The organism is Agrobacterium sp. ICMP 6402 (assembly GCF_009498615.1).
Lineage (GTDB): Bacteria > Pseudomonadota > Alphaproteobacteria > Rhizobiales > Rhizobiaceae > Agrobacterium > Agrobacterium burrii.
Map to the genome: position 1 here is coordinate 227,332 of NZ_QSNV01000002.1, position 227,507 is coordinate 454,838.

The 227,507-nt window shown below is 59.1% G+C and carries 215 protein-coding genes, 3 tRNA genes, 1 other RNA gene and 1 pseudogene (2 of these 220 only partly in view); 119 read left to right on the top strand and 101 right to left on the bottom strand.

Features of this window, described 5'->3' with window-relative positions; translation table 11 throughout:
• Nucleotides 1–148, bottom strand: partial view of a lytic murein transglycosylase gene (locus DXT96_RS09190; protein WP_153514809.1) — the 5' portion only. Its footprint begins 1,076 nt before the window's first position; the window shows 148 of its 1,224 coding nt (coding positions 1–148); the start codon lies at nt 146–148; its stop codon lies beyond the left edge, outside the window.
• 195 nt (nt 149–343) lie between these two features.
• Between DXT96_RS09190 and galU the strand changes: the two genes are divergently transcribed.
• Nucleotides 344–1,231 carry a UTP--glucose-1-phosphate uridylyltransferase GalU gene (gene galU / locus DXT96_RS09195; protein ID WP_149899544.1) on the top strand — a complete coding sequence of 296 codons (888 nt, stop codon included), beginning with the start codon at nt 344–346 and terminating at the stop codon, nt 1,229–1,231.
• Between the two features lie 54 nt (nt 1,232–1,285).
• Here the strand turns inward: galU and uppP are convergent, their stop codons facing one another.
• Nucleotides 1,286–2,791, bottom strand: coding sequence for a polysaccharide biosynthesis protein UppP (gene uppP, locus DXT96_RS09200; RefSeq protein WP_153514398.1), 1,506 nt, complete (start codon nt 2,789–2,791; stop codon nt 1,286–1,288).
• A gap of 6 nt (nt 2,792–2,797) precedes the next feature.
• Nucleotides 2,798–3,025 carry a hypothetical protein gene (locus DXT96_RS27065; protein ID WP_210251587.1) on the bottom strand — a complete coding sequence of 76 codons (228 nt, stop codon included), beginning with the start codon at nt 3,023–3,025 and terminating at the stop codon, nt 2,798–2,800.
• A gap of 186 nt (nt 3,026–3,211) precedes the next feature.
• On the opposite strand from DXT96_RS27065, the gene DXT96_RS09205 reads away from it, so the two are divergent.
• Both DXT96_RS09205 and DXT96_RS09210 read left to right on the top strand, forming a co-directional pair.
• On the top strand, nt 3,212–3,577 hold the full coding sequence (locus DXT96_RS09205; RefSeq protein WP_149899542.1) for a PAS domain-containing protein: 366 nt from the start codon (nt 3,212–3,214) through the stop codon (nt 3,575–3,577).
• 60 nt (nt 3,578–3,637) lie between these two features.
• Nucleotides 3,638–4,633 (top strand): SIS domain-containing protein, encoded by a 996-nt coding sequence (locus DXT96_RS09210; protein WP_153514399.1) that lies wholly within the window; start codon nt 3,638–3,640, stop codon nt 4,631–4,633.
• A gap of 16 nt (nt 4,634–4,649) precedes the next feature.
• Here the strand turns inward: DXT96_RS09210 and DXT96_RS09215 are convergent, their stop codons facing one another.
• The 6 genes from DXT96_RS09215 to DXT96_RS09240 form a co-directional block, all read right to left on the bottom strand.
• Complete coding sequence (locus DXT96_RS09215) at nt 4,650–5,114, bottom strand: NfeD family protein (RefSeq protein ID WP_153514400.1); 465 nt, start codon at nt 5,112–5,114, stop codon at nt 4,650–4,652.
• Nucleotides 5,115–5,116: 2 nt separating this feature from the next.
• A complete protein-coding gene (locus tag DXT96_RS09220; protein WP_153514811.1) occupies nt 5,117–6,133 on the bottom strand; it encodes an SPFH domain-containing protein in 1,017 nt (338 codons plus the stop codon).
• A gap of 58 nt (nt 6,134–6,191) precedes the next feature.
• Nucleotides 6,192–7,226, bottom strand: coding sequence for a ferrochelatase (hemH, locus tag DXT96_RS09225; RefSeq protein ID WP_153514401.1), 1,035 nt, complete (start codon nt 7,224–7,226; stop codon nt 6,192–6,194).
• 351 nt (nt 7,227–7,577) lie between these two features.
• Nucleotides 7,578–9,503: a 5'-nucleotidase C-terminal domain-containing protein gene (locus DXT96_RS09230; RefSeq protein WP_153514402.1), complete on the bottom strand. Its 1,926-nt coding sequence runs from the start codon at nt 9,501–9,503 to the stop codon at nt 7,578–7,580.
• Between the two features lie 221 nt (nt 9,504–9,724).
• A complete protein-coding gene (omp10, locus tag DXT96_RS09235; RefSeq protein ID WP_153514403.1) occupies nt 9,725–10,099 on the bottom strand; it encodes an outer membrane lipoprotein Omp10 in 375 nt (124 codons plus the stop codon).
• A gap of 150 nt (nt 10,100–10,249) precedes the next feature.
• Nucleotides 10,250–11,695, bottom strand: coding sequence for a homospermidine synthase (locus DXT96_RS09240; RefSeq protein WP_149899536.1), 1,446 nt, complete (start codon nt 11,693–11,695; stop codon nt 10,250–10,252).
• Nucleotides 11,696–11,938: 243 nt separating this feature from the next.
• On the opposite strand from DXT96_RS09240, the pseudogene DXT96_RS09245 reads away from it, so the two are divergent.
• Nucleotides 11,939–12,847: pseudogene (locus tag DXT96_RS09245) on the top strand (diguanylate cyclase).
• On the opposite strand, the gene DXT96_RS09250 reads toward DXT96_RS09245, so the two are convergent.
• Nucleotides 12,844–13,479: an aminotransferase class IV family protein gene (locus tag DXT96_RS09250; RefSeq protein WP_153514404.1), complete on the bottom strand. Its 636-nt coding sequence runs from the start codon at nt 13,477–13,479 to the stop codon at nt 12,844–12,846. The pseudogene DXT96_RS09245 and the gene DXT96_RS09250 sit on opposite strands and share 4 nt — an antisense overlap.
• Before the next feature lie 99 nt (nt 13,480–13,578).
• The gene (locus DXT96_RS09255; protein WP_153514405.1) at nt 13,579–15,429 is read right to left on the bottom strand and encodes a M3 family oligoendopeptidase; all 1,851 of its coding nucleotides are present in this window, start codon (nt 15,427–15,429) and stop codon (nt 13,579–13,581) included.
• A 169-nt stretch (nt 15,430–15,598) separates the two neighbouring features.
• Here DXT96_RS09255 and DXT96_RS09260 point away from each other — a divergent pair, with 169 nt between their 5' ends.
• Both DXT96_RS09260 and DXT96_RS09265 read left to right on the top strand, forming a co-directional pair.
• Entirely contained in the window at nt 15,599–17,140 is a 1,542-nt protein-coding gene (locus DXT96_RS09260) for a sigma-54 dependent transcriptional regulator (protein ID WP_153514406.1), read from the top strand.
• Nucleotides 17,141–17,316: 176 nt separating this feature from the next.
• Nucleotides 17,317–19,230 carry a DUF882 domain-containing protein gene (locus DXT96_RS09265; protein WP_371418823.1) on the top strand — a complete coding sequence of 638 codons (1,914 nt, stop codon included), beginning with the start codon at nt 17,317–17,319 and terminating at the stop codon, nt 19,228–19,230.
• Nucleotides 19,231–19,312: 82 nt separating this feature from the next.
• Here the strand turns inward: DXT96_RS09265 and pyk are convergent, their stop codons facing one another.
• Nucleotides 19,313–20,752, bottom strand: a complete 1,440-nt coding sequence (gene pyk, locus DXT96_RS09270) for a pyruvate kinase (RefSeq protein ID WP_153514407.1) — start codon at nt 20,750–20,752, stop codon at nt 19,313–19,315.
• Complete coding sequence (locus tag DXT96_RS09275; RefSeq protein ID WP_236776599.1) at nt 20,752–21,150, bottom strand: DUF1036 domain-containing protein; 399 nt, start codon at nt 21,148–21,150, stop codon at nt 20,752–20,754. The genes pyk and DXT96_RS09275 overlap by 1 nt, the downstream gene beginning before the upstream one ends.
• Before the next feature lie 279 nt (nt 21,151–21,429).
• Here DXT96_RS09275 and DXT96_RS09280 point away from each other — a divergent pair, with 279 nt between their 5' ends.
• The 3 genes from DXT96_RS09280 (at nt 21,430) to DXT96_RS09290 (ending at nt 22,953) form a co-directional block, all read left to right on the top strand.
• The gene (locus DXT96_RS09280; protein ID WP_153514408.1) at nt 21,430–22,218 is read left to right on the top strand and encodes an N-formylglutamate amidohydrolase; all 789 of its coding nucleotides are present in this window, start codon (nt 21,430–21,432) and stop codon (nt 22,216–22,218) included.
• A 15-nt stretch (nt 22,219–22,233) separates the two neighbouring features.
• Nucleotides 22,234–22,539, top strand: coding sequence for a DUF1244 domain-containing protein (locus DXT96_RS09285; protein ID WP_153514409.1), 306 nt, complete (start codon nt 22,234–22,236; stop codon nt 22,537–22,539).
• A 156-nt stretch (nt 22,540–22,695) separates the two neighbouring features.
• Nucleotides 22,696–22,953 (top strand): DUF2312 domain-containing protein, encoded by a 258-nt coding sequence (locus DXT96_RS09290; protein ID WP_006314683.1) that lies wholly within the window; start codon nt 22,696–22,698, stop codon nt 22,951–22,953.
• 65 nt (nt 22,954–23,018) lie between these two features.
• Here the strand turns inward: DXT96_RS09290 and DXT96_RS09295 are convergent, their stop codons facing one another.
• The 5 genes from DXT96_RS09295 to DXT96_RS09315 all read right to left on the bottom strand — a co-directional run bounded on the left by DXT96_RS09295 (nt 23,019) and on the right by DXT96_RS09315 (nt 25,794).
• The gene (locus DXT96_RS09295; RefSeq protein WP_153514410.1) at nt 23,019–23,624 is read right to left on the bottom strand and encodes a tetratricopeptide repeat protein; all 606 of its coding nucleotides are present in this window, start codon (nt 23,622–23,624) and stop codon (nt 23,019–23,021) included.
• A 101-nt stretch (nt 23,625–23,725) separates the two neighbouring features.
• Nucleotides 23,726–23,851, bottom strand: a complete 126-nt coding sequence (ykgO, locus tag DXT96_RS09300) for a type B 50S ribosomal protein L36 (protein WP_003497670.1) — start codon at nt 23,849–23,851, stop codon at nt 23,726–23,728.
• A 139-nt stretch (nt 23,852–23,990) separates the two neighbouring features.
• Nucleotides 23,991–25,076, bottom strand: coding sequence for a 5-(carboxyamino)imidazole ribonucleotide synthase (locus tag DXT96_RS09305; protein WP_153514411.1), 1,086 nt, complete (start codon nt 25,074–25,076; stop codon nt 23,991–23,993).
• Nucleotides 25,076–25,576, bottom strand: coding sequence for a 5-(carboxyamino)imidazole ribonucleotide mutase (gene purE / locus DXT96_RS09310; RefSeq protein ID WP_077767952.1), 501 nt, complete (start codon nt 25,574–25,576; stop codon nt 25,076–25,078). Before purE ends, DXT96_RS09305 begins: the two co-directional genes overlap by 1 nt.
• A gap of 14 nt (nt 25,577–25,590) precedes the next feature.
• A complete protein-coding gene (locus DXT96_RS09315; protein ID WP_006314698.1) occupies nt 25,591–25,794 on the bottom strand; it encodes a YdcH family protein in 204 nt (67 codons plus the stop codon).
• 235 nt (nt 25,795–26,029) lie between these two features.
• Between DXT96_RS09315 and DXT96_RS09320 the strand changes: the two genes are divergently transcribed.
• Nucleotides 26,030–26,206 (top strand): YdcH family protein, encoded by a 177-nt coding sequence (locus DXT96_RS09320; RefSeq protein WP_149899525.1) that lies wholly within the window; start codon nt 26,030–26,032, stop codon nt 26,204–26,206.
• Nucleotides 26,207–26,319: 113 nt separating this feature from the next.
• Here the strand turns inward: DXT96_RS09320 and DXT96_RS09325 are convergent, their stop codons facing one another.
• Complete coding sequence (locus DXT96_RS09325) at nt 26,320–27,084, bottom strand: sulfite exporter TauE/SafE family protein (protein ID WP_153514412.1); 765 nt, start codon at nt 27,082–27,084, stop codon at nt 26,320–26,322.
• Nucleotides 27,085–27,188: 104 nt separating this feature from the next.
• Here DXT96_RS09325 and DXT96_RS09330 point away from each other — a divergent pair, with 104 nt between their 5' ends.
• From DXT96_RS09330 to DXT96_RS09355, 6 genes are all read left to right on the top strand, one after another.
• Nucleotides 27,189–27,842 carry a thiamine phosphate synthase gene (locus tag DXT96_RS09330; protein WP_153514413.1) on the top strand — a complete coding sequence of 218 codons (654 nt, stop codon included), beginning with the start codon at nt 27,189–27,191 and terminating at the stop codon, nt 27,840–27,842.
• Between the two features lie 8 nt (nt 27,843–27,850).
• Nucleotides 27,851–28,951, top strand: coding sequence for a tetratricopeptide repeat protein (locus DXT96_RS09335; protein ID WP_194287613.1), 1,101 nt, complete (start codon nt 27,851–27,853; stop codon nt 28,949–28,951).
• Nucleotides 28,952–29,115: 164 nt separating this feature from the next.
• Nucleotides 29,116–29,916 (top strand): inositol monophosphatase family protein, encoded by an 801-nt coding sequence (locus tag DXT96_RS09340; protein ID WP_149899521.1) that lies wholly within the window; start codon nt 29,116–29,118, stop codon nt 29,914–29,916.
• 200 nt (nt 29,917–30,116) lie between these two features.
• Nucleotides 30,117–31,136 (top strand): flagellar motor protein MotA, encoded by a 1,020-nt coding sequence (locus DXT96_RS09345; protein WP_153514415.1) that lies wholly within the window; start codon nt 30,117–30,119, stop codon nt 31,134–31,136.
• 2 nt (nt 31,137–31,138) lie between these two features.
• Entirely contained in the window at nt 31,139–32,170 is a 1,032-nt protein-coding gene (locus DXT96_RS09350; protein WP_149899519.1) for a peptidoglycan -binding protein, read from the top strand.
• Nucleotides 32,171–32,258: 88 nt separating this feature from the next.
• Nucleotides 32,259–33,905 carry an FAD-binding dehydrogenase gene (locus DXT96_RS09355; protein ID WP_153514416.1) on the top strand — a complete coding sequence of 549 codons (1,647 nt, stop codon included), beginning with the start codon at nt 32,259–32,261 and terminating at the stop codon, nt 33,903–33,905.
• Between the two features lie 5 nt (nt 33,906–33,910).
• Here DXT96_RS09355 and DXT96_RS09360 read toward each other — a convergent pair whose 3' ends face one another.
• Nucleotides 33,911–35,710 carry an ABC transporter transmembrane domain-containing protein gene (locus DXT96_RS09360; RefSeq protein WP_371418824.1) on the bottom strand — a complete coding sequence of 600 codons (1,800 nt, stop codon included), beginning with the start codon at nt 35,708–35,710 and terminating at the stop codon, nt 33,911–33,913.
• A gap of 260 nt (nt 35,711–35,970) precedes the next feature.
• Between DXT96_RS09360 and rpmE the strand changes: the two genes are divergently transcribed.
• A complete protein-coding gene (gene rpmE / locus DXT96_RS09365) occupies nt 35,971–36,192 on the top strand; it encodes a 50S ribosomal protein L31 (RefSeq protein ID WP_003506183.1) in 222 nt (73 codons plus the stop codon).
• A 153-nt stretch (nt 36,193–36,345) separates the two neighbouring features.
• Here rpmE and DXT96_RS09370 read toward each other — a convergent pair whose 3' ends face one another.
• From DXT96_RS09370 to DXT96_RS09380, 3 genes are all read right to left on the bottom strand, one after another.
• On the bottom strand, nt 36,346–36,861 hold the full coding sequence (locus DXT96_RS09370; RefSeq protein ID WP_149899516.1) for a DUF1465 family protein: 516 nt from the start codon (nt 36,859–36,861) through the stop codon (nt 36,346–36,348).
• Nucleotides 36,862–37,264: 403 nt separating this feature from the next.
• Nucleotides 37,265–37,456, bottom strand: coding sequence for a DUF1192 domain-containing protein (locus DXT96_RS09375; RefSeq protein WP_142841551.1), 192 nt, complete (start codon nt 37,454–37,456; stop codon nt 37,265–37,267).
• Nucleotides 37,453–38,742 (bottom strand): MFS transporter, encoded by a 1,290-nt coding sequence (locus tag DXT96_RS09380; RefSeq protein ID WP_153514417.1) that lies wholly within the window; start codon nt 38,740–38,742, stop codon nt 37,453–37,455. The genes DXT96_RS09375 and DXT96_RS09380 overlap by 4 nt, the downstream gene beginning before the upstream one ends.
• 136 nt (nt 38,743–38,878) lie before the next feature.
• Between DXT96_RS09380 and DXT96_RS26935 the strand changes: the two genes are divergently transcribed.
• Nucleotides 38,879–39,034: a hypothetical protein gene (locus tag DXT96_RS26935; protein WP_003497629.1), complete on the top strand. Its 156-nt coding sequence runs from the start codon at nt 38,879–38,881 to the stop codon at nt 39,032–39,034.
• 56 nt (nt 39,035–39,090) lie between these two features.
• Here DXT96_RS26935 and DXT96_RS09385 read toward each other — a convergent pair whose 3' ends face one another.
• From DXT96_RS09385 to DXT96_RS09395, 3 genes are all read right to left on the bottom strand, one after another.
• Nucleotides 39,091–40,116 (bottom strand): class I fructose-bisphosphate aldolase, encoded by a 1,026-nt coding sequence (locus tag DXT96_RS09385; RefSeq protein ID WP_153514418.1) that lies wholly within the window; start codon nt 40,114–40,116, stop codon nt 39,091–39,093.
• Between the two features lie 191 nt (nt 40,117–40,307).
• Nucleotides 40,308–41,510 (bottom strand): phosphoglycerate kinase, encoded by a 1,203-nt coding sequence (gene pgk / locus DXT96_RS09390; RefSeq protein WP_153514419.1) that lies wholly within the window; start codon nt 41,508–41,510, stop codon nt 40,308–40,310.
• A 68-nt stretch (nt 41,511–41,578) separates the two neighbouring features.
• Nucleotides 41,579–43,444: a potassium/proton antiporter gene (locus tag DXT96_RS09395; RefSeq protein ID WP_371418825.1), complete on the bottom strand. Its 1,866-nt coding sequence runs from the start codon at nt 43,442–43,444 to the stop codon at nt 41,579–41,581.
• A 422-nt stretch (nt 43,445–43,866) separates the two neighbouring features.
• On the opposite strand from DXT96_RS09395, the gene DXT96_RS09400 reads away from it, so the two are divergent.
• Nucleotides 43,867–44,127, top strand: a complete 261-nt coding sequence (locus tag DXT96_RS09400) for a hypothetical protein (protein WP_149899512.1) — start codon at nt 43,867–43,869, stop codon at nt 44,125–44,127.
• 193 nt (nt 44,128–44,320) lie between these two features.
• On the opposite strand, the gene gap is transcribed toward DXT96_RS09400, so the two are convergent.
• Nucleotides 44,321–45,331, bottom strand: a complete 1,011-nt coding sequence (gap, locus tag DXT96_RS09405) for a type I glyceraldehyde-3-phosphate dehydrogenase (RefSeq protein WP_149899511.1) — start codon at nt 45,329–45,331, stop codon at nt 44,321–44,323.
• A gap of 64 nt (nt 45,332–45,395) precedes the next feature.
• Nucleotides 45,396–47,378 carry a transketolase gene (tkt, locus tag DXT96_RS09410; RefSeq protein ID WP_149899510.1) on the bottom strand — a complete coding sequence of 661 codons (1,983 nt, stop codon included), beginning with the start codon at nt 47,376–47,378 and terminating at the stop codon, nt 45,396–45,398.
• Between the two features lie 324 nt (nt 47,379–47,702).
• Here tkt and DXT96_RS09415 point away from each other — a divergent pair, with 324 nt between their 5' ends.
• The 7 genes from DXT96_RS09415 to DXT96_RS09450 all read left to right on the top strand — a co-directional run bounded on the left by DXT96_RS09415 (nt 47,703) and on the right by DXT96_RS09450 (nt 52,566).
• Nucleotides 47,703–47,975 (top strand): DUF4164 domain-containing protein, encoded by a 273-nt coding sequence (locus DXT96_RS09415; protein ID WP_046799912.1) that lies wholly within the window; start codon nt 47,703–47,705, stop codon nt 47,973–47,975.
• A gap of 10 nt (nt 47,976–47,985) precedes the next feature.
• Complete coding sequence (locus tag DXT96_RS09420; RefSeq protein WP_153514420.1) at nt 47,986–48,363, top strand: cell division protein ZapA; 378 nt, start codon at nt 47,986–47,988, stop codon at nt 48,361–48,363.
• Between the two features lie 79 nt (nt 48,364–48,442).
• Nucleotides 48,443–48,601, top strand: a non-coding RNA gene (ssrS, locus tag DXT96_RS09425) — 6S RNA.
• Nucleotides 48,602–48,831: 230 nt separating this feature from the next.
• Entirely contained in the window at nt 48,832–50,094 is a 1,263-nt protein-coding gene (locus DXT96_RS09435; RefSeq protein WP_174374019.1) for a hemolysin family protein, read from the top strand.
• Entirely contained in the window at nt 50,094–50,711 is a 618-nt protein-coding gene (locus tag DXT96_RS09440; RefSeq protein WP_153514422.1) for a 5-formyltetrahydrofolate cyclo-ligase, read from the top strand. The genes DXT96_RS09435 and DXT96_RS09440 overlap by 1 nt, the downstream gene beginning before the upstream one ends.
• A 70-nt stretch (nt 50,712–50,781) precedes the next feature.
• Nucleotides 50,782–51,606 (top strand): TIGR00282 family metallophosphoesterase, encoded by an 825-nt coding sequence (locus DXT96_RS09445; protein ID WP_149899505.1) that lies wholly within the window; start codon nt 50,782–50,784, stop codon nt 51,604–51,606.
• Between the two features lie 117 nt (nt 51,607–51,723).
• A complete protein-coding gene (locus DXT96_RS09450) occupies nt 51,724–52,566 on the top strand; it encodes an MBL fold metallo-hydrolase (protein ID WP_153514423.1) in 843 nt (280 codons plus the stop codon).
• Nucleotides 52,567–52,618: 52 nt separating this feature from the next.
• Here the strand turns inward: DXT96_RS09450 and DXT96_RS09455 are convergent, their stop codons facing one another.
• Nucleotides 52,619–53,122 (bottom strand): pyridoxamine 5'-phosphate oxidase family protein, encoded by a 504-nt coding sequence (locus DXT96_RS09455; protein WP_149899503.1) that lies wholly within the window; start codon nt 53,120–53,122, stop codon nt 52,619–52,621.
• Between the two features lie 197 nt (nt 53,123–53,319).
• Here DXT96_RS09455 and DXT96_RS09460 point away from each other — a divergent pair, with 197 nt between their 5' ends.
• Nucleotides 53,320–54,066, top strand: coding sequence for a YebC/PmpR family DNA-binding transcriptional regulator (locus DXT96_RS09460; RefSeq protein WP_149899502.1), 747 nt, complete (start codon nt 53,320–53,322; stop codon nt 54,064–54,066).
• Between the two features lie 54 nt (nt 54,067–54,120).
• On the opposite strand, the gene DXT96_RS09465 is transcribed toward DXT96_RS09460, so the two are convergent.
• Nucleotides 54,121–55,122 carry an LLM class flavin-dependent oxidoreductase gene (locus tag DXT96_RS09465; protein WP_153514424.1) on the bottom strand — a complete coding sequence of 334 codons (1,002 nt, stop codon included), beginning with the start codon at nt 55,120–55,122 and terminating at the stop codon, nt 54,121–54,123.
• A 126-nt stretch (nt 55,123–55,248) separates the two neighbouring features.
• Nucleotides 55,249–57,558, bottom strand: a complete 2,310-nt coding sequence (locus DXT96_RS09470; RefSeq protein WP_153514425.1) for a methyl-accepting chemotaxis protein — start codon at nt 57,556–57,558, stop codon at nt 55,249–55,251.
• A gap of 249 nt (nt 57,559–57,807) precedes the next feature.
• On the opposite strand from DXT96_RS09470, the gene ruvC reads away from it, so the two are divergent.
• The 21 genes from ruvC (at nt 57,808) to DXT96_RS09575 (ending at nt 78,873) form a co-directional block, all read left to right on the top strand.
• Nucleotides 57,808–58,320: a crossover junction endodeoxyribonuclease RuvC gene (ruvC, locus tag DXT96_RS09475; protein ID WP_003523217.1), complete on the top strand. Its 513-nt coding sequence runs from the start codon at nt 57,808–57,810 to the stop codon at nt 58,318–58,320.
• Between the two features lie 29 nt (nt 58,321–58,349).
• Nucleotides 58,350–58,967, top strand: coding sequence for a Holliday junction branch migration protein RuvA (gene ruvA / locus DXT96_RS09480; protein ID WP_153514426.1), 618 nt, complete (start codon nt 58,350–58,352; stop codon nt 58,965–58,967).
• A gap of 128 nt (nt 58,968–59,095) precedes the next feature.
• Nucleotides 59,096–60,136, top strand: coding sequence for a Holliday junction branch migration DNA helicase RuvB (gene ruvB, locus DXT96_RS09485; RefSeq protein ID WP_153514427.1), 1,041 nt, complete (start codon nt 59,096–59,098; stop codon nt 60,134–60,136).
• A gap of 52 nt (nt 60,137–60,188) precedes the next feature.
• A complete protein-coding gene (locus DXT96_RS09490) occupies nt 60,189–60,407 on the top strand; it encodes a DUF2945 domain-containing protein (protein ID WP_153514428.1) in 219 nt (72 codons plus the stop codon).
• A 36-nt stretch (nt 60,408–60,443) separates the two neighbouring features.
• A complete protein-coding gene (locus DXT96_RS09495; protein ID WP_153514429.1) occupies nt 60,444–61,022 on the top strand; it encodes a DinB family protein in 579 nt (192 codons plus the stop codon).
• Nucleotides 61,022–61,549 (top strand): NUDIX hydrolase, encoded by a 528-nt coding sequence (locus tag DXT96_RS09500; protein WP_153514430.1) that lies wholly within the window; start codon nt 61,022–61,024, stop codon nt 61,547–61,549. The genes DXT96_RS09495 and DXT96_RS09500 overlap by 1 nt, the downstream gene beginning before the upstream one ends.
• Nucleotides 61,546–62,082, top strand: coding sequence for an NUDIX hydrolase (locus tag DXT96_RS09505; protein ID WP_153514431.1), 537 nt, complete (start codon nt 61,546–61,548; stop codon nt 62,080–62,082). The genes DXT96_RS09500 and DXT96_RS09505 overlap by 4 nt, the downstream gene beginning before the upstream one ends.
• The gene (ybgC, locus tag DXT96_RS09510) at nt 62,079–62,519 is read left to right on the top strand and encodes a tol-pal system-associated acyl-CoA thioesterase (RefSeq protein WP_045019133.1); all 441 of its coding nucleotides are present in this window, start codon (nt 62,079–62,081) and stop codon (nt 62,517–62,519) included. Before DXT96_RS09505 ends, ybgC begins: the two co-directional genes overlap by 4 nt.
• A 261-nt stretch (nt 62,520–62,780) precedes the next feature.
• Complete coding sequence (tolQ, locus tag DXT96_RS09515; RefSeq protein ID WP_003497570.1) at nt 62,781–63,500, top strand: protein TolQ; 720 nt, start codon at nt 62,781–62,783, stop codon at nt 63,498–63,500.
• Between the two features lie 61 nt (nt 63,501–63,561).
• Nucleotides 63,562–64,023 (top strand): protein TolR, encoded by a 462-nt coding sequence (gene tolR / locus DXT96_RS09520; protein WP_003506238.1) that lies wholly within the window; start codon nt 63,562–63,564, stop codon nt 64,021–64,023.
• A 9-nt stretch (nt 64,024–64,032) separates the two neighbouring features.
• On the top strand, nt 64,033–65,202 hold the full coding sequence (locus DXT96_RS09525; RefSeq protein ID WP_153514432.1) for a cell envelope integrity protein TolA: 1,170 nt from the start codon (nt 64,033–64,035) through the stop codon (nt 65,200–65,202).
• Nucleotides 65,203–65,222: 20 nt separating this feature from the next.
• Nucleotides 65,223–66,530, top strand: a complete 1,308-nt coding sequence (gene tolB / locus DXT96_RS09530; protein ID WP_149899493.1) for a Tol-Pal system beta propeller repeat protein TolB — start codon at nt 65,223–65,225, stop codon at nt 66,528–66,530.
• A 210-nt stretch (nt 66,531–66,740) separates the two neighbouring features.
• The gene (gene pal / locus DXT96_RS09535; protein WP_153514433.1) at nt 66,741–67,271 is read left to right on the top strand and encodes a peptidoglycan-associated lipoprotein Pal; all 531 of its coding nucleotides are present in this window, start codon (nt 66,741–66,743) and stop codon (nt 67,269–67,271) included.
• A gap of 158 nt (nt 67,272–67,429) precedes the next feature.
• A complete protein-coding gene (gene ybgF / locus DXT96_RS09540; protein WP_153514434.1) occupies nt 67,430–68,434 on the top strand; it encodes a tol-pal system protein YbgF in 1,005 nt (334 codons plus the stop codon).
• A 30-nt stretch (nt 68,435–68,464) separates the two neighbouring features.
• Nucleotides 68,465–69,802, top strand: a complete 1,338-nt coding sequence (gene tilS / locus DXT96_RS09545) for a tRNA lysidine(34) synthetase TilS (RefSeq protein ID WP_153514435.1) — start codon at nt 68,465–68,467, stop codon at nt 69,800–69,802.
• 154 nt (nt 69,803–69,956) lie between these two features.
• Complete coding sequence (gene ftsH, locus DXT96_RS09550) at nt 69,957–71,921, top strand: ATP-dependent zinc metalloprotease FtsH (RefSeq protein WP_149899490.1); 1,965 nt, start codon at nt 69,957–69,959, stop codon at nt 71,919–71,921.
• Between the two features lie 189 nt (nt 71,922–72,110).
• Complete coding sequence (gene glmM, locus DXT96_RS09555; protein ID WP_149899489.1) at nt 72,111–73,463, top strand: phosphoglucosamine mutase; 1,353 nt, start codon at nt 72,111–72,113, stop codon at nt 73,461–73,463.
• A gap of 184 nt (nt 73,464–73,647) precedes the next feature.
• Nucleotides 73,648–74,493, top strand: coding sequence for an outer membrane protein (locus DXT96_RS09560; RefSeq protein WP_149899488.1), 846 nt, complete (start codon nt 73,648–73,650; stop codon nt 74,491–74,493).
• 212 nt (nt 74,494–74,705) lie between these two features.
• Nucleotides 74,706–75,884, top strand: coding sequence for a phosphoserine transaminase (locus tag DXT96_RS09565; RefSeq protein WP_153514436.1), 1,179 nt, complete (start codon nt 74,706–74,708; stop codon nt 75,882–75,884).
• Nucleotides 75,885–75,969: 85 nt separating this feature from the next.
• On the top strand, nt 75,970–77,565 hold the full coding sequence (gene serA, locus DXT96_RS09570) for a phosphoglycerate dehydrogenase (protein ID WP_153514437.1): 1,596 nt from the start codon (nt 75,970–75,972) through the stop codon (nt 77,563–77,565).
• Between the two features lie 228 nt (nt 77,566–77,793).
• On the top strand, nt 77,794–78,873 hold the full coding sequence (locus tag DXT96_RS09575; RefSeq protein WP_153514438.1) for a Tim44 domain-containing protein: 1,080 nt from the start codon (nt 77,794–77,796) through the stop codon (nt 78,871–78,873).
• Between the two features lie 42 nt (nt 78,874–78,915).
• On the opposite strand, the gene DXT96_RS09580 is transcribed toward DXT96_RS09575, so the two are convergent.
• Nucleotides 78,916–79,173: a hypothetical protein gene (locus tag DXT96_RS09580; RefSeq protein ID WP_153514439.1), complete on the bottom strand. Its 258-nt coding sequence runs from the start codon at nt 79,171–79,173 to the stop codon at nt 78,916–78,918.
• 191 nt (nt 79,174–79,364) lie between these two features.
• On the opposite strand from DXT96_RS09580, the gene DXT96_RS09585 reads away from it, so the two are divergent.
• From DXT96_RS09585 to DXT96_RS09600, 4 genes are all read left to right on the top strand, one after another.
• The gene (locus DXT96_RS09585; RefSeq protein WP_153514440.1) at nt 79,365–80,555 is read left to right on the top strand and encodes an OpgC family protein; all 1,191 of its coding nucleotides are present in this window, start codon (nt 79,365–79,367) and stop codon (nt 80,553–80,555) included.
• 212 nt (nt 80,556–80,767) lie between these two features.
• Nucleotides 80,768–81,964 (top strand): tRNA 2-thiouridine(34) synthase MnmA, encoded by a 1,197-nt coding sequence (gene mnmA, locus DXT96_RS09590; protein WP_174373844.1) that lies wholly within the window; start codon nt 80,768–80,770, stop codon nt 81,962–81,964.
• 136 nt (nt 81,965–82,100) lie between these two features.
• Nucleotides 82,101–82,177, top strand: a tRNA-Met gene (locus DXT96_RS09595).
• Between the two features lie 124 nt (nt 82,178–82,301).
• Nucleotides 82,302–83,132: a hypothetical protein gene (locus tag DXT96_RS09600; protein WP_153514442.1), complete on the top strand. Its 831-nt coding sequence runs from the start codon at nt 82,302–82,304 to the stop codon at nt 83,130–83,132.
• 156 nt (nt 83,133–83,288) lie between these two features.
• Here DXT96_RS09600 and DXT96_RS09605 read toward each other — a convergent pair whose 3' ends face one another.
• Together DXT96_RS09605 and DXT96_RS09610 are read right to left on the bottom strand one after the other, a co-directional pair.
• Nucleotides 83,289–83,585 carry a hypothetical protein gene (locus DXT96_RS09605; protein ID WP_153514443.1) on the bottom strand — a complete coding sequence of 99 codons (297 nt, stop codon included), beginning with the start codon at nt 83,583–83,585 and terminating at the stop codon, nt 83,289–83,291.
• Between the two features lie 307 nt (nt 83,586–83,892).
• A tRNA-Gly gene (locus DXT96_RS09610) sits at nt 83,893–83,967 on the bottom strand.
• Nucleotides 83,968–84,223: 256 nt separating this feature from the next.
• Here DXT96_RS09610 and DXT96_RS09615 point away from each other — a divergent pair.
• From DXT96_RS09615 to DXT96_RS09665, 11 genes are all read left to right on the top strand, one after another.
• Complete coding sequence (locus tag DXT96_RS09615) at nt 84,224–84,733, top strand: prolyl-tRNA synthetase associated domain-containing protein (RefSeq protein ID WP_153514444.1); 510 nt, start codon at nt 84,224–84,226, stop codon at nt 84,731–84,733.
• Between the two features lie 53 nt (nt 84,734–84,786).
• Complete coding sequence (trxA, locus tag DXT96_RS09620) at nt 84,787–85,755, top strand: thioredoxin (protein ID WP_153514445.1); 969 nt, start codon at nt 84,787–84,789, stop codon at nt 85,753–85,755.
• Between the two features lie 68 nt (nt 85,756–85,823).
• Nucleotides 85,824–86,495, top strand: a complete 672-nt coding sequence (locus tag DXT96_RS09625; protein WP_153514446.1) for an LON peptidase substrate-binding domain-containing protein — start codon at nt 85,824–85,826, stop codon at nt 86,493–86,495.
• 9 nt (nt 86,496–86,504) lie between these two features.
• A complete protein-coding gene (locus DXT96_RS09630; RefSeq protein ID WP_006310303.1) occupies nt 86,505–86,693 on the top strand; it encodes a Trm112 family protein in 189 nt (62 codons plus the stop codon).
• A 118-nt stretch (nt 86,694–86,811) separates the two neighbouring features.
• Nucleotides 86,812–92,265, top strand: a complete 5,454-nt coding sequence (locus tag DXT96_RS09635; protein WP_153514447.1) for an alpha-2-macroglobulin family protein — start codon at nt 86,812–86,814, stop codon at nt 92,263–92,265.
• Nucleotides 92,262–94,340: a penicillin-binding protein 1C gene (gene pbpC / locus DXT96_RS09640; RefSeq protein ID WP_194287614.1), complete on the top strand. Its 2,079-nt coding sequence runs from the start codon at nt 92,262–92,264 to the stop codon at nt 94,338–94,340. Before DXT96_RS09635 ends, pbpC begins: the two co-directional genes overlap by 4 nt.
• Nucleotides 94,341–94,590: 250 nt before the next feature.
• On the top strand, nt 94,591–94,797 hold the full coding sequence (locus DXT96_RS09645; protein WP_153514448.1) for a hypothetical protein: 207 nt from the start codon (nt 94,591–94,593) through the stop codon (nt 94,795–94,797).
• Nucleotides 94,797–95,723, top strand: coding sequence for a substrate-binding domain-containing protein (locus tag DXT96_RS09650; protein WP_371418839.1), 927 nt, complete (start codon nt 94,797–94,799; stop codon nt 95,721–95,723). Before DXT96_RS09645 ends, DXT96_RS09650 begins: the two co-directional genes overlap by 1 nt.
• Nucleotides 95,724–95,809: 86 nt before the next feature.
• Entirely contained in the window at nt 95,810–97,345 is a 1,536-nt protein-coding gene (locus DXT96_RS09655) for a sugar ABC transporter ATP-binding protein (protein ID WP_153514449.1), read from the top strand.
• Nucleotides 97,346–97,380: 35 nt separating this feature from the next.
• A complete protein-coding gene (locus tag DXT96_RS09660) occupies nt 97,381–98,394 on the top strand; it encodes an ABC transporter permease (RefSeq protein ID WP_046799878.1) in 1,014 nt (337 codons plus the stop codon).
• A gap of 57 nt (nt 98,395–98,451) precedes the next feature.
• Entirely contained in the window at nt 98,452–99,207 is a 756-nt protein-coding gene (locus tag DXT96_RS09665; RefSeq protein ID WP_246670551.1) for a sulfite exporter TauE/SafE family protein, read from the top strand.
• A 13-nt stretch (nt 99,208–99,220) separates the two neighbouring features.
• On the opposite strand, the gene DXT96_RS09670 is transcribed toward DXT96_RS09665, so the two are convergent.
• The 6 genes from DXT96_RS09670 to iolG all read right to left on the bottom strand — a co-directional run bounded on the left by DXT96_RS09670 (nt 99,221) and on the right by iolG (nt 105,548).
• A complete protein-coding gene (locus DXT96_RS09670; protein ID WP_080854335.1) occupies nt 99,221–100,105 on the bottom strand; it encodes a MurR/RpiR family transcriptional regulator in 885 nt (294 codons plus the stop codon).
• A 75-nt stretch (nt 100,106–100,180) separates the two neighbouring features.
• Entirely contained in the window at nt 100,181–101,305 is a 1,125-nt protein-coding gene (locus tag DXT96_RS09675) for a Gfo/Idh/MocA family protein (protein ID WP_153514450.1), read from the bottom strand.
• Nucleotides 101,298–102,266: a hydroxyacid dehydrogenase gene (locus DXT96_RS09680; protein ID WP_153514451.1), complete on the bottom strand. Its 969-nt coding sequence runs from the start codon at nt 102,264–102,266 to the stop codon at nt 101,298–101,300. The genes DXT96_RS09675 and DXT96_RS09680 overlap by 8 nt, the downstream gene beginning before the upstream one ends.
• Complete coding sequence (locus DXT96_RS09685) at nt 102,267–103,079, bottom strand: HpcH/HpaI aldolase/citrate lyase family protein (protein WP_153514452.1); 813 nt, start codon at nt 103,077–103,079, stop codon at nt 102,267–102,269.
• A 27-nt stretch (nt 103,080–103,106) separates the two neighbouring features.
• On the bottom strand, nt 103,107–104,537 hold the full coding sequence (locus DXT96_RS09690) for an NAD-dependent succinate-semialdehyde dehydrogenase (protein ID WP_153514453.1): 1,431 nt from the start codon (nt 104,535–104,537) through the stop codon (nt 103,107–103,109).
• A gap of 3 nt (nt 104,538–104,540) precedes the next feature.
• On the bottom strand, nt 104,541–105,548 hold the full coding sequence (gene iolG / locus DXT96_RS09695) for an inositol 2-dehydrogenase (RefSeq protein WP_153514454.1): 1,008 nt from the start codon (nt 105,546–105,548) through the stop codon (nt 104,541–104,543).
• Nucleotides 105,549–105,652: 104 nt separating this feature from the next.
• Between iolG and iolD the strand changes: the two genes are divergently transcribed.
• From iolD to DXT96_RS09720, 5 genes are read left to right on the top strand one after another with little or no spacing between them, the layout of a single operon-like run.
• Nucleotides 105,653–107,524, top strand: a complete 1,872-nt coding sequence (gene iolD, locus DXT96_RS09700) for a 3D-(3,5/4)-trihydroxycyclohexane-1,2-dione acylhydrolase (decyclizing) (RefSeq protein ID WP_153514455.1) — start codon at nt 105,653–105,655, stop codon at nt 107,522–107,524.
• A 1-nt stretch (nt 107,525) separates the two neighbouring features.
• The gene (gene iolE, locus DXT96_RS09705) at nt 107,526–108,419 is read left to right on the top strand and encodes a myo-inosose-2 dehydratase (protein WP_153514456.1); all 894 of its coding nucleotides are present in this window, start codon (nt 107,526–107,528) and stop codon (nt 108,417–108,419) included.
• A complete protein-coding gene (locus DXT96_RS09710) occupies nt 108,416–109,228 on the top strand; it encodes an SDR family oxidoreductase (RefSeq protein WP_153514457.1) in 813 nt (270 codons plus the stop codon). The genes iolE and DXT96_RS09710 overlap by 4 nt, the downstream gene beginning before the upstream one ends.
• A 4-nt stretch (nt 109,229–109,232) precedes the next feature.
• On the top strand, nt 109,233–110,291 hold the full coding sequence (locus DXT96_RS09715) for a sugar phosphate isomerase/epimerase (RefSeq protein ID WP_153514458.1): 1,059 nt from the start codon (nt 109,233–109,235) through the stop codon (nt 110,289–110,291).
• Entirely contained in the window at nt 110,291–111,454 is a 1,164-nt protein-coding gene (locus tag DXT96_RS09720) for a Gfo/Idh/MocA family protein (protein WP_246670552.1), read from the top strand. Before DXT96_RS09715 ends, DXT96_RS09720 begins: the two co-directional genes overlap by 1 nt.
• A 533-nt stretch (nt 111,455–111,987) precedes the next feature.
• On the opposite strand, the gene DXT96_RS09725 is transcribed toward DXT96_RS09720, so the two are convergent.
• On the bottom strand, nt 111,988–113,151 hold the full coding sequence (locus DXT96_RS09725) for a M20 aminoacylase family protein (protein WP_153514459.1): 1,164 nt from the start codon (nt 113,149–113,151) through the stop codon (nt 111,988–111,990).
• Between the two features lie 223 nt (nt 113,152–113,374).
• On the opposite strand from DXT96_RS09725, the gene DXT96_RS09730 reads away from it, so the two are divergent.
• Together DXT96_RS09730 and DXT96_RS09735 are read left to right on the top strand one after the other, a co-directional pair.
• Nucleotides 113,375–114,433, top strand: coding sequence for a D-alanyl-D-alanine carboxypeptidase family protein (locus tag DXT96_RS09730; RefSeq protein ID WP_174374015.1), 1,059 nt, complete (start codon nt 113,375–113,377; stop codon nt 114,431–114,433).
• 409 nt (nt 114,434–114,842) lie between these two features.
• A complete protein-coding gene (locus DXT96_RS09735) occupies nt 114,843–115,982 on the top strand; it encodes a GTP-binding protein (RefSeq protein ID WP_153514460.1) in 1,140 nt (379 codons plus the stop codon).
• Between the two features lie 247 nt (nt 115,983–116,229).
• On the opposite strand, the gene DXT96_RS09740 is transcribed toward DXT96_RS09735, so the two are convergent.
• From DXT96_RS09740 to DXT96_RS09760, 5 genes are all read right to left on the bottom strand, one after another.
• Nucleotides 116,230–116,466: a sulfurtransferase TusA family protein gene (locus DXT96_RS09740; protein WP_153514461.1), complete on the bottom strand. Its 237-nt coding sequence runs from the start codon at nt 116,464–116,466 to the stop codon at nt 116,230–116,232.
• Entirely contained in the window at nt 116,463–117,761 is a 1,299-nt protein-coding gene (locus DXT96_RS09745; protein ID WP_153514462.1) for a murein L,D-transpeptidase family protein, read from the bottom strand. The genes DXT96_RS09740 and DXT96_RS09745 overlap by 4 nt, the downstream gene beginning before the upstream one ends.
• A gap of 293 nt (nt 117,762–118,054) precedes the next feature.
• Nucleotides 118,055–119,008 (bottom strand): acetyl-CoA carboxylase carboxyltransferase subunit alpha, encoded by a 954-nt coding sequence (locus DXT96_RS09750; RefSeq protein ID WP_142841505.1) that lies wholly within the window; start codon nt 119,006–119,008, stop codon nt 118,055–118,057.
• 63 nt (nt 119,009–119,071) lie between these two features.
• Nucleotides 119,072–120,055: a site-specific tyrosine recombinase XerD gene (gene xerD / locus DXT96_RS09755; RefSeq protein ID WP_153514463.1), complete on the bottom strand. Its 984-nt coding sequence runs from the start codon at nt 120,053–120,055 to the stop codon at nt 119,072–119,074.
• Nucleotides 120,052–120,225: a histidine kinase gene (locus tag DXT96_RS09760; protein ID WP_149899460.1), complete on the bottom strand. Its 174-nt coding sequence runs from the start codon at nt 120,223–120,225 to the stop codon at nt 120,052–120,054. The genes xerD and DXT96_RS09760 overlap by 4 nt, the downstream gene beginning before the upstream one ends.
• A 188-nt stretch (nt 120,226–120,413) precedes the next feature.
• On the opposite strand from DXT96_RS09760, the gene DXT96_RS09770 reads away from it, so the two are divergent.
• Nucleotides 120,414–121,004 (top strand): shikimate kinase, encoded by a 591-nt coding sequence (locus DXT96_RS09770; protein WP_149899459.1) that lies wholly within the window; start codon nt 120,414–120,416, stop codon nt 121,002–121,004.
• A complete protein-coding gene (gene aroB, locus DXT96_RS09775) occupies nt 121,001–122,134 on the top strand; it encodes a 3-dehydroquinate synthase (protein ID WP_153514464.1) in 1,134 nt (377 codons plus the stop codon). Before DXT96_RS09770 ends, aroB begins: the two co-directional genes overlap by 4 nt.
• A gap of 58 nt (nt 122,135–122,192) precedes the next feature.
• Here aroB and DXT96_RS09780 read toward each other — a convergent pair whose 3' ends face one another.
• Entirely contained in the window at nt 122,193–122,771 is a 579-nt protein-coding gene (locus tag DXT96_RS09780) for an exonuclease domain-containing protein (protein WP_371418826.1), read from the bottom strand.
• 114 nt (nt 122,772–122,885) lie between these two features.
• Nucleotides 122,886–123,167: a BolA family transcriptional regulator gene (locus DXT96_RS09785; protein ID WP_149899457.1), complete on the bottom strand. Its 282-nt coding sequence runs from the start codon at nt 123,165–123,167 to the stop codon at nt 122,886–122,888.
• 115 nt (nt 123,168–123,282) lie between these two features.
• On the opposite strand from DXT96_RS09785, the gene DXT96_RS09790 reads away from it, so the two are divergent.
• From DXT96_RS09790 to DXT96_RS09805, 4 genes are all read left to right on the top strand, one after another.
• Nucleotides 123,283–123,915, top strand: a complete 633-nt coding sequence (locus DXT96_RS09790; RefSeq protein ID WP_149899456.1) for a J domain-containing protein — start codon at nt 123,283–123,285, stop codon at nt 123,913–123,915.
• 68 nt (nt 123,916–123,983) lie between these two features.
• Entirely contained in the window at nt 123,984–124,973 is a 990-nt protein-coding gene (cobS, locus tag DXT96_RS09795; protein ID WP_149899455.1) for a cobaltochelatase subunit CobS, read from the top strand.
• Nucleotides 124,974–125,079: 106 nt separating this feature from the next.
• Nucleotides 125,080–126,984 carry a cobaltochelatase subunit CobT gene (cobT, locus tag DXT96_RS09800; RefSeq protein WP_153514465.1) on the top strand — a complete coding sequence of 635 codons (1,905 nt, stop codon included), beginning with the start codon at nt 125,080–125,082 and terminating at the stop codon, nt 126,982–126,984.
• On the top strand, nt 126,974–127,999 hold the full coding sequence (locus tag DXT96_RS09805) for an esterase-like activity of phytase family protein (RefSeq protein ID WP_149899453.1): 1,026 nt from the start codon (nt 126,974–126,976) through the stop codon (nt 127,997–127,999). The genes cobT and DXT96_RS09805 overlap by 11 nt, the downstream gene beginning before the upstream one ends.
• Before the next feature lie 3 nt (nt 128,000–128,002).
• Here the strand turns inward: DXT96_RS09805 and DXT96_RS09810 are convergent, their stop codons facing one another.
• The 3 genes from DXT96_RS09810 to rpmB all read right to left on the bottom strand — a co-directional run bounded on the left by DXT96_RS09810 (nt 128,003) and on the right by rpmB (nt 129,490).
• Nucleotides 128,003–128,338, bottom strand: a complete 336-nt coding sequence (locus DXT96_RS09810; protein WP_149899452.1) for a pentapeptide repeat-containing protein — start codon at nt 128,336–128,338, stop codon at nt 128,003–128,005.
• A 113-nt stretch (nt 128,339–128,451) separates the two neighbouring features.
• On the bottom strand, nt 128,452–129,090 hold the full coding sequence (locus DXT96_RS09815) for a queuosine precursor transporter (protein ID WP_153514466.1): 639 nt from the start codon (nt 129,088–129,090) through the stop codon (nt 128,452–128,454).
• Nucleotides 129,091–129,199: 109 nt separating this feature from the next.
• On the bottom strand, nt 129,200–129,490 hold the full coding sequence (gene rpmB, locus DXT96_RS09820) for a 50S ribosomal protein L28 (protein WP_149899450.1): 291 nt from the start codon (nt 129,488–129,490) through the stop codon (nt 129,200–129,202).
• 251 nt (nt 129,491–129,741) lie between these two features.
• On the opposite strand from rpmB, the gene DXT96_RS09825 reads away from it, so the two are divergent.
• The gene (locus DXT96_RS09825; RefSeq protein ID WP_153514467.1) at nt 129,742–130,515 is read left to right on the top strand and encodes a DUF3108 domain-containing protein; all 774 of its coding nucleotides are present in this window, start codon (nt 129,742–129,744) and stop codon (nt 130,513–130,515) included.
• 97 nt (nt 130,516–130,612) lie between these two features.
• On the opposite strand, the gene DXT96_RS09830 is transcribed toward DXT96_RS09825, so the two are convergent.
• Together DXT96_RS09830 and gloB are read right to left on the bottom strand one after the other, a co-directional pair.
• The gene (locus DXT96_RS09830; RefSeq protein ID WP_174373818.1) at nt 130,613–131,053 is read right to left on the bottom strand and encodes a cupin domain-containing protein; all 441 of its coding nucleotides are present in this window, start codon (nt 131,051–131,053) and stop codon (nt 130,613–130,615) included.
• Entirely contained in the window at nt 131,053–131,823 is a 771-nt protein-coding gene (gene gloB, locus DXT96_RS09835) for a hydroxyacylglutathione hydrolase (RefSeq protein WP_153514468.1), read from the bottom strand. The genes DXT96_RS09830 and gloB overlap by 1 nt, the downstream gene beginning before the upstream one ends.
• 119 nt (nt 131,824–131,942) lie before the next feature.
• On the opposite strand from gloB, the gene DXT96_RS09840 reads away from it, so the two are divergent.
• The 4 genes from DXT96_RS09840 to DXT96_RS09855 all read left to right on the top strand — a co-directional run bounded on the left by DXT96_RS09840 (nt 131,943) and on the right by DXT96_RS09855 (nt 135,253).
• Nucleotides 131,943–132,704 carry a class I SAM-dependent methyltransferase gene (locus DXT96_RS09840; protein ID WP_153514469.1) on the top strand — a complete coding sequence of 254 codons (762 nt, stop codon included), beginning with the start codon at nt 131,943–131,945 and terminating at the stop codon, nt 132,702–132,704.
• 84 nt (nt 132,705–132,788) lie between these two features.
• Nucleotides 132,789–133,895 (top strand): histidinol-phosphate transaminase, encoded by a 1,107-nt coding sequence (hisC, locus tag DXT96_RS09845; protein ID WP_153514470.1) that lies wholly within the window; start codon nt 132,789–132,791, stop codon nt 133,893–133,895.
• Nucleotides 133,895–134,824 (top strand): prephenate/arogenate dehydrogenase family protein, encoded by a 930-nt coding sequence (locus DXT96_RS09850; protein WP_153514471.1) that lies wholly within the window; start codon nt 133,895–133,897, stop codon nt 134,822–134,824. The genes hisC and DXT96_RS09850 overlap by 1 nt, the downstream gene beginning before the upstream one ends.
• A gap of 9 nt (nt 134,825–134,833) precedes the next feature.
• Nucleotides 134,834–135,253: a GNAT family N-acetyltransferase gene (locus DXT96_RS09855; protein ID WP_153514828.1), complete on the top strand. Its 420-nt coding sequence runs from the start codon at nt 134,834–134,836 to the stop codon at nt 135,251–135,253.
• On the opposite strand, the gene DXT96_RS09860 is transcribed toward DXT96_RS09855, so the two are convergent.
• Complete coding sequence (locus DXT96_RS09860) at nt 135,250–136,251, bottom strand: DUF2125 domain-containing protein (protein WP_153514472.1); 1,002 nt, start codon at nt 136,249–136,251, stop codon at nt 135,250–135,252. The two genes, DXT96_RS09855 and DXT96_RS09860, sit on opposite strands and share 4 nt — an antisense overlap.
• Before the next feature lie 49 nt (nt 136,252–136,300).
• On the opposite strand from DXT96_RS09860, the gene DXT96_RS09865 reads away from it, so the two are divergent.
• Nucleotides 136,301–136,828, top strand: coding sequence for a gamma-glutamylcyclotransferase (locus DXT96_RS09865; RefSeq protein WP_153514473.1), 528 nt, complete (start codon nt 136,301–136,303; stop codon nt 136,826–136,828).
• On the opposite strand, the gene DXT96_RS09870 is transcribed toward DXT96_RS09865, so the two are convergent.
• From DXT96_RS09870 to ftsE, 4 genes are all read right to left on the bottom strand, one after another.
• Nucleotides 136,825–137,625 (bottom strand): 1-acyl-sn-glycerol-3-phosphate acyltransferase, encoded by an 801-nt coding sequence (locus tag DXT96_RS09870; RefSeq protein WP_149899442.1) that lies wholly within the window; start codon nt 137,623–137,625, stop codon nt 136,825–136,827. The genes DXT96_RS09865 and DXT96_RS09870 overlap by 4 nt on opposite strands.
• A 114-nt stretch (nt 137,626–137,739) precedes the next feature.
• Nucleotides 137,740–138,471, bottom strand: a complete 732-nt coding sequence (locus DXT96_RS09875; protein ID WP_153514474.1) for a YdcF family protein — start codon at nt 138,469–138,471, stop codon at nt 137,740–137,742.
• Nucleotides 138,472–138,583: 112 nt separating this feature from the next.
• Nucleotides 138,584–139,591: an ABC transporter permease gene (locus tag DXT96_RS09880; RefSeq protein ID WP_153514475.1), complete on the bottom strand. Its 1,008-nt coding sequence runs from the start codon at nt 139,589–139,591 to the stop codon at nt 138,584–138,586.
• Nucleotides 139,584–140,243, bottom strand: a complete 660-nt coding sequence (gene ftsE / locus DXT96_RS09885; protein WP_006310381.1) for a cell division ATP-binding protein FtsE — start codon at nt 140,241–140,243, stop codon at nt 139,584–139,586. Before ftsE ends, DXT96_RS09880 begins: the two co-directional genes overlap by 8 nt.
• A gap of 201 nt (nt 140,244–140,444) precedes the next feature.
• Here ftsE and DXT96_RS09890 point away from each other — a divergent pair, with 201 nt between their 5' ends.
• The 3 genes from DXT96_RS09890 to DXT96_RS09900 all read left to right on the top strand — a co-directional run bounded on the left by DXT96_RS09890 (nt 140,445) and on the right by DXT96_RS09900 (nt 142,227).
• Nucleotides 140,445–141,113, top strand: a complete 669-nt coding sequence (locus tag DXT96_RS09890; RefSeq protein ID WP_153514476.1) for a hypothetical protein — start codon at nt 140,445–140,447, stop codon at nt 141,111–141,113.
• Between the two features lie 70 nt (nt 141,114–141,183).
• Nucleotides 141,184–141,726, top strand: coding sequence for a hypoxanthine phosphoribosyltransferase (gene hpt, locus DXT96_RS09895; RefSeq protein WP_080813768.1), 543 nt, complete (start codon nt 141,184–141,186; stop codon nt 141,724–141,726).
• Between the two features lie 141 nt (nt 141,727–141,867).
• Entirely contained in the window at nt 141,868–142,227 is a 360-nt protein-coding gene (locus DXT96_RS09900) for a response regulator (protein ID WP_046799828.1), read from the top strand.
• A gap of 267 nt (nt 142,228–142,494) precedes the next feature.
• Here DXT96_RS09900 and DXT96_RS09905 read toward each other — a convergent pair whose 3' ends face one another.
• From DXT96_RS09905 to argH, 4 genes are all read right to left on the bottom strand, one after another.
• Nucleotides 142,495–145,191 carry a TIGR02302 family protein gene (locus DXT96_RS09905; protein ID WP_153514477.1) on the bottom strand — a complete coding sequence of 899 codons (2,697 nt, stop codon included), beginning with the start codon at nt 145,189–145,191 and terminating at the stop codon, nt 142,495–142,497.
• Nucleotides 145,192–145,370: 179 nt separating this feature from the next.
• Nucleotides 145,371–146,639, bottom strand: a complete 1,269-nt coding sequence (gene lysA / locus DXT96_RS09910) for a diaminopimelate decarboxylase (RefSeq protein WP_371418827.1) — start codon at nt 146,637–146,639, stop codon at nt 145,371–145,373.
• 13 nt (nt 146,640–146,652) lie between these two features.
• Entirely contained in the window at nt 146,653–146,856 is a 204-nt protein-coding gene (locus tag DXT96_RS26940; RefSeq protein ID WP_194287615.1) for a lipoprotein, read from the bottom strand.
• 94 nt (nt 146,857–146,950) lie between these two features.
• The gene (gene argH, locus DXT96_RS09920) at nt 146,951–148,351 is read right to left on the bottom strand and encodes an argininosuccinate lyase (protein WP_153514479.1); all 1,401 of its coding nucleotides are present in this window, start codon (nt 148,349–148,351) and stop codon (nt 146,951–146,953) included.
• A gap of 24 nt (nt 148,352–148,375) precedes the next feature.
• Here argH and DXT96_RS09925 point away from each other — a divergent pair, with 24 nt between their 5' ends.
• The gene (locus DXT96_RS09925) at nt 148,376–149,044 is read left to right on the top strand and encodes a TlpA disulfide reductase family protein (protein WP_153514480.1); all 669 of its coding nucleotides are present in this window, start codon (nt 148,376–148,378) and stop codon (nt 149,042–149,044) included.
• Between the two features lie 60 nt (nt 149,045–149,104).
• Here DXT96_RS09925 and DXT96_RS09930 read toward each other — a convergent pair whose 3' ends face one another.
• The 7 genes from DXT96_RS09930 to DXT96_RS09960 all read right to left on the bottom strand — a co-directional run bounded on the left by DXT96_RS09930 (nt 149,105) and on the right by DXT96_RS09960 (nt 154,414).
• Complete coding sequence (locus tag DXT96_RS09930; protein WP_149899433.1) at nt 149,105–149,986, bottom strand: 3-hydroxybutyryl-CoA dehydrogenase; 882 nt, start codon at nt 149,984–149,986, stop codon at nt 149,105–149,107.
• Between the two features lie 115 nt (nt 149,987–150,101).
• Entirely contained in the window at nt 150,102–151,031 is a 930-nt protein-coding gene (locus tag DXT96_RS09935) for an electron transfer flavoprotein subunit alpha/FixB family protein (RefSeq protein ID WP_153514481.1), read from the bottom strand.
• Nucleotides 151,032–151,056: 25 nt separating this feature from the next.
• A complete protein-coding gene (locus DXT96_RS09940) occupies nt 151,057–151,803 on the bottom strand; it encodes an electron transfer flavoprotein subunit beta/FixA family protein (RefSeq protein ID WP_149899431.1) in 747 nt (248 codons plus the stop codon).
• Nucleotides 151,804–151,986: 183 nt separating this feature from the next.
• Nucleotides 151,987–152,760, bottom strand: coding sequence for a rhomboid family intramembrane serine protease (locus DXT96_RS09945; RefSeq protein WP_153514482.1), 774 nt, complete (start codon nt 152,758–152,760; stop codon nt 151,987–151,989).
• Between the two features lie 25 nt (nt 152,761–152,785).
• Nucleotides 152,786–153,364: a cob(I)yrinic acid a,c-diamide adenosyltransferase gene (locus tag DXT96_RS09950; protein WP_153514483.1), complete on the bottom strand. Its 579-nt coding sequence runs from the start codon at nt 153,362–153,364 to the stop codon at nt 152,786–152,788.
• A 1-nt stretch (nt 153,365) separates the two neighbouring features.
• Nucleotides 153,366–153,563, bottom strand: coding sequence for a twin transmembrane helix small protein (locus DXT96_RS09955; RefSeq protein WP_046799819.1), 198 nt, complete (start codon nt 153,561–153,563; stop codon nt 153,366–153,368).
• Between the two features lie 17 nt (nt 153,564–153,580).
• Nucleotides 153,581–154,414: an SDR family oxidoreductase gene (locus DXT96_RS09960; protein ID WP_153514484.1), complete on the bottom strand. Its 834-nt coding sequence runs from the start codon at nt 154,412–154,414 to the stop codon at nt 153,581–153,583.
• Between the two features lie 180 nt (nt 154,415–154,594).
• On the opposite strand from DXT96_RS09960, the gene DXT96_RS09965 reads away from it, so the two are divergent.
• A complete protein-coding gene (locus DXT96_RS09965; RefSeq protein ID WP_149899427.1) occupies nt 154,595–155,512 on the top strand; it encodes a YihY/virulence factor BrkB family protein in 918 nt (305 codons plus the stop codon).
• On the opposite strand, the gene gluQRS is transcribed toward DXT96_RS09965, so the two are convergent.
• A complete protein-coding gene (gluQRS, locus tag DXT96_RS09970; RefSeq protein ID WP_153514485.1) occupies nt 155,480–156,379 on the bottom strand; it encodes a tRNA glutamyl-Q(34) synthetase GluQRS in 900 nt (299 codons plus the stop codon). The two genes, DXT96_RS09965 and gluQRS, sit on opposite strands and share 33 nt — an antisense overlap.
• A 46-nt stretch (nt 156,380–156,425) precedes the next feature.
• On the opposite strand from gluQRS, the gene DXT96_RS09975 reads away from it, so the two are divergent.
• Nucleotides 156,426–157,082 carry a DNA-3-methyladenine glycosylase gene (locus DXT96_RS09975; protein WP_174373800.1) on the top strand — a complete coding sequence of 219 codons (657 nt, stop codon included), beginning with the start codon at nt 156,426–156,428 and terminating at the stop codon, nt 157,080–157,082.
• A gap of 14 nt (nt 157,083–157,096) precedes the next feature.
• Here the strand turns inward: DXT96_RS09975 and DXT96_RS09980 are convergent, their stop codons facing one another.
• Nucleotides 157,097–158,515 carry a short-chain fatty acyl-CoA regulator family protein gene (locus DXT96_RS09980; RefSeq protein ID WP_153514486.1) on the bottom strand — a complete coding sequence of 473 codons (1,419 nt, stop codon included), beginning with the start codon at nt 158,513–158,515 and terminating at the stop codon, nt 157,097–157,099.
• Nucleotides 158,516–158,634: 119 nt separating this feature from the next.
• On the opposite strand from DXT96_RS09980, the gene DXT96_RS09985 reads away from it, so the two are divergent.
• The 8 genes from DXT96_RS09985 to DXT96_RS10020 all read left to right on the top strand — a co-directional run bounded on the left by DXT96_RS09985 (nt 158,635) and on the right by DXT96_RS10020 (nt 168,517).
• On the top strand, nt 158,635–160,167 hold the full coding sequence (locus DXT96_RS09985; RefSeq protein WP_153514487.1) for an acyl-CoA carboxylase subunit beta: 1,533 nt from the start codon (nt 158,635–158,637) through the stop codon (nt 160,165–160,167).
• A gap of 102 nt (nt 160,168–160,269) precedes the next feature.
• Nucleotides 160,270–161,166 (top strand): glutathione-dependent disulfide-bond oxidoreductase, encoded by an 897-nt coding sequence (yghU, locus tag DXT96_RS09990; protein ID WP_153514488.1) that lies wholly within the window; start codon nt 160,270–160,272, stop codon nt 161,164–161,166.
• 100 nt (nt 161,167–161,266) lie between these two features.
• A complete protein-coding gene (locus DXT96_RS09995; protein WP_149899423.1) occupies nt 161,267–161,644 on the top strand; it encodes a hypothetical protein in 378 nt (125 codons plus the stop codon).
• A 39-nt stretch (nt 161,645–161,683) separates the two neighbouring features.
• A complete protein-coding gene (locus DXT96_RS10000; RefSeq protein WP_153514489.1) occupies nt 161,684–162,088 on the top strand; it encodes a hypothetical protein in 405 nt (134 codons plus the stop codon).
• A gap of 4 nt (nt 162,089–162,092) precedes the next feature.
• Complete coding sequence (locus tag DXT96_RS10005) at nt 162,093–164,096, top strand: acetyl/propionyl/methylcrotonyl-CoA carboxylase subunit alpha (protein ID WP_153514490.1); 2,004 nt, start codon at nt 162,093–162,095, stop codon at nt 164,094–164,096.
• Nucleotides 164,097–164,229: 133 nt separating this feature from the next.
• On the top strand, nt 164,230–166,371 hold the full coding sequence (scpA, locus tag DXT96_RS10010) for a methylmalonyl-CoA mutase (protein ID WP_153514491.1): 2,142 nt from the start codon (nt 164,230–164,232) through the stop codon (nt 166,369–166,371).
• Nucleotides 166,372–166,384: 13 nt separating this feature from the next.
• Nucleotides 166,385–166,801 carry a methylmalonyl-CoA epimerase gene (mce, locus tag DXT96_RS10015; protein ID WP_153514492.1) on the top strand — a complete coding sequence of 139 codons (417 nt, stop codon included), beginning with the start codon at nt 166,385–166,387 and terminating at the stop codon, nt 166,799–166,801.
• Nucleotides 166,802–166,972: 171 nt separating this feature from the next.
• The gene (locus DXT96_RS10020; RefSeq protein WP_153514493.1) at nt 166,973–168,517 is read left to right on the top strand and encodes a glycerol-3-phosphate dehydrogenase; all 1,545 of its coding nucleotides are present in this window, start codon (nt 166,973–166,975) and stop codon (nt 168,515–168,517) included.
• Nucleotides 168,518–168,595: 78 nt separating this feature from the next.
• Here DXT96_RS10020 and DXT96_RS10025 read toward each other — a convergent pair whose 3' ends face one another.
• A complete protein-coding gene (locus DXT96_RS10025; protein WP_236776607.1) occupies nt 168,596–168,946 on the bottom strand; it encodes a metalloregulator ArsR/SmtB family transcription factor in 351 nt (116 codons plus the stop codon).
• Nucleotides 168,947–169,136: 190 nt separating this feature from the next.
• Between DXT96_RS10025 and DXT96_RS10030 the strand changes: the two genes are divergently transcribed.
• A complete protein-coding gene (locus tag DXT96_RS10030) occupies nt 169,137–170,033 on the top strand; it encodes an acyl-CoA desaturase (protein ID WP_371418828.1) in 897 nt (298 codons plus the stop codon).
• A gap of 42 nt (nt 170,034–170,075) precedes the next feature.
• Here DXT96_RS10030 and DXT96_RS10035 read toward each other — a convergent pair whose 3' ends face one another.
• Nucleotides 170,076–171,314, bottom strand: coding sequence for an ROK family transcriptional regulator (locus DXT96_RS10035; protein WP_153514494.1), 1,239 nt, complete (start codon nt 171,312–171,314; stop codon nt 170,076–170,078).
• Nucleotides 171,315–171,555: 241 nt separating this feature from the next.
• Here DXT96_RS10035 and xylF point away from each other — a divergent pair, with 241 nt between their 5' ends.
• The 3 genes from xylF (at nt 171,556) to DXT96_RS10050 (ending at nt 174,789) form a co-directional block, all read left to right on the top strand.
• Nucleotides 171,556–172,596, top strand: a complete 1,041-nt coding sequence (gene xylF, locus DXT96_RS10040) for a D-xylose ABC transporter substrate-binding protein (protein WP_153514495.1) — start codon at nt 171,556–171,558, stop codon at nt 172,594–172,596.
• A gap of 78 nt (nt 172,597–172,674) precedes the next feature.
• On the top strand, nt 172,675–173,988 hold the full coding sequence (locus DXT96_RS10045) for a sugar ABC transporter permease (RefSeq protein WP_153514496.1): 1,314 nt from the start codon (nt 172,675–172,677) through the stop codon (nt 173,986–173,988).
• Nucleotides 173,989–174,006: 18 nt separating this feature from the next.
• On the top strand, nt 174,007–174,789 hold the full coding sequence (locus tag DXT96_RS10050; protein ID WP_149899412.1) for an ATP-binding cassette domain-containing protein: 783 nt from the start codon (nt 174,007–174,009) through the stop codon (nt 174,787–174,789).
• Nucleotides 174,790–175,079: 290 nt separating this feature from the next.
• Here the strand turns inward: DXT96_RS10050 and DXT96_RS27395 are convergent, their stop codons facing one another.
• From DXT96_RS27395 to DXT96_RS10085, 7 genes are all read right to left on the bottom strand, one after another.
• A complete protein-coding gene (locus DXT96_RS27395; RefSeq protein ID WP_174373788.1) occupies nt 175,080–175,313 on the bottom strand; it encodes a hypothetical protein in 234 nt (77 codons plus the stop codon).
• A gap of 94 nt (nt 175,314–175,407) precedes the next feature.
• Nucleotides 175,408–175,845 carry a helix-turn-helix domain-containing protein gene (locus DXT96_RS10060; protein ID WP_153514498.1) on the bottom strand — a complete coding sequence of 146 codons (438 nt, stop codon included), beginning with the start codon at nt 175,843–175,845 and terminating at the stop codon, nt 175,408–175,410.
• 139 nt (nt 175,846–175,984) lie between these two features.
• The gene (locus DXT96_RS10065; protein ID WP_371418829.1) at nt 175,985–177,130 is read right to left on the bottom strand and encodes a hypothetical protein; all 1,146 of its coding nucleotides are present in this window, start codon (nt 177,128–177,130) and stop codon (nt 175,985–175,987) included.
• A complete protein-coding gene (locus tag DXT96_RS10070) occupies nt 177,127–177,840 on the bottom strand; it encodes a TfuA-like protein (protein ID WP_153514499.1) in 714 nt (237 codons plus the stop codon). The genes DXT96_RS10065 and DXT96_RS10070 overlap by 4 nt, the downstream gene beginning before the upstream one ends.
• On the bottom strand, nt 177,837–179,036 hold the full coding sequence (locus tag DXT96_RS10075; protein ID WP_371418840.1) for a YcaO-like family protein: 1,200 nt from the start codon (nt 179,034–179,036) through the stop codon (nt 177,837–177,839). The genes DXT96_RS10070 and DXT96_RS10075 overlap by 4 nt, the downstream gene beginning before the upstream one ends.
• 37 nt (nt 179,037–179,073) lie before the next feature.
• Nucleotides 179,074–179,502, bottom strand: coding sequence for a hypothetical protein (locus DXT96_RS10080; RefSeq protein WP_046799798.1), 429 nt, complete (start codon nt 179,500–179,502; stop codon nt 179,074–179,076).
• Between the two features lie 8 nt (nt 179,503–179,510).
• Nucleotides 179,511–181,463 (bottom strand): BTAD domain-containing putative transcriptional regulator, encoded by a 1,953-nt coding sequence (locus DXT96_RS10085; protein WP_153514501.1) that lies wholly within the window; start codon nt 181,461–181,463, stop codon nt 179,511–179,513.
• Between the two features lie 172 nt (nt 181,464–181,635).
• On the opposite strand from DXT96_RS10085, the gene DXT96_RS10090 reads away from it, so the two are divergent.
• Both DXT96_RS10090 and DXT96_RS10095 read left to right on the top strand, forming a co-directional pair.
• Nucleotides 181,636–182,127 (top strand): hypothetical protein, encoded by a 492-nt coding sequence (locus DXT96_RS10090; RefSeq protein WP_149899406.1) that lies wholly within the window; start codon nt 181,636–181,638, stop codon nt 182,125–182,127.
• Nucleotides 182,128–182,289: 162 nt separating this feature from the next.
• Nucleotides 182,290–182,628, top strand: a complete 339-nt coding sequence (locus DXT96_RS10095) for a hypothetical protein (RefSeq protein ID WP_149899405.1) — start codon at nt 182,290–182,292, stop codon at nt 182,626–182,628.
• Nucleotides 182,629–182,647: 19 nt separating this feature from the next.
• On the opposite strand, the gene DXT96_RS10100 is transcribed toward DXT96_RS10095, so the two are convergent.
• Nucleotides 182,648–183,787 (bottom strand): ROK family transcriptional regulator, encoded by a 1,140-nt coding sequence (locus DXT96_RS10100; RefSeq protein WP_153514502.1) that lies wholly within the window; start codon nt 183,785–183,787, stop codon nt 182,648–182,650.
• A 93-nt stretch (nt 183,788–183,880) separates the two neighbouring features.
• Here DXT96_RS10100 and DXT96_RS10105 point away from each other — a divergent pair, with 93 nt between their 5' ends.
• The 6 genes from DXT96_RS10105 (at nt 183,881) to DXT96_RS10130 (ending at nt 190,118) form a co-directional block, all read left to right on the top strand.
• Nucleotides 183,881–185,254, top strand: coding sequence for an ABC transporter substrate-binding protein (locus tag DXT96_RS10105; protein ID WP_153514503.1), 1,374 nt, complete (start codon nt 183,881–183,883; stop codon nt 185,252–185,254).
• A gap of 67 nt (nt 185,255–185,321) precedes the next feature.
• Nucleotides 185,322–186,233, top strand: a complete 912-nt coding sequence (locus tag DXT96_RS10110) for a carbohydrate ABC transporter permease (protein WP_153514504.1) — start codon at nt 185,322–185,324, stop codon at nt 186,231–186,233.
• Nucleotides 186,233–187,321: a carbohydrate ABC transporter permease gene (locus tag DXT96_RS10115; RefSeq protein WP_153514505.1), complete on the top strand. Its 1,089-nt coding sequence runs from the start codon at nt 186,233–186,235 to the stop codon at nt 187,319–187,321. The genes DXT96_RS10110 and DXT96_RS10115 overlap by 1 nt, the downstream gene beginning before the upstream one ends.
• Before the next feature lie 5 nt (nt 187,322–187,326).
• Nucleotides 187,327–188,439, top strand: a complete 1,113-nt coding sequence (locus DXT96_RS10120) for an ABC transporter ATP-binding protein (protein WP_153514506.1) — start codon at nt 187,327–187,329, stop codon at nt 188,437–188,439.
• Nucleotides 188,440–188,450: 11 nt separating this feature from the next.
• The gene (ugpQ, locus tag DXT96_RS10125) at nt 188,451–189,176 is read left to right on the top strand and encodes a glycerophosphodiester phosphodiesterase (protein WP_153514507.1); all 726 of its coding nucleotides are present in this window, start codon (nt 188,451–188,453) and stop codon (nt 189,174–189,176) included.
• A gap of 27 nt (nt 189,177–189,203) precedes the next feature.
• Nucleotides 189,204–190,118 carry a TIM barrel protein gene (locus tag DXT96_RS10130; RefSeq protein WP_153514508.1) on the top strand — a complete coding sequence of 305 codons (915 nt, stop codon included), beginning with the start codon at nt 189,204–189,206 and terminating at the stop codon, nt 190,116–190,118.
• A 79-nt stretch (nt 190,119–190,197) separates the two neighbouring features.
• Here DXT96_RS10130 and DXT96_RS10135 read toward each other — a convergent pair whose 3' ends face one another.
• Nucleotides 190,198–191,595, bottom strand: a complete 1,398-nt coding sequence (locus DXT96_RS10135) for a family 16 glycosylhydrolase (protein ID WP_153514509.1) — start codon at nt 191,593–191,595, stop codon at nt 190,198–190,200.
• A gap of 215 nt (nt 191,596–191,810) precedes the next feature.
• Here DXT96_RS10135 and greA point away from each other — a divergent pair, with 215 nt between their 5' ends.
• Complete coding sequence (gene greA / locus DXT96_RS10140; RefSeq protein WP_153514837.1) at nt 191,811–192,293, top strand: transcription elongation factor GreA; 483 nt, start codon at nt 191,811–191,813, stop codon at nt 192,291–192,293.
• 16 nt (nt 192,294–192,309) lie between these two features.
• On the opposite strand, the gene DXT96_RS26945 is transcribed toward greA, so the two are convergent.
• Together DXT96_RS26945 and DXT96_RS10150 are read right to left on the bottom strand one after the other, a co-directional pair.
• Nucleotides 192,310–193,692: an O-antigen ligase family protein gene (locus DXT96_RS26945; RefSeq protein WP_194287616.1), complete on the bottom strand. Its 1,383-nt coding sequence runs from the start codon at nt 193,690–193,692 to the stop codon at nt 192,310–192,312.
• A gap of 136 nt (nt 193,693–193,828) precedes the next feature.
• The gene (locus DXT96_RS10150; RefSeq protein ID WP_153514510.1) at nt 193,829–195,166 is read right to left on the bottom strand and encodes an SGNH/GDSL hydrolase family protein; all 1,338 of its coding nucleotides are present in this window, start codon (nt 195,164–195,166) and stop codon (nt 193,829–193,831) included.
• A gap of 420 nt (nt 195,167–195,586) precedes the next feature.
• Here DXT96_RS10150 and DXT96_RS10155 point away from each other — a divergent pair, with 420 nt between their 5' ends.
• Together DXT96_RS10155 and DXT96_RS10160 are read left to right on the top strand one after the other, a co-directional pair.
• Entirely contained in the window at nt 195,587–196,735 is a 1,149-nt protein-coding gene (locus tag DXT96_RS10155; protein ID WP_153514511.1) for a glycosyltransferase family 4 protein, read from the top strand.
• A 55-nt stretch (nt 196,736–196,790) separates the two neighbouring features.
• Nucleotides 196,791–197,891 (top strand): glycosyltransferase family 1 protein, encoded by a 1,101-nt coding sequence (locus DXT96_RS10160; RefSeq protein ID WP_153514512.1) that lies wholly within the window; start codon nt 196,791–196,793, stop codon nt 197,889–197,891.
• Nucleotides 197,892–197,963: 72 nt separating this feature from the next.
• Here the strand turns inward: DXT96_RS10160 and DXT96_RS10165 are convergent, their stop codons facing one another.
• The 7 genes from DXT96_RS10165 to DXT96_RS10195 form a co-directional block, all read right to left on the bottom strand.
• Nucleotides 197,964–199,169, bottom strand: coding sequence for a glycosyltransferase family 4 protein (locus tag DXT96_RS10165; protein WP_153514513.1), 1,206 nt, complete (start codon nt 199,167–199,169; stop codon nt 197,964–197,966).
• 110 nt (nt 199,170–199,279) lie between these two features.
• Entirely contained in the window at nt 199,280–200,818 is a 1,539-nt protein-coding gene (locus DXT96_RS10170; protein WP_153514514.1) for an O-antigen ligase, read from the bottom strand.
• A gap of 72 nt (nt 200,819–200,890) precedes the next feature.
• Nucleotides 200,891–201,550 carry a hypothetical protein gene (locus DXT96_RS10175; protein ID WP_153514841.1) on the bottom strand — a complete coding sequence of 220 codons (660 nt, stop codon included), beginning with the start codon at nt 201,548–201,550 and terminating at the stop codon, nt 200,891–200,893.
• 10 nt (nt 201,551–201,560) lie between these two features.
• Nucleotides 201,561–203,816: a polysaccharide biosynthesis tyrosine autokinase gene (locus tag DXT96_RS10180; protein WP_153514515.1), complete on the bottom strand. Its 2,256-nt coding sequence runs from the start codon at nt 203,814–203,816 to the stop codon at nt 201,561–201,563.
• Between the two features lie 129 nt (nt 203,817–203,945).
• Nucleotides 203,946–204,836 (bottom strand): hypothetical protein, encoded by an 891-nt coding sequence (locus DXT96_RS10185; RefSeq protein ID WP_153514516.1) that lies wholly within the window; start codon nt 204,834–204,836, stop codon nt 203,946–203,948.
• Nucleotides 204,837–205,018: 182 nt separating this feature from the next.
• Nucleotides 205,019–206,131 carry an acyltransferase gene (locus DXT96_RS10190; RefSeq protein ID WP_153514517.1) on the bottom strand — a complete coding sequence of 371 codons (1,113 nt, stop codon included), beginning with the start codon at nt 206,129–206,131 and terminating at the stop codon, nt 205,019–205,021.
• Between the two features lie 149 nt (nt 206,132–206,280).
• Entirely contained in the window at nt 206,281–207,609 is a 1,329-nt protein-coding gene (locus DXT96_RS10195; RefSeq protein ID WP_153514518.1) for a hypothetical protein, read from the bottom strand.
• Nucleotides 207,610–208,096: 487 nt separating this feature from the next.
• Here DXT96_RS10195 and DXT96_RS10200 point away from each other — a divergent pair, with 487 nt between their 5' ends.
• The 6 genes from DXT96_RS10200 (at nt 208,097) to DXT96_RS10225 (ending at nt 216,088) form a co-directional block, all read left to right on the top strand.
• Nucleotides 208,097–209,320 (top strand): glycosyltransferase family 4 protein, encoded by a 1,224-nt coding sequence (locus DXT96_RS10200; protein WP_153514519.1) that lies wholly within the window; start codon nt 208,097–208,099, stop codon nt 209,318–209,320.
• A 73-nt stretch (nt 209,321–209,393) separates the two neighbouring features.
• A complete protein-coding gene (locus tag DXT96_RS10205; protein WP_153514520.1) occupies nt 209,394–210,866 on the top strand; it encodes a lipopolysaccharide biosynthesis protein in 1,473 nt (490 codons plus the stop codon).
• A gap of 36 nt (nt 210,867–210,902) precedes the next feature.
• On the top strand, nt 210,903–211,850 hold the full coding sequence (locus DXT96_RS10210; protein ID WP_153514521.1) for a polysaccharide pyruvyl transferase family protein: 948 nt from the start codon (nt 210,903–210,905) through the stop codon (nt 211,848–211,850).
• 207 nt (nt 211,851–212,057) lie between these two features.
• Nucleotides 212,058–213,542: a lipopolysaccharide biosynthesis protein gene (locus tag DXT96_RS10215; RefSeq protein WP_153514522.1), complete on the top strand. Its 1,485-nt coding sequence runs from the start codon at nt 212,058–212,060 to the stop codon at nt 213,540–213,542.
• Nucleotides 213,530–214,855 (top strand): polysaccharide pyruvyl transferase family protein, encoded by a 1,326-nt coding sequence (locus DXT96_RS10220; protein ID WP_153514523.1) that lies wholly within the window; start codon nt 213,530–213,532, stop codon nt 214,853–214,855. Before DXT96_RS10215 ends, DXT96_RS10220 begins: the two co-directional genes overlap by 13 nt.
• Nucleotides 214,856–214,864: 9 nt before the next feature.
• On the top strand, nt 214,865–216,088 hold the full coding sequence (locus DXT96_RS10225; RefSeq protein ID WP_153514524.1) for a glycosyltransferase family 4 protein: 1,224 nt from the start codon (nt 214,865–214,867) through the stop codon (nt 216,086–216,088).
• A 64-nt stretch (nt 216,089–216,152) separates the two neighbouring features.
• Here the strand turns inward: DXT96_RS10225 and DXT96_RS10230 are convergent, their stop codons facing one another.
• The 3 genes from DXT96_RS10230 to DXT96_RS10240 all read right to left on the bottom strand — a co-directional run bounded on the left by DXT96_RS10230 (nt 216,153) and on the right by DXT96_RS10240 (nt 218,273).
• Nucleotides 216,153–216,944 carry a metallophosphoesterase family protein gene (locus DXT96_RS10230; RefSeq protein WP_149899382.1) on the bottom strand — a complete coding sequence of 264 codons (792 nt, stop codon included), beginning with the start codon at nt 216,942–216,944 and terminating at the stop codon, nt 216,153–216,155.
• A 271-nt stretch (nt 216,945–217,215) separates the two neighbouring features.
• Nucleotides 217,216–217,821: a transglutaminase-like cysteine peptidase gene (locus DXT96_RS10235; protein ID WP_153514525.1), complete on the bottom strand. Its 606-nt coding sequence runs from the start codon at nt 217,819–217,821 to the stop codon at nt 217,216–217,218.
• A gap of 146 nt (nt 217,822–217,967) precedes the next feature.
• The gene (locus DXT96_RS10240) at nt 217,968–218,273 is read right to left on the bottom strand and encodes a hypothetical protein (protein ID WP_153514526.1); all 306 of its coding nucleotides are present in this window, start codon (nt 218,271–218,273) and stop codon (nt 217,968–217,970) included.
• Between the two features lie 318 nt (nt 218,274–218,591).
• Between DXT96_RS10240 and DXT96_RS10245 the strand changes: the two genes are divergently transcribed.
• Nucleotides 218,592–219,149 (top strand): HNH endonuclease, encoded by a 558-nt coding sequence (locus tag DXT96_RS10245; protein ID WP_080813864.1) that lies wholly within the window; start codon nt 218,592–218,594, stop codon nt 219,147–219,149.
• 27 nt (nt 219,150–219,176) lie between these two features.
• On the opposite strand, the gene DXT96_RS10250 is transcribed toward DXT96_RS10245, so the two are convergent.
• Nucleotides 219,177–219,692 (bottom strand): disulfide bond formation protein B, encoded by a 516-nt coding sequence (locus tag DXT96_RS10250; protein ID WP_153514527.1) that lies wholly within the window; start codon nt 219,690–219,692, stop codon nt 219,177–219,179.
• 266 nt (nt 219,693–219,958) lie between these two features.
• A tRNA-Leu gene (locus DXT96_RS10255) sits at nt 219,959–220,043 on the bottom strand.
• 296 nt (nt 220,044–220,339) lie between these two features.
• Here DXT96_RS10255 and uppQ point away from each other — a divergent pair.
• Nucleotides 220,340–220,981 carry a polysaccharide biosynthesis GNAT family N-acetyltransferase UppQ gene (uppQ, locus tag DXT96_RS10260; protein WP_149899379.1) on the top strand — a complete coding sequence of 214 codons (642 nt, stop codon included), beginning with the start codon at nt 220,340–220,342 and terminating at the stop codon, nt 220,979–220,981.
• Between the two features lie 53 nt (nt 220,982–221,034).
• Here uppQ and DXT96_RS10265 read toward each other — a convergent pair whose 3' ends face one another.
• From DXT96_RS10265 to secA, 5 genes are all read right to left on the bottom strand, one after another.
• Complete coding sequence (locus DXT96_RS10265) at nt 221,035–222,306, bottom strand: GNAT family N-acetyltransferase (RefSeq protein WP_149899378.1); 1,272 nt, start codon at nt 222,304–222,306, stop codon at nt 221,035–221,037.
• Nucleotides 222,307–222,314: 8 nt separating this feature from the next.
• Nucleotides 222,315–223,730, bottom strand: coding sequence for a Wzx-type polysaccharide biosynthesis protein UppV (gene uppV, locus DXT96_RS10270; RefSeq protein WP_153514528.1), 1,416 nt, complete (start codon nt 223,728–223,730; stop codon nt 222,315–222,317).
• 57 nt (nt 223,731–223,787) lie between these two features.
• Entirely contained in the window at nt 223,788–224,990 is a 1,203-nt protein-coding gene (locus DXT96_RS10275; protein WP_153514529.1) for an acyltransferase family protein, read from the bottom strand.
• 81 nt (nt 224,991–225,071) lie between these two features.
• Nucleotides 225,072–225,965, bottom strand: coding sequence for a DMT family transporter (locus tag DXT96_RS10280; protein WP_153514530.1), 894 nt, complete (start codon nt 225,963–225,965; stop codon nt 225,072–225,074).
• Between the two features lie 240 nt (nt 225,966–226,205).
• Nucleotides 226,206–227,507, bottom strand: partial view of a preprotein translocase subunit SecA gene (gene secA / locus DXT96_RS10285; RefSeq protein WP_153514843.1) — the final stretch only. The gene runs 1,407 nt beyond the window's last position; 1,302 of the gene's 2,709 nt are visible here — the last part of the coding sequence; the start codon falls outside the window, past its right edge; the stop codon is at nt 226,206–226,208.

Consider the following 227,507-nt stretch of genomic DNA (forward strand, 5'->3'; position numbering starts at 1 on the left):
CTTCTTTCGCGGCTGTTGCGTAGAACTGGTTGATCCACTGTCTGAACCCGGCATCGGCATGAGCCGAGACCGGTGCTAGCGAAATCACCAGGCCTGCAACCATCATGCAGCCGAATTTGCGGACATCTGAAAGGATCATCTTTGTCATCATCAGTCTTTCGTTCTCTCGAATGTCATTTCGATTGCGAAAACGCATCGGGCGTCGTCATGGATAACAAAAGAACGTCAACAAATTCTTTACCATTAATAGATGGTAGCGTCACCCTTTACAAAACGTTGTTATTTTTGAAATAACAACAGCGTGCGGGGATTGTGATCAAGTTTTATCTCTCAGGAGGGATATGTGGTAGAACAGAAAAAAATTCGGAAGGCCGTATTTCCGGTCGCAGGTCTCGGTACCCGTTTCCTGCCCGCAACCAAGGCGGTTCCGAAAGAAATGCTCACTGTCGTTGACAAGCCAGTCATTCAATATGTCGTCGATGAGGCGGCAGAAGCGGGCATCGAGCATTTTGTATTTGTCACCGGCCGCGGCAAGGCGGTGATCGAAGACTATTTTGATATTCAATTTGAACTCGAACAGATGCTGCGTGAGCGCAACAAGAATGCCGAGCTGACATTGCTGGCCGGCCTTCTGCCCAAAGCCGGCACGGCAAGTTTCACGCGCCAGCAGGTGCCGCTCGGTCTTGGCCACGCGGTCTGGTGCGCCCGTGACATCGTCGGCGACGAGCCTTTCGCCGTGCTGTTGCCCGACATGATCATGCATTCGCAGAAAAGCTGCCTGAAAGGTATGGTCGAACTTTATGACCAGACTGCCGGCAACGTGATCGCGGTGCAGGAATGCGCTCCCGACCAGACCCACAAATACGGCATTGTCGGCGTGGGCGATGCCGTGGGCGAGGGCTTCAAGATCACGGAAATGGTCGAAAAGCCTGCCAAGGGTACGGCGCCGTCGAATTTCTACATCAACGGCCGTTACATCCTGCAGCCGGAGATTTTCGATATCCTCGAAAATCAGGAGCGTGGTGCCGGCAATGAAATCCAGCTGACGGACGGCATGCTGACGCTTGCCCAGTCGCAAGAATTCGCCGGCTATCATTTCCGTGGCCAGACCTTCGATTGCGGCGCCAAGGATGGTTTCATTCTGGCCAACGTCGCCTTCGCTCTTGAACGCGCCGATATTCGTCCGGCGATCGAAGAGCCGATCAAGGCCCTGATCGACGGGCTGAAGTAATCGACCAGAACACACTGAAATCCCGGCCTTTGCGCCGGGATTTTTGTTTGATAATTATCGTTTCAGGACAAGGCCCGCGCCGACGCGCAATTCGCTGCTGTCATAAACCGGTGTCCACTGGTAGCTGACGTCCGCGGTCAGGTCGAGATAGCGGTTCAGCCCCCACGTCAGGCCGGCACCTGCCGTATATTCCACGGCATTCTCGATGTCGGAGGCGGGGAATGTGCGGTGCACGATCTGCCCCGTCAAACGCGCGACCAGATTGTTGCGCAATTCATGGGTAAGCCCGGCATCCAGCCGATAGGAAATCCAGCCGCCCTGCGGACCGCCGGCAAAATCCTCAATCGTCGTGCGCAGACCGAGATTGACATTGGTGCCGCGCTGCGGCGACCAGTTGAGTTCGCCGTCCAGCGTCAAAGCGCCGATGGCGGCGAGACGGTCGTCATCATATTGTTTGCGCAGATAACCGATGGCGGCCTCGCCACGGGTCTTTTCGCCGAGATCGACCTCGGTTCCGATCTTCGCGCCATAGGAATTGGAGGAGCGGGCGTAACCGGAATTGTCCAGCCGACTGTCATATTTGGTCTTTCCCGCGTTCAGTTCCAGGAACGGGATCAGCGCCGGCGACAATTCGTAACCAATGCGCCCGCGCAGGTTCGCGCTGTTCTGGTCGCGGTCGCTGAGGCTGATCGGCCTGCCATCGAGACCTTTCGCATCCGTATAGACCGTGCGGGAGAGATCGAGCGCCGCAAGCCCACGCAGCTTGCCGAAGTCCCGCTCTATCGAAGCGCCGGTCGTGAAACGGTGTTCACCGCCCTGCACGGCAGCGCCGGTCAGAGCATTGGGGTCTGTCGTGTCTTCGCGGCTGAACTCGTAACCGGCCTTGAGATTGGCCTTCGTCTCTTCGCCGAGATCGAGGCGCAGATCGGCCTCTATCCGCGCCCGGGGCTCTTCGCCATCCTTGTCGCCACCAAAATTTCTCTCCCAGGCGCCGTCGCCCGTCACGGTCAGCGCGTGGCGGGACCAGTCGCTGGTAAGCGTGCCGCGTATGCCTGTTGTCAGATAGTTGCGTCTGGAGGGACCGCCGGTGTTCGTCTGTTTTTCCGTGTTGATGGTCTGGTTGATCGAAGGACGCAGCAGGAATGTGCCGAGCCGGATGCCGGGGGTCTGGCCTGGCTCAGTCGCTATCTGCGGATTTTCACCGCCATCCACCGTCGGCTCATAGGGGTTTTCAGCCTCGGCATAGGGTTGGCCGGCGTCGTCCTGCTGTTCGTAAATCGGGTCGCCGGGATTGTTCGAGGGGCGCCAGAGCTGTTGTGGCGCAGGCGTGGCCGCAGGTGCGGCCTGTCCCGCATCGGTCTCTGCTCCAACGCCCGTCGCCGCGGTGGCCGAAGTTGTTCCGTCACCGGCGGGAGCGGTGCCGGGCAATAAGGGTGTGGCTGTGACGGCAGTCTGGGCGAAAAGGCTTGCCGTGGTGGAGCAGAGAAGCGTGCAGGCAAGCAACAGGGTTGCTGCTTTCCGCGACGTCTGCAGACGTGTGGCGGCGCCCTTCACATTCATTCCTCTTCACCCGGCGAAATTGGCCGATGCCGGATCGAAAATTTGCCAGAACACTTCCCCGGGCCAAATAGATGAGAGGCCGATGAAATGACGTGGACAAACCAGGGACCAGACAGGCGACGCAAGTTTTAACATCGCTTTAACAATAGGTTTTTTATGGTTAACAGTTGATAAAGATCGCTGGGATTTGAGTGTTTTGGCAAGCGCGTGAAAATCGGCGAGCCTCTCACTCACTGCTTGTATTCAGAATTCTGCCAGCCAGAGAACTGGGAGAGACATGCCGCAATGCAAAATATTTCTAATATGATAAGATTTAAACGTTTCAATTTGGCACGGAATCGCCCTATGATTTAGGGGTATTGGTCTTTCTATTGCCTGGTAAATTATATTGATTTTTATTTTATGTGACAGCGTCGTTTCATGAATCCCGTTTTGAACATCAAGCAGGTCGGTTTCTATTGCTGGGATATTACCAACGACCGATTCTATCTCGATGAAGTCTGTGCGGAACTCTTTGGAATTCCGCTGAGACAGGCGATGCAGGGCATCAGCATTTTTCAGATGCTCGAAAAAGTGCATCTGGATCATCGAAACCGTGTGATCGAGACCGCGCTGATCACCCTGAAGGCGGCAAGCTTTTACAATCAGGAATATGCCGTGCGCCGGGATGACGGTTCGGTCTCATGGGTAAGGACAGTCGGCCGATATCTGGTCGACGAGGAAAACATCCCTTTCAAGCGGCTGGGAACGATCGAGGAAATCTCTCCGCCGGACCTGCGGCACTAAAAAGCAGCACTGGCCGGCTGAAGAGTGGACTTATTCCGGGTGAAAGAGTAACAGTCGGCCATGATTACGCGCGCCGTCAAACTGGTCGAAGACAATGCCATCTCATCCGCCGTGCGGACGATTTCGATGGAGCGGGCTGGCCTTGCCGCCCTTGAGGACGCTCTCACGAACGGTCTTGCCGAGCCTTTCTGCAAGGCGATCGAGACCATCGGCCAGTCGAATGGCCGTCTCATCATCACCGGGGTCGGCAAAAGCGGTCATATCGGCGCAAAGCTCGCGGCCACATTCGCCTCTACTGGCACACCGGCGTTTTTTGTGCATGCCGCCGAGGCCAATCACGGCGATCTGGGGATGATCGGCGGCGACGATGTGGTGCTGGCGATCTCCAAAGGCGGCGAAAGCGCAGAACTGCGCAGCATCATCAACTATTCGCGCCGTTTCTCCATTCCGCTGATCTCACTCACCTGTTCCGAGGCTTCATCGCTGGCCAAGGCCTCCGATATCGTGCTGCTGGTTCCCAATGAACAGGAAGCCTGTCCGCTTGGCCTTGCGCCCACCACCTCCACCTTGATGCAACTGGCGCTGGGTGACGCCCTTGCCGTAGCACTTCTGGAAGCGCGCAATTTTACTGCCGGTGATTTCCGGGTGTTTCACCCCGGTGGCAAACTGGGCGCCAGCCTCACGCTGGTCAGCGATATCATGCATACCGGCGACCGCGTGCCGCTGGTGGCCAAGGGAACGGCGATGCCGGAAGCGGTCGGCGTTCTTTCCCGCAAGCATTTCGGCTGTGTCGGTATTCTGGACGAGGATGGCCGTCTGTGCGGCATCGTCACCGAGGGTGATCTGGCCCGCAACCTGTCTCGCAACCTCGCCGAACTGACGGTCGACGATATCATGACCCGCAATCCGAAAACGGTCAAAAAATCGGTGCTGGCGACCAGCGCGCTGGCGACACTGGAAAAATTCCACATTGGCGCGCTGATCGTGGTGGATGATGACAACCGGCCGATCGGCCTGGTGCATTTCCACGATCTATTGAGAATCGGCGTGGCCTGAGGCCCACTTGTCTCTCTTATCGGTCTATTGGTTCGATCGTCAGCGTGCGGCCGCGTGCTGACGCGATCCTCACGCGGGTTCCGGCCGGAAGGTCTTCACCATTTACCGGCCACCATGTGTCGTCCAGTCTTATCCGGCCACGTCCTTCGACAATCGGCTCGTGCAGCGTCGCGGTGCGGCCGACAAGGCTTGCCTCGCGCTGGTTGAGGAACGGTTCATCGGTGGCCTCTCGGTTCCTGCCGAAATATTTGCGGCCAAGCAGGGCAAAGACGATGGAGAGTGCGGCAAACAGCACCAGTTGCAATTGCCAGGCCCAATATGCCGCATCCCATAAAAGCAACGAGAGCGCGCCGATGACCAGCGCGGCAAGGCCAATCCAGATCAGGAAAACGCCCGGAGCGATGAGCTCGGCGGCCAGCAGCACAAAGCCGACGATCCACCAGCTCCATGGTCCCAGCTCAGTGGCAAGCCGTTGCAGCATCGTTATTTCTCCGATGAAGAACCGAAGGGGGAAGACCGCGTCGGCGGCACCGAGCGGGGAGATGTGGAGGCAGGGGGGGCAGTTGGTGCGTCGCCCCTGTCACCGAAAACTTCTCTCGCAATTGTGCCAATACCGCCGAGAGAGCCGATCAGCGCCGAGGCCTCCATCGGCATCAGAACGATTTTGGAATTCTTGGCCGTACCGATCTCGGCCAGCGCCTCGGTATATTTCTGGGCGACGAAATAGTTGATGGCATGGACATTACCGGCGGCGATAGCTTCCGACACCATTCGGGTCGCATTGGCTTCGGCTTCCGCCAGACGTTCACGGGCTTCGGCATCCCGGAATGCCGCCTCGCGCTGGCCTTCCGCTTCCAGAATGGCGGATTGTTTTGCACCTTCCGCCCGCAAAATCTGGGCGTTACGGGAGCCTTCAGCCTCCAGCACCTGCGCGCGTTTTTCGCGCTCGGCCTTCATCTGTCGCGCCATGGAGTCAACCAGATCCTTCGGCGGCGCGATGTCCTTGATCTCGATGCGGGTGACCTTGATGCCCCATGGTCCCACCGCCTCGTCCACCACGCGCAATAGGCGGTCGTTGATAGCATCGCGGTTCGACAGCAACTCGTCGAGGTCCATCGAGCCCATCACCGAGCGGATGTTGGTCATGGTGAGGTTTTCGATCGCCATTTGTAGATTGGAAATCTGATAAGCGGCCTGTGCGGCATTGAGCACCTGATAGAAGGTGACGGCATCGGCGGAGACGCTGGCGTTGTCTCGGGTGATGACTTCCTGCGTCGGAATATGCAGCACCTGCTCCATCACGTTCATTTTTGAACCGATGCTTTCGAAGAACGGCACGATGAGGTTCAGGCCGGGTTCGAGTGTGCGGGTGTAACGCCCGAACCGTTCAACCGTGTAACGATGCCCCTGCGGCACGGTCTTGATGCCGGCAAACAGCACCAGAATAACCAGAACAACCGCCGCTATGACGACGATGTCGAAACCGCCCAATGCAATCATCACTTTTCCTCCAAAATCCGAACTATAAGGGTTTTACCCCATCATCGTTATGGCAAAATTACACCCAGCCTTGCAACTCCTGTCTTACAACCTTTTCGAGAACGGTCATGCCCTCGGTGCTGTCGTTCAGGCAGGGAATATGGGTGAATTTCTCACCGCCATTATGGAGGAAAATTTCTCCAGCTTCACCGGCAATTTCCTCCAGCGTCTCAAGACAATCCGATACGAAGCCGGGGTTCATGACGGCGATGCGCTTCATGCCCTCGGATGCCAGTTTTTCCACAGTCTTGTCGGTATAGGGCTGCAACCACTCTTCCGGTCCGAAACGCGACTGGAAGGTGATCATGAAATTCTTGTCGGTCCGGCCAAGAGCCTCCCGCAGCAGGCGTGCGGTTTTCTGGCAATGACAATAATAGGGATCGCCCTTTTTGAAGTATGATTGCGGAATGCCATGGAAGGAGGTGATCAGCATCTCCGGCTCCCAATCCAGCGTTGCCAGATGGTTTTTGACGGAGGCGGCAAGCGCCTCGATATAGGCCGGATCGTCGTGATAGGGCGGTACGGTGCGAATGGCGGGCTGCCAGCGCAGCTTCATCAGATGTTCGAATGCCTTGTCGTTCACCGTTGCCGTGGTCGATGCGGCATATTGCGGGTAAAGCGGAAAAAGCAGGATTTTTTCACAACCCTGTTCCTTCAGCGCGTCGATTTTCGAGGCGATGGAAGGCTGGCCGTACCGCATCGCCCAATCCACGACGACATTGGGCAGATCCTTCAACGCCTGCGCCATCAGTTCGCCCTGGCTGCGGGTGAAGGTGCGCAGGTAGCTTTCGTTGCGCTCGCGATTCCAGATCGCCTCATAGGCCTTGCCGACCTTCTGCGGGCGCTTGTTGAGGACGATGCCGTAAAGGATCGGATACCAGTAAAGGCGCGACCATTCGATGACGCGCTTGTCGCTCAAAAATTCCGCCAGATAACGGCGCATCGGCCAGTAGTCCGTACCATCTGGCGTGCCGAGATTGACGAGCAGGACGCCAACCTTGCCGAACGCGATGCGTGGATGGTCTGCGGGGAGTGCGGATAGTTCTGTCGCCATGAATGACACCTGAAACTCGGACTGGTTGCGTGAGAGCTTTTCCGTTTGAGATAGGGGCGGAAAGGCTCCATCTTTTATTTTATACACACCGGCGAGAACCGTGACGGGGTTTGCCGGAAATGCACGAGCTATACGCCCGTGACGTCAATTTGTTCACGTGTTCTAGACGAATTTTCTCAGGATTGAACCACCGGCAGACGTGATTTCCGGGGTTGAGCGGCAGGCAGGATACTTTTTGACAACTAACGGCCTGTAATTGCCTGTTTTTTATGGAAAAATAAGAAGCCGGCCCCCTTTGCTGAGGGCCGGCTTCCGGTCTGCGGCAAATTGCCCTGTCTCTCGGCTTGCGGCTTATTGAGCCGGAAGTTCAAGTTCGTCGCCGATCTCGATATGGTTCGGCCGTTTCAGAGTGTTCGCCTTGGCAATTCTTGTCCAAAGCGCGCCGTCGCCATATTTTTCCGCCGCGATCTTCCAGAGCGAGTCGCCCTTTTCGACGACATACTTGACGGCAGCAGCCGCCGCTGCGGGTGCTGCGGATGCCGGTGCAGTGGCCGCAGGTGCCGGGGCCGGTGTGGCCGCAGGGGCAGGTGTGCTTGCCGCCGGCGCCGGTGCGGTTGCGGCGGTTGCAGGTGCTGCAGGTTTTGCCGGCGCAACGTAACCCGCCGGCGTCACTTCATTGATGCGGCCGTCCGTATAGGGCTTATAGGGGCTGTTGGCGGTGATAAACGCGGCGACAGCCTCTTCAAGGTTGGGGCCGAAATCATAGGCGTTGATCGCTTTTTCCGCAAAGACCTTGAAGCCGTCACCACCGGTGCGCACGTAGTTATTGGCCGCGACGATATAGGTCTTGGCCGGGTCGAGCGGCACGAAGGCCTCGCCTTCCTTGACGTCAACCGAAACGACGCGGTTGCCAGCCGGCTTCGACCGATCGAAGGAATATTTCATGCCGGAAACCTGCATGAAGCGACCAGCACCGTCGTCGATCTGGCTGACGCCGTTTTCGAGGGCGGCGCGAATATCCTCGCCCTTCAGCTGGAAGGTGGCAACGGTGTTCTGGAACGGCAGGACCGTCAGAACTTCGCCCATGGAAACATCGCCGGCATCGATGGAGGAGCGCAGCCCGCCACTATTGGCGAAAGCGATGGTGACACCCTGATCCTTGACGCGCGCAAGCGTTGCATCCGCTACCAGATTGCCCATGGAGCATTCCTTGACGCGGCAAACCTTGCGGTCTCCCTCGATCGGGCCTTCCGAGGAACCGACGACCTTGGTTTTCAGTGCCTCGATCGGCGCCTTCAGCTCATCGATGCGCTTCAGTGTAGCTTCGTCGGGCTTGAAGGAGGAATCGATCAGGATGGGATCGCCCTTGCTTTCCTTGACCACGCCGCTGTCATCGAAGACGACTTTCAGGTCGCCGAGATATTTGCTGTATTGCCCGGCCTGAACGACCGGAACCTTGTAACCACCGGGATTGTCGACGAGGGTCGGATAAGGGCCTTCGGCCTTCCGGTCGGTGTTTGAAAGCAGCGTATGCGAGTGGCCGCCGACCACAACGTCCACATCCGGGATCTTCGCGATGAATTCGAGGTCACGCGGATATCCGACATGGGTAAGGGCGATGATCTTGTCGACACCTTCCTGCTTCAGCTTCTGCACCTGTTCGCTGATTTTTGCGACATCTTCGGCAATGGTGATATTGGGGCCGGGGGTGGCCAGTTCGGCCGTGTCATTGGCGACGGCGCCAACGATGCCGATTTTCTGGCCGCCGACCTCAAGCACGATGGACGGCTTGACGCGATCGCCGATTTTCGAGGCGGCGGTGGCTACCACATTGGCAGTCACAACCGGAAACTGGACCTTGTCGAGGAAGCCGGCAAGCCCGTCTTCGCTATCGTCGAATTCATGATTGCCGACGGTCATGGCGTCGAACTTCATGGCGTTCAGCATTTCGGCTTCAACGGTGCCCTTGTAGGTAGTGTAGAAAAGCGACCCCTGGAAATTATCGCCGGCATTGAGCAGGAGAACATTCTTGCCTTCAGCCTTCAGCGCATCACGGGTCTGGTTGATTGCGGTCAGAAGGCGTGCGGCACCGCCGAAGCACTCGTTTTTGCCTTCTTCTGCCGCCGAGCAGGTCGAATCGGATTTGTTGATCGATTCGATACGGGAGTGAAAATCGTTGATGTGGAGAATGTTGAGTTCGTAGTCGGCCAGTGCCGCTCCAGCCGAAAGCGTGATCGCCGAAACGCTCAGCATGCCAAGTCCCAAAATTTTCTTCATGGTCCCTCTCTCCTGTTCAAGGCGGAAGCCCGGGCCGGCCGATCATCATCCGACCGTGCTTCCATCATTTTTTAAGCTGAAAGTATGTCAGTCTTTCAAAACCGGATGTTTCCATTTAGCGGCAATTGCCGCAAGCGAAATTATGACAGGTGTGCGACAAACAAAAACGCACGCTGGAAGCGTGCGTTTCAGAAGATCATCCCATTGAAAAGTCGACGATATCAGCCCTGGCGGTTCAGCGAAAACTGGCTGTTGCTGTCTGTCGTGCAGTTCAATTGTGACGGCGAGACGAGGGCGCAGTTGACGCGCGACTGTGTGTTGCGCACCAGCGATGTCATGTTGATTTCGTAGAGCGTCGGCGAAATCGTCACATAGGTGCCCGAGGCCAGAAGCGTGTTGGTGTCGGTCGAACGGGTGGAGAAGGCGCCGTTCTGAAACGTCGATATGATGCCGTTGCGATCGATCCACCGGCCATCCACGGCTGGGCCGCGGGAAAGCGAAGGCGCCATCGAGGTCTGCTGCGAGGGACCTGGCGCGACGCATGAAGACACCGCGATGGCGGCTGAAAGCAAAGCAGCGCTTGTCTTGAAGTTCATGAGCCTGTTCTCCTGCGATTCGATGAAACTTTCCGTGTTTCGACCATGCCGTGAAGCGTTCCTTATTTCAAGGCAACGTTGTTTGCTCTTGCCGGTTCCTCACATCCCACATGAAAGCGGTGACGTGACAAATATGAGACGCCGCTTTCCTCACCGCACCAGAATATTGCGGAACTGCCATGGATCAGATGTGTCGATATTGTCGGGAAACAGGCCGGGGCGGCCGTCGAGCGGCGTCCAGTCCGTGTAGTGTCCTTCGACCGGGCCTAGATAGGGGCGCTGCACCTCCAGGCATCGGCGGTAATCTACTTCATCCGCTTCGACGATGCCGGCTTGCGGATTTTCAATGGCCCAGACCATTCCGGCCAGCACTGCGGAACTGACCTGCAGCCCGGTCGCATTCTGGCTGGGGGCAAGTGAACGCGCCTCCTGCAGGCTCAGCCGCGAGCCGTACCAATAGGCGTTTTTGTTGTGACCATAAAGCAGAACGCCCAGCTCGTCGGCGCCGTCGACCAGCTCATCTTCGCCCAGCACATGTTGTACCGGCTGGGGGATGCCGCCATTGCCGAAAAGTTCATGCAGGGAAAGAATGGCGTCGTTGCAGGGGTGATAGGCGTAATGGCAGGTCGGCCGATAGGTCACCTCGCCATCGTCATTGCGGACGGTGAAATAGTCGGAAATCGAGATCGCCTCATTGTGGGTGACCAGAAAGCCATATTGCGGTCCCTGTCCCGGACACCATGTCCGCACCCGCGTATTGGCCCCGGGTTGATCGAGATAGATCGCCGCCTTGCTGCCTTTCTTCTGTTTTTTTGCGTTTTTCGGCATCCAGTTTTCATGGGTGCCCCAGCCGAGTTCGGCGGGCTGGAACCCCTCGGCGATGAAACCTTCGACCGACCAGGTATTCCAGAAAGCGCCGAAGGGCTTGGGATCTTTCGCCCGCTGCGTATCGCGCTCGGCCACATGCACGCCCTTGACGCCGAGCTGTTTCATGAGCTTTGCCCATGCCTCCCGGTCATGCGGTTGCGGTTCTTCGATCTCGAGACCGGTATCCTTGGCGAGATTGATCAACGCCTGTTTCACGAACCAGGACACCATGCCGGGATTTGCCCCGCAGGTGGAAACGGCCGTCGTGCCGCCCGGCCTGCGCGCCTTTTCTTTCAGCATGGTTTCGCGAAGTGAATAATTGGTTCTGGAGGCATTGTCGGCATCGGCATCGAAATAAAAGCCCGGCCATGGCTCAACTACGGTGTCGATGTAGAGCATGCCGTGTTTGCGACAAAGCCGCATCAGATCGACGGAGGCGGCATCGACCGAAAGATTGACGCAGAAGCCCTGACCCTGAACGCCCTTGAGCAGCGGCTTCAGAACCTCCTTGTAATTCTCCTTGGTCAGATGCGTGCGGATATGCTGAATGTTCCTCTCGGCCAGAAATGCGGCGATATCCTCGCGCGGATCGATAACGACGAGCCGGGTCTTGTCAAAATTGAAATGACGTTCGATCAACGGAAGAGTACCGCGCCCAATGGAGCCGAAGCCGATCATGATGATGGGGCCGTCAATATCGCCGTAAATCGGATGGTTTGCGTCCGTCATTCGTCAATTTTCCTTTTTCAGCCAATAAGTAAGCTAGATCATAAAAGCGTGCCACAATAAAGGGCAGGTGGATGACGGACATATGACGGTCAGGGTGAAAGCAGGCAGACGGACGCATTCTGCCCCTTCGCATTTTAGAGACTGCGTTTATAATCGAATTCTTCTTTTCGTGCGTAAGGTCATGTGCTGGGGGCTTTGGCCGGATGACGACGAGAGTTTTTGCCATCACAGGAGAATTGCCTGTTGAACAGTTTCATCGAGCGTGTCGCAGCGCTTCAAAGTGCCACCCCCGTTCTGATTGCCCTTTACGATTCCGAAGACCGGCTGCGGCATGCCAACCCGTCGTTTCTGGAGAGCTTTCAAATTACCCCGGAAGAATTTCCGACCTGGGCGGATATCATGCGGCTGAACCATCGCCTGCAAACCGGTGTCGTCGTTCGACACAGGGATTTCGAGGGCTGGCTTCTGTCGGCGCAGTCCCGGCGCGGCAAGCTGCCATATCGCGCCTTTGAGATGGACATGTATGACGGCCGCTGGTTCTGGATGACGGAGACGGTGCAGCAGGATGGCTGGATGCTGTGCGTCGCAAGCGATGTCACCGAATTGCGTCAGGGTTACCGAACGCTGCGACAGGACCGGGATCTGGCCGTGCGCGCCTCGCAGACGGATGAACTGACGGGAACGGCGAACCGCCGTTTCGTTTTCGCCAAGCTGGCTTTGCAGGTGGAACGGGTCGGCAAGGGGCTTGAAGCACCGTTTTGTCTTTGCACGCTGGATATCGATTTTTTCAAGTAGATCAATGATCGTTTCGGCCATAAATGTGGAGATGCGGTGCTGCGCGATTTTGTCGGCATCGCCCATTCCGTCATTCGCCGGGTGGATTGTTTCGGCAGGATCGGCGGTGAGGAATTCATGCTCGTCCTGCCGCGCAGTTCGGTCACCGAAGGCCGGGAGATCGTCGAGCGCCTGCTGCAAAGGGTGCGGCTTTCAAGGCCTCTGGCCGAATTTCCGGATTTCTCTTACAGCTGCTCGGCCGGCATGACGGCCTATCGGATGGCGGAAAGCGCCGACGATGTCTTCATGCGTGCCGATCAAGCTCTTTATACAGCCAAGGAAAAAGGCCGCGACCGGCTTCTGGCGGTGACTGTTTAAATCAACTCAGCCGCAATAAGCCCATGTAGCGAATTACCGACGAACAGCCGCCGCCCGGCGATATCATCCGGTTTCAGCGCCTGCCCGCGCGCCTTGCGTTCACGGATCAGGTCGGCGCGCAACACACCCGGCAGAACGCCGCTGTCGAGCGGTGGCGTCAGTAACTGCCCGTCCGGCATTTCGACGAAAATGCTGGTCGATGATCCCTCGCACAACTCGCCGCGTTCATTGAGCAGGAGAACTTCATCCGCCTCTTCGGCTGAAAACTCGGCGCGGGCGGCATCATAAGGTTCGCGACGCGACGACTTGTGACGATAGAAGGTATCCGTGGAATCGAGCGTGGTTTTTGTCGCGATACGAACGCGCCAGATCGCATTTGTTAGTATGGGACTAAAATCGGCCGACTCGATATCGAGTTCGCCCTTGTAGTTCATCACCAGCCTGACGCAGAGCGGGTTTTCGCCGCCCACCGTCTTTTCCAGCGCCTCAACCGCATTGGCCGGCGCCCGAAAACCGAGCGCATCGGCCGAACGCAGCAGCCGGCGCATATGCTGGTCGATGCGCTGAAAGCCCGATTGCGGCTCCCAGCGCAGGGTTTCTCTCAAGGTCAGATCGGCGGGTTTGCGTTTCATTGCCTGTGCTCGTCGCCTGTCATCATGGTCGGTTTCTGCGCCGGCACTATCAACCGGCAAAGCTTATCCGAAATAGGATAGCCTTGCCGGCTGGCGAGGTTAAGCCTGTTTATTGTCCAGCGCTTCCAGCTCATCGATCAGCCCTTCGATCATCGAAAGCCCCTTGTCCCAGAAGGAGGGATCGGTGGCATCAAGGCCGAAGGGCTTCAGAAGCTCCGAATGGTGTTTGGTGCCGCCGGCTTTCAGAAGCTCGAAATATTTCTCCTGAAAGCCCGTCTCGGCCTTCTGGTAAACCGCATAAAGCGAGTTCACCAGGCAATCGCCGAAGGCATAGGCATAGACGTAGAAGGGCGAATGGATGAAATGGGGGATATAGGTCCACCATGTCTCGTAGCCCTCGGAAATGCGGATCGCCGGTCCGAGGCTTTCGGCCTGAATGGACAGCCACAATTCGCCGATCTGGTCGGAAGTCAGTTCACCGTCCTTGCGGGCGGTGTGCAGCTTGCGCTCGAATTCGTAGAAAGCGATTTGGCGCACGACCGTGTTGATCATGTCCTCGACCTTGCGGGCAAGCATGGCCTTGCGTTCGCGGATGTCTTTCGTGTCGTCGAGCAATTTGCGGAAGGTCAGCATTTCACCGAAAACGGAGGCGGTTTCGGCAAGCGTCAGCGGTGTTGCGCACATCAAGGCGCCCTGCTGACCGGCCAGTACCTGATGCACGCCATGGCCAAGCTCATGGGCAAGCGTCATCACGTCGCGCGGTTTGCCGAGATAGTTGACGAGCACGTAAGGATGGGCCGAGGGCACGGTCGGATGCGCGAATGCGCCCGGCGCTTTGCCGGGGCGGGCGGGTGCGTCGATCCACTCTTCGTCGAAGAAGCGGCGGGCGATATCGGCCATCTCAGGCGCGAAATTGCCATAGGCGGACAGCACCGTGTCCTTCGCCTCATCCCATGGAATGATCGTGTTCGATGTATCGGGAAGCGGCGCGTTGCGATCCCAGTAATTCATCTGCTCCATGCCGAGCCACTTTGCCTTCATGGCGTAATAGCGATGCGAAAGGCGCGGGTAAGCCTTCTTTACGGCGGCGGCCAATGCATCGACCACTTCACGCTCGACGCGGTTGGCCAGATGACGGCTATCGGCAATGTCCTCGAACTTGCGCCAGCGGTCGGAAATGTCCTTGTCCTTGGCAAGCGTGTTGGTGATGAGGGTGAAGACCCGCAGATTATCCTTGAAGGTGGCGCTCAATGCTTCCGCCGCCTTTTTCCGGGTTTCTGGCTCCGGCTCCTGCAGCATGTTGAGCGTCACTTCCAGCGGAAGGCTCGCGCCGTCAATGTCGAAACGCAGATCGGCCATCGTTTCGTCGAACAGGCGGTTGAAGGCTGAGGCACTTGTCATCGATTTTTCGAGGAACAGCTGCTCCAGCTGGTCGTCAAGCTGATGCGGCTTGTCTTTGCGCAAATCCACCAGCCAAGGCCGGTAGTGTCCCGCTGCGGCGTCGTTCACCATGCAGGCGTCCATCGTCGCATCGTCGATGCGGTTGAGTTCAAGCGTGAAGAACAGGAGATGTGCGGAAATATCCGTCAACTTCGCCTGTGCATCTCCGTATAATTTGCCGTTCGCCGGGTTCGAGGTGTCAGAAAAATAGGTCAGCCCGGCAAAGGAGCCGATGCGGCCGATAAGATCGTCCAGCGCCTCATATTCCTTCAGCGCTGCGCCAATGCCCTTGTCGCCCGTGGCCTTTGCAGCTGCCTCAAGCTTGCCCTTCCACTTGCCTTCAAAAGCGGTCGCCATTGCCGCCGCCTTTTCGATGTCGCCCTTATATTCCGGTGAATCACCTGATGGGTAGAGATCCGCGAGCTTCCAGCCGGGCAGGTCGCCCAGCACGGGACCGGAGGTCTCGGCAAGGGAAAATACGGGCGGCGGGGTGAGGCGATTGAGGGTCATCGAACGCGTCCTTCTGATTATGCTTGCGAAGCATATGGGGCCTTTGTTTCCCGCAGCAATGGATAAAATGCAAGCAAATCTCAAAACTGGATGTTCAAGTCTCCCGTGCCAGAGTGCGCCACAAGGGACCGCATGACGCAGGTCCATAAACCGGAAACCGGAGCCAAAAATGACCGCGCATGTTCTCGTGATAGACGATGATCCCGTCCAGCGCCGCCTGCTCAAAAATGCGGTGGAACGTTATGGGCATCTGGCCTTGCTTGCCGAAAACGGCAGGGCGGGGCTGGAGTTGCTCAAGCAATATAGCGGCGAGATCAATGTCATCGTCCTCGACCTCATGATGCCGGAAATGGACGGTCTTTCTTTTCTGAGAGCCGTTGGTGAACTCGGCACCGATGTTCCCGTCATCGTTCAGACCGGCCAGGGCGGCATCGATACCGTCGTGCAGGCCATGCGCGCCGGCGCTTTCGATTTCGTCGTCAAGCCGGTTTCGCCGGAAAGGATCGGCGCGGCCATCTCCAATGCCCTCAAGCTGGACAGGAGAGAGGCAAAGGCCCGCACGGGCAGGCGTGGACGGAGCAATGCAGTGAATTTTACCGATATCGTTTCCGCCAGCCCGGCAATGCTGAGGGTCATAGAGCTGGCGCAGCGCGCCGCCCAGTCCAGCATTCCCGTGGTGCTGGAAGGCGAATCCGGTGTCGGCAAGGAAATGGTTGCTCGCGCTATCCAGTCGGCCGGCGACAGGGCGAACAAGCCGTTCATCACCGTCAATTGCGGCGCCATCCCGCATAATCTGGTGGAAAGCATCCTCTTCGGCCACGAGAAGGGCGCTTTTACCGGTGCTACGGAAAAACACATCGGTAAATTCATGGAAGCGGATGGCGGCACGCTGTTCCTCGATGAAATCGGCGACCTGCCGCTGGACGTGCAGGTCAAGCTGTTGCGCGCGGTTCAGCAGGGCGAAATCGAAACCGTCGGCTCCGCACGGGTGCAGAAGGTTAATGTCCGGCTGATTTCCGCCACCAACAAGAACCTGATCGAAGAGGTGAAGGAAGGCCGTTTCCGCGAAGACCTTTATTACCGCCTCAACGTTTTCCCGATCACCATCCCGGCGCTGCGTCGCCGTAAAGAAGACATCCCGCATCTGGCGCGGGTTTTTGCCGAGCGTTTTTCGGCCGAACAGAAATTGCCCAATCCCGTCGGCCTTGATGCCAGCGCGCTTGCGCTTCTGACGGCCTATGACTGGCCGGGCAATATTCGTCAGCTTGAAAACGCGGTCTTCCGCGCCGTTGTGCTGTCGCAGGGAGAGGACCTGGCGGATACCGATTTTCCGCAGATCGCGTTGCAGCTGCCGGAATTCGCAGCGATGGACGATGCGGGCGATTCCATCCGCTCGCCGTCCGGATCGTCGCTGACGCTGGCTGCCTATTCGCCGCCGCCGCTCGCCGAAAGCCACGCTGTTGTGGAAGAAGCATCGGATGTTTCCACCACCATTTACCGGGGCGGAAATCTGATCTCGAGCATGGATGAGGCGGGCAATATTCGAAAGCTGGCCGAGATCGAAGAGGAGCTTATCCGCTTCGCGCTGCGTTTCTATCGCGGGCAGATGAGCCAGGTTGCCAGGAAACTCGGCATTGGCCGTTCGACGCTTTATCGAAAACTGAAGGATTACGGCATCGATCCCGACGATCCGCTTCGAGATGCCGCATGAAGCCGCAAATGGCGCATCGCCCGGCAGATCGTGAAATTCGTTAACTTCTGAGCAAGGATATCCGCTTACCGTCTATAAACCTCTTGTTAGTGGCTGATTCACTATATAGAGGAAGGTTGCATCTGTGTGGCAATTTTGCCATCGTGTCACCGTATTTGACGTTCATTTGAGGCAATGTGACAGAAATTGTCTTCCAGGCGGGGATCGAATTGCCATATCTGCATCGGAATAACGCGCTTTCGACAAAGATTGCGCGCGGCTTGATCAAGGATATATGCACGAAGCTGTCGGCACGCGCTGTCACCTTTGCCTGCCTGATGCTCGCCGCCATGCCTTTCTTAGGTGTTTCGGCGACGGAAGCCGCCGCCGAAACGCGCAGCCTCAAACTGTATTATATCCATACACGCGAGAAGGCGGTCATCACCTTCAAGCGCAATGGAAAATACGACCAGAAGGGCCTGCAGGAGCTGAACCGCTTCCTGCGTGACTGGCGTCGCAACCAGCCCACACGGATGGACCCGCGCCTTTTCGATCTTGTCTGGGAAGTTTATCGCCGCAGCGGCGCGACCGATTATATCAATGTCGTCTCGGCCTTCCGTTCGCCGGAGACCAACGGCCTCTTGCGTTCGCGCACCAAGGGTGTAGCGGAAAAAAGCCAGCACATGCTCGGCAAGGCCATGGATTTTTACATTCCCGGTGTGAAGCTTGCCACCCTGCGTGAAGTAGGCATGCAGATGCAGATCGGCGGCGTCGGCTTTTATCCGAGTTCCGGTTCTCCCTTCGTGCACATGGATGTCGGCGGCGTTCGCGCCTGGCCACGCATGAGCCGCCAGGAACTCGTGCGTATTTTCCCGAAAGGCAATACGCTGCACGTTCCGTCCGATGGCAAGCCGCTTCCCGGTTATGAGCAGGCGCTGGCGGATTACAAGAAGCGCGTCAGCTCCTCCTCCGTTCAGGTTGCGTCCAGCGCCGGTTCCGGTCCCGCTTCCTCTGGTGGCGGTGGCAAGCGCAAGACGCTGTTGCAGGCGCTCTTTGGCGGTGGTGGTGATGAGGATGAAGATCCCGATAGCATCGCAGCGCCGGAGCCCGCAGAACGCCCGGCGGTCGCACGCCCGGCTGCTCCGCAGCAGCAAGCAGCGCCTGAGCCAGAACCAACGATTGCGGTGGCTTCCGCCCAAGCTCTTCCGGGCGTGAACGATGCGCCGCTGCCGACGGCTCGTCCAGCTTTCGGCAACCAGCCGCCGGCTAATACCGGCTTGGCGACGGCACTTTATTCTCCAGCCCGTAATGCCGCACAGGACGCCTTGCAGGCTGCAACGACGCCGACCCCGGCATCTGCTCCGGCCGAACGCCAGCAATTTGCCGATCTGGCTGAAGTCTCCGTGCCAGTACCTACACTTCTCGGGCCGCGTGGCATGAGAGGCGATGCGGAAGGATCAGTTCTGACGGCTTCCGCCGATGGTGCGACCCCTGCGGCGACCGGTGAGCTTGCCTCCATTCCGGTTCCCGCCAATCGCCCGGCCGTGGCTGAAGCCCTTCTTGCTGCCGCCAATGCTGATCAGGAAGGCGAAGACGATCTCGCCGAGGCGCAGCAGGATACGCTTTCGCCGACGGTGGTTGCGGCGCTTGAACAGAGTGGCCAGGCCGCCCGTTCACAGGTTCAGTCCGCTGCCATGCCGACGGCCGCGCAATTCCCGGCCGCCGTCAACCACAAGGTTACGGTCGCGCCTGCTGAAACCGCAAAGGCCGCTCCACAGGAAGGTTTCGGTGACGCCTTTGATCTGAAGCCCGCCGTCAATGGTGGCCTTACTGCTGGTTTGCCAACCAAAGGCTCGCGTCCGAGCAGGCAGGATGCGGCCGTTTCCCATCAGGCCATGGTCGGTGGTGGTCGCCTGACGCAGGATTCGATCTCTGACTGGGCGCTCAACCAGAACAAGGGTACGACCGGACGCTCGGTAAAGGCGCCGCGTGTTGTCGCCAACCGCATGCTCAGCCACGACATGTCGGCTTCGGCCACCTCGGCAAGCTTCAAGCCGGGCGCGGCGGCAATCGAGTCCAGCCGCTTCAGCACACCGGTGAAGATGCACTGAGCCTCGCTTTTGTAATCGGCCACAAGGCCAACAAAAAACCCGCCGTTGCCGGCGGGTTTTTTAATGCCTGTATATTCCGCGATCAGACGCCGCTCTGGCCGTCCGAGCCGATATAGGCGATGCGCACCATATTGGTCGCACCGGGGGTGCCGAGCGGCACGCCGGCGGAGATGATGATGCGGTCGCCCGGCTTGCCGAAACCTTCGGAAACGACGATGCGACAAGCGCGGTTCACCATGTCGTCCAGATCGCTGGCATCGCCGGTGACGACGCAGTGCAGACCCCAGACGACAGACAGGCGGCGTGCGGTCTGGATGATCGGCGAAAGAGCAATGATCGGAACCTGCGGCCGTTCGCGCGCCGCACGCAGACCCGTCGTGCCGGACGAGGTGTAGGTGACGATCGCCGACAGTTTCAGCGTTTCGGCGATCTGGCGGGCGGCGAGCGAAATGGCGTCGGCGCCTGTGGCTTCCGGCTGCGGGCGCTGCGCGTAGATGATGTTGGAGTAATAGGGATCCTGTTCCACGGTGCTGGCGATGGACGCCATGGTGGAGACGGCTTCGATCGGATAGTCGCCGGAGGCCGATTCAGCCGAAAGCATGATGGCATCAGCGCCTTCGAACACGGCGGTGGCGACGTCGGACACTTCAGCGCGCGTCGGGACGGGCGCGGTGATCATCGATTCCAGCATCTGCGTGGCAACAACGACCGGCTTGCCGGCGCGGCGGCAGGCGCGCGTCAGCTGCTTCTGGATGCCCGGAACCGCTTCCAGCGGCATTTCGACACCCAGATCGCCGCGCGCGACCATCAAGGCGTCGGAAAGCTCGATGATTTCCTCGATACGCTCGACAGCCTGCGGCTTTTCGATCTTGGACATCAGGCCAACGCGGCCGCGCGCGATCTTGCGCACTTCGGCCAGGTCTTCCGGACGCTGGACGAAGGAGAGGGCGACCCAGTCCACTTCGTTGGTGGCGAGAACGGCATCAAGGTCGACACGGTCCTTGTCGGTCAAAACGCCGACGCCGAGCAGGGTGTCGGGCAGGCTTATGCCCTTGCGATCGGAAATCTTGGTGCCGGAAACGACGGTGGTGACGATGCTCTTGCCGTCGCTCTTTTCAGCGCGCAGATGCAGCTTGCCGTCATCGATCAGCAGGCGATGGCCGGGCTTGACCGCTTCGAGGATTTCAGGATGCGGCAGGAAAACGCGGGTGTTGTCGCCGGGTGTGTCGTTGTTGTCCAGCGTGAAGGTCTGGCCCGGAACCAGATCGACCTTGGTTTCGGCAAACTTTCCGACGCGCAGCTTGGGACCCTGCAGGTCGGCCAGAATGCCGATGGGACGGCCGTTGCGGCTCTCGACCGAGCGGATACGCTCAATCAGCGTGCGCATCACGTCGTGGCTCGCGTGGCTCATGTTGATCCGGAAAAGATCGGCGCCAGCCAGATGCAGCTTTTCGATCATCGCCTCATCCGAGGAGGCGGGGCCGAGAGTTGCAAGAATTTTGACTTTGCGGTTACGCTTCATCAGTTTTGATTTCCCTGTGTGCCTGGCGTATCGGAAAGCTGGACCATCCAGCTGCCCTGTCTGCCCGTGTCATATTCCTTGAAACCCATTCTCTGGAAGCTGCGGGCATAACAATCGTCTACGCCGCCGATCTTGAACTCGTTTTCCGCCACGCACATGTTGACGTCACCGGTCCAGCGGCCGCCATGGGCGGCGTCTTCGGCATAAAGATAATAATAACGCGACTGCAGCTCACCCTCGATCAGCGTTGCGCAGGTGGAGGAGGGGACCTGCCACCAGCCTTCACTGACCCAGCCCTCCTGTCCACGATAGCCGATTGCGACCCCCACGAGATTTTGCGTGCTGTTGCAGACGCGAAAATCCGCATGTGCGGTTTCCACGAACACAAACGGGGTCATAAACAATGCCGCTGCGGAAAAAAGACGGGCAAGATGCCGAAAGTGGCGAGGACGAGCGAGAGATGACTGAGTCACGGCTTCCATCCGGATTCCATGGTTATAATGAACACACTTCTTGGCGTGGCCGCCCAAGAAAGTCAACGCGAGTTTAATCGATTATATTGTTCGTGGGATCGTGAGTGCGGTAAGGTAGATGGCTGTTCCTGCGCCGAAACTTGCGCCCGGCCTCAAGCCATGCCATCAAGCTTTTCTCCTCAATCCTGCCCCAGAAAATCATCGATGAACGACTTCATACCTTATGAAATCATAGAAGGCGAATATGACAAAGGCATGGTCCTTCTGGCAGACCACGCGATGAACCTTCTGCCGGCACACTACGGCAAACTTGGCCTTCCGCAAACCGCTTTTCATCGCCATATCGCATTTGATATCGGCATAGAAGCGTTGACACGGTCGCTGGCCGCCCGTCTTGGCGTGCCGGCAGTGCTCGGACGGTTTTCGCGGCTGCTGATCGATCCGAATCGCGGCGAGGATGATCCCACTCTCATCATGAAGATTTCGGACGGGGCGATCATTCCCGGCAATCACCCGATTTCGGATGAGGAATGGCAAAGGCGCATCGAGGTTTTTCATCGGCCTTATCACGATGCCGTGGACCGTGTGCTGAAAGGCGTAGCGGAAGTATCGGAAGAAGCCCCCCTCGTCTTGTCGCTGCATTCTTACACTCCGTTCTGGAAGGAAACGCCGCGGCCCTGGCATGCGGCGGTGCTCTGGGATACGGATAATCGCGCAGTCGATCCGCTTCTGGCGCATCTGCGCGCGACCGGCGACATTCTCGTCGGCGATAACGAACCCTATGACGGGGCGCTGAAGGGCGATACCATGTTCCGCCACTGCATGATGAAGGGCATACCGCATGCGCTTCTGGAGGTTCGGCAGGATCTGATCGCGGATGAAGAGGGGATTGCGGCCTGGTCGAACCGTCTCGCTCCCATTTTCGCCGCAATGAACGACGATCCGGTTTTGCATGAATATCAGCTGTTCGCCTCTCGCACCGGCCCCTATTGAGCCTGGAGTTGCCCCATGACGAAAGAGAACGACAAACACCAGATCGAGTTCGAGGCGGCCGCCTTTCGCCGTCTGGTGCAGCATCTTCGCGAGCGCCACGATGTGCAGAACATCGATATGATGAATCTGGCGGGCTTCTGTCGCAATTGCCTTTCCAACTGGTACCGCGAAGCGGCAGAGGAAGCGGGTGTCGCGCTCAGCAAGGAGCAATCCCGCGAAATCGTCTATGGCATGCCCTATGACGACTGGAAGGAAAAATATCAGGCGGAGGCGAGCGACGCCCAGAAAGCCGCCTTTGAGCAGAGCAGACCGAAGGAATAACCCCCGATCGACGGAAACGACTTGACGTGAGGCCCGGCAATGGGCAGTTCACAGGCCTGAATTTCTGCCGTCCGGCTGGCGGCGACCGGCGAAAGTTTTAGCCCGGATACAATGAACAGGGCTCACGCAAAAAGAGCCGCCACTACGAAGGATGATATGATGGACGAAACCAGCACCACCGAAACCGTCGCCGCCGCCGAACTGCGTCAGTTCATCGAGCGCGTCGAGCGTCTCGAAGAAGAAAAAGCCGCCATTCAGGGTGATATCAAGGATGTCATGGGCGAGGCGAAGGGTCGTGGCTACGATACCAAGGCGATCCGCACCATTATCCGCCTTCGCAAGAAGGACGCCAACGAGCGTATCGAGGAAGAAACCATCCTGCAGACCTATATGGCGGCGCTTGGTATGGAATGATCGGTTACCGATCGCTCAATAAAAAATCGCCGCTTTTGCGGCGATTTTTGTTTGGTCCCGCAGATTTACCCGCGTGTGCCAGCCAGCTTCTCCGAAAGATCGATAGCCTGTTTGCGGGCATCCTTGTCTGCCGGATAGACCGCCAGATAGCGCTCCCATGCCTTTAGCGCGAGTTCCTCGCGACCGGAGGCTTCGAGGATATTGGCGAGGCTTGCCAGCGCTGGAAAATAGCGCGGCTCCTTTTCCAGCGTCAGATTGATATCCGCCATCGCCTTGCGGGTGTCGCCATCGGCAAAGTGTACCATGGCGCGGCGATAGGGCGCCTGCACATAGTCCGGATCGAGCAGAATGATCTGGTCGAGAAAATCATAAGCGGCGGCGTTGCGCTTTTCGTCGGAGGCTTCGCCTGCCCATTGCATCAGGAGATTGATTGTCGCGCTGCCGGAATCGTTCCATTCGGACGCAATCTGGTTGGCGATGCTGCGCGCCTTGACCGCATTTCGCTCTTTTTTCAGCGATGCAAAAAGCGTGTCGATGGTTCCGGCCGGTGAAGGCGCAGCTTCCGCCACCGCAGGGGTTTGCCCATCCGCCGCATGAGCAACGGAAGCCATTCCTGATAACAGGAGACCCTGAGCGACTATGATGGACATGCAAAAACGATTTGGGCGCATGGGCTAAAGATTAACCCGCCTGCGCCCAATATCAAATGCAAAGTTTTGCTCTGTCAACAAAGTGATCCGCGACATTGATCGCGAACCGCAGTCGCAGTCAATCAGCCCTGACGAGCCTTGAAGCGCGGGTTCTGCTTGTTGATGATGTAGACGCGGCCCTTGCGGCGAACCAGGCGGTTATCGCGATGACGGGCCTTAAGCGCTTTAAGCGAATTCTTGATTTTCATTTTACTGGTCCGCAGTTTTGCACGGCATTTACCGTGCTTATTCAAACAATCAAAAGCGCGCAACGGGGCGCGCTCTTTTCGGTTGGCAGGCAGATACCCGTTTGAGCCCTGCCTGTCAACACTTGCCGGTGTCTTTGCCCTAAAAGACTGAGGCTTTTCCCGTGTGTAAAAGCTCGGTCACATGGCCCATCTTGCGGCCGGGCCGTGCTTCCGTCTTGCCGTAGAGGTGCACGAGACAGTCTTTTTTCGACAGCCATGCCGGAACATCATCGATGTCGTCACCGATGAGATTGGTCATGACGCAATCCGAATGGCGCTCCGTGTTGCCGGGAGCGAGGCCGGACACGGCGCGTATATGCTGTTCGAATTGCGAGATCACGCAGGCGGCTTCCGTCCAGTGCCCGGTATTGTGCACGCGTGGCGCCATTTCATTGGCGACCAGCGAGCCATCGGAGAGCACGAAGAACTCGATGCCGATGACGCCGACATAATCGAGCGCCGCGAGAAGCTTCTCGGCCGATTGCACCGCAACTGTCGCAGCCGCTTCGGAGAGTGCTGCCGGCACGGTTGATGTATGCAGAATGCCGTTCAAATGAATATTTTCAGCCGGATCGTAGCAGACGACGGTGCCGTCCCTGAAGCGGGCGGCGATGATCGATATTTCCCGCTCGAAGGCGACGAAACTTTCGAGGATCAGGGGTACACCGCCGAGCGCCTCGAAAGCACCCGTGCTGTCCTCGTCGCCGCGGAAAAGGCGCTGGCCTTTGCCGTCATAGCCCATGCGGCGGGTTTTCAGCACGCCCTTGCCGCCGAAAGCTACCAGGGCGGCCTCCAGTTCTTCCTGGCTATCCACGGCGCGAAAATCGGCCGTCGGAATGCCGCAACCATTGAGGAAGCGTTTTTCGGTCAGCCGGTCCTGCGAGGCGTTGAGCGCCTGCGGTGGCGGATAGACGGGAACGGAGGCGGCGAGCGTTTCGGCTGCCGCGACAGGCACGTTCTCGAATTCATAAGTTACGACATCGCAGCGACGGGCGAGTTCCGCAAGGGCGCGTTCATCGTCATAATCTGCAACGATCTGATCGTTGCAAACCTGCGCGGCCGGACAATCAGCCTGCGGCTCCAGCACGATGGTACGGTGGTTGAGGCGCGCCGCCGCCATCGCCAGCATGCGGCCAAGCTGCCCGCCGCCGATGATGCCGATGGTCAGATCATTCATCTTCGCCATCACTGGGCGCTGTCCATGGGATATTCGGCGACGGCTGCCGACTGGCGCGCGCGCCATGCATCCAGCCGGTCGGCCAGATCGTCGTCACCAAGCGCCAGAACCGCCGCCGCCAGAAGTGCGGCATTGATGGCGCCGGCCTTGCCGATGGCAAGCGTGCCGACGGGAATACCGGCCGGCATCTGCACGATGGAGTAGAGGCTGTCCTGTCCGGACATGGTCTTGGACTGGACCGGAACGCCGAAGACGGGCAGAGGTGTCATCGCGGCCGTCATGCCCGGTAGATGGGCGGCACCGCCGGCACCTGCGATGATGACCTTGAAACCTTCGTCTTTGGCTCCATTGGCGAAATCATAAAGCCTGTCCGGCGTGCGGTGGGCGGAAATGATGCGCGCTTCATATTCCACATCCAGCGCATCGAGCGTATCGGCGGCGTTCTTCATGGTCTCCCAGTCCGACTGGCTGCCCATGATGATGGCGACGGGGGGTGTTTCTGCTGTCACGTAATGTCTCCGGCTCAGGCGATGATATCGGGAATGACCTGATCTTCGATCTGGGTCATCTTGTCCTTGACGGCCAGCTTCTTCTTTTTCATGCGCTGTATCCGCAGCGCATCGCAACTGGTCTGGATCATCGCGTTGATCGCCGCGTCGTAGTCCTCATGCTCCTGGCGCAGCCGCGCCAGCGTGAGCCTGATGTCCGCCTGGTCCTGATCGGGCATCTTGTCATCCCCATTTTATGCCAGCCGGATAGCCTCCGGCGCGTATGTCATCGTTCACGAGCCTCTATCATCAAATCGCGGTAACGGGAAGTTATCCCTTGCGACCAAATTGCCCACTTATTGCCTTCATTTCGCCTTCGACAATACAGTTAATCCATGTCACATTGTCGTCGCAAACCTGAAACTCCAGCGATGGAGAGCTGGAGGTAGGTTTAAAAAAGGAAGGACGTGCCGCATGACCATTCAGGCTCATATTGCATCGCTCGAAAAGAAACACGGCGCTCTGGAGGAGCAGCTCGAAAGTATTCTTTCTTCCCCGTCTTCGGACGATACGGAGATTGCCGACCTCAAACGTCGAAAACTGCGCCTGAAGGATGAATTGCAGAGGCTCAGAGCCTCCACCAGGCATTAAATTGAATAATGCCGAACCGCAGCCTTGGATGAAATAAAGGACTGACGGTTTGATCTCTTTCGGCCCCGGCAGCACCTGTGGTGCAGCCGGGGCTTTTTATTGGCTGCCGAAGGCTAAAGCGGTAACCCGTCCCATAGCAGCTTTGATGCGGCGACAAGCGCCATGGCATACATGAGCGGATAAAACACGGCGGGTTTCATGTATTTCACCACTTTGGCGCCGGCGAGTGTCGCCAGCATCGCCACAGGTAGCAGGCTTGCCGATGTCTTGAGGTTGGTGGCGTCCAGCGCCCCCAGCGCGAAATAGGGGATGAGCTTGATCGCATTCATGATGGCGAAGAAACGCACGCTCATACCGGTATAGGTTTTGGGGTCGAGCTTCAGCGGCAGGACGTAAATCTGGAAGGGCGGGCCGCCCGCATGGGCCACGAAGCTCGCATAACCCGACAGGCTGGACCAGAGCGTTGCCGCCGCCGGTCGTTGCGTTTTGGCCGGGATTGCCTGTCCCCTTCGGCTTTTGAAGCTCTCGTAAAAATAACGCAAGACGAAGAGGATGGTCACCGAGGCGACGACAAGGCGCATGGCGTCCGCTGATATGAAGCTCGAGGTGGCCCAACCGAGAGTGATGCCTGCGATTGCGCCCGGCAGCATGATGAGGAGCGTTTGACGATGATTATGGTGCCGCCACGCCCAAAGAGCCACGAGATCCATGACGATCAGGATCGGCAGGAAGATCGCCGCCGCCTGCACGGGCGGGATCGCAAGCGCCATCAGTGGCACACCCATCAGTGCCAGCGCACCGCCCAATCCGCCCTTGGAAAGGCCGACAAGCACGACTGCGGGAATGGCGACGAGAAAAAAATGAAAATCGGTCAGCATGGATGGATGGTTGATCCTTTCGCCGGTCCGGTTTATCGGATTTATCATATCAAAACGAGTGCAGATCGCTCCAGAAGTGTCTTCTGCCTGAAATGGACGAACCGATGACCATAGTTGAAGACCGTTGCCGCCTTGTTCTGATCCTTCCGCAATCGGACGATGCGCGAAAGCAGGCGACAGAAGTGGAAGGCGCGCTAAAGGGCGGCGATGTGGCTTCCGTCATCATTCCGCAATACGGTCTGGATGACGCGTCTTTCCAGAAATGGGCCGAACTGATCGTGCCGATCGTTCAGGCGGCCGGTGCGGCCGCCCTTGTCGCCGGCGACAGCCGCGTCGCCAGCCGGGTGAAGGCGGATGGCCTGCATGTTGCTGGTAATGCCGAGGCGCTTGCAGAGGCTGTGGAAAACTTTACGCCGAAACTGATCGTCGGCGGCGGCAATGCCGATGACCGCCACAAGGCGCTGGAGATGGGTGAGTCCAATCCGGACTACGTCTTCTTTGGCAAACTCGAAGGCGACATCAAGCCGGAGGCGCATCCCAAAAATCTGGCGCTCGGCGAGTGGTGGGCGTCGATGATCGAAATCCCGGCCATCGTCATGGGCGGCACGGATCCGTCTTCGGTGGTCGCCGTTTCCGAAACCGGCGTGGAATTTGTGGCGATGCGCAGCGGCGTTTTCGACAATCCCGCTGGCGCCGCTCAGGCCGTTTCTGAAATCAACGCTTTGCTTGACGAAAAAGCGCCACGGTTTGGCGGTTGATACAGGCGATGTTCATGCGCTCGGTTCCTTTCTGCCTTTCCGTTTCGCTGCTGGCGCTTGCTTTCGGCGCGCCAGCAGGCGTCGCCTTTGCCCAGTCCGGACCGCAGAGCGAAAGCAATGCGCTCTCCCGCCAGCTGGAAGATGAGGCCCAGCCTTCCCGTCAGGGCAGGGTGCAATCCGAGGAACAGAAGGATTTGCAGCCGTCGCAGGGCGTCAATGTCTATCAGCGCATGGGCGCGGACCTGCCGGCCCTGCCGCCGGAGAAGGAATTCAAGGGCAGGGTGGATGAGGCCTACGGGCATTTCCAGCGCGGCGAATATGTGCAGGCGCTCGACAAGGCGCTGAACCGCGCGCAGAACGGCGATGCGTCGGCCCAGACGCTGGTGGCCGAAATGATGTCGCGCGGCCTCGGTATCGCCCGCGATGAAAAGACCTCGGCCTTCTGGTATCAGCAGGCGGCGCAGGGTGGCGATCCCGTCGCCATGTTTAAATTCGCCCTGATCCTGATGGAAGGCAAATTCGTCACCCGCGACAAGGCGAAGGCCGACGATTTCATGCGGCGCGCAGCGGAAGCCGGCAATGCGTCCGCCCAGTTCAACTGGGGACAGATACTGGTTTCGGAAAATCCCGGTGCCAAGGGCCTGCTGATGGCGATGCCATTCTACGAAAAATCCGCCGAGCAGGGCATTGCCGACGCGCAATATGCGGTGTCGCAGATCTACTGGTCGGTCAAGGATGTGCCGGCCGAGAAGAAGGCGAAGGCGCGGGACTGGCTGATGCGGGCCGCAAAGGCGGGCTACGATACCGCGCAGGTCGATCTGGGCATCTGGCTGGTGAATGGCTTTGGCGGTGAACGTAATCTGGATGAAGGCTTCCGCTGGCTTTATGGCGCGGCGCAGCGCGGCAATGTCATTGCGCAGAACAAGGTCGCACATCTTTACATTCAGGCGCTCGGCACCCGGCCCGATCCGGTGGAAGCTGCCAAATGGTATGTGCTTTCCCGCCGCGCCGGGTTGAAGGATCCAAGGCTGGAGGATTTCTATCTCGGCATTACCGACGAGCAGCAGAAAAAGGCGATTGATGCTGCAAATCGTTTCCGTCCGACGTGATGCAGACCCGGTCTTGCAGAGCTGGCTGGCACTGCCGGGCTTTTTGCCTTGAATTTCCGCGCGTTTTGTGGTCTTGAACCGCAAACTTTCAACTCAAGAAAATAATGACGTGCCTGCCCGATGCGCTTTCGGGCGGTTCGCAAGCTTTCCAGGAAACAAATTCGATGGCCCGTTCAGCCCTTCTCAATGTCATGGTTCAGGCCGCCATCAAGGCGGGTAAGTCTTTGTCGCGTGACTTCGGTGAAGTGCAGAACCTTCAGGTTTCGGTCAAGGGACCGAGCGATTTCGTCTCGCAGGCGGATCTGAAAGCCGAAAAGATCGTGCGCGACGAACTGATGAAAGCCCGCCCGACCTACGATTTTCTGGGCGAAGAAGGCGGCGAGGAAAAGGGCACGGATGGCGCGCATCGCTGGATCGTCGATCCGCTTGATGGCACGACCAATTTCCTGCACGGCATTCCCCATTTCGCCGTTTCCATAGCGCTGGAGCGCAATGGTGAAGTCGTCGCCGGCGTAATCTTCAATCCGGCCACCGACGAGCTCTACACAGCCGAGCGTGGCGGCGGCGCGTTCCTCAATGATCGCCGCATTCGTGTTGCTGCGCGCAAAGCACTGACTGACTGCGTCATCGGTTGCGGCGTTCCGCATCTCGGCCGCGGCAATCACGGCAAGTTCCTGGTCGAGCTTCGCCACGTCATGGGCGAGGCTGCCGGCATCCGCCGCATGGGCGCTGCAGCGCTTGACCTTGCCTATGTTGCCGCAGGTCGTCTCGACGGTTTCTGGGAAGCGGAACTTTCTCCGTGGGACGTGGCGGCCGGTCTGGTGCTGATTCGCGAAGCTGGCGGCTTCACGTCCGACGTCAAGGGTGGTGCGGACATCTTTGGCACCGGCAGTGTCGCTGCCGGAAACGAATATATCCACAAGGCGCTCGTGGAAGTCGCCAATCGCCCGATCCCGGGCCGCTGAACGATTTCGGCAGAAAACCTGCCGTTTAATGCAAGTTTCAGGCGCCCGGCAAACCCTTGCCGGGCGTTTTTGTTTTTCTGCGCATGGTTCCCTCCCGGTTTTGTAAAATGCCTGTGACGAAAGACCGGCTTTTCGCTTCAAATCGTCGCAATTTTCAAATAGCTTCCGCTAGATACATGACCGAAGGGAATGCGAACGTTATGGCGGATTCGGAGTTACTTGATCTCGGCGTCGAGAAACCGGTGACCACGCGGCAATTCAGCTACAAGCTGTCCAGCCCCACACCGTTTCTGTGGACGATGGTTCTGTTCCTGATCCTCGTCGGTTTTCTGGCGGCCATTCTTTACCGGCAGGCGCATACCGCCTTCATGACCAATCCCGGTCTCAACGGTTTCATTCTCGGCGTTTTGGCCATCGGCATCATTCTGGTGTTTACCCAGACCATGAGCCTGCGTTCAGAAGTGCGCTGGTTTAATGCCTTCCGCGCCGCCGGCAGCGTTGAAAAGGCTGGCCGTGCGCCAAAACTGCTTGCCCCCATGAGCACGCTGATCGGCAAAGGCGGCGAAGTCCGGCTTTCCGGCGTCACGCAGCGGACCATCCTCGATTCCATAGGGACACGTCTCGACGAGTCACGTGACACATCGCGTTATCTCGTCGGCCTTCTGGTGTTTCTCGGTCTGCTAGGCACCTTCTGGGGCCTGATCGGTACCATCGGCGCCATCAGCAATGTCATCCAGTCGCTCGACCCGAGCGCCGGCGACAGCAACGATATTCTAGGTTCGCTCAAGGCCGGCCTCACTGCGCCGCTGGCGGGCATGGGAACGGCGTTTTCCTCGTCGCTTCTTGGTCTTTCAGGCTCGCTGATCCTCGGCTTTCTCGATCTTCAGGCCGGCCGCGCTCAGAACCGCTTTTACACGCAGCTTGAAAACTGGCTGTCTTCCGTCACGGATACGACGGTCGATGGGCCGAGGGAATTCAAGGCGGAGCCCGGCGCCATGGTCAGCACCGAACGCTCGCTTGCGGCCATGACCAGCCTTGCCGAAGGTATTCAGGGTCTTGTCAAAAATATGCGCAGCGAACAGCAGATGCTGCGCGACTGGATCGAGGCGCAACAGGAAGAATCGAAATCACTCCGTCGCACGCTCGACCGGCTGTCGACGCGGATCGACAGCGAGACAAAATCCTCCGGACGCACCCGGCACGATAACGGGAGCGAGTAGCCATGGCGCTTGCGCGCAATCGCCGCCGCGACAGGGGTGTGGACTATTGGCCGGGTTTCGTCGATGCGCTGTCGACGCTGCTCATGGCCATCATGTTTCTGTTGACGGTCTTCGTGCTGGCGCAATTCGTCCTGTCGCGGGAAATTACCGGCAAGGACGAGGTGCTGACGCGCCTCAACAGCCAGATTGCCGAATTGACCGAACTTCTGGCCATGGAAAAGGGCAACAAGCAGGATATTGAGGATGCGCTGGCAAGCCTGCAATCGACGCTCGCATCATCGGAAAACGAACGGTCTCGCCTGCAGGCGCTTCTCGATGCGGGATCGGGCAACAACGCCAACGCCAATGCCCGGATCGGCAGCCTGACCGGCGAACTGGATGACCAGAAGCAGGCGAATTCGCGGGCGTCCGCGCAAATCGAATTGCTCAACCAGCAGATCGCGGCGCTGCGGGCGCAGATCGCCTCGGTGGAGGCCGCTCTGCAGGCATCGGAAGCCAAGGACACTTCCTCTCAGGTCAAGATCGCCGATCTCGGCCGTCGCCTCAATGTCGCGCTGGCGCAGCGGGTGCAGGAACTGAACCGCTATCGTTCGGATTTCTTCGGTCGGCTACGTGAAATTCTCTCAGACCGCGAAAACATCCGCATCGTTGGTGACCGTTTCGTTTTCCAGTCCGAAGTGCTGTTTCCTTCCGGCGGCAATGACCTCAATCCGGCCGGGCAGGCGGAAATGGAGAAACTGGCGGCGGCGTTGATCGATCTCGCCAAGGAAATCCCGGCGGAAATCAACTGGGTCCTGCGTGTGGATGGCCATACGGACAATGTTCAGCTTTCCGGTTCCGGCCGTTTCCGCGACAACTGGGAGTTATCCTCGGCCCGCGCGACCTCGGTGGTGAAATTCCTGATCTCCAGGGGCGTGCCGGCAAACCGGCTGGTTGCTGCGGGGTTTGGCGAGTTTCAGCCGATTGCCGAGGGCGATACGCCGGAAGCACGCCAGCAGAACCGCCGTATTGAACTCAAGCTGACCGAACGCTGACGTCGCCGCCGCATCATCGTGGTTGCCTTCCGGTGGAAGTGAATTTACGTTCGCGTAAAGGTAATTCCGTCATATCTGGGAGGGGTTGATGGAGCGATATGATGTGATCGTTGTTGGTGCGGGGCTTGCCGGAGTGGTGGCGGCGACCGAAGCGGCCGAACGAGGACTGACCGTCTGTGTCGTGGATCAGGAGGGCGAGCAGAACCTTGGCGGGCAAGCCTTCTGGTCGCTGGGTGGACTGTTTTTTGTCGATAGTCCTGAGCAGCGCCGGATGCGGGTGCGCGACAATCTCGATCTTGCAAGGCAGGACTGGTTAGGTTCGGCCGGTTTCGACCGTTCCGAGGACTATTGGCCACGCCGCTGGGCGGAAGCCTATCTGAATTTTGCTGCCGGAGAGAAACGTGAATGGCTGCATCGCCTCGGCATGCGCTGGTTTCCCGTGGTCGGCTGGGCCGAACGCGGCGGAGCGCTGGCTGATGGGCACGGCAATTCCGTTCCGCGGTTTCATGTCACTTGGGGAACCGGCCCCGGCGTGCTGGCGCCTTTCATCGAAAAGGCAAACGCCATGGCGGCAAGCGGTCGGCTCACCTTTCGCTTCCGCCATCGCGTTGATCATCTGGATATCACCGATGGTCGGGTGACTGGCGTTTCCGGTGCGGTCCTTGCAACGGACCCGGTGGCGCGTGGGCAACAGAGCAGTCGTGAGGTTGAGGGTGATTTCACAATTTCAGCCGCGGCGACCATCGTCAGTTCCGGTGGCATTGGCGGCAATCAGGAGCTGGTGCGCCGCAACTGGCCGGTGGAGAGGCTGGGCAAACCTCCGGCAGATATGGTCTGCGGCGTGCCCGCACATGTAGACGGCCGCATGGTCGCCATTACCGAGGCAGCGGGCGGAGCTGTCATCAACCCTGATCGCATGTGGCATTACACGGAAGGCGTGAAGAACCACGATCCGATCTGGCCGGGCCATGGTATCCGCATCCTGCCCGGCCCCTCTTCCTTCTGGTGCGATGCGGATGGAAACCGTCTTGCCGCCCCCGCCATGCCGGGCTTCGATACGCTCGGCACGCTTAAAATGCTGGGCGAGCGTGGCAGCGGTCATAGCTGGTTCATTCTGACCAAGGCGATCATCAAGAAGGAATTCGCTCTTTCCGGCTCCGAGCAAAATCCGGATCTGACGGGCAAGAATGTGCGGCTGCTGCTCAAAAGGCTGGGCAAGGAACCACCCGGGCCGGTACGGGCCTTCATGGAACACGGTGAGGATTTCGCTGTCCGCGACACGCTGGAGGAGCTTGTGGCGGCGATGAACGCCATCAGCGGCGACGAGCGGCTGGATATCGATCACATCCGCCGGCAGATTGAAGCGCGTGACAGGGAAATCGTCAATGGTTTCAGCAAGGATGCGCAGATAACCGCGATCCATGGCGCGCGCCGTTATCTCGGCGACAAGCTGATGCGGACAGCAAAACCACACCGCTTGCTCGATCCGGCAATGGGGCCGTTGATCGCGGTGCGCCTGCATGTGCTGACACGCAAGACGCTCGGCGGCCTGCATACCGACCTTGAGGCGCGGGTGCTGGATGCTGCCGGTGAGCCGGTGCCGGGCCTTTATGCCGCTGGCGAAGTGGCTGGCTTTGGCGGCGGCGGCATGCATGGTTATAATGCGCTCGAAGGCACATTTCTTGGTGGCTGCCTGTTTTCAGGCCGTGTTGCGGGGTGCAGCGTGCTGGCTTAAACGACTCACGCCTGGGCACGCAGCTCGTCCGGTCCGGTCTGAAATTGCAGCCGGGCGAGCCTTGCGTAAAGGCCGTTCTGGCGAATGAGGCTCTGGTGCGTGCCTTCTTCGATGATGCGGCCGTCATCCATCACCAGAATGCGGTCTGCCTTCAGAACCGTGGCGAGGCGGTGGGCGATGACGATGGTGGTGCGGGTGTTCATCAGCTCGTCGAGCGCCTTTTGCACCAGCGTTTCGCTTTCCGCATCCAGTGCCGAGGTCGCTTCGTCGAGAAGCAGGATCGGCGCGTCGCGCAGAATGGCGCGGGCAATGGCGATGCGCTGGCGCTGTCCGCCGGACAACGTTACACCGCGCTCGCCCACCTGCGTATCGTAACCATCGGTGAGACGCTCGATGAAGCCGTCTGCCTGGGCAGCGATTGCGGCGGTGCGGACCTCTTCGCGGGTCGCCTCCGGCCGGCCGAAGGCGATATTATCGTGAATGGAGGAGGCAAAGATCGCCACATCCTGCGGAACGATGGACAGGTGTGCGCGCAGATCGGTGAGGCTGACATCGCGAATATCAGCACCATCGACCGTGATGCGGCCCTGTTGCGGATCGTAAAACCGCATCAACAGCGAAAACACCGTGCTCTTGCCCGCGCCTGACGGGCCGACAATGGCGACCGTTTCGCCAGCGCCAACCTTGAAGGAAAGGCCGGAGAGGGTTGGGCGTCCCGCCGCTAGCGGATAGACAAAATCGACATTTTCGAATTCCGCCTCGCCACGCGGCGGCTCGATCATGGCAACAGGTGCCGTGGGTTCGATCACGGGCGAGCGCTCATTTAGCAGCTCGGAAAGCCGTTCGGCAGCGCCACCCGCCTGCGCCAATTCACCCCAGACTTCCGAAAGCTGGCCAAGGCCACTGGCGGCGATGACCGAATAAAGCACGAACTGGCCGAGCGTTCCCGCCGTCATGCCGCCGGAGAGGACACTTTGCGCGCCATACCAGAGAATGCCGACGACGCTGCCGAAGACCAGCGCAATGGCGACGGCGGTGAGAATGGAGCGGGCGCCGATCGCCGCACGCGCACCCTGATAGGCGGCTTCCACGGAGGCGCCGTAACGGGCATTTGCAAGCGCTTCGGCATTGAAGGACTGCACGGTGCGGCTTGCGGCGATCGTCTCGGAGGCATAGGCGGCGGAATTGGCGAGCGTATCCTGCGTCGTGCGGGAGCGGGCGCGAACAGACCGTCCGAAAGCGATCAGCGGAAAAACGATGAAGGGAATGGCAAGCAGCGCAAGGCCGGAAAGGCCGGGGCTGGTATAGATCATCATGGCGACTGCGCCACAACACATGATGATGTTACGCAGCGCCACGGAGGCGGATGAACCGAAAGCCGAGCGAATCTGCACCGTATCGGCGGTCAGCCGCGAGGTCAGCTCGCCGGAGCGATTGCTATCGAAAAACTGCTGCGACAATGTTGTGAGGTGGGCAAAGACATCGTGGCGCAGATCGGCGACGACCCTTTCACCGATGGTCATGACATAATAATAACGCATGGCGCTGGCGAGCGCGAGCAGGACGGCGATCGCCAGAAGCACGGCGAAATAGCTGTTGATCATGCCGCCATCCGGCGTCTGGAAACCATGATCGATGATGCGGCGAACGGCGAGTGGCAAGGCCAGTGTGGTGGCGGAAGAAAGAACGAGCGCAAAAAGGGCGGCCGCCATCAGGCCGCGATAACGCCTGAGATAGGGAAACAGGCTGAGAAGCGGTTTAAGGCTTCGCTGTTTCGCCGCTTTCTGCTCTTCTATGTCTGCCACGTGCCTGATGCTCCTCGTTCCATGCCATTTTCGGCTTTTTAGGGAGAAGATTTCCGGCGTGCGGTAAAATTTCTGCCCCTGCGGCCATCTCCTTTCACAAGGGTATGGCAGGCTCTTGTTATCTCGGCGACCTTCATGTATAGGCTCCGCATCGAATTGGGAAGCCATAGCCCATCTGGTCTATGGCTTCATTTATTGAAATGGCTCAATTGACGCAATTGCGGCAATGGACCGCACGTCACTTAACCAGGAAGATTGTCATGAAGGCTGATATCCATCCCGCTTACCACACGATCAAGGTGGTCATGACCGATGGCACCGAATACGAAACCCGCTCCACCTGGGGTTCGGAAGGCGCTGTCATGAACCTTGAAATCGACCCCAAGTCCCATCCGGCATGGACGGGCGGCAACCAGCAGCTTATGGACCGCGGCGGCCGCGTTTCCAAGTTCAACAAGCGTTTCGGCGGCCTCGGCCTCTGATCCACTTGCGGACGGATCATTTAAAAAAGCCCGGTTTTACCGGGCTTTTTTGTTGCCCTGTTTCGGTGGCAGCGTTCACTCGACATAATACCAAAAACAAAAAAGCAGGCCGATGGCCTGCTTTTCAAATTGTCCGGATAAGGTCGTCTTTTTTCAGTTGATAGAAAAGGCCGTGCGCAGGAGATTAAGCTGCGCCTGCACGCTATTTTCATTGTCCGGCACCTTGGTGGCTTCGGACGGGCGATAGATTTCGCGGTCGAGAAGGGCGATGCGGTTCTGGAGGCGCAGCGACCGTTCGATGAGGTCACGGAAAGATTCCGGCAGATCGTTCCAGCCTGGCGCATTGCGGTCGACATTGAAGCTGTCGAGACGCACCTTGCTCTTTTCGTTCAGAACCTGATCCCGCGTCATTTCGCCGTTGTTGACGGCGCGTTGCAGAAGCAGCCAGGAGGCCATCTGCATCAGGCGAGTGGTGAGGCGCATCGATTCCGCTGCGTAAAGGACCGAGGCCATGCGCGGCAGAACCTTCGAGGCAACGCGGCCGGCGCCATCGAGATAGCTTGCCGTTTCCTCAACCAAAGTCATGCCCTCAGTATAGAGGGTTTTGAACTGGTTGGAAGCAGCAGCGCGCCCCGCAAAGCTTATGGTATTTAAAACCTGTTCCGACATTTCTTTAAATCCCTGCTCACGCACCACACTGTCAGGCAACGAAGACTCGGATGTTTTGTTCCGGCCTTTTAGTGTTTTCAGGATGGTATCTTTACCCGAAATGCGCAAGGCAATTATTAAAGAAGGGTTAATACCCACAGTTTTACCGAATCCGTTGAGCGGTAAAAAAAGAGCCGCGAAAGCGGCTCTCAAGGTAAAACAGGGAGAAAAATCAGACCAATTCGCCGAATGGAGAAGATGCCTGAGGTCCAGAAGAACTGGACATGTATAGTAATCTCTCAGAAAGCTTAATTTTTGGTTAATGGTAAACGAAAGACTGCGCCAGAATATTTATTCCCGTTTACCATCAGCGTTGCAGCTTGCTGCTGAAGGGCATTGCCTTCGGCCTTTTCTTGAAGTTCCGTCAGGAACGGAAGAGGTTCTCCGCCGCGAGGCGCCCGGCGGATTTTCGGGTTCTCTCCTCCTCCAGCCGGGTGATTTCGGCCTGCAGAAGGTCGATACGGCTGCTCAACTCATCGACTGAAAGAAGGCTGAGATCGCTGCCTATCTCGTGCGCCACGGGTTTTTGTGGGCGGTCATCGTCAAAGAGGCTCATATGCCTGCTCCTTTTTCCACATAGTCGCCATCGTCTTCGGAATATTGCGGCGCGCGCGGGTCAAGCGCAATACTTTCCGGTGTAACGAGCGGTGAAGGTGTGGTTGGCATCATCGTCGAGAAATTGTCCTTCTCGCCGGTTGAAAGGGCGGCGCGCTGACGGCTTCTGATGATGGCATAGGCGGTGATCAGCACGTGGGCCACGGCTGTCACAAAAAACAGGGCATAAGGGCCGGAATAGGTCATGACCGCGCCGCCGAGTGTCGGGCCGATAATGGTGCCGATGCCGTAGAGCAGCAGCAGACCACCCGAGACCTTGACGAAGTCTTCCGCGGCGGCATAGTCGTTGGCATGCGCCACGGCGATGGGATAAAGCGCGTTGGCCGCGGCGCCGTAAATGGCGACCATGGAAATCAGCACATAGACATCACGCGGCTGCACTACGGCAACGGCAAGGCCTGCGACGGCGCCAAGCCCGGCCAATCCGGCCAGCACGTAACGGCGGTCTATCCGGTCTGAAAGACGGCCTGCCGGAAATTGCGCCAGCGCGCCGAAGAAAATCGTGACGGACACCATGATGGCGATCATGGTCGGGTCAAGACCGGCCCGCGCGCCGAAAACGGCTCCGAGCGTACCATAAGCGCCGTTGGCGATGCCGATCATCAGAATACCGATGAAGGACACCGGTGAGTTGCGGTAGAGCGCCGGTAGATCCAGACTGACCTTCTGCAACGGTTGTGGACTGGCCGCCTTGGAAAGCGTGGCCGGCAGAATGGCGATGCAATAGATGATGCCGCAGATCATGAACAGCGAGGTATTGCTGATATCGCCCATCGGCACGATCATCTGCCCCGCCACGACGCCGAGCAGCGTGATGGCGATATAGAGCGAAAAGATCATGCCGCGGCTCTCATTGGTGGCGCGCTCGTTCAGCCAGCTCTCAATGATCATCGAGGTGCCGGCCGTGCAGAAGCCGGTAAGTGCGCGCAGGGCAATCCACCAGACATCATCGACAATGAGTCCAGTCATCAGCACCGTCAGGCAGATCAGCGCGACGAAGGAGCCAAAAGCCCGCACATGCCCCGCCCGGCGAACAATGGCGGGCGCCACGAAGCAGCCGATGACGAAGCCGGCGGCCCAGGAGGTGCCGAGAAAGCCCAGGATTTCATTGGAGTAACCTTCGGCCGAACCGCGAACCGGCAGCACGAGGCCCTGAAGGCCGTTGCCGAGAAAAAGAAACAGAGTGCTGGATAAAAGAGCGAATACGGGTAGAAGATTTCTGCTCATGAAAACACTCTCATGCGTTCGGACGGACGGTCGGACAGGCCATAAAACGGGATTACCCGAATGAGTTGCACTCTTCTGGTGAACGGTAAAAATGTCCAGCCTGTGACGATGCAGAAATAAAGAAAAGGCTCAATAAATGACGAAGGCGATCGGGCTTTTTTTGCTGCTGGCCATGGTGGTCCAGATCATCCGGCCTTTGGGTCTGCCGGGCCTTAAGAAAAGAGGCGATTGCTGGAAGATAGCGGTGGCCGCCTTTGTCATCTGGTCGGCGACGCTTCTCCTGCGCCCGTAAAGAAAAAGCCGCCCATCGGGGCGGCTTTGATTGTTTTACATGCCTGTCGAAGGGCCTTATGCGGCCTTTTCGAGTTCCAGCTTCCAGTTGCCCTTGGCGGCAAGGCTGTTCATGGCGGCGCGGTGCGTGAAGGCGCGCTGGCCGGCAGCGACATTTTCCTGTTTGCCGCCCCATGTCTTGAGTGCGGTGTCCTGGAGCGCGCGGCCATACGAATAGGTCAGCGACCAGGGCAGGTCGTAACCGGAATTCATGGCGGAGAGATGCGCGGTCGCTTCTTCGGAGGACTGGCCGCCGGAAAGGAAGGCGATGCCCGGAACGGCGGAAGGCACGGTGGCCTTCAGAACCTTGACGGTCTTTTCCGCCACTTCCTCGACTGAAGCCTTGCGAGCCTTCTTGCCGTCGATGATCATGTTCGGCTTGAGGATCATGCCTTCAAGGTTGACGCGGGCGTCGAACAGATCCGCAAAGACGGTCTGGAGCACCCATTGCGTGACTTCCGCACAGCGATCGATGTCGTGCGTGCCGGGTTCGCCATCCATCAGCACTTCAGGCTCCACGATCGGCACGATATCCGCCTGCTGGCAGAGAGCGGCGTAACGGGCGAGCGACTGGGAGTTGGCCTTGATGGAGCCCCAGCTCGGGCGCTGCTCACCGATGGTGATGACGCCACGCCACTTGGCGAAACGCGCGCCAGCCTCGTGATATTTGCGCAGACGCTCATAAAGACCGTCGAGGCCTTCGGTGATGAATTCATGCGGGTGGTAAGCCATCGGCTTTGCACCGATATCCACCTTGATGCCCGGCAGGCTGCCGGCGGTCTTGATGATGTCAACGAAAGGCGTGCCGTCGGCAGCCTTCTGGAACAGGGTTTCTTCGTAAAGGATGACGCCGGAGATGTATTTCTTCATGGCGTCGTCGGAGCGGAACAGCATCTCGCGATAGTCGCGACGGGCGGTCTCGGTGGACTCCAGGTTGATGCTGTCGAAACGCTTTTTGATCGTTCCTGTGGATTCGTCGGCTGCGAGCAGGCCCTTGCCGTCGGCGACCATTTTGATTGCGATGTCTTCGAGACGTTCGGTCATTTGCTATTCTCCCAAGGCACAATAAATTCCCGATAACAGAAGTTCCAGGGCAGGGAAATGGCACGCTAACTCATTGAAACGATTGAAATGATTTCAATCGTTTGAAACTTTTCCTCCCACGTGCACTTACCAAAAAACAAGGCCGGACAAGCAGGGCTTGTCCGGCCTTGTGTCAGGCAAGTGAAATGAGTTTACTTGGCGGCGATCAGGATGGCAACGCCCGGCAATTCCTTGCCTTCCATCCACTCAAGGAAGGCGCCGCCCGCCGTCGAGATATAGGTGAAATCGTCGGAAACACCGGCATGGTTGAGTGCCGCGACCGTGTCGCCGCCACCGGCGACGGAGAGGAGTTTTCCTGATTTTGTGCATTCGGCGGCGTGCTTTGCCGCTGCCACGGTCGCCGCATCGAAGGGCTCGATTTCGAAGGCGCCGAGAGGGCCGTTCCAGACCAGCGTTTCTGCGCGGGAAATCCAGGCCTTGATGCTTTCAACCGATTTTGGGCCGACATCGAGAACCATGGCGTCAGCCGGAATGGCGTTGATATCGACGATTTCGTTTGCAGCACCTGCCTTGAATTCACGGGCCACAACGCCGTCTTCCGGCAGCACGATCGCGCAGCCGGATGTCGCCGCCTCGATCATGATCTGTTTTGCGGTCTCGGCCAGATCGTGTTCGCACAGCGATTTGCCGACCTGCGCACCGCGGGCGGCGAGGAAGGTGTTGGCCATGCCACCGCCGATAACGAGGGCATCGACCTTCTTGACGAGGTTCATCAGGAGATCGATCTTGCTCGAAACCTTGGCGCCGCCGACGATGGCGACCACCGGACGGACCGGCTGGCCAAGGCCCTTTTCCAGCGCTTCGAGTTCGGCCTGCATGGTGCGGCCGGCATAGGCGGGCAGGTGGCGCGCCAAACCCTCGGTGGAGGCGTGGGCGCGGTGGGCGGCGGAGAAGGCGTCGTTCACATAAATATCGCCATTGGCGGCCAGTGCCTCGACGAATGCCGGGTCGTTCTTTTCTTCACCCTTGTGGAAGCGGGTATTTTCCAGAAGCAGGATATCGCCATCATTCATCTTCGCGACCGCGTCCGCTGCCGGCGCGCCAATGCAATCGGTCGCGAAGGAAACGGCGTGATCCAACACTTCCTCGACGGTGGGGACGATCTGCGAAAGTGACATGTCGGCCACCGGTTCGCCCTTCGGCCGGCCGAAATGGGCAAGCAGAATGACTTTCGCGCCCTTGCCGGACAGTTCCAGGATGGTCGGCGCAACCCGCTCGATGCGGGTCGCGTCCGTTACTTTGCCATCCGCAACCGGCACGTTGAGATCAACGCGGACGAGAACGCGCTTTCCGGCAATGTCGTTAAGGTCGTCGATGGTCTTGAAGGCGGGCATGGGGCGATCCTGATTTGGTTGCGAGTTCGGGACGGACCATACTATGCCTGATTGCCGACGCAAGCCGGTCAGCCCTCATTTTCTCTCACCGCGTTCGAAGGCGCGGCGGTGTCCTCGATGGCGTTGCCGGAGCGCGATTGACGCCGTTGCGCCAGATGCTCGCGCACCCGGCGGATGATCTCGCCGAAGCTGATGAAGATCGGCAGGCTGGTGGCGGGCTCAACCGGTTCCAGTGAGATACCGATGCCGGTAATGGCCTCATGTTCGTCCAGCGTCCGAACGATGAGGACAATGGAGCCGAGGCGGACGCGGTCGGCATAATCGGCCTTTCCGGCAAGACGCGCCTCGATCAATTCGGCAATGCTCATCGCCTGTTCGGTCTGAGAAATCAGGCCGGGACCATAGGCCGCATCCAGCTCTTTGGCCGGGCGGGCTGGAGAGATAACGAAGGTGCCGAAGAAATCGGCATCGTCATCGGCAACCGGCAGGGCGCTGGCGAACAGCCGGTCGATCAGCCGCGAATAACCCGGTGCAATGAAAAGATAGACGAGGTCGTTTTCCCGCAACCGGCCGGCATATTGGTAACGGATCGACTTGCCGTCGCGCACCACCAGCGAAGGCATCGCCCAGCGTGGAATGCGCTCGCCCTGCATGATGGCGCTGCCCTTGGCGACGCGGTAGGAGATCAGTTCGTGATTGGCGGTGCCGGGAAGGTCCACTTCCAGCTTGTCGACGTCGCCCATGCGCGGCGGCACGATCAGCCCTAGCCTTGTCGCCACCGGTTTGATGGTCCAGCCCTGCACCAAGAGCGATACCAGAACGATGATGAAGGCGGCGTTGAAATAGATCTGTGCATCGTCCAGCCCGCCGAGGATGGGCATGATGGCGAGCAGAATGGAAACCGCGCCGCGCAGGCCGACCCATGCCACGAAGGATGTTTCCTGCTGGGTATAGCTGAAGGGCATGAGGCTGAGCCAGACCGCTAGCGGGCGAGCGACGAAGATCAGGAAAAGCGCCAGCAGCACGGCCGGGATGGCGATTGCCGGAAATTGCGACGGCGTGGCCAGAAGGCCGAGCATCAGGAACATGATGATCTGGGCAAGCCATGTCAGCCCCTCATGGAAACGGCGGATGGTTTCCTTGGCGAAAATCCTGCGGTTGCCGGCGACGATGCCTGCCACATAGACCGCCAGAAAACCGCTGCCGCCAATTGCGCCTGTAAAGGAGAAGACCAGCAATGCCAGCGCCAGAACGAAGATCGGCGCAAGCCCGCGATCTGCTGCGAAACGATTGACCACGGTGGCGATCATGATGCCGCCGAGCAGGCCGAAAATCACCCCGAGGCCCATTTGTTCGATGAACAGCAGCAGGAAACCGCTGTCGATACCGGAAAGCCCCTGACCCTTGGCGATGATCTCCACCAGCGCGACGGTGAGGAAAATCGCCATCGGGTCGTTGGTACCGGATTCCACCTCCAGCGTCGAGCGCACCTGATCGCGGATGTGAATGCCGCCGATGCGCAGCAGGAAGAATACGGCTGCCGCATCCGTGGAGGCGACGATGGCGCCAAGCAGCAGGCCCTCCAGCCAGGAAAGGCCGAGCAACAGGGCGGCCGCTCCGGCAAAAAAGACGGATGTGAGGATGACGCCGACTGTGGCGAGTGCGACGGCGGGTGCTGCCGAAAGCCGGAAGGACTGTATCGACGTACCAAAACCGGAATCGAAAAGGATGACCGCAAGCACAAGCGAGCCGAGCATATAGGCGAGCGGATTGTTGGTGAATTCGATGCCGAGGCCATCCACGCCCGCGGCAAGGCCGATCATCAGAAAGAGCAGCAGCAGCGGCGCGCCGAACCGGAAGGCGATGAGGCTGGAGAAGGCTGCGACGAGAACCAGAACAGTTGCCACCAGCAACAGAAGATAAAATGATTCCACGTCCACCGCCTCATTCAAACCGCGCTGGCCGCTGCAATGAATGCTCTGCGCGTCTGCAACCAATGCGCCACGGGTTGCGGTCTGTCAGCGCTTGAGTTGGTTGGCGTTGAAAGGCGACGCAAGGCGGGGTGTATCGAATGATACGGCAGGGCCGTAGTGCATTGCGCACGACCGTTGTCCCTGTGCTTCTTGTCGGTCTCAAAATGGACCAGACAAAGGCAGGAAATGGGAATTTTTTCGGCGAGCGGGCGAAGGTGCGTCGCTTGAAGCAACACCTGTTCCGCGCCTCGATCTTTTGCCTGAAAGGGATGAGCAGATTACCGAAATAGATTAGTCAGCCGTGTTTTCACGTAACATAGCGATAATCCAGCTGCGCTAGTTGTCACCTCCGAATTGCTTTTCATCATTACCGGAGCGATCGGATGAAACGAATATCCATCATTATATTACTGGCGGCGGGCTCGATTGTTTCGGGTTGCTCCAGCACGGAGCAGACAGCTGAAAACATGGCCGCGCAACGCGAACGCTGCCGGGTATTCGGTTACCCCGAAGGTTCGCGTGATTTTGCAGACTGCATGATGAAGCTTTCCATGCAGCAAAGCGACCTGCGACAGCAGACTTTTGATACGATCTGGAGCAATGCCGGCGACCGGGGACCGGTCATCATCAACAATAAAAGATGACGAATGTGCGTGCCTCATCCGTCGCGTTGAGGAGCGGCCAGTTCTTTGGCCGGCGACCGTTTTCGATCCGAAGCGTCCCCGCCTTGCTTCTGGATCGACGCCGGCGGGATCCCTCAGTCCCGCCGGCTTTTTTTTCGGCAAACAAAAACCGGCAGGATTGCTCCTGCCGGTTTTTTGATGGAGCGATTTATGCTCAGATGGTCTTTGCGAAGGCGACGGCCGTGTCCGACATGCGGTTGGAGAAGCCCCACTCATTGTCGTACCAGGAGAGAACGCGCACGAACTTGCCTTCCATGACCTTGGTCTGGTCGATCGCGAAAATCGACGAATGGCTGTCATGGTTGAAGTCGCGGGAAACCAGCGGCTCTTCGGTATAGCCGAGAATGCCCTTCAGCTTGCCGTTGGAAGCGGACTTGATCGCTTCGTTGATTTCCTCAACGCTCGTGTCGCGCTTGGCGATGAACTTGAAGTCGACAACCGAAACGTTCGGGGTCGGAACGCGGATAGACGTGCCGTCCAGCTTGCCCTTGAGGTGCGGCAGAACGAGGCCAACGGCCTTGGCTGCACCCGTCGAGGTCGGGATCATGGAAAGGGCTGCGGCGCGGGCGCGGTACAGATCCTTGTGCATGGTGTCCAGCGTCGGCTGGTCGCCCGTGTAGGAGTGGATCGTGGTCATGAAGCCATGATCGATACCAACGACGTCATCGAGAACCTTCACAACCGGCACCAGGCAGTTGGTGGTACAGGACGCGTTGGAAATGACCAGATGGTCCTTGGTCAGCTGGTCGTCATTGACGCCGAAAACGACGGTGAGATCAGCGCCGTCCGCCGGAGCAGACACGATAACGCGCTTTGCGCCGGCCGTCAGGTGAGCGGCGGCCTTGTCGCGGGCGGTGAAGATGCCCGTGCATTCGAGCGCGATGTCGACACCCAGTTCCTTGTGCGGTAGCGTTGCCGGATCACGAACAGCCGTTACCTTGATCGGCTTGCCACCACCAACGGTGATCGTGTCGCCTTCGACCTTCACGTCGGCCGGGAACTTGCCGTGGATCGAATCGTAGCGCAGCAGGTGGGCGTTGGTTTCAACCGGGCCGAGGTCGTTGATGGCAACGACTTCGATATCGGTGCGGCCGGACTCGACGATGGCGCGCAGAACATTGCGGCCGATGCGGCCGAAGCCGTTAATGGCAACTTTTACAGTCATTTACAGTCTCCCGAACAAGATATGTGCGTGGTCTTTGCTGAAATTAGTGAGGGCTGGGAAGCCCTCATGCAAGTTTTGCCTCGACTGCGGCGACAACGGCTTCCGCCGTGATGCCGAAGTGCTTGAAGAGATCCTTCGCCGGCGCGGATGCACCGAAGGAATGCATGCCGACGAAAGCACCGTCGGAGCCGATGAAATAATCCCAGCCCTGGCGGATGGCGGCTTCCACCGCGATCTTGACAGGAGCCTTGCCGATGATGGCGTTGCGATAGGTTTCCGGCTGTTCCTTGAAGAGTTCGAAGCAGGGAACGGAGACGACGCGGGCCGAAATGCCGTTGTCCTTCAGCGTTGCGGCGGCTTTCAGCGCCACTTCGACTTCCGAACCGGAAGCGAAGATCGAAACCTTCGCGTCGCTTGCGGACACAAGTTCGTAAGCGCCGTAAGCGGAAAGGTTCTTCTCTTCATATTCCTTGCGCGAAGGCGTCAGATTCTGGCGGGTAAGCGCCAGCGCGGACGGGCGATGCTTCTGCTCGAGAGCCAGCTGCCAGCATTCCGCCGTCTCGGTTTCATCCGCCGGGCGGAAGAGGAGAAGGTTCGGAATAGCACGGAGTGCCGCGATCTGCTCCACCGGCTGGTGGGTCGGGCCGTCTTCGCCGACGCCGATGGAATCATGCGTCAGAACGTGGACGACGCGGATGCCCATGAGGGCAGCCAGGCGGATCGACGGACGGCAATAGTCCGAGAAGATCAGGAAGCCGCCGGCATAGGGGATGAGACCGCCATGCAGCGCGATGCCGTTCATTGCCGCCGCCATGCCGTGTTCGCGGATGCCGTAATGCAGGTAACGGCCGGAGAAGTCGCTCGGCGTGATGGACTTCATCTGGCTGGTCTTGGTGTTGTTGGACGGCGTCAGGTCAGCCGAACCACCGACCATTTCCGGCAAAATGCCGTTGATGATTTCGAGCGCGTCTTCGGAGGCCTTGCGTGTGGCAACCGTCGGGTTGTTGTCGATGATCTTCTTCTTGAAGGCATCGATGGAGCTGTCGAAGTTTCCGGGCAGGTCGCCGGCGAAGCGGCGCTTGAACTCGGCCTTCTTGCCGGCTTCAGTAGCTTCGAGGCGGGCTTCCCAGTCCTGGCGGGTCTTGGTGGAGCGCAGACCGGCGAGACGCCATGCATCGAGCACGTCTTCCGGAATGACGAAAGCTTCGGCTTCCCAGTTGAGGCTCTTGCGGGCAGCGGCAATTTCTTCTGCGCCGAGCGGGTTGCCGTGAACCTTGTGGGTGCCCTGCTTGTTGGGCGCGCCGAAGCCGATAACAGTCTTGCAGGCGATGAAGGTCGGGCGGTCGGATTTCTGCGCAGCTTCGATGGCGGCGGCAATCGCGTCCGGATCATGGCCATCGACGCGGATGGTGTTCCAGTGAACCGCGTTGAAGCGGGCGATCTGGTCGGTGCTGTCGGAAAGGCCAACTTCGCCGTCGATGGTGATGTTGTTGTCATCCCAGAACAGAACGAGCTTGTTGAGCTTCAGGTGGCCGGCAAGCGCGATGGCTTCGTGGCTGATGCCTTCCATGAGGCAGCCGTCGCCGCACAGCACATAGGTGAAGTGGCTCTGCAGGTCGGAGCCGAATTCTTCTTCCAGCTTGCGCTCGGCGATTGCCATGCCGACGGCGTTGGCGATGCCCTGGCCGAGCGGGCCGGTGGTAGTTTCGATGCCTGTCGCATGGCCATATTCGGGATGGCCGGCGGTCTTGGAGCCGAACTGACGGAAACGCTTGATCTCGTCGATCGTCATGTCCTCGTAGCCCGTCAAATAGAGCAGCGAGTAAAGAAGCATCGAACCATGGCCCGCAGACAGCACGAAGCGGTCACGATCCGGCCACAGCGATGCTTTGGGATCGAATTTCAGATAGCGGGTGAAAAGAACGGTGGCGACATCGGCGGCGCCCATCGGCAGACCGGGGTGGCCTGAATTGGCCTTCTCCACTGCATCCATGGCAAGAAAGCGGATCGCATTTGCCATCCGGTTGTGTTTGTCGCGAGAAATCATGGCTTTTCCGTCTGTTCCGGGTGAAAGGAGATAGTTTTACGCAACTATCCAAAAAGCGGGTTGATCCATAGCAGGTGAGGCAGGCAAGTCAATAAATCCACGGGCGTTTGCGGTTCGCTGCGGGAGAAAAAATCGTTTAGAAAATCGGGTGTCCCAATAAAATTCGTGCGATATGGGCCGGCGCTTCTTCGTTCATCCACAGAGCAAAACGCCTCAATGCACTGGTTTGATTGACGGGATGATAAATCGGGTAATAACCTCTTGAATGTGGAAAAGGCCTGAAACCGGACGATTCGGCCGGTTGCGTGCGAGTTGGAAAAAACGATGTCGGCTGAGAAGACCGTACAATCTGCGCTGACGGAGCTGAATGCTGCCATCACAAATCTCGAAAATGCCATCGATATGCGTATCGAGCGGCAAAGGGAGACGGGCGAGATCGATAATGAGGTCAAACGGGTCCATGTCGACCGCGCCAGGCTGGCGCAGGAACTGGATCAGGCCGAGTTTCGCGCCAACCGTCTTGAAGAAGTCAATCGCGAGGTTTCCCGCCGTCTGGTGACGGCGATGGAGACAATCCGCGCGGTGCTGGATCGATAGGAGCGGTTTCATGGCGCAAGTCACTGTTATGATCGACGGCAAGGCCTATCGCATGGCGTGCGAGGCGGGGCAGGAAGATCACCTGACCGACCTTGCGACGCGTTTCGACCGTTATGTCGGGCACCTCAAGAGCCAGTTCGGTGAAATCGGTGATCTCAGGCTCACCGTCATGGCCGGCATCATGGTGATGGATGAGCTTTCCGAAATCAACCGCAAGCTCGAGAAGCTGGAAGGCGAAGTTGCCTCCCTTTCCCGCAACCGCGATGGCATGGCCGAGCACAAGGCGAAATCGGACGAGATGGTGGCGCTTGCCATCGGCGATCTGGCTGAGCGCCTGAACGGGATAACCGACAAATTGCTGGCCCGGCCGAAGCCCGCAGCGCATTGACTGGCTGAAGAGTTCTGAGGCGGCAAAATTTCGCACCGCGCCCTCTGGCGGTTTTCCCCGATCCGTCCTATATCTTGAAGGCGTTCTGCGCTTCCCGACAGGAACCACAATCCCTGGGGCCATACTCGATCCAAAGGGAGCTGTCCCTGGCCAGTCCCGTGGGGCTGGACACACGGTGCCCACCTACATTTGTAGGCACCCAGGATCGTAAATCTCCATCGGTCGCCGTGGATCGCACTTGAAGTTTTGGGTTAACCCCGGTTCTTCACCTGATTATTTTATCGTCGACAGTTATTTTTCACTGCTGCCGGATGCGGCTTTTTTACATTGCCGTCATTGCAATAGCGGAACAATTCCCTATTATCCGGATTGGTATGTCTGTCATGTCCTTTTATATAAAGGGCGCTGCGGCCAAAACCGCGACGTGCCGTTCAACAGCCCAAAGAGCTAAACTTGTTTACTGAAATTATGATCGTGGTCCTGCTCACCGTATTGAACGGTGTGCTTGCCATGTCCGAGCTTGCCGTTGTCTCCTCCAGACCGGCGAGGCTCAAGGTGCTTGCCGCGCAAGGCAGCAGGGGCGCCACCATGGCGCTCGGCCTTTCCGACAATCCCGGACGTTTTCTTTCCACGGTGCAGATCGGCATCACGCTGGTTGGCGTTCTCTCCGGCGCATTTTCCGGCGCCACACTTGGCGCCCGTTTCACCTCATGGCTTCTGGAGCAGGGCGTTCCTGATCGTGCTGCCGATGCAATCGGTGTCGGCTCAGTCGTCATCGCCATCACATATCTGTCGCTGATTGTCGGCGAGCTGGTGCCCAAGCAGATCGCCTTGCGCGATCCTGAAAAGATTGCCGCTCGTGTCGCGCCCACCATGGTGATGCTTTCGCGGGTTGGCGCGCCGCTGGTGTGGTTGCTCGACAGATCCGGCAAGGCTGTTCTGGCCCTTCTCGGCCATAGTGGTGAGTCAAACGCCTCGGTGACCGACGACGAAATCCGCACCGTTCTGGCCGAGGCGCACAGCGCCGGCGTGATCGAAACCGAGGAATCGGCGATGATCACCAGCGTCATGCGCTTGGCGGACCGCAATGCACGCGGCTTGATGACGCCGCGCCGCGATGTGGAAGTGGTCGATATCGAAGACAGCGCGGAGGAAATCCGTGAGCAGCTTCGCCAGACGCAGCGTTCGCGCCTGCCGGTACGCAACGGCGCTTCCGATGAAATTCTCGGCGTGCTTTTCGCCAAGGACGCCTTTGATGCGCTTGCCTCCGGCAAGGAGCTGGATGTCCGCGAGCTTCTGCGCGAAGTTCCCGTTGTCTCGGACCTGACGAGTGCTGTGGATGTAATCCAGTCTCTGCGCCGTTCCACGGTGCATATGGTGCTGGTATACGACGAATACGGCCATTTCGAAGGCATCGTCAGCTCCGGCGACGTTCTGGAGGCCATCACCGGTGCCTTCCAGGAAGATAACGACGAGGAGCCGGCCATGGTCGAGCGCGAGGACGGTTCGTTCCTTGTCGCCGGCTGGATGCCGGCCGACGAGTTCGCTTACCGCATGGGCTTCCAGATTGACGAGGATGCCGAGTTCGAGACCGTTGCCGGTCTGGTGCTGGATGAGTTCCGTCGTCTGCCGGAACTGGGCGAGCATATCACTCGCAACGGCTGGCGTTTCGAAGTCATCGACCTCGACGGCCATCGTATCGACAAGGTGCTCGTGAGCCGGGCCGCCTGATGTCTGGCGACATTGCCGAAAAAGCGAGACTGCGCGGCGAAAGGCTTGCCGCGCGCGATGCTCTGACGTTAGCCGAGCGGCAGGAAAAGAGCCGGGCGATCACCGCCAATGGCGCATCCGCCATCCCCTTTGCGCCGGGCGCGATCATTTCCGGTTTCATGCCGATCCGTTCCGAGGCCGATGTCCGGCCGCTGATGGAGGCGCTGCGGACGAGGGGAGGGCGTCTTGTGCTTCCCGTTGTCCTGGACCGCGAAACCATCGTTTTCCGCGCCTTTGACGCGGATACCACACTGGTGAAGACCGGCTTCGGCACGACCGGGCCGGGGGCGGATGCGGATGTTCTCGATCCGGATATTCTGCTCGTGCCGCTGTCTGTTTTCGACGGTCAGGGTCAGCGTATCGGTTATGGTGCGGGCCACTATGACCGCGCCATTGCGCGATTGCATGGCAAGGGTCGGAGCCCCGTTCTCATCGGTGTCGCCTTTGATTGTCAGGAAGTACTGTCGGTGCCGGCGGAGCCACATGACGTGCCGCTTGATGCAATTCTGACGGAGAGCGGCCTGCGGTGGTTTTCCGCACGGCGGTCGATGCTCGATCAAGGGCAAAAGGCGCTTTAACACTTTTTAAAACACGGATTACCCGCTAGAGGGACGCAATCCAAAGAACATACGCAAAACGAGGCGGTGAATGAGACTTCTTTTTCTCGGAGATATGGTGGGCAAGACCGGACGCACGGCGGTCTGGGACAGGTTGCCGGGGCTGATTTCCGATCTGAAGCTCGATTTCGTCATCGTCAACGGTGAAAACGCCGCCGGCGGTTTCGGCATTACCGAGGATATTTATCTCGAGACCATTAATGCCGGCGCCGATGTGGTGACGACGGGCAACCATGTCTGGGACCAGAAAGAAGCGGTTTCCTTCTGCGAGCGCCATGACCAGTTCCTGCGGCCCGCCAATTATCCTGACGGTACGCCGGGCAAGGGCTCTGGCATTTTTTACGCCCGCAACGGCGCACGTATCCTCGTCGCTAACATCATGGGGCGGGTGTTCATGCATCCCGAGCTTGATGATCCCTTCAAGTCGGCCGAGACTATTCTTGCCGCCTGCCCGCTGAAAGAGCAGGCCGACGCCATCATTTTCGACTTCCATGCTGAGGCGACCAGCGAAAAGCAGTGTTTCGGCCATTTCGTCGATGGCCGTGCGAGCTTCGTCGTCGGCACCCATACGCATGTTCCGACGGCGGATGCGCAAATCCTCAATGGCGGCACCGCCTATATGTCGGATGCCGGCATGTGCGGTGATTATGACAGCTCACTCGGCATGGAGAAAGAAGAGCCGATCAACCGCTTCATCTCCAAGATGCCGAAGGGGCGTTTTGAGGCGGCAAGCGGGCCTGCGACGATCTGCGGCGTCGGCGTCGAGATTTCCGACCGTACTGGCCTCGCTGAAAAGATTGCGCCGCTGCGCATCGGACCGCGGCTTGCCGAAACCCTACCGTCTTTCTGGGCCTGACCTTCCTTTAGCGATGCTCACAATGACGAGATTGTGAGCGTTCCCGCCACTCTTGCAACTGGACGCCCGGCAAAACCTGTCCCATCCTCCGAGCCTTCGCAAGTTCAGGAGAGTGGCATGATGCTGCGCGTGCTAATGCTTGCAATAACGGGATTGCTCACCTGCGCGGGAGCGGCCTTCGCCCAGACGGAAAGCCGCCCGCCCGTCAGCCAGTGCCAGGCGATTGCCCGCAATATTCCCGGTGTGATGTTCGCCAGTTTCAATCCACCTGGCGTTCAGCTTGCTCAGGCAACGGCTAGGGAAGAGGTGAAGATCAGCTTCATCGGCCATTCCACCTATCTCATCGAAAGCCCCGGCGGTGTGACGATTGCCACCGACTATAACGGCGTCTACCGCCCGCCCGTCACGCCGACGGTGGTGACGATGAACCGGGCGCATTCGACCCATTTCACCCTGAATCCGGATCCGGCCATTCAACACGTGCTGCATGGCTGGAGTGATACGCCGGGAGAAAAGGCCGAGCACAAGGTTCTGGTGGGAGATGTCTATATCCGCAACGTCGCGACCGATATCCGCAACCGCTGGGGTGACTACGAATCCTTCCAGGAAAACGGCAATTCCATCTTCATCTTCGAAGTTGCAGGACTTTGTATCGGCCATCTCGGCCACCTGCATCATGAATTGACGGATACGCATTACGCTGAGATTGGACGTCTGGATGTGCTGATGGTGCCGGTGGATGGCGGTCTGACCATGGGAGCCGACAGCATGAGCCGGGTCGTGAAGCGTCTGCGCTCAGCGCTCATCCTGCCGATGCACCGTACCGGGGCGCCGCTCGAGCAATTTCTGACCATGTTCGGCGAAAGTTTCCAGATTGCCTATGCCACCGATCCGGTAATCCGGGTTTCGATGAGAAACCTTCCCCGCCAACCGCAGATATTGGTGCCCAAGGGCATGTAGTCTGGCGACGGGCGAGGAAGGCCGGGGGGGAGCCGATAAATCGGGGGCGGAACTAGGCGAAGGAAAGATGTTGGCGGACGCCGACATCCGGTGTCTTGTCATCCGACATGTTGGCCTTGGCGATTTCCCAGCCGAATTTCAGCGTGCTGTCGGTCGAGGCCCAGATATCAGCATCATCGACATGAAGCGCCAGCATCGTCAGCTGCGGATCGGTCTTGCCATGCTCGAACCAGGCGGCGGTGACAGAGTTCCAGTACTCGTCGATCTTCGACCTGTCGTCACGCGTCTCCAGAACTCCGGAAAGGCAGGCGTGATAATCATGATCCTTGCCGATGACGCAGAAATGCGCGCGTGAGCCGGACTTCAGCGATTTCACAAGATCGGTGTCTTTTTTGGAGAAAAACCAGATGGTGTTGGTCTTTGGGTCAGCATGAGGCGCCATGGGCTGCATGTGGTTGTGCAGGCCCTCGAGACCGAGCATGCCGGCATGGACGGAATTGATTTCGTCCCAGAGCTGACGGGCCGGGGCTTCTCGTGCTTCAGTCAGGCTGACCATATGTTTTCTCCTTCCGGTCTGATGCTGCGACGGGGAGAAAACCATCTCCTCATCTGCTGCGTTCATGATCAAAACGAGGAGCGGATAAATCAGTTCCTTCTATTGTTCACGGAAGAGAAAGTGCCTGCGGGGTTGAACGACAGGCGTATCGCACTTATAAGGCCCGCAATCTCCAAATTTAGGCAATCAGGTTTTCCATGGCTGGTCATTCACAGTTCAAGAACATCATGCACCGCAAGGGCAAACAGGACTCCGTTCGGTCCAAAATGTTTTCCAAGCTTGCGCGTGAAATCACCGTTGCGGCAAAAACGGGCATGCCCGACCCGAACATGAACGCACGCCTGCGTCTGGCAATCCAGAACGCCAAGGCCCAGTCCATGCCGAAGGACAATATCGAGCGCGCCATCAAGAAGGCTTCCGGTGCAGACAGCGAAAACTACGATGAAGTCCGTTACGAGGGTTACGGCCCGGGTGGCGTTGCCGTCGTTGTTGAGGCCCTGACCGACAACCGCAACCGCACCGCCTCCAACGTACGCTCCATCTTCACCAAGGCTGGCGGCGCACTCGGCGAAACCGGCTCGGTGTCCTTCTCCTTCGACCGCGTTGGCGAAATCACCTACAAGGCGGAAGTTGGGGATGCCGACAAGGTTATGGAAGCGGCCATCGAAGCGGGTGCTGACGATGTCGAATCTTCCGAAGACGGCCACACCATCATCTGCGGTTTCGAAGCGATGAACGAGGTTTCCAAAGCGCTGGAAGGCGTGCTTGGCGAAGCCGAAAGCGTCAAGGCCATCTGGAAGCCGCAGAACACGGTGCCAGTGGATGAGGAAAAAGCGCAGTCGCTGATGAAGCTCATCGACAATCTCGAAGATGATGACGACGTGCAGAGCGTCTATTCCAACTTCGAGGTTTCCGAAGAAATTCTCGCCAAGCTTTCCGCCTGACGTTTCAGATTTAAAAAAAAGCCCCGGCAGCGTTTTCGCTCCGGGGCTTTTTGTTTAGGCGGCCTTCCTGATGGAACTTCGCACATCGGCGAAAATTTCCACGGAACGCAGCCGTTTTTCGATGTCATGGATCGGCATCGATACGATCAGTTCGTCTGCCTGCGTTTCGGCAAGGAAACCACCGAGATGGCGCTCGATCGTTTCCGGCGAGCCAACTGCGGCGAAACGCAAAGTGTGCTCCACCGAGAAACGCTCCATTTCATTCCAGTAATCATCCATGCTGTGCACCGGCTTCGGGAAAGGGGTGCGCACGTTGCGGCGCAGATTGACGAATTGCTGTTGCGACGAGGTGAAGAGATGTTGCGCTTCCTCGTCCGTCTCAGCGCCGACACCCATCACACCCACCATCACATAGGGCTTGTCCAGCACCTCTGAAGGCTGGAAGCGCTCGCGATAGATATGGATCGCTTCCATCAGCATGTCAGGGGCAAAATGTGAGGCGAAGGAATAGGGCAGGCCAAGTGCCGCGGCGAGATGCGCGCTGTAGGTGCTGGAGCCAAGCAGCCACAGTGGCACGTTGGAATTCATGCCCGGCACGGCGAGGATCGCCTGATCCTGCTGCGGCGGGCCGAGGTAACGCTGCAGTTCGATGATGTCCTGCGGGAAGTTTTCCGCACCGGCATCGAGGTTGCGACGCAACGCGCGTGCCGTGCGCATATCGGTTCCGGGTGCACGGCCGAGACCAAGATCGACCCGGCCGGGCAGCAGCGCCGCTAGCGTGCCGAACTGCTCGGCAATGACGAGAGGTGAGTGGTTGGGCAGCATGATGCCGCCGGAGCCGACACGGATATGTTTCGTGGCTGCCCCCACATGGGCGATGACGAGCGATGTCGCAGCACTGGCAATACCCGGCATGCCGTGATGTTCCGCCAGCCAGACGCGGTTATAGCCGTGGTCTTCGGCCTTGATTGCCATGCGGCGGGAATTTTCAAGCGCCTCACTGACGCTCTCGCCTTCGCCGATGGGCGAAAGGTCGAGAATGGAAAAGGGGATCATCCGACGCTCCTGCGTAAATTCAAATCTTTGCTGCGGATGTAAGGCGCGTGTCCCGATTTACCATAGAAGTCGCATAGAATTGATGGATGGTTCAAAAAAATTGGGGCCTCCGAAGAGGCCCCTTACTCAGCCGGCCCGCCGGAATTGACGGGTTTTGCCGTGTCCCGCCGCCTGCCCGTCAGTGGCCAGCACGAATTGTCCGAGCCTGCCGTCCATCTCGCCCGCTTCGGAAGCGAGGTTATGAATGGCGGCCGTCGTTTCCTCCACCATGGCGGCATTTTGCTGGGTCATGGTGTCGAGGCTGGTGACGGTGCCATTGATTTCCGCAAGCGTTTGCGCTTCCTCGCGGGTCGATTCCATTATCTCCTCGATGCGGGAACTGATGGTCTGTACATGCTTGCCGATGCCGGTGAGTGACGCGCCCGCCTTTTCGACTAACACAACACCTGCGGAAACCTCGTCGGTGGAGCGTTTCAGCAGGCTGGAGATTTCCTTGGCGGCGGCGGCTGAACGCTGTGCCAGTTCGCGGACTTCCTGCGCCACGACGGCAAAACCCCTGCCGGCGTCGCCAGCGCGGGCGGCTTCCACACCCGCATTCAATGCGAGAAGGTTGGTCTGGAAGGCAATTTCATCGATGACGCCGATGATCTGGTTGATCTGGCGCGATGAGGTCTGGATCGCCTCCATGGCGGCGATGGTCTGCTCCATCACGCGGCTGGATGCCGTCGCTTCCGTGCTGGCGTCATGGGCGATCCGCGTTGCCTGTTCGGCACGTTCGATCTGGTCGCGGACGGCCTCTGTGATGGCCTTGATGGCGCTTGCCGTCTCGGTAATGGAGGCTGCCTGCCGCTCGGTGCGCTCCGCCAGCTGGTCGGCGCCCACTCGCATTTCTTCGGAGCCGCCACGAACGGCTGTGGAATTGCCGCCGATGGCCTGCATGGTTTCGCTCAGCCGGGCAAGCGCCGTATTGAAGTTGTGGCGCAGGCTTTCGAGATCCTCGGGGAATACGGTGTCGATACGATAGGCAAGATTGCCATTGGCCAGCCGGTCCAGACCTTCGTCCAGAGACTGCACGACCATCTGCAGTGCACCGGCCTCGGCCTCGCGCTGCTCAAGATGTGCACGGCGGGCTGCTTCGGCTTCCTCCTGCGTGCGCGCTGCGGTCTCTTCCATCTCCCGCTGCAGAATTAGCTTTTCACGGAAACTGCCGAGCGCCCGCGCCATGCGGCCGATCTCATCCTTCCGGTCCTGATTGCCAATTTCCGCATCAAGACGACCTGCCGCCACCTCGCCGGTCAGCCCGGCGAGCTTTTCCAGCGGGGCGAACAGGCGGCGCGCAAAAAAGGCCGTCGCCGCGCACATGGCGGCCAGAACGCAAAGGCCGATCACGGCAAGTGTGCCGGCAATCGAGATGGAACCCGCGTTCAACTCGCTGCGCAACATGCTTTCGACGGCGAGATATTTTTCACCTGCAAAGGAGAAGGGACGGGCATAGGCATTGGCCTCACCATCCGGGCGGTCGATTTTGGCAATCGTCATGCCGGTGGCGTTCAGCGCCTGTCCATGGAAACCGTAGATTGCCGGGTCGAGACCGATGAGCTTTTCGCCCTGCTCGCCCAAAACCTTGCCATCGGCCGAGATGATTGCCGATTGTTCGGAGCTGCCGGCCGCGATGCCCTTTGCGAGTATCTGGCTGAACACGTCTTCCTTGACGCGGAAGAGGACGATGCCCTTGAAGGCACCGAACTTGACGACCGGAACGCCGAAATAAATACCGGCCTCTTTTGTTGCTGTGTCGATCCGCAAGCCGGAGAAACTGGTTTGTGCCATGTCGTTGACGGCTTTTTCGGCATTCGCGGTGCCGCGTGCAAATGCCGCGCCGAGGCCGCTTTCCGCCCAGACGCCGCCGGTCACGGTTTCCGCAAAGGCCGCTCCCTTCAGATAAGAGTAATAGACCGTGCCGGCTGGATCGATGAAGAGGATGTCGCTGAACGGCGTTCCCTGCAGATATCCGCCGATATCCGTCTGGGTCTTTTCATGGGTCGAATAATAAAAGCCGCTTGGGCTTTCCGGCTTGATCAGCTTTTCCTTTTCACCAAAGGGATTTTCCCTGACGAAAACACGCTGCAGTTCCGCTTTTGCGTCACCGGAATTCTTCTGTACGGTCGCCCAGCCGCTGCGCATGGAAACAACAGCCATTTGCAGTGCTTCGATCTTGGCGATGGAGTCCGCCTGCGTCTTCAGCTGTTCAAGGCGTTCCTGAAGCATGTCGCCACGGAAGACGAGAATGCTCTCCATGGATCTCGACGCCTGTTCTGCGAGAACGCCACTGCTGCTTTGATAACCGAGCAGCGTCAGAGCCCCGGTGGAGATCGCCATCAGCGCCAGGAAAATCACCAGCACTTTGGTGGATATGGAATGAAAACGATTCAGCATGGCCGAAGCAGCCCCCAATGCCGGATCAGTTCCCACGCCATGCATGAATGGCGCCATCGGACGGCTGATATGGCGAACATATTGTGCTGCGGATCATCATGTCCGCAGCTCCCCTTTTGTTGGTTTTGTGGGGGAACAATGCGGTACGTGGTTTAAGCAGAGGTAAATGCTGCATTGCAAATTTGATCAATGTTGTCGTTTTGTTCACTTATCGCTGGCAGGGTCACCACCGGAAAGATAAGGTAACTCATGCAAAAGACGATTCGAATCATCGGCATCGATCCCGGACTGCGGCGCACCGGCTGGGGTGTGATCGACACCCTCGGCAACAGCCTGCGGTTCGTCGCTTCCGGCACGGTAACCTCGGATGGCGATATGGATCTCGCCTCCCGCCTCTGCCAGCTGCATGACGGGCTGGCGGATATCGTGCACAGTCACCAGCCCGATGAGGCCGCGGTGGAGCAGACTTTCGTGAACAAGGATGCCGTGGCTACGCTAAAACTTGGCCAGGCGCGTGGCATTGCCATGCTGGTGCCGGCACGGGCGGGATTGCCGGTCTTCGAATATGCGCCGAATGCGGTCAAGAAAGCCGTCATTGGCGTCGGGCATGGTGAAAAGCAGCAAATTCACATGATGCTGAAAATCCTGATGCCGAAGGCCGAATTCAAGGGTAACGATGCGGCGGACGCGCTCGCCATCGCCATCTGCCACGCCCATAATCGCGGCGGTGACAGGATGCGGCGGCTTCTGGCGGCCGGTTGAATATAAGGTCTCATTGAGCGGGCGGCATCATGATCGGAAAACTGAAGGGCAGCATTGAGGAAATCGGCGCGGATTATGTGCTGGTGGACGTGCACGGCGTCTGTTACGTCGCCTATTGTTCGGCGCGCACACTGTCGAAAATCGGTTCCGCCGGAGAGGCGGTGGTGCTGTTCATCGAAACCTACGTGCGCGAGGACCAGTTGAAGCTGTTCGGCTTTCTCTCCGCACTGGAGCGGGAGTGGTTCAACCTGCTGCAGAGCGTGCAGGGGGTTGGCTCGAAAGTGGCGCTGGCCGTCTTGTCCACCCTGTCGCCCTCCGAACTCGCCAATGCGATCGCGCTTCAGGACAAGGTGATGATTTCGCGTGCGCCCGGCGTGGGGCCGAAAGTGGCGGTTCGTCTCGTGACGGAACTTCGCAACAAGGCGCCCGCTTTCGCCGGGGATGCTGCGGCGTCCATCGGGCTCAAGCAGGAACTTGGGGAAGGCGTCGCCTCCGCGCCGGTTGCCGATGCGGTCTCCGCGCTCACCAATCTCGGCTATTCGCGTGACCAGGCCGCCAATGCGGTTGCCGCCGCGCTGAAGAATGGCGGGGAGGGCGGCGATAGCGCCAAGCTGATCCGGCTGGGGCTGAAGGAACTTTCGCGGTAAGAATGGCTTGGCAGGCGGGCGTGGAGCGCAGGCCTATCCTGAATTTCGTGAAGCGCCTTGTTGCGATACTCATGATATAGCGGCGACGGTTACCTAATGAATTCGGCTATAACAATGGAATGCCCTGAATGAGCGATGCGGAGAGACTGATTACCCCGGAAAAGCGCGGTGAGGATATCGACACCACGCTACGCCCGCAGTCGCTGGACGATTTTACCGGCCAGGCAGAGGCCCGCGCCAATCTCAAGGTGTTTATCGAGGCCGCCAAGAACCGGGGCGAGGCGCTGGATCACGTGCTGTTCGTCGGCCCTCCCGGTCTCGGCAAGACGACGCTGGCGCAGATCATGGCCAAGGAGCTCGGCGTCAACTTCAAATCCACGTCAGGGCCGGTCATTGCCAAGGCGGGTGATCTTGCCGCACTTCTCACCAATCTCGAGGAGCGCGATGTCCTCTTCATCGACGAAATTCACCGCCTCAACCCAGCGGTGGAAGAAATCCTCTACCCCGCCATGGAGGATTTCCAGCTCGACCTCATCATCGGCGAGGGGCCGGCGGCGCGCTCGGTGAAGATCGACCTTTCCAAATTCACCCTTGTTGCCGCCACTACCCGCCTTGGCCTGCTGACGACACCGCTGCGCGACCGTTTCGGCATTCCTGTCCGGTTGGCCTTCTACACGGTCGATGAGCTGGAACTGATCGTCCGGCGTGGTGCGCGGCTGATGGGGCTGAATATGACCGATGGCGGTGCGCGGGAGATCGCAAGGCGCGCGCGGGGTACGCCGCGCATTGCCGGTCGGCTTTTGCGCCGCGTGCGCGATTTCGCCGAGGTGGCGCGGGCAGAAGCTGTTACACGCGAGATTGCCGACGAGGCTTTGACGCGGTTGCTGGTCGACAATATGGGCCTCGACCAACTGGACATGCGGTATCTGACCATGATCGCCGTCAATTTCGGCGGCGGCCCGGTCGGCATCGAAACTATCGCAGCTGGCCTTTCTGAGCCGCGCGATGCCATCGAGGACATCATCGAGCCCTATATGATCCAGCAGGGTTTCATCCAGCGCACACCGCGCGGGCGCATTCTGACTGCAACCGCCTGGAAACATCTCGGCATGCAGCCGCCGAAGGATATCGAGGCCGCGCAGTTCCGGCTGACGCTGGAAGACGATTGAGGGAACAAGCCCGGCATGCCGGCATTTGATCGTCTTTGGTAAGGAGATGATTATGTCGGCATTTCGCATAGGAACGACAGTTCGCTGGAACTGGGGCCGTGGGACAGGCGAAGGTAAGATTGTCGAGACCTTCACTGATGACATCGAGCGCGTAATCGCCGGCTCCAGGATCAAGCGGAAGGCCAGCAAGGACGAGCCCGCTTTTTTGATCGAGCAGGAAGACGGCGCAAAGGTTCTGAAAAGCCGATCGGAGCTTGAGCGGGCCGATTGAAGGACGCCGTCAATCGGCGACAAGGGAGGGACGCTGATGGCTTACGATCCGCTGCGGGTTTTCTGCAAACTCGCACGTAACAACCGGCTGGCCAATTTCCGGCTTCATCAGGCTTGCTTCGGACTTTCGCAGGAAGCGTTGATCGCACACCGTGTCAGTTTCTTCCCGACGCTGAGGGCAACGCTGAACCACATCTACATCGTAGACCGCTTTTATATCGATGCCCTGCAAGGCGGGACGCTCGGTCCGGCCGCCTTTGCGCAAGTGGAGCCCTTCGCCACGGTGGCGGAACTGCGCATTGCCCAGGCGGAGCTTGATGAAACGCTGATCGCATTTGTCGATGGTTTAGATGAAGACGGCCTCGCCACCTCCGTTAATATCCATCGTGGCGCACGCATCCAGCAGGATCGGTGCGATGATGTCCTCTCTCATCTTTTTCAGCACCAGACGCATCATCGTGGACAGGCGCATGCGATGTTGTCCGGCACCGGGATCAAACCGCCTCAGCTCGACGAATTCATTGTGGGAGACGATGCGAAGGCAAGAAAAGACGAAATGGATGCGTTAGGATGGACGGAAACCGATTTGATGTTTCCAGCCGGCAGGTCCAGATAATGACGCATGACAGCAAAAGCCAAGACACCCGCATCCGCATGAAGTTCAAACCGAAGCGCATCTTCCAGATGCGCGTTGCGGGACTTGCGTTTCGCGATGGCCATGTGCTGGTGCATCGCGCATCGCACGAAAAATTCTGGACCTTTCCGGGTGGTCGTGCCGAGATGGGCGAGCGTTCTGACGAAACGCTTGCGCGCGAAATGGTTGAAGAGCTAGGCGTCGAGGCCAAGGTCGGGCGGCTTCTCTGGGCGGTTGAGAATTTCTTCCATTATGAAGGCAGGGACTGGCACGAACTCGGTTTTTATTACCTGATGGACCTGCCGGAGACACTGGCCTTTCATCCGACCGACATTATTCACCGCGTTCAGGATGGCGACAATGAACTGGAATTCCGCTGGGTCGCGGCAACCCGTGAGGCATTGACGGAACTCGACATTCCGCCCTATTTCATCGCCGACGAAATCGAGCACCTGCCGCAGACCACGAGACATCTCGTCTGGCATGACGGCGATCTGGATGACAAATGACTTCTGCCTCTGAACGCCACATGATCCGGCTAGACCGGAAGCCGCAGCTTTTCAGCATGCGCGTGGCGGCACTGATTTTCCAGAATGATCATGTTCTCGTTCAGCGCGGTGCTGGCGACAGCTATTGGGCCTTGCCGGGCGGACGGGCGGAAATCGGCGAAAGCTCCCAAGAAACCATCATCCGCGAAATCGGCGAGGAACTTGAGCGGGACTGTTCAGTCGAGCGTCTTTTGTGGTCCGTCGAAAATTTTTTCACCTATGGTGATTACGCAGCGCATGAGCTGGGATTTTATTATCTGATTTCGCTTCCTCAGCCTTTGCCGTTCCACGGGAGCGACATCGTGCATCGGGTGCTGGATGGCGTCGAAGTGGAGTTCCGCTGGCTTGCCGCCAAGCCCGCCGCCTTGCTGCAAAATGATCTCCGACCCCGGTTTATCGCAGAACGGATCGAGGCGCTGCCTCCGTTGCACGAGCATCTTATCATCCGCGAAGGTCGGGCTCGTGCAGCCGAAATTCTCAAGGAGACATTATGAGCGAGCTTGTGGTTTCGCTTTCCGGCGAACTCATCGAACATGGGCACCGCCTGACGCAGCGGGTCTATTATGAGGACACGGATTTCTCCGGTCTCGTTTATCACGCGCGTTATCTGCATTTCCTCGAGCGCGGACGCACCGATTATCTGCGTTGTCTCGGCTGCGAGCAGAGCGCTCTTTTGACCGCTGACGAAGAGGGCCTTGTCTTCGTCGTTCACCGCATGGAAATCGATTTCAAGACCCCGGCGCGTATGGATGATGTGCTGACGATCACCACCGTGACTGAAAAGGCCGGTGGCGCGAAAATGGTGCTCAATCAGGAAATCCGGCGTGGCGAAACATTGCTTGTTGCGGCCAAGGTCATCATCGCCGTCATCAATGCCAATGGCCGGCCAAGGCGTCTTCCGGAGACGGTGGCGGAAAAATTCCTGAAGTAATTGAGGGGCCGGTCCAGTAAATCCATGCAGCGTGGCGCGGTTGTAACACTCCTTTAACCATAATGGTGTCTTACTTTAGCAACTGGCATTTGTGCGGCGCACGCCTTCCTTTCACCAAATTTATTGGCAAGTAAGGCTTACTGGCAAGTATCGGGGTATGGCAAAGGGGTTGACGGCTGCGGCCGCATGACTTCGAGCGTTAACACGCGTTTGAATCGCCCGGTCCCGTACCGGGCGTTTGGATTCGGGGATTGGATATTTATGGAACAGGCAGGTTTGGCAGCGGCGACGCACGATGTAAGTCTCTGGGCACTGTTTATGCAGGCGGGCCTCATCGTGAAGCTCGTGATGATCGGACTGATCGCCGCCTCGGTCTGGACGTGGGCGATCGTCTTCGACAAATATGTGAGCTTCGGCAAGGCAAAGCGCCAGTTCGACCAGTTCGAACAGGTGTTCTGGTCGGGCCAGTCGCTTGAGGAGCTTTATCGCACACTGGCGGAACGCCAGAATGGCGGTCTTGCGGCAATTTTCGTTTCCGCCATGCGGGAATGGAAAAAATCATTCGAACGCGGCGCGCGTTCGCCCATCGGTCTGCAGATGCGCATCGACCGGGCAATGGATGTGACGATTGCGCGTGAAGGCGAACAATACGAGGCCCGGCTCGGTTCGCTGGCCACCATCGGTTCGGCAGGCCCCTTCATCGGCCTCTTCGGTACGGTTGTGGGTATCATGACCTCGTTCCAGGCGATTGCCGGTTCGAAGTCGACCAACCTTGCGGTCGTGGCGCCCGGTATCGCCGAAGCGCTTCTGGCAACGGCCATCGGCCTTGTCGCGGCTATTCCCGCGGTTATCGCCTATAATAAGTTCACGGCCGATGCGCATAAGCTTTCCGCCCGCATGGAAGGTTTCGCCGACGAGTTCTCCGCGATCCTGTCGCGCCAGATCGATGAAAAACTTCAGACACGGCAGGCCGCCCAGTAAGCGGCCGCGCAACTTGCATGCCGTGCAGTAATTTGCCGCAAGGCAAAATGGAGTAAATAGTATGGGTATGTCAGCAGGTGGCAGCGGCGGCGGTTCCGGTGGACGCCGGGGTGGGCGCGGCGGACGGCGCAAAGGCGGCGCGATCAGCGAGATCAACGTGACGCCGCTGGTCGACGTCATGCTCGTGCTGCTCATCATCTTCATGGTGGCGGCACCGATGATGACGGTCGGCGTGCCGATCGATCTGCCGCAGACATCCGCCAATGCGCTGAATTCGGACACGCAGCCGATCACGATTTCCGTCAATGCCAATGGCCAGATCCATTTGCAGGAGACCGAAATTCAGGCGGCCGAGGTGGCCGACAAGCTGCAGGCAATCGCCACGACAGGGTATAACGAACGTATCTTCGTGCGCGCGGATTCCGTAGCTGCATACGGCGTCGTCGCCGATGTGATGGCGCGTATCCAGGCGGCGGGCTTTAAGAATATCGGCCTTGTGACCCAGCAGAAACAGGACAATTGACGTAAAACGATGAAGGGCAGCATCACCACATCCGCGATCGTGCATGCGTCGCTTCTGGCTTTCGCCCTGGTTTCCCTGGGTTCGCCGGAGCCCCTTGACGTGTCGCAGGCCGAGGCCTTGCCGGTGGAACTGGTGCCCATCGAGGAATTGACGCAGATCCAGCAGGGCGACAAGAACGCGCCGAAAGCTGAAAAATCGGCTCCTGTTCCGACTACACGTCCTGACATCATCGAAAACGCCCAGAATATCGGCAATAACACGGCCGATATCGAAGCGCCGCCGACGCCGACGACCAAGCCGAATGACAATATGGCCGCCGCTGCTCCGCCCAAGCAGGAAAAGCCGCAGCCGGTCGTCGATACCAAGGCGAATGAAGTAAAGGAAATCGTCAAGGAAGAAACCTCGGCTCCGAAGCCGCAGGAAATGGCCGCCTTGCCGCAGACCAAGCCGGAAATTACGCCGCAGCCGAAGACGGAACCGCCGCCGCAGGAAACCAAGGCGGAAGAACCGCCGCCGGCCACTCAGGAGCCGGCCGAGATTCCCGTGCCGCAGAACGTGCCGCGCCCGAATTCCCGCCCCGAACCGCCAAAGCCGGAAGAGCCGAAGCAGGCAGAAACCAAGCCTGCCGAGCAGAAACCGGCTGAAAAGCCGGCCGAGACCAAGCCCGATCAGGCAAAGTCCACCGACAAGCCTTCCGACAAGAAGCCGGGCGAGAAGAAGCAGGAAACTGCGAAATCCGCCTCGTCCAAGGAAAGTGATTTCAACGCCGACGACGTTGCCGCCCTGTTGAACAAGCAGGCGCCTTCCGGTGGCGGAGCGAAGCGGTCGACACAGACGGCGTCGCTTGGCGGGAAAAAGACGACGGGCGGTTCGACGCTCAGCCAGACGGAAATGGATGCGCTGCGTGGTGCGATCCAGAAGAACTGGCAGATCATTCCCGGCATGGCGGATGCCTCGGACGTTCGCGTTCGGGTCACCATGAAGCTCGATCGTGATGGAACCATCATCGGTCGGCCCGAGATTGAGGCGACGGGTGGTTCCGAAGGAACGCGCCGTGCTCTTTCCGGCGGAGCTTATCGCGCCATCATGCGTTCTGCTCCGTTCACGAACCTTCCTGCCGACAAATATGACGCATGGAACGAAGTCGTTGTGAACTTCGATCCCAGTGAATTGCTATGAATGCTGAAAGGCCTGGCAACATGAAGATATTTTCGCCGATCCGGCTGGTGCTCGCTGTTGCGGCCCTCATGTCGGTTTTCTCCGCACCGGCTTTTGCGCGGGTGGAAATCAACATCAACAAGGGTAACGTCGAGCCCTTGCCCATCGCCATTACCGATTTCATATCCGGAGATGGCATCGGTGCGCAGGTTTCCGCGGTGATCGCGGCCGACTTGCAGCGCTCGGGCCTGTTCACACCGGTCAACAAGAGCGCCTTTATCGAAAAGATCACCAATCCGGATCAGCAGCCGCGTTTCGAGGACTGGAAGGTCATCAATGCACAGGCGCTTGTGACTGGCCGCGTAACGCGTGAAAGCGATGGTCGTCTGCGTGCCGAATTCCGTCTCTGGGATTCGTTCGAGGGCAAGCAGATCGCGGGCCAGCAATTCTTCACCCAGCCGGAAAACTGGCGGCGTGTCGCGCATATCATCGCGGATGCGATCTATGAGAGCATTACCGGCGAAAAGGGTTACTTCGACACCCGCGTCGTTTTCGTCTCCGAAAGCGGCCCGAAGACGGCCCGTAAGCGCCAGCTGTCGATCATGGATCAGGACGGTTTCAACGTCCGCAACCTCACCAATTCGAACGACATCGTTCTGACGCCGCGTTTTTCGCCGAACCGCCAGGAAGTGACCTACATGTCCTTCGAAGGCCAGCAGCCGCGGGTTTACCTGCTGCAGCTGGAAACCGGACAGCGCGAAGTGGTCGGCAATTTCCCGGGCATGACGTTCTCGCCGCGCTTCTCCCCCGATGGCCAAAAGGTCATCATGAGCCTGCAGCAGGATGGCAACGCCAATATCTACACCATGGATCTGCGCTCGCGCACCACGACCCGCCTGACGAACACGTCGGCGATCGATACGGCTCCGTCATTCTCGCCAGACGGCCAGCGCGTCGCCTTTGAAAGCGACCGTGGCGGTCGTCAGCAGATTTACGTGATGAATGCGGATGGTTCCGGCCAGCAGCGCCTTTCTTTCGGCGACGGTTCTTATTCCACCCCGGTATGGTCGCCGCGCGGCGATCTGATCGCCTTCACCAAGCAGTCGGGCGGCAAGTTCTCGATCGGTGTGATGAAGACCGACGGTTCGGGTGAGCGCATTCTGACCAGCGGTTTCCACAATGAAGGCCCCACCTGGGCGCCGAACGGCCGCGTGCTGATGTTCTTCCGCCAGAATGCCGGTGCCGGCGGCCCGCAGCTCTATTCGATCGATCTGACGGGCTACAATGAACAGCTCATCAAGACGCCGACCTTTGCTTCAGACCCGGCATGGTCGCCGCTTCTGGACTGATATTGACTGCCATGACGGCGCCGGCAACTCCGGCGCCGTCATGTTTTACGCATGCCACACGGGAAAATGCCTCGTTCTTGCCGCAAAGTGTTGTGAGGGAGCAAAAAAGTGGGACGTTTCCTTTCTGTTAACCATAAGTGTTTGCCGGCTATTAACCGCGATCAGTTAGTGTCTGGCAACGTTATTGAAATTTCCAAGGAGAGACCGGCGATGAGCCGTACAAACATTTCGGCACTCAGCCCGATGCAGAAACTGGCCCGTAACCCGGCTGTTATCGCCATGACTCTCGCGCTTGCTCTCGCAGGCTGCGCGAAGAAGAACATGCCGAACAACGCCGGTGAACTCGGTCTCGGTGGCGCGGGTTCCGCAACGCCGGGCTCCCAGCAGGACTTCACGGTCAATGTCGGCGACCGCATCTTCTTTGACACGGACTCGACCTCGATCCGCGCCGACGCGCAGCAGACCCTGCAGCGCCAGGCACAGTGGCTTGCCCGTTACCCCAACTACGCGATCACGGTCGAAGGCCACGCCGACGAACGCGGTACGCGCGAATACAACCTGGCGCTCGGCGCCCGTCGTGCCGCTTCGACCCGTGACTTCCTGGCTTCCCAGGGCGTTCCGGCTAACCGCATGAAGACGATCTCCTACGGCAAGGAAAAGCCGGTCGCAGTTTGCGACGACATTTCCTGCTGGTCGCAGAACCGCCGCGCCGTGACGGTTCTCGGTGGCGCGGGCATGTGATTGCCTGACGTTATTGTGATCTCGAATGGAAGGCGGTCTTCGGGCCGCCTTTCGTTTTTTTCATAGTTTGGCCGAAGTTAAGTTGCTTTTTTGGTTGATATGGAAAAAATCCGGCTTGCATCATTCCGGTGCAAATCAGTTAAGGCAGGACGAATGAGATGAAGAAACTTGTCGTGGCGGGAATGCTGGGGCTTGCAGCCTGCACCGGTCTGAGCGGCATCGCCGTTTCGGGTCCGCTGTTCGGTGCGGGGGGTAGCTTCGGCACGATCAACTCTCAGCAAGCTCCGATTGTGCGGGTTCAGGCCAATGAAGCCTATAAGGTTCAACAGCTTGAAGAACAGATCCGGCAGCTCAACGGCCGTATCGAAGAAATGAGCTTCCAGCTTCTGCAGATGCAGGAAACGATCCGCAAGGCGCAGGAAGACAACGAATTCCGCTTCCAGGAACTGGAAAGCGGGAATGCCGGCGGCAAAAGCGCGAGCCCGACGGCGCCGAAAAAGAAGGCGGAGGCCAGTCCGGTAAGTCCGGCCACGCCGCCGACCGACGACGTTGCAACGATCATCGAAACGCCACCCCAGGGTGGCGCTTCCGTTTCTCCGTCTGCCCCGACAAATGCACCGGGGGAGACCACGCTCGGTTCCATTGAGCTTGACTCCAAGGGAATGCCTGTCGGTGGTACGCTCAATCAGGGTGCCAACAATTCTTCCGGCAACCTTCCCGGTGTGACGACCGGCAATACGCCGCGCAAGACGACCGATCCGGTCAATACGGCAGCGCTGACCAGCGAAAGCGATATCTATCAGGCCGCTTATGGCCATGTTCTTTCCGGCGATTACAGGCTGGCGGAGCAGGGTTTCCAGCAGTACCTGCAGGGTTACCCCAAAGGCACCAAGGCCGCGGATGCGAGCTTCTGGCTGGGCGAGGCGCAATATTCACAGGGCAAGTTCAACGAGGCGGCGAAAACCTTCCTCAACGGCCATCAGACCTATGGCAAATCTCCGAAAGCCCCGGAAATGCTGATGAAGCTCGGCATGTCGCTTGCAGCTCTCGACAATACCGAAACCGCCTGCGCCACGTTGCGTGAGGTGCCTAAGCGTTACCCCAGTGCGTCGAAGACCGTGCTGAACAAGGTTGCGAGCGAACAGAAGCGACTGAGCTGCTGATTTTTCTCCTGCCATGATGGCGGTCTTTCCATGCCGATTGATGCCCGCATTCTGAGCGAAAAGGCAGTTCCGCCGCTTGCGGCGGCAAGGTTGTTCGTCGAAAATCTGCGCAAACCCGCCCATATCCTCGTCGCAATCTCTGGCGGCAGCGATTCCACCGGCCTGTTGCTGGCATTGCATGAAGCAACAATGGAGGTGGGTCGTGAGGGATTGCGACTTTCCGCCGTCACGGTCGACCATGCGTTGAGAGCGGAGTCCGCCGACGAAGCCCGCAAGGTTGCCGCGCTTTGCGCCGAGCTGGGCATCCCTCATGCCACACGCCGATGGGATGGCAACAAGCCGGCCTCCGGTATCTCCGAAGCATCCCGCCTTGCCCGCTATCGCCTGATTGCCGAGGTCGCCCAGGAGGGCGGCGTCGATCTCGTCGTGACGGGGCATACGATTGGCGACCAGCGGGAAACCGTGGCGATGCGAGCCGCCCGAAGCGGCGGTGCAGACAATCTCGGCCTTTCGGGCATGGCAGATGCTGTTTTATACGATGGGTGTCACTGGATCATGCGGCCATTTCTCTCGTGTGAGAGACAGGCGATCCGCGATTTCGTATCATCCCGCTCGCGGGGCTGGTTTGATGATCCGAGCAACGAGAATACAAAATATGAGCGCGTGCGCGTTCGGCAAGCGCTTCCTGATTCTCAGGTGCCGCCTGATGTGGAGGCCGCCGCCAAAAGGCAGGCGCTTTCTGAAAAAAGCGCCGATTTCCTGCGTGGGCACGCGCAAGTCTTTCGTGCCGCGGTCGCCAGATTGCCGATGGACAACAAACTGGCCGATCATCCTGAATTCCGGCACGGGCTGGCGGCGCTCATCGCCACGCTTGGCGGGAGGGCCTATTTTCCGGCCGGGAGCAGCATGGGGCGGGTTCTACAATTTCTCAAAACCGGTGAAAACGGTCGGATGACGGTCGGCCGCGTCCTGCTCGATCGTCGGCGGGATGGGCTTTATATTTTCCGCGAGCAGCGAAACTTGCCGGAGCTTTGTCTCGAGGTTTCCGAGCAGGGGCTGTGGGATGATCGTTTTTTTGTGAAGAACGGATCTACATTTCCAATCTGCGTTGCGGCAGGCAGAGTGGGTGATGCTGCGGAAGCGGCCACCCCTTTTTCCTCGGTGCCGCCCGGGGTGGCAAAATCGGCGATGGCGGGCCTGCCGCAAATCGCCGCAGCCGTTGCCGGGGCGACCTCCCTTGCGGGGGGCGTCGAGATTACGCCAAGGCTTGCACCGTTTGATCTTTTCCTGCCGCGTTTCGACCTTGAGTTGGCGAATGCAATCGCTGTTTTATTCGGTCGCGCCGCATATCCACAGCCCCCGGTTTAAATCCCGCCTCTTTTTCGTGAATTGCCATGGAATACTTTTTACACCAAAACGCATCAGATAACGCCGTTCGCCTTGGCAACGGCAAATGTCGTCCTTATGTTAGGGGCACATAATAGCGGGCAGCAGACATGTCCGTGTGAGTTCGGGGAGTTCGATGAACCCAAATTTCAGAAATTTCGCCTTGTGGGCCGTGATCGCCCTCCTGCTGATCGCGTTGTTCAGCATGTTCCAGACGTCGCCGACGCAAACGGGTTCGCGGGAAATTCCGTATTCCCAGTTTATTCGCGATGTGGATTCCGGGCGAGTTCGCGACGTGACCGTCACCGGTAACCGGGTTCTTGGAACCTATACCGAAAACGGCACGGCCTTTCAGACCTATTCCCCCGTGATCGATGACAGTCTGATGGAGCGCTTGCAGAGCAAGAACGTCACCATTGTGGCTCGTCCCGAAAGCGACGGTTCCTCCGGCTTCCTGAGCTATCTCGGCACGCTTTTGCCGATGTTCCTCATTCTCGGCGTCTGGCTGTTCTTCATGCGGCAGATGCAGGGCGGCTCGCGTGGGGCTATGGGCTTTGGCAAGTCCAAGGCCAAGCTCCTGACAGAAGCCCATGGCCGCGTAACGTTTGACGATGTCGCCGGTGTGGACGAAGCCAAGCAGGACCTTGAGGAAATCGTCGAATTCCTGCGCGATCCGCAGAAGTTCCAGCGCCTCGGCGGTAAGATTCCGCGAGGCGTGCTGCTTGTCGGTCCGCCCGGTACGGGTAAGACGCTTCTGGCGCGTTCGGTTGCCGGTGAGGCCAATGTGCCGTTCTTCACGATTTCCGGTTCGGACTTCGTGGAAATGTTCGTCGGCGTCGGCGCAAGCCGCGTCCGTGACATGTTCGAACAGGCCAAGAAGAACGCACCCTGCATCATCTTCATCGACGAAATCGACGCTGTCGGCCGCCATCGTGGCGCCGGTCTCGGCGGCGGTAACGATGAACGCGAACAGACGCTGAACCAGCTGCTGGTCGAGATGGACGGTTTTGAGGCGAATGAAGGCATCATCCTCATCGCCGCCACCAACCGTCCTGATGTTCTTGACCCCGCACTTCTGCGTCCCGGCCGTTTCGACCGTCAGGTCGTTGTGCCGAACCCGGATATTGTCGGCCGCGAACGCATCCTCAAGGTGCATGTCCGCAACGTGCCGCTGGCTCCGAATGTCGATCTCAAAGTTCTGGCCCGTGGTACGCCAGGTTTCTCAGGCGCTGACCTGATGAACCTCGTCAACGAAGCCGCCCTCATGGCCGCCCGCCGCAACAAGCGTGTGGTTACCATGCAGGAGTTCGAAGACGCCAAGGACAAGATCATGATGGGTGCGGAACGCCGCTCCTCCGCCATGACCGAGGCCGAAAAGAAGCTGACCGCCTATCATGAGGCAGGCCATGCGATTACTGCGCTGAAGGTTGCCGTGGCCGATCCGTTGCACAAGGCAACGATCATCCCCCGTGGTCGTGCGCTCGGCATGGTCATGCAGTTGCCGGAAGGCGACCGCTATTCCATGAGCTACAAGTGGATGGTGTCGCGCCTCGTCATCATGATGGGTGGCCGTGTTGCCGAGGAACTGACCTTCGGCAAGGAAAACATCACGTCGGGCGCGTCTTCGGATATCGAGCAGGCCACCAAGCTTGCCCGCGCCATGGTGACGCAATGGGGCTTCTCGGATGCTCTCGGGCAGGTGGCCTATGGTGAAAACCAGCAGGAAGTGTTCCTCGGCCATTCCGTTTCGCAGTCGAAGAACGTCTCCGAGGCGACGGCCCAGACGATCGACACCGAAGTTCGCCGTCTGATCGAAGAGGCTTACACCGAGGCAAGGCGCATTCTTACGGACAATCACGACGGCTTCGTTGCGATTGCCGAGGGTCTTCTCGAATATGAGACCCTGACGGGTGAGGAGATCAAGGCATTGCTGAGGGGCGAAAAGCCCGCCCGGGATCTGGGTGACGATTCTCCTGGCAGCCGTGGTTCGGCGGTGCCGAAAGCCGGCGCCAAGAAAGACGGTCCCAGTGAAGTGAAGGGTGATGGCGAAGCCAAGGGCGACGGCGAGGCCGAAGGCGGCATGGAGCCGCAGCCACATTGATCGCTTGTGCAAGTTGACCTGTTGTAAAAGGCCATCCGGTTTTCCGGGTGGCCTTTTCAGTTTGGTAACAAGATATAAGCCATTTTTGCGGTAATTTACGTGCTGTTTATCGTGGTTTGTGGCATCTAGCCAAAAACGCTTCCGGTTGTTTTCAGCATTGCCGGAATGCTCGAAAGATTTGGAGTTCAAATGGCACGCCGTTATTTCGGAACCGATGGTATCCGCGGACAATCGAACGTCTTCCCCATGACACCGGATCTGGCGATGCGTGTGGGCATTGCGGTCGGCACGATCTTCCGCCGTGGCCATCATCGCCATCGCGTCGTCATCGGCAAGGATACGCGCCTTTCGGGCTATATGCTGGAAAACGCGCTGGTTGCCGGTTTCACCGCAGCCGGCCTCGATGTTTTCCTGCTCGGACCTATTCCGACGCCCGCCGTCGCCATGCTCACCCGGTCGCTGCGCGCCGATATCGGCGTGATGATCTCGGCGTCGCATAATCCCTTCTCTGACAATGGCATCAAGCTGTTCGGACCGGACGGATACAAGCTTTCCGACGAGCTGGAGCTGGAGATCGAAGATCTTCTCGACAAGGATATTTACGCGCAGCTGGCAAAGCCCAGCGAGATCGGCCGCGCCAAGCGCGTGGATGGCGACATCTACCGCTATATCGAATTCGTGAAACGCACTTTGCCGCGCGATGTGACGCTGAGCGGCCTGCGGATCGCCATCGACTGTGCCAATGGCGCGGCTTACAAGGTGGCTCCCGCAGCCCTCTGGGAATTGGGTGCCGAAGTCGTCACCATCGGCAACGAGCCGAACGGCGTCAATATCAATCTCGAATGCGGCTCCACCCACCCGGAAGCCCTGCAGAAAAAGGTGCATGAAGTGCGCGCCGATATCGGCATTGCGCTCGATGGCGATGCCGACCGCGTCATCATTGTTGACGAACGCGGTGAGATCGTTGATGGCGACCAGCTCATGGCGACGATCGCTGACAGCTGGGCGGCCGACAACATGCTGCGCGGCGGCGGCATTGTCGCCACCGTGATGTCCAATCTCGGCCTGGAACGTTTTCTTGGCGATCAAGGCCTCACCCTTGCCCGCACGAAGGTCGGTGACCGTTATGTCGTCGAACATATGCGCAACCACAATTTCAACGTCGGAGGTGAGCAGTCCGGCCATATCGTATTGTCGGATTATGGCACGACCGGTGATGGTCTCGTCGCGGCATTGCAGGTTCTCGCCAAGGTCAAGCGTTCGGGCCGTACGGTCAGTGAGGTTTGCCGCAAGTTCGAGCCGGTGCCGCAGCTTTTGAAGAATGTGCGTATTTCCGGTGGCAAGCCGCTGGAAAACCCGATCGTGCTGCAGGCAATTGCGGATGCGGAAAGTGCGCTGGCCGATAATGGCCGCCTCGTCATCCGGCCCTCCGGCACCGAGCCGCTGATCCGCGTCATGGCGGAGGGCGACGACAGCGCTAAGGTGGAGAAGATCGTCAATGATCTGGTCGGCGTTATCTCCAGCGCCCGCTCGGCCGCGTGAGTTATCGCGACAGTAACGCAAGACAAAAGCCGGCCTTCCAGCCGGCTTTTTCTTTGAGTGTTTGCTAATAAATATAGTGAATGATCGTGGTTAATCGGGACTTAACCATTTTACGCCACTCTCCAGAACTGAACAGTTCACTGGCAGCTGCCGCAACGCACGTGCCTCTTCTGGAGTGGAAGTCATGAAAAACGCCCTGGCCGGATTTCTGGCCGTTCTGCTGACTGGCACAAGCGCCGTCGGCGCCGACCTATATCAAGCCGAACCAGCACCCGCCTATGTCGATGCCCCTGAAGTCGCGATCACCCAGTCGAGCGGCTGGTATCTGCGCGGCGACGTCGGCTATTCCTTCAACAAACTGCGCGGCGCCAATTATTATCAGGGCGGACCGGGCGGCTATCTGCAGGATTTTGATACGGCTGATATCAAGGACAGTTATGTCATTGGCGCCGGTGTCGGTTATCAGTTCAACAACTATTTCCGCAGCGACGTGACCTTCGACTATATGGGAAAATCGGATTTCCGCGGTTCCACGAGCGGTTTCTGCGGCTCCGTTCCTGGTCGCTGTGTTTCGGCTGATCTGAGCTCGCTGAGAGCCTATACGCTGATGGCCAACGCCTATGTCGATCTCGGCACCTATGGCCGCGTCACCCCTTATGTCGGCGGTGGTATTGGTGGCTCCTACGTCAAGTGGGATAAGCTGCGCAACACATCGTGCAGCGTTAATGGCCTCGGCTGCGACCCAACCACCGAGCACGGCGGCAAGGGTAAGTGGCGCTTCGCTTACGCCCTGATGGCAGGTGCGTCGATCGACGTCACCTGTAACCTGAAGGCCGATATCGGCTACCGTTTCCGTCACATCAACAAGGGCGACATGTTCGGTTATGAGAACGGTGGCGGCCCCGGCCGCGACAAGGGTCTCTATTCGCATGAAGTGCGCGTCGGCGGCCGTTATGTCTTCAACGGTTGCGATACCGCACAATACATGCCGCCTGCCGATATTCCGCTGCAGCCTGCCGTTTATAAATAAACGTCACGCCAGACTGGTAGTTTCAAACCGTCCGCATCCTTCGGGTGCGGGCGGTTTTGTTTTGGCGGCAGCTGACACGGTGCGTGACGCATATGGACTAAAATTCCCATGCGCAGCGACATATTCCGCTTGACTGAGACCGACGACAGGAATAGCAACGACGGCAGGACACCTCTCCCTAACGAGAGGCGCCTATCTGAAAGGGTAGTCAAATGACAGATATAGTGAAGCCGGACCTCCGTCCGGGCAATGCGCATTTTTCTTCTGGTCCCTGCTCGAAGCGTCCCGGTTGGTCGCTAGATGCTCTCTCCGATGCACCGCTCGGTCGCTCGCATCGCGCCAAGGTTGGCAAAGCCAAGCTGAAGCAGGCCATCGATCTCACCCGTGAAATTCTGAATGTTCCCGCCGATTATCGCATCGGTATCGTTCCCGCATCCGACACCGGCGCTGTTGAAATGGCGCTCTGGTCGCTGCTCGGTGAACGCGGCGTCGATATGCTCGCCTGGGAAAGCTTCGGCGCCGGCTGGGTCACCGACGTCGTCAAGCAGCTGAAGCTGAAGGACGTTCGCAAGTTCGAGGCCGATTATGGCCTGCTGCCGAACCTTGCTGAAGTCGATTTCGACCGTGACGTGGTTTTCACCTGGAACGGCACGACATCCGGCGTTCGCGTTGCCAATGCCGATTTCATTCCTGACGACCGTAAGGGTCTGACGATCTGCGACGCCACCTCGGCGGCCTTTGCGCAGGACATGGACTTTACGAAACTCGACGTCGTCACCTTCTCCTGGCAGAAGGTTCTGGGCGGTGAGGGCGGCCATGGCGTCATCATTCTGTCGCCCCGCGCTGTCGAGCGTCTGCTGAGCTATTCGCCGGCATGGCCGCTGCCGAAAATCTTCCGCATGGTCTCCGGCGGCAAGCTGATCGAAGGCATCTTCACCGGCGAAACGATCAATACGCCCTCCATGCTCTGCGTTGAGGACTATATTGACGCGCTGCTGTGGGCGAAGAACCTCGGTGGACTGAAGGCGCTGATCGGCCGTGCCGATGCCAATGCCAAGGTCATCTACGACTTCATCGAGAAGAACGACTGGATCGCCAACCTGGCCGTCAAGCCGGAAACCCGCTCCAACACCTCCGTCTGCCTGAAGATCGTCGATCCCGAGGTACAGGCGCTGGATGCGGCCGCACAGGCCGATTTCGCCAAGGGCATCGTCGCCCTGCTCGAAAAGGAAAATGTCGCCCTGGATATCGGCGCTTACCGTGATGCACCGTCCGGTCTGCGCATCTGGGCCGGCGCCACCATCGAGACGGCGAATATGGAAGCTGTCATGCCCTGGCTCGCCTGGGCCTACCAGACGCAAAAGGCAGCACTTTCCAAGGCTGCCGCCTGATTTTGATACCGGCCCTGCGCAGATGCAGGGCCGCACATTCTCCATTCGCACATCTCAATCGTTTCCTCCAAGGAGCCCGTGAACCATGGCACCTCGCGTACTTGTATCCGACGAACTGTCGGAAACCGCCGTCCAGATTTTCCGTGATCGTGGCGTCGAAGTCGATTTCCAGCCGAAGCTCGGCAAGGACAAGGACAAGCTTGCCGAAATCATCGGCAATTACGATGGTCTCGCCATCCGTTCCGCCACCAAGGCGACCGAGAAGCTGATCGAAGCGGCGACCAACCTCAAGGTCATCGGTCGTGCGGGCATCGGTGTGGACAATGTCGATATTCCGGCCGCATCGCGCCGTGGTATCATCGTCATGAACACCCCGTTCGGCAACTCCATCACCACGGCGGAACATGCGATTGCGCTGATGTTTGCCGTCGCCCGCCAGCTTCCCGCCGCCGATAGCTCCACGCAGGCTGGCAAGTGGGAAAAGTCAAAGTTCATGGGTGTCGAAATCACCGGCAAGACGCTCGGCGTCATCGGTGCCGGCAATATCGGCGGCATCGTCTGCGCGCGTGCACTGGGCTTGAAGATGCATGTTCTGGCCTATGACCCCTTCCTGTCGCCGGAGCGCGCCCAGGAGATGGGTGTGACCAAGGTCGAGCTGGACGAGCTTCTGGCCCAGGCTGATTTCATTACCCTGCATGTGCCTATGACCGACAAGACGCGCGGCATCCTCAATGCTGAAAACCTTGCCAAGACCAAGAAGGGCGTGCGTATCGTCAACTGCGCCCGTGGCGGTCTGGTGGATGAAGCGGCCCTTGCCGAAGCCATCAAGTCCGGCCATGTCGCCGGTGCCGGTTTCGACGTGTTTGAAGTCGAACCAGCCACCGAAAGCCCGCTTTTCGGCCTGCCAAACGTCGTCTGCACGCCGCATCTCGGTGCGTCGACCACGGAAGCACAGGAAAATGTCGCGCTTCAGGTTGCCGAGCAGATGTCGGATTACCTCGTCAAGGGTGCAGTCTCCAACGCCATCAATATGCCGTCGATCACGGCTGAAGAAGCACCGCGCCTGAAGCCTTTCATCCGTCTGGCGGATGTTCTCGGTTCCTTCGTCGGTCAGGTGCAGGAAAGCGCCACCAAGGAAATCGAAATCCTTTATGATGGCGCAACCGCCAACATGAACACTAAGGCCCTGACCAGCGCGTTGCTGGCCGGCCTCATCCGCAGCCAGGTTTCCGACGTTAACATGGTTTCCGCTCCGGTCATGATCAAGGAAAAGGGCATCATCCTTTCCGAGGTCAAGCGCGACAAGACCGGCGTCTACGACGGCTACATCAAGCTGACGGTGAAGACGGAAAACCAGATCCGCTCGGTGGCCGGCACGGTGTTTTCGGATGGCAAGCCGCGCTTCATCCAGATCAAGAACATCAACATGGATGCCGATGTCGGATCGCACATGATCTACATCACCAACACCGACGTTCCCGGCATGATCGGCTTCATGGGCACCACGCTCGGTGAAGCTGGCGTCAACATCGCCAACTTCCAGCTCGGCCGTGAAAAGGAAGCCGGTGACGCCATCGCGCTGCTTTACGTCGATGGTCCGGTTTCCGAAACCGTGCTGGACAAGCTGCGCGCCAACCCGGCGATCCGCCAGGTCAAGCCGCTGACTTTCAACGTCGACTGATACACTTATCGTTCCTCCCAAGGGGACAATAAGGCCCGGTGCAGGGGAGACCCTGTGCCGGGTTTTTCGGTTTTCCAGCCACTGGTTTTACGGCAATACGCGGCTGTCTCGCGTTTTGGTTGCATATCACGAAAAATTTAAGCCGAGTGGTCTAAAAATGATGATCATGAGTTGCTATATCGGCTGTTGACATGCCGCTCATGGGAGGGCGGCCAACAGGAGAGAGTGATGTTTGCTGCCTTTCGGCGCTTCAAGGGTTTGTTCGCAGTCGCCGCACTTGGTATCGCGGTGTCTTTCGTGGCGGTTGATATGGCAGAGGCACGCCGTGCCGGTGGTGGCTTTGGCAGCCGTGGTACGCGGACATACTCCGCACCGCCTTCGACCAGCACTGCGCCGGGCCAGACAGCGCCGATCAACCGCAGCATGACGCCCAATACCAACCAGGCAACGCCGGGTGCCGCACAGCCGGCCCGTCCGGGCGCGCAGGCGGCCCCGCAGCAGAGCCGTGGCCTTTTCGGCGGCATGATGGGTGGTTTGATGGGCGGCCTGTTGATGGGCGGCCTGTTCGGCATGCTGATGGGCGGCGGTTTTGGCGGCATGGCCGGTTTCTTCGGCATGTTGTTGCAGGGGCTGCTTATCGGCGGTCTCATCATGCTCGTCATGCGTTTCTTCGCATCGCGCCGTCAGGGCCAGCCCGCTTATGGTGCAGCCGGCGGCTCGCAGCGCACGGATCACTCGGGCTCTTCCTTTAATGGTGGCTCACAGGCGGGTCCTTCCGCGTCCTCGTTCAAAATCCCGAAGATCGGCGCGCTTGCCGGTGCTGCGGGCGGCGCGGCTGCGGCTACTGCCGCAACGGCAAAGCCTGTGGCGCATGAGAATGCCGTTTCCGAAGGCGACGAAATCGGCATCACGCCGACCGACCTCGAGACCTTTCAGAAGATGCTGCAGGACGTTCAGTCCGCTTATGGCGCTGAGGATTACGGTGCGCTGCGCAAGCTGACGACGCCGGAAGCTATGTCCTACCTTGCCGAGGAACTGAGCGATAACGCCACGAGCGGTTTGAAGAACGACGTCCGTGACGTGACGCTGCTGCAAGGTGATGTTGCCGAAGCATGGCACGAAGAGGGCCAGGACTACGCGACGGTGGCCATGCGTTACTCCGCCATTGACATCATGCGCGATCGCACCTCGGGCAAGGTTATTGAGGGTGACGAGCACAAACCTTCCGAAGCGGTGGAAATGTGGACCTTCGTGCGCCGTGGCGGCAACGACAACTGGCAGGTCGCCGCTATTCAGGCCGCTGCCTGAGGCGACACGTAGTCTTTTTGTGAATGAAAAAGCCCGGAGGTTTTACAAACCTCCGGGCTTTTCTTTGTCGTGATTCGGCCCGCTGGCCTCATTACGCTGCATGGCTTTTCCAGCGATGCGCGAGCCAAGCCAACTCTCCAGAAAAATGCCTGATAAATCTAACGGGTAATATCTGTAGTGCCGATAAGTCGAGCCGTTCGCCTTCGCCCTGCCATGCAAGGCTTTGCGCTCTTTTTGCCAAGATATCTCGCTGGCGCATAGCTTGGACGCTCCACGGAATTGCCTTTTTTTATTCATCAAGCATTCAGTCCCTGCGGCCTAACCACGGGGAACACACGCCAATGTGACTTTTCGTGCCGGTTATAAACCGCTTTGGAAAGGGAACCACAGGCGCAAAGCCGCGTTGACAATCCGACCCCCGGCCAGCCTCCCGCAAGCCGGGCCAGGTGGCCGGGCAACGCAGGCCCCTGCGAGAACGGAGAGCTATCGAGATGAAACGCTTTGACCTGATCGACGGAATGCGTGGTTACTTCCTCGTCTTCATGCTGATCAACCATCTGGTGTTTGCCGGCGGTTTCTGGCTGGTGGAAATCAACCATCGCCAGTTTGCCTTCGTGGAAGACGCTCAGGGCTTTGTGTTCCTGTCAGGCCTTTTGATCGGCATGGTCTATGCCCGCAAGATGATGAAATACGGTTATGACGCCGGCAAACAGGCGATCTGGAACCGGGCTATGGAGCTTTATCGTTATGCGATGGGCCTCGTCATCGCCGTGCTGTTCTTCCGTATGGTCATCCCGCATGCGCCCTATATCTGGTACAACTGGCTCGGTATGACCTCGTTCGACGATCCGTTACGTCTGGCGGCGATTGCGGCGTTCCTGTTCCAGCCGACATTCATGGATATTTTGCCGCAATATATCGTCTACATGCTGTTTGCGCCGATCCTTATCAAGCTCTGCCTCGACGGCAAATGGGCCTATGTTCTGGCCGGCTCCATGCTGGTGTGGATGGCCGGTCAGCTCGGGCTCCAGCAGATTGTCACTGCGCCGCTGAACGAACTCGTCAAGGGTGCTGACGAACAGGGTATCCGCGTCAGCTTCAATCTGCTCGGCTGGCAGTTGGTGTTTTATTCGGCGCTCGTGCTTGGCGCGATGACGGCGCAGAACCGTATCCCGTGGAAGACTATTTTCTCGCCTGAGAGAACGTGGCTTCCCAAGGCTGCACTCATCGCCTGCCTGTTCTTCATGCCGCTGCGCATCGCGACAGCCTGGGGCTTGATGCCGGAATTCATGATGGGCAAGTTTTCCACCATGGAAATCCGCGCCGATTTCGGCCCCGTCTATCTCATCAACTTTCTTGCCGTTGGCATTGGCCTGACATGGCTGGTGATCGCTGGTCCGAGGCACCATCGCCCGCTTGTGCGCTCCATTGCGGAAGGCGTCATCTGGGTGCTGTCGCTGAAGTTCCTTCAGCTGCTCGGCCGCCATTCGCTGCAGGTTTACGTCTGGCATGTGGCGATCGTCTACGGCGTCTATTATCTGGATGGCCGCACGGTGGAACTGTCGCAGTTGAACAAGACGCTGATCGCCCTGACGGCTATCGGGCTGCTGGCCCTGCCGGCCCTGTGGCGGGAGCGCGACAAGTGGACTGGCAACAGCGGCCAGAAGGCTGCCGGCGCCTAAACGCTTCGGCGCTATTCATGTCTGGTATGTCTTTACGGGGCGGTTTTCCGCCCCGTACTTGCGTGCGCGGCCTTTCTTTTCTATATGCAGCCCTTAAATCCGCAGGATGACGAGGCATGACAGTCCGGTTTTTTCCGGCTGATGCCCACGCGGCGGATGACCGACAGGCGGCGGGGCCTTTACCCCCGTTATGACTGACGATGGGAAAAAACGTGAATACGCTCGATTTTGACAAGAGGCCGGAAGATACCCGGATCGTTGTCGCCATGTCCGGTGGCGTCGATTCTTCTGTTGTGGCCGGTATCCTCAAGCGCGAGGGCTATGATGTTCTCGGCATTACGCTCCAGCTCTATGACCACGGTGCTGCCGTGCACCGCGCCGGCTCCTGTTGCGCCGGACAGGATATCGACGATGCGCGCAGGGTCTGCGAAACGCTCGGTATTCCCCACTATGTGCTGGATTATGAGGCGCGGTTCCGCGAAACCGTCATCAATCCCTTCGCCGAAGCCTATGCTATGGGTGAAACGCCGATCCCCTGCGTGGCCTGCAACCAGACGGTAAAATTTGCCGATCTGTTGGCCACCGCGCAAGAACTCGGCGCCGATGCGCTGGCAACCGGACATTATATCCGTTCACGCCCCAATCCGGTCTCTGGCCAGTCGGGACACCGCGCGCTATATCGTCCCATCGACAGTGACCGCGACCAGAGCTGGTTCCTGTTCGCGACGACGCAGGAGCAGATCGATTATCTGCGGTTTCCGCTCGGTGGCCTTTCCAAGGCTGAAACGCGGGCGTTGGCGGAAGATATGGGGCTCGTCGTCGCCAAGAAGGCCGACAGTCAGGACATCTGTTTTGTGCCGCAAGGTAAATATACCGATATCATCAACAAGCTGAAGCCGAATGCGGCTTTGGTCGGAGATATCGTCCATCTCGACGGGCGTGTGCTCGGCCGCCACGATGGCATCGTGCATTATACGATCGGCCAGCGCCGCGGCATCGGCGTCGCCACAGGAGAGCCGCTCTACGTCGTGCATCTCGATGCGCGGGGCCGTCGGGTCATTGTTGGCCCGCGTGAAGCGCTGGAAACCCGCCGTGTCTATCTGCGTGACATGAACTGGCTGGGCGATGGCGCATTGGCGGACGATGCCGGGCAGGGCTTTGCCTGTTTCGCCAAGGTGCGCTCCACCCGCCCGCCAATGGAAGCAGTGCTCCATGCCGATGAAAACGGCATCTATGTGGATCTGATGACCGGCGAGGCCGGCGTCGCCCCCGGCCAAGCCTGCGTGCTCTATTCCGCTCCGGGCGCGGATGCCCGTGTTTACGGCGGCGGTTTCATCGAACGTTCGGAACGCTCGGTGGAAGCCGAGGCCTCGCTTAAGGCGCTTTTGGAAAAGCCGGTTGCGGCCTGAAACAGTTCACTTTTTGCCGCGAGGCGGAAAGCGAATTTTTTTGCGCATCTTGCGCTTGACACTTTGGGGAGCGGCACCTTATAAGCCGCTCATCCTGATGGAGCGGCCGGTCACATGACTGTCACGTTTCCCCTGTGGCGGGGTAGCTCAGGTGGTTAGAGCAGCGGAATCATAATCCGCGTGTCGGGGGTTCAAGTCCCTCTCCCGCTACCATTTTTAGAAATTTAAAAAAGTAGATTTTGGTTTATATTCTGGACAATAAATATTGCCGGTCTGTGATAAGTGTTAATTTGTTCGTCCGATCGACTACCAGTGGTTCACTACAAGAAGATCCCATATGCGCACAGTAGTCACTGGATCAATCAACTGCTCGGAATGCGGAGACATTGTTCGTTTTGAGCGTCCGGCTCCGACATTACCAGGGCAGGACTGGGTTAGCGAAATTGAAGCATCAACAACGCTGAATGAAAAATGTAAAGCTTGCGGAGCAGTGACGACTATTGAGGTGTCTGGGCACCTGTCTTCATTCTTTGCAAAAATATTGCCGGATGGCCACAAAGTGGCGATCGCGAATGAGGTCCAATATCCCATTTACTTCGATCCTAATAACGGAGGATTGGAGGCATTTTATCACGCTCAAGCTAGCTTGGAAGAAGTCATAAAATGGCTTTCTCACAAGCCCAATCCTATGCTTCACCGTATGTATTTGATGCAAGCATTCTCAAATTTTGAGGCTTTGTTATCTGACAGCTTACATAGCTTTGTAAGCCGTGATTCGGCGGCGAGACTTGCAATGGTCGAACGTCTGGATGGTCTTAAGGACACAAAATTTTCTCTCGCCCAGATCGAAAAATCCCCAGCGATAGTTATGGAAAAGATCGAAAAATTTATAGAAACGGTATCTTTCCATAACTTTGTTTTCGTGCAGTCCATTTTTCTAACCGCATTAAAAGTTGATATCTTTCCGGACACTGACGAGGATAGGAAGTTCTTACTTAGTATGCAGCAGATTCGTCATGATTGCGTACATAGGAACGGAATCACTCAAAAGGGAAGGTCAGTAGAGGACCCACTGCCACACCTTCCAAGGCTCTTCCAAATTTTTTCCGATATGGGTAATCGTGTCCAAAGAAGGATACACGACAAATATCCGCCTCAGGTCGCCTAATTTGATTATCTACCTGACTATAGGATTACAATAGGAAGGGCGGTCGCCAAAAAAAGGGAAACCCGCCTGCTGCCAAAAGCAACCAGCGGGTCTCGACCTCTACCCCCTCCCACAAGGGCGGCTGCACAAAAGCACATCGAATGAATTATGGCAAGATCATGGCGACCATATTGTTGCCGTGGACGGTTCCGTTCGCCAATTTAGCGGCGGATGGCAGAGCGTGACCAGTTCCGTGTGCCGCTGGTAAGGCGCCTGATAGGAGACAATGTTCTCGGAGCAGCGCATTTCCGCGTGATTCGAATAGGTGTTCGCAGTCGCGCGCGGTTCGTGGTGGGTTCTGTGCCGCGGAGGCTGATCCTGACCATAAATGATCACGTCTGCGGCGAAGGAAGCGGCCGGCATCGTCACGGCGGCGAATGCTGCAATCAAAAGAGTTTTCGAAATTGCGGACATGGGTGTTCCCCCGGTGTTGATCAACGCAGGGAAACGCCCCGTGTGTGGGCGATGTTCCGGACGGGCGGATTTATTTTTTGGCGACAGTCGCCCCTAAAAAAATGCCCGCTCATGGCGGGCAATTCAGAGGGGAACTGAGGTTAGGAGCCTCGAATCTGAAACGGCCATTTCTGCCGGAGGTTCCATCCGCCCGATAATTTCACAACTGTTCTGACAAGGGAGGATGACGAACTCTTGAGCGCCGAACCGCATAACTCAGCCGGTCTTAATTCAGTATTCAGTCGTATATTCTATCTTTTGGAAAATTTGGAGCGGGCGAAGGGATTTGAACCCTCGACCCCAACCTTGGCAAGGTTGTGCTCTACCCCTGAGCTACACCCGCTCAAATCCACCGGTCCGGGGTAGTCGCTGAACCGTGGGTCACCACGTTGCGGCGACGGGCGCTATATCGCTCAATCGATTTTGGAATGCAACAGGGAAATGACAAAAACGCGAAAATTTCTTTGAAAAATGCGACAAGCGACGGAAATGATTGGCGGTTTTTCATCTCTGCGTTTTTTCCTCCGTTGCCAAGCGCCGGTTGCCCCCTTAATCAGGAATGCAGTGATATCGAAATCGGCAGAGGCGGGCGGCGGAATATGGCGGAGAATTCTCCCAGGATGGCAACGGAGCTTTTCCAGTTTCTGGATGGGCTCGGCATTTCTCATACCACGAAACAGCACGAACCGGTGTTTACTGTTGCAGAATCCCAGTCGCTGCGCGATCTCATTCCCGGCGGTCACACGAAAAACCTTTTCGTGAAGGACAAGAAGGATCAATATTTTGTTCTGACTGTCGAAGAAAATGCCGTCGTCGATCTCAAAAGCGTTCACAAGACGATAGGGGCTGCAAGCCGCGTGTCCTTTGGCAGGCCGGAAAAAATGCTCGAATATCTGGGCGTCGTGCCGGGATCGGTAACGGTATTTGGGGCGATCAACGACACTGACAGGCAGGTCACCTTCGTGCTCGACAGTGATCTTCTGGAAAACGAGCTGGTCAATGGCCATCCGCTTTCCAACGACCAGACGACGACGATCGCGTCGAAGGATCTTATCCGCTTTCTTGAGGCGACCGGACATACGCCGCTTGTCTTGAAAGTCAGCGAGTGAGATACGATCTTTGCTTCAACTGAGACAGATGACAGAAATTGCAGGAGACCGGCATGAGCGACACCAATAATCCTTACGGCGGTTCCTATGGCGGGCAGATGTCTGCGAGCGCGCATCATCACGGCGAGCTGAATGGTGCGGCCTCCGGTCACATCAAGGACACAACGACGGCTGCTTTCTCCAAGGATGTTCTTGAGGAATCGCGCCGCCAGCCGGTTCTGGTGGATTTCTGGGCGCCCTGGTGCGGTCCGTGCAAGCAGCTGACGCCGGTGCTCGAAAAGGTCATCAACGAGGCGAATGGTCGTGTGAAGCTTGTGAAGCTGAACATTGACGATCATCCGTCCATTCCGGGCCAGCTCGGCATCCAGTCCATTCCCGCCATCGTCGCTTTTGCCGATGGCCGGCCGGTGGATGGCTTTATGGGCGCGGTGCCGGAAAGCCAGATCAAGCAGTTTATTGACAAGATTGCCGGCCCGGATGCGGGTGATCCGAAAGCCGAAATCGAGGCGGCTCTGACTGAGGCGAAACAGCTTCTTGCGGATAGCGATTTTAATGGCGCAGCACAGCTGTTCGGCGCTGTCATGCAGGCCGATCCAGAAAACCCTGCGGCGATTGCCGGTATCGCTGAATGCATGATCGCTGCCGGTCAGTATGAACGGGCCAGCGAACTGCTCTCCTCCCTGCCTGCGGAGCTCAACGAAGATGCGGGCATTCAGCTCGTTTTGAAAAAGATCGCGCAATATGAGGAAGCCCGCAAGATCGGCGATCCGGTGGCGCTGGAAAGCGATCTGGCGCTCAATCCCGATCATCACGAGGCGCGGATAAAGCTCGCCAAGGTGCTGAACGCTCAAGGGCGGCGCGATGAAGCGGCAGACCATCTTCTCTATGTCATGCGCAAGGATCGGACCTTCGACGATGACGGCGCGCGCCGCCAGCTTCTGGAGTTTTTCGAGGCCTGGGGCTTCAAGGACCCGGCAACCGTCGCCGGCCGCCGGAAGCTTTCGGCAATATTGTTTTCATAATGCGGGCATATCCCGGCCGCGGCGGTTGATCCGCCGGCCGGGCAGCAGTGAACAGGGGGCTTGATCCCATGCATGTCGGAAATGCGAGATATGTGAAGAACGACGATCTGCCGGAAATCGTGCCGGTATTTCCCCTGCCGGGCGCGCTGCTGCTACCGGAAGGTCATCTTCCGCTCAATATTTTCGAGCCGCGATATCTTGCCATGATCGATATGGCGCTGGCCGGGCATCGGCTCATCGGCATGGTGCAGCCGGCCCTTCACGTCATCGAGTCAGGACTTGAGGGGGGGCCTTTGAGCGCCGTCGGATGTCTCGGCCGCATCACTTCCTTTTCTGAAACGGGGGACGGCCGTTACGTCATCTCCCTCACCGGTGTTTGCCGTTTCCGCCTGCTGGAAGAGGTGGAGGCCGGCAAGCCTTATCGCAGTTTCCACCATGCGCCCTTCATCGCCGATCTTTCCGGCGAATATAATGAGGAAGCGGTGGATCGCGAAAACCTCCTCCGGGTATTCCGCGCGTTTCTGGATGCAAACCAGCTGGAGGCAGATTGGGAAAGCGTTGAAAGGGCGGGCAATCGTGTTCTCGTCAACTCCCTTTCCATGATGTCTCCCTTCGGTCCTGCCGAAAAACAGGCGCTGCTTGAAGCGCCCGACCTGAAGACACGGGCCGAAACCTTGATTGCCATCACCGAGATCGTTCTTGCCCAGGGATCGGGCGAGGGCGGCACCGTGCTGCAATAGGATCGCCCCATGGACGACCGGATGAGCAATGTCGATCCGAAGCTCCTGGAGCTGCTGGTCTGCCCTTTGACCAAGGGACGTCTTTCTTATGACCGGACCCACAACGAGCTCATCTCCGAAAGCGCGAGGCTCGCTTACCCGATCCGCGACGGCGTGCCGATCATGCTGATTTCCGAAGCGCGTAAAATAGAAGACTAGCCTCCCCGTCTGCTGGCCTCCACGCATCCTCCTGTTGCGAATTGACGAAGATGCGTTGACAACCATGCGTGGATTTGACCAGAGTCCCGCCCGACATGTCTGTTGCGGGAGAATACTGATGTCGTTGCGCGCGCTCGTCCGGATTTCGTTGGTTGCGGTCTCTACCGCCCTGATTTTTCTCCCGGCCACGGCGGCCGAACCTTCGCGAAAAGTGGTAACCACGCAAAACGGCGATTATTTCGGCTTCGATCTTCGGACGGAGCAGAATGTCTCGCTGGAACAATGCGGCGAGATTTGCGTTGGCGACGCTGCCTGCAAGGCTTTCACCTACAATCCCAAGGTGAAATGGTGCTTCCTTAAATCGGATTTCAATCAGCTGAACGCTTTCCCCGGCGCCGTTGCCGGCAAGATCGTGGAAGTGGCGACGGAAGCCGATATCGGCGCGCCGCAGCGCCTTTCCTTCGTGACCGACAGCCTGCAGCAGGAAGCCCGCCGGCTGAAAGCCGGCCTTGCTGCCAGTGACGGTGACGAACAGGGCGTGGAAGCGCTTGTGCAGACGGCGAGGCAGCAGGCCGCCGCGGGCAATGTTCCCGATGCGGTCACGACCTATAAACAGGCTCTTGCGATCACACCTGATGACGGCGCGCTCTGGGCGGAATTGTCGGAAAAGGCGGCGCAGGTCACCGATAATTATTCGATTGCCGGGCAGGCGGCGTCTGCCGCCATCAACGCCTATCAGCTGAGCCGCACGGTCAGCGCCCGCACCGAGGCCCTGAACCGGCTGGCGAAGGCTTTTGAAAGAACCCAGAATTATCGCGCGGCACTCAATGCCTATAAGGAAAGCCTTGCGCTTACCGACAATGCACAGACCAAGGCGGCCTATGCCGATCTGCGCACGCGTCAGGGTTTCCGCGTCATCAACAACACGGTGGATACGGATAGCGTCAGCCCACGCGCCTGCGTGCAGTTTTCCGAACCATTGGTGAAGAACGGTGTCGATTATTCCTCCTTCATCACGCTGGATGGGGCAGCCCCCAAGGCCATCGAGGCGAAGGGCAGCGAAATCTGTGTGGAAGGCCTGACCCATGGCCAGCGCTACAAGATCGCGCTGCGCGCCGGCCTGCCGTCTTCGGTGGAAGAGCCGCTGGAAAAGCAGGTCAATCTCGATATTTACGTGCGTGACCGCGCCGCCAGCGTGCGTTTTACGGGCGAAAATTTCGTGCTGCCGGGTACTGCACGCCGCGGCATTCCGATCGTCTCCGTTAATGCCGACAAGGCTGATCTGAAGCTCTATCGTGTCGGTGATCGCAACATCACCTCGCTTCTTTCCAATTCGCAGTTTCTGACGCAGATGGACGGCTACAACGCCGACCGCATCGAAAACGAAATCGGCGAACTCGTCTGGCAGGGCGCGATCGATATCCAGCCGGATCTCAACAAGGATGTGGTGACGAGTTTCCCGGTGGATGAAGCTTTGCCGGAACGTAAACCCGGCATCTATGTGCTGACTGCCGTGCCGCCGGGCACCGCACCGGAGACTTGGGACTCCCGCGCCACGCAATGGTTCCTCGTATCCGACACCGGCATCACCACCTATGCCGGAACCGACGGGCTCAATGTCTTTGTCCGCGCCCTTGGCAGCGCCAGGCCGCTCGCAGACGTGGATTTGCAGTTGCTTGCCAAAAATAATGAGGTGCTCGGCACGGCGAAGACCGATGCGGACGGCCGCGCGGTGTTTTCCGCCGGCCTGATGCGCGGCACGGCTGCGCAGGCGCCCGCAATTCTCACGGCGCGCAACGGCGACAAGGACTACGTGTTCCTCGACATGACACGCGCCGGCTTCGACCTCTCCGACCGGGGCGTGACGGGCCGCGCCGCACCCGGCGCCATCGATGTGTTCAGCTGGACCGAACGCGGTATTTACCGCGCCGGCGAGACCGTGCATGCCGCAGCGCTTGCCCGTGATGTCGACGGCAAGGCAATCGAGGATCTGCCGCTCACCTTCATCTTCTCGCGTCCCGATGGCGTCGAGGACCGGCGCTTCGTCAGCGATGGCAAGGCGCTGGGCGGTCATGCGGTCGATCTGCCGTTGCAGGCAAATGCCATGCGCGGCACCTGGACGTTGCGCATTCATACCGATCCGAAGACAGCTGCCATCAGTGAAAAGAGCTTCCTCGTCGATGATTTCGTGCCTGATCGCACGGAGTTTGATCTTTCAAGCAAGGCAAAGCAGATCGATCCGGGCGCGGAAACGGCAATCGACGTGGATGGCCGTTATCTCTATGGCGCGCCCGCTGCCGGCCTGACGCTGGAAGGCGAGGTCGCGATCAAACCAACGCGCACCAGCGCCGATTTCGAAGGTTATTTCTTTGGTCTGGCCGATGAGGAAAGCGAAGAGGAAAACCGCACCACGCTTGCCGATCTGCCGGTTCTGGATGAAGAGGGCAAGGCGAGCTTCAATGTCGATCTGACCGACCTGCCGTCCACCACGCAGCTGCTTTCCGCCAACATCACCGTGCGCATGCAGGAGGCGGGTGGGCGTGCCGTGGAGCGTTCGCTGACGCTGCCTATCAAGGCGGAAACCTCTGCTATCGGCATCAAGCCGCAATTTTCCGGCGATCTCGCCCAGAATTCCGTCGGCCGTTTCCACATCATCGGCGTTGGTGCCGAGGGCGCCAAACAGGCGATGAGCGGCCTCAACTGGAAGCTCATCAAGGTCGAGCGGAACTATCAATGGTATCGTCAGGGCAATTCCTGGCGTTATGAGCCGGTGGAATATACCAAGCAGCAGGAAGCGGGTACGCTTTCGGTCGATGCCAATGGCGGCGAGATTTCCGTGCCTGTCACCTGGGGACGCTACCGGCTGGAAGTAGAGGGTGCCGGTAATGGTGCGCCGGTTTCCAGCGTTGAATTCGATGCCGGCTTCTATGTGGAGGCAAGCTCGACCGAAACGCCGGATGCGCTGGAAATCGCTCTCGACAAGCAGAGCTACAAGATCGGTGATACGGCGAAACTCAAGGTTTCCTCGCGTTTTGCCGGCGAGCTGATGATCACGTCCGGTTCCGAGAAGCTGATTTCCGTTCAGAATGCCGAGATAGGCGCGGATGGCGGCGAGATCGACATTCCGGTCACCGAGGAATGGGGTGCGGGCGCTTACGTCACGGCCACGCTGTTCCGGCCCGGCGATGCGCAGGAAAGCCGCATGCCGATGCGCGCCATCGGCATCAAATGGCTTGCCGTCGATCCGGCCGAGCGCAAGCTTGCCGTCACCCTCGGCGCGCCGCAAAAGACGCTGCCGCGCCAGCCGCTTGAAATTCCCATCACTGTTGCCGGCGCTGGTGTCGGTGAAAAGGCCTATGCCATCGTTGCGGCCGTGGATGTCGGCATCCTGAACCTCACCCGCTATGAGCCGCCGAAGCCGGATGAATGGTATTTCGGCCAGCGGCGGCTGGGGCTGGAAATCCGCGACCTCTATGGCCGCCTGATTGACGGTTCGCTGGGCGCGACCGGCCGGCTGCGCACCGGCGGCGATGGCGGCGGGGCGGCCCTTCAGGGCAGCCCGCCCACCGAAAAGCTGGTGGCGTTCTTTGCCGGTCCGGTCGAACTCGACGCTAACGGCAAGGCGACGGTGAGCTTCGATGTTCCGCAGTTCAACGGCACGGCCCGCATCATGGCTGTGGCCTGGACGAAAACGGGCGTCGGTCATGCGGTCTCCGATGCCATCATTCGCGATCCGGTCGTTGTGACGGCCAGCGCGCCGAAATTCCTCGCCCCCGGCGATGTCTCGCAATTGCGGCTCGATATCGCCAATACCGATGGCGATGCCGGCGATTACCGGCTGGATGTGACCAGCAACACGGCCTTGACTGTTGATCAGGGCGAGATGTCGCAGACGCTGGCGCTGCAAAAGGGCGGCAAGTCATCGTTGACCGTTCCGCTGACGGGCGAACAGCCCGGCAATGGCGCAATCACCATCAAGGTTTCCAATGCATCAGGCGTCTCGCTGGAGCAGGTTCTGAATGTTCCGGTGCGCCCGGCCGTTCTGCCTGTCACAACGCGGCGCGAAATCAAGATTGCGCCCAATAGCAGCCTGACGATCAATGGCGATCTTCTGGCCGACAGCATGCTGCTCGGCTCTTCGGTCGCCGTCAATGTCACGCGCTCTCCCGCCTTTGATATTCCGGCGCTGGTGATGATGCTGGATAAATATCCTTACGGCTGCGCCGAGCAGACGACGAGCCGCGCTTTGCCGTTGCTCTACCTTTCGGAGCTGACGAAGGACAGCGGCATGGCCGAAGACCCCGATACCCGCAAGCGGGTGCAGGAGGCGATTTACCGGGTGCTGTCCTTCCAGTCGAGTTCCGGCAGTTTCGGCCTCTGGTCGCCGGGTTACGGCGATCTGTGGCTCGATGCCTATATCAGCGACTTCCTGACAAGGGCGCGAGAGCAGAGTTACGATGTTCCCGATGAGGCCATGGTGCAGGCGCTGAACAACCTGCAGAACGGCCTTTCCTCTGACAGCAACGTCAAGGATCGCGGCAACGAGATCGCTTATTCGCTTTATGTGCTGGCGCGCAACCGCAAGGCGGCGATCAACGATCTGCGTTATTACGCGGATACGGCGCTTGCCGATTTCCCGACCCCGCTTGCCAAGGCGCAGGTTGCCGCAGCCCTTTCGCTTTATGGCGATCAGGCCCGTTCGAAAGCCGTGTTCGGCGCTTCGCTCGATATGGCAAGCCGCACCACCAATGTCAGCTTTGCGCGTGCCGATTATGGCTCTGCCCTGCGTGACGGCGCGGCGACGCTGGCGTTAGCGGCCGAAAGCCGTCCGGTTCCGGCCGTCGTGCCGCAGCTTGCCGGCGCGGTGGCGAAGGAATGGGAAAAGAAGCCCTATACCAGCACGCAGGAACAGGCGTGGATGCTGCTGGCTGCCCGCGCCGTCAAAGGTGAGGACAAGGATATCCGTCTTGACGTGAACGGCGATTTGCAGACTGGCGGTTTTGGCAAACGGATGAGCGGCGACGAATTGCTGGCGGCTCCCCTGAAGATCGCCAACGCCTCGGCCGATCCAGTCACGGCTGTTGTCACCACGGTGGCGCCACCGGCCCAACCGCTTGCCGCCGGTGGCGAAGGCTTCACCATCGCCCGCACCTATTATTCCATGGATGGTGAGGAGGTGAACCCGAGCGAGGTGGTGCAGAACGAACGTTATGTGGTGGTGCTGAACGTGGTGCCGCAAAATAACTGGCAGTCACGTATTCTGGTGACCGATCTTCTGCCCTCCGGTTTTGAGATCGACAATCCGAGCCTCGTCAATTCGGCTGCGCTTTCGAATTTCGATTGGTTGCCGGAAACGGACGCGGCACATACCGAATTCCGCTATGACCGTTTCGTGGCGGCCTTCGACCGCTCGGCCGGCGACAGTTCGGAGATTGCGCTCGCTTATGTGGTGCGCGCCGTCACCCCCGGCACCTATGACCATCCGGCAGCCTCGGTTGAAGATATGTACCGGCCGCAATTTTCCGCCCGCACGGCAACCGGCCGCATGGAGGTGCGCTCGGCAACCCCATGAGACGGAAGAAGGCGATCATTGTCGGCATCATGACGGCCGCGCTGCTTATCGGTGGCGCGGCCTCCGGTCTTGATGCGCTGGACAAGGCCTATCCGCCGCCGCTGGATGCTGCGCAGCAACGATCCTTCGAGGTGCTGGATCGTGACGGCAAGCTGCTGCGCGCCTTTGCGACACCGGATGGCCGCTGGCGGCTGAAAACCACGGCCGCCGAGGTCGATCCACAGTTCCTGCGCATGCTGGTGGCGTATGAGGACCAACGTTTCTATGATCATCACGGGGTTGACCCATGGGCGCTTTTGCGCTCCGCCTGGCAATTGGTCAGCAACGGTCGGATCGTCTCTGGCGCTTCGACTCTTTCCATGCAGGTGGCGCGGCTGATCGAGCCGCGTGCCGATCGCTCATTCTCGGCAAAATTGCTGCAGGCCATGCGTGCGCTCCAGATCGAAAGACGGCTCGACAAGGCGGAAATCCTCGATCTCTATCTGAATATCGCCCCCTATGGCGGCAATCTCGAAGGCGTCAGGGCCGCAAGCCTCGCCTGGTTCGGCAAGGAACCGGGTCGGCTCGACACGGCGGAGGCGGCCCTTCTGGTGGCGCTGCCGCAACTGCCGGAGAAACGACGTCCGGACCGTTTTCCGGAAGCGGCAAAGCAGGCGCGGGAGCGGGTGCTGCAACGGCTTGCCGTCGAACGTGTGGTGGGCGAAGGGGAGGCGGAGCGGGCGACTCTTTCCGCAGTGCCTGCCAGCCGGCGCGACCTGCCGGCCTTTGCACCGCATATGGCCGTCGCGGCGCGGGCGAAATTTCCGAATACCACAGAGGCGCGCTCGACGCTGAAACTGCCGATACAGCGGGAACTGGAAGCAGTGGCGCGCCACGCGGTGGAAAAGCTTGGAGACAAGGTCTCCGTCGCCATCGTAATGGCGGATGCAGAGACCGGCGATATTCTGGCCGAAGTCGGCTCGGCGGATTATCTCGATACGGCAAGGCGCGGTTTTGTGGAGATGAGCCGGGCCGTGCGTTCGCCAGGCTCCACCCTCAAGCCGTTCATTTATGGTCTTGCCTTCGAAGATGGTCTTGTCGGGCAGGAAACCATCATCGAAGATCGCCCGGCTGATTTTTCCGGTTATCGCCCGCGCAATTTCGACATGCACTATCAGGGCGATGTCAGCATTCGGCAGGCGTTGCAATTGTCGCTCAACGTGCCTGCCGTGAAGTTGCTCGATGCGGTCAGCCCATCAGCGCTGATGGTGCGGTTCCGGCGAGCGGGCGTCCGGTTGGTGCTTCCGTCAAACGAGGCGCCCGGACTTGCCATTGCGCTTGGCGGCGCGGGTATTTCGCTTGTTGATCTGGTGCAGCTTTATGCCGGGCTTGCCGGTAGCGGTGATCCCGTGCGGTTGGGCGACGGCGTCCGCTCAGTCCCCGAGCGCCTTGCCGGTGACCGGCTGTTTTCCGATGCTGCGATCTGGAATGTCTCTGACATACTCTCCGGCGTGCTGCCGCCGCTCGGTATGAAGCAGCGCGGCATCGCCTACAAGACAGGCACGAGTTACGGCTACCGCGATGCCTGGTCGGTAGGCTATGATGGGCGACACGTGATCGGCGTCTGGGTCGGCCGGGCCGATAATGGCGCGGTGCCGGGTATTGCCGGTTACGCGACCGCGGCCCCGATCCTGTTCGAAGCCTTCGCAAAATCCGGTGTGGCGATCACGCCGATGCCTGCTGCGCCCTCCGGCGTTGCGCGCGTTGCCGTTGCCGATCTTCCTGTCAACCAGCGGCGTTTCACCACGACGGCAAGCGGCCTGCTTTCGGCATCGAGACGCGAAAGCGCCCCGCGCATCGTTTATCCGCCGGAAGGAGCAAGGGTCGAGCTTTCCGGCCAGTCGGGCATTTCGCCGCTGGTGCTGAAGCTGCAAGGCGGGCGCGCTCCCTTCCGCTGGCTCGCGAATGGCATGCCTCTGCCCGACGCTTCTCATCGCCGCAACAGCGAATGGCGACCGGAAGGGCAGGGATTTTCCACCCTCACGGTGATCGATGCCGACGGCCGCGCTTCGAGCGTGCGGGTTTTTGTCGAGTGAATCTTTGCGGCGTGCCAGCCGCTCTCTGCGTCTGTTGTTCCCAAAAACAAGCATAGCTGTAGCGCGCTGCGCGCAAAGTCGCAGGGCGCGGGTTTTGTCGATCCTTTTTCACCTTCTGGATGAATGTCGGCGGATGGCCCGGCAGCAAGATTCTGGAAATTTTATTGCTGTATAGAAATTCTGCAATTTTTGTTGCGAATCCTGTCCCATCCCGCTATGTTGAAACTGCGCCCGGAAAACACCCGGTCGCATGGGAGAGACGGGCGCAGCACTAAAGCTGCGCGCAAACAGTGCTGCCGTTTCGACTGATCGACAGGACATGACTTCGCTTGAGGCGGATTTTGCTGCTGCATCCGTCACCGGCGAAGCCATGCCTGGAGACGGCCGGGAGGCGTCGGTTTGGGTGATCGCACACATTCGTCACGTGCGGGGAAAAGAGGAGGAGAAAATCTCGTGATCAAAAAAATCGTAATCACAACCGCATTCTGCGCCATGATGGCAAGCGCTGCTCACGCCGAGAAAATTGGCGTGGCGATGTCGCTCTTTGACGACAACTATCTCACCGTATTACGTCACAACATTCAGCGCCATGCCAAGGATCTTGGCGTGGAAGTCCAGATGGAAGATGCGCAGGGCGATATTGCCCGCCAGCAGTCGCAGATCGAAAACTTCGTGGCGGCTGGCGTTGATGGCATCATCACCATGCTGGTGGATGCGGATTCCGGCAGGGCGATGTCAAAGATCGCCGATCAAGCGGGTATTCCGCTGGTCTTCGTGAACATGCTTCCGGCCAATATGGAAAAATTCCCGGACAAGCAGGCTTGGGTCGGCTCTAATGAGGAACAGGCTGGCGAATTGCAGGCGACAGAGGTTTGCAAGCTTGCCAGCGGCAAGGGCGATGCGGTCATTCTCATGGGCCAGCTTGGCACCACCGGCCAGCGCGGCCGCACCGCGGCGGCGGAACGTGTCCTTAAAAGTGATGCTTGCAAGGACATCAAGGTGCTGGACGCGCAGACCGCGAACTGGATGCGCACCCCCGCCATGGACCTGATGACGAACTGGATCACATCCGGCATGAAGCCGACCATCGTGCTTGGAAACAATGACGAGATGGCGCTCGGCGCGATCCAGGCGCTGAAATCTTCGGGCGTCGGCATGAAGGATGTCATTGTTGCCGGTGTTGACGCGACGCAGGATGCGCTTGCCGCGATGGAAGCAGGCGACCTCGATGTCACGGTCTACCAGTCCGCCAAGGGGCAGGGTGAGGGATCTCTCGATACCGTGCTGAAAATCGCACGTGGCGAAAAATTCGAGCACAAGGTCGATGTGCCCTTCGAACTCGTCACCCCCGCCAATGTCGCTCAATACAAGTCCAACAACTGATTTGTGGCCGGCGACCGGGCATTGCCTCGGTCGCCGGCACAGCAAATCACGGCCCGGCCGCTGGCCGGATAAAGGACGGGTGAGATATGATTTCCACGACCACCTTAGAGGCGATTGAACGCTTCAAGCAGGCCGCCGGCCCCTACCTTCTTGAAATCGAGGGGGTACGCAAAGAATTTCCGGGCGTCGTCGCGCTGGATGAGGTGCAGTTCCGCCTGCGGCCGGGTTCCGTGCACGCACTGATGGGCGAAAACGGCGCCGGCAAGTCGACACTCATGAAGATCATTGCCGGGATTTATAGCCCGGATGCCGGCACCGTGAGGCTACGGGGGGAAGACGTCCGCCTGAAAAGCCCCCGCGATGCGCTGGAGCGCGGCATCGCCATGATCCATCAGGAACTGGCGCTGATGGACTGGATGACTGTGGCGGAGAACATCTGGATCCGCCGCGAGCCGAAAAATCGTCTCGGCCTCATAGACCATGCGAAAATGCTGGCGGAGACGCGGGCGCTGTTTAACCAGCTGAAGATCAATATCGATCCGGCGGCGGAGGTCAGCACGCTGACGGTGGCGCAGCGGCAGATGGTCGAAATCGCCAAGGCCGTCAGCTACCAGTCCAGCGTGCTCATCATGGATGAGCCGACATCGGCACTGACGGAGTCCGAAGTCGCACATCTTTTCGATATCATCCGCGACCTGCGGTCACGCAATATCGGCATCGTCTACATCACCCACAAGATGAACGAGCTGTTCGAGATCGCCGACGAGTTTTCCGTGTTTCGGGACGGGCGATATGTCGGCACCCATGCGAGCACCGATGTCACGCGCGACGACATCATAAAAATGATGGTCGGCCGCGAGATCACCAATATGTTTCCCAAGCAGGAAGCCTTGATCGGCGATGTCGTTCTTGAGGTTCGGGATCTCGGTTTGGCCGGGGTTTTCCGCGATATTTCCTTCGATCTGCATCGTGGTGAAATCCTCGGTGTGGCGGGGTTGGTGGGCTCTGGTCGCTCCAACGTCGCCGAGGCGATTTTCGGGGTGGTGCCGGCGAATGAAGGGACGATCCGCATCGACGGCGTTCCGGTCACGATCAGTTCGCCGGCGGATGCGATGCGCAAGGGCATGGCGTTGCTGACGGAAGACCGCAAGGCAACCGGCTGTTTTCTGCCGCTTTCGATTCTTGAAAACATGCAGATCGCGGCCCTCCAGAATGGCCATGCGGCGATGGGTTATGTCGATGAGCGCGGACTGACGGTGCTATGCGAGGACATGAAAAAGGCGTTGCGTATCAAGACGCCCGATCTCGATGAGCGGATCGAAAACCTGTCCGGTGGCAACCAGCAGAAGGTGTTGATCGCCCGCTGGCTTCTGACCAAGCCCGCCATCCTCATTCTCGACGAGCCGACACGCGGCATCGATGTCGGCGCCAAGGCGGAAATCCATCGCCTGATTTCCAGTCTGGCGAAGGAAGGTGTCGCCGTCATCATGATCTCGTCGGAACTGCCGGAGGTTCTCGGCATGTCGGACCGGATCCTCGTCATGCACGAGGGGCATATGACCGGGATTCTCGATCGCGCCGAAGCGGACCAAGTCAAAATCATGGAACTGGCGGCCCGCTGAGGCTGCGACGGCGGCAATGCCGGGGAGGAAAAATTATGGATAGTGTACAGACCGAACCGGTCGAACGGAAAAGGCGCAAGCTACCGCAGGAACTGAATATTCTGACCGTGCTGATCGGCGTCGCACTTGTGTTCGAACTGCTTGGATGGTTCGTGCAGGGGCAGAGCTTTCTCGGCAGTCCGCAGCGCCTGACGATCATGATCCTCCAGGTCTCTGTCGTCGGCATCATCGCCGTCGGGGTCACCCAGGTCATCATCACCGGCGGCATCGACCTCAGTTCGGGCTCTGTGGTGGCGATGACGGCCATGATCGCGATGAGTTTTGCGCAAAGCAGCGATTTCGCGCGGGCGATCTATCCCGCACTGACCGATATGCCCGTGGTGGTGCCACTGGCCGTCGGCCTCGGTCTCGGCCTGATCGCCGGCATCGTTAACGGCATGCTCATCGCGGTGACGGGAATACCGCCCTTCATCGCCACGCTGGGCATGATGGTGACCGCACGCGGCATCGCCAAGTGGTATACGAAGGGGCAGCCGATCTCCTTCCCGACAGAGAGCTTCGCATCGATCGGCTCGGGCGCATGGCCTGTCGTCATCTTCCTGCTCGTCGCCGTCACCTTCCATATTGCCCTGCGCTATACGCGTTACGGCAAGTTCACCTATGCGATTGGCGCGAACATGCAGGCGGCCCGCGTGTCCGGCATCAATGTCCAGCTGCATCTGGTCAAGGTCTATGCCATTGCCGGCCTGCTCGCGGGCCTCGCTGGCATTGTCACCGCCGCCCGTGCGGAAACGGCGCAGGCCGGCATGGGCATGATGTACGAACTCGACGCCATCGCCGCGGCTGTCATCGGCGGCACGTCCCTTTCCGGCGGGCGGGGTAGGATTTTCGGCACCGTTATCGGCACGGTGATCCTGGGGTTGATGATGTCGGGCTTCACATTTCTGCGCGTGGATGCTTACTATCAGGAGATCGTCAAGGGACTGATCATCGTCAGCGCGGTCGTTGCTGATGTCTACCGTCAAAAAGCCCGGCTCCGGAAGGGCTGATATTCATGCGCGTGGTGCCCCTGCAGGGGTGCCGGCGGCAATGCCGAGGAGATGCACTTGAACCTTTTCAACTCTCCTCTGGAACTGGGTCTTACCGTGCTTGCCGTTGTGCTGGTCGGGCTTTCCAAGGGTGGGCTCGGTGGCATGAGCCTGCTTGGCGTGCCGCTGATGGCGCTGGTGATGTCGCCGGTCACGGCGGCCGCCATTCTGCTGCCGATCCTCGTTGTCATGGATATGGTTGGTGTGGCGGCCTGGCGCAAATGGGTCGACTGGCGGATCATGCGACAGCTTCTGCCGGCAGCTGTTCTCGGCATCGGGCTTGGTTGGATGACAGCCGAGATCACTTCGGACGCCGTGGTGCGCCTGATCGTCGGCCTGGTCTCTGCCGTGTTCGTGTTGCGCGTCGTTCTGGCCAGAGGCGTTCTTTTGATGGCAGCCAAGGAGCGGCCGATGGCGGGACGGTTCTGGAGCCTGCTTGCGGGTTACACCAGCTTCGTCGCGCATGCCGGCTCGCCACCGCTGCAGGTCTATCTGCTCCCGCTGCGTATGGATCCGAAGGTTTTCACCGGCACCAATGTGATGTTCTTTGCCATCACCAATGTCCTGAAACTCGTGCCCTATGCGGCGCTCGGAGGTTTCGGCGCGCAAAATCTCGGCCGTGCCGCCTTGATGGTGCCGCTGGCTATCGTCTCCACATGGCTCGGTGCCTGGACGGTGCGCCACATGCGTGCCTCGATCTTTTACCCCCTGACTTATATTTCTGTGGCGCTGGTAGCGGTGAAGCTGATCTGGGACGGTGTGGCGGGGCTTTAAGGGATGTTGGTGCCTAGAGGCCGGTCACCGTCGGAATTCGCGGCGCGGTCTCGTTCTTCTGAACGCGCGCGGCCACGGCGACGGCCAGAGCCTGCGCAAGGCACATTGGCGCGGCGAGAGACCGGGAAAAGCTATAATCGTGCTCGGGAACCGCGAACAGGACCTTTGCCGATTTTGCCAGCGGTGACAGGGTACTGTCGGAAATCGCTACGGTCGGCACACCGATCTTTTCCGCCTCCTCGACGATATTCACTACTTCCGTCGCGTAAAATCGGAACGACACCGCGATCAGCACGTCACCGGTCTTCATCGTCCGGGCCATGTGGGTAGCGAGCCCGCCGCCCGGATCAAGAAGGATACATTGCTTGCCGAGCATGGTGAGGATGTAACGCAGCAGCTCCGCCACCGGCGCGGAGCGCAGCTGGCCGACGAGATAGACGGTGCCGGCGGCCTCGATCAGATCGGCGGCCGTGCCCAGCTGTTCGGCGCTGATGCGTTCCAGCAGGTCCTGTAAGGAGGCGATGTCCCTGACGACAAGATCGTGAAGGAAACCGTATTCCGAACGGTCCTCGCGGCTCTGCAATTCATCATCGAGCGCGCGCACGCGTGCCTCAAAGCCCGGAGCAGCCGTCGCCAGCCGTTTCTGGAACAGCGCCTGCAGCTCCTTGAAACCCTTGTAGCCCAGCGACTGCGCAAACCGCACGAAGCTGGAGGCGTGGATGTTGTGCCGCTCGGCAATGGTATTGACCGAATGCACGGCGACTTCATTGGGGTTCTGCGTCAGATAGACGGAAATCCGCTGATAGGTCTTGCTCATCTGATCATGGCGATCATGGATGAGGCGGATCAGTTCTTCGTAATCTTTCGGAGGGTCGACGGGCTGCGGTTGTTGCTTCATGGCATGATCTTGCAATATTTATTGCGGTTTTCCAAGAGGCATGAAGGCCCGCAGCCCGTCGCTCAATCCGGGATTTCACGCATCGACAGCCATCCATTGCCGTGTGGATGACGAGCGCTGGATCGTCTCGACCAGTCGCTGGATGCGCAGGCCAGCAGCAAAGCCGAAACGCTCTGGTGCTTGCCCCGCGATTGCCCTGAGATAACCTTCGATCTCGATGGCTTTCAGGTCGTTGAAGCCGAGTTGATGACCGGGCGCGACGCAAAAGCGGCCATAGGGCGCGTGGTCAGGAGAGGCCTCTATTTTGCGGAAGCCACGGCGGCCGGCTGGGTCGGTGGCGGAATAGAAATGCAGCTCGTTGAAGCGCTCCTGCGTGAAATAAAGCGCACCCTTGTCGCCGTAGATCTCGAAATCATGCTGCATCTTGCGGCCGGTGGCGATCCAGTTGCCCTCGACCGAACCCTGCGCACCATTGGCGAAACGCAGGAAAGCGCGTCCCACATCATCCACTTCCACCTTGCGTGTGCCGCCCTTGCCATCCGGCCGCTCGGCAATCAGCGTCACGCAATCCCCCATCACTTCGGTTATCGGACCGAGCAGGAATTCGGCTGTGGCAAGCGCGTGAGAGCCGATATCGGCAAGCGCACCGCCGCCGGCCGGATCGTGGCGGAAGGTGAAGGCGCCGGAGGCGTCGGCCATGTAGTCTTCGGCATGCAGACCGCGATAACCGCGTATCTTACCGAGTTCGCCTGACGCCACCATTTCCCGCGCCAGCCGCAGCATGGGATTGCAGAGATAGTTGAAGCCCACTTGCGTTTTGACGCCACGCGCAGCCGCGGCAGCGGCCATCTCGCCGGCATCCGCAGCAAGCGGCGCCAGCGGCTTTTCGCAATAGACATGTTTGCCGGCGGCAATGGCGGCAAGCGCCATTTCCTTGTGCAGGGCGTTCGGCGCGGTGATGTCGACGAGGTCGATATCCGGATCGGCGATGATGCTGCGCCAGTCCGCCGTGGAATGGGCGAAGCCGAAATCCGCAGCTGCCCGTGCAGCCGCATCCTCGGTGATGTCGGCAACGATGTGCAGTTCGATCCGGTAGGGCAGGTCGAAGACCTTCTGGGCAGAGGCGAAACCGAAGACATGGGCTTTGCCCATGAAGCCGGTGCCGATGAGGCCGACGCGAAGAACGGGTTTTTCAGACATGGGCAAATTCCGGATTGACGATGAGGCCGGGATCGATCGTCCCTTTCAGATAATTGACGGCGTTCTGGATGGACGCGATGGCCATCCTCTCTCCGCATTCCGTTGTAAGCCCGGCAATATGAGGCGACAGCACGGTGTTGAACTGCGACAGCAGCGGGGAGGAGCTTTCCGGCGGCTCGTCGTCGAAGACATCAAGCCCGGCCGCGCCGACATGACCCGAGGCGAGCGCTTCGCTGAGCGCCTTTTCACAAACGACACCGCCACGGGCCGTGTTGGATAGCACGACACCGCGCTTCATCAGTGCGATTTCGGCAGCCCCGATGGCAGGGCGTGGTCCCTTGGGAATGTGCACGGAAATATAGTCGGCCCAGGGCAGGCCTTCTTCCAGCGATACGGGTCTTGTCGGCCCTTCGGGCCATCCCGATTGCAGCAGGTAGGGGTCGTAGGCGCGGATATGCATGCCGAAACCCGAAGCCATTCTGGCAAGGTGCCGCCCGATCCGGCCGTAACCGAGAATGAGGAGGTTCTTGCCGGATATTTCCTGCTGCTCCAGCCTGTTTCGCCAGCTCCACTGCCCCGGTTCGCGAACCGCACGGTCGGCGAGTATGGCCCGCTTTGCCGCCGCCAGCAGCAGCATCATCGCATGTTCGGCGACTGAGACGGAATTGACGTCGCCGACGATGGTGAGCGCGATGTTGCGGCGGTTGAGTTCTGCAAGATCGACGCTATCGTAACCCACCCCATGACGGGACACCACTTTCAGCCGTCCGGCCCTGGCAATGGTGGCTGCCGAGAGCGGTTGTGTGCGGATGACGATTGCATCCGCTTCTTCGATGAAGGGTGCGTAGGAGGCTTCGGAGACATCTTCAATATAGCGGACGGAGAAGCCGAGGGACGGCAGATCACGCAGCATCGCCTCGCCGGAAGGGTGAAGTTTTCCGGCCACGAGAAGGTTCGGCATTCAATACCCCCCTTTGCCATCGGTTTTTTTGGCGGTCTTTTCCACCAGCCTGCGCCACGTCGCAGTCGATTCCGTCGCTGCGGCGGCCAGCAGGCGGGAATCGCCTGATACGGTCGTCATGTCGAAGCCCCATTCCACCGCACGGGCAGCGTAATCCGCCGTGCCGCAATGGAGGGCCGCCTTGATACCGTTGCGGTGGCAGGCATCGAGGATGCGCTTGATGGCGTCGATGACCTCGGGCTCCTCGCGGTCAAAGGCTGGTGTCAGTTGCCCTTTAGAAAGCGAGAAACTGAGATCGGCGGGGCCGACATAAATCCCGTCGAGGCCGGGGGTGGAGGCAATCTCTTGGAGATTGTCCATCGCCTCTGCCGTTTCGATCATCGCAAAGGCGAGGATTTCGTCATTGGCTTCCGCGGCATAATTGCCGCCGGCGGCGTAAACGGCGCGGGTGGGGCCGAAGCTGCGTTCCCCGAGCGGCGGGTAGCGCATGTAACGAACGAATTGCTCGGCCTGTGCCCGGGTGTTGATCATAGGGCAGATGATGCCATAAGCCCCGGCATCCAGAACCTTGGATATCCATGCCGGGTCGAGCCAGGGTACCCGCGCCATCAGCACCTTGTCAGAAGCGCGCATCGCCTGGAACATGCCGAGCACGTCCTTGTAGTCGACCGCGCCGTGCTGGATGTCGATGGAGATGGCGTCATAATCCTGCGCCGCCATGATCTCGGCGCTGAACGGACTGGCGATGGACAGCCAGCCATGCAGCACCGGACGTCCCTCGGCCCAGATTTCCTTCAATTTGTTTTTCCGCATGATTTTCTCCTGCAAGAATGTCTGTCTTTAGAAGACGATCTGGGCGAGTTTGGTTTCGAGATAATCGCTTATCCCCTCGATACCACCCTCACGCCCCATGCCGGAATGGTTCGTGCCGCCGAATGGCGCCTCGGATGCGGCGAGCGCGAAGCTGTTGATGCCGACCATGCCGGATTTCAGCGCCGCTACCGTTCGCCGTGCCCTGTCCGGAGAACGGGTGAATGCATAGGCGGAAAGGCCCATGTCGGAGGCGTTAGCCCGCTCCAGAACCTCGTCCTCGGTGCTGAAACGGGTGATTGCGGCAATCGGACCGAAATTTTCTTCGGCAAAAACCCTCATCGTGTCCGTCACGCCGGTCAGCACGGTGGGTTCGAAAAAGAAACCGTGGTTCAGGTGCGACGGGCGCTTGCCGCCATGGGCGATTTTTGCGCCGGCGCGCACGGCATCGGCGACCACCGCCTCGATTTCTTCAAGGCGGCCGGCATTGATGAGCGGACCCATGCCGGTATCGGGATCGAGCCCGTCACCGAGCCTGATCTTCGCCGTGCGGGCCACGAAGCCATCGACAAAAGCGTCGTGTAGGCTCTCGTGAACGAAGATGCGATCCGGCGTGACGCAGACCTGGCCGCAATTGGCGAATTTGGTGGGCACGGCAAGATCGAGCGCGTTGTCGAGATCCGCATCGTCATAAATGATGAGGGGCGCATTGCCGCCCAGTTCCATCGAGACCTTCTTCACGGTCTCAGCAGCGTCACGGATCATTTGCTGGCCGACCCGGGTGGAGCCCGTCAGCGACACCTTGCGGACGCGCTTGTCCGCCATGATCGGGCCATAAGTATCGGCGGTTGAACCCACAACAAGATTGATAGCGCCATCCGGAAGACCGGCTGCCCGCAGGCAGTCGACCATCACCATCGCGACACCTGGCGTCTGGGATGAGGGGCGCAGCACGACGGGACATCCGGCGGCGAGCGCCGGGGCGAGTTTGCGGGCCGGAAGGGCGGCCGGGAAATTCCACGCGGTGAAAGCGCCGACGATGCCCACGGCCTCGCGGGTCACCTCAAACCGTCCGCCGGGCACCCGGCTGTCAACGATGCGGCCATAGATGCGGCGCGCTTCTTCGGCGAACCAGCGGAACTGGTCGCAGGAAAGCGTCCATTCGCGGCCAGCCTGGGCAATCGGTTTACCGGTCTCCAGCGAGATCATCTTCGCGCCTTCATCGGCGCGGCGCAGCATTTCGTCGGCGGCCCTGTGCAACGCTTCGGCGCGGGCGAAGCCGCCCATGGCGTGCAGTTTCGGAAGGGCGGCTGCGGCCGCGTCGATCGCGCTGCGGGTTTGATCGGCGCTGGCAAGCGTCACCTCGCCCAGCACCGCGCCGGTGACCGGAGAGACGACCTCACCTGTTGCGGCACCGGCAAGCCAGTGGCCATCTATGAAAAGTCCAAAATTCGCGTACATGGTTTACCCCATCTCGCTTGTGTTGACGGTGCGCCCTTCAGCGACGGAGCGGATTGCCGCTTCGGCGAGAAGCAATGCCAGCCGGCCGTCTTCGAAGCCGACCTCCGGTGCCTTGCCCTGTTCCACGGCCTCGACGAAGGCGCTGATTTCCGCTGCGAAGGCATCTGCATACCGGTCGATGAAGAAGTTCATCAGCGGTGCTGCCCGGTCGGTGCCGCTTTCGGTGTGGAGGCGCAGGTGATTGAGCGTCCGGTTTTCGGAAATCGCCATGCCGGCACTTCCGAAGGCTTCCACCCGCTGATCGTAGCCATAAACCGCGCGGCGCGAATTGCTGATCGTGCATTGTTTGCCCGAAGCGGTTTTCAGCACCACGGTCACGGTGTCGTAGTCGTCGCATTTTTCCATCAGCGCCGGGTCGACCAGCCGCGAACCGGTGGCCGAGACTTGGCTGATCTCTTCACCCAGAATGAAGCGGGCCATGTCGAAATCGTGGATCGTCATGTCGCGGAAAATGCCGCCCGACATTTCGATATAGGCGGCGGGCGCCATGCCGGGGTCGCGCGAGGTGATGACGACCTGATGCAGATCGCCTATCGTTCCGTTTTCGATCGCCTCGCGCACGGCGCGGTGTCCGCTGTCAAAACGCCGGACGAAGCCGAGCATGATCGGCACGCCGCTGCCGGCAATTTTTGTTGCACAGGCGTTGACGCGGTCGAGGGAGAGATCGATGGGCTTCTCGCAGAGCACAGGTTTTCCGGCGGCAACCGCCTTTTCCAGCAGATCCGCATGGGTGGGGGTTGAGGTGGCGATCAGCACGGCGTCGACCTCAGGCGAGGCAAAAACCGCCTCGGCCGACTCAAATCGTGTCACATCAAGCTTTTCGGCAATTTCTTTCGCCGAGGGCTCGTATACATCAAAGATACCAGCCAATGTCGCACGTGGATGAGCGACAATGTTTTCCGCATGCATGCGGCCGATGCGGCCCACGCCAAGCACTGCAATTCTCAGCATTGAAATTTTCCTCCCGAGGTATTTGGCAATAATCATTGCAAAGTACAGAATTTGTCAATATGTATTCCAAAACATATCAACAACCATCCGCAGGAGGAGGCGAGATGACCGCAAAGACCTTACGCCTGACCATGGCGCAGGCGCTAGTACGTTACCTGTGCAACCAGTTTACCGAGATCGACGGAGAGCGTGTTCCCCTGTTTGCCGGCGTGTTCGCCATTTTCGGGCACGGCAATGTCACATGCCTTTCCGAAGCGCTGGAAACGGTGCAGGACCAATTGCCGACCTGGCGCGGGCAGAACGAACAATCCATGGCGCTTGCCGCGATCGGCTTTGCCAAGGCAAAGCGGCGCAGGCAGATCATGGTCGCTGCGACCTCGATCGGGCCGGGGGCGCTGAACATGGTGACCGCCGCCGGCGTCGCCATGGCCAACCGGCTGCCCGTTCTCCTCATTGCGGGCGATACCTTCGCAAGCCGCCTGCCGGACCCGGTTCTGCAGCAGGTCGAGCATTTCGGCGATCCGACGCTCACGGTCAACGATGCGTTCAAATCCGTGGTGCGTTACTGGGACAGGATCGTGCTGCCGGAACAATTGCTGCAATCGCTGCCGCAGGCGGTCGCCACCATGCTCGATCCGGCCGATTGCGGCCCGGCCTTCATCGGGCTTGCGCAGGATACGCAGGAAATCGCGTTCGATTATCCGGCGGTCTTCTTTGAACCGAAGGTCTGGAAAATTCCGCGCCCGCGTCCGGACCGTGACGCCGTGGCCGCCGCCGCGCGGCTGCTGGCGCAGGCAAAACGGCCGCTTATCATTTCCGGCGGTGGCGTGCGTTATTCGCTGGCGGAAGAACGCCTTGCCGAATTTGCCGCAAAGCGCGGCATTCCAGTGGTTGAAACCATCGCCGGCAAGGGCGCGCTTACCCACCACCATCCGGTCCATGCCGGGCCGATCGGCATCGTCGGATCGACCTCGGCGAATGCGCTGGCGAAGGAGGCGGATGTCGTGCTGGCGATCGGTACCCGGCTTCAGGATTTCACCACGGGTTCCTGGACGGCTTTCTCCCGTGATGCGCAGTTCATTTCCGTCAATGCCGCCCGCTTTGATGCGGTGAAACACCGGGCGCTTTCCGTCGTCGGCGATGCCCTCGAGACAATCGACGATCTGGACAACGCGCTCGGCACTTACAAGGCCGATGCCGCCCATATGCAGCGGGCCAAAACGCTGTTCGCAGAATGGGATAATCTGCTCGACGAACACCAGCGTGTCACCAATGCGCCGGTTCCGTCTTATGCGCAGGTGGTCGGCGTGCTGAACCGGGTTGCGCGGCCCGAAGATACGCTGATCGCGGCGGCGGGTGGAACGCCGGGTGAGGTGACCAAGGGATGGCGGGTCAAGAACCCGAATACGTTCGACTGCGAATTCGGTTTTTCCTGCATGGGTTATGAAATCGCCGCCGGCTGGGGCTGCTCGATGGCGCAGGAAGGGCCGGGCGGCACCGGCGGCGTTCCAATCGTCATGCTGGGAGACGGCACCTATATGATGATGAACTCCGATATTTATTCGGCCGCGCTGACCGGGCACCGCATGATCGTGGTAGTCTGCGACAATGGCGGGTATGCCGTCATCAACCGTCTGCAGCAGGCCAAGGGCGTTCCCGGTTTCAACAATCTGCTGGCAGATTGCCGCATCAGGGACAGGGAAAATCCGCTGCATGTCGATTTCGTCAAACATGCGGAAGCCATGGGCGCCCATGCGCGCAAGGCCGAGAGCCTTGCCGATCTTGAAGACGCGATGATCTGGGCGCAGGGCAATGATGGCGTGACCGTCATCTCCATCGTTTCCGATGCGTGGAAATGGGTGCCGGGCGACGCCGACTGGGATGTCGGTGTTCCCTCCGTCTCCAGCTTCGAGACCGTGCGTGCCGCCCGCGCGGCGCAGGAAAACATCCGCAAGGCGCAGCGAGTGGGGGTCTGAGATGAAAGCAAGACTTGGTATTGCGCCGATTGCCTGGTGGAATGACGATCTCGCCGAGCTTTCCGATGATGTGAGCCTTCAGGAATGCCTGCGGCAGGCAAGCGAAGCCGGCTTTACCGGAATGGAGACCGGACGCCGGTTTCCGATGGATATGGCGCAGCTTGGGCCGATCCTCGACCGTTACGGCATATCGGTGTGCGGCGGCTGGTTTTCCGGCCTGCTGCTGGATGGCGACATCGAGGCGGAGAAAGACCGCATCGCGCAGCAGATGGAATTTTTCATCGCCGCCGGCGCGCCCTGCATCGTTTATGGCGAAACGGCGCGTTCCATTCAGGGCGTGCGCTCCGCACCACTTGCCACGAAGCCCCGGCTCGACGAGGCCAGCATGGCGGCCTATGGCCGCAAGATGTCCGACTTTGCCGACTGGTGCGCGGAAAAGGGCATGCCGATTTCCTACCATCACCATATGGCGGCCGTGGTGGAGACCGAGCCGGAACTTGATTTCTTCATGAAACATTCTTCCGTTCCCCTGCTGTTTGACGCCGGGCACATGGCCTTTGCGGGCGGGGACGTCATGCGCGTCATCGAAAACCACCATGCCCGCATCACCCATGTCCACACCAAGGACATCCGGCGTGAGGTTGTCGACGGACTGGACAGGAGCCGGGAGAGTTTCCTTGATGCCGTCATCAAGGGCGCCTTTACCGTGCCGGGCGATGGCAGCCTGGATTTCGGGGCAATCGTCAAGTCGCTGGCGTCGAAAGGTTACGAGGGCTGGTTCGTGGTCGAGGCGGAGCAGGACCCGGTCAAGAACCCGCCGCTGGACATGGCCTGCAAGGGACACAGGGAATTGCTGCGCGTCATCGACGCCGCTGGTTATGAGGTCGTGAAATGAACAGTATTGAAGGAAAGATCGCCGTTATTACTGGCGGAACCCAGGGTCTGGGCGCAGCCGTTGCGCAGGTGTTTGCACAGGCGGGTGCGGCGGGGATGGTCATTGTCGGGCGCGGCGTCGAAAAGGGACAGGCAGTCGCGGATGCCATCACGCAGAAATCGGGCGTGCCGGTCGAGATGGTAGCGGCCGATCTCGGTGATATCGATGATGTCCGCAGTATCATTCCGGCGACGGACAAACGCTTCGGACGGGTCGATATTCTCGTCAATGCGGCAGGCCTGACAGATCGCGGCAACATGCTCAACACGACGCCCGAGCTTTTCGACCGGATGTTCGCGGTCAACACGCGCGCGCCGTTCTTTCTCATTCAGGATGCGGCAAAGGTGATGATCCGCGAGGGGATCGAGGGTCGTGTCGTTAATGTCGGATCAATGTCGGGTCTGACAGGCCAGCCTTTCCTTGCGCCTTATGCGGCGTCCAAGGGCGCACTTGCCACGGTCACCCGCCACGCCGGCTTTTCGCTGATGCGCCATCGTATCCATGTGAACCAGCTCGATATCGGCTGGATGAATTCCGATCACGAGCGCAAGCTCGTCCTCTCCGAGACCGGTGATCCCGATTTCATCGACCGTGCGGCGGCAGCAAAACCGTTCGGGCGCATCCTCGATCCGCTTGAAGTGGCCCGCGCCATCCTGTGGATGGCATCCAACGACAGCGGCATGATGACGGGCGCGGTGATCCCCTTCGATCAATCGGTCTATGGCGGTTACGACGATGCGCCGGTGCCGGCGAAAAAGCTGGAGGAATAAGCCTATGCGAACCATCAAGGGGCCGGGTGTCTTTCTGGCGCAGTTCGCGGCGGATGAAGCGCCCTATAATTCGCTTGCCTCGCTGGCGGAATGGGCTTCAGCCAAGGGCTTTAAGGGCGTGCAGATTCCCACCTGGGATACGCGCCTGATCGACATGAAACAGGCAGCGGAAAGCGATGCCTATTGTGATGATCTGAAGGGCATGCTCGGCGAGCAAGGGCTGGAGATCACCGAACTCGCCTCCCACATCACCGGGCAGCTTGTGGCGGTGCACCCCGCCCATGACGCGATCATGGACAGTTTTGCGCCGGAGCATGTGCGCGGCAATCCCGCAAAGCGTCGGGCATGGGCCGAGGAACAACTGCGCTTTGCCGCCCGCGCCTCAAAGCGCCTCGGCATCGACCGCCACGTGACCTTCCCCGGGGCGCTTTTATGGCCCTATCTTTATCCTTATCCACAATGGCCGGAAGGGCTGGTGGAGGAAGGCTTTGACGAGCTTGCCCGCCGCTGGACGCCGATCCTCGATGACTTCGACGCCCATGGCGTGGATGTCTGCTATGAAATCCATCCCAGCGAAGACCTGCATGACGGCCACAGTTGGGAGATGTTTCTCGACAAGGTCAAGGAGCATCCCCGGGCGAACCTGATGTATGATCCCTCGCATCTGGTTCTGCAGGGAATGGATTATCTCGCCTTCATCGACCATTATCACGAACGGATCAAAACCTTCCACGTCAAGGATGCCGAGTTTCGTCCAGACGGAAAATCAGGCGCCTATGGCGGTTATCAGCCGTGGTCCAAAAGGGCCGGCCGCTTCCGAAGCCCCGGCGACGGGCAGGTCGATTTCGGGGCGATCTTCACCAAGCTCACCACGTATGGCTTCGATGGCTGGGCGGTGCTGGAGTGGGAATGTTTCGTCAAAAACCCGGAGGACGGCGCGTCTGAAGGCGCACGTTTCATCGCCGACCACATCATCCGCGTTTCGGACCGCGCCTTTGACGATTTCGTCAAATCCGGCGCGAACCGCAATGCCAACCGCGCCATGTTGGGGCTGGAGGAATAATGAGTATCGAAAGACCATTTCGTCTGGGTATGATCGGCGGCGGTCAGGGCGCTTATATCGGCAATATCCACCGTCTCGCCGCACGTCTTGATGGCAAATGGGTGCTGGCTGCCGGGGCCTTCGATGTCGACCCCGAAAAGGGCCGCGCCTTTGCGATCAATGAAGGGCTCGACCCGGCCCGCAGCTATGGCAGCTATCAGGAGCTGATCGCCGGGGAGATTTCCCGCGAGGATCGTGTCGACGCTGTTGCGATCTGCACGCCGAATTTCACCCACTACCCGATCGCGAAAGCGCTGATCGAGGCGGGTTTTGACGTGATCTGCGAAAAACCGCTGACTGCGACGCTGGCGGACGCCATCGCGCTGGAAAAACTGTCGCGGGAAAGCGGCCGCTTTGTGGGGGTCACCTATACCTATTCCGGCTATCCGATGGTGCATGAAGCGCGTGCGCGCGTCGCGGCCGGTGAGATCGGCGAAGTTCGCACCGTACAGGTGGAATATCCGCTGGAATGGATGGCGACGGCCATCGAACAGCAGGGCAATGCCCAGGCGGCATGGCGCACCGACCCGAAGAAGAACGGCCGCGGCGGCTCCATCGGCGATATCGGCACCCATGCCTATCATCTGGCTGGCTTCGTGACCGGGCTGAAACTACAGTCGCTTACCGCCGATCTTGCCACTTTCGTGGCGGGGCGGGCGCTGGATGACAATGCCCATGTGATGATGCGTTATGACGGCGGCGCGCGGGGCCTCCTGTGGTCGTCACAGGTGGCGCTCGGTAATTCCAACGGCGTGCGTCTGCGGGTTTTCGGCGCGACCGGCTCCCTGCAATGGTTTCAGGAGCAGCCGAACGAACTCGTCTATACACCGCTTAACGGGCGTGTGCAGACCATCAAGCGGGGCGCGGATGATCTTTCCGAAGACGCAAGGGTCCGAACACGCACCCCGCCCGGTCACCCGGAGGGATATCTGGAAGCCTTCGCCAACCTTTATGCCGGTTTTGCGGAAGCCATCCGTGCCCGCAAGGCGAGCCGCGAGCCGGGTGCGATTGGCCGCAATATTCCGCTTGCCTATGACGGGTTGAAGGGCGTGGCCTTTGTGGAAGCGGTGGTGGATAGCGCGGAAAGCACCGACCCGCGCTGGATTACGCCGGTGGCGGTGTAGGCGCGCGGCAGACCGTGCCGGAAATCGACCTTTCGGACAGGCCATGTCGGTCCGAAAGGTTTTGGCCGTTCTGGTTGCAGAGCAGGGTCTGTATCTTAACGGCGGATAAAACAGGAAAAAATGGTGTCCACGAGAGGATTCGAACCTCCGACCCCAGGATTCATACCACTTCGGCTTTAACCGCCGTCCCGCCACCAATGGGCAGGGCGTTCGTGGTCTGGACTGTCCCTTCACCATGGACCTTGCGGCCTTTAGGCGCTGCCCTACCAGTCTCTACACCTTCAACAGGCTTTCGCCTGAAGCTTGGCTCGGGATTGGCATGCTGGAAGCCCAGCTAAGCGTTCCCCGAATTTGAGCAGATCGACTACAGCCTTTCGGACCGCAGCCCCCAATTATCAACTAGGAATCCTGTGCTCTATCCTGCTGAGCTACGTGGACACTGAATTGCTCTTTAACCTGACGATGCCTGCGGATCAACCGCGTTCTTCATCGCGGTTGATCTGTTCCTCGGCTTTCTTGGCGTTAGCCGGCAATCAGCTCGTGAGACGCTGTTCAGCCAGCTTCACCCAGTAGGAAATGCCGTAGGCGATGGCCTCATCGTTGAAATCGTAGCCGGGATTGTGAAGCCCGGCCGAATCGCCATTGCCGAGGAAGATAAAGGCGCCCGGCCTTTCCTTCAGCATGAAGGAGAAATCCTCACCTGCCATGGAAGGATCGACATCGGGATCGACATTCGGCTCACCCGCTACATCGCGGGCCACGCGGATGGCATGATCCGTCTCGGCGGCATGGTTGAAGGTCACAGGGCAATACCGCTCATACACCACCTCGGCTTCAGCGCCGTTGGCAAGGGCTATGCCTTCCGCCAACTGCTTGATGCGGTCCTGCGCGAGATCACGCACCGTCTCGTCGAGGCTGCGCACCGTGCCGGCTATCAGCGCCTCGTTGGGGATGATGTTGTGGCTGGAGCCGGCGTGAAAGCGGGTGACGGACACGACGACCGAACGGATCGGATCGGCATTGCGCGAGGCGATCATCTGCAGATTGCCGACGATCTGCGCGCCGATGGTAATCGGGTCGATGGTGCGGTGCGGCTGTGCCGCATGGCCGCCACGGCCCTTGACGGTGATCGAGAACTTGTCCGGTGCCGCCATGATGCCGCCCTTGCGGATGGCGAAGGCGCCGAGCGGAATTCCCGGCATGTTGTGCATGCCATAGACCTCGTCGATGCCGAAACGCTCCATCAGGCCGTCTTCGACCATGGCAAGCGCGCCCGCGCCGCCTTCTTCGGCAGGCTGGAAGATGACGGCGATCGAGCCGGCGAAATTGCGGGTCTCGGTCAGATATTTGGCCGCGCCGAGCAGCATGGCCGTGTGACCGTCATGGCCGCAGGCATGCATGGCGCCCGCTGTTTTGGAGGCCCAGGGTTTGCCGGTTTCCTCAAGAATGGGCAAGGCGTCCATATCCGCGCGAAAGCCGATGGTGCGTCCACTTGAAAGATTGCCGCGGATGATGCCGACCACACCTGTGCGGCCAAGACCGGTCACGATTTCGTCAACGCCAAAAGATTTCAGCTTGTCCGCAACGAAGGCTGCGGTGTTGTCGACATCATACAAAATCTCGGGGTTTTCGTGCAGGTGACGCCGCCATTCGCTGACTTCCTGTTGAAGTTCGGCGGCTCTGTTCAAAATCGGCATTCGTTCATTCCTGGGTTCATCGGTGCGGCGCGTGGTAAAAGCCATCCTCCGTGGTGGATAGTGCGCCGCATAATTGACGTAATCAATGTACTTTGCCATTGCTAGGACATATATGGTGAATATTGCCATTCCCCGACCGAAGACGGGAATTCGAGGACAAGCCTTGCCACAGACAGTTAAATCGCCAAACGCCGCCCGGCGGCTCTCCGCAGCCGTTGCCATCATGACCGCAGGCCTCGTTGCCGCGGCACCCGTGGCCAATGCCAATCCTAAAATGGTGGTGGATGTCAAAACCGGCAAGGTGATTTCCCATCAGGAAGCCTTCCGCAAGTGGTATCCGGCCTCGCTGACCAAGCTGATGACCGCCTATATCGCCTTTTCGCAGATGAAGGCCGGCAAGCTCAGCCCGCAGACGGAAGTGGTGATGAGCAAGAAGGCGGCAGACCAGCCGGCCTCGAAAATGTATTTCAAGCCCGGCCAGAAGCTGACGATGGACAGCGCGCTGAAGCTGCTGCTGATCAAATCCGCCAACGATATTGCCGTGGCGATTGCCGAGACGATCGGTGGCACGTCCGATAATTTCGTGGCGCAGATGAATGCGCAGGCGCAGCGGCTGGGCATGAGCTCCACCCATTACGTGAACGCCAACGGCTTGCCCGGCAAGGGGCAATATACCACCGCGCGGGATCTGGCGCTGCTGGCGCTGATCATCAAGCGCGAATTCCCGGAATATGCCGGCTATTTCTCGCTGGAAGGCGTCACCACCGGCAAGAAGAATTATGCCAATTTCAACATGCTGGTCGGCCGCTTCGATGGCGCTGATGGCATGAAGACCGGCTTCATCTGTGCCTCCGGTTTTAACCAGGTGTCGTCGGCCGTGCGTAATGGCCGCTCCGTCATCACCGTGGTGCTGGGCGCGGACAGCCTTGCCGGACGAACCGACCAGTCTGCAGACCTGCTGCAGATGGGGCTGACGGCGCCTTCCGGTCAAGGGGTTTCGCTCGCTTCTCTGGCACCCTATGGCGATACCGGCGATGTGAACGATGTCAGCGCCGAAATCTGCAACCCGAAGGCTGCCAAGGTGCGCAGCGAGGGGCGCGATGACGCGGGCCGCATGGTTATCCATTCGCCTTATGTAACGGAGATGACCCGCCCGCCGGAATATTCCTTCGCCGGCCTGATCCCGGGCAGCGAGACCGTGGCTGTCAACACGACCAAGGGGGCTACGGCCAAGGGCGAACTGGCCAACGTGCCGATCCCGATCCCACGCCCGACATTCTGATTTTAAGGGAGTATGCCTCCAGGGGCGGCCCCGTCGCACATGAAGCGAGAGGGTGCGTCTTTCGCCTTCTCCCCACCGGGGAGAAGGTCGCGGCAGCGGGTTGAGGGGGCAAGCTCTCCGAAATCCGGCAACGTTTCCCCTTCATCCGACCCCTCGGGCCACCTTCTCCCCGTCGGGGGAGAAGAAACGCGGCGCGACGCCGAGCTTAATACGATTGCTTGTTGCGGCCTAAATCGGGCGGTTTCTCCTGGAGAGCTTTACGAATTGGCTATTCGCAGCTCTGATCTGTTATGATATTACAGTCTCGCCCGTGGCTTCAAGCCCTGGGCGATTTCTGTTTTATCGCGCGGTTCCGGGTCGAACATCGTTCAACGATCTGCCGGAGCTGCCCTCAACATACAGGCAAGGCATGTCTCGCGAGCGTATACCGGTCTCCATCATCACCGGATTTCTCGGCGCCGGAAAATCGACGCTGCTCAACCGGCTCCTCAAAGACCCCGAGATGAGCGACGCGGCGATCATCATCAATGAATTCGGCGATGTCAGCATCGATCATATGCTGGTCGAAAGCGCCGGCGAGGGCATCATCGAACTGGCGGAAGGCTGCCTCTGCTGCACGGTGCGCGGGGAACTGGTGGATACGCTGGCGGAACTGATGGATGGTATCCAGACCGGCAAGCTGAAGCCGGTAAAGCGGGTGGTGATCGAGACGACTGGCCTTGCCGATCCTGCCCCGGTCATGCAGTCGATCATGGGCAATCCAGTGATCGCGCAAAGTTTCGTGCTGAACGGGATGATTACGGTGGTGGATGCCGTGAACGGCCTCTCCACGCTCGATAATCACGAAGAAGCCGTGAAGCAGGCGGCCGTGGCCGACCGGTTGGTGATGACCAAACGAGCGCTCGCCGACGCTTCCACAATTGCTGCACTGAAGGCGCGTCTGCAGACGCTCAATCCGCGCGCAACGATCGAGGATGGCGAAAAGGCCGACTGGAGTGCAGCGGCGCTTCTCGACAATGGTCTTTATGATGCCCGCAGCAAAAATGCCGATGTGGGCCGCTGGCTGGGCGAAGAGGCGGCCCATGATCACGACGATCATGGTCATGGCCATGACCACGGAGACCACCACCATGGCGACCATGGCCATCACCATCACGATGTGAACCGGCACGATGCGTCGATCCGTTCCTTCTCGATCATTCATGACAAGCCGATCGATCCGATGGCGATCGATATGTTCGTGGATCTGCTGCGTTCGGCGCATGGCGAAAAGCTGTTGCGCATGAAGGCCGTCGTCAAGCTTTCGGACAATCCGGAGCGACCGTTAGTGCTGCATGGGGTGCAGAACATTTTCCACCGGCCGGATCGCCTCGCGGCCTGGCCGGACCCGTCTGACCAGCGCACGCGCATGGTGCTGATAACCAAGGACTTGCCGGAGGCCTTCGTGCAGGACCTGTTTGCCGCTTTTACCGGCGCACCGGGTATCGACAGGCCGGACAGGCAGGCGATGACGGATAATCCGCTGGCGATTTCGGGGTTGCGATTTTGAGGTGAGTGGCAGTTGGTGAGGTAGGTTAGCGGGTGTGGCTTACCCCCCTCTGCCCTGCCGGACATCTCCCCCACAAGGAGGGAGATCGGCAAGCGGCCTGCTTCGAATATCGTTATCGTGCGGTTGAGATCGCAGTAATTAAGTTTGAGAGGAACCGAGCGGCTGCATCATCCGATCTCCCTCCTTGTGGGGGAGATGTCCGGCAGGACAGAGGGGGTAGCCACGGGCGCACAGCTAAACCGTCGATTTACCCGCCCTTCACAATCCGAAACCGATGCCCCTTATCCACCGCTACCGTCTCCACCAACCGATGCCCGTCCTCATTGCACATATGGGCAATATCGATGACGGCGAGCGGATCCGTCGTCTCCACGGTCAGAATATCGCCGGCCCTGAGGGCAGCAAGTTTCTTGCGGCTTCTTAAAACCGGAAGGGGGCATTTAAGCCCCCTCAGATCGTAAACCACTTCGGCCGTGTCGTTCATTCCTTGGCCCAGAACTTCCAGAACGGCTTCTTTTCCGGCGCTTCCGGTGCCGGTGCGGAATAGGCGAGCGGGTTGAGCGCCGGAACCGGGATGCCCTGTGCGGCAGCACCGCTCTGGCCGTCGGCCGAAGGCGCGGGGGTGGCCGTTGCAACCATGGTCGGGGCGGCAGGTGCCGGGTTCGACTGCGGGGCGGCTGGCTGAGGCGTTAAAGGGCGCGGGCCGCGCAGCGACGAGGCAGTGGCTGTCGTCGCCGTTGACGACGACGTCACCTGCTGCGCCTTCTTCTCCATCAGCGCGGCATATTCCGTTTCCTTCATCAGCTTACCGGCCTTCAGCGCCGAGCCGGTGGGAGCGTAGGCAGGTTCGCGGCCCTTGCGCTTTTCGACGACCAGCGCCTTGCGCTCCGCCTCGCTTGGATCATACCAGGCCATGCCGTCATATTTCGACATCGCCTTTTGATAGGCGAGATCGTAGGTCTTCTCATAGCTTGAGAGCGCGCTGACCAGTGCGGGCGGTGTGCTCATGGCCGGGCACTGCGCGGAGCCGTTAAAGGTGCCGCCTTCCGTCTGCTGGTTGAAGACGTATTTCTTCTCGCAGACATTCACTTCCGGCGGGCGCTTGGTGACTTCGAAATTGTCGTAGCCGACCTTCAGCATCTTCCAGAATTCGAGATGTTCGCTCTGACGGTGGCGGGCCATGTTTTCCGCCGTCATACGGAAGGGGAAAGCCTGAAGCTGCACGGTTTTCTGGCCGCCCTTGAAGGCGTCACGCGCGAAACCGTAGATTTCGAGGATCTGTGCATCCGTCATCGAATAACAGCCTGACGATGAGCAGGCGCCATGGATCATCAGGTTGGTGCCGTTGCGGCCATTGGCGGCATCGTAGCGGTTCGGGAAGCCGGTATTGATGGCGAGGTAATATTTCGAGTTCGGATTGAGATGCGCAGGTGTGAGGTTGTAGAAACCTTCCGGCGCCTGCCGGTCGCCTTCCTTCACCTTCGGGCCGAGTTTGCCGGACCATGCGCAAATCTCGTAGCCGGCGATCTTCTCGAAGCGGTTGTCGCGTCTGGCCTTCCAGATTTCCAGCGCGCCTTCTTCCTTGAAGATGCGGATCATGATCGGCGAAGTGCGATCCATGCCCTTTTTGTCGATCTCGGCCAGAATGGACGGAGACAGCGGGTAATCGACCTTGTTCTTGACGTGGGAGACGTCGCGTTCAACGGTTTCGAGCGTATCGTTGCAACCGGTAAGAACGAGCGCGGTGCAGGCGAGCAGGGCAAAATGTGTCAAACGCATGATCTGATCCGAAAGACGATGGCACGGGCGGCCGAGTTCTACACCGTCCCGCGTGCAATTTAAATACGGTATTAACCGTTTACATCTTCTTAACTCAAATCGGTGCCCGCCCCCACGACCGCCGATACATCTGTTGATGTGACCGGACTATGGCCGAGTTGGGGCGATTTTCAGGAAAAATGAGGCTGGGAGTTTGATCATTTTAGCGTTTCTTCGAACCGCCAAAAATCTCACTCTTTCTTTTTACGCATTTTCCGGACGTAAAACCGCTACGCACTTTTACTGGAAATGCTTTAAAGGTTCCGGCCGATATCCAGGAACTTCTGGCGGCGTTCAGCACGCAGCTGCGTGCCGGAGCGCTGTGAAAGATCGGCCAGAGCCTTGGCGATCACGTCACCTGTCGCATTGATCACGGTCTCCGGAGCGCGATGCGCCCCGCCGATCGGTTCGGGGATGATGCCGTCGATAACGCCGAGCGATTTCAGATCCTCGGACGTGATCTTCATGTTGGTTGCGGCTTCCTTGGCGCGGGTCGAATCACGCCAGAGAATGGAGGCAGCACCTTCCGGCGAAATCACCGAATAGATCGAATGTTCGAGCATATAGACGCGGTTGCCGGTAGCGATGGCGATCGCGCCGCCCGAACCGCCTTCGCCGATGACGACGGAGACGATCGGTACCTTGACGTTAAGGCACATTTCCGTCGAGCGGGCGATGGCTTCGGCCTGGCCGCGTTCTTCTGCGCCAACGCCGGGATAGGCGCCTGCGGTATCGATGAGGGTGACAACCGGCAGCGAGAAACGGTCGGCCAGTTCGAGCACGCGGATCGCCTTGCGGTAACCTTCCGGACGCGCGCTGCCGAAATTGTGCTTCAGGCGACTTTTGGTATCGTTACCCTTTTCCTGGCCGATGATGGCGACGGGCTGGCCGTTGAAGCGGGCAAGGCCCGCCTGAATGGCGGCGTCTTCGGAAAATTTGCGGTCGCCGGCAAGCGGCGTGAAATCGGTGAACAGCGCTTTGGCGTAATCGACGAAATGCGGGCGCTGCGGGTGGCGCGCAACCTGCGTTTTCTGCCAGGCGTTCAGCTTGGAATAGATGTCCTGCATCGCATCGTTGACGCGCGATTCCAGGCGGTTGATCTCCTCCGAGGTGTCTATGCTCTCGTCTTCATCGGCAAGCTTCTTTAGCTCGATGATCTTGCCTTCAAGGTCCGAGATAGGTTTTTCGAAGTCGAGATAATTGTGCATGAGATCCGTTTCCGATCGTTTTGCGCAAGGTTTGAGCCGGATTATCCGGCGGTTCCGGTCGCTCTAATCAAGGTTTTTGCCCTGTTTGGCAAGGGGGTGATGTGTTTGTACCAGTTCTTGCAGGCGTTCTTCCAGCACATGCGTATAGATTTGTGTCGTGGAAATGTCGGAATGGCCGAGCAGCTCCTGTACGGCGCGCAGGTCCGCACCGTTCTGCAAAAGGTGGCTGGCAAAGGCATGGCGCAGGACGTGCGGCGACACCGCCGAAGGGATAAGGCCGGCGCGAATGGCAATGTCCTTGAGGTCGCGGGCGAAGACTTGTCGTGGCAGATGACCTTCCTTGCTGCTTGAAGGAAACAGCCATGGGCTTTCCGGTGCGTCGGCTTTTTTCCCTGCCTTAGCCTTCTCGGGCGCGAGCGCCTTTCTGGCGGCGTCGTATTTTTCCATGGCCTCGATCGCGGCGCGGGACAGAAGCACCATGCGGTCCTTGTTGCCCTTGCCGCGGATCATCAGGAAGCGGCCCTGCTGGCGCAGCACCTTGACCGGCAGGGAGACGAGTTCGCTGACGCGCATGCCGGTGGCATAAAGCAGCTCCAGCAGCAGATGCATGCGAATGCGGGCAAGCTGGCCGGGACCGGCGATGGCTGCTTCCTCCGCGGCGATGCGCAGCAGTTTCGTCACCTCGGCAACGCTCATCGTTTTCGGCAGGCTGAGACCCTTTTTGGGGGCGTCGATGATGCCGGTCGGATCGTCGCTGCGCAGTCCCTCCGAATAGAGGAAACGATAGAACTGCCGCATCGATGACAAGCGTCGCGCCTGCGAGGTGGCGGCGAAGCCTTGCGCGGAAAGATGGGTCAGATAGGCGGAAAGATCTGCGGTGGCGGCCTCGGTCAAGGACTGGCCACGGCCGCCAAGGAACTCGCGCAGATCGGTAAGGTCGTGTTCGTAAGAGGAGAGCGTGTTGGCGGCAGCACCCCGCTCGGCGCTCATCATTTCCAGAAAACTTTCAAGCCGCGAGCCGTCACGGCCACCCGCTTGTCCGCTCATGGAGTGCGCCTTGCCGGCTCTGCCGCGGCTGGGTTCAGACGTTCGGACGGAATGCGCACCGTCACCTCGCGGTCGCGCGGCTTCACGACCATGACAAGCAGCACCATGCCGCCATAGATCAGCCCCGCGATGGTCGCCAGTATCATCGTGAAGCGGAAGAGGGTGGGCATGGCGGCTCCGTAAAGGTGGCTGTCGAACTTATATGCGGTGCGGCGAAAGCGGCGGCAAGATCAAAAAGCCGGCTTTCGCTCCGTGCCGCATGCGGCGATGATTGTGATTCAACGCCATTCAGGCAGCAATTTGGCTTGACGCTTCGTAAACATTTGCAGATATCCATGCCAAACGGGCTTTCAAATTTATGAATGAAACGAATTTATCCGTCCCGGCCACACTCGGGGAGCAAGCACGGGCAAAGCTCGGGAGGCGCAACATCGTCTTTGTCGGGCTGATGGGGGCTGGAAAGTCTGCGATAGGCCGCATGGTTGCCCAGCAGCTTAAAGTGCAATTCATCGACACGGATGTCGAAATCGAGCGTGTCTCACGCATGACGATATCAGAACTTTTCGCCACCTATGGTGAGGAAGAGTTCCGGGCGCTGGAAACACGGGTCATCAAGCGGCTTTTGCGCGGTGGTCCCAAGGTCATCTCCACCGGCGGCGGCGCCTTCATCAACGATAATACCAGGCGTCACATTTCGCGCGGCAGTATCTCGCTGTGGTTGAAGGCCGATCTCGAGGTTTTGTGGGAAAGGGTCAACAAGCGCGATCATCGTCCGCTTCTCAAGACCGAAAATCCCAAGGCCACGCTGGCGGCCCTGATGGATAAACGTTACCCGGTATATGCAGAAGCGGATCTCACCATCGAATCCCGTGACGTCCGCAAGGAAATCATCGTGACCGAAGTGCTGGCCGCCATCGCCGGTATCGAACAGAAAGACCGACCATCATGACGCCTTCCGAAATCCACGCCGATGAACGTCTTGTCCATGTGCCGCTCGGCGAGCGCGCCTATGATATTCTGATCGGGCCGGGGCTAATCGGCAGGGCAGGTGGCGAGATTTCGGCACGGCTGAAGGGCCGGCGCGCGGCGATCATCACAGATGAGCATGTTGCGCCGCTTTACCTCGAAGGTCTGATGGACGGCCTGCAGACGGACGGTATCGAGGCGGTTTCGCTGACCCTGCCGGCGGGTGAAAAGACCAAGAGCTTTGAGCATCTGGTCACCGTCTGCGATGCGGTTCTCTCCGCACGCGTGGAACGCAATGACGCGGTCATCGCACTCGGTGGCGGTGTGATCGGTGATCTGGCGGGTTTTGCCGCAGGCATCGTGCGCCGCGGCGTGCGTTTCGTGCAGATACCGACCTCGCTTCTGGCGCAGGTCGATTCCTCCGTTGGTGGCAAGACCGGCATCAATAGCCGCCACGGCAAGAACCTCATCGGCGTTTTCCACCAGCCAGATCTGGTGCTGGCGGATACGGCGGTACTCGATACGTTGAGCCCGCGGGAATTCCGCGCCGGTTACGCCGAAGTGGTGAAATATGGCCTGATCGACAAGCCGGATTTCTTCTTCTGGCTCGAGAAGAACTGGGATGAAATCCGCACCGGCGGCCCCGCCCGCATCCAGGCGATTGCGACCAGCTGCCAGGCGAAAGCCGATGTGGTGGTGGCGGACGAGAAAGAAAACGGCGTGCGCGCCCTTCTGAATCTCGGCCACACCTTCGGCCACGCGCTGGAGGCGGCGACCAATTACGACAGCAAGCGGCTGGTGCACGGTGAAGGTGTGGCGATCGGCATGGTGCTGGCGCACCAGTTCTCCGCTCGCATGAACCTTGCAAGCCCTGATGATGCGGCCCGCGTCGAAGCGCATCTGAAGGCGGTCGGTCTACCCACGACGATGAAGGACATCCCCGGTGAGCTGCCGCCGGTCGAGACGCTGATGACGGCAATCGCGCAGGACAAGAAGGTCAAGGGCGGCAAGCTCACCTTCATCCTCACCCACGGCATCGGCCAATCTTTCGTTGCTGATGATGTGGCGTCGTCGGAGGTGCAGTCGTTCCTGTCGGAGAAGCATCCGGGGTGAGGGGCAGCTCAAGCCCTAAGCTAACCCTCTTCATTTGCAAAACCACAGCGTGGAAAGCTCATCCTTTGTTGAGCATGAAACTCAGAAGGTTTGCATAACCGCGCGCATCGTCGATTGCACGATGGGTGTGCTCAATGGCACCCAGCCATTCTGCGGGATAGTGCTGAACGTCACAGCTCCAGTAATCGCGACCGGTTTTTCCCGCGACCATGGACATGATGCAAAGGGGAGCATACCTGAAAAGGCGGTTGGAAACCCACGGGCCTTCAAAAAGCGGCTGACCTGTAAACCGCTTCAGGTAATAATCTAACCACAGACAGTCGAGAGACACTGGATGGGCTGCGAATATCGGCTCAGCATCAAAGGATTTTATCCACGCCACGAAACTTTGAATAGCGACCGCGGCAGGTTGAGCGTTTTCCGTCGCTGCTTCCCAGGCCTTTGGATGTTTGCGCCAAAACTCCATGGTTACGGGGTCGCTCTCCGCATTTTCCAGCCGTTCCAGAACGGTCTCGAAATCGCCGAGAATTTCACCGGTTTCTGAGACTGCAACAGAACCGAATGACAACATTGAGTTTTTTCCTGGGATCGGACCGTCGAATTCACAATCGGTTACAACGTAGAAGTGAGGCATCATTCTCTCGTACGGGACCGGGACCGTATCCCTGTGATTGAGTGTCAGTAGGAAAAGATATTTAGATCAATCAGGTTCTCATCTCAGAAACACGAATGTAATGCTGCGCAGTTAAGCCTAAAACCGCACCGCTTCCCCCGGTGCCGCTACCTCTATTGCCAGCGCATGCAGCCCCGCGTCGAGTTCCGGCTTCAAAACGGCATTGATCGCCCGGTGGCGTTCGACGCGAGACTTGCCGGAAAAGCTTTCCGATACTATCTGAACACGCATATGTGTCTCGCCCGTGCCGGTCATATCCGGCTGGTGGCCCGCATGCATCTGGCTTTCATCGACGACTTTCAGACGCTCTGGTGAAAAGCTCTCACGCAGCTTCGTTTCTATACGTTCTCGCAGGGACATGCGAAGGGCTCCATTCCTGTTGGCTGGTCTTCAAAGGGGGTTACCTAAAAGCCAGCAACATTCCGCTTTGTCAATTCTTGTTGTGCGGCTTTTAGCACTCCATAATCAGGACATCATGAAACTGGATTCGAAATATTTCGACCGCATCCGCACGCGCCGGAAAAGGGAGCGGGAACCTGAGGTTCAGGCCCCCACCTGCCAGTGGGATGGATGCGATAAACCGGGCGTTCACCGCGCACCCGTCGGCCGCAATGCCGAGGGGCAATTCTTCCTGTTCTGTTTTGAGCATGTGAAGGAATACAACAAGGGCTATAATTATTTCTCCGGCCTGTCAGACGGCGAGATCGCCCGTTACCAGAAGGAGGCGATCACCGGCCATCGCCCGACCTGGACGGTCGGCGTCAACAAGACGGCGCGCGACAGCCCCCTTCACTCCACGCTGCGATCCGGCGCGGCCGGCAATGCCCGTATCCGTGATCCTTTCGGCTTCACCGGCGGTTTTGCCGGCGGCGCAAAGGCTGGCGGAGAGCGCCTGCAAAAGGACCGCAAGCTGAAGACGCTGGAGGCGAAAGCTTTCGATACGCTCGGTCTTGCGGCCAATGCGAAGCAGGAAGACATAAAAAGGCGCTATAAGGAGCTTGTCAAAAAGCACCATCCTGATGCTAATGGTGGCGATCGCGGTTCGGAAGAACGTTTTCGGGCTGTTGTTCAAGCATATCAATTGTTAAAGCAGTCAGGTTTCTGCTAAGCCAACTTACGTGTTTACCGCCTGATTGATGATGTGGCCGGGTGGCTGCCGCCCGCCTTGGAGACGTGATGAGCAAAATCGACCTTGATATTTCCAACCTGCCCGACACGACAGTGTCCGTGCGGGAGGTTTTCGGCATTGATACGGATCTGCGGGTTCCCGCCTATTCCCAGGGCGACGCCTATGTGCCGGATCTCGATCCCGACTATCTTTTCGACCGCGATACGACCCTCGCGATCCTAGCCGGTTTTGCTCACAACCGACGTGTCATGGTTTCCGGTTTCCACGGCACGGGTAAATCTACCCATATCGAGCAGGTGGCTGCCCGCCTCAACTGGCCCTGTGTGCGCGTCAACCTCGACAGCCATGTCAGCCGTATCGATCTCGTCGGCAAGGACGCCATCGTCCTGAAGGACGGCAAGCAGGTTACCGAATTCAAGGACGGCATTCTGCCCTGGGCCTACCAGCACAATGTAGCGCTGGTCTTCGACGAATATGATGCCGGCCGCCCGGACGTGATGTTCGTTATCCAGCGCGTACTGGAATCCTCCGGCCGCCTGACCCTGCTCGACCAGAGCCGCGTCATCCGTCCTCACCCGGCCTTCCGTATTTTCGCGACCGCCAACACGGTCGGCCTCGGTGATACGACCGGCCTTTACCACGGCACGCAGCAGATCAACCAGGCGCAGATGGACCGCTGGTCCATCGTTACCACGCTGAACTACCTGCCGCATGAGCAGGAAGTGAACATCGTTGCCGCCAAGGTGAAGAGCTTCGACAATCCGAAGGGCCGCGAAAACGTCTCCAAGATGGTGCGCGTGGCCGATCTCACCCGTTCGGCCTTCGTTAATGGCGACTTGTCCACGGTCATGAGCCCGCGTACCGTCATCACCTGGGCGGAAAATGCGGAAATCTTCGGCGATCTCGCCTTTGCCTTCCGCGTGACCTTCCTCAACAAGTGCGACGAGCTGGAGCGCACGCTGGTGGCCGAGCAATATCAGCGGGCTTTCGGCGTCGAGCTGAAGGAAAGCGCTGCGAACATCGTTCTCAGCGCCTGATATTCCCCGGTTCGTCCGGAGAAATCACCGATGACTTGAAGACGCCGGCGGGCCGCGCATCCTTTGATGGGCGGCTCCCACGTGTCTACAAATGACAGGAAAGACAATGGCAGCGCGCGGCGACAATTCCAGAGCAAAACCGGGTACGGCTGTTGATACGGAGCCGTTGCGTCAGGCGATTGCCGGGTGCGTGCGATCCGTTGCCGGGGATGCCGAGGTCGAAGTCGTCTTCGCCAATGAGCGGCCGGGTCTTGCCGGTGAGCGCATGCGCCTGCCGGAAATTTCCAAGAAACCCACGGCGCAGGAGATCGCCATCACGCGTGGTCTCGGTGATTCCATGGCGCTGCGGCTTGCCTGCCATGATGCGGATACGCATGCGCTGATGTCGCCGCAGGGCGCCGAAGCGCAGCTGGTTTTCGATGCCGTCGAACAGGCGCGGGTGGAATCCATCGGCGCGCTGCGCATGCCGGGCATGGCCTCCAATATCAAGGCGATGAATACGGAAAAATACGCCAAGGCCAATTTCTCCGGCATCAACAATAAGGACGACGCACCGCTCGCCGAGGCGGTCGCCCTTCTGGTGCGGGAGAAACTGACCGGCGAAAAGCCGCCGGCAAGTGCTGGCAAGGTTCTCGATCTCTGGCGCGACTTCATCGAAGACAAGGCGGCAGGCGACCTCAACGATCTTTCCCGCGTCATTACCGACCAGAAGGCGTTTTCGCGGCTGGTACGCAAGATGCTGACCTCCATGCAGATGGCGGAGGATTTCGGCGACGAGGATAACGACCCGGAAAGCCAGGAGGCGGAATCCAACGAGGATCAGCCGCGCACCAACGAGACCGAGGAAGAGCAGGTCGAGGAAGAGGCCGGCTCCGATGCGACGCCTGCCGATGAAAACGAGGCCTCGCAGGAGGAAATGGAAGAAGGCGAGATGGACGGCGCCGAGATGTCGGACGAGGAAATGTCCAACGACCTCGACGAGGATTCCGAAACGCCCGGTGAGACGCGTCGCCCCAATAGCCCCTTCGACGATTTTAACGAGAAGGTCGACTACCGCATCTTTACCGAGGAATTCGACGAGGAAATCCGCGCCGAAGAACTGTGCGACGATGCCGAGCTGGACCGCCTGCGCGCCTTCCTCGACAAGCAGCTCGCCCATCTGCAGGGTGCCGTCGGGCGTCTGGCGAACCGGCTGCAGCGCCGCCTGATGGCGCAGCAGAACCGCTCCTGGGATTTCGATCTGGAAGAGGGTTATCTCGATCCGGCCCGTCTCGTCAGGCTCATCATCGATCCCATGCAGCCGCTCTCCTTCAAGAAGGAACGTGATACCAAGTTCCGCGACACGGTGGTTTCGCTGGTCATCGATAATTCCGGTTCGATGCGCGGCCGTCCGATCACGGTTGCAGCCACCTGCGCCGATATTCTGGCGCGCACGCTGGAACGGTCGGGCGTGAAGGTCGAAATTCTCGGCTTCACCACCAAGGCGTGGAAGGGCGGGCAATCGCGCGAGCAATGGCTGGCCAACGGCAAACCCGCTTCGCCGGGCCGCCTCAACGATTTGCGCCATATCATCTATAAGTCTGCGGATGCCCCATGGCGGCGCTCACGGCGCAATCTCGGTCTGATGATGCGCGAAGGCCTGCTCAAGGAAAACATCGACGGCGAAGCGCTGATGTGGGCGCATAACCGCCTGATCGGCCGTCCCGAGCAACGCAAGATCATGATGATGATCTCCGACGGCGCGCCGGTGGATGATTCGACCCTTTCGGTTAATCCGGGCAATTATCTGGAGCGGCACCTGCGTGCGGTCATCGAACAGATCGAGACGCGCTCGCCGGTGGAACTGCTGGCAATCGGCATCGGCCATGACGTGACCCGTTATTACCGCCGCGCCGTGACCATCGTTGATGCGGATGAGCTTGCCGGCGCGATGACCGAGCAGCTTGCTGCTCTCTTCGAGGATACGAGCAGTGCTTCCGGTTCGTCCCGCAGGGTCCGCCGTGCCGGATAAGCGGGGCCGGGTGTCCTTTTCCTGCAGGTCTCTGGCGGTCGCTACGGTTCTTGCGGCGGCTTCTCTGTTTCCCATTCCCATCGGCGCATCGACCATCGATGTACCGGTGAGCGTTCGTCTGCTGTCGGGTTTTGAGGTCGGCACCAGCGCAAAACGTTTCGGCAAGCTGGAATTTATCGGCGGCATGGTGATGAGCGCCCCGGAAAAGCTGTTCGGGGCGATATCCTCCATCCGCTTCCGTCCCGATGGTGAGGAATTTATCGCGGTGCTGGATACCGGCCACTGGCTGACGGGCAGGACCACGCGTGGTGCGGCTGGCGCGCTGTCCGGGCTTGCCGATGCCCGCATCACTCCCATGCTGGACATGAGTGGCCGCGAGCCGCCGCGCAAGATGGAAATGGATGCGGAAGGGCTGGCGCTGCGCGACGGCAAGGTGTTCGTCAGCTACGAGCAGCGGCACAGGATCGATATCTATCCGGATCCGGGCTTTGCGACGTCCAAGCCGCTCAGTCGCCTGCCGCACCTCATCCCCAATAATGAACTGCGCCACAACGGCGGCATGGAGGCCTTGGCGGTATCGTCGGCCGATTCGCCGCTCGCCGGCGCTCTGGTCGTGGTGGCGGAGAAAAGTATCGATGCGGACGGCAATCTTCTCGCGGCCATATTGGAAGGCCCGCTGAAGGGCACATTCGCTGTCACCCATCATCCGTCATTCGATGTGACTGATGGCGCTTTCCTGCCGAACGGCGATCTGCTGCTTCTTGAGCGGCGCTTTAATTTCGCCGAAGGTGTCGGCATGCGCATCCGCCGCATCCGTGGAGCCGATATTCGGCCGGGTGCCGTGGTGGATGGCGAAATCCTGATGGAAGCGGGCATGGCCTACCAGATCGACAATATGGAAGGCATGGATGTGGTGAAGGGGCCGGATGGCTCGACGCGCCTCATCATCGTGTCTGATGACAACCACTCGTTTCTCCAGCGCAATCTGATGCTGGAATTCAAGCTGGTGGAGTGAATATCAGGCCTTCTCCTGTGCCGCCTTGTAGGCAGCGAGGAGATCCTCGACCGGAATGCCGTCGATCTTCATGCCTGTCATTCGGCATGCCGTTATCTGCGCGCCGGACAGATTTGTGTTGCTCAGCTTCAGTCCGGTAAAATTGACGTCATCGATCGACCAGCCGGACATGTTGCTATCCGTAAACGACGCACCGGAAAAGTTGATGTCGTTGAAGCGTGTGCCGGCCAGATTGACATTGTTGAAGACCGTTCCCGACAGATTGACGTCATCAAAGCTGGAGCCCGAAAGCGTCGCGCTCGTCGCATCCACAATGTCGATAACATCCTTGATCTGCATGCCGACCCGCCTCCGCGCTTTGCCACGGACGGCAGACTGCAACGCGGTCCGCCGGTTTGCAAGCGTGATTTGATCCACGCCTGCACAGCTTCAAATGCGGCTGGCGGATAATGTCAGCCCGATTTGACTGTGCCCGGCATCGGCTTCAGCGTGTTCATCAGCGCGCCGTAAGGCAGAAGCATGACCAAGCCGACAAGGATTTTCACCGAAAGATCGCCCAATGCCCAGGAAATCCAACGCGGCGCTTCAAGGGTAAGCACGCCGAGTATGGGTGCGTTTTCGATGGCGAAGGCATCATTGGGGCCGACAAAGGCGAAACTCGCGGCAAAGGCGATGGAGAAGAACAGTGCCGTATCCAGTACCGAACCCAGCATCGAGCCGGCAAGCGGCGCATGCCACCAGCGCTGGCGGCGCAGGCGGTTGAAGACCGAAATATCGAGCAACTGGCCGATGAGATAGGCGGTGCCGGAAGCCACTGCGATGCGCGGAATGGAAGTCCAGAAGGACAGCGTTACCCCAACGACAAAGCCCGCGAGCACGACGCGCCGCGCGACCGAGGGGCCGAACTGGCGGTTTGTCAGGTCGGTGACGAGGAAGGCGACCGGATAGGTAAAGGCGCCGCAGGTCAACAGATCGCCCAGATTGACGCCGAACAGCGATCCGGAAAGCGGATATTGCACCAGAATATTGGAAGCGACGACCACCAGTGTCATCAGTAGAACGTAGATCAGCGTATAGCGCAGGGTCAGCATTTTTTTATCCTGGGTGATGCCACCAGTTGGAGCGAATTTAGACAGACAAAAGGCCTGAGCGGCAAAAGCCATTCAAGCCTTCTGAATATCGATGATGTCGAAACCGCTATTAAGCAGCTTCAGCCGTCTTCTTGGCGATCTGGCGGCGCAGGAGACGAGCGCGCATGCTCAGATCATTTTCGCCGGACTTCAGAAGGAAAGCATCGAGGCCGCCACGGTGTTCAACGGAACGCAGAGCAGCTGCGGAAACACGCAGGCGGAAGCGCTGGCCGAGAGCATCGGAGATCAACGTGACTTGGCAGAGGTTCGGAAGGAACCGGCGCTTGGTCCTGTTGTTGGCGTGGCTGACGTTGTTGCCCGTCTGGACGCCCTTGCCGGTCAATTCGCATACACGGGACATGGGTACACCTATTTCGTTCGTCTGTTTCGCCACTGGCTCGCCACCGGCAAAACCGGAGAGGCAATCCAACTGGCCTTGATTGGAAAGTTGCGGTTCTATAGTCAGACGAGACTTAACAGTCAAGCCGCTCGCGATCAAATGAAAGGAAATTCCGGCGTTTTCAACCGTCGTCCGCTTTTTTATTGCCACAAGTCAGCGTATATCATCGCCCGATAAGGCCGCTTCCGCGCCTCTTTTAAGGTGATATCGAAATGATTGCCAGAGGAAAAAGCATTTTCATGGCCGTGACAATGGCGTTTGCGGGCGTCTCCCCCTCGCTCGCCGCCGAAGCACGCCATACAAGCGAATACAGCATCAATCTCGGCATTCTGCCGATTGCGCGGGCAAGTTTTTCGACTCGCATGGACGGGCCGAATTATTCGATCTCCGGCTCCTTCAGCGCCGCCGGCCTTGCCAGCATTCTCAAGGATATTTCCGGCAAGACGACGGTTTCCGGCGCCAAGCGCGGCCACCGGCTGCAGGCGAACGAATATTCGCTGGTCTACAAGGACGGCAAGCGGGTACGGACCTATGACGTCGTCTACCGCAACGGCAATGTCACCTCGACGACGGTGAAACCGGAGCAGAAGGCCCGGCCGGACAACTGGGTGGACGTGAAGGATCGCGACCTGCGCTCGGTTCTCGATCCGATTTCCGGTCTCATCATTCCCTCAGGTGGCCGCATCTGCCCCACGCGTCTGCCGATCTATGATGGCGAATCGCGTCTCGACCTCGTTTTGAGCCCCAGTGGCACCAAGCCGTTCAAGACCAACGGCTTCAGTGGCGATGCCATCGTCTGCAAGGCGCGTTACGTGCCGAAATCGGGTTATCGGCAGGGACGCAAGGATATCGAATATCTGAAATCCATCTCGATGGAGATCTGGTTCGCCAAGTCGAACAATATGGATGTTTATGCGCCGGTCTACGCCATCATTCCAACGCGGGTGGGGCAGGTCTATATTACCGCGACGAAATACGGGGGCTGACCGGGATTGATAGCACGGCGTTGCCGCGCGTTTCTTCTCCCCCTCAGGGAGAAGAAACAAGTGGCATAGGTTCACTCCACCGGCATTGTTCTGGCGTCTACGGCACACCACCCGGCGACCAGCCGGGTTCAGCCATAACGAAGCTCGAAAAAGCGAAGCCCGGCGAAACGGTACAGCCGACGAGGGTGAAGTCGCCGAGGCTTTCCGCCGATTGCCAGCAATTGGCCGGCACGATCACCTGCGGGCGCTCGCCTTCAAGAATGTCAGGGCCGAGCGTGAAGGTCTGCACTTCCCGGCCGTCGTCCGAAAGATGCAGCGTGATCGGCGCGCCGGCGTAATAATGCCAGACCTCCACCGCGTCGGTGACCCGATGCCAGTGCGAACGCACACCCTTTTCCAGCAGATAATAAATCGCCGTCGAGTGGCCACGCTCGCCGCCTGCCCTGTCGCGAAAAGTCTGGTGGTAAAAACCGCCTTCGGGATGCGGTTCCAGCCCCAATTCGCGAATGATCGCTTCCGCAGACAGATCGGCGCCCATCAGAAATTGTCCTTGCGCGTGCGAATTTCCGCAAAGACGTCGGCATCGGTGGCCCCTTCAAGGCCAAGATGTCTGCGAATGCCGGCGTCCGTCACCCGCATATAGGGATTGGTCTGCTTTTCGAGCCCGATGGTGGTGGGAATGGTGAACTCATTGGCCTTCCGCGCCGTCTCGACACGCGCTGCGCGTTCGCTCAGCACTGCATTGTCGGGATCAACGGTCAGTGCAAAACGGGCATTCGAAAGCGTATATTCGTGGCCGAAATAGACGCGCGTCTCATCCGGCAGGGCCATCAGTTTCTGGAAGGAGTGCCACATATCCGCCGCGGGGCGCTCGAACAGGCGGCCGCAGCCCATGGCGAACAGCGTATCGGCGGCAAATAGCAAGCCATCATCCGGCAAATAATAACAGATGTGGCCCGCCGTGTGGCCGGGTGTGGCAATGACCTGAACGCGGCGTCCGGCGAATTCGAACTCATCACCATCGGCCTGCGAGCGATCAAGGCCCGGTATTGCAATCGCCTCGTCATAGGGGCCGTACACCTCGCAGCGGAACTTGTCCTTCAGCGCCAGATTGGCTTCCACATGGTCCTGATGGTGGTGAGTGGTGAAGATATGCGTCAGTTTCCAGCCGTGGCCATCGAGAGCATGCAGGATCGGCCCTTCCTCCGGCGCATCGATGGCAGCGGTTGCCCCGCTTTCGGGATCGTGCAGGAGCACTCCGAAATTGTCGCTGCGGCAAAGAAAGACGTCTATTTCCAAAGGTTTCATCGTGTCCTCTCCATTTACCGGCCAAAACCGGCGCATTTGTCCGCCTGACTTTCCCAACTGACTTCCAATGTAGGGGCAGACGCCTTGAAGTCCAACCGCCTGATGCTACATTCTCGCCCATGAATACCGATATCGTCGATCTGCGCGAATTCTATCATTCTCCGCTTGGCCGCTCCGCCGAGCAGGCGATTACCATGGCGCTTTCGACGCTATGGCCGCCCTTGCCGGAGGAACGGCTGGTCGGCCTCGGTTATGCCGTGCCGTTTCTAGAGCGGTTCCGCCACGATACGGAGCGCACTTTCGCCTTCATGCCGGCGGGGCAGGGGGCGGTGAACTGGCCGGCTGGCGAACTTTCCTCCACCGCGCTGGTGTTTGACGAGGAATTGCCGCTGCCCGATTCGTCGATAGATCGGGTCCTGATGGTGCATGCGCTGGAATTTGCCGAAAATCCACGCGAGAGTTTGAAGGAACTGTGGCGGGTGCTGGCGCCGGGTGGCCGTCTGGTCATCGTGGTGCCGAACCGGCGGGGGGTCTGGGCGCGCATGGAACACACGCCTTTCGGTTCCGGGCGGCCCTACTCACGCGGACAGCTGACGGCGCTTCTGCGCGAAACCAATTTCACGCCGGGGGCTTCGGCCGAAGCACTGTTCTTTCCGCCCACTACCAGCCGGCCCGTGCTGAAATTCCGCCGTTACCTCGAACTCACCGGCCGCAGGCTCTGGCCGCTGTTTTCCGGCGTCATCGTGGTTGAAGCCCAGAAGCGTCTCTATCAGGGATTGCCAGTCACCCAGCGCGCCTCGCGCCGGGTTTTTGTGCCGGTTCTCGCGCCGCAGGGGGTACCCACCACCCGCACTGCTGCAAAACCGGGAAAGCCGCGCTGACCCTCGACAAAGCGGCCATTCCGGTCTAATGCCTCCGGCATTGCTTTTGCCGGGTTCTCCGGCGTTTTTCCAAAGGTCGATCAAATGAGTGCAGAGCTTAACCAACCTGTTCCGCGTCCGGGTATTCTGGATATCGCCGCTTATGTTCCGGGTAAGGAACATGTGGATGGCGTTGCGAAGGTTTATAAGCTCTCCTCCAATGAAACGCCGCTCGGGCCAAGCCCGAAGGCGATTGAAGCTTTCGGTGCGGCCGCCAGCCATCTGGAAATCTATCCCGACGGTCAGGCGATAGCGTTGCGTCAGGCGATTGCCGACGTTCACGGCCTCAACATCGCGAACATCATGTGCGGCAATGGCTCGGATGAGCTTCTGGGCCTGCTTTGCCATGTCTATTTGGGTGCGGGCGATGAGGCGATCATCACCGAGCATGGTTTCCTCGTCTACAAGATCCAGATCATGGGTGCGGGCGCGACGCCGGTGACGGTGAAGGAGAGGGACTGCGCGGTGGATGTGGACGCCGTGCTTGCCGCCGTCACGCCGAGGACGAAGATGGTTTTCATCGCCAATCCGGGCAACCCCACCGGCACCTATGTTCCCGTCGCGGAAATCCGCCGCCTGCAGGCCGGTCTGCCGAAACATGTCGTGCTGGTGCTGGATGCGGCTTACGCCGAATATGTGCGCAGGAATGATTACGAAGCGGGGCTTGAGCTGGTATCCGGCAACCGCAACGTGGTGATGACCCGCACCTTCTCCAAGGTCTATGGTCTGGCCGCGCTGCGCGTCGGCTGGATGTATGGTCCGGCCGCCGTCATCGATGCGTTGAACCGCGTTCGCGGCCCGTTCAACATGAGCGCGCCGGCCATCGCTGCCGGTGCCGCTGCAATCCGCGATCAGGGCTTTGTCGAACAGGCCGTGGCGCATAATGCGCTGTGGATGGAAAAGCTCACGACCGCCTTCATCGGTCTCGGCCTCGAAATCACGCCGTCTGTTGCCAATTTCATCCTGATCCATTTCCCCGATCAGGATGGCAGGCGGGCAACGGATGCGGATGAGTTCCTGAGCCGACGCGGTTACATCCTGCGTGCAGTGCGCGGTTACGGTTTCCCGAATGCGCTGAGAATGACCGTCGGCTCGGAAGAAGCCAATCTCGGCGTTATCGCCGCACTTACCGAGTTCATGGGGCAGGCATAATGGGCGAGATCATGTTTGAACGCATCGCGCTGATCGGCATCGGCCTGATCGGCTCGTCGATTGCCCGCGACATCCGCGAACTGGGGCTTGCCCGCAATGTGACGATTTCCACCCGCAGCGAAGACACGCTGAAACGGGCGGAGGAACTGGCGCTTGGCACGGACTATTCCGTCTCGGCGGCGGAAGCGGTGAAGGATGCCGATCTCGTCATTGTTTCGGTGCCGGTCGGCGCGTCGGAAAGTGTGGCGCAGCAGATTGCGCCGCATCTGAAACCGGGCGCCATCGTCACCGATGTCGGCTCCACCAAGGCCTCGGTTATCGCCCAGATGGCGCCGCATATGCCTGAAAATGTGCATTTCATTCCCGGCCATCCGCTGGCGGGCACGGAAAAATCCGGCCCGGATGCCGGTTTTGCCGGTTTGTTCCGCGAGCGCTGGTGCATCTTCACGCCGCTGCCGGGCACGGACGACGAGGTGCTGGAAAAGCTGAAGGATTTCTGGCGGGCGCTAGGCTCGCGCGTCGATGAAATGGATGCCGAACATCACGACAAGGTTCTGGCGATCGTCTCGCATCTGCCGCATATCATCGCCTACAATATCGTCGGCACGGCGGACGATCTGGAGACGGTGACCGAATCGGAAGTCATCAAATATTCCGCTTCCGGCTTCCGTGACTTCACCCGTCTCGCCGCCTCCGATCCGACCATGTGGCGTGACGTCTGCCTGCACAACAAGGATGCCATTCTCGAAATGCTGGCGCGGTTTTCCGAGGACCTTGCGTCGCTGCAAAGAGCGATCCGCTGGGGCGAGGGCGACAAGTTGTTTGAGTTGTTCTCCCGCACACGCTCCATCCGCCGCTCCATCATTGAGGCTGGTCAGGACGTTGATACGCCCGACTTCGGGCGTCATGCGCTGGACCAGAAGAAATAGGTGGCTGGCATGATATCGATATCGGCAGCGATGGATGGCGATATCGATTGGCTCCTGCGTGAAGACAAATGGATTGATGAGGCTTGGTTGCGGCGGTGCGTTGGACACCGCGAATATCTCGTCGCAAAAAAAGATTTGGTTTTAGTCGGCTTTCTGCGCTTCTCAATGTTCTGGGGAAAGATTCCCTATATGGACATGATCCGCGTCATTCCTGAATTTCGCCGGCATGGAGTCGGCGCAGCGCTTACGGGTTTTTGGGAAACTCAAATGCGTCAGCAAGGGGCATCTCTGGTGATGACCTCGAGCCAGCAGGATGAAGAGGAACCACAGAGGTGGCATCGTCACAATGGATATCAAGAAGCGGGCATCCTGAACTTTGCGGAGATTCAGGATGCCGCTGAGGTATTTTTCACAAAACCTCTCTGTTAAATCGGCGGTATCTTGCCCAGCGGGATGAAGCCGCTGACGGTGGCACGGCCGCGGTCCACCACGAGATCGACCGATGCCCTGTCTCCGCCGCCGGCGAGCGCGCCGAGCAGTTTGCGGGCCGTATCGATGGTGGATTGCAGCTGTGGAAACGCCTGCTTGGCATTGTCCGACCATGCGCCGAGCTTTTCGATCTCCAGCTTGAACTGACCGGATAGATAGCCTTCATTGTCGAAGGAGAAGGGGCCGCTGATGCGCATGGTGCGGCCGTCGCCAATATCGGCCAACAGCCGACGAAGCTCGCCGCTTGTGCCATAAAGGCCTGACGTGTCGCTGCCGTCCACCATGCCCGCCTTACCCGCGAGCGTCACATCGATGATGGCATCGAGGCGGGGAAGAACCTGCGGCCAATCCTTGATGACGGTTGCCGAGTCGGTCAGCGTGATTGCGCCATCAAGATCGGCGCCGTTCTGGCGCAGGTGCATTTCCGTCTTGGCGGCATCGAAATCGATCGTCTGGCCGGTGACGGAGGAAACCGCCTGCGCCTTGAGACCGTCGATCACCAGTGAGGTGCGGTCGATGCCCTTCAGCTTGGTGACGATGCTCGACTGCATGTTCTGCCAGGAGGCTGAAACGGTCAGGCCATGGGCGGATCGGATTTCCGCCGGCGAATCGAGTTCCCAGACAATATGGCCGGGATTATAGACCTGTGCCGCTGAGCGAAGTTCGCCGAAAGACGCTGAAACGCCGTTGCCGCTGTCGTCCACGGTCACTTTGGAGCAGAAAAGGCCGATGCGGAAGGGATAACCGCGGAAGGCGATATCGCCGCATTCGCCGCTGACATTCCTCGCCTGCGAGGGCGAAATGACGTTCAGTACCGTCTGTTTCAGCCTGTCGGCGGCATAAAACCATCCGGCCGTATAAAGTCCGATGACCACAAGGATGGCGATGGCAAGCCAGAGGAATTTTTTGGCGGTGCCGGATTGGCTTGACGCTGCCATATTGATCTCCGATGAACAGACTTCAGGGAATTTAGATTTGGCTTGGGATATGGACGATTTTTGGGTCTTTGGCTACGGTTCGTTGATGTGGAACCCCGGCTTTGCCTTCGCGGAAAGGCAGCAGGCGCGGTTGCACGGTTATCGTCGCTCGCTCTGCATCAGTTCCAATTTTTACAGAGGCACTACGGAAAAGCCCGGTCTCGTGCTGGGTCTGGAGCGTGGCGGCTCCTGCCTTGGTGTCGCCTTCCGGGTCGAGGCGAAGGACCACGAGCCGGTGATGGCTTACCTGCGTGAGCGCGAGCTGGTAACGAATGTCTACAAGGAGCGTGTCGTCGCCATCGCTCTTTCCGACGGACGGCGCGGCAATGCCGTGACCTATGTGGCCGATCCCGCGCATGAGCAATATATCGGCGGGCTGGGGGTCGCAGAGGCGGCCACGATCATTGCCGCCGCATCGGGCCGCTCGGGTCCCAATACCGACTACGTTTTCAATACCGTTCAGCATCTGCAGGATATGGGCATCCGCGACTCTCTGCTGGAAAGCATCGCCGCCAATGTCGGCGCGCTTGCGGTTTAGTCGGCGGAGGTCGTTTCCGTGCCCTGAAGTTCGGCGATGCGCTTGATGGCAGTTGGAGGCAGCGGCAGATGCGGATTGTTGCGCGCGGTTTCCAGCAGCAACTCGTCGCTCGCTTTTTCCGTCACCTCGATCAATCGCTTGAAAAAAACGTCGGGGTCCAGACCCGGCTCGATGGCCGGCAGGATACGCACCTTGAAATGGCCGGGATAACGCATGGTCGAACGGCGTGGCCAGAAGAGGCCGGGATGCATGGCGACGGGAATGACCGGCACCTGCAGATCGCGGTAGAGCCGGGCGATACCGTAACGGTACTCTGGCTCGGCGCCGGGCGGACGGCGTGTGCCTTCGGGGTAGATGATGAGTTCGCGGCCCGCCGCCATTTCTTCTTTCGCCCGCTCCATCACCTTCAGCATGACCTTGCCACGCGCGGCGCGGTTGACCGGGATCATGCGCTGTTTCATCACATACCAGCCGAACAGCGGAATCCACATCAATTCCCGTTTCAGAATGTAGACGGGGTCCGGCAGATTGGGCAGCAGTGCATAGGTATCCCAGAAGGATTGATGCTTGGGCGCGAAAATGCAGCCGGTTTCCGGGATGTTCTCCAGCCCTTCGATCTCGAAGGTGGTGCCGACGATGGTTTTCATCAGCCAATGGTTGGACCGCGCCCAGTTCTTGGGAATTTCGAAGGCGATTTTGCGCGGCAGGATGAAATAGATCGGCGTCAGCACGATCATGCGGACAATCAGGTTGAGATAAAACAGCGTATTGAAAAGAAAAGAGCGCAGCTTGAGCATCAACAACCTTCCCGGGGCGCAGCCGTTCCGAAGCTCTGATGGTCTCGATGCCGGATGCCGATGCCAGACGCCTACACGAAAACAAGGTCCCGCAGCAAGCGCGTTTCTTGCCGTTCATGGAGAAGCGGTCGCCACCTTCGGCATGGAATGATCGGCGGCGGCCTTGCGCAGACCATCGCCCTTGCCGAAGCCGGTCAGGTCGCGTCCAGCTGCCGCCACGAACTTTAAATACTCGTAGAGCATGGTTCTGACCACATCCGGCTCCACGAACCAGTTCGTGCGGGCGAGATCGGCGCTGATGACGGGATAGGCGATAAATCGCGTCTGCGGGCTGGCGCTGCGTAATTCATGCAGGCTGCGGTGCATATGATAATTATTGGTGACGACGACGATCGAGGAATAGTTGTGATCGCGTATCCAGCTTGCCGCTTCGTTGGCATTGCCGATCGTGTCCATGGCCTTGTAACCCATATCCACGCAGCAGGAAAACATGTCGGATGAGCCTTGCGTCATCTTGCGGATCTGCGTGCGGGTGGTGGCGGGGTTGACGCCGGAAATCAGCAAACGTTTGCCCACGCCATCACGTAGCAGGCCGACCGCCTGTTCGATGCGTTGATAGCCGCCGGTCAGAACGATGATGGCATCGCCCTTCGTGCCCTCCGGCGGGCGCATGGAGGCGACGGAATCGGCGAACCACAGGAAGCCACCTAAAAAAATGCCGAAAAGAATGACGCAAATCAGGATGATACCGCGAATAAAACGGCGCAACGGACCCCGCCGCGACAACAGGCCCTTTCTGGCCGGTCGCGTCGCCGTCTGATCCTGGTCTGTTCGACTCACAAACATTCCTCCTGAATACTCGCCGATTAAGGCAAGGAACAGGCATTTTTGTCTACCGTCCGCAGGTTACATCCGGCTTGTGACCGTTTCAGTTTGCAACGGGATTTGGGGCGTAAGGTCACGATGTGAGGCCGTCACTTTTCGACGGATCGGAGCGGACGCGGTCGATATCGTCGATGGTTCGGATGACGGTCACGCGCGCCGTGATGGTGGTGAGAAGCGCGATGACGATCATCGTTGTGGCGATGCCGATATAGCCGCCGAGACCAACGGAAAAGGAACCGAAAAGCGCGCTTGCCTGATCGCTCTGCGGCGTGGCGACCGTGCTCGATTGCCAGAAACCGGCAGCCAGGAAAACCGCTGCGGCAAGGGCGCCGCCTGCCGCCGCTCCCTTAAGGCTGATCTTCAGGAAGTGTTTCTGGAACTCCCGCGCCACAAAGCTGCTTTCCGCCCCCACGAAATGCAGCACCTCGACGATATGCCGGTTGCCGGAAAGCGCTCCACGCGTCGCAAACACCACCGTCAACACCATGGCGGTGAAAACGAGGATCAGAACGCCGAGGCCGATCATGACCGTGGTTCTGGCCATGGAGACCAGCCTGTCCACCCATGTGCGGTGGTCGTCCAGAAACGCCTGCGGCAACTCGGCCTTCAGCATGTCCCGCATTGCCTGAAAATCGGGTGGGTTGTTTTCGTCGATGGTGATGACGACGAGGCGCGGTATGGGCAGCTCGGAAAGATCGAGACCGCTTCCGAGCCATGGTTCGAGCAGGCGCGCAGTGGCTGCGTCGTCGAGGATCGTGCCATCCCGCGTGCCGACGAAGGTAAGCGCCAGATTGCGCGCCTTGGTGAGCGCCGCATTCATGTCCAGCCCGTCCTCGGGCTTGATCTGGATGGTGATCTCGCGGGAAATCTGGCTCTGCCAGGTGGCGGCGGTGGCGCGCACCATGGAGACGGCGCCGAGTGTCAGGCAGGCGAGAAACGCCATGATGGCGATCACCACCATCAGCGCATTGCCCTGAATGTTCGACGGCGGCAGGATGGGTGCCATGGGGCGGATGCGCATGGGCGGGCGCTTCGGCTGGGCCGCTTCTGGCGTCAATTGTTTGCGGGCGATCTCATTCATAGATGTCGAGCCGCCCTTCGGTCAGGATCATCCGGCGCGCGTCGATCTGGTCCATCAGCGCGAAATCATGGGTTGCGATGACGACAGCCGTACCCAGCCGGTTGAGTTCAAGGAAGAGGTTGAGAAGGCGTTTGGCCATGGGCGGATCGACGTTACCGGTCGGCTCGTCGGCCAGCAGAATTTCCGGCTGGTCCATCAGGGCGCGGGCAATGGCGGCGCGCTGCTTTTCGCCACCGGACAGGATGGCCGGCAGCACGTTGATGCGCTCGCCAAGCCCAACCCATTTCAGAAGCTCGATCACGTCGTTGCGGTATGCGCTTTCTTCCTTGCCGCGCACGCGCAGCGGCAGGGCGACATTCTCATAGGTCGTCAGATGATCGAGCAGGCGAAAATCCTGAAAGACGATGCCGACACGGCGGCGCAGCATCGGCAACTCGCTGCGTGGAATACGCGACACATCGCGGTTGAACATGCGGATATGGCCGCGGGTGGGCTGCAGCGACATCAACAGCATGCGCAGCAGCGAGGTCTTGCCCGCACCCGAAGGGCCGGTCAGAAACTGGAACGACCCCTTGGGAATGTCGAAGGTCATGTCTCTCAGGATCTCGGGTCCCATGCCGTAACGCAACCCGACATTTTCGAAATGGATCAAAGGACTTCCAGTCTCTTCGTTTTGTGGTGGTTCGCGAACCGCTGGCGCGTAAGGCCCGGATGTCACGGTTTAACCCGGTTCCGGTGGCCTGCGCGAGGCGTTTTTGCGAAGCATTAACCAATTAAATTTAAAACTTGGCAGGATTCGTTGCAATGCCCAGTTTTGCGGGCCGGAAAACCTCACCCAAGGAATTCTATGGCTATGTTCCGTTCATCTCGCCGGCAAGCGGCATTCGATTTCGACCTCCTGATGCCGGAAACCCCGGCGCGCCGGACAACGCGGACGGCAAATCCGGGCCACGACGTGGTAGACGCGGAATTTGTCACCATCAAGGAAAACCGTGCGCGTCAGCCCGGAAACGACAATCGCGGCGCGGCACGCCGGCAGATGGCAAAACCGCCCGTCACCATCGGTACGCTTGGCCTTGCCTTTATCGGCTGGCTGGATCGCAGATTGTCGCGCCTGTCGGCGGATGCCTATTCGGCGCTGGTTGCGGGTCTCGCCATTTTTGTTTTCGTCTGCTCGGGTGGCCTGTCGGTGGTCGTGCCGGAAAAGCAGGCCGTTGCCACGGCAAACCCGCTTGCCATTTCCCATGTGACCGTTACGCCGCAGGAGGCGGGCGGCATGGATATCCTGCTTATCAGCGGCATTGTGGAAAATAACGGCACTGCCCTCGAAGAGGTGCCGGCACTTCGCGCCGATCTCTTCGTTGCCAAGGGGCAACTGGTGGCCAGCATGGTCATCGAGCCGCCGGTGAGAGAGATGCAGCCCGGTTTCAGCCACGGATTTTCTGCAAAGTTGCGCCATCCCGGTGGAAAAACGCCTGACATCAAGCTTTCCTTCGTCGAGGCGGGTGCGTCCGGACGTTGACTGTGCTAACGCGTGATCTTCGTATTTTTACTGAAAGGTAAAATCGGCAAGGCGCAGCACAGGAGAAAGAATGCCCGTCGTCCGTGGAAAAAACATCGAGCCGCTTTACACCGCCGAGCAGATCGCCGAGCGCAATCGCGATATGGCCAAGCACATTGCCGGTGGTCCGACCAAGGATTTGCTGGTCATCGCCGTGCTCAAGGGATCGTTTATTTTCGCGGCCGATCTTATCCGCGCTCTGCATGATAGTGGTCTTGCTCCCGAAGTCGAATTCATCACGCTGTCGAGCTATGGCGCCGGCACGGTCTCGCAAGGGGTGCGGATCGTCAAGGATATCGACAGCGACGTGAAGGACCGCGATGTGCTTCTGATCGACGATATTCTCGAATCCGGCCGCACACTGCGTTTCGCCAAGGAACTGCTTTTCGAGCGTGGCGCGCGCAACGTCACCATTGCCGTGCTGCTCGACAAGAAGGTCAAGCGCAAGGAAGATCTGGAGGCCGATTATGTCGGCTTTGAATGTCCTGACTATTTCGTCGTGGGTTACGGCATGGATGTCGCTTATGCCTTCCGCGAATTGCCCTTCGTCGGCGTCGTGACCGGCGACGCCTGAGCTTTTCGTCGTGCCGGAACGGCACAGGACGGAGACGCCTCATTAACCATTCACCCAGCGAAGGTCTGGGTGTTTACCTCTTGAAAAGAGGAGCCTGCGATGTTGCTCATGGCTGGAAATGATGCCCAGGAGCAATGATTAATGGCGAAAATTCTGATTACCGAAGACGAGGATGCATTGCGGGCTTTTGTCGCCCGCGCGCTGCGTCTCGACGGTCACGAGACCCATGAGGCGGCTGACGGCGAGCAGGGGCTGGAGAAGCTTCAGGAGACCAGTTTCGATCTTCTTCTTTCGGATATCCGCATGCCGGTCATGGATGGCATCGAGCTGGCGCACCGCGCCGCCGAACGCTTCCCGGCCATGCGCATCCTGCTGATGACCGGTTATGCCGAACAGCGCGAACGCGCTGATGATCTGGCGACGAAGATTGTGGACGTGGTTTCCAAGCCCTTTGCGCTGCCGGATATTCGCAAGGCTGTTGCGCGGGCGCTGGCTGCCTGAACGACAGGATTGCAGAGATTTGGAAAAGGGCGGTTGTGGAACCGCCCTTTTTTGTTGAGGAGTTGTCAACTCTCTCCTCCGTCATGCTCGGGCCTGTCCCGAGCATCTGCGACGTATCGATTCTACGAAGAGTTGGCAGATCCTCGGCACAAGGCCGAGGATGACGTCGAATGTTTAGCTGGCTTGTGGCCCGCCTCATGACATTGCTGAGGGGTCCAGGTAAAAAAGCGATGCGGCTAAAATGACGGGTCGGGTCGCCGCCAACCGTCATCGAATATCCAGCAACCGTTCCAGATAACGCCGCTCGATTTCACCGGGCGGGTTGTTACCGAGCTTTTCACGGATCGCTTCGAGAATTTCGCGGGCGCGCTGCACGTCGATCTCATCAGGCACTTTCACCTGATCGCCGAAATCCGGGCCGGTGGTACTGCGGGGGCGTCCAAGCGGGTCGCGGCCGTTCTGTCCGCCCTGGCCCGCCATGCCTTCCTGCCCCTGTCCGGGCTGTTGGCCCTGCTGGCGCATGGCCTGCATGATCTGGCCCATCATGTCCTGCGCGCCCTGGCGCAGCGCGTTCAGCGCATTGCCCTGACCTTCGACCGCCTGTTCGCCCTGGCTCTTGCCCAGCGCCTCGCCGGCGCCCTGCATTTCCTGCTGCGCCTTGCCGAAGTTTTCGCCCGGTTCCATGCCAAGATCGCGAAGGCCCTGCTGCAATTCGCCGAGCTGCTTGCCGAGTGCATCCTGCTGCGCCCGCAGGTTTTTCAGCGCCTCGCGCAACTGTTCAGCGGTCATCTGGTCGCTCGGCTGTTGTCCGCCCTGCTGACCATTTTGACCCTGTTCGCCTTGCTGGCCCTGCTGCGGCGGCTGGCCGTTTTCGCCCGTCTGCGGGTCTTCGCCTTCGCCGCCCTCCTGCGGGTCGCCGCGCTGCATGCGATCGCGCAGCGCCTGGTCGAGCTTGAAGGTCTCGTCCATCAGCTTCTGCTGCTGTTGGAGAATTTCGCCGAGCTTGTCGATCTGCTGACGCATCTTGCTGCTCTGCTGCTGTCCCTGCTGGCCCTGACGTTGTGGGCGGCCAGCCTGCAGATTGTTCATCATGCGCTGCAGCTGCGAGAGCATTTCCTGCGCGGCATCGCGATTGCCGGAACGGGCAAGGTTCTCGATCTGGTTCATCATGTTTTCCAGATCGCGCTGGCGCAATACGTTCTGCGCCTGTTGATTCATGTTGGCTTGCGGCGCGTTCTGCATGCGCTGCGCAAGCTCGCTCATGAACTGCTGCATCGCCTCGCGCAGCTCCTGCATCAGCTTGGCCACTTCCTCGTCGGAGGCATTACGCTGTAGCGCTTCGGACAGTGCGGTCTGCGCATCGCGCAGGCGCTTTTCCGCCTGCGAAAGATCGCCATCCTCGATGCCGAGCGCGATCTCCCAGAGGTAATCGGCCGTGTCCTTCAGCATTTCCTCATTATAGGCAAGCCGCATGCGGGTCTGCGCCGATTGCAGCAGCAGATAGTGCGTGGTGTTGGGAATGGTCTCTTCCGGGCGCAGGCCCACCGCCTCATTATAGGCGATCGCCTTCGGCATCTGACGTGTATCGAGCGAGAAAATCTGCCGCTGTTCCGCAATGGAAGCTGCCAACGGTTCGGAGAAATTGCGGCCCGGCAGCACCATTTCATGCGCGGGGCTGCGGCCGGTCTGTCCGGCACCGTCGGTCGCCACCAGCGTGATGCGTACGCGTTTGCCGGCCATCGGATGTTCGGTCAGGTTGCGGCTGGTCAGGCCCTTGATCTCGCGATTATTCTGCCGCGGCAGATCGAGCTTGAATTCCGGCGGTGGGTAAAGCGCAGTTGCCCCCTCGGCAACGCCAAGCGGCTCGATGATGGCATGGGCTTCCTTGATGCCATAGTCATCCTTGGCGGTGAAACCCACTTCCAGCGCACCGTTGACGGCGCGGCGCGGCATATTATCGAAGGCGATGCTGGGTGACTGGTCGGGAATGACGTTGAACACCCATTGTTCGCCATTGGCACTGATCATGCCGCTTTCGGTGACATCCATGGCGAAAGTGCGCGGCGCAATGGGTTGATCCGCAGAGCGGGCTGGCGTCTGTACAGCGACGTCGCCGCTTGCGCTGTCGGCGCGCGCAGCTTCTGGCGCAAGCTTTTGCAGCGCGCCGGCCATTTCGGGTTCGAAAGTCACTTCCTCACCGCCATCGCCGCCGGTCATACGGATCGTCAGCCTGGAAGATTGCGGCACGGAAACTGCATCGCGGTTGGTCGCGTCCCGTCCGGTCAGGAAAATCGGCGCGCGGCCGGTATAGGCGGGCGGCGTCACCCAGGCATCGAGACGGATATCGGGATTAAGTGGACCGACGGCTGGCCGACTGCGGAAGGCATCGGCAACCGTGCCCGCACCATTGGAGTAGGAAAAACCGAAGGCGGTGACCAGAAGCAGCGCCGGAATGGCGCGCAGCGCCAGACGGTCATAGCGGGCGATATCGGGCTTCGGCAGCCCGGCATTGAGCGCGGCGATACGCTCCGCCATGCGGATCTGATGTTCTTTCCACAAGGTGCGGGAAAAGGGGGTATCGAAGGCCGGCTCGTCTTCCTGCACGCCGACCGGCTGGTGCGCCATGCCGTTGCGTTCTTCCAGCAGACGGGAGGCGTCATTGTCGGTTGGCCATTTCAGCCGCAGGATCGGCAGGATGGTGGCGATGAAAGCGAAGACCAGAACAAAAACGATGCCGAGGCGCAGAAAATCCGGCATGTGCCGGTAAAGGCCGAACCAGGCGAGCGCCAGAAACACGGCGGCGATGGACAGCGGCCACAACATTTTCGGGGCCATTTTTTCGGAAAACAGCACGATTTTCGCGAAGAAGCGCTTGGCCGCAACCCGGCGGGCAAGGTCCGGCCGTTGCGCGAATGCGCCGGTCGGGCGCTTTCTGCCTGTGCTGTCCTTACCGGCTGTGGTCATCAATCCGTTCTCCCGGTTCTGGCCACGTCAAGCGCCATTCCCTGAACGGCGAGCTGTTTGGATTACGAAAGGTAAGGATAACATTGTTTGTGGCGAAGACGAGGGCAGCTAGGCCCTCACCCCCATTTTTTAGGCAGCTTCGCTCAATTGTGATCGGCCAAACCGGATATGAAGCCGGTTCAGTCGAGCCAGGCCGGCACGGAATCGAGGGCGATCAGCTCTTCATAGGTGCCGCGCGGGCGGATGACGTGGAATTTGTCACCCTTGACAAGCACTTCCGGCACCAAGAGGCGCGAGTTGTAGGTACCTGCCTGCACCGCGCCATAGGCCCCGGCAGAGCTGACGGCGATCAGATCGCCCGGCTCAGGGGCCGCCATTTCACGGTCTAGCGCCAGATAGTCGCCGGTTTCGCAGACCGGGCCAACAATATCGGCCTTGATACGTGGCGCGTCCTCGGACGGCTGCACCACCGGGCGAATGCCGTGATAGGCTTCGTAAAGCGTCGGACGGATAAGATCGTTCATCGCGCCATCGACGATTACGAAAGTCTTGTCACCGCCATCCTTCACATAGATGACTTCCGTCACCAGAATGCCGGCATTGCCGACGATCAGGCGGCCCGGTTCGGTAATGATCTTGCAGTTGAGGCTTTTCAGCTCGTTCTTGACGATATGCGCATAGGCATCCGGCAGCGGCGGCGGATTGTTGTCCTCGCGATAGGGAATGCCGAGACCACCGCCAATATCGACGTGGCTGATCGCATGGCCGTCCCCGCGCAGCGCCTCGACGAGTTCGCGCAGCAGCCGGAAGGCATCCTCGAAAGGCTGTAATTCGGTGATCTGGCTGCCGATATGCATGTCGATGCCGGTGACTTGGATGCCGGGCAAAGTGGCTGCATGGGCGTAAACCGCCCGCGCCCGCTCATACGAAATGCCGAACTTGTTTTCCTTCTTGCCGGTGGAAATCTTGGCGTGGGTACCCGCATCCACATCCGGATTGATACGGAAGGAGACATGCGCTCGCTTGCCGGCTTTGACGGCGCGCAGGTTGAGGACTTCCAGTTCCGGCTCGGATTCGATATTGAAGCAATAAATGCCGGCATCCAGCGCGTAGTCCATTTCCGCGACCGTCTTGCCGACGCCGGAAAACATGATGCGGCTTGCCGGCACACCGGCGGCAAGCGCCCGGCGCAATTCACCGCCGGAGACCACGTCGATGCCGGCGCCGAGCTTTGCCAGCGTCTTCAGCACCGCCTGGTTGGAATTGGCCTTCATGGCGTAACAGACCATGGCGTCCACATCCGCGAAGGCGCCTGAGAACACCTTGTAGTGGCGCTCCAGCGTCGCAGTCGAATAGACATAGAATGGCGTGCCGACCGCCTTGGCGATCTCGGGCACGGGCACGTTTTCGGCGTGCAGCACGCCGTCGATATAGCCAAAATGGTTCACGGCTTTTTACCCGTCAGAGAAGCTTGTCGAGGATGAACGGTCGTTCCGCCGTTACCGGCTTCGTCTCCGTTTCGTCGGCATTGCGCTTGTTGCGCATTTCGACCGGCGTGCTCGGCGGATCAATGTCGCCCTTTCGCCCGCAGGCGCTGAGAACGAGGCTGACGGCGAGCGTCATGCCAATGGGAACGATGAGTTTGCGCGCGGTTTTTGAAAGCATGAGCCTGTCCAAAGGAAATATGTGCCTCTCTGATAACGAAAAACAGGGCGCTTGTGCACCCTGTTTCTTGTGATCGCAGCGTAACGTGAATTTATCAGTTGCGTCCACGCCACCAGGCAATCTGCTTCCTCACTTCCGAAGGAGCGGTGCCGCCAAAGCTTGTGCGGCTGGCGACCGATGCCTCGACCGAGAGAACGTCGAAAATACCGTTGGTGATGTCGGGGTGGATGGCCTGCAACTCCTCGAGCGAAAGATCGGCCAGATCACAGCCCTTCTTTTCCGCCAGCGCCACGGCATTGCCTGTCACATGGTGGGCATCGCGGAAGGGCAGGCCCGCCTCGCGCACCAGCCAGTCGGCCAGATCGGTGGCTGTGGAATAGCCCGAACCAGCCGCCGCACGCATGCGGTCTTTGCGCACTTCAAGGTCGCGGATCATGCCGGTCATGGCGGCAATCGCCAGTTCCAGGCTTTCTGCGGAGTCGAAAACCTGTTCTTTGTCTTCCTGCATGTCCTTGGAATAGGCGAGCGGCAGGCCCTTCATGACAGTCAGAAGGGCGACCAGCGAGCCGTTGATGCGGCCGGTCTTGGCGCGCACCAGTTCGGCGGCATCCGGGTTCTTCTTCTGCGGCATGATCGACGAGCCGGTGGAGAAGGCGTCCGACAGGCGGATGAAGCCGAATTGCGGCGTCGACCAGATGACGATCTCTTCGGCGAGACGCGACAGATGTGTGGCGCAGATCGAGGCGATCGACAGGAATTCCAGCGCGAAATCACGGTCGGACACGGTGTCGATGGAATTGCGGGTCGGTTCGCGGAAACCGAGCGCCTTTGCCGTCATGTGGCGGTCGATGGGATAGCCGGTGCCGGCAAGTGCTGCCGCACCGATCGGGCTTTCGTCCATATGCTCGATGGCGTGGCGCACGCGGGCGCGGTCACGGCCGAACATTTCCACATAGGCCATGCAATGGTGGCCAAAAGTGACGGGCTGAGCCGTCTGCAAATGGGTGAAGCCGGGCATCACGGTATCGGCGTTTTCTTCGGCGCGGTCAAGGAAGGCGGCGATGAGGGCGGTCAGCATGCCCTCCGTCTTCTGCAATTCTTCCTTGACCCAGAGGCGGAAATCGAGCGCCACCTGGTCGTTGCGCGAACGGGCGGTGTGCAGGCGGCCGGCGGCCGTACCGATGAGGGTGGCAAGCCGTGCTTCGATATTCATGTGAATATCTTCGAGCTTGCGCGAAAATTCGAAGGTGCCGGCTTCGATCTCTGACAGGATCGTGTTCAGCCCCTCGATGATCTTGTCTTTATCTTCCGTCGAAATAATGCCTTTAGATGCCAACATGCTGGCATGCGCCATAGAGCCGCGGATGTCCTGGGCGTAAAGCTTCTTGTCGAAGCCGATGGAGGCATTTATCTCTTCCATGATGGCTGATGGACCGGAAGCAAAACGTCCGCCCCACATCTGGTTGGAGGATTTCTGATCTGTGCCGTCAGCCATGTTCGCAGTGCCCTGGAGTATTCGATGACAGAAAAAAGGCCGTTCAGGCTTCCATCCGCCAAATTGGTTGCAATTGCTGCCGTTGCCGGTGTCGTGTTTGGCGCGGGCGCGGTCTGGTTCAGGCATATTGGGTCTGAGAGCCCGGTTCAAGGGGCAGCGGTCGCTGACGCCGGTTTATGTGAGGGTGCTGCAAACCGCATCGCCTCGCTGAAACCCTTTCTGAAGGGGCAGGTGGCCGCCATGTCCGCCGCGGACAGGCCGCGTGTCGTTCCGCTGTCCTTCAAGGGGCCAGAGGCACAGGATATGACGCTTGCCGATCTCAAGGGCAAGGCGGTCCTTCTCAATCTCTGGGCCACATGGTGTGTGCCGTGCCGGGAGGAGATGCCGGCGCTGAACGCGCTTGAGAAAGAAAAAGGCGGCAATGATTTCGAGGTGGTCACCGTCAATATCGACATCGGCGCGGACGAAAAGCCGAAAGCCTTCATGGACGAATACAAGATCGATGCGCTGAAGCCATATCGCGACAGTTCCATGGGTGTGTTCAACACGCTGAAAAAGGAAGGCCTCGCCTTCGGCCTGCCCGCGACCATGCTGCTCGACGAAAACGGCTGCCTGCTTGCGGCGATGAACGGTCCGGCCGCATGGGATAGCGAAGATGCCAAGGCGCTGGTATCGGCGGTGAAGGCCAGATAATTCGTAAAACGTGGCGGGAGGGGTTTCCCTCCCTCATCCAGCGTCCGGGGAGATGCCCGCTTAGCGCGTCGGAACCGGCGTCTCGCCGCGATAGTCGTAAAAACCGCGGCCGGATTTGCGGCCGAGCCAGCCGGCCTCGACATATTTGACCAGCAGCGGGCAGGGGCGGTATTTGCTGTCGGCCAGCCCGTCATGCAGCACCTGCATGATCGACAAACAGGTGTCGAGACCGATGAAATCGGCAAGCTGCAACGGTCCCATGGGGTGGTTGGCGCCAAGCCGCATGGCGGTATCGATGGCTTCCACCGAGCCGACGCCTTCATAAAGCGTATAGATCGCCTCGTTGATCATCGGCAGCAGGATGCGGTTGACGATGAAGGCCGGGAAATCTTCGGCGACGGTGATCGCCTTTTCCAGTGTCCGCACATAGTCCTTGGCCGCGTCGAAGGTCTTTTCGTTGGTGGCGATGCCGCGCACCAGTTCCACCAGCTTCATGACCGGCACCGGGTTCATGAAGTGGATGCCCATAAACTGTTCGGGACGGTCAGTCGCAGATGCTAGACGGGTGATGGAAAGCGACGAGGTATTCGTGGCGAGCAGCGCCTCCGGTTTCAGGACCGGGCAGACCTGCGCATAAATCTTTCGCTTGATCTCCTCGTTCTCGGTCGCGGCCTCGATGACGATATCCATCGGCGCGAGATCGTTGACATCAGTCGATCCGCTGATCAGCGCCAGCGCCTGCTTGCGGGCGTCGTCGGAGAGTTTGCCGTTGGTCACCTGGCGGGCGAGGTTACCGTTTATCGTGGCAAGCCCGGCTTCGATGCCATCCTTGGAGAGGTCGTAAATATGGACTTTGTAGCCCGCCAAGGCGGAAACATGCGCAATGCCGCACCCCATCTGACCGGCTCCGATGATACCGATATTCTTAAAGGGGGCGGTCATATGTAGTTCTCCTGTGTGGCTTGGTCTGCGTCATTGGCGGCGATGTTACGCATCTGGCCGGAAAAGAGAAGGCGGCGCGTTCAAAAAACGCGCCGCCTTGCCCAGTTGCTTAAAATCACAGTGCCTTTTCGAGCTCTGGCAGGGCCACGAACAGATCGGCGACGAGGCCGTAGTCGGCCACCTGGAAGATCGGCGCTTCCTCGTCCTTGTTGATGGCGACGATGACCTTCGAGTCCTTCATGCCGGCCAGATGCTGGATGGCGCCCGAAATGCCGGCGGCAATATAAAGCTGCGGCGCAACCACCTTGCCGGTCTGACCCACCTGCCAATCGTTCGGCGCATAACCGGCATCGACTGCCGCACGGCTCGCGCCAACGGCGGCCCCCAGCTTGTCGGCGACGGGCAGGATGACTTCCTTGAACTTTTCCGAGGAGCCAAGCGCGCGGCCGCCCGAGATAATGATCTTGGCAGAGGTCAGTTCCGGACGGTCGGACGAGGCCAGCGCATCGGAAACGAAGCTGGAAAGGCCGGGGTTCTCGGCCGCGCCGATGGTTTCAACCGCTGCCGAACCGCCTTCCGCTGCTGCGGCAAAGGCGGTTGGGCGCACGGTGATGACCTTTTTGACGTCAGTCGCCTGCACCGTCTGGATGGCGTTACCGGCATAGATCGGGCGCTTGAAGGTGTCAGCGGAGACCACCTCGATGATTTCCGAGACCTGCGCCACGTCGAGAAGCGCTGCCACACGCGGCAGCACGTTCTTGGCAGATGCGGTGGCAGGTGCGAGGATGACATCATAGGAAGGTGCAAGCGAGATGATCAGCGCCGCCAGCGGTTCTGCCAGCGAATTGGCATAGGAGGCGTCATCGGCGAGCAGCACCTTGGATACGCCCGACAGTTTCGCAGCCGCATCCGCAGCGCCCTTCGCGCCGGAGCCGGCGACCAGTACGTGGACGTCGCCGCCGATCTGGGTTGCTGCCGTCAGCGTCTTGCCCGTCAGGTCGGAAAGGGTTGCGTTGTCGTGTTCTGCCAGAAGAAGAATGGCCATAATATAATCTCCCTTTTCCGAAACCTTAGAGGACGCCGTCAGCTTTGAGCTTTTCGACCAGCTCGGCGACCGAGCCAACCTTGATGCCAGCCTTGCGGCCTGCCGGCTCCTCGGTCTTCAGCACCTTGAGGCGTGGCGAAACGTCGACGCCGAAATCGGCCGGAGCCTTTTTGTCGAGCGGCTTCTTCTTCGCCTTCATGATGTTCGGCAGCGAGGCATAACGCGGCTCGTTCAGGCGAAGATCGGTGGTGACAACGGCGGGAAGCTTCAGCTCCACGGTCTGCAGGCCGCCATCTACTTCACGCGTCACGGCAACCTTGCCGTCGGACGGCACAACCTTGGAGGCAAAGGTGCCCTGGCCCCAGCCGAGGAGGGCTGCCAGCATCTGGCCGGTCTGGTTCGAATCGTCGTCGATCGCCTGCTTGCCGACGATGACGAGACCGGGCTGTTCGGCCTCCGCCACGCCCTTCAGCAGCTTGGCGACGGCGAGCGGCTCCACCGCTTCGTCGGTCTCGATCAGGATGGCGCGGTCAGCGCCCATGGCAAGCGCCGTGCGCAGCGTTTCTTCCGCCTTGGCCGGGCCGATGGAAACGACCACAACCTCTTCGGCCTTGCCGGCCTCTTTCAAACGAAGCGCCTCTTCCACCGAGATTTCGTCGAACGGGTTCATCGACATCTTCACATTCGCAAGCTCAACGCCCGAACCATCCGATTTCACGCGGATTTTCACGTTGTAATCGACGACTCGTTTAACGGGGACAAGGATTTTCATCGGCGGCTTTCCTCAAACTCCTGTCCGCTTGGTGAATAGACCGCGCGGACCTCCAAAAACAGGTTGGCGACATGGATAAGCATTTTTCCCGCAAATACAACGGAGCAATGTTCATTATCACATGCACGTAAGGCATATCTTACGTTGACGTTCACGTAAATACTTCATCTCTTCGTCACGGGCTTATCCGCCCCCGTCATAGCCTCGTTCGATTTGCGACAACCCTGCCGTTTGCGACGGATTCTTGAACTGCGCCGCCCTTGGCGGAACAATGGTGCGGTCGAACAGCGGAACGCCCGGCCTGCGCATGAAAAGCACCATGACGGCACCTGCCAATATGCCGCCCACATGCGCGCCCCAGGAGACGTTTTCTTCCAGCCCGAGCGCCAGCATCAGGAACTGCTGGCCAATCCACAGCGCCAGCGGAATGAAGGCGGGTAGGGGCAACGGAATACGCATGAAGACCAGCACCCACACGCGCACCTTTGGATGCAGCAGGAAATACGCCGCGACGACACCGGAAACCGCACCCGACGCGCCGATCAACGGTCCCTCTGAGGTGGGGCCGACAAAACCGTGCAGCAGCGCACCGGCTATGGCGCAGACGAGATAAAAAATCAGGAAGCGGAAATGGCCGAGCGCGTCCTCGACATTGTCGCCGAAGACCCAGAGGAACAGCATGTTGCCGGCCAGATGCCAGAAATCGAGATGCAGGAACGCATAGGTGACGACGGTCAGATCATCAGGCACGACCTGCAGGGCCGGCTCAAGATAGGCGTAGTCGAACACCACGGCGGGAATGAAGCCGAGGCCGAGTGCGGCGGCATTGGCCTGCACGTCGCTGGCAAGCACGCCGGTAAACAGCCATACCAGCACATTGACCACGATCAGGCCGATCGTGACATATTGCACTCGGATATGTTTGAGGGAATTCGCATCGTGCAGCGGTATGAACATCGAATGCCCTTTGGTGGAACAGTTGTCAGCGGTTCTTGCCAGGAACCCATAAAATATCGGCCTTGCCCGTGTCATTGGCGAAACGGGCGGCCACGAACAGGAAGTCGGACAGGCGGTTGGCATATTTGATGGCCGCCGGGCTGACGATCTCGTTTTCGGTGACAGAAAGCGCCACCATCAGCCTTTCCGCCCGGCGGCAGATCGTGCGCGCCATATGCAGATTGGCCGCTGTCGCATTACCGCCCGGCAGCACGAAGGAAGTGAGCGGGTCAAGCGCGGCGTTGATTTCGTCGATTTCGTTTTCGAGCCGGGTAACCTGGCTTTCGACGATGCGCAGCGGCTCGTAGGACAGCGGCTCGCCATTATCGGGCGTGGCGAGATCTGCGCCAAGATCGAAGAGGTCGTTCTGGATGCGGAACAACATGGCATCAAGCTTTTCCAGCCCACCCGTGTGCAGCCGTACGACGCCTATGGCCGAATTGGTCTCGTCCACCGTGCCATAGGCCTCGACGCGCAGATCGTGCTTCAGGCGGCGCGGGCCGGAAACCAGCGCCGTCGTGCCCTTGTCTCCGGTGCGCGTGTAGATCTTGTTCAGCTTGACCATGTCAACGGCCGCCGCCGGTGAGCCAGAGTGTCAGCATGATCAGTACGATGGCGATGGCCTGCAACAGCAGGCGAAGCTGCATCAGCTTGTTGGAACGGTTGGCGTCCTGTCCCTTCAGCATATTGAAAAGGCCACGTATCAGCACGATGACGACAAGGCCCATGACGATAAGGGCCAAAACACTGGTGAAGCCGGACATTTAGGGGTTACTCCTCCTCAATCGAATCTGCGCAGCAGACGATAGAACAGTCCGGCAGGCAAGAGCCGTTTCAGCAACAGACCCTGTTTGGCTGGAACGGTGACGGGATAATGCGGTTTTGGTTTCGCGGCGGTCAGGGCGTGTTTCAGCACGGCATAAACGGCCTCGGGGCCAAGCTTGTGGCGGTTGACTGGGCCTGAGCCATCCATGCGCGCCAGCTGGCGTTTATATTCCACCGCATGGGCTGAATTTTCCAGATCGATCTTGTCCCTGACATGGGCAAGCGCCGTCGCCGTGAATTTCGAGGCGATCGGACCGGGTTCGATCAGGCTCACATGGATGCCACTGCCCTGAAGTTCCATGCGCAGGGTCACGCCCAGCCCCTCGATCGCGAATTTCGAGGCGGTGTAGGCGCCACGATACCGATAGGGTACGAGGCCGAGAATGGAGGAGCAATGCACGATACGGCCTGAACCACGTTTGCGCATGAAGGGAATGACCCGCCGTGTGAGATCGTGCCAGCCGAAGACATTGGTTTCGAACTGCGCCCGCAGCGCCTCCACCGGCAGATCTTCCACCGCACCGGGCTGGCCATAGGCGCCGTTGTTGAACAGGGCGTCGATGCGGCCGCCGGTCCGGGCTGCGACGGTATCCACCAGCGCGGCAATGGTCTCGGGTTTGGTGTAGTCCATGATCAGGGTTTCGATACCCTGATTTTCAAGCGCGGCCATGTCGACGATGCGGCGCACGGTGGCAAAGACCCGCCAGCCGTCCCGCTGGAGTGCGCCGGCGCAATAAGAGCCGATGCCCGAGGAACATCCGGTGATGATGATGACGGGTTTTTCAGACATCTGCCGCTCCGGGAAGCCGAATGGTGTTCTGGCCCGATGGTCCGGCCCGCGAAAATTGAATTGCGCAAAATTCGTGCTCCGGCGGGAACCGAAAGACGGGTTTGCGCGCTGTACAAAGCAAAGCTGATTTCCCATATTCGGCTCGAAGTTACAAATGAAATGCCGATGAATGGAGGTGACATGGTTGCCGCAGTGCGCCTGGCAGGCAAGGTTGCCTTCGATGCCTATTCCCATTTCGCCGAGGACGACGGCTGGGCGATGGCGAGCCATATGGCGCTCTCCATTCTGCTCGCGCTTTTCCCGTTCCTGATCTTCGGCACGGCTCTGGCCGGTTTTCTGGGGGCCGACCAGTTTTCCGAAACCGCGGTACATCTGATTTTCGATACCTGGCCGGAGGCGATTGCCGGGCCGCTGGCGGCACAGGTGCAGCAGGTGCTCACCATTCCGCGCGGCGGGCTGCTGACGATCTCGGTGCTGGCCGCCGCCTATTTCGCCTCCAACGGCGTCGAGGCGCTGAGAATTTCGCTGAACCGCGCCTATCGCGTCACCGAAACGCGCTGGTGGTACATCACTCGCCTGCTCAGCCTGCTTTATGTGCTGATTGCGGTGGTGGTCTTCACCGGCATCAGCATCGTGCTCGTTGCCGTGCCGGTCGCCACCTCCTTTGCCGAACAGCGGTTTCCGTGGTTGACGGATATACTGAACACAGTCTCCAATCTCGGCCTTTACGGCACCATCGTCGTGCTGACGGCGGGGCTGGTGGCGGCGCATCTGTGGCTTCCGGCCGGCAAGCGGCGCATCTGGGATGTCTGGCCGGGTATCCTGCTGACGATGATCTTCTGGGTCATCGGTGCGGCGATCTTTGCCTATTATCTCTCCACCTTTGCCAATTATGCGGCCACCTATGCGGGTCTCGCCTCTGTCATGGTGGTTCTGGTGTTTCTTTATATGGTCGGCGTCATCTTCATGCTCGGTGCGGAGGTCAATGCCGCGCTCATGAAATACAAGGTGCGGCAGATCATCCGCCGCAATATCGGCAGCAACGGTGCTCGCCGTGAGCGGGCGTTAGAGGAGGCCGACAAGCCGGCGGATATCTGAGGGTGCCGCCCCTTCCGCGCGAAGGGCGGAAAGCCCGGTGCTACCTTCACTTTTTGAAAGCTTGCGCCCGTCCGCGCCGAGGATCAGCCGGTGATGATGATAGGTGGGTTGCGGCAGGTCCAGCAGGTGCTGCAGCAGCCGGTGGATGGCGGTTGAGTGGAAAAGGTCCGTGCCGCGCACCACGTGGGTGATGCCCTGCAGCGCATCATCTACCACAACGGAAAGATGATAGCTCGAGGGCGCGTCGGAACGCGACAGCACGACATCGCCCCACCTCGCTGGCAGGGCCTCGACTTGCCCCGTCTCGCCATCGCCGCTCTCCTGCCAGAACAGGGGGTTATCGGCGGCGCGGATCGCCTTTTTCATGTCAAGCCGCCAGGCATGCTGCCGACCGGAGGCAAGCAGCGCTGCCCGTTCCGTCTCAGGCCTTTCGCGGTCCACGGATGGATAAAGCGGTGCGCCATCCGGATCGCGAGGCCAGAGCCTGCCATCGGCCTCGAAGGCCCTGACGATCGCTCTGGTTTCTCCACGGCTCAGAAAGGCAGGGTAGGCAAGACCCGCCTCGATCAGTCTGTCCAGCGCCACCCGATACGCATCGAAATGGTCCGATTGACGCCTGACAGGTTTTTCCCAGCCCAGCTCCAGCCAGCCGAGATCATCATAGATCGCCTGCTCCAGTTCCGGCGTGCAGCGCGTCTGGTCGATATCCTCGATACGCAGCAGAAAGCGGCCGCCATTGTCCCGCGCCATATCATGGTTCAGGAAGGCGGAAAGCGCATGGCCGAGATGCAGCAGGCCGTTGGGGCTTGGCGCAAAGCGGTAAACCGGTTTTTGACGGAGAGGCGAAGGCATGGTTTCTTCTGCCATGTTTTAAAGCACCCCGCTAGCCGGCTGCGGGCAGGGCGGATACGGAATGACGAAGATGAAAATCATTACCAGAATGGATGATATCAACGAAGGGCTGGAGCATCTGGCTCGCCTCGATCCTGCGCTCGGCCTCGTCATCGAAAAAGCCGGCCCGCTGGAACTGCGCATTCATGAGCCCGGCTTTGCCGGCCTTGCCCATATCATCGTCTCGCAGATGGTGTCACGCGCCAGCGCCAATGCCATCTGGGCGCGTATCCTTGCCGGCACCGACGGGGTGGTCACGGCGGAAAATTATCTGGCCGCACCGGAGGAGCTGCGCGCCACTTTCGGCCTTTCCCGTGCCAAGGCGACGACGCTGGAAGGGCTGGCGCGTGCCGTCACGGAAGCGCAGATCGATCTGGACGGCGTAGTGCGCAAGGAGCCGGGAGCTGCCCTTTCCGAGCTGGTCGCGCTTCGTGGTATCGGCCCATGGACGGCAGAAGTCTATCTGATGTTCTGCGGCGGGCATCCGGATATCTTTCCGGTGGGGGATGTGGCGCTGAGATCGGCAGTGGCGCATGCGCTTGATCTGGAAGTGAGGCCGGAAGCGAAATGGCTGGCGGAGCGGGCGACACTCTGGTCGCCGTGGCGCTCCGTCGCTGCCCGGCTTTTCTGGGGCTATTATGCCAACATCATGCGCCGCGCCATGGTGCCGCTGCCATGAGCGGGCTTTGAAGGCTAAAAATCTACGATGCTATAAGGCAATGCGCCGCGCGAAAGGTGGTCGAATTGCAGTTTGCGTTTCAGCGGCGGTACGGCGCGCTGCACGCAATCCACCCTTTCGCAGACCCGACACGAAATACCGATGGGTTTGAAGGAGCCTGAATTGCCAAGATCGAGCGTATCGGCATAAACGAAATTCTGCGCGTGGGAAATTTCGCAGCCGAGTGCAATCGCATAACGCGGCCTCTCGGTATTGAAACCGGCGCCGGCCTTCTCGATCTGGGTGGCAATGGAAAGATAGCGCACGCCGTCAGGCGTTTCCGCCAGCTGCCGCACGATCCTGTCGGAACTTTCGAAAGCCTGATGGATATTCCACAGCGGACAGGCCGCACCGAACCGGGCAAATTGCAGCCGTGTGGCGCTGTGGCGTTTGGTGATGTTGCCGGCCCGGTCGATCTTGGCGAAAAAGATCGGCACGCCTTTCATGCCCGGCCGTTGCAGCGTGCTGAGCCTGTGCGCCACCTGTTCGAGGCTCGCGCCGAAACGCACCGCCAGAAGCTCGAGATCATGGCGAAGCTCCTGCGCCGCCCGGTGGAATGGGCCATAGGGCAGGATGAGGGCTGCGGCGAAATAATTGTGCAGCCCGATACGACAGATTTCGGCCGCTTCCGTATTGCGGAAACCGGCGCCGGCCAGCAGCCTGTCTATCGAAGCGCTGGCGTGAAGCTGGGCTATCTGCAGCGCCAGCTGAAAGCTGCGGGTCGGCGCTGCCATGTAGGAGCTGAGCGCGAGCGTTTTGCCGGCAGGATCGAAATGCCGGATCAGACCGCCTGCCGCCTCCGTTCTTGTGATGTGGATGCCGTAACGGCCACGCAGATGCGCCGCGAGAATGCCGTAGGTCTCGCCGCCTTCTATCTCCAGTTCCTCCGCCAGCTGCTCGGCCAGAAGATCGATCTCGGCGACGTAATTGTCGACGAAGTGGAAGAAGTCACGAACCTCCTCATAGGGTGTTCTCTCCACCTGTGCGGTTCCGCGACCCAGCCGGTCATCCAGTTGCACCAGCTGCTCGCTGTTCTGGCGATAGGCCTGATGGGCGCGTAGCAGCGCGTGGGCAAAACCCGGCGCGTTCTGGGCAATCAGCTTCAACTCCTGAAGCCTCGGTTCATAATTCATGAATAATGGGTCTTTTAGCGCCTCGCGCACGGCGGAAACCAGCCGGTCGTTTTCGCCGGTCGCCAGTTCCGCCATGTCCAGCTGGAATTTCTCCACCAGCGTCACCAGAACGCTGGCCGAAACCGGGCGCTGGTTGTTCTCGATCTGGTTCAGGTAACTTGCGGAGATGCCCAGCCGTTCGGCAAATTGTGCCTGCGTGGCGCGGGCATTTTCGCGAAGGCCGCGAACCTTGCGGCCGATGAAGAGTTTTTCCGTCGCCATGTTGCAACTTTGCAAAATTTAATATTGCAAATATTTATGGCACGCATACGCGCACGATCAAGGCTTCTGGACGACTATTTTCTGGGCTATGGATCGTAATAACAACGCATGGAGGAAACATGCCCGGCATTCTGGAGCAGTTGGAAACGCGGCGGGAAGAGGCGCGGCTCGGCGGTGGCGTCAAGCGCATCGAGGCGCAGCATGCCAAGGGCAAGCTGACGGCGCGCGAGCGCATCGACGTGCTTTTGGATGAGGGCTCCTTCGAAGAATACGACATGTATGTCACCCACCGGGCGGTGGATTTCGGCATGGCGGGCCAGAAGATCGCCGGCGACGGCGTCGTTACCGGCTGGGGCACCATCAATGGCCGGCAGGTCTATGTGTTTTCCCAGGATTTCACCGTGCTTGGCGGTTCGCTCTCGGAAACCCACGCCCAGAAGATCTGCAAGATCATGGATATGGCGGTCAGGAACGGTGCGCCGGTGATTGGACTTAACGACAGCGGCGGCGCGCGCATTCAGGAGGGTGTCGCCTCGCTTGGCGGTTATGCCGACGTCTTCAAGCGCAATGTCGTCGCCTCCGGCGTCGTGCCGCAAATCTCCGTTATCATGGGGCCATGTGCCGGTGGTGCGGTTTATTCGCCTGCCATGACCGATTTCATCTTCATGGTGCGCGACACCTCTTACATGTTCGTCACCGGGCCGGATGTGGTGAAGACGGTGACGAACGAAATCGTCACGGCCGAAGAGCTGGGCGGGGCCTCCACCCATACGAAAAAATCCTCCGTCGCAGACGGCGCTTACGAAAATGACATCGAAACGCTGGAACATGTGCGGCTGCTGTTCGATTTCCTGCCGCTGAACAACCGCGAAAAACCGCCGGTCCGCCCGTTGCATGACGATCCGGCGCGGCTGGAAGCGCGGCTCGATACGCTGATCCCCGACAGTTCCAACAAGCCCTATGACATGAAGGAACTGATCCACGCGCTTGCCGATGAGGGGGATTTCTTCGAGTTGCAGGAAGCCTTTGCCCGCAACATCATCACCGGCTTCATTCGTCTCGAAGGCCAGACGGTGGGGGTTGTCGCCAACCAGCCGATGGTGCTGGCCGGTTGCCTCGATATCGACAGCTCGCGCAAGGCCGCCCGTTTCGTGCGCTTCTGCGATGCCTTCAACATTCCGCTGTTGACGCTCGTGGATGTGCCGGGCTTCCTGCCGGGTACGGCGCAGGAATATGGCGGCGTCATCAAGCACGGCGCGAAACTTCTCTTCGCCTATTCGGAGGCGACGGTGCCGATGGTGACGCTGATTACGCGCAAGGCCTATGGCGGCGCTTATGACGTGATGGCTTCGAAACATATCGGTGCGGATGTGAATTACGCCTGGCCGACGGCGGAAATCGCGGTCATGGGCGCCAAGGGTGCGGCGGAAATCCTCTATCGTTCGGAGCTTGCCGATCCCGAGAAGATCGCCGCGCGCACGAAGGAATATGAGGAGCGTTTCGCCAATCCCTTCGTGGCGGCGGAGCGTGGTTTCATCGATGAGGTGATCATGCCGCATTCCTCGCGCCGCCGCATCGCCCGCGCCTTCGCCTCCTTGCGGGGTAAGAACGTCGAAACCCGCTGGAAGAAACACGATACTATTCCGCTCTGATCCGCTGCGGGGCTGGAAAAATGCTTCGGCCACCTTACTATAATGATGTTCAGGCGCCCGGATTTTCGGATGCCCTCCCGAAACGCACAAGGACTGATTTTTATGGCCGAAAATTCTTCCGCAGATAATTTCCCCGCCGGATATGAAGTGCCCAAGGTCTGGATCTGGGACAAGGGCAATGGCGGCCAGTTCGCCAGTATCAACCGTCCGATTGCCGGTCCCACCCATGAAAAGGAACTGCCGGTCGGCAAACATCCGTTGCAGCTTTATTCGCTGGCGACGCCGAATGGCCAGAAGGTTTCCATCATGCTGGAAGAATTGCTGGCCGCCGGTCACAAGGGCGCCGAATATGATGCATGGCTGATCAAGATCGGCGAAGGCGACCAGTTCGGTTCCGGTTTTGTCGGCGTCAACCCGAATTCCAAAATCCCGGCGCTGATGGATCATTCGACATCAGAGCCGACGCGGGTTTTCGAAAGCGGTTCGATCCTCGTTTATCTCGCGGAAAAATTCGGCGCTTTCCTGCCCAAAGAGGGCAATGCCCGCACGCAGGCGCTGAACTGGCTTTTCTGGCAGATGGGCTCCGCCCCCTTCCTCGGCGGCGGTTTCGGGCATTTCTACGCCTATGCGCCGGTGAAGATCAAATACGCCATCGACCGTTACGCCATGGAAGTGAAACGCCAGCTGGACGTGCTGGACCGGCATCTGACTGAAAACCGTTATCTGGCCGGTGACGAATACACGATTGCCGACATGGCCGTCTGGCCGTGGTATGGCAAGATCGCTCTCGGTCAGGCCTATGGCGATGCCGGTGCTTTCCTTGAAGCAGACGGCTATAAGAACGTCATGCGCTGGACGCTTGAAATCGGCGAACGCCCGGCGGTAAAACGCGGCGTGATCGTCAACAAGACCTCGGGCGATCCGTCCGAACAACTGCATGAACGCCACGATGCCTCCGACTTCGAGACGAAGACGCAGGACAAAATCGGCAAGGCATAACGAAAAGACTGGAGCGCTTCTGGTTTTACTGAAACCCTGGAAGCGCTCTCATTATTTGAATTTACGCATTTTACTGGAAATGCTTCTGGAAGGACTAGAGATGGCGAACCTGCCCGAAATGACCAAACACAAGGGGTTTCCCTCCGGCATGCCAAGCACGGGCGTCCAGTTCACCATCCGCCGCGCCAACCCCAAAGGGGTAACGCCTGTCAAGATGATACCCCGCCGGGCGCGCGACGACTCCAAGGAACACCGCATCGACGCCGCTTTCCTGCATTCGCTCTGGCACCATTTCGGTCCGGAACCGTTCGAGCGCGGCAATCTCGACGCTGCCCGCCTCAGCCTGCTGTTCGGCCGTGAGGTCTTGCCAGCGGAGAAGAATTTCGATCCGTTGTCCTATCAGGCGATGCTTGTCATCGACGAACGCGTCGCCCGGCAGAATTTCCCGGAATCGTTTGAGAATTTCTTCGAGATTTGAGGGCGGACGGCGGCGTTTGTCGCGAGGGGGAGGAGGAGCATGATTGTCGACATATTCTATATGGACTTGCATCGGCTGCATCGCTGGCTGCGGCAGCAGCGGCGTCTTCCTGGCTCCGGTAAGGCATCCGGCAACCGTAACCTGAAACCCAGGCTGACACCGGAGGCCGCGCGGCAGGATCATCGGCAGATGCTGCGCTTCATGGCGTTCAATGCGGCGGTTGGTGTTTTGATCGGTATCTGCGTCGGTGCGGCACTGATCTTTCTCGATATTGGCGGTTTGGGCGCGCGGATCGGCCGTGCCGCAAATCCTGTCGTGCCCGTGCTGCTGGTCGTCGTGCCCATTGCGTCGCTGTTCGGTGCCGCGGCCGCTGCCTCGGCGATCTTGCTGATGCCCTATGAGAAAAAATTTCGCGACGATGATGATGATGCGAGGGGAGAATAACCGCATGATAAAGAAAATCCTCATCGCCAATCGCGGCGAGATCGCCTGCCGGGTGATCAAGACGGCTAAGAAAATGGGCATTGCCACCGTCGCAGTCTATTCTGATGCGGATGCCAATGCGCTGCATGTGAGACAAGCGGATGAAGCCGTTCATATCGGCCCGGCCCCCTCGTCGCAGTCCTATATCGTCATCGACAAAATCCTGGAGGCAATCGCAAAGACCGGGGCGGATGCGGTACATCCGGGTTACGGGTTCCTGTCGGAAAATGCCGCCTTTGCCGAGGCGCTCGAGAAGGCGGGCGTCATTTTCATCGGCCCGCCCGTCGGCGCCATCAAGGCGATGGGCGACAAGATCACTTCGAAAAAACTCGCCGCGGAAGCGGGTGTTTCCACCGTTCCCGGCCATATGGGGCTGATCGGCGATGCCGAAGAGGCGGTGAAGATTGCGTCACAGATCGGTTATCCTGTCATGATCAAGGCCTCTGCCGGCGGTGGTGGCAAGGGCATGCGCATCGCCTTTAACGACGCCGAAGCACGCGAGGGTTTCCAGTCCTCGAAGAACGAGGCGAAATCCTCTTTTGGCGATGATCGCATCTTCATCGAGAAATTCGTCACCCAGCCGCGCCATATCGAGATACAGGTGCTGGGCGACCGGTACGGCAACATTCTTTATCTCGGTGAGCGCGAATGCTCGATCCAGCGCCGCAACCAGAAGGTCATCGAGGAAGCGCCGTCGCCATTTCTGGATGAGGCGACACGAAAAGCCATGGGCGAAGAGGCCGTCGCGCTGGCAAGAGCCGTCGGCTACCATTCAGCCGGAACGGTGGAATTCATCGTTGATGGCAACCGTAATTTCTATTTTCTGGAAATGAACACCCGCCTGCAGGTGGAGCATCCGGTCACGGAACTCGTCACCGGCATTGATCTGGTCGAGCAGATGATCCGTGTCGCGTCTGGTGAAAAGCTGTCCTTCGGGCAGGCGGATGTGAAGCTGAACGGCTGGGCGATAGAAAGCCGGCTTTATGCCGAAGACCCCTATCGCAACTTCCTGCCCTCCATCGGCCGTTTGACGCGGTATCGCCCGCCGCAGGAAGGCAAGCAGGAAAACGGCACCGTCATCCGCAACGATACCGGCGTTTTCGAAGGCGGGGAGATATCGATGTATTACGATCCGATGATCGCCAAGCTGTGCAGCTGGGGCAAGGACCGCGAAACGGCAATCGACGCCATGGGAGAGGCGCTGGACCTTTTCGAGGTGGAGGGTATCGGCCACAACCTGCCGTTCCTGTCGGCCGTCATGCAGCATGAGCGTTTTCGCGCCGGGCGCCTGACGACGGGCTTTATCGCGGAAGAATTTCCGGAAGGCTTTTCCGGCGTCGAACCGGATGAGGTTTCAGCGCGTAAACTTTCCGCCATTGCGGCCATTATTCAGCAGCGGTTGCAGAACCGCGCGGTGGAAATTTCCGGCACCATCGGCAATCATCGCCGCATTGTCGGTCAGGACTGGGTCGTGTCGTTTGACGCTTCCCGTCACCGGGTCGGCGTTGAAACCGGCGCAGATGGCACGGCGATCCGTTTTGAGGACGGCACAGCGTTGACGGTCGACACCGGCTGGCTTCCCGGCCAGAGACTCGGGCTGTTCACGGTGGCGGGCGAGGTGATCGCCGCCAAGGTCGATCTTGCCGGCGCCGCGATCCGCCTTCGCTGGCGGGGCATGAATGTTGTTGCCCGCGTGCGCAGCCCACGCGTGGCGGAACTGGCGCTGCTGATGCCGGAAAAACTGCCGCCGGATACTTCGAAACTGCTGCTCTGCCCCATGCCGGGCGTCATCACCGGCATCACGGTGAGCGAAGGCGACGAGGTGGAGGCCGGTCAGGCGCTGGCAACGGTGGAGGCCATGAAGATGGAAAACATCCTGCGTGCGGAAAAACGCGGCCGCGTCGCGAAGGTTTCGGCGAAGCCGGGCGATAGCCTTGCTGTGGATGAGGTGATCCTCGAATTCGAGTGATGGCCGCTGCCGTTTTTCCGGAACGGATGCGGGCCGGAGCGGTTTACGAGGTCGGACCTGCGGGCGGATCGTTCGATTTTTGTCACGATCGCCCGTCACAGTGCTAAAATGAAATGCAGAAGGGGAGAGATGCATGTCGGGTGAAAAAACGGTGCGGGATTGGCTGCAGCTTGCCGAAAAGGAGCTGAAGCGGTCACCGGAAACACTCGTCTGGCACACGCCTGAAGGCATCGAGGTAAAGCCGCTCTATACGGCCGACGATCTGCATCAGGTTTCCCATCTCGAAAGCCTGCCGGGCTTTGCGCCGTTCACGCGCGGCCCGCGTGCCACCATGTATGCCGGGCGGCCCTGGACCATCCGTCAATATGCCGGTTTTTCCACGGCGGAAGCCTCGAACGCTTTTTACCGCAAGGCGCTCGCCGCCGGCCAGCAGGGCGTTTCCGTGGCTTTCGATCTCGCCACCCATCGTGGTTACGATAGCGACCATCCGCGGGTGGAAGGCGATGTCGGCAAGGCCGGCGTGGCGATTGACAGCGTCGAGGACATGAAAATCCTGTTCGACGGCATCCCGCTCGAAAAAGTCTCGGTATCGATGACCATGAATGGCGCGGTTATTCCGGTGCTTGCCAATTTCATCGTCGCTGGTGAAGAACAGGGCGTTTCCCGCGAAAAACTTTCCGGCACCATCCAGAACGATATCCTCAAGGAGTTCATGGTCCGCAATACCTATATCTATCCGCCCGAACCTTCGATGCGCATCATCGCCGATATCATCGAATATACCGCGAAAGAGATGCCTAAATTCAACTCCATCTCGATCTCCGGCTATCACATGCAGGAGGCGGGCGCGACGCTGGTGCAGGAGCTTGCCTTCACGCTGGCGGATGGCCGGGAATATGTGCGAGCCGCGCTTGCGAAAGGGCTGAATGTCGATGATTTCGCCGGTCGCCTGTCGTTCTTTTTCGCCATCGGCATGAATTTCTTCATGGAAGCGGCGAAGCTCCGCGCCGCCCGCTTCCTGTGGTCGCGCATTATGGAAGAGTTCAAGCCGCAAAAGGCCTCGTCGCTGATGCTGCGCACCCATTGCCAGACCTCCGGCGTGTCCTTGCAGGAGCAGGATCCCTATAACAACATCGTCCGCACCGCCTTTGAGGCCATGTCCGCCGTGCTTGGTGGCACGCAGTCGCTGCACACCAATTCCTTCGATGAAGCGATTGCCCTGCCGACTGAGTTTTCTGCCCGCATCGCCCGCAATACCCAGCTTATCCTCCAGCATGAAACCGGCGTCACAAAAGTCGTCGATCCGCTGGCCGGCTCCTATTACGTCGAAAGCCTAACCGATGAGCTGGCGCAAAAGGCCTGGGCGCTGATCGAGGAAGTCGAGGCGCTTGGGGGCATGACCAAGGCCGTGACGGAGGGGCTGCCGAAACGGCTGATCGAGGAGGCTGCAACACGCCGACAGGCGGCGGTGGACAAAGGCGAAGAGGTCATCGTCGGGGTCAACCGCTACCGGCTGGAGACGGAAGAGGATATTGATGTCCTCGATATCGACAACGCCGCCGTGCGCGCCGCGCAAATCCGCCGGCTTGAGGACACCAAACGCCGCCGGGATGGCGGGGATGTTTCCAAGGCGCTGGCCGCACTGTCCGAGGTCGCGCGCAGCGGTAAAGGTAATATTCTCGAAGCCGCCGTCATTGCCGCCCGCGCCCGCGCCACGGTCGGCGAGATTTCCGATGCGCTGCGCCTGGCCTTCGGCGATCACGCCGCCGTGCCGGAGGTAGTGAGCGATATTTACGGCGAGGCCTATAAAGACGAGCCGGAGCTGGCTACGCTCGCCGCCCGACTTTCCGGCGTTGCGGAAAGGATCGGCACCAAACCGCGCATCATGGTCGCCAAGCTTGGGCAGGACGGGCATGATCGCGGTGCGAAGGTCATCGCCTCCGCCTTCGGTGATATCGGTTTCGACGTGCTGGCGGGGCCGCTGTTTCAGACACCCACTGAGGCGGCCGATCTTGCCGTTAAAAGCAAAGTGCATGTGGTCGGCATGTCGTCGCTTGCCGCCGGGCACAAGACCCTTGCGCCGCAGCTGGTCGAGGCACTGAAACAGAAGGGTGCGGGCGATATCGTCGTCGTCGTCGGCGGCGTCATTCCGCGGCAGGATTACCAATTCCTGCTCGACCACGGGGTTTCGGCAATCTTCGGACCGGGCACCAATGTCATGGATGCCGCCAACAAGGTTCTCGACCTGCTCGAAGGCATCCGGCGCAACGCGTGAGGGAAAGACACCCATGTTCGGAAGATTGAACCACGTCGCCATCGCGGTGCCGGATCTGGATGCCGCCATTGCCCGTTACCGGACGCTGGGCGCAGAGGTCTCGGAGCCGCAATCCCTGCCCGAACATGGCGTAACCGTGGTGTTCATTCAGGCTGACAACACCAAGATCGAACTCCTTCATCCGCTCGGGGAAAATTCGCCCATAACCCCCTTCCTCGACAGGAACCCGGCTGGCGGCACGCATCATCTGTGCTTCGAGGTGCCTGATATTCTGGCAGTGCGCGACGATCTCGTCAAAAAAGGCATCCGTGTTCTGGGCGATGGCGAGCCGAAGATCGGCGCGCATGGCAATCCCGTTCTTTTCCTGCATCCGAAGGACATGGGCGGCGTGCTCTATGAGCTTGAGCAGGTTACCCCGACACACGGCTGAAACACAGAGCACCTAAGACGCTGGCCATGCGGTGAACGGTGAGCAGCCGCCGACCGCTTTTGCCAAAACGTGTTTCGTTTGTTTTCTTTTGACATTCGTTTTGTTTTCGTTTTTATGGCAATTGTCTTTCAACGATGGGGATACGATCCCCTGCGCTGTCGTGGAGGCTCTATGTCCGGCGAGACCATTTTCGATCTTTTTGTCATCGGTGGCGGCATCAATGGCTGCGGCATTGCCCGCGATGCGGTGGGCAGGGGTTATTCCGTGGCGCTTGCGGAAAAGGGCGATTTTGCCTCCGGCACGTCTTCGGCTGCCACCAAGCTCATTCACGGCGGTCTGCGTTATCTCGAGCATTACGAGTTTCGTCTGGTGCGCGAATCCCTGATGGAGCGGGAAATCCTTTGGGCCATGGCGCCGCATGTCATCTGGCCGATGCGCTTCGTTCTGCCCATCCAGAAGGGTGGCGTACGTCCGGCTTGGATGGTCCGGCTCGGCCTGTTTCTTTATGACAATCTCGGCGGCCGCAAGCTCCTGCCAGCGACCCGCACGCTCGATCTACGGCAAGACCCGGCAGGCAAGCCATTGAAACCGGTTTTCGCCAAGGCTTTCGAATATTCCGACGGTTGGGTCGACGATGCCCGTTTCGTGGTCCTGAACGCCCGCGACGCGGCGGATCGTGGCGCCACGATCATGAACCGCATGCGGGTCGTCTCCGCAAAACGTGAAGGCGGCCTCTGGCTCATCGAGACGCTGGACGAAAAAACCGGACATTCCGCCACACACCGGTCGCGCATGCTGGTCAATGCCGCCGGCCCATGGGTGGACACTGTGCTGTCCGGCGTCTTTGGCCGTAACGATGTCCACAATGTCCGCCTCGTGCAGGGCAGCCACATCATTGTGCGCAAGAAGTTCTCCGATCCGCGCGCCTATTTCTTCCAGAACCCGGACAACCGCATCATCTTCGCCATTCCCTATGAGCGGGATTTCACGCTGATAGGCACAACGGACCGTGATTATCAGGGCGACCCCGCCAAGGTTCGCATCTCGGAGGAAGAGATTTCCTATCTCTGCAATGCGGCAAGCGACTATTTCAGCGAAGCGGTAAAGGCGGAAGACATCGTCTGGACCTATTCGGGCGTGCGGCCGCTCTTCGATGACGGCGCCTCGAAAGCGCAGGAAGCCACACGCGACTATGTGCTGAAGGTGGAAGAAGGCGAAGGCGAAGCGCCGCTTCTCAATATTTTCGGCGGCAAGTTGACCACCTATCGGCGGCTGGCGGAACATGCGCTGGAAAAGATCGGCACGGCAATCGGCGAGAAGGGCAAGCCGTGGACGGCTGGCTCCCATCTGCCCGGCGGCGATTTCAGTGTGGAGCGCTATGATGCTCAGGTGAGAGGGCTGATCGACCGCTATTCCTTTCTTGACCGCCGCCATGCGGAACGCCTCGTCAGAAATTACGGCACCAGGGCGGCGGATCTGCTCGGTCCGGTCACCGATGTGTCCGGTCTCGGCCGCCATTTCGGCGGCACGCTTTACGAATGCGAGGTTCGCTTTCTGGTACAGCAGGAATGGGCCTGCACGGCCGAGGATATTCTCTGGCGGCGCACGAAGCAGGGCCTGTTGCTCAGCAAGGAACAGGCGGCCGGTCTGGATGAATTCGTCCGGCTTTTGACGGGCGCCGAGGAAGAAACGGCAGCGGTGGCGGAGCGGGCCTGAGCCTTCAGCAATTGCCCGTCAGTTCCCCGAATGTCTCGCCGGCTTCGGGGAGGCCTTCAACGGTTCGCAATCGAGCTTTCACGTCGTCTCATCCGACTTCAGTTTCGCCAACCCCTTGCTTTCCTTCTTAAGCGGTCGGCCAACGGGGCAGACGTCCTGAACGAAGCTGTTGAGTGTATTCACCAGCTTGTTCGGTGTCAGCGAATAGCGAATGAATTGGCCTTCGCGCTTGCCGGAGATCAAACCGGCGGTTTCCAACACATTTAGATGCTGTGAGATTGAGGGCTTTGACATGTCAAAGCGTGCAGCAATTTCCCCGGCCGTAAGATCCGTATGGGAGAGATAGGCCAGGATTTTGCGGCGTGGGGCGGACGCAAGTGCCTCGAAGACAAGCTGCATGGGCGGAGTCGTTACCTGTTCTGCCAGCATGTTGGAATCATTTTCCTGCCCGGTCACATCGTCCTGCCTTTCATTGGCAATTCACAAATATCGGCGCTTGAGTTAATTAGCTAATTGCCTAATTATAAAAATCAATCACAAAGGTAATTAGCTTATAGACTAAATAAATATCATTTGGTGGCTGGCGAGGCAAGCGTGCGCACGGCATGGAAAGGATACTGTGATGGTGGTTTCCACAGGACGCATGATCTCGCAACCGCTTTCCGATGTAAGCGAAGGGCGGGTATGCTGGATGCCAGCAAAGTCGCTCTGGACCGGGTCAATGATAGCGGCGGCGGTGATGCTCGGACCGCTGACATTTTCCTGGAGCAGTTTCACTCTGTTCGTTGTTATGACCGTGATCACCATCTGCGCCGGGCATTCAGTGGGGATGCACCGGCTGCTGATCCACCGCTCGTTCCGCACCGGCAAGGCTGTTGAGCGCCTGCTGGTCTATCTTGGCACGCTGGTCGGCATGGCTGGACCGTTTGGCATGATTTACGCCCATGACATCCGCGATTGGGCTCAACGACAGACGAAGTGCCATGATCTTTATGCGCACCGGCGTTCCTTTTTCGTTGATGCTTGGTGGCAGATGCATTGCGCAGTCATGCTGAAGCATCCGCCAACGTTCGTTATTGAGCCGGAGGTTGCGAATGACGGGTTTTACCAGTTCCTGGAGCGGAGCTGGATGGCGCAGCAACTCCCCTGGATGTTGTTGTTTTATGTCCTCGGTGGCTGGAGCTGGGTGGTGTGGGGCACTGCGGTGCGCATTTCGGTTTCATTGATTGGGCATTGGCTTGTTGGCCATTTCGCACATCGCGGAGGACATCAGGGATGGGCAGTCGATAATGTCGCTGTGCAGGGCTACAATATTCCCACAGCAGCAGTGGTCACTTTTGGCGAGTCCTTTCACGGCAACCACCATGCCTTTCCTGAGTCGGCCCGGCTTGGGCTGGAGCCGGGACAAGTTGATCTTGGCTGGAATTTTATCCAGTTGCTGATGTGGCTTGGGATCGCCAGCGGAGTTAAATTGCCGGAAAATACGATGCATCGCGAAGGCCTGCGCCGCCTTTAGGGAGGTGGCTGTGTATTATCGCGGAAGCGCGTTAGGTCTTAATCAGTTGCCAGAGTTCCTTGCCGGTTTCTGGAGGTTTTCGGCGCTTAATACATAATCGTCGGCGGTGGAAAGCGCGTGTTCCATATGCCCCTCGAATACCAGTTCTGGTTCGTCGGGCGCGATGCCTATTTTAGGCATGCCGCCGAAACGTACCGCCTGCGATTGCGTAAGGCCGTCACGCAGGCCGCTTTCCAGAAGATCGTAGTAGCGGGTGCCGGGTCCGGTGATAAAAACCGGCATATGGCCATGCAGGCTGAAAAGGCGTGAAAGACCGTTGCCGAGCGCCAGCCCGGCGGTGCGGAAAGCAAGGCGCGCCATGCGTGCACCGGCGCGGGCGGATGCGGCGATCTTGTCCACCTCCGCAATCGGCACGAATTTCGCCGGTTCGGCTTGTGGCGGTGCTTCGAAGGCTGAGCGCAGGATGGCGTAGAACCCGGAATAGGCTTCAATACAGCCCTTGGTGCCGCAGCGGCACAAGGCGCCATCGGCCAGATGCAGCATATGGCCGAAATTGGGGGCGCTGACATCGATCGTGCCGCCTGCGGAGCGGGCAATGCCGAGGCCGATGCTGTGGCCGAGTGACAGGGTGACGAGCGCCTCCGGTGGCGCGTTCTCATTTGCCTTCGCCTGCTCACGCATCCAGATTGCCTTGGCGGCGAGCAGAGTTTCGTTGTTCAGTGTCACGCGGATGCGATTGTCCCCGGAAAGCAGTTGCCGGAAATCGATCCTTTCATTGCCGAGTACCGGTGACCAGACGAGCGTTGCCGCTGCCGCATCCACCAGCCCCTTGCTGCTGATCGACACCTGAAGAATATCGTGACGGTCGATGCGCGAGCGGTCCGCAAGTCGTGCGAGACCAGCAAGGATCGCCCCGCCGAATCTGCCTTTCTCGGCAGCTAGTCTCTGTTCGGCGAAGCGATCCACCAGCTTGCCGGCATAGTCGACCAGCGAATATTGCACGCTGTCGGAGGAGATGATGACGATGGCGACGTGGCAGAATGCGCCGCGCGGCGCAAAGAGAATGCGCGGCCGCCCGCGACCGGTGGCGGTGAGCTGTTCCTTGCGCATAATAAGACCGGCACGCTCCAGTTCCATGGTGATGGCCGAAACGGTGGCGGAGGCAAGCCCGGTAAACGACGACATGTCCGTGTGGGAAAGGCTGCCGTGCAGACGCAGGGCCGCCATCACCGACAGGCTGTTTTTCTGGCGCACCAGTTCCGTACTTGCAATGGCGGACATGGGCTGGGGCCTGCTCCCTGAACGGCTTTTTCCTGTCGTGCTCACCTCGTCTGATGGCGCATGCCGCGAGCAAGATCAAGGCACCCGGATGCTGCCCGCAGCCGTTGTTGACAGCATTCGGAATCTCTGACATTAATTTTCTCGACTGTCGAGAAAATTGTGTAACCACAAAGGCCGACAGCTTTTTCCGGGCGTTTTCCCTGCATGGAGGTGCAGGCTTCGCCCTTACCGGGAGGACATCATGAATTCATTTGCCAAGCTTTTGGCGGGTACGGCTGTACTCGTTTCCCTGCATACTGCGGCCATCGCGGCTGATCTCGTCGTTGGCGTGTCCTGGTCGAACTTCCAGGAAGAGCGCTGGAAGACGGATGAGGCGGCCATCAAGGCAGCACTCGACAAGGCCGGCGCGAAATACATTTCCGCCGATGCGCAGTCTTCCGCCGCAAAGCAGCTGACCGACGTGGAATCGCTGATTTCGCAGGGCGCCAATGCGCTGATCATCCTGGCGCAGGATAGCGACGCGATTGGCCCGGCGGTGGAGAAGGCCGTTGCCGAAGGCATTCCGGTCGTTGGTTATGACCGTCTGATCGAAAATCAGAACGCCTTCTACATCACTTTCGATAACAAGGAAGTCGGTCGTCTTCAGGCTGCTGAAGTGTTCAAGGTGAAGCCTGAAGGTAACTACGTCTTCATCAAGGGTTCGTCTTCCGATCCGAATGCGGATTTCCTCTTCGCTGGTCAGCAGGAAGTTCTGAAGGCGGCCATCGACGGCGGCAAGATCAAGAATGTCGGCGAAGCCTATACCGATGGCTGGAAGCCGGAAAATGCCCAGAAGAACATGGAACAGTTCCTGACCAAGAACAACAACAAGGTCGATGCGGTCGTTGCCTCGAATGACGGCACGGCCGGTGGCGCCATTGCCGCGCTCGCTGCGCAGGGCATGGCCGGTTCGGTTCCCGTTTCCGGTCAGGATGCTGACTTCGCTGCGCTTAACCGCGTCGCGCTTGGCACGCAGACGGTGTCGGTCTGGAAGGACAGCCGTGAACTCGGCAAGGAAGCGGCCGGCATCGCGCTGGAGCTGGCCGGCGGCAAGAAGATGACGGAAATCAAGGGTGTCACCTCGTTTGATGGTGGTCCGAAGAAGGTAGCGATGCAGTCGGTCTTCCTCAAGCCGATTGCGATTACCAAGGACAATCTGAACGTCGTCGTCGATGCCGGCTGGATCAAGAAGGAAACGGCCTGCCAGGGTGTGAAGGCCGGAACCGTCAAGGCCTGCGACTAAGACCCAAGGGTCCAGCTTTGGGCGCTGCGCCACCTTGGTGGCGTGGCGCCTTTCAGATGTAAGGAGGACCGGCAGTTCATGGCCGATATGACCCAATCCAATTCCACGGCGTCTCCCAAGGCGGAAAAGACAGGCTCGATACCGCGCTTCATCAGCGCCACGGAGCTGGATACCAGGCTGCTCGGCATGGTCGGCGCGCTTCTTCTGATCTGGATCGGATTTCATATCCTGTCCGGCGGCCTGTTCCTGACGCCCAGAAACCTCTGGAACCTTTCGGTGCAGACCGCTTCCGTGGCTGTCATGGCAACCGGCATGGTGCTGGTCATCGTCACCCGCAATATCGATCTGTCGGTCGGGTCGATCCTCGGTTTTTCCGGCATGATCATGGGGGTCATGCAGGCGGAAATCCTGCCGCAGATCCTCGGTTTCGAACATTGGGCGACATGGATCGTCACGCTTCTCACCGGCATTCTTGTCGGCGGCGCCATCGGCATGTTGCAGGGCTCGATCATCGCTTTCCTAAACGTGCCATCCTTCATCGTCACGCTCGGCGGCCTGCTCGTCTGGCGCGGTGGCACCTGGTTCATCACCAGCGGGCGTACCGTTGCGCCGATGGATTCCACCTTCCGTCTGATGGGCGGCGGCACCAATGGTTCGATCGGCGCGACATGGAGCTGGATCGCCGCCGTCGTCGCCTGCGTCGCCATCGTGGCGGCCATCCTGAATTCCCGCCACCAGCGCCGCCGTTTCGGTTTTCCGCTGCGGCCGGTCTGGGCGGAATATTTTCTGGTGGCGCTCGGCTGCCTCATCGTCGTCGGTTTCGTTGCCGTCGTGAACAGCTATCCCTGGCCGATCAACATCGCCCGCAACTATGCCGATGCAAACGGGATCGTCTGGCCTGAAGGTGGTCTGTTCATCTCGCACGGCATTGCCGTTCCCGTTCTGATGGCGCTCGCCGTGGGCGCGGTGATGACCTTCATCGCCACGCGGCTGCGCTTCGGACGCTACGTTTTTGCCATCGGCGGCAACCCGGAAGCGGCGGAACTTGCCGGCATCAAGACCCGCTGGGTCACGGTGAAGATTTTCACGCTGATGGGCGTTCTATGCGCCATCGCTGCGGCGATTTCGACCGCCCGCCTCAACGCCGCCACCAATGCGCAGGGCGAGCTGGATGAGCTTTACACCATCGCGGCGGCCGTCATCGGCGGCACCTCGCTTGCCGGCGGTGTCGGCACCATCGCGGGCGCGATGCTCGGCGCGCTCGTCATGCAATCGCTGCAATCCGGCATGGTGCTGGTGGGCATCGATACGCCCTTCCAGCGCATCGTGGTCGGTGTGGTTCTGGTCGTCGCCGTCTGGCTCGACACGATCTACCGCGCCCGCGCCAAGTAAGAACCGAGGAGAACTCCTATGACGGACCAAGTCACGCCCCTCGTGGAAATGCGCAATATTTCCATTTCCTTCGGCGGCATCCATGCGGTGGAAAACGCCTCTGTCGATCTTTTCCCCGGTGAGGTGGTTGCCCTTCTCGGCCATAATGGCGCGGGCAAATCGACGCTCATCAAAATCCTGTCCGGCGCATACCGGCGCGATGACGGCGATATCCTCATCAACGGCGAGGATGCGGATATCCGTAACCCCCGCGACGCCAAGAAATACGGTATCGAGACCATCTACCAGACGCTTGCCGTGGCGGATAATGTCGATGCGGCGGCCAATCTTTATCTTGGCCGCGAGTTGAAGACGAAATGGGGCACGCTTGATGATGTCGCCATGGAAGCTTCGGCCCGCGAGGTGATGGGGCGTCTCAACCCCAATTTCCGGCGGTTCAAAGAGCCGGTCAAGGCGCTGTCAGGCGGTCAGCGGCAGTCCGTTGCCATCGCCCGCGCCATTCTGTTCGACGCTCGCATCCTCATCATGGATGAACCGACGGCGGCACTTGGGCCACAGGAAACGGCGCAGGTTGGCGATCTTGTCAAGGAACTGAAACGGCAGGGCATCGGCATCTTCCTCATCAGCCACGATATTCACGATGTCTTCGATCTGGCCGACCGGGTCTTCGTGATGAAGAACGGCAAGGTTGTCGGCCATGCCCGGACCGAGGATGTCACGAAAGACGAGGTTCTGGGCATGATCATTCTGGGCAAGGTGCCGCCGGGTGCGGTGCCGGGGCCGGGCGCTGTCGCGTCTTGAGTGCCTTCGCCGCATGTACCGGCAGTGGGTGAAATGGTTGATCTTCTGGCGCAACAGCGGCTTGAGGATCGGCAGCTCTGGATCAACCAGGATTGCGTTGCCCTGATAATAGGCGAGGCCCGGCGAAAAACCGGGCCTCGATCATCATTTGCGATGAAATCCCGTGGGAGGGGTTATGCGAATGCAGGCAGATGCAAGATGCGCCAACTTATTTCAGGAGGTTCCCGTCTGGAGGACGGTGCGGGAACGTTCCGTCTTAGGCATCTATGCGGCTGCGAATAGGAAATTGCTCAATGCAGATCGGCCGATGCGAAACCGCTGGAATTCAGCTCTGCGCCTGCATGCGGCAGGCCGTGCTGATTGATATCCTGGGCCAGCGACAACAATGCCATTTCCAGGAAATAGGTCGACATGCCCAGTTCCATGGATTTCGAGCGTTGGCAAAGGTATGAAACCATCCTTCCAAGCGCCAGAATCTCGTCTGAATTGTCCTGTTCAAGTATTGCTGTGGTAGACGCCGCCATGCTTCCCTCTCGACAATCGACAGTATGAAAACGCGTTGATCCCGCGTTATTCATTTTCGACCATATCGAGCGTCACGCGAGCGTCACACCTGCGTTACTCATCGTTCTTTTTCTCCGCCGCGGCCGTATTTTCCACCGTTTCGGTCGCTGCGAGCGATGTTACGAGGGCGACAATGCTTCTGCGGATGCTTGAACTCCTGATTCGCGAAAAGGCCTGATTGAGCGAAAATCCTTCATTCGAAGCGACGAAGGATTGCATGGCGTTTATCGAGCCGATGGCCGGATTGTCGTTTCCGACATCGGGCGTGGCATTGGCGAAAAGCGAGCTGACATCGACGCCGAGAACCGATGCGATGGCCTGTAAACGCGATGCACCAACGCGATTGGCGCCTTTTTCGTATTTCTGGACCTGCTGAAAGGTGATGCCGAGCCGGCCGGCCAGAGCGCTCTGGCTCATGCCGAGCGACTTGCGCCGCATTCTGATCTGGGTGCCGACATGCACGTCGATCGGGCTGGGAAGTTTGGGCTGCATAATAAATTCCTCCATGTTGAGGGTCTTAAATCGGATAATTATCAATTAATATTGTTGAAGGTAGACATTCAACACAATTTCCACGGGTAATATGAACTCTTATTGACAAAATAACGCAGTTTTACAGTTACAGAACACGTCACGAGGCCCGGTTTATAACCTTTGTGGCGCAACGCAACGCCCCGTTGCGGCTTGCGAGATGGCTCCATCCGGCCACGCCGATGGGATGAAAACCGAGCCTTTCCCAGATTTTCCTGTTGTCTTCGTCGAACTCCTCAAGCGCCTCCTCGTCGCCGAAATGCGGCAGCCAGACGAATGGCTGTTTTTGGCCTGATCGTGCGACATTTTCAAGAATGACATTGTTGTAAAGTCGCGGAATACATTTGTTGCTGTCGATGGCCGGTGAAAGGGGAATGGGATTTCGTATTACTGCGAAACCCTCCCGGATCAGCGAAAGCACCGAGGCGTCGAGTTTTCGTTTCAGATCCGTCGCCGCACGGCTGCTGCATCCCGCATGCGCCACCGGATCGGCTACCAGAAGCAGTGGACGGTTTTCCTGCCTCAAACCGGTCACCGCAACGAACTGATCAACGTGGAAACCGCATTGGTGCATTTTCCGGGCGGTCATCGGCATGGGGGCTGATCTTGCCTGGGAAAGGTCGAACGTGGCCTCCGTAACACCAAGGTCCTCCGGCCGGTATCCAAAACTGTAGACTGTTCTGCCGTCCAGAACCTGAACCTTCTGCCATTGCTGCAAACATTCTACGGCGTTGCTCCCGATACCTGCCCTGCTACTGTCCTGGAGGCTCGAATATCCGACCAGCCGAAAATCCGGGCCAACCAGCTGGTTGCCACCATCCAAAAGGACGTCCGAATCGGCCGTTACGAGCCCGAAACGCCTGGCAAGCGCGCTGGCGCTGGCGTTTCCCGCTGCCGAAACCAGTTCGGTCGGGGTGCCTTTTCCATCGGTCCGAACATGGACGATATCCTGTATCCACGGGTGCGAAATGCTGCTGTTTTCATCAAGCGGCAGCAACTCGGCGGCGCAGGGGGGCGCCAGCCTTTCGAGCCAGTTCTGCGCCGATGGAAGGCAGGCCCGGTCGATGACGATGGCCGCGATCATTTCGCGGGGCAGGGCCGAAAGCAGGTTTCCGATGGGAAGGAGTGGCGAAACGCCATCCCTGTCGCGGTGCTCCGTAAAAAACGATGCCGGAAGCGCGAATGCGATCGTGTCAATCAATCCACCACAATCGGGCACGAAAGACGGAGACCGGGAAATTGTCACGGCGTCTTTTCTCCTGTCATCCGCCGTGCAGCTAATTGCTGAAAAAACACCGTGTTCTGGAATTTCCATGATGGCGGCGACTGGGATGGCAGGTCCCCGGCATTGAGCACCTCCAGAAGTTCGACCGCGTCGTTTCTTTTTACGGAAACGGCCTCTTTGGCCAGAAGATTTGCCACGTCCGAACCAAGCCCGGCTTCAGCGGCAATGGCGCGCCATGTTCTGCGGGTAAAATGCAGATGCCGGGCGGCGTGCAGCAGAGTATCGTGTTCTTCCGGTGCGATTTTATCGCGGCACGCTTCCAGCGTTGCCTCGGCGTCGACCAGCGCGATTGTCAGTGGGCGATAGCCAAGTTCACCCGGCGCGTGGCTGACGGCCACATCGGCGTCGGAAAACCGTCGTCCATCGCGATAGGCTTCGAAGATTTCGCCGATGCCGATCATGCCGAAGGCCGCACATTCCGCCGCCCGGAGCGCTCCCATGCTGGCGGCACCGAGAATGGTGACGCCGGATGACAGGGCATGCAGGATTTCCTTGTGCCAGACGGCGGCGCAGTCCCCATAAAGGCCGTCGATGAGACCGATCGTCTGGACGCCCTGCTGCACGGCATCGAAAATATCACCGCAGGCGGCGGGTCCGCGAAGATCGAGACCTGACGTTTTTTTGCCAGTGACGCCGTGGATGGAGGGGCCGGCAAAAACCACGGTTTTCATCGAACACCTCCGGTGCTCAGGAAATGATCGAGTGTCCGCGGCGATATGTTTTGCAGGCCGCCGCTGGTCGGGGTAAGGCCGCTTGCCAGAACCCGCACGACATTAAGGCCCGGGACACCCGTTTCCAGTGCGAAGACATAAATGTCCTCAATCCCCGCGGTGAAAAGGCGCTCGCCAAGCTGGCGCCAGGGCGGCAAAGATCTGTCATCCGTTACAAGATCAAGCTGCACCGGCGTCCGTTCCACCGGTTGCCGCGCTGATGCAGGGGCAGGGGCAGTCAACATGTCCCGCTGGTAACGCAGCGGGGAGAGATCATCCCGCGCGCCGCTGATATCCGTCAGTCGCGACTGGATCGCTTCGAGCAGCGCTGCAGCGGCGGCGTCATAGGTTGCGGTCCGGCAGGCCGCGCCCGCCGCATTACGGGTTGCAGGGCCGTCCAGCGCGTTAACGGAGCGGGGAAGGCTTGCCATCACCACCGGCACGCCGAGTGTATTCGTCATGTCGAAGAAAGACGGTTTCAGATCAATGTCTGAAAGACGTTTAACAAGGCTGTCGAACGACGTATCGACACCCGCCGGAAACATGACCGGCTCTGGCGCGATCGTGCGGGTTTCAAAAGTATCGACGAGAAAACAGGCGTCGTTTTCGACGAGTTCGAGCAAGGCGTGGAGAACCGCATGGTCGTCGTTAAACCCCGCCGCGAGACCCTGCGAACTCATGAGGAAAGCCTGCCGATCCCAGGGGAAATCCGCGCGAAAATCCATGCCGATGAGTTCGTAAGGAGCAAATACGTCCTGCTGCTGGCGAACGGATATTCCCTTCACCCAGCCGCGTTCGCGCCGGGGATCCAGCCTGTCCGGATCGACGCGGCCGACGGTTTCGAAAGGAATGAGAGGAACGCCCTTTGCCCGCATCTGCTCGAGGGAGCCGAAAGCCGAGACATGTTTGCGGGTATCTTCAGCGACGGCGCCTTCGATGGCTTCCATGATCGCCGAGAGCCGCGCCTGTTCCGCAACAAGTCCCTTGCCTTGCGAAACCGAGAGCCCGCGCGAATTGGGACGCACCGCAAACCAGACGGGTATGCCGATAATATCGAGACCGGTCACGTCACCGACGCGGGTAATCCCGAACTGCCGGAGCAGTTCGGGATCGAAGAACGATGCGTCCGCATGCCTTGAAGCCGCTGTCGCTGATATGGGAGCACCGGCACCGGTCAAGGCTGCGGAACCGCGATCAGGGTGCAGAGTTGGCGTCGTCGGCAAGGATGGCGTCGAACAGCTCGCCGGTGACGGAACCCGCCGGACCGACAGCCTTCAGCGCCGCGCCGATCGGTGCCTGCACCATGCGGTTGAAATCCCAGCCGGCGTCGGTCACTTCACCGATAAAGGCGAAATCTGCCTCGGAAACCACGGCGCCGCCGGCGACGAGGGCTTCGATGCCCTGGATCTGGACCTGGTCCAGCTCAGCCTCGGGCTGGCCGTCCTGGCGGACGAGCATGGCCTTTGCCGCAGCCGCGACGCGTGCATAGCCGTCCACGCCGGGGTGGCTGGCTTCATAGGCCGCAATCGTCTCATGCGATACGGACGCAACCCTCAGCGGCGTCGTGCGAATGAAAAGAACGCCGAAGCCCTTTTTTCCAACAATGAAGAAATGCGAGGACATAATATCTCCTATTTGATCCCAGCTAATCGAAGTGCGTGATAGAATTTCTCATTCGCTATCGGGTCGCGGTCTGGAGAAAGGCTGCTGATCTCCCTCGCCGACATACCCGGATAGTTTTCCTGAAGCCTGCCGCCGGTTTGCCGGGCAGCGGCCAAATCGCCATGCAGCGCGTGGCTTGCGGTCAGAACCCGCAGGGCCGGCTCGTCATTTTCCATTCGCGCGCATAATTCCACCGCCGCGCCGTAATCCTCGCGCTTGAAGGCGATGCTGGCGCCTGCCCACCAGTAGATATCGGGTGCGAGCGGGTTGAGATCGATCGCCTGCTGGAATTTCTCCCAGGCGGTCTCGGCATCGCCAAAGTGGGCAAGCGCATCCGCATGCTGGAGCAGGAGGTCGGCGGAGTTGGGCGCAAGCGCCTCCGCCTCGAAGAATTTTTCGGCGGATATGTCGAAATCCCGCTGGTAGAGCGCCACCACGGCGCACATCCAGTGGCCGACGCCAAGGGCGGGGTCGATCTCAACGGAAGCGTCGGCCTCCGCCTTGGCGCGGTGCAGCAGGTGAGGGTCGTTGCCGCCTAGCATCAGCCATTCCAGCTGCAGGCTCTGTGCCACCCGGGCGCGGGCGACGGCCATGCTGTGGTCGAGATCGACGGCTCTGCGGAACATCGAACGGGCTCTGCGCAGAAGCGGCAGGTCGCATTTGCCGCGCAGGAGCTGCTGGCCCTCCAGCAATTGCCGGTAGGCCTCGCCGCTGTGGTTCCGGTCGGGTTCCACCTGAAGCCGCTCGATCTCGCGGGCAAGCGCCGCAGCCACCTGTTTGGAGAGCAGACGAAAGGCGGTGTGAATGTGCCGCTCGGAGAGGACCACTTCCAGCGACCAGACGATTTCGCCGGTCGCTTCCTCGATCAGCGCCACCGACATGCCGGTATCGTCGAAAACCGACGACATGATCCGGTAGTCGGCCCGCAGCATGGCGTAACCATCATCGGCCCGGCCTCGTGAAAGAGCAAAGGTGCTGTGCGGCGAAAGGACGGTAAATGTTCGATAGCGCACCAGGCTGTTGGCGACATCCTCGATAAAGGCATGCATGACCGGCGATGCCGGCAGCCCATCCACCCGCGCCGGCAGGCCGAAGGCGACGCGCGGTTTCGCAGTGGCTTTTCGCCGGTTGGCGTCGTCCGGCTCGGCGGGGGTGGCTATCGTCGAGGCGAGGCTCTGTATCCGGCGTCTCAGCGCCACGGTCTCGGCTTCCGGCGAACGTTCCTCCTGACGCAGCTGCTCCAGCAACAGGCCGAACATACCTTCGCAGGCGCTGATATTGCCGATCCGCGCATAGGCGGCCATGGCGGCGCGGTAGGTTTCCTCGCGTTCCGGTTCGATATTGCGCGCGCATTCGGCAAGTCTCGCGATATCATTGGAGCTGGCGCGGCCAAAGCGGGTCAGCTCCTCCAGAAGCTGCGTGTAGCTCGAAAAGAACAGGTCCTTGAGACGGCGGCGTTCCGACAACAGCCAGAGGTAGAGATGATCCTGCCCGGCATCCAGCCCATCCAGCAGATCGCCGCCGAATTCCAGCAGGGCCTGCAGCCGGCGCATCGGGTCTTCGGCTCTGGCGCCGACAAGAAAGATCGCAAGGTCGGTCCGCTGCGCCAGCTGTCCGGCCTTCAGATCGTTCCCTTCGGTGAGAAGGATGGCCTCGTCTTCATTGGGCAGCTTCTGAAGGCGCAGGATCAGCTGTCGCAAGTTGCCGAGTGCCCGTTTTTGCTCGACATTTTCCCACAGGAGCGATGCGGCGGACTGGCGGGAAAGCGACTGGTTGGGCGCAAGAATGAGGGCTGCGATGAGGGCAAAACCCTTGGACGGGAAAAACGCCTCCCTCACCGCGTCACAGCGCGGGGTGCCAAAAAGCCTGATCGGTATCAGTTCAGCGTTCCCAGCCACTTTCGTCCCCTCATGAATCACCATCTAACAACGTGTCCGGGAAATTGAAAGTCATCATAGCGTTCCATTTGACGCTGGTGTGACGCGGCCTGCCTATTGTCGCAGACAGAAGCATGAAAGACGGGCGGAAAACAGCGGACATGCAGCGGGCAGGCATCGGGAAATTTCGAAATTGATAGCGTTCAACGGAAGCTACATGGCGTTCGAGCCGCGTACTGAACCTTACCAGCGTGCCGACGATGTCGGATACGCGGTCAGCGAGTTCATGTGGTTCAAGGGACGTCCGTTCTATCCGGTCTCGGCGCTGGTTCATGCGAAAGTTGCCCATGCCAGGCTATCGGCTGAGAAGTGTGACGATCAGGATGAGGATAATCTCGATATTCTTTTTCGCATGCCGGTGGTGGCGGGCGGGCATTTTTTCGAGATCGTGCTGCGTTCGAACGAGGGCACCTCTTACGGTGGCTGGCTGTGGGGGGAAGAGCTGGAAATCCTGAACGAATTCGTCAACGGCTATCGCGTTCTGGCGGGGAAGTTCGAAGGCAGGCTGATCCGGTTCGAATATTCCAGACGGTTTCAGCGGTACCGGACGGCCGAGCCGCTTCCGGTCGAAAAATCCGTCTTCCTGATCCAGCGAGAGGCCAAGCCCTACGCGGCCAGGCGCGATTTGCCGGCAGGCCCGGCACGGTGATTACCGGGGCCTTTTGCGTTCAGGGGGACGCAAAGGCATGGGGGACATACCTGGTCGGTAGACGCTCGTGAACTGCGCATATCGCTGACATGCCCGGAAGAGCTACGGCTTTATCCGGTACTACTGGTGGATATTTTTATTTTTATTATGTGGACAATTATGATGCCCAATCGAAGTAACATGCGTAACAGGCGGGTGTCATCGCAACTTCTGGCGGTGAATTACGCTTCCGGCGACGGCGCGCTTTCCCATGCGGAGAGCGTCGACGATGAGCCGCGTGCATCGATGCGCAACGACAGGCTTTATGCCGTCATCGAGCCGGATATCAAGGCGTCATCCCCGTCTCTGACACGGGATGGCCGCGGCGAAGAGGTTCCGGGTGGAGCCGAGATCAGCAACACGGTCGTTGATGCCGATATCAGGGTCGCAAAATGGGCCTGGGCGGTTTTGGCGATCGCACATTGCTGGCTGATTTATTTCATGGTGAACAATCTCGGCTGAACCGCTCACGCGCGGGGTATCAGCCAAGTTCGCTGATGCCGTGCAGGATCATTGCCGCTGCGCCGAAGGCCACGGGGTCCGTCGCGACGACTTCCGGCAGCAGGACCTGCGGCTGTATGACCTTCGAGCCGTTAAACGGGTTCGACCATTCATAATCCAGCCATTGCATCAGCTTCTCGCGTACTATTCGCGGTAAGGTGCCGCCGACATAGATGGCGGTGGGTGCGAGCACGGCGCTGACGGCAAAGCCGAGGCGGGCGACCTGCGGCCCGGCCCGCTCCAGCCATGCATCGAGCACGTCGGCATTGCGCAACAGATAATCCGTCCAGACATCCGGCGCGCGCCCCGAGGGTTTTTCGCCCACATGCTCAAGACACCAGGCCGCCAGGTCTTCGAAAGAAGGGCGGGAGTCTCCACGGCCGCGCAGAGCGCCAATCTCGCCGGCATTGCCGAGATAACCACGATAAAGCTCGTTCCTGATGATGATGCCGCCGCCGATGCCTTCAGACAGATAGAGATAGGCGAAGTTCTCGTGTGCCGCCTTGTTGCCGAGCGTCAGCTCGCCCATCGCGGCCGCATTGGCATCGTTTTCGATGATCACCGGGCAGCGCAGCGCTTCGCGCAGCATGGTGGAAAGATCAGAGCCCGCCCAGGAAATCACCTCTTCGGCAAGGTCGAGAGACATCGCCTCCTTGCGAAAGCGGGTGGGCATGGCAATCGCCGCGCCGATCAGGTCGTCTCGGTTGACCGCGTTTTTCGACAGCAGCTCTTCGGATCCATCCTGAAGCGCCCGCTGGACGTCGGAAAAGGCGTCATAGGCGCCACGCATCCGTAATTCGCCGACGATTTCCCCGCTGAAATTCAACAACGTCAGCGTGACCGAATAACGATTGGCATGTGCTCCCAGGGCGTAACCGACATTTTTCCTGAGCATGAGGTCGATATGGGGGGCACCGCGACCCTCCTGCCGGCGCGCGCCTTCCTCGATAAGGCCACGTTCCAGCAGATTGCGTGTCATCATGCTGACGGCAGCCGGCGTTACGCTGCAATACTCGGCAAGTTCGACCCGTGAGGCCGAGCCCTTGCGCCTTATGTAGCCCAGAAGCGCGCCCTGTGTCGCGCCAATACCCGCAAGCCCACCGTTTCGTCTGTCAGCCAAAGTTTCGCTCTCCCAGCTTTGTCACCGGAAATGTCATAAAGCTGTAAATTAAGCAACTTAATTAAATAATCAGTTTCAACGGGAATGGATCACATGTTCAAGTCTCTCTCCTTGGCGGCGACGGTCGCCCTCGGCGCGCTTTTGCCGGCCGCTGCTTTTGCCGAAGACATCAACATCAAGCTCTGGACGCTTGCCGACAAGAATGCGCCTGCCCGCATCACCAACATCGAAGCGGCGGCCGGCGTCATGAATGCGCAGTTCAAGGCCGCCGGTGTCGACAAGCGTATCGTCATCGATACCAACAACAGCAGCGTGCAGGGCTGGGATGGCTTCGCACTCGATACGCTGAAGGCGTTTTCGGTAGGGCAGGGACCGGATGTCTACATTCTGCCGCATGAATGGATCGGCCAGTTCGCGCAGGATGGCTATGCGATGGCGATGGAAGACAAGATTGCCGCCGCTCCCTGGGTCTACGGCGATATTCTGCCGGTCCTGTGGGACTCGGCCAAAGCAACCGACGGCAAGATTTATGGCATTCCGCAGGACGCGGAAATCCGCATGTTCTTCTACAACAAGGATATGCTGCGCAAGATCGGCAAGGACGAAGCCTTCATCGAGGCTCTGCCGGCCAAGGTCGATGCGGGTGAGTTTACGCTCGACGATCTGACCGCGCTGTCGAAGGAAGTGGTTGACGGCAAGGCCGCGCAATATGGCATGCTGCACCGCCCGAATGTCGGCATCGATTATCTGATGGTGTTCCAGTCCTATGGCGTGAAGTTCATGGACGAGAAGACCGGCAAGCTGATGTTCCCCAAGGCCGAGATGGCCAAGGCGCTGGGCTGGTACGAGCGCAACGCCAAGCAGGGCGTTACCCCGGTCGACAATACCGCCATGAGCTGGGAAGCCATCCAGACCGCCTTCAAGCAGGAAAAGGCCTTCGTCTTCCATCAGGGTGTATGGGCGGTTGCCTGGCAGGTGGGTGAAAAGAACGGCGCGACCTGGCCGACTGATGCCAAGGGATATTTCAACAAGATCGGCTGGATTTCCGCGCCGGCAGCTGAAAAGGGCGGCAAACCGGCCAACCTGTCGCATCCGCTGCTTTATACCGTCAATCCCAAGAGCAAGAATGCCGATATCGCCGCCGATCTCGTGGCGCTCGCGACGTTGCCCTATTTCAACAACGAACACGCCGTGACCTCCTATCATACGGCTATCAGCAACGCCCAGACGGCCATGCCGAAATACCGCGACAACTGGGTCCTTTCCGCTGCCTCGCCGATGATGAAGGACGCGAAGTTCGTGCCCAATCACACCAAGTTCGGCAGCTATAACAAGGTGCTGTTCAGCGGCCTGCAGGCGGTTGAGACCGGTAAGATGACGGCCGCTCAGGCGGTTGATTTCATCGCCGACGAACTTGAACTGCAATTCGGCGCAGAGGTCGAAATCCGCGAAACCGCAAGCAACTGAGTTTGCCTGACACCACGCCGCCCGGTTCTGCCGGGCGGCTTTCCTGCGTTCCCACCGGTATATCGTGATGTCTCAATTCCAGCTCAGGGCGCGTCGCCCGGCCCGGCCGATCTTTTATCTGGCACCGGCTCTCGCTTTGCTCGGGGTGTTTTTTCTTGCGCCCATCGTCGTCAATCTGGTGATCGCCTTTACCGATATGGGCGCAAATCTGAAGGTCGGCAAATTCACGGTCGAGAATTTCCAGCGCATGGTGCAGCGTGACATGCGCCTGCCAATCGTGCTTCTGACGACGTTCATCTATGTCGGCGCAACGCTGTTCTTCTTCAATATCGGCCTCGGCGCGCTGCTGGCCGTGACGACGACGGCGATCCCGGACCGGATCGGAAATTTCTTTCGCGGTCTGTGGCTTTTGCCGCGCATGAGCCCGGCCGTGCTTTACGGCGTGCTATGGATATGGATCGCCGATCCCACCTCATCGGGCCTGCTCAACCAGTTTCTCGGCGCGCTCGGCGCACCCGCTCTCAATCTGCGCAACGACTTTCCGCTGTTGCTGGTGGTGGTGGCGAACGGTGTCGTCGGCGCATCCTTCGCCATGGTCATTCTCACATCCTCCATCCGCTCCATACCGTCGCATCTGGCCAATGCGGCGCGTGTCGATGGCGCCAGCGAATGGGGCGTGCTTCGCCATGTCGTCGCACCGGCCCTCTCGGCACCGGTCCGCTTCATCACGCTCTATCAGGCGCTGTCGCTGATGACGACCTATGAATATATTCTGCTGATCACCGGTGGCGGCCCGGTCTACGACAGCACGACCTATGCGCTTTATATCTACCGACGGGCGTTCGAAAACGGCGCTTACGCCTATGGTGCGGCGCTGGCGCTTGGCCTGATGGCCATCGGCGTCGCCGTGACGCTGGTGCAATGGCGCCTCAGCAATATGCGCTCGACCTTTGCTCCTGCCAAAATCGAGGTGCTGTGATGACGCTCGCCCACACACAGGCACCTGCCCATAACAGGCGTGCCCTTGATCTGAAGCCGGACTGGACGCGCCTTGAAAAGCGCAGCATCGCTCACCGCGCCGGTTTTCTTCCCGTCATCCTCGTGTTCCTGACGGTGGTTTCGGTTCCCGTTCTCCTGCCCTATCTGTGGCTGCTGGTGAAATCGCTGACGAGTTCCGACGACAATCTCAGCCGGCTCGTGCTGTGGCGCAGTGGTGCAATCGCCGCTTTTGCCTATGCCGGCGCGATTGCGGTCGCACTCTATTCCCAGCGCCTGCGTAATCCCCTGCTGCTCTGGCTGGCGCTCGCCGTTGTTGTTGTGGCGCTGGTTTTTGTGTTGGTGCTGCCGCATCTGACCATCGAGAACTACAGCTTCCTGTGGAGCCGTGATATCGAGAAAACCGGCACCACGCGCATGGCGCTGATGCCGTCCGTCTGGACCGCCATGCGCAGCTCGCTGCTGTTTGCCGCTTCGCAGACGCTGATTGTCGCGCTGGTTGCCACGCCCGCCGCCTATGCGTTGTCGCGCTTCACCTTTGCCGGGCGTGAAAACGTGCTGCGCGGGCTGCTGCTGCTGCATGCCTTTCCCGCACTCGCGCTCACCGTCGCGATCTTCGTGCAGCTGCATTACATGGGCTTGCTCAATAATCTCTTCGGCGTCGTGCTGGTGATGAGCGCGCTGGAATTGCCCTTTGCGATCTTCGTTCTCAAGGGCTTCTTCGACAATGTTCCCTGGGACATCGAAATGAGCGCCGTCACCGATGGTGCGACGCGTTTTCAGGCCTTCCGCATGGTGGTTCTGCCGCAGGTGAGAAGCGGGCTGATTGCGGTTGCCACCTTCACCTTTCTGCGTGGCTGGGAGGAGTATGTCTTCGTCCAGACCCTGCTCATCGAAAAAAGCCAGATGACGATGAGCCTTTATCTCTTCTTCGTGGCACAGGACAGCGTGGGCGTGAATTATGGCATGATCGCCGCTGTCGGCATCGTTTATCTGCTGCCTGTGCTGATCATCTACATCTTCACGCAGAAATACATTACCCAGATGAGTTTCGGCGGGATCAAAGGATAATCGCCATGGCCAGGATCACCCTTAACAACGTCACCAAAAGCTGGGGCGACACCCGCGTGCTGCAACCAATGACGCTTGCTATCGAAGACGGCGAATTTGTCGCCGTTCTCGGCCCGTCCGGGTGCGGAAAATCGACCACGCTTTTCCTGCTGGCCGGGCTTTATGCCCCGACCGGTGGCGAGATTGCCTTTGACGGTCACAACGTCAACCGCATCGATGCGCGTGACCGCAATGTCGGCATCGTTTTCCAGTCCTATGCGCTTTATCCCAATCTGACGGTGCGGGAGAACATCGCCTTTCCGCTGCGCTTCAAGAATGTTCCGCGCGAGGAAGCGGTGCGGCGGGTGGAAGAGGCGGCGAGCCTCGTGCAGATCAGCGCCCTGCTTGACCGGCGGCCTTCGCAGCTTTCCGGCGGCCAGCAGCAGCGCGTGGCGCTGGCCCGGGCGCTGGTCAAGGAGCCGAACATCCTTTTGCTGGACGAGCCGCTCTCCAATCTCGATGCGACGCTGCGCATCACCATGCGAGCCGAACTGAAAAGTCTGCAGAAGCGGCTGAAGATCACCACGCTGATCGTCACCCATGACCAGATCGAAGCGATCACCATGGCCGACAGGATCATCTGCATGAACAATGGTTCCATCGCCCAGATTGGCACGCCTGACGATCTTTATCGCCGGCCGGACAATCTGTTCGTCGCCGGGTTCATCGGCACGCCGCCAATGAACCTACTGAGGGGGCGGGCTGAGCGCGAAGGATTGCGGATCGGCGATGCGCGGCTTGAGCTCAATACCCATTACGATGGCGAGATTACCTTGGGATTGCGTCCTGAGGATATTGCGCTGGTCAAACCCGCCGAAGCACGGCTTGAGGGCGAGATCGCTACCGTCGAGCCGATGGGGCGCGAGGTTTTCTACACGGTCGATACGCCCGCAGGCATGGTGCACGCGCTGGAATATGGCGAGACGATAAGACATGCACCGGGTGGACGGGTCGGCCTTGCCTGCACATCCGGCCTGACACTGATTTTCGGCGTCACCGGCAATCGCATCGCCGGGCTGCACGCCGATCTTTCACAGCACTCGACCATTCCGGCGCGTCAGCCGGAACCCGTAAACTGACAGGACATTCCATGCCCAAAATAGTCTCCCATCGCGGCGCCAATCGCTTTGCACCGGAAAACACCTTCGCCGCCGCTGATCTCGCCTTGCAGCAGGGTGCTGATTACATCGAGCTTGACGTGCGCGAGAGCGCGGATGGCGTGCTTTATGTCTTTCACGATGAAACGCTTGATCGTACCACCAATGGCACCGGACCGATCGGTCATGCGCTGTCGAGCGAGATCGATGCGCTGGATGCCGGCGGCTGGTTCGGAGAAAGCTTCAAGGGGGCGGTGGTGCCGCGTCTCGATGCCTATCTGCGCCATCTGCGTGGCCGCTGCGGTGTCTATGTCGAGCTGAAATATTGCGACCCGGTCAAGGTCGCCGCGCTGGTGCGGGATCTCGGCATGGTGCGCGATACGTTCTTCTTCTCCTTTTCCGAAGAGATGCGCCGGGGCCTGGCCGCCGCCGCGCCTGAGCTTCGCAAGATGATGACGCTTGACATTGCCAAGTCGCCCTCACTGGCGGCGGCGGTGCATCATGCCTCGATCATCGAGATCACACCGGCGCAGATGCGCAAGCCCGGACTTGTCGCGGCATGCCGCAAGGCCGGTCTCGAAGTCATGGTCTATTACGGCGGCGATGACATGGACCTTCATAATGAGATCGCATTGGCCGGAGTAGACTACGTCAATATCGATCGCCCGGACCTGTTCGATACGGCGCGGCGTGCCGCGCGGCTGCCTGAACTAACATAACCTTACTTACTCCCTGGAGATGACGACATGACAAATCTGATTGGTACCGGTTTCAACGCCGGCTCGAACGACGGCGAACTGGCCACTCTTGAAAGCGATCTGCGGGCACTGGCCGAGATTGGCTGCGACACGGTGGAAATCGCGGCGACCAGCCTCGATATGATCGCCGGCGGCCGTATCATCGAGGAGCGCGCCGACCGGTTCGTGGCGCTCGCGAAAGAGTTTGATTTCCGCTACACCGTGCATGGTCTGGTGTCGTCCAACTTCATGGACCCGGTGACCTGCCGTTACCAGATTGATGCCGCCAAGGCGCTCGCTGTCCTCTGCGACCGCATCGGCGCGGGCATTCTCGTCCAGCATAGTGGCGCGCTGCGTGCGGACCAGATTGCCGAGCGTGCCGATGCCGATGCCCGTGAGCGCGAAGCGCTGTTCGAGCTTGCGGAATTCTGCAAACCCTATGGTGTGCGTATCGCGCTTGAGAATATCTTCTCCACCGAACCCGGCCAGTATCGCCAGACGCCGGCCGAGGTGGCCGCGACCGTGAAGGCGGTCGGTCACGACAATGTCGTGGCGCTGATCGATTTCAGCCATGCCTATCTCGAATCCACCTATCGTGGTCTCGATTTCCGCGAACAGCTTCGCGCCATGGCGCCCGTTGCCGGCCATCTGCATGTGCACGATTCCTTCGGCCGGCCGCAAGGCTTCTACGAGGCCTATTTCACACAGGAAAATACCGCCCTTGGTATCGGCGATCTGCATATGCCGCTCGGCTGGGGGGATATCGAGTGGGAGAGCATCTTCTCGGAACTGACCTTCCTTCCGGATACGGTGCTGATGATGGAAATTAGCCGCCGTTACCGCGCCGAGCAGCCGGCAAGTCTGGAAACGGCGCGGCACCTCATGTCGCTTTATGCCGCACGGACACAGCTTGCGGCTGAGTAAGGCGTTCGAACAAGGCACAGCCTGCAAAGGCTGATGTCTGTAACGCCGGCAGTTCTGGACGCGGCTGCCGGCGTTTTTATCAAGCGGCCCAGTCGGACAGCGAATAGGCCCTGATGTAGTCGATCATCATCTGCGAGCCGTCGCTGAAATCATTGGCTGAGGGCGTTCCCGCCATGCCGCCGACGGCGAGATTGACGACCATATACATGGGGTCGTGCATATCATCAGGCGTATCCGTCTGCGCCACGGCGACATCGTCAAAATACCAGGTGATATGGTCTGCTTCCCACAACACGCCGTAGGTGTGAAACCCTTCCGTGCTCGGCACGCTGACATTGTTGACGACCGATGTCTGTTCACCCGTGGCGTTGGAATGGGTGGACATGATGAGCGTGTTGGGATTTTGGCCGCGCATTTCAATGACATCGAGTTCCGGCGGCCATGATCCGTCCTCCGGCAGAAGCCAGAAGGCCGGCCAGGCGCCCCGGTCGGTCGGCATATCGGCGCGGATTTCGAAATATCCATAGGTCTGGCTGAAGGAGGAATAGGTGTTCAGCATGCCGGAAGTATAATCGTAACCCTCGACCTCATCGGCGACCGATTGTGCGGTTTCCGCAGCGGTGATGGTCAGCACGCCGTTTTCGACGCTGAACGGGTTGACCTCCGAGGTGCCGGCATAGGCGGGGTTGATATACCACTGCGCCTCGCCATTCGTCGTCAGCGAACTTCCCTTCTCCGGTGCCCACCAATATTTGGCATCCCAGGTTCCCTGATCGCCGCTACGCAGTGACAGCGCATCGAATTCATCGGCAAAGGTCTGTGTCAGGGATGACCGGTCGAGACTGAGTTCGAACTGGTCGGCCTGAAGGTCGTCGATGGACGTTCCGGCAAGAACCACGGCTTCGCCGTTCGAAAAATTCAGCCACAGATCGCTGCCCTGCTGCGTGGCATTGCTGACGAGTTGATCGAAGGATGTGATGCCGTAACCGTTGAGCCGGATCGTATCGTTAGCGCTGAAATCCATGATGAGATCGGTGCCGTTGCCGCTGGTGAAGACGAAGGTGTCAGCACCACCGCCACCGATCAGCACGTCATTTCCCGCCCCACCATCGATCGTCTGGCTGCCCGATCCACCGGTGATGATGTTATCGAGCGAGTTCCCGAAAGCGTAACGGCCATCACCAGTCACCCTGAGATTCTCAAAATTGTCGGGCAGGGTGTAGCTCATCCAGGTATCGATCGTATCGATGCCTTCCCCGGCATTTTCCACGGCGCGGTTGATGCTGGAATAGAGATAATAAATATCATCGCCCGTGCCGCCCGCCATCGTCACATTGACGGAACTATCGCCCCACATGGAATCATTACCGCCGGTGCCGGCGAGCAGTGGGCCGGACCCCGTGGCGGAGAAAAATCCGGTGGAACTGTCGCTATAATAGAGCGTATCCCCAAGCGCATTCACTACTGTCCGGGCCATTGCCGTCTCCTGTTCGTTAGCGTTGGTGTCCTCACTCCTCCTGCAAGACAACCTAGCAGGGCAAAAAGCCTCCTGTTAGAGCCAGAAATGAGGGGTATGTTCCCTCTATGCGGGTTTCTGGACGTTGCACTCTTGCTCCTTCACGGAGAGCAATGGCAAAACTGGACTGGAGAGAGATGTCCATGTGGCATCTCAACGATATTGGAGTGCCAGGATTGAGCGTAGCCTTTACCAAGGAAGACAGTGCCGAAACAGCAGCCGAGACGGTTCTGCCCGATCGGGTGATTTCGCCACATCCCAATCTGGTGACCGAGGCCGGACTGAAAGCGCTGGAATTGCAGCTGCACGCGGCGCGTGAAGCCTGCGAAGCCGCCAACGCCATTGAAGACGTCAATGAAAGACGGCGGCTTTCCGCCACCCCCCTGCGCGATATCCGGTATTTCGCCGAGCGTGTCCGCACCGCCCGACTCATGCCGCACCCACCTGCGGATGGCGTCGTCGCTTTTGGCAGCCTGGTAACCTTCAGCCGCGATGACGGACGGACGCAACAATTCCGGATTGTCGGTGAAGACGAGGCCGATCCTGCCACGGGGTCGATGTCTTATGTTTCCCCTGTCGCCCGGGCGTTGATGGGGAAAGCGGCCGGTGATCTGGTCAGTTTGGGTGGGAAGGAAATTGAAATCATCGCGGTTGCCTGAAGTTTCGTGCAGCCCCTCAGGTGGGCTGTGTTGTCGCCCGGCTGTCTTCATTGGCTATTCCTGCGATGCGCAGCTTTGTATTTTTCAGAAAAAGCCTGAAGTCCAGATCGATGAAAGCATATGCGAGAGCAAGGCCGATATGGGCCATGAAGACGGGATTGAAATTCAGCTCTTCAAATTGATAACCGATGATGACCCCGATCGCCGAATAGGTAAAAAAGCCGATTTTCCGCTTCCGGAAAATCGCATAAACAAGCGCAAAGGCGCTGAGAAAACAAAAGCCGATGCCAGATGCATAGGCGGTGGCCAGAAAACCGTTATGCGGTGTGCCGCTATGCGATATTGCCGATAATTCCTGGCTCCGTGCGGTGAAGCCGACGCCCAAAGGATGATTGAGCATCACCTGAAAGCCGCCGACGATCGTCCCTAGCCTTTCCTGCACATTGTTGCTGCTGTTGCTGTCCTCCACAAAACGCTTCGAAAATGCCTGTTCTGCGAAATCGAAGACGCCCAATGGTAGTACCGAGGCGAGGACAAGGGCGGAAAGAGCGAAGCCGAAATAGGTGCTGAGCAACATCCTGATCGAGAAGTTTCTGATATAGAAATAGAGCCCGATGGCGAGAACGGCAAACACGCCCGACCGGTTGAGTGTGAGCGTGAAACTTGCCAGATAGACAAGCAGAAACACAGCGAACAGAGCCGGACGCCGGTAGCGTTCGGCAAGATATGCGGCTGCCGCGCCGGCAAGGGCAAAGGCCGGACCGGCTGTATTGCCTACTGGCCAAATTCCGCCAGCCTTCTCGACACGCAAGAGCAGCGGACTCATTTCACCTTTTGCAGCGGCTTCCAGTACGGCGGCTTCATCGAAGTTGAATGACAGTCCGATGGGGGCCAGTTGGTCATGTATGAAAATGTCCAGAAACAGCAGGATCGTCACAGCAACGAAGCCCGCAAACATGCCCCAGCAAAACAGCTCAAGAAGGTTCTCCTTGAACAGCAGATAGGCGAAAAACAGAAAATAGACGGCGTAAAAATAGGTCATCGCCGTCGTGTAAAATTCTCCTTCGCCGCGATCATCGGCAAATCCAGCCGAGAGAACGAAAAGTAAAGTGAGCGGGACAAGGTAAAACAGAAGGATGGAAGGCGTCAGGCAACGAATGTAAAGCAGGGCGATAACGGGCAAGGTCATCAGCACCAGCATATCGGTAATGTTGAGGAAGCGCAGGCCCAGATTGCTGGTCAGGACATTGCATTGAATGAAGAAGCCAATGAAGAAAACAAAAATCGACAGGAAGTGACCGGGAACCCTTATTGTTCTTGAAGGATAAAAGGGCATTGCCGTTATAAAACCCGGCAATGGTGACGGATGCGATGACACCATATTTGCACGTCTGGTCATTCGCGGCCTGTGTCTTTCACTGGCGGACCTGAGACGGTCCTGTTGGTAGGGCACCATCATTGCGAGGCAGCGCGATGATGGCGACGGATAGTGGCCTTGACGACCTCGTCGTGCAAGACAGAGTTTTCACGGTCTTTCAGCCGCTCAGGTTGCCTTTTGGCATGGCACCTTCAACGGCGATTACTCTCTGAATGTAGAGCGGTTCGTTGGAACTGGGCGGAGTGGTGCCAAAGGCTGGCATTATCCTCAGATAAAATGAGTAACCATCCGGGCTGATGTCGGGGTCTATGGAGATTGCGTTTGCTGTCGCCCACATCCAGCCGCTATTTATAGAAATGCTCGCATTCGAAAATTGCAGGGCTGAACAACTGATAGTCCTTGTCGCTCCGCCGCTTTTCGTAACCAGAGTGATATAAGGCGGACGTTGCTCCGCGCTGTTTTTATAGAGGATCGCGAAGGATATGGTTTTGCCGATTATCGCCGCGGCCTCTGCATTCCGGACATAACGAAACAGCGCGGCCGACTGGTTGCCATTGGCGCGCAAGGCGAGACTGTAAGCGAAGGATGGAGAAAAAGTGGTGTCGGTGCTTTTGACGGCGGTGCCGGGCGCGCTCAGGTTCCAGCCCGCCGGGGCAGAGCCTGACCACTCGGTGAAATCGCCGTTGGCGATGAGATTTGCAGCGGGAAGCTTCGGCCAGCACGGTGTCTGAAAGCCGCTATCGGGTGCCGAAGCCAGATAGGAACCGAACAGAGTGCGGGCAATGAGTTGTGAGCCAGCATCGTTCGGATGGATGTTATCCCGGTAAAGTGTAGCGTCCTTGCCCTTTGCCACAAATGCCGCATGTGTATCCACCAGCGTTAGATTCGGGTGGGATCGAGCCAGATCGAGGATTGCCTGATAGACCTTGTCGTAATCCGTACTGTCGCGCCAGGGGTTCTGGGTGGTGATGAGTTGGGGTGTGCCGGGCCATTGCCACTCGGTCATGCCGAGTGGCCCGAGCAGTGCGGACCGTCCGGAACTTAAGATACGCCCCGGCGTCTCGAAGCTTTGCATATTGTGACCATGATGCAGGATGCACAGATCGGGGCGTGGAATCCTCAGCGCAGTCGCGCGCTGGTCCGCAAGCATGTAGCCTGCCATACCGCCGGGCAGTGCCGCGAGGTAGACTGTGAGCGTTGGTCCCGTGCCGGTGCGCAGCGTGATCGGATCGGCATAAGCCTTTGGTCCGGTCGCGGCATTTGTCTGCCATTCGGCCCAGCGGTACAATACGACCTGCGCATTGTGCAGATCGCCAAGCATGGAGGCGAACTGCTGGAATGGTCCCCCATCGGCATAGGCGGTGCTGTCACCATTCACGAAAATCGTGGCGTTCTGGCCAGCAGTCAGGCGCGCGCGCAAAGGTGAAAGTGCGTTTAGGGAGGGGACCACGGCTCCCCTGTTGCCGGGAATAATACCGAGCGTCACGCCGATCATGCCGACACCTCTTCCGTTGCCGGCATATATATGCATATCTTGCGTTCGAGCGGTGTCATCGTTCGTTCTCCTGGTCTGGCGCTAGGATAACCCCACCATAAGATCCGGGGAAAAAGCGCCAGGAGTTGAACGCTGAACAGCGGTAAAATTAAACGTCATGAAATTTTCTTCGATTTCTTCTAAAATATTTAAATTGACTATTATTTTTTATTTCGCGCGGGCTAAAATATAAATCCGCATAAAGGTTTGAATGTCTTTTCTTTTAATCGCAAGTAAACATTGCCATTCTTATACCAGATCGACGGGGGAAGATATCCCTGCCGTTGCCGCCTCAGCCGAACTTTTTTACCCGGTGTCTGATCATGCCCGTCATTGCGAGCCATGGCTGCTCCAGGGCATCTGCGCGCCGCAGGTAAGAGCATGACATCCGCGCTTTTTGTCAGCCACACCGGAGAGAAGGGTGGCGCTGAGCTTTTCCTCGCCGATCTCGTCAAGGCTGGGCCAGATTCCTGGCGTGCCTGTTTTCTCAGTGGCGGTGGCGCTGCCGAGGATCTGGCAGCGGCCGGCAGGCCTCCGGTCCTGCTGTCGGCCGGAGAAAAAATGCTGTCGATCCGCCGCGATTCCTCGTTCGGCGCTATGTTTCGCGGCGCGGCCGACGTGGCGGCCGTTGCCTGGCAGTTGAGCAGGCAGGCAAGGCATTACGATGTCATCTGCGCCAATTCGCAAAAGGCGCTTTTTGTCTGCGCGCTTGCGGCGAAACTCAGCCGCCGTCCGCTCGTCTGGATTTTGCACGATATAGTTACGGATCCCGCCTTCAGTTCCGCCAATCGCCGTGCTTCGCTGGCCTTTGCCCGATTTTTTGCGAGGCTGGTGGCCGTCAATTCTGAGGAAACCGGCCGGGCCTTCGTTGAAGCCGGCGGCGAGGCGGAGAAGGTCCGTATCGTTTATAACGGCTTCGATCCTGCAATGGCGGTGGCATATGACCCTGAAAGAGCCGCACGGCTGCGCGGGGAACTCGGCCTTGGTCTACAGCCGATCGTCGGGCTATTTGGCCGGCTGAGCGAATGGAAAGGCCAGCATGTCTTTCTGGAGGCGATTGCGGCGATGGATGGTGTCCAGGCTATCATCGTTGGCGGAGCGCTTTTTGGACAGGAAGCCTATGAGACGCGCATCCGCGAGCAGGCATCCCGCCTTGGCCTCGATGGCCGGGTCCGTTTCCTCGGCTTTCGTTCGGATGTGCCGGAATTGATGGCGGCGATGGATGCTGTTGCCCATACTTCGATTGTCGCTGAACCTTTTGGCCGGGTGGTGGTCGAAGCCATGATGTGCGGTCGGCCGGTTGTCGCCACACGCGGCGGCGGGGTGACCGAAATCATCCGGGATGGCGAAACGGGTCTTCTTGTGCCACCGGGTGACGCATCGGCGCTTGCCGCCGCACTCGGCTGCATCCTTTCGCATCCAGCTCTGGCGGAACGGTTGGCGCAGAAGGGGCGGGAGGATGTGAGCCGTCGCTTTTCGCTAGAGGAAACCTGCCGTTCGGTGTCCGCACTTCTGTCGGAAGTGGTGTGAGACTGGGCGGGTGAGCGATCCGGATAAGACAGCTTGGACAAGCGGAAAGGCCAGGATGCGCATTCTCGTAAACATGCCGAGCCAATATGGCGGCAAGCCGTCCGGTGTTGCCCGTGTGACATTCAGCCTGCTGGAACGGTTACTAGACCAGACGCAGGACGACTATATCCTGCGCTCTCCCTGGACGCGGGCGCAACTGCCTGAAAACCTGCGCGACAGCCGTTTGCAACTGCTGGAGACGCCACGGCCGCGCATCATGGTTCTCGATGTGCTGCGCCAAGCCGCTACGCTGCCCGCACTGTGCCGCCGGCACGATATTGACATGCTATTCAATGCGGATCCATTTGGAAGTCCTCTCGGCGGCAAACGGCGGGTTACCCTTGTTCACGATCTTTATTTCAAGACCATTCCTGAACAGATCGGTTGGCGGGCAACCTTGACGACCGATTTCATCTTTCGCTTGATGATGGCTGGTTCAGATCGGATCACCTGTGTATCCGAGGCGACACGAAGGGACCTGTCCCACTTTTATCCTGCCGCTGCCGGCAAAAGCCTGACGATCCATTCCGACAGCACGTTGAAGGTCGATCCCGATTCTGCTGGCAGCGCGCGGCCAGTGCCGGGGCCTTATATACTGGCGGTCGGAAACGCGACGTCCAACAAGAATTTCACTCTTCTGGGCCAGGCGTTTGCACGGTTGGGCAAGACAATGCCGGCCCTGCATGTCGTTCATGTCGGCCGTGACGATGCAGAGGAAATCGGCAGCGTGCTGCATGATCCGGAGTTGAAGGCACGGCTGATCCGGCTTTCCGGCATAGATGACCGGCAATTGGCCGAGCTTTACCGCCACGCTGCCTGCCTTTGTGTGCCCTCGACCTATGAAGGTTTTTGCCTGCCGGTGCTGGAGGCGCAGCAACTGGGATGCCCGGTCATCTGCTCCAACCGCTCCGCCACGCCTGAAATCGCCGGTAAGGGAGCCCTCACTTTCGATCCTGCCGATGCTGACAGCCTTGTCATGGCGCTCGAGCGACTTTTTCGGGAGCCGACTCTGGCGGGCAATCTTCGCGAGGCGGGTTATGAAAACCGCGCGCTATATTCATGGCGGAACGCGGCGGAGAGCTATGCAACGCTCTTTGATGAGATGTCGCGGCGCTAACAACATGCATTCCTTTCGGATGGGGTGCTGTTCCTGTCGCCGAATAGGTAAAAGCTACCACTCTACCGGTGTTTAGCCACCGGTACGGACGCGCAGATCGGAATAAAGCGTTTCATATGCCGCAACCACCCGCTCGGGTGCTACTCCTTTCGAAATTCTCTCCCTGGTTTCGGGAGACTCTGCAAGGATCGTCGGGTTGCGCATGGCTTCCACCATGCGTGTGGCGAGTTCGCTGGCGTTGCCTGGCGCAAACAGGCGTTCCGGCCTGTCCCGGCCGATCTGTTCGGCGACGCCTGCGAGGTTGGCGCCGATGACGGGTACGCCACGCAGAATGGCTTCGGCAACGGTGCGCCCGAAAGCCTCTGGCCACAAGGGTGGTACGATCAGGCAATCTATGCCGGCAAAAAAACTGTCCGCTTCGACATAGCCGGGAAACTCAATGGGAAGACCGATGGTTTTTTGCTCATAGGGACCGATGCCGCCCGGCGCGCGACCGGCCATGACCAGTCGCCAACCCTGTGGCGGCAGCCGCCGCAGGGCTTCGATCAGCAGGTCCGCACCTTTAGGAGCTTCGATGCGGCCGAGATAACCGAAAACAAGCGGTTGTCCAGGCGGGCGGGGATTGCGAGCTTTCTGTTGGGCCGGCGGTGCGATGGCGTTCCAGATCACGGCGCGGCGGTCTGCCGGGACATGGGTGAAGAAGCCCGCCTGTACATGGCGCTCGACAATGTCGTGACCGACGCCGGCGACGGCATCGACGGCGCATTGGCAACGGCGGTGCAGATAGGAAAAGGCGCGACATTTCCTGCTGCTGCCATCGCAGATATGCCGGTCGTGAAACAGGGAACCATTGGTGCACATGCTGGTGAAATCATGCAGGGAATGGACGAGCGGGATGCCCCGTCTGCGGATCATCGGCCAGATCAGAGGGGTCAATTCCGACAGCGAATGGGTGTTGACGACGTCCGGGCGAAAATCATCGATGACATGTGCCAGCCGACGCACGAGGCGCGGATCGAGCTGTACGGCGATCTTGTAATATTTTCGCTTCCATCCCGGTTGCCGTTCCCAGTCTCCGATAAAAAACGGCGTGGTGTGCCCGAGGCGATGAATGGCAAAACCATCATGCCGCTCGACGGCCTGTTGTTCCCGGGAAATGGCAGCTACGGCAACCGTATGTCCCTTGTCCGCCAGTCCGCGCGCAAGGTCTTCCACGAAAATTTCCGCGCCCCCCACCCGGTCCGGAGAAAATAGCGAGGTTATCTGCAATATCCGCATGCTGAAATTCTCGTCTCTGTCTTCAGTTCTACAATCGTTACAGTTACTTGGCATCCAGTAAGTGAACGCGCAGGTCAGCCGCTTTGGCTTCGAAATACCAGGTGTGCCGCTTAGTCGTGCCCCACACGTGCGGGCGTTGAAGGATCGGTTGGACCCTGCCGCTGCCGTCGTCGGCCATCCCGGTCAGTTCCCGGCGAATTGAGGCAAAGTGTGACGATAGGGGCGAGGAAGATGGCATAAGCCATGGCGAAGCCGGGAATCTGCAATGAAAAATCAAGGGTCGAATGCAGTGCGATTAGCAGCAGACCTGCAAGGCCGAGATGGGAAGCGTAACGATAGCTTTTGCGTTTGCGCATCCCGATAATAAAAATGATCAATTGGGCAAGCGCGAAAAAGGCCGCGTAAAACGGGAATGCGACGCCAAGCGTCAGCAGGCCTTCGGCATAGACATTGTGGGCATGGGTGACGACGGCGTTCACCCCGCATTGGGCCGCGTGATAGGGTGCGTAGGTTTCCGCAAAGCTCGCAAGCCCCGATCCCCAGGGCCAGCTGTCGGCGATGGCGCGGGTGATGCCCGGCATGTAGCAGAAGCGCATGTCGTCTTCCAGACGTGTCTCCATGCGAAGCGCCACCCGATTGGCAAAAAGCGAGAACAGGCCGACGACCATGGCGAGCATGATCGCCGCCCGGCGCTTGAACCCGCGCCGCCGGCGCCGTGGAGTTGCGCTGCTGTTGGCTCTGGAAGGTGAGTTGAAGACAGTCAGAAGGATAAGGAAAAGCAGCGCTACGAAGCTGGACATGATCCCGGCGCGCGATCCGGTCAGCATCAATGCGATGAAGCAGAGGGCGGCGAGTACGCCGGCAAAGGCTGCCTTGCGGATGAGGCGCTTCTGGTCGGCCGGCACCGTCAGGCGATTTGCCACGAGTGCCCTTACCATGTGCCAATCCGGAGCCTGCAGCCGTTTGTGAAACAATGAGAAGAGCGCAAGCAGGATGAGACCGAACAGGGTTGCGGCGGTATTGCGATTAACAAAAAGGCCGGTCAGGCTGCCAAGATAGAAGCGTTTTTGAATGAAGCCGAGCATATCCGGAAAAAGCAGAAACTGCACGATCGACCATAGCGCAAGCCAGCCGCCACCTATTGCGAACCATCGCAATGTTTTTGCCGCGCGCTCGTCAGTATCGAAAATCACGAGGCCGGCCATGAAGGCGCCGAAGGGCAGGGCGGCGCTGAGCAGGCCGAGGCGATCATCCGCCGGGGTGAGCGAGATCGTCGCGGCTGGTGCGATCTGCGTGAACATGGTGGCGGCGGACCACGCCGGGTTGGGCAAGGCAAGGCGTGGCAGGGATGATGCCTGCAGCAATATCTGAACGATGAGCGCGCCCAGCAAAAAACAGGTCGCTACGAGCGCCTTGCCGGCACCGCCCCGGGGCGGCCCGAATGCGATAATGGCCGGCACCAGCAGAAGATAAATCGCAAGCGTGACAACGATGCGGCTCTCTATTTCCGTTGCGCCGCGATTGAGAAGCGCGAGCAGAAAAATTGCCCAGAATGCGACCGTGGCGACCGCCCGGAAATAATCGCGAAACACGACCGGTCGTGGCAGTGAGGAGGACAGCGCTTCCGATTGGGTGAGGGTGGGCGTCATGGGTTTTCGTCTTCGTAAGAATTCTTTGTGGTGGCGATGTGCAGAACGTCAAAGCGCGATCGCGTTTTCACGTCACCGCAGCGGTATGGAGCGTTTCACGGTGCCTGCAGGCTCCTGTGGGCAGACATCACGCAGGGTCCAGCGCAGGATTTCTCCTTCCTTGCCGCAGACGACCGCGGTATCCGCGTCTCGCGCCGCCTCGGCCTGTGGCAGGGTCTCCTTTGGAAATTGCCGCCACATGGCGAAGCGCCCGCGTATCAGATTGGCGTCAGCCGGCCCGTAAAGCTGGGAAAAATTCATCAACACGGCTGTCTCCAGGAGCGAGGCGTTGCGTAGCGAGCGAACCATGGCAAGACGCAGCCACACATCGCCATTGGCGGGAAGACAAGAGAGCGCATGACGAATATAGGTTTCGGCAAAGCCCAGACGCGCCGCAGCTGCCTCTGGCGTGACCTTTGCGACACTTGCATCGAGATCAGCCAAAATCAGTCGCAATCCAGCCTTGACGATATCCGAACGGCAGATTTTCTCCGTCACGACGGGATGAAGCTGGCTTACCGTGTTGGCAAGCAGATCGGGTGCCAGGCCGTTTTTGTCGTCGGCAATTCTCGCCATTGCAACGATGTCGGAAAAACGCCGGCTTTCGGAAAATGCCTGGGCTGCGACGGCCAGAACGAATATGGAAATGATAAGGACCGGCACGACCGCAAAGACTTTACGCAGGCGCGTCATACCGTCCTTGTCAGTCATGGTAATAGCGCGTGTAGCGTGAATAATAATATTCGCTCGAGCCATAAGCCCGATAGAGCTTCAGCTTTTCCGTATCCACCTTGTTGAGAATAACGCCAAGGCATTTTTTGCGGATATGGACTTCGTTTTCGATGGTGTTGCGGACTGCCCTGCGGGCGGTTTTACCCCATTCGGTGACGAAAACGAAACCGTCAATCCGGCCGGCCATCGCCCGTGCATCGACCACCGGACCGAGCGGTGGCAGATCGACGATTATATAATCGAACGCGCCGCTCGCCTCAGCCAGCAATTTGTGCATCTGCGCCGAGGTCAGGAGTTCGGAAGAATGTGGCACACGTTGCTTGACGACCGTGGGCAGGAAAGCGAGCCCTGTCTTTTCGTCGCGCAGCAGTACATCACGCACATTGCGACCTTCCAGCAGGACTTCGAGCAGGCCTTCACCTGCATGGCGACCCAAAGCGCGCGTAGCGCCCGGATTGCGGATATCCGCATCCAGCAGTAAAACCCGCGCGCCCTGTCCGGCCAAAAGCTGTGCCAGATTGATGGAGATGGTTGATTTTCCTTCGCTCGGCAGGGCCGATACGACGCCCACCACCCGTGCGCCGCTTTTCGCGGGAATGCCCAGATCGAGCGCAAGCCGTGTGCTGCGCAGGGTTTCGGCAAAGGAGGATAGCGGGTGATCGACAGCGTAACGGGCAACATTGGACGGGCGGGTGGCGGCGGGGCTGTCCTCCCGACCCTTGGAGAGGACTTCCTCGCCCGACTTGTTCGGGATGAGCGGCGTATTACCCAGAAACTCCAGTCCGAGAACATCGCGAACCTGTTCCCCGGTGCGGAAGAAGCGGTCGCGGAATTCGCGGAACATGGCGATGCCACCGCCAGCGGCCGCCCCCATGATCATGAAAAGCGCCAGGAGCATCGGCTTGTTCGGCTTACTTGGAATTTTAGGCGGCATTGCCTTGGAGATCACGCGTGCTTCCGTCACGGGGAAGGATTGCTGCTGCATCGCTTCCTGATAACGCTGCAGGAAGGTTTGATACATGTTCTTGTAGGTTTCAGCCTCGCGCTGCAACTCGCGAAGCTGAACCTGGGTCTGGCTGGCCGAATTGCTGACATTGGTGGCTCTGGCAATGCTTGCCTCAAGGGTTTTTTCCCTTGCCTCAGAGACCTCGAGATCGCTTTTGTAACTTTGCGCGATCCGGCTGACTTCCTGGAACATCAGTCGACGGTATTCCTGCATTTCATTGCGCAGACGCACCGCCTGAACATGGTTTTCGCCAAGCCGACCAGAGATTTCAGCCTCAATTTTTGAGGATTCGAGGTATTTCTTGCGCAGATCATTTGCGACCGAACTATCGAGGATATCGGTGACGACGGCATCAACATCGTCGGTGGCGAGAATGTGTTCGATACGCTGGAACCGTGCGCGCGCTTTGGCCGTGTCTGACTGGGCCAGAATTTGCGCACTGTTCAGTTCCGCCAGTTGCTGGTCGGAAAGCAGGCCGTTATTGCCCGTCTCGATCAGATTGTGTTCGGCACGAAATTTCTGCACGGCCAGATCGGTATCCAGCGCCCTTTGACGCAATTCGGCTATTCGATCGGACAGCCAGTCACTGGCCCGCTTCGTCGCCTCGTATTTGGAGTTCAGCTTATCTACGAGATAGGCTGCCGCCACGGCATTGACGATCTGGGCGGCGAGAGCCGGCGATGTTGAATTATAGGTCAGTTCCAGCGCGTAGGTACGGCCGATGCGCTTGACGGAAAGGCTCTGCAACAATTGGTCCGACAGCGCTCTCTTCAGCGTTCCGTCATCGATGACCGTTCCTTTTGCCGGCGAGAACCACTGCGAAACATTGACCAGCGACCGGATCGTGCCCAACATCGAGCTCAGAAGTGATGCGCGTGTCGCCCTGAATTCCTGGTTTTCCGTCAGATTGAGACTGTCGACGACGGCGAGCCCGATGGTTTCCGATTGTATGACCTCGACCTGGCTGAGGATCGACGCCTCGTCCTCTATGACGCCACCGATCGTTGAAAGCTGTTCGACGACCTGGCTATTGTTGCGGTCGATCAACAGGGTTGCGCTGGCCGAATAGATCGGAACAGCCGTTGCGGCATAAGCTAGGCCGATTGTTCCGGCGATGGCGATGGTCGCAAGGACAATGCGCCACTGCCGGCGGATCGCTGCCAGAACCGCTTCGATATCGATAAAATCCGCCGTAAAGGCGTTTTTATCATAATCGCTCATCGTCAGGGGATCGTGCCTTTGCAACAACTGTCAGCCTCGCTCTTTTCGGCGAGCATAAAGCCCGCCAAGTCTCGGTTGCATCGTGGGACAGGCGAAGGCCATCCCCGTAAAGAGGATGGCAAAGCCGTTTCAGACAGGACTTGTACTGATTGGCGTGGTGGTGCTTCCGGTTGAAACCGTGATGTTGAAGATGGTCGACGTTCCACCGCCACCAGTGCCACCGGTACCGCCACCGCCAACGGGTGCGCTTCCGCCGCCGGCCTGCGCTATGCCTGCCTCGGCGCCCGTGGCCGCCGAGCCGCCGACGCTGTTGCCGCTGGCTGGTGTGGAGCCGGCGCCGCCAATCGGCGAAGCTGCAGCAGCGGCGGCTGCCGGCGCAGCCGGGCCGGCCGCCGTTCCCTCGATATTTTCGCTAAAGGCAATCAGAAGATCGGAGGGCACGCCTGTGCCCTTGGTCTGCAGCTGGATGGCGGCTGCGAGTATCGTGTTGCCCCTCTGCATCGCCGTGGAATAGGCAAGCGCCAGACCTTCACCGACAACTTCGGAGAAATCCTTGTTCGCGACTTTTTGAGCGAGTGCGACGATGGCGGGCAGCTGGCCGGAATCACTTAGAACCAGTGCGGAGAGCTGTTCGGAAAATTGCGCCGCGCTGGTAGAAACCGCGATGACGGGGAAACCGCCCATCACTTTTCCGGTCAGATCCGCAGCGGCGGCATCAGTGCTGGAGGCGATGGCGATCAGATCACCAATCGTTCCAGGCGTTGGAGACTGCTTGAACAGTTCCGCGGCAGAAAGCGTAACCATCTCGGGATTGGTGCCTTGAACGCGACCGAGAAATGCGGCGGTGGTTTCGTCTGCGGCCTTTACGGGGGCTGCAGCAGGGACACTCTCTGTCGTCGGCGTCTGGGCTACGGCCGGTGCTGTTTCAACATTCTGGGCATTGGCCGATACGGAAAAAGCAACCATGCTGGCCATCAACACTGCACCAGTGAGCGTCGAGCCATTACGAGGGCGGGACATCACAACTCTCCAAATTTTTAAAATACGACTTTAAGTAATTTGATGTCGAACATGGTTATCCAACACCTTAAAATTTTCCTTTAAATCGCACAGCCCAAGCAAACGATCAAGTGTTAAAATAGGCTCGGGATATGAACATCTCCCTATCCTTAACGGCCTGGCTGCGGATACCGCCCTTGGTGTCAGGAGGCTGCGACTTTTCGTCGGGGTGTTATCACGCGGTTACGAAGCCATGTGTTTGCGGGTGTTTCGACAAATATATGAAACGCGTGGGCTATGGCGATGGTGCTGACGACGATGACGAAATAGGCGACGTTGTTCCAGCCCGGGGGAAGCGTGAAAACACTCAGAACAACCTTGAAGCCGAGAAAAATAAAAGGGTGCAACAGGTAGAGCGCATAGGAGGAATCCCCCAGCGCAGCAAGCGGCTGGGCGAAGCGGGGCAGGGCAATCCCCCGCGTCAGGGTTGCTGTCGTCATCAGAAGAATCGCGCCGCCGCCAAAAACGAGTAGTCGGGGAAAAGAATAGCAGCCGGGACCGCAAGCGGGCCCGAACATGTCGACTTCCAGGAGCTTCCAGACTGCAAGGCCACCAATAGCCATCGCGGCGCCGACTATAGGGGGGATGCGTACTCCGCGTAGAAACAGTGTCGCGAGCACCATTCCCGCGACAAACTCCAGAATGATCGGCTGGAACCAGAAGCTGAACGGTAAGGGAAGGTTCAGGGCTGGGCCGATCAGGATAGCGCCGAACAGGATGCTCGATGTCACCAGGACGGCGCGCTCCAGAGACAGGAAGATGAAAGCTGCGAAGACCATATAAAAAAACATCTCGTAGTTCAGCGTCCAGCCGAGGTCGAGAATGGGAAACGGATAGGCGTCACCATATCCAATGGTGTCATAAGGGATAAAAAAATAGGAAGTCAGAATTGCCTGGAGTGACGGAAATGTCTTTACGCCAAGAAAAGCACCTCCCGCCAACACGATAAGCCGCAGCGTCAGCGCGAACCAATATAGAGGAACAATACGCAGAAGTCGGCGCAAAAGAAACGCCGCACTTCCACCCGCGGCCGCAAAATACGGTCTGGAAGCATAAACGATGACGAAGCCGGAGATAACGAAAAAGAGGTCCACCCCAGCACCAAGTCTCAACACATGGAGCGGGAAGAGTGTAAATTCCCAGCTGACATTTGCGTGCAGGCCGACAACCATAGCGGCTGCCACGGCACGCATCATTTGAACGACATCGAGACGTTGCGTCCCCACAGCAGGCGCATTGTTAAATTTTTGCGTCATCATCATCATCTGTAAAAAAAGAAAAAATATATTTGGTATTATTTGTGTCCGCTCGCGCGGACAAAAAGTCATTTATCAAAGCAGGCTATCACGCATAAGGTTGGCACGATATATAAAATTTTGCGACTGCGAAATTTCGCCCTCAGCCCTCAGAAAACCTCCAGAATGGTGAGCTGGTCGCTGACGGAAAGCTGGTATTGCCCGCCTTGCTGCGCGATCACCCTCTGGGTCACGGATCCGTCGTCGCTGAAGCGGTGGGCGATGACCTGATTGTGAGGCCCAGTTACGGAAAAGACCGCGAGCCGTTCTGCGGGCGGATTTTCGATCCGGGCCGGCCATTGCCAGCCCCGGATGCCGAGCCACACCGGCACAAGCAGCGCGCCGTCGGGCCTTGCCAGCCGCAACGTCACCCTTTCGGCATCGCTCTGGAGAAAATCGAGGCGCCTTTCCGCCGGGCTGGTTTGCCGCTTCGCCTTGCAAAGCGACAGAAGGGCGCGCACGGCCTCATAAGCGGGCGTTCGGCTCAGATCGTGGCGCAGCAGGCCAAAGGATGATTCCGGGTTTGTCTCATCCTGCGCGAAGCTCGACACCATTTCATAAATATAGGCCCGGCGGATGCCGCTGAGGAAACACCACAAAAGCGCGCGGGGCATGTAGCGCGCCTTGATCCCCTCGGTAACGGGGAAATGGAAGGTCTTCGGCTGCAATGACGTATGGTAGCCGATTTCCGTGGCGAGCACCGGGCGGCCGGGCGTGATATGCGCCGAGGCGGCAATAGATTTGGAAAGCGCCCCCGGCCCGGTCGTTTCGGGATGCTCCATTCCGGCATAGGGGTGAATGTTGCCGTAGTCGCTGACCGCCTGCAGATCCAGCGCCAGTTCCCTGTTCGTCAGGACATAGCTTGGCGCCGCAAGCGGAACGCCGCTGAGGTCGGGCGTCGAGTGGATGATCTCGTGCAGCGCCGTTTGATGCCGGGCCGAAATGCCGGGCGCGTTCGCGGGATCCTTCGTCAGCACCGGTTCATTGCTGCCCTCGAAGAGGGCGATGCCGCCGTCACACCAGTCGTGGAAATCAGCGATCCTGTCGAGCGGCGTGGAAACATAGGGATTGAGATCATCATAACAGATGATGGTAAGGCGAAGGCCGGCCGCCACGATCTGGCGCAGGCGCTGAAAGGCGGGGCTGTTGCGGCTGTCTCTTGCGGTGATCAGTCCCTCATCGCGCAGATGGCGCACGCCCAGCGCCTCAAGTTCAGGCAGGATGCGCTCGAAGGCTTCCGGATAGATGCCCGTCGGGCGAGCGAAATGGCCGCACACGCCCACACTATCGAGAAAGGCTTCCGTATCGGCGGAAAAAACGGGCGGGGTCTGTGCGAATGCGGGATAGGAGCCGGTGGCGGCGGCCAATGCGAAAGGTGTTGCTGAGAGCAGGCTGCGCCGTGTCAGGCGGCCCATGGTGATCGGCTGTTTTCCGTTCATCTGTGTCTCCTGATAATCATGGCGGACAGTGCAAAGTGAGGCATGGCTGGGTGGGCGCCGATTAAATGCGGGCGGCGTCTCTCAATATGCTGCGGTCAGAATGTCCTGAAAGCTTCGCGGCGTTTTTTCAGCCGCCATCAAATCCATGTTTGCAAAATAAGAAAATATAAAGCAGTCACCGTTCCAGACAGCATAAACTGCCGCTTTGGTCCGGGTATTTCGTATTCAGATGACGTAGCACGGGACAGGCTCTTTTCGCAACACGGGATGACTTTTGTCGCACCGCGAAAAGAAATCACTTGAAATGCCCTCAATTCCCGTGCTTTTTGAAAGTGAATTTTTGGTTATTCATATTTTCAAATGTTAGTTCCGCTCCGGCTTTTGTATTTTTTTACAAATGTCTCACTGGCTCCCGGCACTTCGGGAGCGTGGCAAGGCCAGAGCGGAAGTCATAAATTTTCGATTAAGGAAAATAGAGCGTATCCGCATGCGAATTCTCCATTTGAGCAGTCTTTACCCGCCGCATATTGTCGGCGGATGCGAACGGTCGGTCGAGCACCTTGCCGAGGAACTCGTCTCCATGGGGCATACCGTCGGCGCCGCCTGCATTGAACGGCAGGCGGAGTCCAAAACGGTGCGCAACGGCGTCAGCGTTTACCGCATGTTCCACAATAATGATTTCTGGCTTGAGGACTGGCCTCAACACACGCCGCAGCAAAGGCGTATGCAGAAGATCAGGCAGCAGTGGAATTTCAACGTTGAGAAGCAATTCGAAGCCGTTCTTGACGATTTCAGGCCGGATGTTCTCAACACCCATTCGCTGCTGGACGTTACCACGCTGGTGTGGCGGGCGGCGCATAAGCGGGGCATTCCAATCGTCCATACGATTTGCGAATATGATCTCCTGTGCGGCAATGCCGCCATGTTCAAGGGTGGAAAACCCTGCGAGCATATCCATCTGGGCTGTCAGGTGGTGAATTTCACCAAGAAATTCACGCAACGTTATATTGGCGCGGTCGCGAGCGTTGGGACGGAAATCCTCAAGACGCATGTCAATCATGGACTGTTCCACCATATTCCCGAAAGCCTGCGACGCGTTATTTTTTATTCCTGCACGGTTCCGGAGGGCGATCCGGTCGCCCGCCGGCGGATCGACCGGAGCGGCAAGCCGCTGACCTTTGGCTATATCGGCCGCATCAATACCGAAAAAGGCGTTGGCAACATGGTCGATGCCTTCAATCAGATCGGCCACGGCAACTGGCGCTGTCTGGTCGCCGGCCAGGCGATGGACGATTCCATTGAGCGTTTTACGAAGCAGGCGGGCGATCTGCCGATCGAATTCATCGGCTGGGCGAAGCCGAAGGAGTTTTTCGAAGAGATTGATGTTCTGATCGTTCCCTCTTTCTGGGCCGAACCTTCGCCGCGCACGATTTATGAGGCCTATGCTATGGGCGTTCCCGTCATCGGCGCGGCTTCGGGCGGTATCCCGGAGCTGATCGGCGAGACCAATCACGACTGGCTGTTCGAGCCGGGCAATGCCGCTGACCTTGCCGCGCGCATTCGCCGGGTGCTGACGCTTTCGCGCGAGCAATTGCCGACGGAGGCCGATTTCGGAAATATCGTCGAGGAATCCACCTCACGGCGGGTCGGCGAAAATTATGTGAAGCTCTATGAAGACGTGCTGGCGAAAAGCAAGGCTGCAGCCGCATGACGGGCGTGCGGATGCCACGCGCTGATCTTTCAGCCGCGGGCAGGGCGCCATCCCGTGTTTCCGGGTTTTGCAGATGTTGAAGTTGGACGAAAACGCTCCCCGTCTTGAAAGGCGCTCGGTCACGAGCGCCCTGTGGAGTGCGGTCGGCGGTTATGGCAACGTCTTTCTGTCTTTCGTCGTCTTCCTCATTCTGGCGCGCCTGCTGACGCCGGACGAGTTTGGACTTGTCGCCATCGCAACGGTTTTCGTGGATATCATCCTCGTCATCGCCCGCGGCGGATTGCCGGAGGCGGTGTTGCAGCGACCGGAGCTGGACGAAGACTATGCGGACACGGCTTTCTGGTTTTCACTTTTGTGGGGAGCCGTGTTGTGCGCCTTGCTTTCGCTGGCGGCGCCGTTTCTCGCGGGGCTGTTCGGAATTGCGGAACTCAGCCCGGTCTTGATGGCGCTCTCCACCGTTCTCTTCATCATGGGCGCTGGCACCATCCATGAAGCCCGCCTGCAGCGTGAGTTCGCGTTTCGCAAGCTTGCCATGCGTGCGCTCCTGTCCAATTTTCTCGCCGGTGTGATCGCAATCGCTCTGGCCCTGAATGGTTGGGGCGTATGGGCAATGGTCGTGCAGAGGCTGATCGCCAGTGTTGTGACGACTTGTATGAACTGGATTGCCTGCGGCTGGATTCCGCGTCCGCGTTTCGTCAGAGCCTATGTGGCGGATCAGTGGAGTTTCGGGTCGCGCATCTTTGCGGCAAACTTCCTGATGGGCCTCAATGTCCGCCTGCAGGAGCTTATCGCCGCAACTTTTCTCTCGACCGCGGCCGTGGGGTATATCCGGTTGTCATGGCGGTGCATTGATCTCGTCAGTCAGCTGGCCGTCATTCCCCTGACATCGGTAGCGTTGACGAGTTATGCACGCATCAATGCCGAGAACAAATCCCTCGAAAATGCCTATTTCGGCTTTATCCGGCTGTCGGGCATCATTGCTTTCCCGTGTTTCCTTGGCCTTGCGGCCACGGCGCCGGTTCTTATTCCCGTTACCTTCGGCGAAAACTGGGCCGCCGCCGCACCGGTCACGCAATTATTATGTCTGACGGCTCTGCCGTTTGTCGCTAATTCCTTCGTCTGGCCGCTTCTGACCGCCATCCGGCAGGGCGGTAAAACCCTGTATCTGTCGTTTCTGCAGGTCGTTATCGGCTGTGGGCTCGGTCTTGCCGCTGCGCCTTTCGGCTTGCTGCCGGTTACTCTTGCTCATGTCGTAAGGGCCTATCTGACGTGGCCGGTCGCTTTGGTCAGCGTCCGAAACAGCGCCGGCATTTCGATAGGCGGTACGCTTCGCACCTGCATGTTGCCGCTCATCGCGGCCTTCACCATGGCTGTTCTGGTTAGCGGTCTCTACTGGATGATGGGCGAACGTTTCTCCAAACCGGTAACACTATGCCTGCTGGTCTCGGCAGGGGCGGTGATCTATCCGGCTCTGCTTTTTGTCACGATGCCCGGGGACATAAGGGGGGTGCTCAAAGAGGCCAGGGCGCTTTTTTCACGAAAATGAAATTGCAGAACGACTTAATTTCAGGACGAGGTTCCAATGAAGACGATTACCATTCTCGATACAACCGTAGCCTCGGACAATCTCGGCGATCAGATCATTCTCGATGCCGTCAAGGATGTGCTGCTTGAGGTTGTTCCTCAAGCTTATCCCTATCATGTGGCGACCCATGAATATATGACGAACGTCTCGAAGTCGCTGCTGCGCAAGAGCGAAGCTGCCTTTGTTGCCGGCACCAATATTCTCGCATCGAACATGGAGGCCCGCGTGTTGTGGAAGTTGCTACCGTGGGATGCCTTCGCCTTCCGGGAGACTGTTCTGCTCGGCTGCGGCTGGATGAACTACATGAAACAGCCGAACGCCTATTCGCGCTGGATTCTGAAAAAAATTCTGTCGGATGAATTCACGCATGCGGTGCGCGACAATTACACCGCCGAAAAACTCAGGTCCCTCGGCAAAAAGGTTCTGAACACCTCTTGCCCGACCATGTGGGGGCTTGATCCGGACCATTGCAAGTCCATTCCCACTGCCAAGGCCTCTTCCGTTGTTACAACGCTGACCTTCTACCTCAATCGCCAGGAGGAGGACAAAAAGATGATTGAAATTCTGAAGGATCGTTACGACACCGTCTATTTCTGGCCGCAGCAGCGTGAAGATGCGGCCTATCTGGCTTCCATGAATATTTCCGGGCTGAAGTTTATCGATCCGACGCTCGCCGCCTATAACCACTTTCTTGACAATGAGGATGTGGATTTCGTCGGGACGCGCCTGCATGGCGGTATCCGCGCAATGCAGAAATTCCGCCGCGCCCTGATCGTCAAAGTCGATAATCGAGCTACGGAAATTTCCAAGGATACCGGTCTGCCGACCATGGACCGCAAGGATTTCGACAGCATGTCGAACTGGATTGCCGGCAGCGAGCCACCGCCGATAAAGTTGCCGGTGGAGGCAATCGACACTTGGAAACGGCAATTCAGGAGAGCCTGAAACCTCAACACTGGGGTTCTGGTGAATTGCCGGGAACGCGGATTACAGGCGGGCAATGGATTTGTCCGCCGCCAGATACTCTTCGAGGAAAACGGTGGCGGAAGACAGTATGGGTAAAGCCCGTCTTCTCATCTGGAGCTCCGATCGTTTTCTGATCCTGATGAAGGCCGTTTGGTCGCGGCCAGCTTTGAAAATGGTGGTCAACTGATGTCGGAATCCAATTCCATAGGCAGCGCCGCTATCAGAGGTATTTTTTGGTCCATCGTCCAGAACTGGGGTGGAAAGCTCTTTACCTCGGTTCTTTTCATTGTTCTTGCCCGTTTTCTTAGTCCCACCGATTACGGCATGGTTGCGGCGGCAGGGCTGGTTCTGATGTTGATTCAGCTGGTCTCCGAATTCGGATTTGCCGACGCCATCGTGCAGAAGCGCAATCTTGAGCCGAGTGACATCAACCTGCCATTTTACGTGTCGGTGGCCGTCGCGACGGTGTTTGTGGTTGCTGTCTGGCTGCTGTCTCCGAGGCTGGAAAGCTGGTTCGAGGTTGAGGGGCTCGCGCCGATCATCATTGCGGTTTGCCTGTTGCTGCCGTTAAACACGGCTTCCCTCTTTCAGGAATTAAATTATCGGCGGGCGCTTGCCTTCAAGCCTCTGGCGATCAGGACTTTCATTTCCAACATTCTCGGTGGCGGCGCAGCGATTATATTCGCGATCGCGGGGCTTGGTGTCTGGAGCCTCGTCGTTCAGGGTTATGTTGCAACCATCGTCACGTTGATCTGGCTCTGGCGAAAACCCTACTGGCTTCCAGGAACGACGCTGAAGCCCGACACATTTATCCAGCTGCTTCGGTTCGGTTCATCCGCTCTGGGTCTGCGCATCGTTGACTTTGGCTCCACCCGTCTGATCGATGTCATGATCCTCGGACATTACGGCGTGGCTCTCTTCGGGCTCTATACCGTTGGCAGCCGCCTCTATCAGCTTCTGATGCAGTTGCTTCAGGCGGCACTTTATGACGTCTCGTTGACGGTCCTTTCGCGCATATCGCATGAGCGAGAGCGCATGGCGGAACTATATAAACAGTCGATCACGATATCGGCGATTGTTTCGACTCCCATCTTCGTGCTTTCGGCAGCATTGGCGCCGGAAATATGCAGCGTATTGTTTGGCGCCCGCTGGCAGGGGGCGGACGAGGTTGCGCAGCCGCTTCTTCTCCTCGGCGCATTGCAATGCGTTCAGTTTCAGAACGGGCCTTTTCTCTCCGCGCGGGGAAGACCGGACAGGGTGTTGATTGCCGGAAGCGTGAAGGCGATTTCGACCATTCTCCTCATTCTGTTGGTCCCTGCGGACAGTATCGGGGCAATGGTCATTCTTTATGTTTTCGGGCAGCTGACCTCCACGCCGTTCACGTTTTTTTATGTCGCACGTGAGCTTGGGGTTCGGCTTCTCAAGATATTTCTCCTGCTTCTGCCCAGCTTTGCCTCCTGCGCCTTCTGCTTTCTTCTGGTGCAGTGGATGCGCCCTGAAGTCAAAGCTCTGGGGGCGGGGGAGTTCATATCGGGAATGCTCCTCGGGTCCATATTCGCCCTTGCATATCTTCTGCTCATGGCCCTGACCGCAAGGAATGAGGCCAGGCGTGTCGTCAGGCTTGTCACGGGCAAAATCTTCTCTCGAAAGGAAGGCAAATGCGCAAGCTGATAAAAAGACTGCTGCCGACCCCGCTGCGTCAAAGGCTGGTGGCGTATAATGAGCGGCGCAACAGGGATATTGCGCTTCGGCAATTCTTTAACGACCTGCAGGAACAAAAGCGCCGGATAAGGCCTGTCAACGCCGGCGATCGGCCGAAACGGCTTCTGATCGTGACCGGAGACCCCGTGACCGTTTTAGGTTCGGTTGGTGATGACGCGATGATCACGGCCACGCTGCAACAAGCGCGTTCAAGCAATCCGAATGTGGAAGTGGATATTCTTGTCGAAGGATCCGAATTCATCGGTCCCGTTTTTCAGCGGGGTTTTTCTCCTGTCGATATCTTCGGCAGGGCCGATTTCATAGGGGCCTTGGTGGAGCAGTTCTCGGCACGAAACTATGATTGCGTTGTCGTCATCGGCGCTGATGTCATGGACGGGTACTATCAACCGCTGATGAGTGCAAAACTTCTTGCCAGCGCTGACCTCGCTGCCGCCGCCGGGATCAGCAGCGTGATCCTTGGTTTCAGTTTCAATGACAAGCCGCATCCCGCTCTGGCCATGTTTTATCGCTCTCTTCACCCGGCAGTTTCGCTCAATGTGCGCGATGCCGTTTCTCTTGATCGCCTGAAGTCCTTTGCAAAGACCAATGCGGCACTCGTTGCCGATTCCGCGTTCAGCCTCGTCCCATCCGAGCCTGATGAGAGCACAAGTTCATGGATCGCGCGAAAGCGTGCCGAAGGATACAGGGTGATGGGTTTCAATCTGCATCCCATGCTGTTCAAAAATGCCGATCGCTTACAGATTGAGACAATCGTCAGGCGCGGGGCGGAAGCCCTGCAATCTGTTGCCGATGAAAGGCCGGTATGCTGGCTGCTTATCCCGCATGATTACCGCGAGGGCTTCGGCGATCAGGTATGCCTGAAGGCCATTGCCGGGCTTATGCCCGCAGCACTCGGTGACAGGGTTCGATATCTGGATGGCGAATGGGCTGCGCCGTTTCTGAAGGGTGTTGCGGGGCAACTTGACGGCCTCGTCAGTGGCCGCATGCATCTTGCAATTGCCGCACTCGGCAAAGGTGTCCCTGTCATATGTATCGCTTATCAGGGAAAGTTCGAGGGGCTGTATCAGCATTTTGATCTGCCAGTAGACGATCTTCTTTCGCCGGCTGCCTTTTACACTGAAGACGGCATCAAGCGCGCCTTGATCGATTTTGTCGACCGAGTGGATGACGTCGGTGAAAAGGTGAAGAGGAAACTGCCAGATGTTCTTGCGCTTTCGCAAAAGAACTTCCAGCTGTTTGACGTATTCTCCGGTCGACCTTGAGATATCGATATGAGGGTCGCTTTCGTCTCAGCCATTCCCGCTGTACCTGCAAATGCCGGCAATCGCAGCAGGATATTGCAACTCACCCGCGCGGTGCGGTCGCTCGGCCATGACGTGCATTTCGTTTATATCGATACTCCGATAATAGACGATTTCGATCCCGCCGCTCATGAGGTTGAATTCGGGTCCGGCCATCTGCATTTTGTGTCCCGAAAGCGGGACAGCCTGAATGAGCGGTTTGCCGAGGACCCGGCTTTCGAAGTTGGATTGACCGTATTTCGGGCGGTTCGGAAGATTTACCGAGTACTTGGCCGCGACAGAGGGTTCTACAATTACCTCGATGAATTTTATTATCCGGAAATAGGCCGGCAGATACGGGATGTTCAGCGCCGGCTGGGGGTCGATGCGGTCATCGTGGAATATGCATTTCATTCACGGGCGTTCAGGGGGCTGCCGGCGAATGTGCTTCGCATTCTCGATACGCACGACTCCTTTGCTGATCGTCACAGGGCGTTCGTTAAGACCGCCAACAAATATGGATACTGGTTCTCGGTTCCGCCGAAGGCGGAACGCAAGGCCTTTCGTCGCGCCGATGTCGTTCTTTCCATCCAGGAAGAAGAAGAGCGGATATTCAGGCAGCTGCTCGGAAATGAAAGGCCGACCGTTACGACCGTCAGCCATATTCTCGATCTCAATCAACGAGTGGAAGACTTTACGTCGGACGATTTTCTATTTCTCGGTTCCGGCAATGATGCCAATGCCATTTCCCTCAACGGCTTCCTTCAGAATGTCTTGCCTTTGATCAGGGCTGCGCGGCCGGATATCCGGCTGGTTTTGGCGGGCAGCATATGCAACAGGATCGAAGACAGGGAAGGCGTTCTCAAGCTTGGTCGTGTCGATAATCTGAAAGATGCTTTTTCGCGCGCGCCGCTGTCGATCAATCCGATTACGCTGGGCACGGGCATCAACATAAAACTGCTCGACGCTCTGGCGGCAGGTGTTCCAACGGTGAGCACCCAAACAGGCGCGAGGGGCCTTTCGGAGCACTATCGCAACGGCGTGATCGTCGTCGATGATGATGACCATCAGGGTTTTGCCAATGCGGTCCTGTTGCTTGCCTCCAGCCAGCAGCAGCGATGGGAACTGGGAGACAGGGCGTTCAGCGACGCCGTTGAATGGAAACGCCAGCAAATGGCGGCGCTTGGCAATATTCTGGACTTCAAACGGGATTGATTGCTCGAAAGGCCGAAGATCGAGATTTTGAGGCCCGTTGATTTATGGTCTGCCGGTGACCGAGTCAGACAATCAATTGCGGGCCGGCATCTGAAAGCTTCAGGATCGTTAGCTTGCCCGTCGTGAAGGCGCCGGTGTCGATACCGATCCGTTGCGGGCCGGTCTGCGGTTCCGGGGCCGGCGTGTGGCCATGAATGACAAGGAGGTCGAGACCGGCTCCCTGCGACAGGAACGGCTCCCTGATCCACAACATGTCCTCATCGGTCTGCGTATCCAGTGGCAGTCCCGGCCGGAAGCCGGCATGCACGAAAATATAAGGTCCGATGCGGGCATAGACCGGCAGGCTGGATAAAAGCTGACGGTGGGTCAGCGGAATCGCGCCGATCAATGCATCCCTGAAAGGCTGAAGCCGCAAGCGGCCCTTGTGCATGAAATAATCGATATCGACGCCATAGGACAACAGTGTCTGGCGGCCACCGAAATCCAGCCAGTGCATGTTGTCCTGCGGGTTTTCGAGAAAGTCGCTGAACAGCTGCTCGTGATTGCCACAGAGCGCGATACGGCGCAGTGGCGCCGGCGGCGGCTGCAGAAGATGGTCTATGACACCACAGGAATTCTGTCCGCGGTCGACATAGTCCCCGACGAGAACGACCAGAGCGGGAGAGGGGTCAGGAGCCAGATCCGCAAGGATTTTCTGTTCCGCCTGTAAAAGCAGGTTGAGACAACCGTGCACATCACCAATGGCATAGATCGGAAACGAGGCGGGCTTGTCGCCAAGGTCCAGCCTGCGGCGCCTCCGGTCGTCACGGGGGGCTGGCTGTTTACGACCGCGAATCCAGTTGAGCACCTTGGGCATAGCTGCCGATACTGTCTCTCCGCTACAAGGTCAAGCGTGTTGACTGTGGCGGCCGCACGGCCTCCTGAGGCTAGGCCGTTAGGAGGTTCAGGTCTCCGTAAACGCTCCGCTGAAGCGCCGCGTCGGTGGCGTTTTTCCAGTCGAGGACGCTTCGATATGAGAGGACAGCATAGCCTCTTTCAGATTCGAAAGATATGACGCCTTAAATTGCTGGTCGAGCGCGCGTCTGGTCTCGCGAAACGAGGGGACGCGCAGCTTTGCTGAAGACGTTCTAGAGCTTCAGCCAGACGCGCGGGTTTTCGTGCGACTGTATCTTGATCCATTTCAGATCCACCGCTTTCCACGGCTTGACGACATTGGTGCGATTGTCCAGCACCAGATCACCCTGGGTCGTGCTGACGACCAGAACCGCATGGCCGATACCGTTCGGGGTGCGGGCTGTGGCGATGCGAAGCGCACCCGATGGCCAGCCCACCCGCAGCAAGCGTTGTCGCTTGGTCACGGCGTAGTCGTCGCAGTCGCCGCTTGCCGGATTGAGCTTCCACTCATCTTGCCCCTCCAGCTCGCCGACATAGACGATCGCGGTGTTGATCTCGGAGTTGATGCGCTGCAATTCCGTGCGCTTCTGTTTCGTCAGCTCGATCGTATCACGATCGCCAATGCGGACGCACTGGTCGGCGGCATTGTCGCAGAATTTGGCAAAGGCGATGGGCGCGATGGTGGGACGGCTTGTTGACATGAACAGGCCGGGCCGCGCTGTAACCGGGTTCTTGGCGAGACCACCAAGCTGAACGGCCGATGCCGTCGTTGCGATGCTTGCCGCCATGCCGACGGCGACTGCCAAAGTCTTTACCAGACGGCCTGTTCTCTTCGCCATGTCCCTGCCCCTGCACAGTTGTTTTATCTGTGCCTGAACATACCGGCCCTTTCTTGCAGGCCGTTTAAGTCGATAGATTGCTTTTTAGTGAAATCGAATTTTGTTGCCGGTGGAGGAAGCCGACCGGAAGAGCGGCGCAGTGGCGTTCAGTTGCAGCGGGTTCTGCCCTCGGTGTCTATAAGGCATGTTTGTTGCGGCGCGCGGCTTCTATAGTCGCGCCGCGCGTCTGATGATGAGCGGCGGTTTGTCGGCGGCCGGTCATAGTTGCGTTCGATTTCAAAATTGCGGCCGCCGATCGTGCCCTGCGCACCACCGCGACCATCCGGGGTGACTTCGAAATTCTGATATTGCTGCGCATGGGCCAATGCGGCCAGACTGATCGTAAGGACAAACAGGCCGGTTGCCAGTCCGGTTCGCAACGCTGCCGGTGGATGATGCCTGCGCGAGACCATGCGTTTTCCTCCTGCTGGTGGAGCGACCGATAGGTGTCCGAACGGGATGTGCGCGCCGCTTTCTCGGTCGCGATAATCATATCACCAATGGCGCAACAAGCGTGAGACCGATTCGTGACCGGGAGCGGCGAATCGCTGTTCACGCGGTTGTCAGGCGGCAAGCCGTCGGGCGGACTGTCGCAAGGTCTTCAGGAACATAAAAGAGCCTTTTTCCCGCTGAAAAATTAAGCTCTTCTCCGCTGCATTTATAGGCTTCACAATCCTGTAACAACGGACCTAATATACATGTGCAGATGCCGAATCGCTCAGGAGAAGCCCTTGACGATTGCAGTTTCACCACAGGCCCTGCCGGCGCTCGTTCTGAACGCAGACTACAGGCCACTGAGTTATTATCCCTTGTCGTTGTGGTCCTGGCAGGACGCGATCAAGGCTGTCTTTCTAGACCGTGTGAACATCATCGCGGAATATGATCACGCGGTATCGTCCCCCAGCTTTTCCATGCGGCTGCCGAGCGTCGTCAGCCTCAAGACCTATGTGCAGCCCACCCGCAACCCCGCCTTCACGCGCTTCAACGTTTTCCTTCGGGACAAGTTCGAATGCCAATATTGCGGCACGCGGGACGAATTGACCTTCGACCACGTGATCCCCCGCGCGCATGGCGGTGAAACCACGTGGCACAATGTCGTGGCGGCGTGCTCTCCCTGCAACCTTAGAAAAGGCAGCAAGCTTCCCAAACAGGCGGGCATGTTCCCGGCGCAGAAGCCCTTTCAGCCGACGGTTCAGGATTTGCACAATAATGGGCGGTTGTTCCCGCCCAACTATCTGCACGAAAGCTGGATGGACTATCTTTACTGGGATACCGAGCTGCAGCCCTGATCTTCAGGACTGCACGCGGTTTTCCGCTTACCGGCTTTTACGGCTCGCGCCAAAAAAGGCGATGGCCGCAAGCGCAATGCTTGCGATGACGTTCCAGCCCGCGAAAGAAAGACCGAGCACCCGAAGTGCGGCGTCATTGCAGGAAGGCGCCTTGATGGCGTTCAGGTTGTCCAAAAGATCGCCGGCATTGGTGGTGATGGACGGCGCGCCGGTGGCGCAGGTGATCGGGCCTTCCCAGAAACCCCACTCCACACCGGCATGATAAACACCAAGCCCGGCGCCGATCAGCATCGCCACGCCGATCAAGGCAAGAAGCAGCCGCGTGATCTGAACCGGCAGTTTGAAGACGCTGGTCGCAACGGCCAATATGCCCAGCGGAATGGCGTAATAATAGGGGTCGCGCTGCAGCAGGCACAAGGCGCACGGTGTATAACCGCCAATATGCTGGAAACCGAGGGCGGAGCCGACGGTGAAGATCATTCCCGCCGTGACGCCGAGAGCGGCGAGCGTGCGGCTGTTGTCGGCGGTGGTCGCATTGGCCATGATGTTTTCCCTAAACTTCGCGAAGAAGCAGATATCCCGGACGGGCTTTCAGAAAGGCGGGCGTGATGGCGAAATTAAGTCGCCGCTCAACGGTGTGTTACGGGATTCGTCTAATTCAGTCCGAAGCGTCTGGCAAATGAAAGCCTGGTAATAAACCCGGGGCGGACAAGCAAAGTTTCGTGAGGATGCGGGCCGCCATGCCATGGTCGAAGGGATATCGGGAAATCCCGGATAAAAATGAATAAAATCAATGCCGATTTTGGAAATGGTACCCCAAGCCGGGATCGAACCAGCACTCCTTGCGGAACCGCATTTTGAGTGCGGCGCGTCTACCAATTCCGCCATTGGGGCAACGGTGGTAATGCCACGGCGTCTATCACGGCCAAGGCCATGCGTGCAACCCCAAAGCTGATTTATCCTTCTTATTTGCGCGTGTTTGTGGCGGCTATTTCCTGCCTGTTCTGGCCCGGTAGTGAAGGAAGGGAGGGGTTCGTGGGTCCCGTATCGATACACCTGCGGTTGCAACATTAACGTAATATTAGATACCTCTAACAAATTAGAATATACGCAATTACTAATTGAATTATGATGCCAGCGTGGAATTTCCACGCGGGGCGGGAATAGCCAGAACTCATAGGGAGGAAATTATGAGGGCGCTTTCTCGCAATTTATTACTGTCTGCCTGCCTTATCTTGCCCGTCAACGCACATGCGCTGGATATCGGGATTGGCGGCGAAAACGGGGTGAATGCCAGTGTCGGCGGCAATGGCAGCGGTGGGCTTGGTGTCGATGCTTCCGTTGGCGGCAGCAATGGTGTCAATGCCAGTGCCGACGTTGGCGGTCGAAGCGGCGGCGGTTTGGGCGCGGATGTCAATGCGTCTGTCGGCGGTAGCAACGGGGTCAATGCGGATGTCAACGCATCCGTCGGCGGTTCCAGCGGCGTCAGCGCCGGTGTAGACGCTTCGGTTGGCGGTTCCAACGGTATCAATGCCAATGTCGGGGCCAATGTCGGCGGATCGAGTGGTCTTGGCCTTGGGGTTGGTGTCGGTATTGGTGGTTCGGGTTCCACCGGAAATCCGGGAAATCCTGGAAGCCCGGGAAATCCGTCCAATCCCGGCAACCCGGGCACGATGTCACCAGGCGCGATGCGCAACGCCGTTCAGGCCTATAATGACATGTCGCGAACCGAGCAGATCAGGCTCGCCCGCCGTTGCGCCGATATTCTGGGCGGCGGATATGATGCCGCGCTGACGCAATTGTGCAAGATGATCAGGACGGCGTCACGCTGACGCAGGTCTTGCCACGACAGTAATCCGAAGGACGCCCTCGGCGTCCTTCGCGATTAATTGCCCTTGCGTCCGAAGGAGAGGATTTTCTGACGCAGGCTGCGGGCGAGGTTGCGGGTGTTACGGTACATATCCACCTGCGTGGAAACCTGCCGTACGTCCCGGTCGCTGTTATGTGTCAGCCCGACAACCAATGTGCCCATTTCCTGCCGTTCCTGCCAGAAACGGCTCATGATCGGATGATCGGGCACCGCACAGCTGTCGCTGCGTAGAATGTTGGCATCGTCCAAATGCCAGTCGGTCAGTTTCTGCACCAGCAATTTGCCGGGCGAAAACTGCGCATAATTCTCGTCAAAGGCTGTCTTCCACGTATAGGCCTCGCCGGCCGTCAAGAAAACGATCATGGATGCGATCGCCGCGCCGTTGAGATCGATGGTGTGGATACGCACGGCATCCGCTTCGGCCAGATTGGTGATCGCCTCGCGGGCAAAGGCGGCACGGTAACGGTCGTTCACCAGCGCCGTGCGCTTGCGGCCTTTCCAGCCGCTTGCCTCAAGCGCCAGGAATTCCTCCATCCGGTAACGTATGTCCTTCGGCTGGCGGGTCACGGTGTAGGAGATGGCCCCAAGTTTTTCGAGCTGACGCCATTGGCGGCGCATTTCCCGCTGATGGTGCGGCGCAAGCGAATTGCGCAGATAGGCCTCGCCATCCAGGAGGCTTTCCAGCATCGGCCGCTGGTAATTGCCCGTCGTCGTCACCGGCAGGTTGCGGCTGAGCGCGATCGCCCTGAACATGCGGGCGAAAGGTCCTTCAAGCCGCACATCCGGCAGCACGAGCACATTCGGCAGCCGCATTTCCCGGTCGGAAAGCGCGTCGAAAAGATTGTCGAGCGTTTCCGCAGCCCCCTCGGTATCGACCAGCGGCGTGCCGAGCGGACCGAACGGATTGGCCCATCCGCGCAGAATGGAAGGCCCGATGGAAAAGCCCGGCTTTTCAACGGTAAAGGGCATCAGAAAGCGCATGCGGCTTCTGGCGCCGTTCTCATCGCGGATGAGGGCGAAACGCACGGACTTGTCGTCGATGCGCGGCATGGCGGGAGCAAGGAGCCGACCGGTGAAGAAGACATTCGCCTCCATGACGCGGTTGGACAGGAAGTCGAGTTCCTCCTGCATGTCATAACCGAGCTGGCCCGGATAAATGCAAAATTCACGGCCGTCGCGTCCCACGCGCCGGCTGCTGTCCGCCACGGGACGGTCACGCTCCGCCGACGCCATCAGCGCCGCGATGCGCGGGTCCTGAAAATCCGGATTTTTTGGGTCGCTGGACATGCTTATCGTTACACCGCCTTCCCAGTGTCTTGACCCGCCCGGGGATCGTTGAAGGCAAAAAGGACGATCCCGAGTGTGCGGCGAATGGCTACATGCAGTAACACAGCTTCTATGCACATGGCTATTGCAACCGCTGCCGCAGCCCCTGCCAGACCATAGACCGGAATGAGCAACATGTTGAGTGCAATATTACAACCGAAGATGATAATATAAAGTGCCACGCACAATTTTTGTTTGCCGGCCATGTTCAGCAGCGTTTCCCCCGGACCGATCAGTGCTTTGGCGAGAAAACCGGCAAAGAGGAAGAACATCAGCTGATAACCCTGAACGAAACCGGGGCCGAACAGAGAGAGCAGGAATGGGCCGGCCAGAAGCACGACGCAACCGACGGCAAGCGACGGCCAGAAGGCCCAGCGCGCCGCCTGGCTGGCGAAACCGGCCAGCTCTTGCCGGTCATTGGCGGAAATCAGGGCGGCCAGACGCGGGGCTGCGGCCGCCTGCACGGAGAAAAATACGAATTGCATCAACACGATGGTTTTCGCCGCCGCAAAATAAATGCCGACCTGATCCGGTGGCAGATAGAGACCGACGATCACCACATCCGAATTGGTCATCAGGAAGCCGATACCGTCAATCAGGAACACGGGAAAGGCAAACCGCATCCAGTGGCTGAAATGGATCAGCCGGGCGACGCTGCGGAAATTTCGGTTGAGCCGTCGGTTGAGGAAGGCGAAATGGAACAACGTGGTGACATAGGTGGCGAGAAGCGCGGTGAGCATGGCCGTTGTCGCGGTTTTTTCCGCGCCAAGCCCGATCGCCACCAGCATGAACAGCAATATGAGCACCGGGCGAACGATATAGGTGGGGCTGAGGGCTGATATTGCCCAGCCATTGGCGCGCGCAGTGCCGTTCAGCACATCACCAAGCGCCACCATCGGCAGGGTGAAAAGCGCCAGTGCAACGGGAATGAGGTAATAGGCGGCGATACGCTCACCGAAGAAATACAGGAAAACAAAGCCGCAAAGCGCCAGCGTGCTGGCGGACAGCATGGCGAAGATGCGTGCCGTCGATGTCAGCCCCATGATCTTGTCATGGGCGTCCTCAAGACGGTAGCCGGGTAAAAAGCGGATGACAGTGGTGTGGAAACCGAGGCAGGACAGATTGCCGAACAGGATCACCAGAACCCAGACAAAGGCGAAGAGGCCGTATTCGAATTCGCCCATCAGGCGCGCCAGGATGATCTGGGAGATGAAGGCGATGCCGGCGCTGACGATGCGCACCGCAAAGGCAACCAACGCCATGCGCTGGGCGCGGGAGACATCATCCCTTGCGGAAACGAGGACGGCGATTTTCGCTCCCAGCGGCGAGAGCTTCGCGCGCAGGCCTGCGGGTAAGGCTTTTTCCGCCGTGTTGAGGATAGCCATGATCCACACGCCATCATTTCCAGTTAAATAGGCAGCCGGATTGTAACCGCCTTATCCTTAACGAAGGGTTTGGGAGGCGGCGGCGCCTGTCCCGATGCCGTTTGCCGCCCGCGGCTTGCGGGTGCCGTTGAGAAGAAAAAGTGCAAGCGGACTGCGGCGTATCATCTGGTGCAGCAGATAGGCCGTAAAGGTCGTCGCCGCGACGATGATCGTGAATTCGAGGATGGGCGGCAGCGAGATCAGAATGAAAAGCGTGCCAAAAGCGTAAATCAGCGGGTGATGAAACAGGTAGATGGTGAAGGAGGCATCCGTCATCCGTCCGGCAATCCGGCTTGGCCTGTCGAAATAGCGGCAGGCGAGGTCGATCAGCAGACGGCTTGCCGCCACCGCCGCAATCGCCGAAACCAGCACGAGCATGGCCGAACTGGAAAAGGGATTTTGCAGCCGTAGCGTCACGGCGGTTGCGATGGTGCCGAAGGCGATAATGCCGGTGATAGACCCCGTCTGGCGAAAACGGTGAAAGAGAACCCGGTCGCGGTTCAACAACGCTCCGATGAGAAAGAACGGCAGATAGCGCGCATAAGGATCGGAGGCCCGTTCGTAGAGGATAAACAGGCCATTTCCGGTTTTGCCCGCAAGCAGGCCTGAGCCGTAGACCATCAGTTCCCACACAACAGGCAAGGCGCAGAGCGCGACAAAAAAAAGGGCCGGATAACGTGCCCGCGCCCTGCCGAACCAGTCTCTGGCATAGGCCAGTGTCGGGCGTTCCGCGAGGAACAGCAGGCCGGCAAGCAGGACGGAATAGCCAATGAGGGCGGGCAGGAACCACAGATGCATGATCCATTGTTCGCTCGGGCGCATTAGACCCGGCAGGCTCTGGATCAGCCGGTCGGCGGGGATATCGCCCTTGGCGACGCCGGCCAGTTGCAGCAGGAAAAGTTGCAGAGGCCCGAGCAGGAGCAAGGCCACGATGAAGGGCAGGCCAAGGCGCAGAAAACGCTGCCTCAACCAAGGCATCTTGCCCTTCTTGCCGACGACCATGGCTGAAAAATAACCGGCCACCAGAAAAAACGCCGGCATGCGGAACGTGACGAGCGCCGCGCCAAGTGCTGTCAGGACCGGGCTGGTCTCAAAATCCTTGATATCCCAAGGCAGGGCGTGGCTGTAGAGCAGGGAGGCGTGATAGGGAATGCCGAGCAGCATGAGGAGAGCCCGCAAGGGATCCCAATAATGCTCATAATCTGACTTGCCCGGTTGCATTTTCCCCTCGCGTCGCAAACGCGATCACGCGTGATCAGCGATAGCCGCCACGACTATTAGTGGAAAACGCTAATAAACCCTTCATGCGCCGGATGGCGTGGGCGGCGCTTTTTTCTTGGGCAGAAGATCGAGCACGAGTGCGCAGCCCAAAATGATGATGCCCGCGCCCAAAAGCTGGGGAAGTGACAGGGGTTCGTCCAGCACCAGAGCGCCGATAAGAACCGCCACGACGGTGACGGCAAATTCAACGCTGATCGTCTTCGTTGCACCGATGGTGGAGACCAGCCGGAAATAGGTGATGTAAGTGAGGCCGCTCATGACCACCGCCTGTATCAGCAGGTAAACGTAGTCGATGAGAGCCGGCGTTCCGGGCAATGGCACGGCCAGAAGAAGCGGCAGGGTCATCAGACCGCCCGCCAGAAAGGAGCCGATGGTGATTTCCCAGGAGCCAACGCCTTTGAGGTGGTGGCTGGCATAGTTGCTGCCATAGGCGGCGCAGATACAGGCGGCGACAGCGGCGGCGCAGCCGATGATGAAACCGGTTGTGACGGGAACGGCGGGAAAACCGACGAGCAGGACGATGCCGGCAAAGCCGATGACGAGGCCGGCAACACCCTGCCGCGTCAGCCGCTCAAGCCCCCATATCTGCGAGATGAGCATGGAAAAAAGCGGAATTGTCGCCACCAGAATGGCGGCCATGGCGGTGCCGACCAGCGGTGTTGCGTAGGAAAGGCCGATCAGCTGCCCGGCAACCGTTGTCGCTCCAACGACGGTGAAAGTACGCCAGCTGGCGGAAAATGCCAGCTTGCGGCGCGCGGCCCGCGCGATGAGAAAGAGGGTGACGGCGGTGACAAGCGAGCGAAGCGTGACGGCACCAATCCAGCCGAAGGCTGCGACGACATGCAGAAGCAGCAGGAAAGACATTCCCCATGCGAGCGCGAGAAAAATATAGGCGGCGAGATCGCGAGGGGCCATGGAGCATTTCCGTCAAAATTGTTTAGCGGTTTTACGTCCGGAGAATGCGCAAAAACAAAGATCGTGAGCCCGTCCGACGCTTCCATCTAGCCGGATGCGCTTATGAAAGCGTTTTCCGGAAGATGATCAGGCTCCCATATTGGAAATCGCTGATATCCGTCAACAGCAATGAACGGGCGCAAAGAAAATCGCCCGCAACACGGGGTTACGGGCGATTGCTATCAAAAATGGGCCTCAGGTTTACGCCTGTTCGTAAACGCCGTGGCAGTGCTTGTATTTTTTTCCCGAGCCGCAGGGGCACATTTCATTGCGCCCGATACGGCCCCAGCTGGAGGGATTGTTCGGATCGCGCTCTTCGGCCGGCACCAAAGCGACGGGTGCGCTATACGACATCTCGTCTTCGCCTGTGACGGGGTCGAGATGATGGGCGGTCATTTCCGGCAGTTCCGGCTGCTGCGGTTCCTGCTGCACCAGTTCCACGCGCATCAGCTGGGCGGTGACGCCTTCGCGCAGATTGGTAAGCAGCGACTGGAACAGTTCGAAGGCTTCCGCCTTGTATTCCTGCAACGGATCACGCTGGGCGTAACCGCGGAAACCGACGACGGAGCGAAGGTGGTCGAGGTTGACGATATGTTCGCGCCACAGATGGTCGATTGTCTGGAGAATGACCGAACGTTCCACATAGGTCATGATCTCAGGACCGAAACGTTCCGCACGCTCGGCAGCGTATTTGTCGGCCGCCTCGGTAACGCGCTGAAGAATGTCGTCCTCGGCGATACCTTCTTCCTTGGCCCATTCCTCCACCGGCAGGTCGAGGTTCAGGAACTGGGCGATACCGGCCTTCAGGCCGGCAATATCCCACTGTTCGGCATAGGCATTTTCCGGAACATGCTTGGTGACGAGCGCTTCGATCACTTCGTTGCGCATGTCGGCTGCGGTTTCGCCGATATTGTCGGCCTCCATCAGCTCGAGGCGCTGCTCGAAGATCACCTTGCGCTGGTCGTTCAGCACGTCGTCATATTTCAGAAGGTTCTTGCGGGTCTCGAAGTTGCGGGCTTCGACCTTCTTCTGGGCGCGTTCCAGCGCCTTGTTGATCCACGGATGGACGATGGCCTCGCCTTCCTTCAGGCCGAGCTTCTGCAGCATCGAGTCCATGCGCTCGGAGCCGAAGATGCGCATCAGGTCGTCCTGGAGCGACAGATAGAATTTCGAGCGGCCCGGGTCACCCTGACGGCCGGAACGGCCGCGCAGCTGGTTATCGATACGGCGGCTTTCGTGGCGCTCGGTGGCGATGACGTAGAGACCGCCGGCGGCGAGCGCCTTTTCCTTCAGCACCTTGATTTCGGCGCGGATTGCCTCTTCCTTCGCATCAAGCTCCGGACCGGGCTCCATGCCTTCCAGCTCGCGCTCGAGGCGCATGTCGACGTTGCCGCCGAGCTGGATGTCGGTACCGCGACCGGCCATGTTGGTGGCGATGGTGACGGCGCCGGGAACGCCGGCCTGCGAAACGATATAGGCTTCCTGCTCGTGGTAACGGGCGTT

Bases quoted from the DNA above. Each gene is read 5' to 3' on its own strand.
- DXT96_RS27395 (WP_174373788.1), bottom strand. From the start codon at position 175,313: ATGGCGGCGTCTACCACAGCAATACTTGAACAGGACAATTCAGACGAG.
- DXT96_RS09840 (WP_153514469.1), top strand. From the start codon at position 131,943: ATGAATACCGATATCGTCGATCTGCGCGAATTCTATCATTCTCCGCTT.
- DXT96_RS10070 (WP_153514499.1), bottom strand. From the start codon at position 177,840: ATGAAAACCGTGGTTTTTGCCGGCCCCTCCATCCACGGCGTCACTGGC.
- DXT96_RS09780 (WP_371418826.1), bottom strand. From the start codon at position 122,771: ATGATGCCTCACTTCTACGTTGTAACCGATTGTGAATTCGACGGTCCG.
- DXT96_RS10165 (WP_153514513.1), bottom strand. From the start codon at position 199,169: ATGCGGATATTGCAGATAACCTCGCTATTTTCTCCGGACCGGGTGGGG.
- pgk (WP_153514419.1), bottom strand. From the start codon at position 41,510: ATGCCCGCCTTCAAGACCATCGACGACCTTAACGACATTGCCGGAAAG.
- DXT96_RS10225 (WP_153514524.1), top strand. From the start codon at position 214,865: ATGAGGGTCGCTTTCGTCTCAGCCATTCCCGCTGTACCTGCAAATGCC.
- DXT96_RS09460 (WP_149899502.1), top strand. From the start codon at position 53,320: ATGGCTGGTCATTCACAGTTCAAGAACATCATGCACCGCAAGGGCAAA.
- DXT96_RS09215 (WP_153514400.1), bottom strand. From the start codon at position 5,114: ATGCTGCAACGGCTTGCCACTGAGCTGGGACCATGGAGCTGGTGGATC.
- DXT96_RS09950 (WP_153514483.1), bottom strand. From the start codon at position 153,364: ATGGTCAAGCTGAACAAGATCTACACGCGCACCGGAGACAAGGGCACG.
- DXT96_RS09985 (WP_153514487.1), top strand. From the start codon at position 158,635: ATGCCCGGCATTCTGGAGCAGTTGGAAACGCGGCGGGAAGAGGCGCGG.
- DXT96_RS09875 (WP_153514474.1), bottom strand. From the start codon at position 138,471: ATGTTTGTGAGTCGAACAGACCAGGATCAGACGGCGACGCGACCGGCC.
- DXT96_RS09720 (WP_246670552.1), top strand. From the start codon at position 110,291: ATGAGTATCGAAAGACCATTTCGTCTGGGTATGATCGGCGGCGGTCAG.
- DXT96_RS10115 (WP_153514505.1), top strand. From the start codon at position 186,233: ATGACGCTCGCCCACACACAGGCACCTGCCCATAACAGGCGTGCCCTT.
- DXT96_RS09680 (WP_153514451.1), bottom strand. From the start codon at position 102,266: ATGCCGAACCTTCTCGTGGCCGGAAAACTTCACCCTTCCGGCGAGGCG.
- DXT96_RS09440 (WP_153514422.1), top strand. From the start codon at position 50,094: ATGTCTGGCGACATTGCCGAAAAAGCGAGACTGCGCGGCGAAAGGCTT.
- DXT96_RS10095 (WP_149899405.1), top strand. From the start codon at position 182,290: ATGCCCAATCGAAGTAACATGCGTAACAGGCGGGTGTCATCGCAACTT.
- gluQRS (WP_153514485.1), bottom strand. From the start codon at position 156,379: ATGGCAGAAGAAACCATGCCTTCGCCTCTCCGTCAAAAACCGGTTTAC.
- DXT96_RS09660 (WP_046799878.1), top strand. From the start codon at position 97,381: ATGGATAGTGTACAGACCGAACCGGTCGAACGGAAAAGGCGCAAGCTA.
- rpmB (WP_149899450.1), bottom strand. From the start codon at position 129,490: ATGTCCCGTGTATGCGAATTGACCGGCAAGGGCGTCCAGACGGGCAAC.
- tilS (WP_153514435.1), top strand. From the start codon at position 68,465: ATGCCGATTGATGCCCGCATTCTGAGCGAAAAGGCAGTTCCGCCGCTT.
- DXT96_RS09865 (WP_153514473.1), top strand. From the start codon at position 136,301: ATGGACGATTTTTGGGTCTTTGGCTACGGTTCGTTGATGTGGAACCCC.
- DXT96_RS09260 (WP_153514406.1), top strand. From the start codon at position 15,599: ATGACCGCGCATGTTCTCGTGATAGACGATGATCCCGTCCAGCGCCGC.
- DXT96_RS09415 (WP_046799912.1), top strand. From the start codon at position 47,703: ATGTCGGCTGAGAAGACCGTACAATCTGCGCTGACGGAGCTGAATGCT.
- DXT96_RS10105 (WP_153514503.1), top strand. From the start codon at position 183,881: ATGTTCAAGTCTCTCTCCTTGGCGGCGACGGTCGCCCTCGGCGCGCTT.
- DXT96_RS09315 (WP_006314698.1), bottom strand. From the start codon at position 25,794: ATGCCCGATCAGGACCAGGCGGACATCAGGCTCACGCTGGCGCGGCTG.
- pyk (WP_153514407.1), bottom strand. From the start codon at position 20,752: ATGAAGCGTAACCGCAAAGTCAAAATTCTTGCAACTCTCGGCCCCGCC.
- DXT96_RS09385 (WP_153514418.1), bottom strand. From the start codon at position 40,116: ATGACCGAACGTCTCGAAGACATCGCAATCAAAATGGTCGCCGACGGC.
- xylF (WP_153514495.1), top strand. From the start codon at position 171,556: ATGAATTCATTTGCCAAGCTTTTGGCGGGTACGGCTGTACTCGTTTCC.
- ftsH (WP_149899490.1), top strand. From the start codon at position 69,957: ATGAACCCAAATTTCAGAAATTTCGCCTTGTGGGCCGTGATCGCCCTC.
- DXT96_RS10275 (WP_153514529.1), bottom strand. From the start codon at position 224,990: ATGCAACCGGGCAAGTCAGATTATGAGCATTATTGGGATCCCTTGCGG.
- DXT96_RS09965 (WP_149899427.1), top strand. From the start codon at position 154,595: ATGGTTGCCGCAGTGCGCCTGGCAGGCAAGGTTGCCTTCGATGCCTAT.
- DXT96_RS09445 (WP_149899505.1), top strand. From the start codon at position 50,782: ATGAGACTTCTTTTTCTCGGAGATATGGTGGGCAAGACCGGACGCACG.
- DXT96_RS09605 (WP_153514443.1), bottom strand. From the start codon at position 83,585: ATGTCCGCAATTTCGAAAACTCTTTTGATTGCAGCATTCGCCGCCGTG.
- DXT96_RS10210 (WP_153514521.1), top strand. From the start codon at position 210,903: ATGAAGACGATTACCATTCTCGATACAACCGTAGCCTCGGACAATCTC.
- DXT96_RS09345 (WP_153514415.1), top strand. From the start codon at position 30,117: ATGGCGGATTCGGAGTTACTTGATCTCGGCGTCGAGAAACCGGTGACC.
- tolR (WP_003506238.1), top strand. From the start codon at position 63,562: ATGGGTATGTCAGCAGGTGGCAGCGGCGGCGGTTCCGGTGGACGCCGG.
- DXT96_RS10085 (WP_153514501.1), bottom strand. From the start codon at position 181,463: ATGGTGATTCATGAGGGGACGAAAGTGGCTGGGAACGCTGAACTGATA.
- pal (WP_153514433.1), top strand. From the start codon at position 66,741: ATGAGCCGTACAAACATTTCGGCACTCAGCCCGATGCAGAAACTGGCC.
- gloB (WP_153514468.1), bottom strand. From the start codon at position 131,823: ATGAAACCTTTGGAAATAGACGTCTTTCTTTGCCGCAGCGACAATTTC.
- DXT96_RS09630 (WP_006310303.1), top strand. From the start codon at position 86,505: ATGGACGACCGGATGAGCAATGTCGATCCGAAGCTCCTGGAGCTGCTG.
- DXT96_RS10155 (WP_153514511.1), top strand. From the start codon at position 195,587: ATGACATCCGCGCTTTTTGTCAGCCACACCGGAGAGAAGGGTGGCGCT.
- DXT96_RS09335 (WP_194287613.1), top strand. From the start codon at position 27,851: ATGTTCATGCGCTCGGTTCCTTTCTGCCTTTCCGTTTCGCTGCTGGCG.
- ykgO (WP_003497670.1), bottom strand. From the start codon at position 23,851: ATGAAAATCAAGAATTCGCTTAAAGCGCTTAAGGCCCGTCATCGCGAT.
- DXT96_RS09435 (WP_174374019.1), top strand. From the start codon at position 48,832: ATGATCGTGGTCCTGCTCACCGTATTGAACGGTGTGCTTGCCATGTCC.
- DXT96_RS09240 (WP_149899536.1), bottom strand. From the start codon at position 11,695: ATGACGGACGCAAACCATCCGATTTACGGCGATATTGACGGCCCCATC.
- DXT96_RS09280 (WP_153514408.1), top strand. From the start codon at position 21,430: ATGAACGACTTCATACCTTATGAAATCATAGAAGGCGAATATGACAAA.
- DXT96_RS09500 (WP_153514430.1), top strand. From the start codon at position 61,022: ATGACGCATGACAGCAAAAGCCAAGACACCCGCATCCGCATGAAGTTC.
- DXT96_RS10180 (WP_153514515.1), bottom strand. From the start codon at position 203,816: ATGAGCGATTATGATAAAAACGCCTTTACGGCGGATTTTATCGATATC.
- DXT96_RS09850 (WP_153514471.1), top strand. From the start codon at position 133,895: ATGGGCGAGATCATGTTTGAACGCATCGCGCTGATCGGCATCGGCCTG.
- DXT96_RS09635 (WP_153514447.1), top strand. From the start codon at position 86,812: ATGTCGTTGCGCGCGCTCGTCCGGATTTCGTTGGTTGCGGTCTCTACC.
- DXT96_RS09470 (WP_153514425.1), bottom strand. From the start codon at position 57,558: ATGCTGAATCGTTTTCATTCCATATCCACCAAAGTGCTGGTGATTTTC.
- uppP (WP_153514398.1), bottom strand. From the start codon at position 2,791: ATGAATGTGAAGGGCGCCGCCACACGTCTGCAGACGTCGCGGAAAGCA.
- DXT96_RS09355 (WP_153514416.1), top strand. From the start codon at position 32,259: ATGGAGCGATATGATGTGATCGTTGTTGGTGCGGGGCTTGCCGGAGTG.
- DXT96_RS10215 (WP_153514522.1), top strand. From the start codon at position 212,058: ATGTCGGAATCCAATTCCATAGGCAGCGCCGCTATCAGAGGTATTTTT.
- tolQ (WP_003497570.1), top strand. From the start codon at position 62,781: ATGGAACAGGCAGGTTTGGCAGCGGCGACGCACGATGTAAGTCTCTGG.
- DXT96_RS09855 (WP_153514828.1), top strand. From the start codon at position 134,834: ATGATATCGATATCGGCAGCGATGGATGGCGATATCGATTGGCTCCTG.
- DXT96_RS09830 (WP_174373818.1), bottom strand. From the start codon at position 131,053: ATGGGCGCCGATCTGTCTGCGGAAGCGATCATTCGCGAATTGGGGCTG.
- DXT96_RS09975 (WP_174373800.1), top strand. From the start codon at position 156,426: ATGACGAAGATGAAAATCATTACCAGAATGGATGATATCAACGAAGGG.
- DXT96_RS09930 (WP_149899433.1), bottom strand. From the start codon at position 149,986: ATGACCGCCCCCTTTAAGAATATCGGTATCATCGGAGCCGGTCAGATG.
- DXT96_RS09525 (WP_153514432.1), top strand. From the start codon at position 64,033: ATGAAGGGCAGCATCACCACATCCGCGATCGTGCATGCGTCGCTTCTG.
- DXT96_RS09295 (WP_153514410.1), bottom strand. From the start codon at position 23,624: ATGCGCCCAAATCGTTTTTGCATGTCCATCATAGTCGCTCAGGGTCTC.
- DXT96_RS09785 (WP_149899457.1), bottom strand. From the start codon at position 123,167: ATGTCCCTGCGAGAACGTATAGAAACGAAGCTGCGTGAGAGCTTTTCA.
- DXT96_RS09465 (WP_153514424.1), bottom strand. From the start codon at position 55,122: ATGATCCCCTTTTCCATTCTCGACCTTTCGCCCATCGGCGAAGGCGAG.
- DXT96_RS09935 (WP_153514481.1), bottom strand. From the start codon at position 151,031: ATGGCCATTCTTCTTCTGGCAGAACACGACAACGCAACCCTTTCCGAC.
- DXT96_RS09880 (WP_153514475.1), bottom strand. From the start codon at position 139,591: ATGAATGAGATCGCCCGCAAACAATTGACGCCAGAAGCGGCCCAGCCG.
- hisC (WP_153514470.1), top strand. From the start codon at position 132,789: ATGAGTGCAGAGCTTAACCAACCTGTTCCGCGTCCGGGTATTCTGGAT.
- DXT96_RS09305 (WP_153514411.1), bottom strand. From the start codon at position 25,076: ATGGCGAAGATGAATGATCTGACCATCGGCATCATCGGCGGCGGGCAG.
- DXT96_RS10200 (WP_153514519.1), top strand. From the start codon at position 208,097: ATGCGAATTCTCCATTTGAGCAGTCTTTACCCGCCGCATATTGTCGGC.
- DXT96_RS10185 (WP_153514516.1), bottom strand. From the start codon at position 204,836: ATGTCCCGCCCTCGTAATGGCTCGACGCTCACTGGTGCAGTGTTGATG.
- DXT96_RS09565 (WP_153514436.1), top strand. From the start codon at position 74,706: ATGACAGATATAGTGAAGCCGGACCTCCGTCCGGGCAATGCGCATTTT.
- DXT96_RS10250 (WP_153514527.1), bottom strand. From the start codon at position 219,692: ATGGCCAATGCGACCACCGCCGACAACAGCCGCACGCTCGCCGCTCTC.
- DXT96_RS09905 (WP_153514477.1), bottom strand. From the start codon at position 145,191: ATGACCACAGCCGGTAAGGACAGCACAGGCAGAAAGCGCCCGACCGGC.
- ruvB (WP_153514427.1), top strand. From the start codon at position 59,096: ATGAGCGATGCGGAGAGACTGATTACCCCGGAAAAGCGCGGTGAGGAT.
- DXT96_RS09810 (WP_149899452.1), bottom strand. From the start codon at position 128,338: ATGCAGATCAAGGATGTTATCGACATTGTGGATGCGACGAGCGCGACG.
- DXT96_RS10160 (WP_153514512.1), top strand. From the start codon at position 196,791: ATGCGCATTCTCGTAAACATGCCGAGCCAATATGGCGGCAAGCCGTCC.
- DXT96_RS09960 (WP_153514484.1), bottom strand. From the start codon at position 154,414: ATGTCTGAAAAACCCGTCATCATCATCACCGGATGTTCCTCGGGCATC.
- iolD (WP_153514455.1), top strand. From the start codon at position 105,653: ATGACCGCAAAGACCTTACGCCTGACCATGGCGCAGGCGCTAGTACGT.
- DXT96_RS09585 (WP_153514440.1), top strand. From the start codon at position 79,365: ATGAAACGCTTTGACCTGATCGACGGAATGCGTGGTTACTTCCTCGTC.
- cobS (WP_149899455.1), top strand. From the start codon at position 123,984: ATGAGCAAAATCGACCTTGATATTTCCAACCTGCCCGACACGACAGTG.
- DXT96_RS09220 (WP_153514811.1), bottom strand. From the start codon at position 6,133: ATGATTGCATTGGGCGGTTTCGACATCGTCGTCATAGCGGCGGTTGTT.
- tkt (WP_149899510.1), bottom strand. From the start codon at position 47,378: ATGATTTCTCGCGACAAACACAACCGGATGGCAAATGCGATCCGCTTT.
- DXT96_RS09450 (WP_153514423.1), top strand. From the start codon at position 51,724: ATGATGCTGCGCGTGCTAATGCTTGCAATAACGGGATTGCTCACCTGC.
- DXT96_RS10235 (WP_153514525.1), bottom strand. From the start codon at position 217,821: ATGGCGAAGAGAACAGGCCGTCTGGTAAAGACTTTGGCAGTCGCCGTC.
- DXT96_RS09925 (WP_153514480.1), top strand. From the start codon at position 148,376: ATGACAGAAAAAAGGCCGTTCAGGCTTCCATCCGCCAAATTGGTTGCA.
- ybgC (WP_045019133.1), top strand. From the start codon at position 62,079: ATGAGCGAGCTTGTGGTTTCGCTTTCCGGCGAACTCATCGAACATGGG.
- trxA (WP_153514445.1), top strand. From the start codon at position 84,787: ATGAGCGACACCAATAATCCTTACGGCGGTTCCTATGGCGGGCAGATG.
- DXT96_RS09320 (WP_149899525.1), top strand. From the start codon at position 26,030: ATGACCATTCAGGCTCATATTGCATCGCTCGAAAAGAAACACGGCGCT.
- DXT96_RS09400 (WP_149899512.1), top strand. From the start codon at position 43,867: ATGAAACGAATATCCATCATTATATTACTGGCGGCGGGCTCGATTGTT.
- DXT96_RS10240 (WP_153514526.1), bottom strand. From the start codon at position 218,273: ATGGTCTCGCGCAGGCATCATCCACCGGCAGCGTTGCGAACCGGACTG.
- DXT96_RS09505 (WP_153514431.1), top strand. From the start codon at position 61,546: ATGACTTCTGCCTCTGAACGCCACATGATCCGGCTAGACCGGAAGCCG.
- DXT96_RS10130 (WP_153514508.1), top strand. From the start codon at position 189,204: ATGACAAATCTGATTGGTACCGGTTTCAACGCCGGCTCGAACGACGGC.
- DXT96_RS09945 (WP_153514482.1), bottom strand. From the start codon at position 152,760: ATGTTCATACCGCTGCACGATGCGAATTCCCTCAAACATATCCGAGTG.
- scpA (WP_153514491.1), top strand. From the start codon at position 164,230: ATGTCGGGTGAAAAAACGGTGCGGGATTGGCTGCAGCTTGCCGAAAAG.
- DXT96_RS10020 (WP_153514493.1), top strand. From the start codon at position 166,973: ATGTCCGGCGAGACCATTTTCGATCTTTTTGTCATCGGTGGCGGCATC.
- DXT96_RS10005 (WP_153514490.1), top strand. From the start codon at position 162,093: ATGATAAAGAAAATCCTCATCGCCAATCGCGGCGAGATCGCCTGCCGG.
- DXT96_RS10265 (WP_149899378.1), bottom strand. From the start codon at position 222,306: ATGTCCAGCGACCCAAAAAATCCGGATTTTCAGGACCCGCGCATCGCG.
- DXT96_RS10035 (WP_153514494.1), bottom strand. From the start codon at position 171,314: ATGTCCGCCATTGCAAGTACGGAACTGGTGCGCCAGAAAAACAGCCTG.
- DXT96_RS09715 (WP_153514458.1), top strand. From the start codon at position 109,233: ATGCGAACCATCAAGGGGCCGGGTGTCTTTCTGGCGCAGTTCGCGGCG.
- hpt (WP_080813768.1), top strand. From the start codon at position 141,184: ATGCCCGTCGTCCGTGGAAAAAACATCGAGCCGCTTTACACCGCCGAG.
- DXT96_RS09685 (WP_153514452.1), bottom strand. From the start codon at position 103,079: ATGCGGAAAAACAAATTGAAGGAAATCTGGGCCGAGGGACGTCCGGTG.
- DXT96_RS09420 (WP_153514420.1), top strand. From the start codon at position 47,986: ATGGCGCAAGTCACTGTTATGATCGACGGCAAGGCCTATCGCATGGCG.
- DXT96_RS09995 (WP_149899423.1), top strand. From the start codon at position 161,267: ATGGCGAACCTGCCCGAAATGACCAAACACAAGGGGTTTCCCTCCGGC.
- DXT96_RS09730 (WP_174374015.1), top strand. From the start codon at position 113,375: ATGACCGCAGGCCTCGTTGCCGCGGCACCCGTGGCCAATGCCAATCCT.
- DXT96_RS09725 (WP_153514459.1), bottom strand. From the start codon at position 113,151: ATGCCGATTTTGAACAGAGCCGCCGAACTTCAACAGGAAGTCAGCGAA.
- DXT96_RS10175 (WP_153514841.1), bottom strand. From the start codon at position 201,550: ATGACGCGCCTGCGTAAAGTCTTTGCGGTCGTGCCGGTCCTTATCATT.
- DXT96_RS09860 (WP_153514472.1), bottom strand. From the start codon at position 136,251: ATGGCAGCGTCAAGCCAATCCGGCACCGCCAAAAAATTCCTCTGGCTT.
- DXT96_RS10050 (WP_149899412.1), top strand. From the start codon at position 174,007: ATGACGGACCAAGTCACGCCCCTCGTGGAAATGCGCAATATTTCCATT.
- cobT (WP_153514465.1), top strand. From the start codon at position 125,080: ATGGCAGCGCGCGGCGACAATTCCAGAGCAAAACCGGGTACGGCTGTT.
- DXT96_RS09890 (WP_153514476.1), top strand. From the start codon at position 140,445: ATGTTCCGTTCATCTCGCCGGCAAGCGGCATTCGATTTCGACCTCCTG.
- DXT96_RS10120 (WP_153514506.1), top strand. From the start codon at position 187,327: ATGGCCAGGATCACCCTTAACAACGTCACCAAAAGCTGGGGCGACACC.
- DXT96_RS09770 (WP_149899459.1), top strand. From the start codon at position 120,414: ATGAATGAAACGAATTTATCCGTCCCGGCCACACTCGGGGAGCAAGCA.
- iolG (WP_153514454.1), bottom strand. From the start codon at position 105,548: ATGCTGAGAATTGCAGTGCTTGGCGTGGGCCGCATCGGCCGCATGCAT.
- DXT96_RS09255 (WP_153514405.1), bottom strand. From the start codon at position 15,429: ATGACCCTCAATCGCCTCACCCCGCCGCCCGTATTTTCCCTTGCCGAG.
- DXT96_RS09370 (WP_149899516.1), bottom strand. From the start codon at position 36,861: ATGTCGGAACAGGTTTTAAATACCATAAGCTTTGCGGGGCGCGCTGCT.
- uppQ (WP_149899379.1), top strand. From the start codon at position 220,340: ATGAGGGCGCTTTCTCGCAATTTATTACTGTCTGCCTGCCTTATCTTG.
- DXT96_RS10110 (WP_153514504.1), top strand. From the start codon at position 185,322: ATGTCTCAATTCCAGCTCAGGGCGCGTCGCCCGGCCCGGCCGATCTTT.
- serA (WP_153514437.1), top strand. From the start codon at position 75,970: ATGGCACCTCGCGTACTTGTATCCGACGAACTGTCGGAAACCGCCGTC.
- iolE (WP_153514456.1), top strand. From the start codon at position 107,526: ATGAAAGCAAGACTTGGTATTGCGCCGATTGCCTGGTGGAATGACGAT.
- DXT96_RS09490 (WP_153514428.1), top strand. From the start codon at position 60,189: ATGTCGGCATTTCGCATAGGAACGACAGTTCGCTGGAACTGGGGCCGT.
- DXT96_RS10135 (WP_153514509.1), bottom strand. From the start codon at position 191,595: ATGGCCCGGACAGTAGTGAATGCGCTTGGGGATACGCTCTATTATAGC.
- DXT96_RS09955 (WP_046799819.1), bottom strand. From the start codon at position 153,563: ATGTCCGGCTTCACCAGTGTTTTGGCCCTTATCGTCATGGGCCTTGTC.
- aroB (WP_153514464.1), top strand. From the start codon at position 121,001: ATGACGCCTTCCGAAATCCACGCCGATGAACGTCTTGTCCATGTGCCG.
- DXT96_RS10045 (WP_153514496.1), top strand. From the start codon at position 172,675: ATGGCCGATATGACCCAATCCAATTCCACGGCGTCTCCCAAGGCGGAA.
- tolB (WP_149899493.1), top strand. From the start codon at position 65,223: ATGAAGATATTTTCGCCGATCCGGCTGGTGCTCGCTGTTGCGGCCCTC.
- DXT96_RS09285 (WP_153514409.1), top strand. From the start codon at position 22,234: ATGACGAAAGAGAACGACAAACACCAGATCGAGTTCGAGGCGGCCGCC.
- DXT96_RS09205 (WP_149899542.1), top strand. From the start codon at position 3,212: ATGAATCCCGTTTTGAACATCAAGCAGGTCGGTTTCTATTGCTGGGAT.
- DXT96_RS09290 (WP_006314683.1), top strand. From the start codon at position 22,696: ATGATGGACGAAACCAGCACCACCGAAACCGTCGCCGCCGCCGAACTG.
- DXT96_RS09710 (WP_153514457.1), top strand. From the start codon at position 108,416: ATGAACAGTATTGAAGGAAAGATCGCCGTTATTACTGGCGGAACCCAG.
- ruvA (WP_153514426.1), top strand. From the start codon at position 58,350: ATGATCGGAAAACTGAAGGGCAGCATTGAGGAAATCGGCGCGGATTAT.
- DXT96_RS09760 (WP_149899460.1), bottom strand. From the start codon at position 120,225: ATGCCCACCCTCTTCCGCTTCACGATGATACTGGCGACCATCGCGGGG.
- DXT96_RS10220 (WP_153514523.1), top strand. From the start codon at position 213,530: ATGCGCAAGCTGATAAAAAGACTGCTGCCGACCCCGCTGCGTCAAAGG.
- DXT96_RS10080 (WP_046799798.1), bottom strand. From the start codon at position 179,502: ATGTCCTCGCATTTCTTCATTGTTGGAAAAAAGGGCTTCGGCGTTCTT.
- DXT96_RS09375 (WP_142841551.1), bottom strand. From the start codon at position 37,456: ATGAGCCTCTTTGACGATGACCGCCCACAAAAACCCGTGGCGCACGAG.
- DXT96_RS09210 (WP_153514399.1), top strand. From the start codon at position 3,638: ATGATTACGCGCGCCGTCAAACTGGTCGAAGACAATGCCATCTCATCC.
- DXT96_RS09645 (WP_153514448.1), top strand. From the start codon at position 94,591: ATGGGAGAGACGGGCGCAGCACTAAAGCTGCGCGCAAACAGTGCTGCC.
- xerD (WP_153514463.1), bottom strand. From the start codon at position 120,055: ATGAGCGGACAAGCGGGTGGCCGTGACGGCTCGCGGCTTGAAAGTTTT.
- DXT96_RS09575 (WP_153514438.1), top strand. From the start codon at position 77,794: ATGTTTGCTGCCTTTCGGCGCTTCAAGGGTTTGTTCGCAGTCGCCGCA.
- DXT96_RS10230 (WP_149899382.1), bottom strand. From the start codon at position 216,944: ATGCCCAAGGTGCTCAACTGGATTCGCGGTCGTAAACAGCCAGCCCCC.
- DXT96_RS09560 (WP_149899488.1), top strand. From the start codon at position 73,648: ATGAAAAACGCCCTGGCCGGATTTCTGGCCGTTCTGCTGACTGGCACA.
- DXT96_RS09745 (WP_153514462.1), bottom strand. From the start codon at position 117,761: ATGCGTTTGACACATTTTGCCCTGCTCGCCTGCACCGCGCTCGTTCTT.
- DXT96_RS09380 (WP_153514417.1), bottom strand. From the start codon at position 38,742: ATGAGCAGAAATCTTCTACCCGTATTCGCTCTTTTATCCAGCACTCTG.
- DXT96_RS09625 (WP_153514446.1), top strand. From the start codon at position 85,824: ATGCATGTCGGAAATGCGAGATATGTGAAGAACGACGATCTGCCGGAA.
- DXT96_RS09825 (WP_153514467.1), top strand. From the start codon at position 129,742: ATGATTGCCAGAGGAAAAAGCATTTTCATGGCCGTGACAATGGCGTTT.
- DXT96_RS09275 (WP_236776599.1), bottom strand. From the start codon at position 21,150: ATGACCCCGTTTGTGTTCGTGGAAACCGCACATGCGGATTTTCGCGTC.
- DXT96_RS09980 (WP_153514486.1), bottom strand. From the start codon at position 158,515: ATGGCGACGGAAAAACTCTTCATCGGCCGCAAGGTTCGCGGCCTTCGC.
- glmM (WP_149899489.1), top strand. From the start codon at position 72,111: ATGGCACGCCGTTATTTCGGAACCGATGGTATCCGCGGACAATCGAAC.
- uppV (WP_153514528.1), bottom strand. From the start codon at position 223,730: ATGGCTATCCTCAACACGGCGGAAAAAGCCTTACCCGCAGGCCTGCGC.
- DXT96_RS10025 (WP_236776607.1), bottom strand. From the start codon at position 168,946: ATGCTGGCAGAACAGGTAACGACTCCGCCCATGCAGCTTGTCTTCGAG.
- DXT96_RS09940 (WP_149899431.1), bottom strand. From the start codon at position 151,803: ATGAAAATCCTTGTCCCCGTTAAACGAGTCGTCGATTACAACGTGAAA.
- yghU (WP_153514488.1), top strand. From the start codon at position 160,270: ATGGCCGAAAATTCTTCCGCAGATAATTTCCCCGCCGGATATGAAGTG.
- ruvC (WP_003523217.1), top strand. From the start codon at position 57,808: ATGCAAAAGACGATTCGAATCATCGGCATCGATCCCGGACTGCGGCGC.
- DXT96_RS09740 (WP_153514461.1), bottom strand. From the start codon at position 116,466: ATGAACGACACGGCCGAAGTGGTTTACGATCTGAGGGGGCTTAAATGC.
- DXT96_RS09230 (WP_153514402.1), bottom strand. From the start codon at position 9,503: ATGAAGAAAATTTTGGGACTTGGCATGCTGAGCGTTTCGGCGATCACG.
- DXT96_RS09675 (WP_153514450.1), bottom strand. From the start codon at position 101,305: ATGTCTGAAAAACCCGTTCTTCGCGTCGGCCTCATCGGCACCGGCTTC.
- gap (WP_149899511.1), bottom strand. From the start codon at position 45,331: ATGACTGTAAAAGTTGCCATTAACGGCTTCGGCCGCATCGGCCGCAAT.
- mce (WP_153514492.1), top strand. From the start codon at position 166,385: ATGTTCGGAAGATTGAACCACGTCGCCATCGCGGTGCCGGATCTGGAT.
- DXT96_RS10090 (WP_149899406.1), top strand. From the start codon at position 181,636: ATGGCGTTCGAGCCGCGTACTGAACCTTACCAGCGTGCCGACGATGTC.
- DXT96_RS09750 (WP_142841505.1), bottom strand. From the start codon at position 119,008: ATGCACAATTATCTCGACTTCGAAAAACCTATCTCGGACCTTGAAGGC.
- DXT96_RS26945 (WP_194287616.1), bottom strand. From the start codon at position 193,692: ATGACCAGACGTGCAAATATGGTGTCATCGCATCCGTCACCATTGCCG.
- ybgF (WP_153514434.1), top strand. From the start codon at position 67,430: ATGAAGAAACTTGTCGTGGCGGGAATGCTGGGGCTTGCAGCCTGCACC.
- DXT96_RS09350 (WP_149899519.1), top strand. From the start codon at position 31,139: ATGGCGCTTGCGCGCAATCGCCGCCGCGACAGGGGTGTGGACTATTGG.
- DXT96_RS09325 (WP_153514412.1), bottom strand. From the start codon at position 27,084: ATGCTGACCGATTTTCATTTTTTTCTCGTCGCCATTCCCGCAGTCGTG.
- DXT96_RS10190 (WP_153514517.1), bottom strand. From the start codon at position 206,131: ATGACGCAAAAATTTAACAATGCGCCTGCTGTGGGGACGCAACGTCTC.
- rpmE (WP_003506183.1), top strand. From the start codon at position 35,971: ATGAAGGCTGATATCCATCCCGCTTACCACACGATCAAGGTGGTCATG.
- DXT96_RS09455 (WP_149899503.1), bottom strand. From the start codon at position 53,122: ATGGTCAGCCTGACTGAAGCACGAGAAGCCCCGGCCCGTCAGCTCTGG.
- argH (WP_153514479.1), bottom strand. From the start codon at position 148,351: ATGGCTGACGGCACAGATCAGAAATCCTCCAACCAGATGTGGGGCGGA.
- DXT96_RS10195 (WP_153514518.1), bottom strand. From the start codon at position 207,609: ATGAACGGAAAACAGCCGATCACCATGGGCCGCCTGACACGGCGCAGC.
- DXT96_RS10205 (WP_153514520.1), top strand. From the start codon at position 209,394: ATGTTGAAGTTGGACGAAAACGCTCCCCGTCTTGAAAGGCGCTCGGTC.
- DXT96_RS09670 (WP_080854335.1), bottom strand. From the start codon at position 100,105: ATGAAGCAACAACCGCAGCCCGTCGACCCTCCGAAAGATTACGAAGAA.
- ugpQ (WP_153514507.1), top strand. From the start codon at position 188,451: ATGCCCAAAATAGTCTCCCATCGCGGCGCCAATCGCTTTGCACCGGAA.
- omp10 (WP_153514403.1), bottom strand. From the start codon at position 10,099: ATGAACTTCAAGACAAGCGCTGCTTTGCTTTCAGCCGCCATCGCGGTG.
- DXT96_RS10150 (WP_153514510.1), bottom strand. From the start codon at position 195,166: ATGATCGGCGTGACGCTCGGTATTATTCCCGGCAACAGGGGAGCCGTG.
- DXT96_RS09330 (WP_153514413.1), top strand. From the start codon at position 27,189: ATGACCATAGTTGAAGACCGTTGCCGCCTTGTTCTGATCCTTCCGCAA.
- DXT96_RS09690 (WP_153514453.1), bottom strand. From the start codon at position 104,537: ATGTACGCGAATTTTGGACTTTTCATAGATGGCCACTGGCTTGCCGGT.
- DXT96_RS09815 (WP_153514466.1), bottom strand. From the start codon at position 129,090: ATGCTGACCCTGCGCTATACGCTGATCTACGTTCTACTGATGACACTG.
- DXT96_RS09655 (WP_153514449.1), top strand. From the start codon at position 95,810: ATGATTTCCACGACCACCTTAGAGGCGATTGAACGCTTCAAGCAGGCC.
- pbpC (WP_194287614.1), top strand. From the start codon at position 92,262: ATGAGACGGAAGAAGGCGATCATTGTCGGCATCATGACGGCCGCGCTG.
- DXT96_RS26940 (WP_194287615.1), bottom strand. From the start codon at position 146,856: ATGCTTTCAAAAACCGCGCGCAAACTCATCGTTCCCATTGGCATGACG.
- DXT96_RS09495 (WP_153514429.1), top strand. From the start codon at position 60,444: ATGGCTTACGATCCGCTGCGGGTTTTCTGCAAACTCGCACGTAACAAC.
- DXT96_RS09615 (WP_153514444.1), top strand. From the start codon at position 84,224: ATGGCGGAGAATTCTCCCAGGATGGCAACGGAGCTTTTCCAGTTTCTG.
- DXT96_RS09340 (WP_149899521.1), top strand. From the start codon at position 29,116: ATGGCCCGTTCAGCCCTTCTCAATGTCATGGTTCAGGCCGCCATCAAG.
- DXT96_RS09735 (WP_153514460.1), top strand. From the start codon at position 114,843: ATGTCTCGCGAGCGTATACCGGTCTCCATCATCACCGGATTTCTCGGC.
- DXT96_RS09790 (WP_149899456.1), top strand. From the start codon at position 123,283: ATGAAACTGGATTCGAAATATTTCGACCGCATCCGCACGCGCCGGAAA.
- hemH (WP_153514401.1), bottom strand. From the start codon at position 7,226: ATGGCGACAGAACTATCCGCACTCCCCGCAGACCATCCACGCATCGCG.
- DXT96_RS10000 (WP_153514489.1), top strand. From the start codon at position 161,684: ATGATTGTCGACATATTCTATATGGACTTGCATCGGCTGCATCGCTGG.
- DXT96_RS10280 (WP_153514530.1), bottom strand. From the start codon at position 225,965: ATGGCCCCTCGCGATCTCGCCGCCTATATTTTTCTCGCGCTCGCATGG.
- DXT96_RS09250 (WP_153514404.1), bottom strand. From the start codon at position 13,479: ATGAAACGCAAACCCGCCGATCTGACCTTGAGAGAAACCCTGCGCTGG.
- DXT96_RS10060 (WP_153514498.1), bottom strand. From the start codon at position 175,845: ATGCAGCCCAAACTTCCCAGCCCGATCGACGTGCATGTCGGCACCCAG.
- DXT96_RS10170 (WP_153514514.1), bottom strand. From the start codon at position 200,818: ATGACGCCCACCCTCACCCAATCGGAAGCGCTGTCCTCCTCACTGCCA.
- DXT96_RS09900 (WP_046799828.1), top strand. From the start codon at position 141,868: ATGGCGAAAATTCTGATTACCGAAGACGAGGATGCATTGCGGGCTTTT.
- DXT96_RS26935 (WP_003497629.1), top strand. From the start codon at position 38,879: ATGACGAAGGCGATCGGGCTTTTTTTGCTGCTGGCCATGGTGGTCCAG.
- DXT96_RS09870 (WP_149899442.1), bottom strand. From the start codon at position 137,625: ATGCTCAAGCTGCGCTCTTTTCTTTTCAATACGCTGTTTTATCTCAAC.
- DXT96_RS09600 (WP_153514442.1), top strand. From the start codon at position 82,302: ATGCGCACAGTAGTCACTGGATCAATCAACTGCTCGGAATGCGGAGAC.